219 protein-coding genes, 1 riboswitch and 2 other annotated features (2 of these 222 only partly in view) are annotated in these 230,686 nt (G+C 44.2%); of the genes, 177 read left to right on the forward strand and 42 right to left on the reverse strand.

Features of this window, described 5'->3' with window-relative positions; genetic code table 11:
• From IGI88_RS07985 to IGI88_RS08005, 5 genes are all read left to right on the forward strand, one after another.
• On the forward strand, positions 1-791 hold the 3' portion of the coding sequence (locus IGI88_RS07985; protein ID WP_005232556.1) for an ABC transporter permease. It extends 163 nt beyond the left edge of the window; the window shows 791 of its 954 coding nt (coding positions 164-954); the start codon falls outside the window, past its left edge; its stop codon occupies positions 789-791.
• Between the two features lie 194 nt (positions 792-985).
• The gene (gene deoB, locus IGI88_RS07990; protein WP_005232555.1) at positions 986-2,152 is read left to right on the forward strand and encodes a phosphopentomutase; all 1,167 of its coding nucleotides are present in this window, start codon (positions 986-988) and stop codon (positions 2,150-2,152) included.
• Positions 2,153-2,162: 10 nt separating this feature from the next.
• Positions 2,163-2,981, forward strand: coding sequence for a purine-nucleoside phosphorylase (locus IGI88_RS07995; protein WP_008376402.1), 819 nt, complete (start codon positions 2,163-2,165; stop codon positions 2,979-2,981).
• 25 nt (positions 2,982-3,006) lie between these two features.
• A complete protein-coding gene (deoD, locus tag IGI88_RS08000) occupies positions 3,007-3,711 on the forward strand; it encodes a purine-nucleoside phosphorylase (RefSeq protein WP_005226852.1) in 705 nt (234 codons plus the stop codon).
• A 198-nt stretch (positions 3,712-3,909) separates the two neighbouring features.
• On the forward strand, positions 3,910-5,097 hold the full coding sequence (locus IGI88_RS08005) for an iron-containing alcohol dehydrogenase (protein ID WP_429960337.1): 1,188 nt from the start codon (positions 3,910-3,912) through the stop codon (positions 5,095-5,097).
• Between the two features lie 52 nt (positions 5,098-5,149).
• Here IGI88_RS08005 and IGI88_RS08010 read toward each other — a convergent pair whose 3' ends face one another.
• From IGI88_RS08010 to rpiA, 4 genes are all read right to left on the reverse strand, one after another.
• Entirely contained in the window at positions 5,150-5,797 is a 648-nt protein-coding gene (locus tag IGI88_RS08010; protein WP_429960338.1) for an SGNH/GDSL hydrolase family protein, read from the reverse strand.
• Positions 5,798-5,898: 101 nt separating this feature from the next.
• Complete coding sequence (gpmA, locus tag IGI88_RS08015; RefSeq protein WP_005226871.1) at positions 5,899-6,585, reverse strand: 2,3-diphosphoglycerate-dependent phosphoglycerate mutase; 687 nt, start codon at positions 6,583-6,585, stop codon at positions 5,899-5,901.
• A gap of 194 nt (positions 6,586-6,779) precedes the next feature.
• Positions 6,780-7,361, reverse strand: coding sequence for a recombinase family protein (locus IGI88_RS08020; RefSeq protein WP_005226873.1), 582 nt, complete (start codon positions 7,359-7,361; stop codon positions 6,780-6,782).
• 151 nt (positions 7,362-7,512) lie between these two features.
• Entirely contained in the window at positions 7,513-8,187 is a 675-nt protein-coding gene (gene rpiA, locus IGI88_RS08025) for a ribose-5-phosphate isomerase RpiA (protein ID WP_005226875.1), read from the reverse strand.
• Positions 8,188-8,491: 304 nt separating this feature from the next.
• Between rpiA and rpsL the strand changes: the two genes are divergently transcribed.
• From rpsL to tuf, 4 genes are all read left to right on the forward strand, one after another.
• A complete protein-coding gene (gene rpsL, locus IGI88_RS08030) occupies positions 8,492-8,905 on the forward strand; it encodes a 30S ribosomal protein S12 (protein ID WP_003127956.1) in 414 nt (137 codons plus the stop codon).
• A 70-nt stretch (positions 8,906-8,975) separates the two neighbouring features.
• Positions 8,976-9,446: a 30S ribosomal protein S7 gene (rpsG, locus tag IGI88_RS08035; protein ID WP_003127957.1), complete on the forward strand. Its 471-nt coding sequence runs from the start codon at positions 8,976-8,978 to the stop codon at positions 9,444-9,446.
• 80 nt (positions 9,447-9,526) lie between these two features.
• Entirely contained in the window at positions 9,527-11,611 is a 2,085-nt protein-coding gene (gene fusA / locus IGI88_RS08040; RefSeq protein ID WP_005226900.1) for an elongation factor G, read from the forward strand.
• A 148-nt stretch (positions 11,612-11,759) separates the two neighbouring features.
• Positions 11,760-12,947, forward strand: coding sequence for an elongation factor Tu (tuf, locus tag IGI88_RS08045; RefSeq protein WP_005226902.1), 1,188 nt, complete (start codon positions 11,760-11,762; stop codon positions 12,945-12,947).
• Positions 12,948-13,074: 127 nt separating this feature from the next.
• Here the strand turns inward: tuf and IGI88_RS08050 are convergent, their stop codons facing one another.
• Both IGI88_RS08050 and IGI88_RS08055 read right to left on the reverse strand, forming a co-directional pair.
• Complete coding sequence (locus tag IGI88_RS08050) at positions 13,075-13,800, reverse strand: nitroreductase family protein (protein WP_005232539.1); 726 nt, start codon at positions 13,798-13,800, stop codon at positions 13,075-13,077.
• Positions 13,784-15,229 carry a PLP-dependent aminotransferase family protein gene (locus IGI88_RS08055; protein ID WP_016611501.1) on the reverse strand — a complete coding sequence of 482 codons (1,446 nt, stop codon included), beginning with the start codon at positions 15,227-15,229 and terminating at the stop codon, positions 13,784-13,786. The genes IGI88_RS08050 and IGI88_RS08055 overlap by 17 nt, the downstream gene beginning before the upstream one ends.
• 107 nt (positions 15,230-15,336) lie before the next feature.
• Here IGI88_RS08055 and thiD point away from each other — a divergent pair, with 107 nt between their 5' ends.
• From thiD to truA, 34 genes are all read left to right on the forward strand, one after another.
• Positions 15,337-16,167: a bifunctional hydroxymethylpyrimidine kinase/phosphomethylpyrimidine kinase gene (gene thiD, locus IGI88_RS08060; protein WP_194187848.1), complete on the forward strand. Its 831-nt coding sequence runs from the start codon at positions 15,337-15,339 to the stop codon at positions 16,165-16,167.
• Positions 16,168-16,507: 340 nt separating this feature from the next.
• A complete protein-coding gene (rpsJ, locus tag IGI88_RS08065) occupies positions 16,508-16,816 on the forward strand; it encodes a 30S ribosomal protein S10 (protein WP_003127966.1) in 309 nt (102 codons plus the stop codon).
• A 22-nt stretch (positions 16,817-16,838) separates the two neighbouring features.
• Positions 16,839-17,468 (forward strand): 50S ribosomal protein L3, encoded by a 630-nt coding sequence (gene rplC / locus IGI88_RS08070; RefSeq protein ID WP_003127967.1) that lies wholly within the window; start codon positions 16,839-16,841, stop codon positions 17,466-17,468.
• A 29-nt stretch (positions 17,469-17,497) separates the two neighbouring features.
• A complete protein-coding gene (rplD, locus tag IGI88_RS08075) occupies positions 17,498-18,121 on the forward strand; it encodes a 50S ribosomal protein L4 (protein WP_005226910.1) in 624 nt (207 codons plus the stop codon).
• The gene (locus IGI88_RS08080) at positions 18,121-18,414 is read left to right on the forward strand and encodes a 50S ribosomal protein L23 (protein WP_005226911.1); all 294 of its coding nucleotides are present in this window, start codon (positions 18,121-18,123) and stop codon (positions 18,412-18,414) included. The genes rplD and IGI88_RS08080 overlap by 1 nt, the downstream gene beginning before the upstream one ends.
• A 39-nt stretch (positions 18,415-18,453) precedes the next feature.
• On the forward strand, positions 18,454-19,287 hold the full coding sequence (gene rplB / locus IGI88_RS08085) for a 50S ribosomal protein L2 (protein WP_005226912.1): 834 nt from the start codon (positions 18,454-18,456) through the stop codon (positions 19,285-19,287).
• A gap of 42 nt (positions 19,288-19,329) precedes the next feature.
• A complete protein-coding gene (gene rpsS / locus IGI88_RS08090; RefSeq protein ID WP_005226914.1) occupies positions 19,330-19,608 on the forward strand; it encodes a 30S ribosomal protein S19 in 279 nt (92 codons plus the stop codon).
• A gap of 23 nt (positions 19,609-19,631) precedes the next feature.
• A complete protein-coding gene (gene rplV / locus IGI88_RS08095; RefSeq protein WP_003127973.1) occupies positions 19,632-19,979 on the forward strand; it encodes a 50S ribosomal protein L22 in 348 nt (115 codons plus the stop codon).
• Positions 19,980-19,992: 13 nt separating this feature from the next.
• A complete protein-coding gene (rpsC, locus tag IGI88_RS08100; RefSeq protein WP_005226916.1) occupies positions 19,993-20,649 on the forward strand; it encodes a 30S ribosomal protein S3 in 657 nt (218 codons plus the stop codon).
• 2 nt (positions 20,650-20,651) lie between these two features.
• A complete protein-coding gene (gene rplP / locus IGI88_RS08105) occupies positions 20,652-21,086 on the forward strand; it encodes a 50S ribosomal protein L16 (protein ID WP_005226918.1) in 435 nt (144 codons plus the stop codon).
• Positions 21,076-21,264: a 50S ribosomal protein L29 gene (gene rpmC, locus IGI88_RS08110; RefSeq protein ID WP_005232529.1), complete on the forward strand. Its 189-nt coding sequence runs from the start codon at positions 21,076-21,078 to the stop codon at positions 21,262-21,264. The genes rplP and rpmC overlap by 11 nt, the downstream gene beginning before the upstream one ends.
• 24 nt (positions 21,265-21,288) lie before the next feature.
• Positions 21,289-21,555 carry a 30S ribosomal protein S17 gene (gene rpsQ, locus IGI88_RS08115; RefSeq protein WP_005232528.1) on the forward strand — a complete coding sequence of 89 codons (267 nt, stop codon included), beginning with the start codon at positions 21,289-21,291 and terminating at the stop codon, positions 21,553-21,555.
• 60 nt (positions 21,556-21,615) lie between these two features.
• Positions 21,616-21,984 (forward strand): 50S ribosomal protein L14, encoded by a 369-nt coding sequence (gene rplN, locus IGI88_RS08120; RefSeq protein ID WP_003128006.1) that lies wholly within the window; start codon positions 21,616-21,618, stop codon positions 21,982-21,984.
• Between the two features lie 35 nt (positions 21,985-22,019).
• Positions 22,020-22,331: a 50S ribosomal protein L24 gene (rplX, locus tag IGI88_RS08125; protein WP_005232526.1), complete on the forward strand. Its 312-nt coding sequence runs from the start codon at positions 22,020-22,022 to the stop codon at positions 22,329-22,331.
• Positions 22,332-22,358: 27 nt separating this feature from the next.
• Entirely contained in the window at positions 22,359-22,898 is a 540-nt protein-coding gene (rplE, locus tag IGI88_RS08130) for a 50S ribosomal protein L5 (RefSeq protein WP_429960339.1), read from the forward strand.
• A gap of 18 nt (positions 22,899-22,916) precedes the next feature.
• Positions 22,917-23,102 (forward strand): type Z 30S ribosomal protein S14, encoded by a 186-nt coding sequence (locus tag IGI88_RS08135; protein ID WP_003128010.1) that lies wholly within the window; start codon positions 22,917-22,919, stop codon positions 23,100-23,102.
• 32 nt (positions 23,103-23,134) lie between these two features.
• Positions 23,135-23,533 carry a 30S ribosomal protein S8 gene (gene rpsH / locus IGI88_RS08140; protein WP_005227093.1) on the forward strand — a complete coding sequence of 133 codons (399 nt, stop codon included), beginning with the start codon at positions 23,135-23,137 and terminating at the stop codon, positions 23,531-23,533.
• A gap of 31 nt (positions 23,534-23,564) precedes the next feature.
• On the forward strand, positions 23,565-24,101 hold the full coding sequence (rplF, locus tag IGI88_RS08145; RefSeq protein WP_005227095.1) for a 50S ribosomal protein L6: 537 nt from the start codon (positions 23,565-23,567) through the stop codon (positions 24,099-24,101).
• Between the two features lie 57 nt (positions 24,102-24,158).
• Positions 24,159-24,515: a 50S ribosomal protein L18 gene (rplR, locus tag IGI88_RS08150; protein WP_005227097.1), complete on the forward strand. Its 357-nt coding sequence runs from the start codon at positions 24,159-24,161 to the stop codon at positions 24,513-24,515.
• Positions 24,516-24,535: 20 nt separating this feature from the next.
• On the forward strand, positions 24,536-25,036 hold the full coding sequence (rpsE, locus tag IGI88_RS08155) for a 30S ribosomal protein S5 (protein ID WP_003128014.1): 501 nt from the start codon (positions 24,536-24,538) through the stop codon (positions 25,034-25,036).
• 13 nt (positions 25,037-25,049) lie between these two features.
• A complete protein-coding gene (gene rpmD, locus IGI88_RS08160; RefSeq protein WP_003128015.1) occupies positions 25,050-25,229 on the forward strand; it encodes a 50S ribosomal protein L30 in 180 nt (59 codons plus the stop codon).
• A gap of 40 nt (positions 25,230-25,269) precedes the next feature.
• Complete coding sequence (rplO, locus tag IGI88_RS08165) at positions 25,270-25,710, forward strand: 50S ribosomal protein L15 (RefSeq protein WP_003128016.1); 441 nt, start codon at positions 25,270-25,272, stop codon at positions 25,708-25,710.
• The gene (gene secY, locus IGI88_RS08170; protein ID WP_005227099.1) at positions 25,710-27,005 is read left to right on the forward strand and encodes a preprotein translocase subunit SecY; all 1,296 of its coding nucleotides are present in this window, start codon (positions 25,710-25,712) and stop codon (positions 27,003-27,005) included. The genes rplO and secY overlap by 1 nt, the downstream gene beginning before the upstream one ends.
• Positions 27,006-27,065: 60 nt before the next feature.
• The gene (locus IGI88_RS08175) at positions 27,066-27,710 is read left to right on the forward strand and encodes an adenylate kinase (RefSeq protein ID WP_005227100.1); all 645 of its coding nucleotides are present in this window, start codon (positions 27,066-27,068) and stop codon (positions 27,708-27,710) included.
• Positions 27,711-27,898: 188 nt separating this feature from the next.
• Positions 27,899-28,117 carry a translation initiation factor IF-1 gene (gene infA / locus IGI88_RS08180; RefSeq protein WP_002288695.1) on the forward strand — a complete coding sequence of 73 codons (219 nt, stop codon included), beginning with the start codon at positions 27,899-27,901 and terminating at the stop codon, positions 28,115-28,117.
• Positions 28,118-28,149: 32 nt separating this feature from the next.
• Positions 28,150-28,266, forward strand: coding sequence for a 50S ribosomal protein L36 (gene rpmJ, locus IGI88_RS08185; RefSeq protein ID WP_002288710.1), 117 nt, complete (start codon positions 28,150-28,152; stop codon positions 28,264-28,266).
• 17 nt (positions 28,267-28,283) lie between these two features.
• Positions 28,284-28,649: a 30S ribosomal protein S13 gene (gene rpsM / locus IGI88_RS08190; RefSeq protein WP_005227102.1), complete on the forward strand. Its 366-nt coding sequence runs from the start codon at positions 28,284-28,286 to the stop codon at positions 28,647-28,649.
• Positions 28,650-28,676: 27 nt separating this feature from the next.
• Positions 28,677-29,066, forward strand: coding sequence for a 30S ribosomal protein S11 (gene rpsK, locus IGI88_RS08195; RefSeq protein ID WP_005227104.1), 390 nt, complete (start codon positions 28,677-28,679; stop codon positions 29,064-29,066).
• 79 nt (positions 29,067-29,145) lie between these two features.
• Entirely contained in the window at positions 29,146-30,084 is a 939-nt protein-coding gene (locus tag IGI88_RS08200) for a DNA-directed RNA polymerase subunit alpha (protein ID WP_008376367.1), read from the forward strand.
• Positions 30,085-30,154: 70 nt separating this feature from the next.
• On the forward strand, positions 30,155-30,535 hold the full coding sequence (gene rplQ, locus IGI88_RS08205) for a 50S ribosomal protein L17 (protein ID WP_003128038.1): 381 nt from the start codon (positions 30,155-30,157) through the stop codon (positions 30,533-30,535).
• Between the two features lie 271 nt (positions 30,536-30,806).
• Complete coding sequence (locus tag IGI88_RS08210) at positions 30,807-31,643, forward strand: energy-coupling factor ABC transporter ATP-binding protein (protein WP_005227109.1); 837 nt, start codon at positions 30,807-30,809, stop codon at positions 31,641-31,643.
• Positions 31,619-32,485 carry an energy-coupling factor ABC transporter ATP-binding protein gene (locus tag IGI88_RS08215; RefSeq protein WP_008376364.1) on the forward strand — a complete coding sequence of 289 codons (867 nt, stop codon included), beginning with the start codon at positions 31,619-31,621 and terminating at the stop codon, positions 32,483-32,485. Before IGI88_RS08210 ends, IGI88_RS08215 begins: the two co-directional genes overlap by 25 nt.
• Entirely contained in the window at positions 32,475-33,272 is a 798-nt protein-coding gene (locus tag IGI88_RS08220; protein ID WP_005227113.1) for an energy-coupling factor transporter transmembrane component T family protein, read from the forward strand. The genes IGI88_RS08215 and IGI88_RS08220 overlap by 11 nt, the downstream gene beginning before the upstream one ends.
• A gap of 155 nt (positions 33,273-33,427) precedes the next feature.
• Positions 33,428-34,174 (forward strand): tRNA pseudouridine(38-40) synthase TruA, encoded by a 747-nt coding sequence (gene truA, locus IGI88_RS08225; RefSeq protein WP_008376361.1) that lies wholly within the window; start codon positions 33,428-33,430, stop codon positions 34,172-34,174.
• A 57-nt stretch (positions 34,175-34,231) separates the two neighbouring features.
• Here the strand turns inward: truA and IGI88_RS08230 are convergent, their stop codons facing one another.
• Positions 34,232-35,545 carry an MFS transporter gene (locus IGI88_RS08230; protein ID WP_429969526.1) on the reverse strand — a complete coding sequence of 438 codons (1,314 nt, stop codon included), beginning with the start codon at positions 35,543-35,545 and terminating at the stop codon, positions 34,232-34,234.
• Positions 35,546-35,847: 302 nt separating this feature from the next.
• On the opposite strand from IGI88_RS08230, the gene IGI88_RS08235 reads away from it, so the two are divergent.
• Positions 35,848-36,834, forward strand: a complete 987-nt coding sequence (locus IGI88_RS08235; RefSeq protein WP_429960341.1) for a helix-turn-helix domain-containing protein — start codon at positions 35,848-35,850, stop codon at positions 36,832-36,834.
• A gap of 208 nt (positions 36,835-37,042) precedes the next feature.
• Here the strand turns inward: IGI88_RS08235 and IGI88_RS08240 are convergent, their stop codons facing one another.
• Positions 37,043-39,691 carry a YfhO family protein gene (locus tag IGI88_RS08240; protein ID WP_087664793.1) on the reverse strand — a complete coding sequence of 883 codons (2,649 nt, stop codon included), beginning with the start codon at positions 39,689-39,691 and terminating at the stop codon, positions 37,043-37,045.
• A 162-nt stretch (positions 39,692-39,853) separates the two neighbouring features.
• Positions 39,854-40,042: a 50S ribosomal protein L28 gene (gene rpmB, locus IGI88_RS08245; protein ID WP_005232504.1), complete on the reverse strand. Its 189-nt coding sequence runs from the start codon at positions 40,040-40,042 to the stop codon at positions 39,854-39,856.
• A gap of 266 nt (positions 40,043-40,308) precedes the next feature.
• Here rpmB and IGI88_RS08250 point away from each other — a divergent pair, with 266 nt between their 5' ends.
• The 14 genes from IGI88_RS08250 to ftsY all read left to right on the forward strand — a co-directional run bounded on the left by IGI88_RS08250 (position 40,309) and on the right by ftsY (position 58,550).
• A complete protein-coding gene (locus tag IGI88_RS08250) occupies positions 40,309-40,671 on the forward strand; it encodes an Asp23/Gls24 family envelope stress response protein (protein WP_005227125.1) in 363 nt (120 codons plus the stop codon).
• 46 nt (positions 40,672-40,717) lie between these two features.
• On the forward strand, positions 40,718-42,400 hold the full coding sequence (locus tag IGI88_RS08255; protein ID WP_005232500.1) for a DAK2 domain-containing protein: 1,683 nt from the start codon (positions 40,718-40,720) through the stop codon (positions 42,398-42,400).
• A 111-nt stretch (positions 42,401-42,511) separates the two neighbouring features.
• Positions 42,512-44,542 (forward strand): ATP-dependent DNA helicase RecG, encoded by a 2,031-nt coding sequence (gene recG, locus IGI88_RS08260; protein ID WP_429960342.1) that lies wholly within the window; start codon positions 42,512-42,514, stop codon positions 44,540-44,542.
• 45 nt (positions 44,543-44,587) lie between these two features.
• The gene (plsX, locus tag IGI88_RS08265) at positions 44,588-45,607 is read left to right on the forward strand and encodes a phosphate acyltransferase PlsX (RefSeq protein WP_005232496.1); all 1,020 of its coding nucleotides are present in this window, start codon (positions 44,588-44,590) and stop codon (positions 45,605-45,607) included.
• 110 nt (positions 45,608-45,717) lie between these two features.
• On the forward strand, positions 45,718-45,960 hold the full coding sequence (acpP, locus tag IGI88_RS08270; protein ID WP_005227129.1) for an acyl carrier protein: 243 nt from the start codon (positions 45,718-45,720) through the stop codon (positions 45,958-45,960).
• A 322-nt stretch (positions 45,961-46,282) separates the two neighbouring features.
• On the forward strand, positions 46,283-47,290 hold the full coding sequence (locus tag IGI88_RS08275) for an ABC transporter ATP-binding protein (protein WP_005232494.1): 1,008 nt from the start codon (positions 46,283-46,285) through the stop codon (positions 47,288-47,290).
• On the forward strand, positions 47,291-48,235 hold the full coding sequence (locus tag IGI88_RS08280; RefSeq protein WP_005232492.1) for an ABC transporter ATP-binding protein: 945 nt from the start codon (positions 47,291-47,293) through the stop codon (positions 48,233-48,235).
• A complete protein-coding gene (gene opp4B, locus IGI88_RS08285; RefSeq protein ID WP_005227132.1) occupies positions 48,235-49,191 on the forward strand; it encodes an oligopeptide ABC transporter permease in 957 nt (318 codons plus the stop codon). The genes IGI88_RS08280 and opp4B overlap by 1 nt, the downstream gene beginning before the upstream one ends.
• A 63-nt stretch (positions 49,192-49,254) precedes the next feature.
• Positions 49,255-50,124: an ABC transporter permease gene (locus IGI88_RS08290; protein ID WP_153883525.1), complete on the forward strand. Its 870-nt coding sequence runs from the start codon at positions 49,255-49,257 to the stop codon at positions 50,122-50,124.
• A 16-nt stretch (positions 50,125-50,140) separates the two neighbouring features.
• Positions 50,141-51,925, forward strand: a complete 1,785-nt coding sequence (locus IGI88_RS08295) for an oligopeptide ABC transporter substrate-binding protein (protein ID WP_008376345.1) — start codon at positions 50,141-50,143, stop codon at positions 51,923-51,925.
• Positions 51,926-52,138: 213 nt separating this feature from the next.
• Positions 52,139-52,831: a ribonuclease III gene (gene rnc / locus IGI88_RS08300; RefSeq protein WP_005227136.1), complete on the forward strand. Its 693-nt coding sequence runs from the start codon at positions 52,139-52,141 to the stop codon at positions 52,829-52,831.
• A 15-nt stretch (positions 52,832-52,846) separates the two neighbouring features.
• Positions 52,847-56,425, forward strand: coding sequence for a chromosome segregation protein SMC (gene smc / locus IGI88_RS08305; protein ID WP_061053637.1), 3,579 nt, complete (start codon positions 52,847-52,849; stop codon positions 56,423-56,425).
• Positions 56,426-56,437: 12 nt separating this feature from the next.
• The gene (locus IGI88_RS08310) at positions 56,438-57,256 is read left to right on the forward strand and encodes a Cof-type HAD-IIB family hydrolase (RefSeq protein ID WP_016619609.1); all 819 of its coding nucleotides are present in this window, start codon (positions 56,438-56,440) and stop codon (positions 57,254-57,256) included.
• A gap of 1 nt (position 57,257) precedes the next feature.
• A complete protein-coding gene (ftsY, locus tag IGI88_RS08315; RefSeq protein ID WP_086316792.1) occupies positions 57,258-58,550 on the forward strand; it encodes a signal recognition particle-docking protein FtsY in 1,293 nt (430 codons plus the stop codon).
• Positions 58,551-58,832: 282 nt separating this feature from the next.
• On the opposite strand, the gene IGI88_RS08320 is transcribed toward ftsY, so the two are convergent.
• Positions 58,833-59,201, reverse strand: coding sequence for a BlaI/MecI/CopY family transcriptional regulator (locus IGI88_RS08320; RefSeq protein WP_005227140.1), 369 nt, complete (start codon positions 59,199-59,201; stop codon positions 58,833-58,835).
• Positions 59,202-59,445: 244 nt separating this feature from the next.
• Between IGI88_RS08320 and gshAB the strand changes: the two genes are divergently transcribed.
• On the forward strand, positions 59,446-61,710 hold the full coding sequence (gene gshAB, locus IGI88_RS08325; protein ID WP_301389752.1) for a bifunctional glutamate--cysteine ligase GshA/glutathione synthetase GshB: 2,265 nt from the start codon (positions 59,446-59,448) through the stop codon (positions 61,708-61,710).
• A 70-nt stretch (positions 61,711-61,780) separates the two neighbouring features.
• Here gshAB and IGI88_RS08330 read toward each other — a convergent pair whose 3' ends face one another.
• Together IGI88_RS08330 and IGI88_RS08335 are read right to left on the reverse strand one after the other, a co-directional pair.
• Positions 61,781-62,200: a hypothetical protein gene (locus IGI88_RS08330; protein ID WP_194199328.1), complete on the reverse strand. Its 420-nt coding sequence runs from the start codon at positions 62,198-62,200 to the stop codon at positions 61,781-61,783.
• A gap of 14 nt (positions 62,201-62,214) precedes the next feature.
• A complete protein-coding gene (locus IGI88_RS08335; RefSeq protein ID WP_005232467.1) occupies positions 62,215-62,667 on the reverse strand; it encodes a YueI family protein in 453 nt (150 codons plus the stop codon).
• A 107-nt stretch (positions 62,668-62,774) separates the two neighbouring features.
• Between IGI88_RS08335 and IGI88_RS08340 the strand changes: the two genes are divergently transcribed.
• The 6 genes from IGI88_RS08340 (at position 62,775) to IGI88_RS08365 (ending at position 66,282) form a co-directional block, all read left to right on the forward strand.
• The gene (locus tag IGI88_RS08340) at positions 62,775-63,344 is read left to right on the forward strand and encodes a GNAT family N-acetyltransferase (protein ID WP_005232465.1); all 570 of its coding nucleotides are present in this window, start codon (positions 62,775-62,777) and stop codon (positions 63,342-63,344) included.
• 15 nt (positions 63,345-63,359) lie between these two features.
• The gene (locus tag IGI88_RS08345) at positions 63,360-63,737 is read left to right on the forward strand and encodes an iron-sulfur cluster biosynthesis family protein (RefSeq protein WP_005232463.1); all 378 of its coding nucleotides are present in this window, start codon (positions 63,360-63,362) and stop codon (positions 63,735-63,737) included.
• Position 63,738: 1 nt separating this feature from the next.
• Entirely contained in the window at positions 63,739-64,632 is an 894-nt protein-coding gene (locus IGI88_RS08350) for a metallophosphoesterase (protein WP_301389754.1), read from the forward strand.
• Between the two features lie 85 nt (positions 64,633-64,717).
• Positions 64,718-64,939: a DUF2829 domain-containing protein gene (locus tag IGI88_RS08355; protein ID WP_005227147.1), complete on the forward strand. Its 222-nt coding sequence runs from the start codon at positions 64,718-64,720 to the stop codon at positions 64,937-64,939.
• Positions 64,936-65,685, forward strand: a complete 750-nt coding sequence (locus tag IGI88_RS08360) for a 3-oxoacyl-ACP reductase (protein ID WP_005232459.1) — start codon at positions 64,936-64,938, stop codon at positions 65,683-65,685. Before IGI88_RS08355 ends, IGI88_RS08360 begins: the two co-directional genes overlap by 4 nt.
• Before the next feature lie 30 nt (positions 65,686-65,715).
• Positions 65,716-66,282, forward strand: a complete 567-nt coding sequence (locus IGI88_RS08365) for a nucleotidyltransferase family protein (RefSeq protein WP_086316800.1) — start codon at positions 65,716-65,718, stop codon at positions 66,280-66,282.
• A gap of 91 nt (positions 66,283-66,373) precedes the next feature.
• Here the strand turns inward: IGI88_RS08365 and IGI88_RS08370 are convergent, their stop codons facing one another.
• From IGI88_RS08370 to acnA, 4 genes are all read right to left on the reverse strand, one after another.
• On the reverse strand, positions 66,374-66,913 hold the full coding sequence (locus IGI88_RS08370) for a biotin transporter BioY (protein WP_008376323.1): 540 nt from the start codon (positions 66,911-66,913) through the stop codon (positions 66,374-66,376).
• 105 nt (positions 66,914-67,018) lie between these two features.
• Positions 67,019-67,873 carry a helix-turn-helix domain-containing protein gene (locus IGI88_RS08375; RefSeq protein WP_301389750.1) on the reverse strand — a complete coding sequence of 285 codons (855 nt, stop codon included), beginning with the start codon at positions 67,871-67,873 and terminating at the stop codon, positions 67,019-67,021.
• A 104-nt stretch (positions 67,874-67,977) separates the two neighbouring features.
• Positions 67,978-69,228 carry an NADP-dependent isocitrate dehydrogenase gene (gene icd, locus IGI88_RS08380; protein ID WP_086332916.1) on the reverse strand — a complete coding sequence of 417 codons (1,251 nt, stop codon included), beginning with the start codon at positions 69,226-69,228 and terminating at the stop codon, positions 67,978-67,980.
• Positions 69,221-71,917 carry an aconitate hydratase AcnA gene (acnA, locus tag IGI88_RS08385; RefSeq protein WP_301389749.1) on the reverse strand — a complete coding sequence of 899 codons (2,697 nt, stop codon included), beginning with the start codon at positions 71,915-71,917 and terminating at the stop codon, positions 69,221-69,223. Before acnA ends, icd begins: the two co-directional genes overlap by 8 nt.
• Positions 71,918-72,152: 235 nt before the next feature.
• On the opposite strand from acnA, the gene IGI88_RS08390 reads away from it, so the two are divergent.
• From IGI88_RS08390 to spx, 4 genes are all read left to right on the forward strand, one after another.
• Positions 72,153-73,514, forward strand: a complete 1,362-nt coding sequence (locus tag IGI88_RS08390; RefSeq protein ID WP_429960343.1) for a citrate/2-methylcitrate synthase — start codon at positions 72,153-72,155, stop codon at positions 73,512-73,514.
• Positions 73,515-73,746: 232 nt separating this feature from the next.
• Entirely contained in the window at positions 73,747-75,168 is a 1,422-nt protein-coding gene (locus IGI88_RS08395) for a peptidoglycan DD-metalloendopeptidase family protein (protein WP_301389421.1), read from the forward strand.
• A 287-nt stretch (positions 75,169-75,455) separates the two neighbouring features.
• The gene (locus tag IGI88_RS08400) at positions 75,456-75,857 is read left to right on the forward strand and encodes an Asp23/Gls24 family envelope stress response protein (RefSeq protein ID WP_429960344.1); all 402 of its coding nucleotides are present in this window, start codon (positions 75,456-75,458) and stop codon (positions 75,855-75,857) included.
• Between the two features lie 50 nt (positions 75,858-75,907).
• A complete protein-coding gene (spx, locus tag IGI88_RS08405) occupies positions 75,908-76,357 on the forward strand; it encodes a transcriptional regulator Spx (RefSeq protein ID WP_008376310.1) in 450 nt (149 codons plus the stop codon).
• A gap of 149 nt (positions 76,358-76,506) precedes the next feature.
• Here spx and rpsD read toward each other — a convergent pair whose 3' ends face one another.
• The gene (gene rpsD / locus IGI88_RS08410) at positions 76,507-77,118 is read right to left on the reverse strand and encodes a 30S ribosomal protein S4 (RefSeq protein ID WP_005227158.1); all 612 of its coding nucleotides are present in this window, start codon (positions 77,116-77,118) and stop codon (positions 76,507-76,509) included.
• A 368-nt stretch (positions 77,119-77,486) separates the two neighbouring features.
• Between rpsD and IGI88_RS08415 the strand changes: the two genes are divergently transcribed.
• From IGI88_RS08415 to IGI88_RS08585, 35 genes are all read left to right on the forward strand, one after another.
• Complete coding sequence (locus tag IGI88_RS08415) at positions 77,487-78,284, forward strand: formate/nitrite transporter family protein (protein WP_005227159.1); 798 nt, start codon at positions 77,487-77,489, stop codon at positions 78,282-78,284.
• 218 nt (positions 78,285-78,502) lie between these two features.
• On the forward strand, positions 78,503-79,279 hold the full coding sequence (locus IGI88_RS08420; RefSeq protein ID WP_005227160.1) for a Cof-type HAD-IIB family hydrolase: 777 nt from the start codon (positions 78,503-78,505) through the stop codon (positions 79,277-79,279).
• A 118-nt stretch (positions 79,280-79,397) separates the two neighbouring features.
• On the forward strand, positions 79,398-79,820 hold the full coding sequence (locus tag IGI88_RS08425; RefSeq protein WP_008376307.1) for a methylglyoxal synthase: 423 nt from the start codon (positions 79,398-79,400) through the stop codon (positions 79,818-79,820).
• 37 nt (positions 79,821-79,857) lie between these two features.
• Positions 79,858-81,093, forward strand: coding sequence for a peptidase T (gene pepT, locus IGI88_RS08430; RefSeq protein ID WP_008376304.1), 1,236 nt, complete (start codon positions 79,858-79,860; stop codon positions 81,091-81,093).
• 149 nt (positions 81,094-81,242) lie between these two features.
• Positions 81,243-82,040, forward strand: coding sequence for a TIGR00282 family metallophosphoesterase (locus IGI88_RS08435; protein WP_010748642.1), 798 nt, complete (start codon positions 81,243-81,245; stop codon positions 82,038-82,040).
• A gap of 7 nt (positions 82,041-82,047) precedes the next feature.
• Positions 82,048-82,437: a YlbF family regulator gene (locus tag IGI88_RS08440; protein WP_008376299.1), complete on the forward strand. Its 390-nt coding sequence runs from the start codon at positions 82,048-82,050 to the stop codon at positions 82,435-82,437.
• Positions 82,421-84,973, forward strand: a complete 2,553-nt coding sequence (gene mutS / locus IGI88_RS08445) for a DNA mismatch repair protein MutS (RefSeq protein ID WP_429946980.1) — start codon at positions 82,421-82,423, stop codon at positions 84,971-84,973. The genes IGI88_RS08440 and mutS overlap by 17 nt, the downstream gene beginning before the upstream one ends.
• A gap of 15 nt (positions 84,974-84,988) precedes the next feature.
• On the forward strand, positions 84,989-87,097 hold the full coding sequence (gene mutL / locus IGI88_RS08450; protein WP_429960345.1) for a DNA mismatch repair endonuclease MutL: 2,109 nt from the start codon (positions 84,989-84,991) through the stop codon (positions 87,095-87,097).
• Positions 87,094-87,654, forward strand: coding sequence for a Maf family protein (locus tag IGI88_RS08455; RefSeq protein ID WP_429946982.1), 561 nt, complete (start codon positions 87,094-87,096; stop codon positions 87,652-87,654). Before mutL ends, IGI88_RS08455 begins: the two co-directional genes overlap by 4 nt.
• Before the next feature lie 2 nt (positions 87,655-87,656).
• Positions 87,657-88,055 (forward strand): GFA family protein, encoded by a 399-nt coding sequence (locus tag IGI88_RS08460; RefSeq protein WP_005232409.1) that lies wholly within the window; start codon positions 87,657-87,659, stop codon positions 88,053-88,055.
• An 88-nt stretch (positions 88,056-88,143) separates the two neighbouring features.
• The gene (msrB, locus tag IGI88_RS08465) at positions 88,144-88,575 is read left to right on the forward strand and encodes a peptide-methionine (R)-S-oxide reductase MsrB (protein ID WP_061053658.1); all 432 of its coding nucleotides are present in this window, start codon (positions 88,144-88,146) and stop codon (positions 88,573-88,575) included.
• 181 nt (positions 88,576-88,756) lie between these two features.
• Entirely contained in the window at positions 88,757-89,347 is a 591-nt protein-coding gene (ruvA, locus tag IGI88_RS08470; RefSeq protein WP_005232405.1) for a Holliday junction branch migration protein RuvA, read from the forward strand.
• A gap of 14 nt (positions 89,348-89,361) precedes the next feature.
• The gene (ruvB, locus tag IGI88_RS08475; RefSeq protein WP_005227171.1) at positions 89,362-90,363 is read left to right on the forward strand and encodes a Holliday junction branch migration DNA helicase RuvB; all 1,002 of its coding nucleotides are present in this window, start codon (positions 89,362-89,364) and stop codon (positions 90,361-90,363) included.
• A gap of 352 nt (positions 90,364-90,715) precedes the next feature.
• Positions 90,716-91,627: an ABC transporter permease gene (locus IGI88_RS08480; RefSeq protein WP_005232388.1), complete on the forward strand. Its 912-nt coding sequence runs from the start codon at positions 90,716-90,718 to the stop codon at positions 91,625-91,627.
• Positions 91,628-91,638: 11 nt separating this feature from the next.
• A complete protein-coding gene (locus tag IGI88_RS08485; RefSeq protein WP_005227173.1) occupies positions 91,639-92,520 on the forward strand; it encodes a carbohydrate ABC transporter permease in 882 nt (293 codons plus the stop codon).
• A gap of 14 nt (positions 92,521-92,534) precedes the next feature.
• A complete protein-coding gene (locus tag IGI88_RS08490; protein WP_061053659.1) occupies positions 92,535-94,136 on the forward strand; it encodes a hypothetical protein in 1,602 nt (533 codons plus the stop codon).
• 273 nt (positions 94,137-94,409) lie between these two features.
• Complete coding sequence (locus IGI88_RS08495; RefSeq protein ID WP_194199319.1) at positions 94,410-94,553, forward strand: hypothetical protein; 144 nt, start codon at positions 94,410-94,412, stop codon at positions 94,551-94,553.
• 13 nt (positions 94,554-94,566) lie between these two features.
• The gene (locus tag IGI88_RS08500) at positions 94,567-95,169 is read left to right on the forward strand and encodes a DUF624 domain-containing protein (RefSeq protein WP_429960346.1); all 603 of its coding nucleotides are present in this window, start codon (positions 94,567-94,569) and stop codon (positions 95,167-95,169) included.
• Positions 95,162-96,076, forward strand: coding sequence for an acetylxylan esterase (locus IGI88_RS08505; protein WP_429960347.1), 915 nt, complete (start codon positions 95,162-95,164; stop codon positions 96,074-96,076). Before IGI88_RS08500 ends, IGI88_RS08505 begins: the two co-directional genes overlap by 8 nt.
• Entirely contained in the window at positions 96,073-96,852 is a 780-nt protein-coding gene (locus IGI88_RS08510; RefSeq protein ID WP_005232373.1) for an endonuclease/exonuclease/phosphatase family protein, read from the forward strand. Before IGI88_RS08505 ends, IGI88_RS08510 begins: the two co-directional genes overlap by 4 nt.
• A 6-nt stretch (positions 96,853-96,858) precedes the next feature.
• Positions 96,859-99,009, forward strand: a complete 2,151-nt coding sequence (locus IGI88_RS08515) for a glycoside hydrolase family 3 N-terminal domain-containing protein (RefSeq protein ID WP_275852958.1) — start codon at positions 96,859-96,861, stop codon at positions 99,007-99,009.
• A gap of 15 nt (positions 99,010-99,024) precedes the next feature.
• Positions 99,025-102,315, forward strand: a complete 3,291-nt coding sequence (locus tag IGI88_RS08520) for a GH36-type glycosyl hydrolase domain-containing protein (RefSeq protein WP_429960348.1) — start codon at positions 99,025-99,027, stop codon at positions 102,313-102,315.
• 13 nt (positions 102,316-102,328) lie between these two features.
• Complete coding sequence (locus IGI88_RS08525) at positions 102,329-103,288, forward strand: LacI family DNA-binding transcriptional regulator (protein ID WP_005227180.1); 960 nt, start codon at positions 102,329-102,331, stop codon at positions 103,286-103,288.
• Positions 103,289-103,921: 633 nt separating this feature from the next.
• Entirely contained in the window at positions 103,922-108,817 is a 4,896-nt protein-coding gene (locus IGI88_RS08530) for a hypothetical protein (protein WP_429960349.1), read from the forward strand.
• 14 nt (positions 108,818-108,831) lie between these two features.
• On the forward strand, positions 108,832-109,200 hold the full coding sequence (locus IGI88_RS08535) for an LPXTG cell wall anchor domain-containing protein (RefSeq protein WP_429960350.1): 369 nt from the start codon (positions 108,832-108,834) through the stop codon (positions 109,198-109,200).
• A complete protein-coding gene (locus IGI88_RS08540) occupies positions 109,133-109,846 on the forward strand; it encodes a WxL domain-containing protein (protein WP_016609549.1) in 714 nt (237 codons plus the stop codon). The genes IGI88_RS08535 and IGI88_RS08540 overlap by 68 nt, the downstream gene beginning before the upstream one ends.
• A gap of 45 nt (positions 109,847-109,891) precedes the next feature.
• Positions 109,892-110,692 carry a WxL domain-containing protein gene (locus tag IGI88_RS08545; RefSeq protein WP_429960351.1) on the forward strand — a complete coding sequence of 267 codons (801 nt, stop codon included), beginning with the start codon at positions 109,892-109,894 and terminating at the stop codon, positions 110,690-110,692.
• Positions 110,693-110,703: 11 nt separating this feature from the next.
• A complete protein-coding gene (locus IGI88_RS08550) occupies positions 110,704-111,444 on the forward strand; it encodes a WxL domain-containing protein (protein ID WP_016619635.1) in 741 nt (246 codons plus the stop codon).
• Positions 111,445-111,511: 67 nt separating this feature from the next.
• Positions 111,512-112,594 (forward strand): DUF916 and DUF3324 domain-containing protein, encoded by a 1,083-nt coding sequence (locus IGI88_RS08555; protein WP_429960352.1) that lies wholly within the window; start codon positions 111,512-111,514, stop codon positions 112,592-112,594.
• A complete protein-coding gene (locus tag IGI88_RS08560) occupies positions 112,584-113,384 on the forward strand; it encodes a class A sortase (protein ID WP_429960843.1) in 801 nt (266 codons plus the stop codon). The genes IGI88_RS08555 and IGI88_RS08560 overlap by 11 nt, the downstream gene beginning before the upstream one ends.
• Positions 113,385-113,428: 44 nt before the next feature.
• Positions 113,429-113,920 (forward strand): hypothetical protein, encoded by a 492-nt coding sequence (locus tag IGI88_RS08565; RefSeq protein WP_429960353.1) that lies wholly within the window; start codon positions 113,429-113,431, stop codon positions 113,918-113,920.
• On the forward strand, positions 113,898-115,358 hold the full coding sequence (locus IGI88_RS08570; RefSeq protein ID WP_429960354.1) for a helix-turn-helix domain-containing protein: 1,461 nt from the start codon (positions 113,898-113,900) through the stop codon (positions 115,356-115,358). Before IGI88_RS08565 ends, IGI88_RS08570 begins: the two co-directional genes overlap by 23 nt.
• Positions 115,359-115,566: 208 nt before the next feature.
• Positions 115,567-116,136, forward strand: coding sequence for a TetR/AcrR family transcriptional regulator (locus tag IGI88_RS08575; RefSeq protein ID WP_005227190.1), 570 nt, complete (start codon positions 115,567-115,569; stop codon positions 116,134-116,136).
• Between the two features lie 3 nt (positions 116,137-116,139).
• Positions 116,140-116,598 (forward strand): low molecular weight protein-tyrosine-phosphatase, encoded by a 459-nt coding sequence (locus tag IGI88_RS08580; protein ID WP_005232347.1) that lies wholly within the window; start codon positions 116,140-116,142, stop codon positions 116,596-116,598.
• Between the two features lie 107 nt (positions 116,599-116,705).
• Complete coding sequence (locus IGI88_RS08585; RefSeq protein ID WP_005232346.1) at positions 116,706-117,059, forward strand: hypothetical protein; 354 nt, start codon at positions 116,706-116,708, stop codon at positions 117,057-117,059.
• 63 nt (positions 117,060-117,122) lie between these two features.
• On the opposite strand, the gene IGI88_RS08590 is transcribed toward IGI88_RS08585, so the two are convergent.
• From IGI88_RS08590 to IGI88_RS08615, 6 genes are all read right to left on the reverse strand, one after another.
• On the reverse strand, positions 117,123-117,482 hold the full coding sequence (locus tag IGI88_RS08590; protein ID WP_005232344.1) for an iron chaperone: 360 nt from the start codon (positions 117,480-117,482) through the stop codon (positions 117,123-117,125).
• A gap of 360 nt (positions 117,483-117,842) precedes the next feature.
• Positions 117,843-119,348: a helix-turn-helix domain-containing protein gene (locus IGI88_RS08595; RefSeq protein ID WP_005232342.1), complete on the reverse strand. Its 1,506-nt coding sequence runs from the start codon at positions 119,346-119,348 to the stop codon at positions 117,843-117,845.
• A 118-nt stretch (positions 119,349-119,466) separates the two neighbouring features.
• Positions 119,467-120,819 carry a branched-chain amino acid transport system II carrier protein gene (gene brnQ, locus IGI88_RS08600; protein ID WP_008376239.1) on the reverse strand — a complete coding sequence of 451 codons (1,353 nt, stop codon included), beginning with the start codon at positions 120,817-120,819 and terminating at the stop codon, positions 119,467-119,469.
• A gap of 204 nt (positions 120,820-121,023) precedes the next feature.
• On the reverse strand, positions 121,024-121,758 hold the full coding sequence (locus IGI88_RS08605) for an amino acid ABC transporter ATP-binding protein (RefSeq protein ID WP_005227196.1): 735 nt from the start codon (positions 121,756-121,758) through the stop codon (positions 121,024-121,026).
• Between the two features lie 11 nt (positions 121,759-121,769).
• On the reverse strand, positions 121,770-123,359 hold the full coding sequence (locus IGI88_RS08610; protein WP_005232337.1) for an ABC transporter permease subunit: 1,590 nt from the start codon (positions 123,357-123,359) through the stop codon (positions 121,770-121,772).
• Positions 123,360-123,474: 115 nt separating this feature from the next.
• Positions 123,475-123,648, reverse strand: a riboswitch (Lysine riboswitch).
• 147 nt (positions 123,649-123,795) lie between these two features.
• Entirely contained in the window at positions 123,796-124,098 is a 303-nt protein-coding gene (locus IGI88_RS08615) for a hypothetical protein (RefSeq protein ID WP_005232333.1), read from the reverse strand.
• 306 nt (positions 124,099-124,404) lie between these two features.
• Between IGI88_RS08615 and IGI88_RS08620 the strand changes: the two genes are divergently transcribed.
• The gene (locus IGI88_RS08620; protein WP_429960355.1) at positions 124,405-125,322 is read left to right on the forward strand and encodes an ABC transporter ATP-binding protein; all 918 of its coding nucleotides are present in this window, start codon (positions 124,405-124,407) and stop codon (positions 125,320-125,322) included.
• 1 nt (position 125,323) lies between these two features.
• Complete coding sequence (locus tag IGI88_RS08625; protein WP_008376229.1) at positions 125,324-126,085, forward strand: ABC transporter permease; 762 nt, start codon at positions 125,324-125,326, stop codon at positions 126,083-126,085.
• A gap of 73 nt (positions 126,086-126,158) precedes the next feature.
• Here the strand turns inward: IGI88_RS08625 and IGI88_RS08630 are convergent, their stop codons facing one another.
• Together IGI88_RS08630 and IGI88_RS08635 are read right to left on the reverse strand one after the other, a co-directional pair.
• Entirely contained in the window at positions 126,159-127,064 is a 906-nt protein-coding gene (locus tag IGI88_RS08630; protein WP_139959840.1) for a sensor histidine kinase, read from the reverse strand.
• Between the two features lie 14 nt (positions 127,065-127,078).
• Complete coding sequence (locus tag IGI88_RS08635) at positions 127,079-127,747, reverse strand: response regulator transcription factor (RefSeq protein WP_005232327.1); 669 nt, start codon at positions 127,745-127,747, stop codon at positions 127,079-127,081.
• 157 nt (positions 127,748-127,904) lie between these two features.
• Here IGI88_RS08635 and IGI88_RS08640 point away from each other — a divergent pair, with 157 nt between their 5' ends.
• The 7 genes from IGI88_RS08640 (at position 127,905) to IGI88_RS08670 (ending at position 134,621) form a co-directional block, all read left to right on the forward strand.
• Positions 127,905-128,597, forward strand: a complete 693-nt coding sequence (locus IGI88_RS08640; RefSeq protein WP_008376224.1) for an NAD-dependent protein deacylase — start codon at positions 127,905-127,907, stop codon at positions 128,595-128,597.
• A gap of 13 nt (positions 128,598-128,610) precedes the next feature.
• The gene (locus IGI88_RS08645; RefSeq protein ID WP_008376222.1) at positions 128,611-129,459 is read left to right on the forward strand and encodes a chorismate mutase; all 849 of its coding nucleotides are present in this window, start codon (positions 128,611-128,613) and stop codon (positions 129,457-129,459) included.
• Entirely contained in the window at positions 129,456-129,980 is a 525-nt protein-coding gene (locus IGI88_RS08650) for a transcription repressor NadR (protein ID WP_016611442.1), read from the forward strand. The genes IGI88_RS08645 and IGI88_RS08650 overlap by 4 nt, the downstream gene beginning before the upstream one ends.
• Before the next feature lie 120 nt (positions 129,981-130,100).
• Positions 130,101-130,339, forward strand: a binding site (T-box leader).
• Between the two features lie 361 nt (positions 130,340-130,700).
• The gene (locus IGI88_RS08655) at positions 130,701-131,777 is read left to right on the forward strand and encodes a methionine ABC transporter ATP-binding protein (RefSeq protein WP_008376218.1); all 1,077 of its coding nucleotides are present in this window, start codon (positions 130,701-130,703) and stop codon (positions 131,775-131,777) included.
• A complete protein-coding gene (locus tag IGI88_RS08660) occupies positions 131,778-132,458 on the forward strand; it encodes a methionine ABC transporter permease (RefSeq protein ID WP_005232318.1) in 681 nt (226 codons plus the stop codon).
• A 52-nt stretch (positions 132,459-132,510) separates the two neighbouring features.
• Entirely contained in the window at positions 132,511-133,350 is an 840-nt protein-coding gene (locus IGI88_RS08665) for a MetQ/NlpA family ABC transporter substrate-binding protein (RefSeq protein WP_008376213.1), read from the forward strand.
• Between the two features lie 62 nt (positions 133,351-133,412).
• Entirely contained in the window at positions 133,413-134,621 is a 1,209-nt protein-coding gene (locus IGI88_RS08670; RefSeq protein ID WP_005232314.1) for a M20 family metallopeptidase, read from the forward strand.
• Between the two features lie 93 nt (positions 134,622-134,714).
• Here IGI88_RS08670 and def read toward each other — a convergent pair whose 3' ends face one another.
• Complete coding sequence (gene def, locus IGI88_RS08675) at positions 134,715-135,278, reverse strand: peptide deformylase (RefSeq protein WP_008376209.1); 564 nt, start codon at positions 135,276-135,278, stop codon at positions 134,715-134,717.
• Positions 135,279-135,524: 246 nt separating this feature from the next.
• On the opposite strand from def, the gene IGI88_RS08680 reads away from it, so the two are divergent.
• The 25 genes from IGI88_RS08680 (at position 135,525) to IGI88_RS08800 (ending at position 162,557) form a co-directional block, all read left to right on the forward strand.
• Positions 135,525-136,589, forward strand: a complete 1,065-nt coding sequence (locus tag IGI88_RS08680; protein WP_061053670.1) for a DUF871 domain-containing protein — start codon at positions 135,525-135,527, stop codon at positions 136,587-136,589.
• On the forward strand, positions 136,582-137,490 hold the full coding sequence (gene murQ, locus IGI88_RS08685) for an N-acetylmuramic acid 6-phosphate etherase (protein ID WP_008376205.1): 909 nt from the start codon (positions 136,582-136,584) through the stop codon (positions 137,488-137,490). The genes IGI88_RS08680 and murQ overlap by 8 nt, the downstream gene beginning before the upstream one ends.
• On the forward strand, positions 137,490-139,502 hold the full coding sequence (locus IGI88_RS08690) for a glucose PTS transporter subunit IIA (RefSeq protein WP_008376202.1): 2,013 nt from the start codon (positions 137,490-137,492) through the stop codon (positions 139,500-139,502). The genes murQ and IGI88_RS08690 overlap by 1 nt, the downstream gene beginning before the upstream one ends.
• Positions 139,503-139,630: 128 nt before the next feature.
• On the forward strand, positions 139,631-140,662 hold the full coding sequence (locus IGI88_RS08695) for an LPXTG cell wall anchor domain-containing protein (RefSeq protein ID WP_429960356.1): 1,032 nt from the start codon (positions 139,631-139,633) through the stop codon (positions 140,660-140,662).
• 266 nt (positions 140,663-140,928) lie between these two features.
• On the forward strand, positions 140,929-141,597 hold the full coding sequence (locus tag IGI88_RS08700) for a TetR/AcrR family transcriptional regulator (RefSeq protein ID WP_005232294.1): 669 nt from the start codon (positions 140,929-140,931) through the stop codon (positions 141,595-141,597).
• Positions 141,590-143,317 carry an ABC transporter ATP-binding protein gene (locus tag IGI88_RS08705; protein WP_008376197.1) on the forward strand — a complete coding sequence of 576 codons (1,728 nt, stop codon included), beginning with the start codon at positions 141,590-141,592 and terminating at the stop codon, positions 143,315-143,317. Before IGI88_RS08700 ends, IGI88_RS08705 begins: the two co-directional genes overlap by 8 nt.
• Positions 143,314-145,194 (forward strand): ABC transporter ATP-binding protein, encoded by a 1,881-nt coding sequence (locus IGI88_RS08710; protein WP_086372558.1) that lies wholly within the window; start codon positions 143,314-143,316, stop codon positions 145,192-145,194. The genes IGI88_RS08705 and IGI88_RS08710 overlap by 4 nt, the downstream gene beginning before the upstream one ends.
• Positions 145,195-145,397: 203 nt before the next feature.
• Positions 145,398-146,543, forward strand: coding sequence for an acetylornithine transaminase (locus IGI88_RS08715; RefSeq protein WP_139959836.1), 1,146 nt, complete (start codon positions 145,398-145,400; stop codon positions 146,541-146,543).
• Positions 146,544-146,689: 146 nt separating this feature from the next.
• Entirely contained in the window at positions 146,690-147,712 is a 1,023-nt protein-coding gene (gene argC, locus IGI88_RS08720; protein WP_194199309.1) for an N-acetyl-gamma-glutamyl-phosphate reductase, read from the forward strand.
• Between the two features lie 78 nt (positions 147,713-147,790).
• On the forward strand, positions 147,791-148,981 hold the full coding sequence (argJ, locus tag IGI88_RS08725) for a bifunctional glutamate N-acetyltransferase/amino-acid acetyltransferase ArgJ (RefSeq protein ID WP_195961016.1): 1,191 nt from the start codon (positions 147,791-147,793) through the stop codon (positions 148,979-148,981).
• A gap of 35 nt (positions 148,982-149,016) precedes the next feature.
• Positions 149,017-149,778: an acetylglutamate kinase gene (argB, locus tag IGI88_RS08730; RefSeq protein WP_429960357.1), complete on the forward strand. Its 762-nt coding sequence runs from the start codon at positions 149,017-149,019 to the stop codon at positions 149,776-149,778.
• Positions 149,779-149,953: 175 nt separating this feature from the next.
• Positions 149,954-150,775, forward strand: coding sequence for a VOC family protein (locus IGI88_RS08735; protein WP_429960358.1), 822 nt, complete (start codon positions 149,954-149,956; stop codon positions 150,773-150,775).
• A 410-nt stretch (positions 150,776-151,185) separates the two neighbouring features.
• Positions 151,186-152,100 carry an ABC transporter permease gene (locus IGI88_RS08740; RefSeq protein WP_005232278.1) on the forward strand — a complete coding sequence of 305 codons (915 nt, stop codon included), beginning with the start codon at positions 151,186-151,188 and terminating at the stop codon, positions 152,098-152,100.
• A gap of 22 nt (positions 152,101-152,122) precedes the next feature.
• The gene (locus IGI88_RS08745; RefSeq protein WP_005232275.1) at positions 152,123-153,016 is read left to right on the forward strand and encodes a carbohydrate ABC transporter permease; all 894 of its coding nucleotides are present in this window, start codon (positions 152,123-152,125) and stop codon (positions 153,014-153,016) included.
• Between the two features lie 65 nt (positions 153,017-153,081).
• Entirely contained in the window at positions 153,082-154,713 is a 1,632-nt protein-coding gene (locus tag IGI88_RS08750; RefSeq protein ID WP_244732930.1) for an extracellular solute-binding protein, read from the forward strand.
• 37 nt (positions 154,714-154,750) lie between these two features.
• Positions 154,751-155,452 (forward strand): DUF624 domain-containing protein, encoded by a 702-nt coding sequence (locus IGI88_RS08755; protein WP_005227228.1) that lies wholly within the window; start codon positions 154,751-154,753, stop codon positions 155,450-155,452.
• Positions 155,453-155,571: 119 nt separating this feature from the next.
• The gene (locus tag IGI88_RS08760) at positions 155,572-156,588 is read left to right on the forward strand and encodes a serine hydrolase domain-containing protein (RefSeq protein ID WP_429960359.1); all 1,017 of its coding nucleotides are present in this window, start codon (positions 155,572-155,574) and stop codon (positions 156,586-156,588) included.
• Between the two features lie 45 nt (positions 156,589-156,633).
• Positions 156,634-157,587, forward strand: coding sequence for a mannose-6-phosphate isomerase, class I (manA, locus tag IGI88_RS08765; RefSeq protein WP_176257035.1), 954 nt, complete (start codon positions 156,634-156,636; stop codon positions 157,585-157,587).
• A gap of 199 nt (positions 157,588-157,786) precedes the next feature.
• Positions 157,787-158,926 (forward strand): cysteine desulfurase family protein, encoded by a 1,140-nt coding sequence (locus IGI88_RS08770; protein WP_128432280.1) that lies wholly within the window; start codon positions 157,787-157,789, stop codon positions 158,924-158,926.
• A gap of 68 nt (positions 158,927-158,994) precedes the next feature.
• Positions 158,995-159,336 (forward strand): DUF1831 domain-containing protein, encoded by a 342-nt coding sequence (locus tag IGI88_RS08775; protein WP_005232263.1) that lies wholly within the window; start codon positions 158,995-158,997, stop codon positions 159,334-159,336.
• A 177-nt stretch (positions 159,337-159,513) separates the two neighbouring features.
• Entirely contained in the window at positions 159,514-160,359 is an 846-nt protein-coding gene (locus IGI88_RS08780; RefSeq protein WP_194199308.1) for an aldo/keto reductase, read from the forward strand.
• A gap of 42 nt (positions 160,360-160,401) precedes the next feature.
• Complete coding sequence (locus IGI88_RS08785; RefSeq protein WP_005232261.1) at positions 160,402-161,007, forward strand: metallophosphoesterase; 606 nt, start codon at positions 160,402-160,404, stop codon at positions 161,005-161,007.
• Positions 161,008-161,212: 205 nt separating this feature from the next.
• Positions 161,213-161,776, forward strand: coding sequence for an alkaline shock response membrane anchor protein AmaP (gene amaP, locus IGI88_RS08790; protein WP_005232260.1), 564 nt, complete (start codon positions 161,213-161,215; stop codon positions 161,774-161,776).
• A gap of 11 nt (positions 161,777-161,787) precedes the next feature.
• Entirely contained in the window at positions 161,788-161,982 is a 195-nt protein-coding gene (locus tag IGI88_RS08795; protein ID WP_005232259.1) for a DUF2273 domain-containing protein, read from the forward strand.
• A gap of 56 nt (positions 161,983-162,038) precedes the next feature.
• Positions 162,039-162,557 (forward strand): Asp23/Gls24 family envelope stress response protein, encoded by a 519-nt coding sequence (locus IGI88_RS08800; protein WP_005232258.1) that lies wholly within the window; start codon positions 162,039-162,041, stop codon positions 162,555-162,557.
• 86 nt (positions 162,558-162,643) lie between these two features.
• Here the strand turns inward: IGI88_RS08800 and IGI88_RS08805 are convergent, their stop codons facing one another.
• Entirely contained in the window at positions 162,644-163,357 is a 714-nt protein-coding gene (locus IGI88_RS08805; protein ID WP_194199307.1) for a C39 family peptidase, read from the reverse strand.
• Positions 163,358-163,725: 368 nt separating this feature from the next.
• On the opposite strand from IGI88_RS08805, the gene mnmA reads away from it, so the two are divergent.
• Entirely contained in the window at positions 163,726-164,844 is a 1,119-nt protein-coding gene (gene mnmA / locus IGI88_RS08810; protein ID WP_026008140.1) for a tRNA 2-thiouridine(34) synthase MnmA, read from the forward strand.
• A gap of 539 nt (positions 164,845-165,383) precedes the next feature.
• Here the strand turns inward: mnmA and IGI88_RS08815 are convergent.
• Positions 165,384-166,244: an AAA family ATPase gene (locus IGI88_RS08815; RefSeq protein ID WP_005232252.1), complete on the reverse strand. Its 861-nt coding sequence runs from the start codon at positions 166,242-166,244 to the stop codon at positions 165,384-165,386.
• 312 nt (positions 166,245-166,556) lie between these two features.
• Here IGI88_RS08815 and IGI88_RS08820 point away from each other — a divergent pair, with 312 nt between their 5' ends.
• Both IGI88_RS08820 and IGI88_RS08825 read left to right on the forward strand, forming a co-directional pair.
• Positions 166,557-166,934 (forward strand): DUF1033 family protein, encoded by a 378-nt coding sequence (locus IGI88_RS08820; RefSeq protein WP_005227251.1) that lies wholly within the window; start codon positions 166,557-166,559, stop codon positions 166,932-166,934.
• Positions 166,867-168,939, forward strand: coding sequence for a DNA topoisomerase III (locus IGI88_RS08825; protein WP_194199306.1), 2,073 nt, complete (start codon positions 166,867-166,869; stop codon positions 168,937-168,939). Before IGI88_RS08820 ends, IGI88_RS08825 begins: the two co-directional genes overlap by 68 nt.
• Before the next feature lie 77 nt (positions 168,940-169,016).
• Here the strand turns inward: IGI88_RS08825 and IGI88_RS08830 are convergent, their stop codons facing one another.
• From IGI88_RS08830 to IGI88_RS08840, 3 genes are read right to left on the reverse strand one after another with little or no spacing between them, the layout of a single operon-like run.
• Positions 169,017-170,570 (reverse strand): response regulator, encoded by a 1,554-nt coding sequence (locus IGI88_RS08830; protein ID WP_194199305.1) that lies wholly within the window; start codon positions 170,568-170,570, stop codon positions 169,017-169,019.
• Positions 170,548-171,996, reverse strand: a complete 1,449-nt coding sequence (locus tag IGI88_RS08835) for a histidine kinase (protein WP_194199304.1) — start codon at positions 171,994-171,996, stop codon at positions 170,548-170,550. Before IGI88_RS08835 ends, IGI88_RS08830 begins: the two co-directional genes overlap by 23 nt.
• A 10-nt stretch (positions 171,997-172,006) precedes the next feature.
• On the reverse strand, positions 172,007-173,011 hold the full coding sequence (locus tag IGI88_RS08840; RefSeq protein ID WP_194199303.1) for an ABC transporter substrate-binding protein: 1,005 nt from the start codon (positions 173,009-173,011) through the stop codon (positions 172,007-172,009).
• Positions 173,012-173,243: 232 nt separating this feature from the next.
• On the opposite strand from IGI88_RS08840, the gene chvE reads away from it, so the two are divergent.
• The 5 genes from chvE to IGI88_RS08865 all read left to right on the forward strand — a co-directional run bounded on the left by chvE (position 173,244) and on the right by IGI88_RS08865 (position 179,307).
• Entirely contained in the window at positions 173,244-174,344 is a 1,101-nt protein-coding gene (gene chvE / locus IGI88_RS08845) for a multiple monosaccharide ABC transporter substrate-binding protein (RefSeq protein ID WP_429960360.1), read from the forward strand.
• Positions 174,345-174,490: 146 nt separating this feature from the next.
• Positions 174,491-176,020: a multiple monosaccharide ABC transporter ATP-binding protein gene (gene mmsA, locus IGI88_RS08850; protein ID WP_005232243.1), complete on the forward strand. Its 1,530-nt coding sequence runs from the start codon at positions 174,491-174,493 to the stop codon at positions 176,018-176,020.
• Between the two features lies 1 nt (position 176,021).
• Positions 176,022-177,218, forward strand: coding sequence for a multiple monosaccharide ABC transporter permease (gene mmsB, locus IGI88_RS08855; RefSeq protein ID WP_005227258.1), 1,197 nt, complete (start codon positions 176,022-176,024; stop codon positions 177,216-177,218).
• Positions 177,219-177,230: 12 nt separating this feature from the next.
• A complete protein-coding gene (locus IGI88_RS08860) occupies positions 177,231-177,566 on the forward strand; it encodes a PTS sugar transporter subunit IIB (RefSeq protein ID WP_008376144.1) in 336 nt (111 codons plus the stop codon).
• Between the two features lie 220 nt (positions 177,567-177,786).
• Positions 177,787-179,307, forward strand: a complete 1,521-nt coding sequence (locus tag IGI88_RS08865) for an alpha-L-fucosidase (RefSeq protein WP_016619659.1) — start codon at positions 177,787-177,789, stop codon at positions 179,305-179,307.
• Positions 179,308-179,436: 129 nt separating this feature from the next.
• Here the strand turns inward: IGI88_RS08865 and IGI88_RS08870 are convergent, their stop codons facing one another.
• The 3 genes from IGI88_RS08870 to IGI88_RS08880 form a co-directional block, all read right to left on the reverse strand.
• Positions 179,437-180,546 carry an ABC transporter ATP-binding protein gene (locus tag IGI88_RS08870; RefSeq protein ID WP_008376142.1) on the reverse strand — a complete coding sequence of 370 codons (1,110 nt, stop codon included), beginning with the start codon at positions 180,544-180,546 and terminating at the stop codon, positions 179,437-179,439.
• A gap of 107 nt (positions 180,547-180,653) precedes the next feature.
• Positions 180,654-181,358: a helix-turn-helix domain-containing protein gene (locus IGI88_RS08875; RefSeq protein ID WP_008376141.1), complete on the reverse strand. Its 705-nt coding sequence runs from the start codon at positions 181,356-181,358 to the stop codon at positions 180,654-180,656.
• A 329-nt stretch (positions 181,359-181,687) separates the two neighbouring features.
• Positions 181,688-182,509 (reverse strand): SHOCT domain-containing protein, encoded by an 822-nt coding sequence (locus IGI88_RS08880; protein WP_429960361.1) that lies wholly within the window; start codon positions 182,507-182,509, stop codon positions 181,688-181,690.
• A 182-nt stretch (positions 182,510-182,691) separates the two neighbouring features.
• Between IGI88_RS08880 and IGI88_RS08885 the strand changes: the two genes are divergently transcribed.
• From IGI88_RS08885 to IGI88_RS08905, 5 genes are all read left to right on the forward strand, one after another.
• The gene (locus IGI88_RS08885) at positions 182,692-183,798 is read left to right on the forward strand and encodes a GntR family transcriptional regulator (protein ID WP_086316829.1); all 1,107 of its coding nucleotides are present in this window, start codon (positions 182,692-182,694) and stop codon (positions 183,796-183,798) included.
• Between the two features lie 4 nt (positions 183,799-183,802).
• Positions 183,803-185,398 (forward strand): xylulokinase, encoded by a 1,596-nt coding sequence (locus IGI88_RS08890; RefSeq protein ID WP_429960362.1) that lies wholly within the window; start codon positions 183,803-183,805, stop codon positions 185,396-185,398.
• 19 nt (positions 185,399-185,417) lie between these two features.
• On the forward strand, positions 185,418-186,113 hold the full coding sequence (locus IGI88_RS08895; protein WP_194199299.1) for an L-ribulose-5-phosphate 4-epimerase: 696 nt from the start codon (positions 185,418-185,420) through the stop codon (positions 186,111-186,113).
• 19 nt (positions 186,114-186,132) lie between these two features.
• Positions 186,133-187,557, forward strand: a complete 1,425-nt coding sequence (gene araA / locus IGI88_RS08900) for an L-arabinose isomerase (protein ID WP_034878099.1) — start codon at positions 186,133-186,135, stop codon at positions 187,555-187,557.
• A 196-nt stretch (positions 187,558-187,753) separates the two neighbouring features.
• Entirely contained in the window at positions 187,754-190,120 is a 2,367-nt protein-coding gene (locus tag IGI88_RS08905; RefSeq protein WP_016619665.1) for a phosphoketolase family protein, read from the forward strand.
• A gap of 128 nt (positions 190,121-190,248) precedes the next feature.
• On the opposite strand, the gene IGI88_RS08910 is transcribed toward IGI88_RS08905, so the two are convergent.
• Entirely contained in the window at positions 190,249-191,169 is a 921-nt protein-coding gene (locus tag IGI88_RS08910) for a LysR family transcriptional regulator (RefSeq protein ID WP_005227268.1), read from the reverse strand.
• A gap of 126 nt (positions 191,170-191,295) precedes the next feature.
• Here IGI88_RS08910 and IGI88_RS08915 point away from each other — a divergent pair, with 126 nt between their 5' ends.
• From IGI88_RS08915 to IGI88_RS08965, 11 genes are all read left to right on the forward strand, one after another.
• Positions 191,296-192,450 carry a cobalamin-independent methionine synthase II family protein gene (locus IGI88_RS08915; protein ID WP_005227269.1) on the forward strand — a complete coding sequence of 385 codons (1,155 nt, stop codon included), beginning with the start codon at positions 191,296-191,298 and terminating at the stop codon, positions 192,448-192,450.
• Positions 192,451-192,576: 126 nt separating this feature from the next.
• Positions 192,577-192,811 (forward strand) — a binding site (T-box leader).
• A 308-nt stretch (positions 192,812-193,119) separates the two neighbouring features.
• Positions 193,120-193,764 (forward strand): amino acid ABC transporter permease, encoded by a 645-nt coding sequence (locus IGI88_RS08920; protein ID WP_005232226.1) that lies wholly within the window; start codon positions 193,120-193,122, stop codon positions 193,762-193,764.
• Between the two features lie 12 nt (positions 193,765-193,776).
• Positions 193,777-194,409 carry an amino acid ABC transporter ATP-binding protein gene (locus tag IGI88_RS08925; protein ID WP_005227272.1) on the forward strand — a complete coding sequence of 211 codons (633 nt, stop codon included), beginning with the start codon at positions 193,777-193,779 and terminating at the stop codon, positions 194,407-194,409.
• 13 nt (positions 194,410-194,422) lie between these two features.
• The gene (locus IGI88_RS08930) at positions 194,423-195,226 is read left to right on the forward strand and encodes an amino acid ABC transporter substrate-binding protein (RefSeq protein ID WP_005232224.1); all 804 of its coding nucleotides are present in this window, start codon (positions 194,423-194,425) and stop codon (positions 195,224-195,226) included.
• Between the two features lie 164 nt (positions 195,227-195,390).
• Entirely contained in the window at positions 195,391-197,829 is a 2,439-nt protein-coding gene (locus tag IGI88_RS08935) for an FtsK/SpoIIIE family DNA translocase (RefSeq protein ID WP_034872062.1), read from the forward strand.
• A 43-nt stretch (positions 197,830-197,872) separates the two neighbouring features.
• Positions 197,873-198,574 carry a GntR family transcriptional regulator gene (locus IGI88_RS08940; RefSeq protein WP_005232219.1) on the forward strand — a complete coding sequence of 234 codons (702 nt, stop codon included), beginning with the start codon at positions 197,873-197,875 and terminating at the stop codon, positions 198,572-198,574.
• Positions 198,575-198,635: 61 nt separating this feature from the next.
• Positions 198,636-199,436 carry a pyrroline-5-carboxylate reductase gene (proC, locus tag IGI88_RS08945; RefSeq protein ID WP_008376116.1) on the forward strand — a complete coding sequence of 267 codons (801 nt, stop codon included), beginning with the start codon at positions 198,636-198,638 and terminating at the stop codon, positions 199,434-199,436.
• A 46-nt stretch (positions 199,437-199,482) separates the two neighbouring features.
• A complete protein-coding gene (locus IGI88_RS08950; RefSeq protein WP_016611398.1) occupies positions 199,483-200,157 on the forward strand; it encodes an HAD family hydrolase in 675 nt (224 codons plus the stop codon).
• A gap of 47 nt (positions 200,158-200,204) precedes the next feature.
• On the forward strand, positions 200,205-200,429 hold the full coding sequence (locus IGI88_RS08955) for a hypothetical protein (RefSeq protein WP_223347157.1): 225 nt from the start codon (positions 200,205-200,207) through the stop codon (positions 200,427-200,429).
• 15 nt (positions 200,430-200,444) lie between these two features.
• Complete coding sequence (locus IGI88_RS08960) at positions 200,445-203,156, forward strand: YhgE/Pip family protein (RefSeq protein WP_429969527.1); 2,712 nt, start codon at positions 200,445-200,447, stop codon at positions 203,154-203,156.
• Positions 203,157-203,373: 217 nt separating this feature from the next.
• Positions 203,374-205,197, forward strand: a complete 1,824-nt coding sequence (locus IGI88_RS08965) for an APC family permease (protein ID WP_034872061.1) — start codon at positions 203,374-203,376, stop codon at positions 205,195-205,197.
• 71 nt (positions 205,198-205,268) lie between these two features.
• On the opposite strand, the gene IGI88_RS08970 is transcribed toward IGI88_RS08965, so the two are convergent.
• Entirely contained in the window at positions 205,269-206,159 is an 891-nt protein-coding gene (locus tag IGI88_RS08970) for an ArsR/SmtB family transcription factor (RefSeq protein WP_008376111.1), read from the reverse strand.
• Positions 206,160-206,534: 375 nt separating this feature from the next.
• Here IGI88_RS08970 and IGI88_RS08975 point away from each other — a divergent pair, with 375 nt between their 5' ends.
• The 9 genes from IGI88_RS08975 to IGI88_RS09015 are packed head-to-tail and all read left to right on the forward strand — an operon-like array spanning position 206,535 to position 215,674.
• Positions 206,535-207,875 carry an ABC transporter substrate-binding protein gene (locus IGI88_RS08975; protein WP_015508887.1) on the forward strand — a complete coding sequence of 447 codons (1,341 nt, stop codon included), beginning with the start codon at positions 206,535-206,537 and terminating at the stop codon, positions 207,873-207,875.
• Between the two features lie 56 nt (positions 207,876-207,931).
• Entirely contained in the window at positions 207,932-208,846 is a 915-nt protein-coding gene (locus tag IGI88_RS08980; RefSeq protein ID WP_034872060.1) for a carbohydrate ABC transporter permease, read from the forward strand.
• Positions 208,847-208,857: 11 nt separating this feature from the next.
• Positions 208,858-209,691, forward strand: coding sequence for a carbohydrate ABC transporter permease (locus IGI88_RS08985; protein ID WP_005232200.1), 834 nt, complete (start codon positions 208,858-208,860; stop codon positions 209,689-209,691).
• A 4-nt stretch (positions 209,692-209,695) separates the two neighbouring features.
• Positions 209,696-210,304, forward strand: a complete 609-nt coding sequence (locus tag IGI88_RS08990) for a DUF624 domain-containing protein (RefSeq protein ID WP_005232198.1) — start codon at positions 209,696-209,698, stop codon at positions 210,302-210,304.
• Entirely contained in the window at positions 210,301-211,728 is a 1,428-nt protein-coding gene (locus IGI88_RS08995) for a glycoside hydrolase family 43 protein (protein ID WP_016619668.1), read from the forward strand. Before IGI88_RS08990 ends, IGI88_RS08995 begins: the two co-directional genes overlap by 4 nt.
• Before the next feature lie 3 nt (positions 211,729-211,731).
• The gene (locus IGI88_RS09000; protein ID WP_016619669.1) at positions 211,732-212,715 is read left to right on the forward strand and encodes a glycoside hydrolase family 43 protein; all 984 of its coding nucleotides are present in this window, start codon (positions 211,732-211,734) and stop codon (positions 212,713-212,715) included.
• Entirely contained in the window at positions 212,716-214,161 is a 1,446-nt protein-coding gene (locus IGI88_RS09005) for an alpha-N-arabinofuranosidase (RefSeq protein WP_016619670.1), read from the forward strand.
• Between the two features lie 4 nt (positions 214,162-214,165).
• A complete protein-coding gene (locus IGI88_RS09010) occupies positions 214,166-214,432 on the forward strand; it encodes a DUF6171 family protein (protein WP_005232191.1) in 267 nt (88 codons plus the stop codon).
• A 51-nt stretch (positions 214,433-214,483) separates the two neighbouring features.
• Positions 214,484-215,674, forward strand: coding sequence for an arabinan endo-1,5-alpha-L-arabinosidase (locus IGI88_RS09015; RefSeq protein WP_042890177.1), 1,191 nt, complete (start codon positions 214,484-214,486; stop codon positions 215,672-215,674).
• Between the two features lie 66 nt (positions 215,675-215,740).
• Here the strand turns inward: IGI88_RS09015 and IGI88_RS09020 are convergent, their stop codons facing one another.
• A complete protein-coding gene (locus IGI88_RS09020; protein WP_194199298.1) occupies positions 215,741-217,003 on the reverse strand; it encodes a glycoside hydrolase family 27 protein in 1,263 nt (420 codons plus the stop codon).
• A gap of 120 nt (positions 217,004-217,123) precedes the next feature.
• Between IGI88_RS09020 and IGI88_RS09025 the strand changes: the two genes are divergently transcribed.
• From IGI88_RS09025 to IGI88_RS09035, 3 genes are all read left to right on the forward strand, one after another.
• Positions 217,124-218,023, forward strand: coding sequence for a helix-turn-helix domain-containing protein (locus IGI88_RS09025; RefSeq protein WP_016619673.1), 900 nt, complete (start codon positions 217,124-217,126; stop codon positions 218,021-218,023).
• Positions 218,024-218,073: 50 nt separating this feature from the next.
• Positions 218,074-220,014: a beta-L-arabinofuranosidase domain-containing protein gene (locus IGI88_RS09030; protein WP_042890187.1), complete on the forward strand. Its 1,941-nt coding sequence runs from the start codon at positions 218,074-218,076 to the stop codon at positions 220,012-220,014.
• Positions 220,015-220,190: 176 nt separating this feature from the next.
• The gene (locus tag IGI88_RS09035; RefSeq protein WP_429960363.1) at positions 220,191-223,022 is read left to right on the forward strand and encodes an endo-beta-N-acetylglucosaminidase; all 2,832 of its coding nucleotides are present in this window, start codon (positions 220,191-220,193) and stop codon (positions 223,020-223,022) included.
• A 131-nt stretch (positions 223,023-223,153) separates the two neighbouring features.
• Here IGI88_RS09035 and IGI88_RS09040 read toward each other — a convergent pair whose 3' ends face one another.
• Genes IGI88_RS09040 through IGI88_RS09055 form a run of 4 tightly spaced genes read right to left on the reverse strand, consistent with a single transcriptional unit; the run spans position 223,154 to position 226,555 of the window.
• Positions 223,154-223,816, reverse strand: coding sequence for an ABC transporter permease (locus IGI88_RS09040; protein ID WP_005227316.1), 663 nt, complete (start codon positions 223,814-223,816; stop codon positions 223,154-223,156).
• A 4-nt stretch (positions 223,817-223,820) separates the two neighbouring features.
• A complete protein-coding gene (locus IGI88_RS09045; protein ID WP_010748740.1) occupies positions 223,821-224,741 on the reverse strand; it encodes an osmoprotectant ABC transporter substrate-binding protein in 921 nt (306 codons plus the stop codon).
• Positions 224,741-225,376, reverse strand: coding sequence for an ABC transporter permease (locus IGI88_RS09050; RefSeq protein ID WP_016609633.1), 636 nt, complete (start codon positions 225,374-225,376; stop codon positions 224,741-224,743). Before IGI88_RS09050 ends, IGI88_RS09045 begins: the two co-directional genes overlap by 1 nt.
• Positions 225,377-225,379: 3 nt before the next feature.
• Positions 225,380-226,555 carry a betaine/proline/choline family ABC transporter ATP-binding protein gene (locus IGI88_RS09055; protein ID WP_005227327.1) on the reverse strand — a complete coding sequence of 392 codons (1,176 nt, stop codon included), beginning with the start codon at positions 226,553-226,555 and terminating at the stop codon, positions 225,380-225,382.
• A gap of 352 nt (positions 226,556-226,907) precedes the next feature.
• Between IGI88_RS09055 and queA the strand changes: the two genes are divergently transcribed.
• Positions 226,908-227,939 (forward strand): tRNA preQ1(34) S-adenosylmethionine ribosyltransferase-isomerase QueA, encoded by a 1,032-nt coding sequence (gene queA / locus IGI88_RS09060; RefSeq protein ID WP_005227329.1) that lies wholly within the window; start codon positions 226,908-226,910, stop codon positions 227,937-227,939.
• 451 nt (positions 227,940-228,390) lie between these two features.
• On the opposite strand, the gene IGI88_RS09065 is transcribed toward queA, so the two are convergent.
• Entirely contained in the window at positions 228,391-229,101 is a 711-nt protein-coding gene (locus IGI88_RS09065; RefSeq protein WP_429960364.1) for a DUF975 family protein, read from the reverse strand.
• A 198-nt stretch (positions 229,102-229,299) separates the two neighbouring features.
• Here IGI88_RS09065 and tgt point away from each other — a divergent pair, with 198 nt between their 5' ends.
• Positions 229,300-230,445, forward strand: a complete 1,146-nt coding sequence (gene tgt / locus IGI88_RS09070; protein ID WP_005227333.1) for a tRNA guanosine(34) transglycosylase Tgt — start codon at positions 229,300-229,302, stop codon at positions 230,443-230,445.
• Positions 230,446-230,528: 83 nt separating this feature from the next.
• Positions 230,529-230,686, forward strand: the start of a protein-coding gene (yajC, locus tag IGI88_RS09075) for a preprotein translocase subunit YajC (protein WP_005232170.1). The gene runs 184 nt beyond the window's last position; 158 of the gene's 342 nt are visible here — the first part of the coding sequence; the start codon lies at positions 230,529-230,531; its stop codon lies off the right edge, out of view.

A 230,686-nucleotide genomic window follows, 5' to 3' on the forward strand; every position in this document is an offset into this window, starting at 1 on the left:
ATATTGAATTTGCGTCACAATTTGGTGCGTGGACACCGTGGTTAGGGATGCTCGTCGGCGGACTTGTCGGTGTGGTTTTCTCCTTGCTGCATGCGGTGGCAACCATCAACTTCCGTGCAGACCACATCATCAGTGGTACGGTGATGAACTTGATGGCACCAGCTTTGGCCGTGTTCTTAGTTAAAGCGATCTACAACAAAGGGCAAACCGATAACATCCAACGGACATTGGGGTATTTCAATTTCCCGATTCTTAAAGATATTCCTATCATTGGCCCGATTTTCTTTAATCAAACGTTCTTACCGGCGTACTTCGCTATTTTGATCTCAGTGATCGCGTGGTTCGTGATTTTCAAAACACGCTTTGGGTTGCGTCTTCGTTCTGTCGGTGAGCATCCTCAAGCAGCTGATACCTTAGGGATCAATGTTTACGTGATGCGTTACTCAGGCGTCTTGATCTCTGGATTCCTTGGTGGGATGGGCGGTGCCTTGTTTGCTCAATCGATCGCGGGTCGCTTTGCTGTGACAACGATCGCCGGTCAAGGGTTTATCTCGATGGCTGCGATGATCTTTGGTAAATGGAATCCACTTGGTGCGATGGGAGCAGCGATTTTCTTCGGTTTCGCGCAAAACATCAGTATCGTAGGTGGCCAGCTGCCAATCATCTCTTCCATTCCAGCAGTTTACTTACAAGCTGCGCCTTATGCCTTGACGATCATCGTGCTCGTTCTTTTCCTTGGAAAAGCTGCTGGTCCGAAAGCTAACGGGAAGAACTACATTAAATCTAAATAATTTTTTCAGTATGAAAGGGTGGGGCTATGGGACATGAATGTGTTGCTGTGTCCTGCCCTTTTTCTATCCTCTGGGTGAAAGGAAAGCGTCAGGAAATTTCCAAAGCAACCCAGCGCAATTTTTGCTTAAGTTTAGTATGATAGAGGTAGTAGATCCGCTTGTAAAAGCATAAAATAAAGAAAGTAGGGAATAGAATGTTTAAACGTGTACACTTGATCGTGATGGATTCAGTCGGAATTGGTGAAGCACCTGATGCGGCAGCTTTTGGTGATGTCGGTTCAGATACATTAGGCCATATTGCAAAAGAAGCAGGCTTAACGATCCCTCACTTGGAACAATTAGGCCTAGGTACGATTCGTCCTTTAGAAGGCGTAAAGGCGGTAGCTGACCATGATGGGTATGCAACCAAATTGGAAGAAGTTTCTGTTGGGAAAGATACGATGACGGGTCACTGGGAGATCATGGGCTTGAATATCCAAAAGCCTTTCCGCGTATTTCCAGATGGGTTTCCCGATGAATTATTGCAACAGATCGAAGCGTTCTCTGGACGCAAAATCGTCTGCAATGCGCCGTATTCTGGGACAGCAGTCATTGATGACTTTGGCGAACATCAAATGAAGACCGGGGATCTGATCGTTTACACTTCGGCTGACCCAGTGTTGCAGATCGCCGCTCATGAGGAAATCATTCCATTAGAAGAATTGTATCGTATTTGTCAGTACGTTCGGGATATCACGAAAGATGAGCCGTATATGATCGGCCGCATCATCGCGCGTCCTTATGTCGGTGAGCCTGGAAACTTTACTCGTACGAGCAATCGTCATGACTACGCACTCGATCCATTTGGCCATACAGTGTTAGATTCATTGAAAGAAGCTGGAAAAGACGTGATCGCCGTTGGGAAAATCAATGATATCTTCAACGGGCAAGGAATCACCGATTCTGTACGGACGAAGAGCAATATGGACGGTGTGGATCAATTACTGAAAGTGATGAAACAAGACTTTACGGGTCTAAGCTTTACGAACTTGGTTGACTTCGATGCGCTTTATGGTCACCGTCGCGATGTCGTAGGGTATGCCCACGCCATTGAAGATTTTGATTTGCGTATTCCAGAACTCTTAGAAGCAATGGGAGACGAGGATCTGCTGTTGATCACAGCTGACCACGGCAATGACCCAACCTTTACAGGAACGGATCACACGAGAGAATATGTGCCATTACTAGCGTACAGCAAGAAATTCCAAGGCCAAGGAAAATTGCCACAAGGCTACTATGCGGATATTTCCGCAACGATCGCTGAAAACTTTGGTGTTTCAGCTACAGAAAACGGAACTAGCTTTTTAAAACATTTAAACTAGAGGTGATGAAATGACAACGTTACATGAGAAATTACAAGAAACAACGGCATTTATCAAAGGAAGCGGCGTCGGTGAAGTGGAATTTGGCTTGATTTTAGGTTCTGGCTTAGGGGAATTAGCCGATGAGATCGAAAACCCAATCGTGTTGCCTTATAACGATATCCCGCATTTTCCTGTTTCGACAGTGGTCGGTCATGCTGGACAATTGGTCTATGGAACATTAGCTGGGAAAAAAGTCTTAGCGATGCAAGGACGATTCCATTATTATGAAGGCCATTCGATGCAGACGGTCACTTACCCCGTCCGTGTGATGGCGGCATTGAAAGCTCATTCCTTAGTCGTGACCAATGCCTGTGGCGGTGTGAACGAAAGCTTCCAGCCTGGAGACTTGATGTTGATCACCGATCAAATCAACTTTATGGGGGACAACCCACTGATTGGTGAAAACGAAGAAGAAATGGGTCCACGTTTCCCAGATATGAGCCAAGCTTACCATTTGCCTTATCGGGAAGCGGCACAAAAAGTTGGCGCATCAAAAGGATTGCACTTAAAAGAAGGCGTCTATATGGGCTTCTCAGGTCCTACGTATGAAACGCCAGCAGAGATCCGCTTTGCTCGGACGATCGGTGCCGATGCTGTCGGTATGTCGACTGTCCCAGAAGTGATCGTTGCTGTTCACAGTGGCTTGAAAGTCTTAGGTGTTTCTTGCATCACAAACTTGGCTGCTGGTATGCAAGCGAGCTTGAATCACGAAGAAGTCGTGGAAACGACGGAACGGGTCAAGGCAGAATTTAAAGCGTTGATCAAAGAAACGTTAGCAGTACTATAAAAAGCAGACCAAAGGAGAAAAACGAATGAGCGTTCATATCGAAGCAAAAGCAGGCGAGATCGCAGACAAAATCTTGTTACCAGGTGATCCACTGCGGGCAAAATATATTGCTGAAACATTTTTAGAAGACCCGATCTGTTACAACAATGTTCGGGGAATGTTGGGCTATACAGGCGTTTATAAGGGCGAGCGGGTCTCTGTCCAAGGAACCGGCATGGGCATGCCTTCAGCGAGCATCTATGCCCATGAATTGATCAACTCTTACGGCGTGAAGAAATTGATTCGGGTCGGTACGTGTGGTGCCATCTCAAAAGATGTCCATGTGCGTGATCTTGTGATTGCCCAAGCGGCAGCAACAAGTTCCTCGATGGTGGCAAAAAACTTCCAAAGTTTCCATTTCCCACCAATCGCTGACTTTGCACTGCTGCGTAAAGCCTATGATACAGCGATTGAATCAGGATTTACGACCCACGTCGGCAACATCTTATCTGAAGATACCTTCTACAAAGATGACATGACGGAAACGTTACAGTTGGCAGACCTTGGAGTGATGGGTGTTGAGATGGAAGCCGCAGCCTTATACTATTTAGGGGCGAAATTCCACGTTCAAACCTTAGCGATCTGTACCGTCAGCGACCACATCATCACTGGAGAAGAAACAACGCCAGAAGAAAGACAAACGACGTTTAACGACATGATCAAAGTTGGCTTAGAAACAGCGATCGCGTAAAAAAGATACCACAGGATCGGTGCATGAACGATGCGAGGGCTGCTTGCTTTTGATAGAGCAAGCAGCCAAATCGTATTGGTTTGCATGCAACCGAGAATGTGTTATCTTTTTTTGTTGGCAAAAAGCCACGAAGAAGCGTTGCACTTTTGCCAGAAAATGGTTTAATGAAAAGAAAAGGTGTAAAAAGGAGACGAGACAATGAATAATTTTACGTTTCATGTAACGACGGACATTCGTTTTGGGAAAGACCGTCTGAACGAATTGCCAGAAGTACTGAATACATTTGGAAAAAACGTCTTGCTAGTCTATGGTGGCGGCAGTATCAAGAAAAACGGCTTGTACGATGCAGTCATGGCGCAATTGACTGCCAACGGCAATCAAGTCACTGAATTGACTGGTGTCGATCCAAATCCACGAATCGAAACCGTTCGTCAAGGAGCCGCTCTTTGTCGTTCAGAAAAGATCGACGTCATTTTAGCTGTTGGCGGCGGTTCTGTAATTGATTGCAGCAAAGTGATTGCTGGGGCGGCTTGCAGTGAGCAAGAGCCTTGGGACTTAGTACTTTCCAGAAGCTATCAAGGACCAGCAATTCCATTAGTAACGATCTTGACCCTTGCGGCTACCGGCAGTGAAATGAATCGCGGCGCAGTGATCTCTAATCTAGAAACGAAACAAAAACTTGGCGTTCACGGACCCGAATTTTTACCGAAAGTATCCTTTTTAGATCCAACAACGACCTTTAGTGTCAGTCGTTATCAAACGGCTGCCGGTTCAGCGGATATCATGAGCCATCTGATTGAAAATTATTTCAGTAAAACAGAAGGAACAGATGTCCAAGACGGTGTAGCAGAAGGATTGCTAAAAGCAGTCATTAAAAATCTGCCCATCGCATTAAAGGATCCCTCGGACTATGACGCACGGGCGAATTTGATGTGGGCGAGCACCTTAGCCTTAAATGGTTTGACTGGAAGCGGCAAGGGTGGTGCATGGTCTTGTCATGCGATGGAGCATGAGTTGAGTGCGTTTTATGACATTACCCATGGCATCGGCTTAGCGATCCTGACCCCACGCTGGATGCTTCATGTATTGAATGAAGAAACGGCGCCGAAATTTGCGCGTTTTGCCAGAGAAGTCTTTGGTGTCCAAGAAGCAGTGCCAGAATTAGCTGCCCGAATGGGGATTCAAAAACTGTATGACTTTTTTGTTTCTTGCGATATTCCGATGACTTTGCCAGAAGTGGGAATCGCCGATGACACTCATTTTGTTGAAATGGCGGCTCAAGCAGTTCAATTCAGCTCTATTGCAACAAATGCGTATGTACCGCTACAAGAAGAAGACGTGATCGCAATCTACCAAGATTCCTTGACTCCTTCAACCTATCTTTAATCATTAAAAAGACCGTTCCTGCGACTTGGTTGTCGCGGAGCGGTCTGTTTATTTACCCTTCAGAAGAAAAAGCCAAACGGGCCATTAGCTGATTCGCAATCAAGGCGTGTCCTGCAGGAGTGGGGTGCACACCGTCATCGCCTGTCAGTGCCTGTGGGGAGCTAGCGACGGATGCTTCGGCAAACAAGCCATCCAGCGGCAGCAGTTGACAATGAAAGGCGGCAGCTAAGCGACGAACGATTTGGATTTTCGGATCAAGATCGATCCGCCAGGTTTGGCGATCTTCAGGATATGGCAATACAAAAGGTTCCAGCAAGAAAATACGCGTGATCCCCTGTTGGGTCACTTGTTCCAGAATTTGACGGTAGGTTGCCTCAAAGGACGTTGCCGCAGCTTCTGAACCAAAATCGGGACCACCGGCATTGTGCCACGTGTCGTTGATCCCAATCATAAAGACCAAGACGTCAGGCGTTAATTGGAGGCAATCTTCTTGGAGACGGGCTAAGACATCGGCAGCTTTATTGCCGCCGATCCCGCGGTTATAAAAGGTAAAGCCCGCAGTGGGGAATTTCTCTGCCAGCTGATCGGCAACGAGACGGGCAAACCCATGTCCTAAATCGTGGGGGTCTTGGCGATCACGATCGCAATCTGTGATGCTGTCACCTAAAAATAAAACGGTATCATTTTTGACTAGTTTCATAATAAGCTCCTTTCGAGTATGCCCTCAATTATAAAAGAGGGGGGAGAAAATGCCAATAAAAAAACTGCCCTTTGGTTAAAAAGGGCAGCGATAAGCGAGGCTTATAAGTAGTATTTTTTCGCAACAGTCAAATCATCGTTCAATTCATAAACAAGTGGTTGACCAGTTGGGATCTCAAGATCCATGATATCTTCGTCAGAAATACCTTCGATATGTTTTGCTAATGCACGTAGAGAGTTTCCGTGAGCCGCAACTAAGACAGTTTTGTCGTCTTTTAATGCTGGGGCGATTTCATCTTGCCAGAAAGGCAATGCACGTTCTAAAGTAACTTTTAAGTTTTCGCCACCAGGTACGTCGCGAGGGTCAAGCATTGCATAACGACGGTCGTTTGCAGCAGAACCTTCATCTGAAGCTTCCATCAATGGAGGTAAAACATCGTAAGAACGACGCCAGATGTGTACTTGTTCGTCACCGTATTTTTCAGCAGTTTCTTTTTTATTTAAACCTTGTAATTTACCGTAATGACGTTCGTTTAAGCGCCATGATTTGATCGTTGGTACCCAAAGTTGATCAGAATATTCTAAAATGTAATTACAAGTTTTGATGGCACGAGTTAAAACAGATGTGTAAGCAACGTCAAATTCGATGCCTGCTTCTTTGATTTTACGTCCGCCTTCGATTGCTTCTTCGACACCTTCTGGCGCTAGATCAACATCAGCCCAACCGGTAAACTGGTTTAATTTGTTCCATTCGCTTAGTCCATGACGAGAAAATACTAATTTTGGCATGTAAAACTCTCCTTTAGATATTCGATATTTTTCTGAAATTTTCAATTCCGTATTTATTGTACACTCTTTCTCAAAGAATTTCCATGGTTTTGGAGGAAAAGCTGGGGGAAAACGCCATTCTTAAGGAAAAACAAAAGGGGATCATTAAAAAGAGGACCGCTTTTGTTTCATGCTGTTCTAGGGGGAGTCGACAACTATGAACGTAACTTGTTCCATTCTTCTTCGGATAATTTTATGTATTTATAGCATGTACCTACAGAAACACCGCATTTTTCAGAAATATATTGAATCGTTTCTTTTTTTTCGTAGTACAATTGACGGATTTTTTTGATCGTTTTTGGATCGATCTTTGGACGACCGCCAATTTTGCCTTTTTTGCGGGCTTTATTTAAGCCGACCAGCGTGCGCTCTTTGATGAGTGAGCGTTCCATGATCGCAAGTCCTTCCATCAAATTGAAGTAAACCTGTCCCATCGGACCGCGGGTATCGATTTGTTCTGCCAGTGAAACCAGATGAAGCTCTCGCTGTTTTAATAGATCCGTGAGATCGGTCAGCTGTCTGGTCGTCTTCCCTAAACGATGCAGTTCCGTAACGACTAAGGTGTCACCGGGCTGCATTTGTGCCACCACTGACTCCAATGAATGATTTTCTTCACTTTCTTCCACGCTAAATGTCTCATGGAAAAATTCATGACACCCAAATTCTTCGAGCTTGTTTAATTGTTCACTTGTTGAGTTATCGGTGATCGTTGAACGAGCATAGCCTATGATTTTCATAAACCCTCCTACCTTTCCCTTTTTATTGAATGTATCATAATTATTTCTTAAATGATAGGGTAATTTGCACAAAAAATAATAAAAATTAAGTCGATTGAAGAAAAATAACGAAAAAAAGAGAAGCATTTTTGCTTCTCCTTTTTTGTTTCCTTTATCTAACGTGCTTGGTACTCGGTCCTTCAGGCAATCCGACAATGATCGTATGAACCATATCCAAAAACAGACCGTGTTCAACCACGCCCACTGTAGCATCTAATTCCTGTGCCAACTCAGTAGGAGCGGTGATCGTTTCTAGATGAAGATCGATGATGTAATTGCTGCAATCGGTTTTTAAAGGTTCGCCTTCTTCATTCAGACGCAGTTTTGGATGGTAGTTTTTCTTCTCGAACAGACGCAACAGCTGTTGGCTGCCATAAGGGATCACTTCCACTGGCAACGGGAAGGCACCAAGTGTTTCGACCATTTTCGATTCATCAACGATCCACAAAACTTTTTTGGAGTTAGACGCCACGATTTTTTCGAATAAAAGGGCTGCACCGCCGCCTTTGATGCCATGATAATCCTTGCTGATCTCATCTGCACCGTCGATCGTTAGATCCACAGCGTCCACTTCATCGATGGTGCGAATCGGGATACCTAATCCTTCTGCTTGTTTTTTCGATGCCCAAGAAGTTGGGACACCAGTGATCGATAGACCTTCTTCTTTTACACGTCGACCCAGTTCTTCAATCATGTAGTAGGCTGTTGAGCCAGTGCCCAAGCCAACGACCATGCCATCTTTTACATAACTAGCCGCTTCAATGCCGACCATTTCTTTTAGGTTCATTTTCTTCCCGCCTTTTTTAAATAAATGCTTTGTCTCTATTATATAGGAAGAAGCGCAAAATTTGCGGATTTTTTCGTAACAGATTTCTTTTGAAAAAAGCTTGGGAGGATACTTGACAGGTAAGAATAAGCATGATATTCTATCAAAGGTGCTTTATCTACAGGTCTCTCGTTGGAGACGTGCTGACTGTCTATCAAAGCATAGTTGATATGAATGCAGAGAATGCATTATTTTTTATCGCAAAAAAAGAACCACCTGGATGTGTGGGACTATAAAGCGAATCAAGGAAGGAGGACAACTAGGGATGCCTACAATTAATCAATTAGTACGTAAACCTCGTAAATCCAAGGTTGAAAAATCAAATTCACCAGCATTGAACAAAGGATATAACAGTTTCAAGAAAGCTCAAACGAATGTTAACTCACCTCAAAAGCGTGGGGTAGCTACTCGTGTGGGAACTATGACACCGAAAAAACCGAACTCAGCTCTACGTAAATATGCGCGTGTTCGTTTGTCAAACTTGATTGAAGTGACAGCTTATATTCCAGGTATCGGACACAACTTACAAGAACACAGCGTGGTCTTGTTACGTGGTGGACGTGTAAAAGACTTACCAGGGGTACGTTACCATATCGTTCGTGGTGCATTGGATACTGCCGGTGTTAACGATCGTAAACAATCTCGTTCTAAATATGGTACAAAACGTCCTAAAGCTTAATCTTTAAGACAAACAGATCAAATGAATCTTATTTAAATCAGAACTGATATCTCGGAAGGAGGAGTTACGGATGCCTCGTAAAGGTCCTGTTGCAAAACGTGATGTTTTACCAGATCCTATTTATAACTCAAAATTAGTAACTCGTTTGATCAACCGTGTAATGGTTGATGGTAAACGCGGTGTTGCTGCAAATATTATCTACAATGCTTTTGGCATTATCAAAGAATCTACAGGAAATGATCCATTGGAAGTTTTCGAACAAGCAATGAAAAACATTATGCCTGTATTGGAAGTTAAAGCTCGCCGTGTCGGTGGTTCTAACTACCAAGTACCAGTAGAAGTACGTCCTGAACGTCGTACAACTCTAGGTCTTCGTTGGGTGGTAAACTACGCTCGTTTGCGTGGCGAACACACAATGGAAGAACGTCTTGCAAAAGAAATCATGGATGCAGCAAACAACACTGGTGCTTCTGTGAAAAAACGCGAAGACACACACAAAATGGCGGAAGCCAACCGCGCATTTGCTCACTATCGTTGGTAAGATCCTCACTGCTTTTTATTGGAAGGTACTGAGACAACCTTAGCTTAAGTTAAGTAAGAATGAGAGGGGAACAACCTAGAATGGCAAGAGAATTTTCGCTAGAAAAAACTCGTAATATCGGGATCATGGCCCACGTTGACGCTGGTAAAACAACGACAACTGAACGTATCCTTTATTACACAGGTAAAATCCATAAAATTGGTGAAACACATGAAGGTGCTTCTCAAATGGACTGGATGGAACAAGAACAAGAACGTGGGATCACAATCACTTCTGCTGCGACAACTGCGCAATGGAAAGAAAACCGCGTAAATATCATCGACACACCAGGACACGTGGACTTCACAATCGAAGTGCAACGTTCATTGCGTGTACTTGATGGTGCTGTAACTGTGTTGGACTCACAATCAGGTGTAGAACCTCAAACAGAAACAGTTTGGCGTCAAGCGACAGATTACCGCGTACCACGTGTTGTATTCTGTAACAAAATGGACAAAATTGGTGCAGACTTCTTATACTCTGTATCAACTTTACATGATCGTTTACAAGCAAATGCTCACCCAATCCAATTACCAATTGGTGCGGAAGATGACTTTACTGGTATTATCGACTTAGTAAAAATGAAAGCTGAAATCTACACAAATGACTTAGGAACTGAAATCCAAGAGACTGAAATTCCTGAAGAATATGTAGAATTAGCTGAAGAATGGCGCGAAAAATTAATCGAAGCTGTTGCTGATACTGATGAAGAACTAATGATGAAATTCTTGGAAGGTGAAGAAATCACTGAAGAAGAATTGAAAGCTGGTATTCGTCAAGCAACATTGACTGTTGACTTTTTCCCTGTTCTTTGTGGATCTGCCTTTAAAAACAAAGGGGTTCAATTGATGTTGGATGCAGTCATCGACTACTTGCCTTCACCACTTGATGTTCCTGCGATTAAAGGGATCAATCCTAAAACAGACGAAGAAACTGATCGTCCGGCTGACGATGAAGCACCATTTGCTTCATTAGCATTTAAAGTAATGACTGACCCATTCGTAGGTCGTTTGACATTCTTCCGTGTGTATTCAGGTATCTTGAACTCTGGATCATACGTATTGAATGCTTCAAAAGGCAAACGCGAACGTATCGGTCGTATCCTACAAATGCACGCCAACACACGTGCTGAAATCCAAACAGTATACTCAGGCGATATCGCCGCTGCTGTTGGTTTGAAAGACACAACAACTGGGGATACACTATGTGATGAAAAATCACCAGTAATCCTTGAATCAATCGAATTCCCAGAACCAGTTATCGAAGTCGCTGTTGAGCCTAAATCAAAAGCTGACCAAGATAAAATGGGGGTTGCTTTACAAAAACTTGCTGAAGAAGATCCATCATTCCGTGTGGAAACAAACGCTGAAACAGGCGAAACTGTTATCGCTGGTATGGGAGAACTTCACTTGGACGTCTTAGTTGACCGTATGCGTCGCGAATTTAAAGTTGAAGCAAACGTAGGTGCGCCTCAAGTTTCTTATCGTGAAACATTCCGTGCAGCAACACAAGCGGAAGGTAAATTTGTACGTCAGTCTGGTGGTAAAGGTCAATACGGTCACGTATGGGTCGAATTTACACCAAACGAAGAAGGTAAAGGCTTCGAATTCGAAAACGCGATTGTCGGTGGTGTGGTTCCTCGTGAATACATCCCAGCAGTTGAAAAAGGACTTGAAGACTCAATGGCGAACGGTGTCTTAGCCGGTTACCCATTAGTAGACATCAAAGCAAAACTTTATGATGGTTCATACCATGATGTCGATTCAAGTGAAACTGCCTTCCGTGTTGCAGCTTCTATGGCTTTACGTGCTGCAGCGAAGAAAGCAAATCCAGTAATTCTTGAACCAATGATGAAAGTAGTTATCACTGTACCAGAAGATTACTTAGGTGATGTTATGGGTCACGTAACTGCTCGTCGTGGACGCGTAGAAGGAATGGAAGCACACGGTAACTCACAAATCGTGAACGCAATCGTGCCATTAGCTGAAATGTTTGGTTACGCAACGACACTTCGTTCATCAACACAAGGTCGCGGTACGTTCATGATGACATTTGATCACTATGAAGATGTACCAAAATCTGTTCAAGAAGAAATCATCAAGAAAAACGGCGGCAAAGCTGAATAATTGATGGAAGTATAGGAAATTAAGTAAAAAGCTATATTTTTTTCTGAGTTTCGTGTACAATATTATCGATGATAAGGGATGGGGAGCTGCGGCTCCCTACCTATCAAATATAAAAAATAAACTGCATTTTTAGGAGGAACATTTTAAAATGGCAAAAGAAAAATTTGACCGTTCTAAACCCCACGTAAACATTGGTACGATCGGACACGTTGACCATGGTAAAACTACACTTACAGCTGCTATCACAACTGTATTATCTAAAAAAGGTTTGGCTCAAGCTTCAGCTTACGACCAAATCGATGGCGCTCCAGAAGAACGCGAACGCGGAATCACTATCTCAACTGCTCACGTTGAGTACGAAACTGAAGCACGTCACTATGCTCACGTTGACTGCCCAGGACACGCGGACTACGTTAAAAACATGATCACTGGTGCTGCTCAAATGGACGGCGCGATCTTAGTAGTATCTGCTGCTGATGGTCCTATGCCTCAAACACGTGAACACATCTTGTTATCACGTAACGTTGGTGTACCATACATCGTTGTTTTCTTAAACAAAATGGATATGGTTGATGACGAAGAATTACTAGAATTAGTTGAAATGGAAGTTCGTGACTTATTGTCAGAATATGACTTCCCAGGCGACGATGTTCCTGTAATCGCTGGTTCTGCTTTGAAAGCTCTTGAAGGCGATGCTTCATACGAAGAAAAAATCATGGAATTAATGGCTGCAGTTGACGAATACGTTCCAACTCCAGAACGTGACACTGACAAACCATTCATGATGCCAGTCGAAGACGTATTCTCAATCACTGGACGTGGTACTGTTGCTACAGGCCGTGTTGAACGTGGACAAGTTCGCGTTGGTGACGAAGTTGAAATCGTTGGTATTGCTGAAGAAACTGCTAAAACAACTGTAACTGGTGTTGAAATGTTCCGTAAATTGTTAGACTATGCTGAAGCAGGGGATAACATTGGTGCATTGCTACGTGGTGTTGCTCGTGAAGACATCCAACGTGGACAAGTATTGGCTAAAGCTGGTACAATCACACCTCATACAAAATTTAAAGCTGAAGTTTACGTTTTAACAAAAGAAGAAGGTGGACGTCACACTCCATTCTTCACTAACTACCGTCCTCAGTTCTACTTCCGTACAACTGACGTAACTGGTGTTGTTGAATTACCAGAAGGAACTGAAATGGTTATGCCTGGTGATAACGTAACAATCGACGTTGAATTGATCCACCCAATCGCTATCGAAGACGGAACTCGTTTCTCAATTCGTGAAGGCGGACGTACTGTTGGTTCAGGCGTTGTAACTTCAATCCAAGCTTAATTTGATTGATCGAAGAGCAAAAGCGTACGCGCTTTTGCTCTTTTTTTGACTTTTGTAGAAAAAAGCCGCTCTCTCTAGCGTTGATGAATCCGTTACGGTTCATCGAAGCTAAAGAGAGCGGTGCTTTTTATTTTATTAGATTTTGCTTCTTCAAGAAGGCGTCAAATCCTTGGTCAGGACGATTGCTGTAAAAGCCAGCGAATTTTTCTGACCATGGTTTGGTCTCGCGGGCTTCTCCAAAAGCAGTCATCGTTTGATCGTACGCTTCGATCGCCTCATAAGAATAGTCCTGATAATGGTTGTAATGAATGACCGCTTCTTCTGGCAAGCGAGGTTTGACCTTCATTTCTACGATTGGTTTACCGATGCTCAAGCCAGCCACAGGATAGACATATTCTGGTAAGTGCAACAATTCAGCGATTTTGGCGCTGTCTTTGCGGACACTGCCAGAAATGACGGTGCCTAAGCCCAGTGATTCAGCAGCGATCGCACCAGATTGCAAAGCGATGCTGGCATCAGTGGTGGCGATCAATAGTGGCTGATAGCCCTCATCGATTGGATAGGGAGTCTGTTTTTCGTCAGCAACTTTTTTGGTTCGATTTAAATCAGCTAAAAATAGCAGAAAGAGTGAACTTGCTGCGATATGAGGATTGCCAGTATTCCATTCGACCATTTGTTGGCGGATCTGCGGGTCGTCGATCACCAGGATCGAATAGGCTTGCCCATTCATCCAGCTTGGTGCTTGACGAGCGGCAGTCAAAATCGCGGTTACTTGTTCTTGGCTCAAGCGGTAGTCAGGGTCAAATTGTCGGTAAGTGCGATGATTGTGCAAAAGCTCAATGGTTTCGTTCATAGGTTTGCTCCTTTAACTGTTGGGTGATTTTTGTGAATCGTTCTTGAAATCGTGGTAAATCATCTTTGGCTAAGCGGGTATAGTTCAAACGCAAGCCATTCGTATCGTTACTGAAAAGAAACGCAGGTGCTACTAAGCAATCGTTCGCCAAAAAGAGCGACCAATCTTTGCGAGTCAATGTGCGGTGACGCCAAGTCAACCACAGGTAAAGACCGCCTTTCGTCGGCTGCCATTGCCAGTCCTCCTGAAATGCCTGCAAGAGTTGGAGTAGGTCTTGCTGGCGCTGGGCCATTTCTGTAAGCAGTGTCCGCTGCTGCTGGTGGTAATCAGAGGAGCGTAAGGCGATGTTGGCAAGGACTTGCGGGAAGATCGTGGTATCGATCGCCATCCGTTTTTTCGCTTGGGCAAATTGGTCGGCTAACGCTTCTGGCACCAAAAGCCAGCCGATTTTGATTGATGACCCAAGTAATTTTGAAAGCGAGCCTAAATAAATGACGGTTTCGGGAGCCATGGATTTTAGCTTGGGCGGTACTTCATCAAAAGCCAACTCGCTAAAAACATCATCCTCAATGATCGGTACTTGGTAGGTCTGGCAAAGACGGATGATCGCTTGGCGCCGATGCTCGCTCATGGTGTGGCCAGTTGGGTTTTGGAAGGTGGGGTTCAGATAGACGAATTTGATCTTCTTTTCCTTCAACACTTTTTCCAATGCCGCAGGCCGCATCCCTTCACTATCTTGTTTGATCCCAATCAGCTGGACATTCATCGTGGAAAACAAGGGGAGAGAGAACAAGAAAGAAGGGTCCTCTGTCGCAATACAATCCCCCGCATGCAATAAGACTTGCATCAGCAAGGTGATTCCTTGCGTCGAACCGGCAGTAATTACTAGTTTTTGACCGCTGATGGGCAAATTGAAGGAATCAGCAAGGTGCTGCAATAAGATTTCTTGCAAAGGCTCATAACCCGTCGGTAATACTTTGGTGCTTTCTTTGCGGATCTCTTCCCATGTAAAGGCGGGAAACGTGAAGTCGGGAATCAGATCGGTAGGTAGATCACCTGTGTACAGATCCAGCACATCCTTCTCGGTGCGCAAGTGCTGAATCTGTTGAACGTAAGGGTCTTGCTGCAAGTAAGGGCTGCTTAAAGACGAGCGCAAATAAGAAAGCGGTGTTTGTCGGTTCCCCCAACGACCTTCCAATACGCGAGAGCCGCTGCCTTGTTTTCGTTCGATCCATCCTAAGCTCTTCAATTCATCTAACGCTTTGACGACGGTGGAACGGTTGACGTCAAAAGTCTGAGCAAGGCTGCGCTCTGGTGGTAAACGATCCCCAGGCCCATAGGTTCCCGCTTGGATCTCTTCGATAAAATGGGTCACGATCTGCTGGTAAATCGGTTGTTTCTTTTGTTTGTCGATACTTGATGAAGCCATCCTGCACCACCTTTTTCAATTGGATGGTTTAAAAATAAGCCAAATGGCTCTTTTCGTCAAGGGGAAGATTGACTATACTTAGCAAAAAGCACAAGGAGATGAGGAAGATGGAAAAAGTAATATCAATTGCCGGGTCTGATTCAACCGGAGGTGCCGGTATCGAAGCAGATTTAAAAACGTTTCAGGAGTATGGTGTCTTTGGTTTTGCCACGATTGCTTCGATCGTCACGATGGATCCACAAGCGGGTTGGAGCCATGAAGTAACGGCAATGGAACCAGCGCTTGTTGAAAAGCAATTGATCTCCGCCTTTGCAGGTGATCCGATGGATGCCCTTAAAACGGGGATGTTAGGCAATGAAGACAATATTGTGCAAGCAGCGAAGATGATTCAACAACAGCAAGTTAAAAATGTGGTGATCGATCCCGTCATTGCTTGCAAAGGGACTGCAGAAATCTTACAGCCAAAAAGTGTCGATGCCATCATCACGCATTTGTTGCCTTTAGCAGATGTTGTCACCCCTAATTTAGTAGAAGCGGGGATTCTTTCAGGTTTGGGTGATTTGACGAGTGTGGAAGCCATGAAGCAAGCTGCTGAAAAAATCCATCAATTAGGTGCTAAATACGTCGTGATCAAAGGCGGTCATCGCTTGCCAGGAGCAAAAGCCATCGACCTTGTTTATGATGGAGAATCCTTCCTCCTGTTGGAAAGTGACAAAATCGCTACCGATTTTAATCACGGAGCAGGCTGCACCTTTTCAGCAGCGATCGCTGCGGGTCTTGCAAAAGGCAAACCCGTCATGGAAAGTATTCGCTTAGCAAAAGCCTTTGTCACAGCAGCAATCAAAGAAGGCGTGGTCATCAATCCTTATGTGGGTCATGTGTGGCACGGTGCCTATACCCACGCCCAAGACCGTATGAAGGAAGAAGCGCCGCAATAGCAGGTTTTCTTCTATATAAATAGGAATTGAAGAAGCACTTAAAAGAAGCGGGCAACGCTTCTTTTTTTGTGTTTCGAAAACAAAAGAAAATTTTCTGAAAGAAATGCAAAAGAATCCCGGTTTTTCCATAAAAAAAGCTTGCAATCAATGTTTATCCGTAATATAATCATAAAGGTGCTGTTTACGTAAATACGTAAGTCACACTGGCAGCAAAGAAATTTTCTGCCGGCTACGAAACGAGAGGTTGCGACACGCCCGGACGCTTTGCCATGGACGAGCGTGACGGAAAATTTTCGTGGAGCTATGTCTACTTTTCAAAATAGGCGAAGGAGGGAAAACAATGGCAAAACAAAAAATTCGTATCCGTTTAAAAGCGTATGAACATCGTATTTTAGATCAATCAGCGGATAAAATCGTAGAAACTGCAAAGAGAACTGGAGCTGGCGTATCTGGTCCAATTCCATTACCAACTGAACGCAGCTTGTACACGATCATCCGTGCGACGCACAAATACAAAGATTCACGCGAACAATTCGAAATGCGTACACACAAACGTCTAATCGACATTGTGAATCCAACACCAAAAACTGTTGATGCTTTAATGAAGCTAGACTTGCCAAGCGGTGTTAATATCGAAATCAAACTATAATAATTAAGATGGAGGTGTAATCATGACCAAAGGAATCTTAGGGAAAAAAGTGGGAATGACTCAAATCTTCACTGAATCTGGCGAATTGATTCCAGTAACTGTAGTAGAAGCTACACCAAACGTAGTGCTACAAGTGAAAACAATCGAAAATGACGGCTACGAAGCAATTCAAGTCGGCTACCAAGATATGCGTGAAGTTTTGTCTAACAAACCTGCGAAAGGTCATGTTGCAAAAGCAAACACGGCTCCTAAGCGCTTCATTCGCGAATTCAAGAATGTAGAGCTAGAGGGCTTAGAAGTAGGATCAGAAATCAAAGTTGATATTTTTGAAGCAGGAGACATCATCGATGTAACCGGCACTTCGAAAGGTAAAGGATTCCAAGGCGTTATCAAACGTCACGGACAAAGCCGCGGACCAATGGCTCACGGTTCTCGTTACCACCGTCGTCCTGGATCAATGGGTCCAGTTGCACCTAACCGTGTATTTAAAAACAAACGTCTTGCTGGACGTATGGGCGGAAATCGCATCACGATCCAAAACTTGGAAATCGTACGCGTAGACGCAGAACGCAACGTTATCTTGATCAAAGGTAATGTACCTGGCGCGAAAAAATCATTGATTACAATCAAATCAGCTGTGAAAGCTAAATAAGTAGATAGGAAGAAAGGAGGAACTAAGGAATGCCGAATGTAGCATTATTCAAACAAGATGGAAGCCAAAATGGCGAAATTACATTGAACGAAGAAATCTTCGGAATCGAACCAAATGAATCAGTTGTCTATGATGCAATCATCATGCAACGCGCTTCATTAAGACAAGGAACACACGCTGTGAAAAACCGCAGTGCCGTTCGTGGCGGTGGCCGTAAACCATGGCGCCAAAAAGGAACTGGACGTGCCCGTCAAGGTTCAATCCGTTCACCACAATGGCGTGGAGGTGGCGTAGTCTTCGGACCAACACCACGTTCATACAGCTACAAACTTCCTAAAAAAGTTCGTCGCTTAGCAATGAAATCTGTATTGTCAGAAAAAGTTGCTTCAAATAACTTGGTAGCAGTAGAAGGATTAAGCTTTGATGCTCCAAAAACAAAAGAATTCAAACAAGTTTTAGCTAACTTGACAATTGACTCTAAAGTATTGGTAGTTTTAGAATCTGAAAACGACTTTGCCGCTTTATCTGCGCGCAACTTGCCAAAAGTTTCTGTAGTTACTGCTGATAACATTAGTGTGCTAGACATCGTTTCTAACGACAAAATGTTAGTGACACAAACTGCTCTTACTCAGATCGAGGAGGTGCTTGCATAATGAACTTACTAGACGTTATTAAACGCCCAGTGATCACTGAAAAATCAATGCTTGCCATGGATGACAAGAAATACACTTTTGAAGTGGACACAAAAGCTAACAAAACTTTAGTAAAACAAGCTGTAGAAGCTGCCTTTGACGGAGTGAAAGTGGCAAACGTGAACATCATCAACGTTCGTCCTAAATTCAAACGCATGGGTAAATATGCAGGATATACAAAAAAACGTCGCAAAGCTGTTGTGACTTTAACTGAAGATTCTAAAGAAATCCAAATTTTCGAAGCTGCTGAATAAGCAACTCACGCATAAATTTTACATGGGAGGGAAAAAGACGTGGCGATTAAAAAGTACAAACCTACCACGAACGGCCGTCGTAATATGACAAGTTCTGATTTCGCTGAAATCACAACTTCAACACCAGAAAAAACATTGTTAGCTCCTTTGAAAAACAATGCTGGTCGTAACAACAACGGACGTATCACGGTTCGTCATCAAGGTGGCGGTCACAAACGTCAATACCGTTTGATCGATTTCAAACGTAACAAAGACAACGTCGTTGCTACGGTTAAAACGATTGAATATGATCCAAACCGTTCTGCTAACATTGCGTTAGTACATTACGAGGATGGAGTAAAAGCATACATCTTAGCACCTAAAGGATTAGAAGTTGGCATGACTGTCGTTTCTGGTCCAGATGCAGATATTAAAGTAGGGAATGCATTACCACTAGAAAACATTCCAGTCGGTACTGTTATCCACAACATCGAAATGAAACCTGGTAAAGGTGGACAATTGATTCGTTCAGCTGGAACAAGTGCTCAAGTACTTGGTAAAGAAGGCAAATACGTATTGATCCGCTTGAACTCTGGTGAAGTACGGATGATCTTAGCATCATGTCGTGCAACAATCGGTTCTGTTGGTAATGAACAACACGAATTGATCAACATCGGTAAAGCCGGTCGTTCTCGTTGGATGCGCAAACGCCCAACTGTACGTGGTAGCGTAATGAACCCTAATGATCACCCACACGGTGGTGGTGAAGGTAAAGCACCAATCGGACGTAAAGCACCAGTTTCTCCTTGGGGACAACCAGCACTTGGCTACAAAACACGTAACAAAAAAGCAAAATCAGACAAACTTATCGTTCGTCGTCGTAAAACTAAGTAATATACTTGACCGTGTGTCGCACATTTTGAGAGGAGGTACACCATGGGTCGTAGTTTGAAAAAAGGACCTTTTGTCGATGACCATTTGATGAAAAAGGTCGAAGCACAAGAAGGCGCTGAAAAGAAAAAAGTGATCAAAACTTGGTCACGTCGTTCTACAATTTTCCCTAATTTTATCGGATTTACAATTGCTGTGTATGATGGACGGAAACATGTACCAGTTTACATCCAAGAAGACATGGTAGGACACAAATTAGGTGAATTTGCACCAACAAGAACTTATCGCGGACATGCTGCCGATGATAAGAAAACAAGACGCTAATTTTGAGGGGAGGATATCCAAAAATGGCAGAACAAATCACATCAGCGAAAGCAACTGCTAAAACAGTCCGCGTTTCTCCTCGTAAATCTCGTCTAGTTATTGACTTAATCAGAGGGAAAAGCGTTGCTGAAGCAATCGCGATCTTAAAGTTCACACCAAATAAAGCAGCTGGAATCATCGAGAAAGTCTTGATGTCAGCTATTGCCAATGCAGAAAATAATTTTGACTTAGATGTTGAAAACTTGATTGTTTCTGAAGCATTCGTAAACGAAGGACCAACGATGAAACGTTTCCGTCCACGTGCGAAAGGTTCAGCTTCACCGATCAACAAACGTACAAGTCATATTACTGTAGTCGTATCAGAAAAATAAGGAGGGACAATCAGTGGGTCAAAAAGTACATCCAATTGGAATGCGTGTAGGCATCATCCGTGACTGGGATGCTAAATGGTATGCTGAAAAAGAGTATGCTGAATTTCTACATGAAGATTTGAAAATCCGTAAATTTATCGCATCTAAACTTGCTGATGCCGCTGTGTCTACAGTTGAGATCGAGCGTGCAGCAAACCGCGTGAATATTTCAATCCACACAGCTAAACCAGGTATGGTTATCGGTAAAGGCGGATCTGAAGTCGAAAACCTAAGAAAAGAATTAAATAGCCTAACTGGCAAACGAGTTCACATCAACATCGTTGAAATCAAAAAACCAGATTTAGATGCTAAATTAGTAGGCGAAGGAATCGCACGTCAATTAGAAAACCGTGTTGCTTTCCGTCGTGCTCAAAAACAAGCGATCCAACGCACAATGCGTTCTGGCGCTAAAGGAATCAAAACACAAGTTTCTGGCCGTCTAAATGGTGCGGATATCGCTCGTTCAGAAGGTTACTCAGAAGGAACAGTTCCACTTCATACATTACGTGCGGACATTGATTACGCATGGGAAGAAGCAGATACAACATACGGAAAACTAGGAGTTAAAGTGTGGATTTATCGTGGAGAAGTTCTTCCAACTAAAAAGAACACTGAGAAAGGAGGGAAATAAACATGTTAGTACCTAAACGTGTAAAACACCGTCGTGAGTTCCGCGGAAAAATGCGTGGCGAAGCGAAAGGCGGAAAAGAAGTAGCATTCGGTGAATACGGCTTACAAGCTGTTGAATCACACTGGATCACAAACCGTCAAATCGAAGCTGCCCGTATCGCAATGACTCGTTATATGAAACGTGGCGGGAAAGTATGGATCAAAATTTTCCCTCACAAATCTTATACTGCCAAAGCTATCGGGGTACGTATGGGTTCTGGTAAAGGGGCTCCTGAAGGATGGGTATCACCAGTTAAACGTGGTAAAATCATGTTTGAAATTGCCGGTGTACCTGAAGAAGTTGCGCGCGAAGCGCTACGTCTTGCTTCTCACAAATTACCAGTGAAAACGAAGATCGTAAAACGTGAGGAAATGGGTGGTGAATCGAATGAAGGTTAAAGAAATCAGAGAATTAACCACTGCCGAAATGCTAGATCAAGAAAAACAATTGAAAGAAGAATTGTTCAATCTTAGATTCCAATTAGCAACAGGTCAATTAGAAAACACTGCACGTATCAAAGAAGTACGTAAATCGATTGCACGCATTAAAACAGTATTGCGTGAACAAGTTAAGTAATAGTGGAAGGAGGCCATTTAGCGTATGACTGAAGAAAGAAATCAACGCAAAGTTTACCAAGGTCGCGTGGTATCAGACAAAATGGATAAAACTATCTCTGTTGTCGTTGAAACAAAGAAAAACCACCCTATCTACGGCAAACGTCTGAACTATTCTAAGAAATACAAAGCACACGATGAAAACAACGAAGCAAAAGTTGGCGATATCGTGAAAATTATGGAAACTCGTCCATTATCAGCTACGAAACGTTTCCGTCTAGTAGAGATTGTTGAAAAGGCAGTGATTATCTAATCACACGAGATTTTCCTATATAGATTGTGAATTGCAAAATCTGAAAGGAGGATACACATCGTGATCCAAGCAGAAAGCCGATTAAGAGTGGCGGACAACTCAGGTGCCCGTGAAATTCTAACGATCAAAGTCCTTGGCGGATCTGGTCGTAAAACTGCCAATATTGGTGACGTGATTGTTGCTACGGTTAAACAAGCAACGCCAGGTGGGGTTGTCAAAAAAGGTGACGTCGTTAAAGCCGTTATCGTTCGTACTAAATCAGGAGCTCGTCGTACAGACGGTTCATACATCAAATTCGATGAAAATGCTGCGGTTATTATCCGTGACGATAAGAGCCCTCGTGGAACTCGTATCTTTGGCCCAGTTGCCCGCGAATTGCGTGAAGGCAACTTTATGAAGATCGTTTCCCTAGCACCAGAAGTATTGTAATAGTGATTCTTATCTAAAGGAGGTGCGAAACAAACATGTTTGTTAAAAAAGGCGATAAAGTTAAAGTTATCACTGGTAAAGACAAAAACAAAGAAGGCGTTGTGCTAGCAGCGTTTCCTAAAAATGACAAAGTCGTTGTTGAAGGTGTCAATGTTGTCAAAAAACACCAAAAACCTTCTCAAACTGCTCCTCAAGGCGGAATCGTTGAAATGGAAGCACCAATTCATGTTTCTAACGTGATGGTGGTTGATCCATCGAACGGTGAAGCTACGCGTGTCGGTTACAAAGAAGTTGACGGCAAAAAAGTCCGCGTTTCTAAGAAAACCGGAGAAGTTCTTGATAAATAATCTGATGAAGGAAGGAGGGGCTAACAGATGAACCGCCTTAAAGAAAAATATTCAAAAGAAGTTATCCCATCATTAATGGACAAATTTAACTACAGCTCAATCATGGAAGCACCAAAAGTTGATAAAATCGTTATCAACATGGGTGTCGGTGACGCTGTTTCTAATGCTAAAAACTTAGACAAAGCTGTTGAAGAATTACAATTGATCTCAGGTCAAAAACCATTGATCACAAAAGCGAAAAAATCTATCGCAGGATTCCGTTTACGTGAAGGAATGCCAATCGGTGCGAAAGTAACTCTACGCGGCGAAAGAATGTATGAATTCTTAGATAAACTAGTAAGTGTGTCATTGCCACGTGTCCGTGACTTCCACGGTGTGAGCAAAAAAGCGTTCGACGGACGCGGAAACTACACTTTAGGTATCAAAGAACAATTGATTTTCCCTGAAGTAGATTATGATTTGATCGACAAAGTACGTGGTATGGATATCGTGATTGTAACAACAGCAAACACAGATGAAGAATCTCGTGAATTGTTGACACAATTAGGCATGCCATTCCAAAAATAAAAAAAGGAGGCGAACTACGTGGCTAAAAAATCAATGATTGCTAAAAACAAACGCCCTGCTAAATTCTCAACGCAAGAATATACTCGTTGTGAACGTTGCGGACGTCCACATTCAGTTTATCGTAAATTTCATCTTTGCCGTATTTGCTTCCGCGAACTTGCCTATAAAGGACAAATTCCCGGCGTGAAGAAAGCTAGCTGGTAAACTATACTCGCATAAAGGAGGTAAATTATCCCATGGTCATGACAGATCCAATTGCAGATTTTCTAACGCGCGTGCGTAACGCAAACATGGTTAAACACGAAAGCCTAGAAGTACCTGCTTCAAAAATCAAACGTGATATCGCTGAAATCTTGAAACGTGAAGGTTTCGTCCGCGATGTTGAATACATTGAAGATGACAAACAAGGCGTGATCCGCGTATTTCTTAAATACGGTAAAAACGGTGAACGTGTTATCACAAACTTAAAACGTATCTCTAAACCAGGCTTGCGTGCTTATGTCAAAGCTGACGAAGTACCAAAAGTATTGAATGGTCTAGGAATCGCGATTATCTCAACTTCTGACGGTGTAATCACTGACAAAGAAGCTAGAGCAAAAAATGTTGGCGGCGAAGTAGTCGCTTATGTATGGTAATTTAAAATATTCCACAAGGAGGTGCCTCTAAGTGAGTCGTATCGGTAATAAGATCGTCGTTCTTCCTGCTGGTGTTGAAATCAAGCAAAACGGAAACGACATTACAGTTAAAGGACCTAAAGGTGAATTAACACGTACTTTCTCTTCTGATATCACAATGAATATCGAAGGAAACGAAGTAACATTCACTCGTCCAAATGATAGTAAAGAAATGAAAACTATCCACGGAACTACCCGTGCAAACTTCAACAACATGGTTGTTGGTGTTTCTGAAGGTTTCCAAAAAGCGTTAGAATTAATCGGGGTTGGGTACCGTGCTCAATTACAAGGGAAAAAACTTGTATTGAACGTTGGTTACTCTCATCCAGTTGAAATCGAAGCGCCAGCTGGAATCGAAATCGAAGTTCCTTCAAACACTTCTGTGATCGTTAAAGGATCAGATAAAGAAGTCGTTGGCGAATTGGCTGCCAATATCCGTGGCGTTCGTCCTCCAGAACCTTACAAAGGCAAAGGAATTCGTTATGTTGGCGAATTTGTACGCCGTAAAGAAGGTAAAACTGGTAAATAGTCGTAATTCTTTACGACTAGCAGCTTAGGCTAGCAAAATTAAAAGAGGTGACAAATTGTGATTACAAAACCAGATAAAAACAAGACACGTCAGAAAAGACATCGTCGTGTACGTAACAAAATCTCTGGTACTGCTGAGTGCCCACGCTTAAACGTGTTCCGTTCGAACAAAAACATCTACGCACAAGTAATTGATGACGTAGCGGGTGTGACGCTAGCAAGTGCCTCTGCCTTAGACAAAGAAGTTTCAGGTGCAACAAAAACTGAACAAGCACAAGCTGTCGGTAAATTAGTCGCAGAACGTGCAGCAGCAAAAGGTATTAAAGTAGTAGTCTTTGACCGTGGTGGATACCTTTACCATGGCCGTGTAGCAGCTTTAGCTGAAGCAGCTCGCGAAAATGGACTGGAATTTTAAGAGAAGGAGGAACACCATTCATGGTTTATATTGATCCAAAACATTTGGAATTAGAAGACCGCGTTGTTGCGATCAACCGTGTAACTAAAGTTGTTAAAGGTGGACGTCGTCTACGTTTTGCTGCATTAGTTGTTGTCGGTGACAAAAACGGACACGTAGGTTTCGGTACTGGTAAAGCGCAAGAAGTACCAGAAGCAATCCGTAAAGCAATCGAAGACGCGAAGAAAAACTTGGTGGAAGTACCAATGGTTGGTTCTACAATCCCTCACGAAGTTATCGGTGTATTCGGCGGCGGACGCATCCTTATGAAACCTGCTGTAGAAGGTTCTGGGGTAGCTGCTGGTGGACCAGTTCGTGCCGTATTGGAATTAGCTGGGGTAGCTGATATCACATCTAAATCTTTAGGTTCTAACACACCAATCAACGTTGTTCGCGCAACAGTTGAAGGTTTAAAACAATTAAAACGCGCTGAAGAAGTGGCAGCACTTCGCGGCAAATCAGTAGAAGAATTAATCGGTTAAGGAGGACACTATAATGGCTGAATTGAAAATTACTTTAAAACGCAGTATTATCGGACGTCCCCAAAACCAACGTGATACTGTAAAAGCGTTAGGTCTTACAAAGTTGAATTCAACAGTTGTAAAACCTGCTAATGATGCAATCAAAGGCATGGTTAACACTGTTTCTCACTTAGTGGACGTTGAAGAGGTCTAAGGATCAGCAGATCTAGTTTGATTAAGGAGGTGCCAAACCTATGAAACTTCATGAATTAAAACCATCAGAAGGCTCACGCCAAGTACGTAACCGTGTCGGACGAGGAACTTCATCTGGTAACGGTAAAACAGCTGGACGTGGACAAAAAGGTCAAAAAGCTCGTTCAGGCGGCGGAGTACGTCTAGGATTCGAAGGTGGACAAACACCATTGTTCCGTCGTTTACCAAAACGTGGCTTTACAAATGTGAACCGCAAAGAATATGCAGTCATCAATCTTGATGTCTTGAACCGCTTTGAAGACGGTGCTGAAGTAACACCTGTTGCTTTACACGAAGCTGGAATCGTCAAAGACGAAAAAGCTGGAATCAAAGTATTAGCTAACGGAGAATTAACGAAGAAATTGACTGTGAAAGCAGCTAAATTCTCAAAAGCAGCTGAAGAAGCAATCGTTGCTGCTGGTGGATCAATCGAGGTGATCTAATGATCAGACTATTGAAGGATGCCTTTAAGGTTAAGGATATTAGATCCAGAATATTGTTCACCGTCTTAATCTTGTTTGTCTTTCGTCTGGGAACACATATTACTGTGCCAGGCGTAGACGCAAGTCGCCTAAATACCATCGCGGATCTACCATTTTTAAACATGTTGAATTTGGTAAGTGGTGGCGCCATGCAACAATTTTCGATTTTCTCGATGGGGGTTTCGCCTTACATCACTGCCTCAATTGTCATTCAGTTGTTGCAGATGGATATCGTCCCTAAATTTGTTGAATGGTCGAAACAAGGTGAAGTGGGTCGTAAGAAATTAAATCAGGCAACACGTTACTTGACGTTGGTATTAGGCTTTGTCCAATCCATGACATTAACGGCTGGATTTAACTATTACACTCAACTCGGGTTTGTAAACAATCCTAATATGGCAACCTATATCGTGATCGGACTGATTTTAACAGCCGGAACGATGTTAGTCACTTGGTTAGGAGAGCAGATCACCGAGCGTGGTATCGGAAACGGTGTGTCAATGATCATCTTTGCGGGGATCATTTCACGCTTACCAGCAAGCATCAAAGAATTGATTGAAGATTACTTCATTAACGTGGATCAATCGGATATCTGGCTAAATGCTATCTTTATGGCGCTGCTTGTGATCGCTGTGTTGATCGTCATTACTTTAGTAACGTATGTTCAACAGGCAGAACGCAAGATTCCGATCCAATATACAAAACGGGTAGCAGGAGCGCCTACCAGCAGTTACCTTCCTTTGAAAGTAAATGCTGCCGGGGTTATCCCAGTTATCTTTGCCAGTTCTTTTATTACAACACCAAATGCGATCATTCAAGCATTAGGTAGTTCATATAGAGGAGAAACTTGGTACGAAGTGGTGCAAACGATCTTTAGTTACAACACTGTACCGGGTGCGATCATCTACACTGTCTTGATCGTTGCGTTTACTTTCTTCTACGCGTTTGTTCAAGTAAACCCTGAGAAATTAGCGGAAAACTTGCAAAAACAAGGAAGTTACATTCCGAGTGTGCGTCCTGGTAAAGGAACCGAAGAATATGTATCACGTTTGTTGATGCGATTAAGCACGGTTGGATCGATCTTTTTAGGATTGGTTGCTTTACTTCCAATCATCGCTCAGATGGCTTGGAATTTACCGCAATCGATCGGTCTAGGTGGAACGAGTCTATTGATCATTATCGGTGTGGCACTTGATACTGCCAAGCAGTTAGAAGGGCTTATGCTGAAACGGAAATATACTGGTTTCATCAATTAAAGTTATTGAAGTGTTGAGGGTTTCCTCAACACTATTCAAAAACTTACAGGAGGAATTAGAATGAACTTCATTTTAATGGGATTACCTGGTGCTGGAAAAGGTACTCAGGCAGAACGTATCGTTGCTGAATACGGTCTTCCTCATATTTCAACAGGCGATATGTTTCGGGCTGCGATGGCGAACGAAACAGAACTAGGCCTTAAAGCAAAATCATACATGGATCAAGGCGCATTAGTTCCTGATGAGGTTACAAATGGGATCGTTAAAGAACGTTTAGCTGAACCTGATACCGAGAAAGGTTTCTTATTAGATGGTTTTCCTCGTACTTTGGATCAAGCAAAAGCGTTAGATGAGATGCTAGCTGACCTTAACAAAAAACTTGATGCCGTTATTGATATTCATGTTCCTGAAGAAGTTCTTGTAGAACGTTTAGCCGGCCGCTTCATGTGCCGCAATTGTGGGGCAACTTATCATAAATTGTTCAATCCTCCCAAAGAGGAAGGAACATGTGATCGTTGTGGAAGTCATGACTTCTACCAGCGTGAAGATGATAAGCCTGAGACGGTCAAAAATCGTCTAGCTGTCAATATCAAAAGCAGTGAACCAATTTTGACTTATTACAAAGACAAAGGGTTATTGCAATCGATTGATGGGGATCGCGACATCGACGCTGTATTCGAAGATGTTCAAAAGATCATTGACTAATCATAGATTGCCCGAGTCCAACTTGCAGCTTAAAACTTTCTCTTGAAATCTTTGACAGGATATGATAGAATATGTCAGTCCGACTTCTACTTTTTATTAAGTAGGAGCATAGTTTGAGAATATCAGGTGGGAACCGAGTTTCCGCCATTTTATCGTGTGAAAATCACAAGTACAAGGAGGTACTGTGCGTGGCAAAAGAAGATATGATTGAAGTCGAAGGTACAGTCGTCGAAACTTTGCCGAATGCAATGTTTAAAGTAGAATTGGAAAACGGACACCAAGTTCTAGCGACCGTTTCTGGTAAGATCCGGATGCACTACATTCGTATTTTACCTGGAGACAAAGTAACGGTGGAATTATCCCCGTATGATCTGAACCGTGGCCGCATTACTTATCGCTTTAAATAATTGTACTCCGTAAAACCACAGGAGGTATTATCATGAAAGTAAGACCATCAGTAAAACCAATGTGCGAACATTGTAAAGTAATTCGTCGTAAAGGACGCGTTATGGTGATTTGCCCAGCAAATCCAAAACATAAACAACGTCAAGGATAATCGGAGGTGTAACAAATATGGCTCGTATTGCAGGAGTAGATATTCCTCGTGATAAACGTGTGGTCGTTTCACTTACTTATATCTATGGTATTGGTAACACGACTGCAAAACAAATTTTAGCTGACGCTGGCGTGTCTGAAGAAGTTCGTGTTCGTGATTTAACGAATGAACAAACAGATGCTATCCGTGCAGAAGTTGATAAATTAAAAGTTGAAGGTGACCTTCGTCGTGAAGTGAACTTAAACATCAAACGATTGATGGAAATCGGTTCTTACCGTGGGATCCGTCATCGCCGTGGATTGCCAGTTCGTGGACAAAACACGAAAAACAATGCACGTACTCGTAAAGGCCCGTCTAAAACAGTCGCAGGCAAGAAAAAATAATTCCTAAGTGAAGGAGGTTAAAACTTCATGGCAGCAAAAAAAGTGAGTCGTAAACGCCGTGTGAAAAAGAATATTGAAGCGGGTATTGCACATATTCACTCAACATTCAATAATACAATCGTAATGATCACTGATACTCATGGTAATGCATTAGCATGGTCATCAGCTGGTTCATTAGGTTTCAAAGGAAGCAAAAAATCTACTCCTTTTGCCGCTCAAATGGCAGCAGAAACAGCTACCAAAGCAGCAATGGAACACGGATTAAGAACTGTTGAAGTAACAGTTAAAGGACCTGGTTCTGGACGTGAAGCAGCAATTCGTTCATTACAAGCAGCAGGTTTGGAAGTGAGTGCGATCCGTGACGTGACTCCAGTCCCTCATAATGGATGCCGCCCTCCAAAACGCCGTCGTGTTTAATGAGTGCTGCTCATTTTGAGTGTAACAAATACGTCATTGAACAAGACACTTTTCGTTTTGAAAGGGGTAATAGATAAGAATGATTGAATTCGAAAAACCAAGAATCGCAAAGATTGATGAAGACAAAGATTATGGCAAGTTCATCGTGGAACCTCTTGAAAGAGGCTACGGAACTACACTAGGAAATTCCCTACGTCGTATTTTATTATCTTCTTTACCTGGTGCGGCAATCACCAATATTCAAATCGATGGAGTTTTACACGAATTCTCAACTGTTAAGGGTGTTCGGGAAGACGTTGCTCAAATCATCTTGAATATTAAAGGTCTTGCATTGAAAATGTACGGGGATGAAGAAAAGACCCTTGAAATTGATATTTCAGGACCTGCTACAGTAACTGCTGGCGATATCATCGTTGATAGTGATGTAGAAATCCTTAACAAAGATATGTATATCTGTACCGTTTCTGAAGGTGCTACGTTCCATGCTCGCTTAACAGTGAAACCTGGCCGCGGCTACGTTCAAGCGGACGAAAACAAAAAAGAAGACATGCCAATCGGCGTTCTTCCAGTCGATTCAATCTATACACCAGTACGTCGTGTCAACTACCAAGTAGAAAACACACGTGTCGGTCGTCGAGATGATTTCGACAAATTAACGATGGAAATATGGACTGATGGCTCAATCGAACCATTGGAAGCAATGAGTTTGTCTGCGAAAATCATGACTGAACATTTAGACATCTTTGTTAACCTAACTGATGAAGCGAAAAACGCTGAAATCATGGTTGAAAAAGAAGAAACACAAAAAGAAAAAATGTTGGAAATGACGATCGAAGAATTAGACTTATCTGTTCGTTCATACAACTGTCTAAAACGTGCAGGAATCAATACTGTACAAGAATTGACAAACAAATCTGAACCAGAAATGATCAAAGTAAGAAACTTAGGCCGTAAATCTCTTGAAGAGGTCAAAGTGAAATTACATGATTTAGGTTTAGGACTACGTAAAGACGATTAAACCGTTTTCGATTACGTTAGTTCGGTTCGTCTGACCGATACAACATTCGAAAGTGAAGGAGGGAAACCACGTGAGTTATCGTAAACTAGGACGCACATCTAGCCAACGTAAAGCGATGTTGCGTGATTTGACAACTGATTTATTCATTAACGAACGTATCGTTACGACTGAAGCTCGTGCGAAAGAAGTTCGTTCAACTGCAGAAAAAATGATCACTTTAGGTAAACGTGGTGATTTGCATGCACGTCGTCAAGCAGCAGCATTCGTTCGTAATGAAGTTGCAAGTGTACGTGAAGAAAACGAAGAAGTAGTTATTGAATCAGCATTACAAAAATTATTCAATGATATCGCTCCTCGTTACACAGATCGCCAAGGTGGATATACTCGTATCTTGAAAACAGAACCAAGACGCGGAGATGCTGCACCAATGGTTATCCTAGAACTTGTTTAAAATCACACTTATCATCACTTTATAGATGTTTACTAAGAGTGTTATGATGTTGGAAGAAACTTTCCGAGTCTAGCTCAGCGCCTACACCTCGATGTATTTCGAGGTGTACGCACTCATCATAAAGTGCTTTTTTTTTACTTTCGATTACCTGTCAAGACAGGTGATGGCAAGTGAAAAAAAGATCTGGAGACAAATCGTGCGCGAATCATTGAAAAACGTGCGCTTTTTTGGTAGTGTTAGAAAGAATTAATCGCAAATGAAGGAGTCTATCATGAAGCCAATCATTGAATTGAATGCTATTACTGTGCGTTATAGCGAAGAAGAGCGTGCCGCGTTAAATAACGTATCCTTTTCCATCAACAAAGGGGAATGGGTGGCGTTGATCGGCCATAACGGCTCTGGAAAATCAACTTTAGCAAAAACCATCAATGGCTTGATCTTGCCACAAGAAGGCAGTGTTTCTGTCGGCGAATTGCCTTTGAATGAAGAAAATATCTGGAATATTCGAAAAATGGTCGGTATGGTCTTTCAAAACCCTGACAATCAATTCGTTGGTTCGACGGTAGAAGATGATGTGGCTTTCGGTTTAGAAAATCAAGGAATCCCGCGAGAAGAAATGCTGGTTCGTGTCAAAGACGCTCTGGAACAAGTACGGATGAGCGAGTTTGCGACCCGGGAACCCGCGCGCCTTTCTGGTGGTCAAAAACAGCGGGTAGCCATTGCCGGCGTCGTTGCACTGCGCCCGGATATCATCATTCTTGATGAAGCCACTAGTATGCTAGATCCAGAAGGCCGTGAAGAAGTGATCGCAACGATCAAAAAAATCAAAGAGAAAAACAATTTGACCGTGCTATCGATCACCCATGATATTGATGAAGCAGCCAACGCCAATCGGGTGCTGGTGATGCGTCAAGGAGAGCTCGTCCGCGAAGGGACACCAGCAGAGATTTTTTCTGCAGGTCCGGAACTGATTGAGCTAGGCTTAGATCTGCCGTTTCCTGAAAAATTAAAGGCGGCACTAAAACAGCGGGGTGTCACGGTACCACAAGCGTACTTAACTGAAGAAGGGATGGTGGATTGGCTATGGACATCCGTTTTGAACAAGTAGGATTCACCTACCAACCGCATTCTCCGTTTGAACAACGGGTTTTGTTCGATATCGATTTAGAGATCAAAGAAGGCTCTTATACCGCCTTAGTCGGTCATACGGGTAGCGGAAAATCTACGTTGCTGCAGCACTTGAATGCATTATTAAAACCAACGACTGGAACGGTCACGATCGGTGAGCGAGTCATCAAACCCGAGTCAGACAACAAAAATCTAAAACCGTTACGTAAAAAAGTCGGGATCGTTTTTCAATTTCCTGAATCCCAATTATTTGAAGAAACCGTTGCGAGAGATATCGCTTTTGGACCGAAAAACTTTGGCATCTCCGAAGAAGAAGCCAAAGGTTTAGCCCAAGAATACATTCAATTGGTAGGTTTAGATGAAAGTTTTCTGGAACGTTCACCATTTGACCTTTCAGGGGGCCAAATGCGCCGTGTAGCGATTGCTGGAGTCTTAGCTATGGAACCAGAAGTTTTGGTCTTAGATGAGCCGACAGCTGGCTTAGATCCACAAGGACGCAAAGAGATGATGGAAATGTTTGATCGCCTGCATCGGGAAAAGAACATGACGATCATTTTAGTGACCCACTTGATGGATGATGTGGCGAACTATGCTGATTATGTCTATGTGTTAGAAAAGGGACGTCTCGTCAAAGCCGGCACGCCGTCCGTTGTGTTTCAAGACACTGCTTGGCTGCAAGAAAAGCAGTTGGGGGTACCGACAGCAACCGCATTTGCGGAGCAACTACAAGCCAGAGGACTGGCATTTGAGCAGTTACCACTAACAGCTGATGAGCTGGCAGATGTTTTAGTAGCAAAGGGGGCGACTGCCCATGATGAATAAACTGATTTTCGGTCGTTTTATTCCCGGAGACTCCTTGATCCACCGTTTAGATCCACGAGTCAAATTGATTGCTAGTTTTTATTTTATTGCGATTATCTTTTTGGCGAATAATTGGCAAAGTTATTTATTAGCGGGTGCTTTTACGCTCTTTTGTATCTCCTTTTCAAAAATCGATTTTGGCTTCTTTATTCGAGGCGTTCGACCGTTGATTTGGCTGATTTTGTTTACCGTGGCGTTACAGATTTTGTTTACTACCGGCGGTGACGTCTATTGGTCTTGGTGGATCTTTAACATCACAGAATTTGGTGTCCAAAATGGGATCTTTATTTTTTGTCGTTTTGTTTTGATCATTTTCATGTCGACTCTGTTGACGTTAACGACGCCCCCATTAGAGCTTTCAGATGCGATCGAATACATTTTGCGTCCTTTAAAAGCGATCCGGTTCCCTGTCCATGAAATCTCACTGATGCTGTCGATTGCGTTGCGCTTTGTACCAACCTTGATGGATGAAACAGAAAAAATTATGAATGCTCAGCGTGCCCGCGGGGTCGATTTCGGCGAAGGGGGACTGTTGCAGAAGATGAAGGCGATCGTTCCTTTATTGATTCCTTTATTTGTCAGCAGCTTTAACCGTGCGGAAGATCTAGCTACCGCTATGGAAGCCAGAGGCTATCAAGGCGGCGAAGGGCGTACCAAGTATCGTATTTTGCACTGGCATCAACGGGACACATTGGTTGTCATCGTTTTTGCGCTCTTTACAGTAGCATTAGTGTTCTTAAGAGGATAAACGAAGACCTATGATTGAAGTCAACCCACGAAAGGTTCTTAACGAAGCAACGAGACTGCTGGCAATCCCAGCGGCTGGTTCGAAAAGGCCTGTCGATCGATCAGACTTTTCTCATAGGCCTTTTTTTGAAAAAATAGAAAGAAACAGGTGATTCAATGGTCCGCTATAAAGCGACGATCGCTTATGATGGTACGAATTTTCAAGGATTTCAGCGTCAACCCAATGGACGAACGGTTCAAGAAGAGATTGAAAAGACATTAACGAAGATGAACAATGGGCAACCGATCCAGATTCATGGCTCTGGTCGCACCGATGCGGGGGTCCATGCGCAAGGGCAAGTGATCCACTTCGATTTCCCTCAAAAGCGTCCACTGGAAAAAATGCGCTTTGGATTAGATACCCAAACGCCAGAAGATGTTGCGGTAAAATCGGTGGAGATCGTTGACGATACCTTCCATGCCCGCTACTTAGTCATTGAAAAAACCTACCAGTTTCGGGTAGACATTGGGAAACCCCGCAGTCCTTTCCGCCGCCATTATGCCAGCTATTATCCGTATCCTCTAGATTTGGAAAAAATCCAACGAGCGTTGCCAGATTTTTTAGGCACCCATGACTTTACCAGTTTTTGTGCGACGGGCAGTTCCGTCGATGACAAGACGCGGACGATCCATGAGGCGTCCATGGCGGTCAATGACGCTGGAGATGAGTTGATTTTTACCTTTCGCGGCGATGGATTTTTGTACAAGATGATCCGGATCATGGTGGGCACATTGCTGAAAATCGGCAATGGACGGATCGCACCTGACAGCATTCCTGCAATCATTGCGCAAAAAGACCGAAATGCGGCAGGTCCCACGGCTCATCCAGAAGGATTGTATTTGGTTCATGTTGCTTATGAATAAGGAAAAACACAAGCTTCGCTGCTCTTACACAACAAGAGATAGCAAAAGCTTGTGTTTTTATTTTTTCTCAGGCAAAACAGAGGTGGTTTCTTGCCAATCTTCAGTCCTTGCCGTCGCGTTTTTAGGCGCAGCAGTGGTGGGTGTTTTTTCCAAGGTACCGGCAGCGACTAAGGCGGCGATGGCTACCAAAAATGCGAAAAGCAAGTAAAGCAGCCAGCTCCAAGCAACGTGATAGCGATTGCCGATGCCTAAAAAGACCATTTGTCCGACAGGTCCCCCTAGTATCACAATGGTGGAAAAGATCCCGCTGCTGATGGCGAGATGTTCTTCATCAATCTCACGAATCAGATGTGCCGAAAAACGAGGATTGATTTTTCCAATCAGATAGCCTTCAGCAAAGAGCAGCGCAATCATGAGCCAACGGTTATGCAGGAAGAGAAAATTCAAGGTCAACAGACATAAAACGAAAGAGGTATACGCAATCAAGCGAACCAGACCGGTATTCTTGAACCAGTCGGCAGCAAACAAGGCGCCAGCGACCATACCGATCGAAGTAGCGATGCCTGCCATCGCAACGGTGTTGCCATAAGTGGCAAACCAAAGCGCAAGGTCATCCAACAGCTGGAGATTTAGTAGACCGCTCGTACTAGCAGCTAAGGTATTGATCAGTAAGGCAAAGAGGATCATCTTTTTAAGAAAAGCCGTACTAGTCAATAATTTAAAAGTATCCGAGAAATTCTGAAAGAGTGGTGTTGCTGCTTGATTGATTTTCCCTGGCACCGCATAGAAGAGCGAGCGGTTCAGGAAGATCACGATCGCGGCTAAGAAAAACGTCACGGCATTGATCAAACCAAAAGCCGCAAAATTATTATTCAGTAAAATGATCCCCCAAGCACCGATGCCTTGAAAGACGATTTGAACGGTGGTTTGACACGCCATTTGAAAGCCCATGGCACTGTCTAAGGAATCAGCAGGCACAAGACGGCGAACATAGGGCAGCTGTAACCCAGAACAATAAGCGCCCAAACAATCAGATACAATGTTGATACCTAGCAAAAGGAAGAAAGACCATAAACTAGGCGGCAGTTGGATCAAAAAAGCGAGTGCCACAAAAAGGACTCCTTGTAAGAGTCGACTGCTGATCATCCATTGCACTTTGTTTTTGGTACGATCGGCTAGATAGCCGGTCAGGATCCTTAAGAGATCAGGGACTAACAGTGCCATGGAGGCTAAGGAAACAGCAAGGGCATTAAAGGGTAATGTACTGGCATAAACTACAAAGACGATATTAAATAAACTCATGCCGATGCCGCTGAGTAAGGCGGCGTTGACTAAGGCACGATAGCCGTTGTTTTGTTGATATTCTTTCATCGAAATCATCCTTTCACGTTCTACGTTGTAAAATCAGTATAGGATGCTTTATACTAAGAAGAGAAAATAATCCACTATAGTGGAATTTAAATGTACCAGGAGCGTACCAGAGGTTACTGTCACGAGTGGTTAACAGCTAAAAGAGTGGCATGTAAATAAGGTGCCGCAGATTTTGTTCCTCAACATTTTATAGGTTTGAATCTAAATTTGAATCTAGAACAGGAAAATTTAATTGCGGAGCTTCATTCGTGAAGTGGGATTGGTTTGGTGTTTGTAGACCGATCGTTGTGAGGAGGATGGTTATGGAAGAAGGAAAACTGTACCGACAATTGCGCAAAGAGCGCGGCTATACGATCGCTCAAGTGGCGGATGAACAAAACAGTCGCTCGTTTATCAGTAAATTTGAGCAAGGTGCTTCAAGTATCAGTATTCATCGATTGGAACGCTTATTAGAAAATATCCATGTCACAGTGGAGGAGTTTTATTATTTGCGTGCGCAACAAAAGGGCGTAAAAGGTCACGACAACCTGATGAGCTTTCCCAGCTATATGACGAGCGAATTTATGGATTTACTGGATCGAATTTTAGGGATCAACAAAGAAGCTTATTTGAGTAACGCCCACGCCCAGAGAAGCAAAGAAGGGCTGGAGGAAATGCGTAGCGAACTGATCGCCGCTTCCAAACAGCATTCTTTTGTTTTTCTGTACCTTGAGATCACAAAGGAGATACATGAAATCAATCTCTCAGGTCCTAAACCCGATCACTCTTCTGGCGACTATATGGAAAAGCTACGCACCAAAACCCGCCCCGTCATTTCCTACCTTACGAAAGTAGACAACTGGGGCGTTTATGAGATTTTGCTGTTTCGTTATTTTCAATTCTTGTTTCCTGTCGAAACCTCCTATCACTTACTGCAGATCGCTATCTCTCGCACAAAAAAAGAACAAGGTTTGTCCTTGATGCGAGAAATTCAAATGGATTTGATTTTTAGTTGTTTTACGACGTTTGTCAATTTTCGCCGCCTGGAGTGGGCAAAAGAGGTGTTGACCATTTCAGAGGAATTATTGGCAGATCGCGGAGACATGCTAAACAGTACGCATCTTCTTTGCTATCAAGGATGGTACTGGTATATTTATGGCGATCAAGAAAAAGGACTGTTGAAAATCGATCAAGGGATTTCGATCTTTCGCGTCTTAAAACAAACCAAAATGGTTAAATTATGGGAGCGATCGTTGCACTCCATCAAGAAAAATGCGGAAGAACCCAACAGTTATCTTATGTTTCGCTAAACGCTCTAAGGGCTAACGGGCTAGGCATTGCTCCCCGAATCGAAGGGGATCTAGCGGGTAATGGATGCTAAGACCACTAGAGCGAACAACTGCGGAACCTGAGCACAAAAAAGAACCAAACTCACCGATCATTGAGCGACACCCATAAGTCAGCTTTTGCTCTAACTTAAGGAGATCGCCTCAAAAAGACGAGTTGGTTCTTTTTCGATTAGGTTTCTGGTGGTTGATCCATGAGTTGGCGTTGGTTGTCCAAGACTTGCTTTTTGGCTACTTGTTTCTGGTAAAACCAAGCAAACAAGATAAACAATGCGATGCAGCCAAAGAACAAGCAAACACCGATAACAAAGCCTTGCGGTAAGAAGGACAGTTCCAAGTGATGGGTGCCACTTGGGATCGTCACACTGATAAAGCCATCTTGAAAGGCCGTGATTGGGACTTCTTTGCCGTCAAGCGTAGCAGTCCAGCCCTTGTCATAAGGGATGGTTGTTACAAGCTGCTGCTCTTTTTCAGTCGTGATGTCGGCTTTGGCACTGCGTTTGCCGACAGTCATAGCGACCCCTCGTTCTTGGATCGCATCAATTGCTTGTTGGTAGGCGTTGGTATTCAAGGTCACGACTTGCGGGTTTTGGAAGGAGATTTCAGGCGTTCCGTAGAAGCTGACGGTGAATTGAACCGTCGTATCGGTCTCATAATGTCCTAAGTCGTAGTATTGACCGTTGATACTGATTTGCGTTTCTCGCTGCTGACCGTTGACTGTCACGGTGGCAGATGAGCTTTCCAATTCTCCGAAGTTGGCAGGGAAGAGACTCAAGTACGCTTGCGAGTTCGCCGGAACCTCCACTTGCCAAGTCACTTCTTTTGCGACATTGCTTTCTTGCTCAGTAAATTTCATATACATGCCGTCATTGGTGATATCTGTATTTTTACTATGGATCACCGTGATCGGCTGAAAGGCAAAATACTCTAAATTTAAATCGGCCAAGCCATTGAAAAGATTTTTCTGGCTCGTCAAGTTGTCGTTTTGCGGCTGTTCAATCGATTCGATGGTCGGTTCAGCCAAGAAACCTAGAGGTAACGCATTTTGATTTTCATAGAGCTTGTATTCACCAGATTCTCCGACTCGTTGAAAGCCGTATTTGGTGAGATTTGGCTTGGAGATATTGTATTTGATTCCTGTAAAAGCATCCATCAGCAAGGTATTATTCGGATAGCGGATATTTAAATTGGTGCCGCGAGACCGAAAGCCCAGCTTATCCAGGTAGCTTGAGGAATTGCGGTTACGAATTGAAGAAAACATGCTGACCCCGCTGTAGCCATAATTGATACTGTCGTTGGAAGAAACAGGATCAAGGTTTTCTAATCGGAAAAAGGTATCATTGTCTTCGTTGGCTTGAGTGACTAGTTTTTTGATGTCCGGATAAGGTTCTGTATACAAACTACGAGAAGCATAGTTCCAATCATTCAAAATTCCGCGAACCATGCCGCTCGTATTGACGGCCATTTCTCCGCAGACGAAGATCAGCATCAAGATCGTCACTCGTTTTTGTGTTAAAAGACCTAATTGCCCGAACCCAATACATAACAAGTAAAGAACAAAGAATACGATCGTTAGCGCAAAGGAAGTAGCGGAAACATATTCATAGGTTCCGGCTCCTTTCAATGCGTAGGAGAGGGCAAATACCACGATCGTAGAAAGACCAATAATGAGAAACAATCCGCGATCTTTTTGCTGAAGTTGCTCCCATCCGTATCCCGCCAGCATGATCACTAAGAAGGAGAACAAATAGGCATAGCGGAAAAGGAACATATTTGGGGCATGCATCCCATGCCAAAAAAGATTCATCGGCACGATATAAAAACTGGCGATCAAAACAGCAAACATGCCAGCGTATAAGAATTTATCTTTCAAGCGGATTTTCTTCGAAACAAAATATAAAATACACAACAGCAACGGCAATAAGCCGATATAGATGAAGGGAATGGAGCCGTATTTTGTCGTATCGTAAACACCGATCATGTTTTTCATCACGAGATCAAAGACATCGGTGGCTTCGGTTTTAAAGGAAGAAATCGTCGTCAATTCTTCCCCGTTCGACCGCAAATCTAATAAGGCAGGTAAGATGATCACCATTGAGGCGCCGCCAGCTAACAAAGAGGTGATGCCGTAAGGAATGATCGCCCCGCGAGCTTGCTTCCAGTTGCGACCCAATTGAACCAAGAAATACATCACGGAAAAGAGACCGATCATAAAGCCCATGTAAAAACTGGATAAAAATAACAGCAGATAACTGATAAATAACACGACTGTTTTTTTCTTTTTCACTAACCGGTCAATACCTAAAATCACTAGCGGTAGATAGATCATGGCATCAAGCCACATGATCAGTTCCGAATGGGCGGTGATGAAGGACATCAAGGCATAACAGACTGCTAAGGTCACATGCTGCCAACGTTGGATCTTAAAGGTTTGGCTGGCATAGAACCAAAACGCCAAGCCCGCACTGCCGATTTTGATCAAGGTTAAAAAGTACAGCGCATCTGGCATTAGCTGATTTGGGAAAAATAAGACGAGGGGAGTGAAGATTCCCCCTAAATAATAGGAGATCAATGCCAGATAATTTAAGCCTAAAGAGGCGTTCCATGTATAAAAGATACTTTGCTTGCCTAAGAGCATATTGCGAAAGCTGGCATGAAAGTTTGAGAATTGCGAAAAGGCATCACTGGCTAAGACACTGCGGCTGCTGCCGGGGTAGATACCGATGGTCAAATAGATCACTGCCATGATAAGAAACGGCAAGAAGAAACTAGCAAGCATATAAGGCCAATGTTGTTTGGCAAATGTTTTTATTTTCGTCACAAGAAGTCACCTGTTCTTTATCAATTTTTTCTTAGTTTACCACAGGTGAATCGATTAAAAAAACAAAGACCTATTTTCTTTAATGAAAACCTAAGTGAAAGCGCACCAAAGAAAAAAGGGTACAAAAAAAGCCGTTCAAAACGAACGGCCGAAAAGGTCTAATTATACGCGCTCAACTTTTCCAGATTTCAAAGCACGAGTTGACACCCAAACTTTTTTAGGTTTTCCGTCAATCATAACGCGAACTTTTTGCAAGTTAGGTTTCACAGTACGTTTTGTCGCATTCATTGCGTGAGAACGATTGTTTCCACTTGCAGTTTTACGTCCAGTAAAGTAACAAACTTTAGCCATGTGGTTATTTCCTCCTTTGCCTTGATGTTGGAGCGCTATTTCAGCTCATACCATCTGAATTTATCACAGAAAGGTGAAAAAAGCAAGAGTAATCTTCAAGAAACATTGACTTTTCCCAGTAAACATTGTAAATTAAACAAGGTCGAAATGCAAGACGTTTGGTCAGAAAGCCCCTTTTCATATGTCTCATCCTTTTATTTGCGGTACAGCTATGATAAAATATGTAAGAAGAAAGATGGGTCATGCCCATTGAAGGAGGCTATAAAATGGCTGTAAAAATTCAAACCTCATCAGGTATTATTGAAATCAGCAATGAAGTCATTGCAACAGTGGTCGGAGGCGCAGCAACAGATGTGTTCGGCATTGTTGGTATGGCTAGCAAGAAACAAATCAAAGATAACATCAATGAAATTTTACGAAAAGAAAATTATTCTCGCGGTGTCGTTGTCCGCCAAGAAGAAAACGGCATTGCAGTGGATGTATACACGATTGTTAGCTATGGAACAAAAATTTCCGAAGTTTCCCGCAACGTGCAGGAAAAAGTGAAATACAACTTAGAAACGATGCTAGGTGTATCTGCGAACTCGGTAAATGTATTTGTTCAAGGCGTACGTGTACTGCCAGATTAGGCAAGGGATCCGTTCATGGCGGATGATTTTAAGGAGGACTATCTAAGTGAAGGTAACGAATATCAGCGCAAGTCAGTTTCAAGAAATGGTGCAGGCAGGCGCGGCTCGTCTACAAGTTAATGCAGAGTTTGTCAACTCATTGAATGTGTTTCCTGTTCCAGATGGAGACACCGGGACAAACATGAATCTATCCATGACCAGTGGAGCAAAAGCTGTCGCAGATGCGACTTCAGAAAACGTCGGCGATCTTGCCGCTACACTTTCAAAAGGACTATTGATGGGCGCACGTGGGAATTCCGGCGTCATTTTGTCTCAATTATTCCGCGGTTTTTCTAAAGCTATCCCGACCGCAGAAACACTCACTGCACCAGAATTGGCTCAAGCCTTTACTCATGGAGTAGAAACCGCCTATAAAGCAGTCATGAAACCTGTGGAAGGAACCATCTTGACTGTGGCACGCATCTCAGCTGAATATGGCGAGAAAAAAGCACAAACTACCGATGATTGTATCGAAGTGATGAAAGCCGTGGTTCACGGCGCAAAACGTTCATTGGCGAAAACCCCTGATCTATTGCCCGTCTTAAAAGAAGTCGGCGTGGTAGATAGCGGCGGTCAAGGATTGTTGTTTATCTATGAAGGCTTCTTAAATGCATTGACTGGGGAATACCCAGCCGATGAAATCTTCGAACCTTCCCCAGCGGCTATGGACGAAATGGTCAATGCCGAACATCATCGCAGCGTTCAAGGGCACTTAGCGACAGAAGACATCACCTTTGGTTACTGTACAGAAATCATGGTGAAGATCGGTGAAGGTCCGACTGTAGATAGTGAATTTGATTATGAAACATTCCGTAATTACTTAAACGAGTTAGGGGATTCCTTATTAGTGGTCAATGACGATGAGATCATCAAAGTCCATGTCCATACGGAACATCCCGGCGAAGTTATGAATTATGGTCAAAAATTTGGCTCGTTGGTGAAAATCAAAGTCGATAACATGCGTCTTCAGCATGAAACGATCTTGGAACACGATCAGCAAGAAGCAAAAACTGCACCAGTAAAACGTCCGCGGACACCATTTGCGATCATCGCGATCGCGGCTGGCGAAGGCTTGAAAGAATTGTTTACTAGCCTAGGCGCTTCTTATGTCATCAGTGGTGGCCAAACGATGAACCCAAGTACAGAAGACATTTTGGTGGCAATCAATGAAGTCAATGCTGATCAAGTGATCGTATTACCGAACAACAAAAATATCTTTATGGCTGCGCAGCAAGCAGCGGAAGTTTCCGAGATTCCAGTAGCGGTTGTTGAAACACGGACGATCTCTCAAGGGATGACGGCGATGCTAGCCTTCCACGAGCAATCCACACTAGCTGAAAACCAGCAAGCGATGACTGATGTCTTAGCAAGTGTTGTCAGTGGCTCAGTGACCCATGCGATCCGTAATACATCAATTGATGGCATCGAAATCACAGAAGGCGACTTCTTAGGAATGGTGGACGGCAAAATCGTTGTTTCTGTTCCCGATCGTTTCTCTGCTTCTATGACTACCTTAGAAAAAATGATCACAGAAGATACTGAGATCGTCACCATCATTATCGGTGAAGAAGGCAAAGCCAAAGAAGCAGCGAAAATCGAAGAAGCGATCGTTGAACTGCATCCTGAGATCGAAGTAGAGATCCATCAAGGAGATCAGCCGGTTTATCCATATCTTTTCTCAGCAGAATAAACAAATTAGGCGGCGGGGGCAAAAATCATAGATGATTTTTGGCTCCGTCTTTTTCTATGAATGCAGGAACCTCTGCAATAAACAAAATCACTTTGGAAAAGGAGGGTACCTATGCTAAATCAGCCACTTACGGTATTAAAGGGTGTCGGGGAAAAACGCGCCCAAGACTTGGCAAGTTTAGGGATCGAAACCATCGAAGACCTGCTGAAGTATTATCCGTTTCGTTATGAAGACATTCAAGAACGGCAATTAGCGGAGATTCAAGACCAAGAAAAAGTAACGATCAAGGGGATCGTCGTTTCCCCGCCGGTCGTCAATCGCTTTGGTTATAAGAAAAGTCGGTTGCAATTTCGCATGATGCAAGACCACGATGTCTTTAATGTCTCCTTTTTCAATCAGCCTTATTTGAAGGATAAAGTAGAGGTTTCAGAAGAGATCGCCGTCTATGGCAAATGGGACGCCAAACGCAAAGGACTGACGGGGATGAAAATTCTCGGCAGCAAGAGCGCAGAAGACTTTGCCCCAATTTATCATGTCAATAAAGTCGTGCGTCAAAGTGTGTTGATCGAACTGATCAAACAGGCATTTCTTGATTTTGGTGATCAGATCACAGAGATCTTGCCTTTGTCATTGATCGAAAAATATCGCTTGTTGGATCGGAAATCCGCGATGTTTGCAATGCATTTTCCCAAAGATCCCCAAGAGAGCCATCAAGCGAAGCGTCGGGTGATTTTTGAAGAGTTCTTTTTGTTCCAAATGCAGATCCAAGGACTGAAGAAAAGCGAAAAAGCCGAGAAAAACGGCTTGGCGATCGATTATGATGTGCAACGCTTGAAAGAATTTACTCGTAAACTGCCCTTTGAATTGACGAATGCGCAAAAGCGCGTGACCAATGAAATCTGCCATGACCTGAAAAGTCCGCAGCACATGCAGCGGCTCTTGCAAGGAGATGTAGGGAGCGGGAAAACAGTCGTTGCGGCGATCACCCTCTATGCTACGATGACGGCTGGCTTTCAGGGCGCACTGATGGTGCCGACTGAAATTTTGGCCCAACAGCACCTAGAAAGCTTGAATCAACTCTTTGACCCCTTAGAAGTGACCACCGCTCTTTTGACAGGCTCGACCAAACCAAAAGAACGGCGGGTCATCTTAGAACAATTAGCAGCCGGGGAGATCGATATCATCGTTGGGACCCATGCGCTGATCCAAGAAAGGGTAGACTTTGCACATCTTGGCTTAGTCATCACCGATGAACAACACCGTTTTGGGGTCAATCAGCGAAAAGTATTAAGGGAAAAAGGCTATCTGCCTGATGTGCTCTTTATGACCGCCACACCAATCCCACGTACACTAGCGATCACCGCCTATGGCGAAATGGATGTTTCGGTGATCGATGAAATGCCGGCAGGACGGATTCCTGTAGAGACTCGCTGGGTCCGGCCACCGCAGTTTGAATCGATCTTAGAGTGGGCGCAAAAAGAATTGGCACAGGGGCATCAGATGTATGTCATCTGTCCTTTGATCGAAGAATCCGAAATGCTGGATGTCAAGAATGCCACGGAGATTTATGAGCAGCTGCAAAGTTATTTTTCCCCAACCTATCAAGTAGGGATGTTGCACGGGAAAATGAAGAATCAAGAAAAAGACACTATTATGGAAGCATTCAAAGAAAATCAACTGCAGATCTTGGTTTCCACGACGGTCATCGAAGTAGGGGTCAATGTTCCCAATGCGACAGTGATGCTGATCATCGATGCTGATCGTTTCGGATTAGCCCAGCTCCACCAATTACGTGGACGGGTAGGACGCGGCGCCGATGCTTCTTACTGTATTTTGATCGCGAACCCGAAAAATGAGACGGGGGTCGAACGAATGAAAATCATGACAGAAACCACCAACGGCTTTGTAGTCAGCGAAAAAGACCTACAGTTGCGGGGGCCAGGAGAAGTCTTCGGCAATCGACAATCGGGCTTGCCAGAGTTTGCGGCTGCCGATTTGGTCGCGGATGCCCATATTCTAGAAGTGGCACAAGTCGAAGCTACCCAGCTTTGGCAAAAAAACAGCTGGCAGCTGTTGCCAGAATTTTCGGCATTGGCGAACTATTTGGCAGCAAAAAAAGCAGACAAACAATTTTTTGATTAAAGAATATGCTATACTGATTGGGAAAATGAAGGGAGTGGCAGCGAGATGCGGATTGCTGTTGATGCAATGGGCGGAGACAACGCCCCAAAAGCGATCGTAGAAGGAGTCATGCTGGCGAAAAAAGACTTTCCAGAGATTGAATTCCTCCTTTACGGAAAAGAAAATGAAATCAAAAAATACATGACGGATGATAAAAATGTCACTATCATCCACACAGATGAAAAAATCAATAGTGATGACGAACCCGTCAAAGCAATCAGACGGAAAAAAACTGCTTCAATGGTCTTAGCGGCACAAGCAGTGAAAAATGGCGAAGCAGATGCGATTTTTTCAGCTGGAAATACCGGTGCCTTGTTAGCGGCTGGTTTGTTTATTGTCGGTCGGATCAAAGGAATCGATCGTCCAGGATTGATGTCCACAATGCCAGTGATCGGCAAAGATGCTGGCTTTGATATGCTGGATCTAGGTGCCAATGCCGACAATAAACCAGAACATTTGGCAAACTATGCCGTCTTAGGATCCTTTTACGCCCAAAAAGTTCGTGGGATCAATCGACCACGGGTCGGCTTGTTAAATAACGGAACGGAAGAAACCAAAGGTAGTGAATTAACGAAAAAAGCCTTTGAACTGCTGTCAGCGGATCCTACGATCCACTTTATCGGCAATGTCGAAGCCCGGGAATTACTGGATGGTGCAGCTGACGTCGTCGTGACAGATGGCTTTACTGGGAACGCTGTTTTGAAATCGATCGAAGGAACCGCCTTGAACTTGATGGCGTTGTTGAAACAATCGATTCTTGATTCAGGTACCAAAGGAAAATTAGGCGCATTGTTACTGAAAGATGCATTGCGGAAAGTGAAAAATGAAATGGATTATGCGAAACATGGCGGGGCCGTATTGTTTGGTTTGAAAGCACCAGTCATCAAAACCCATGGTGCGACAGGACCAGAAGCGGTAGCGTACACCATCAAGCAGATCCATACGATGCTAGCAACAGATGTCGTGGCACAATTGGTCGCCCACTTTGAAGAAATGCCGGCTGCAAAAGACGAAACGCAATCATAATGCAATCATTGTAATGAAATTGCAAAAAAATCTAGACAAAAAGCATAGAAAGCAGTACAATGTTTGTTAGCCATTCTATGTTTTGTGCAAACGCGTGGAGGTGAAGCCAGTTGACACGAGATGAAGTATTCAAGAAAGTTGCGGTCGTAATCGCCAATCATTTTGAAATTGACGCAGAGAACGTAACGGATACGATGAGCATTAAAGACGACTTGAACGCTGATTCGATCAGTGTGATGGAATTCGTCCTTGAACTAGAAGATGAATTTGGTACCGAGATTTCTGATGAAGATGCCGAGCAGATCGAAACAGTCGGTGGAGCGGTTGATTATATTTCAAGCCATCTTGCTTAAGACAGACATAAGAGCTAAGTCCTAGATGACTTAGCTCTTTCTTTCTCATAATTGATCCGCTGTGATTTGGGCGGTTTTTCTTTAGAATCGAAATCAAAAAAACGATCGTTAAACCTGACATGACGGCGTTGGAAGCGTAATGTAAATTTTCTGAAAATTCAGTGTATTAAGTTTTCTGGGACTTGCATTATTGTTAGCATTTCTATATAATTATTAAGAATATATTATACAATGTTAAGAAAGCTTTTGGAAATGAAATGCATGTTCCTTCTTTTTTACATTAAAACGCAAGACATCTTAGAAAGTAGAGAGGGGTATTCGATTGTCCAGAGATAATCAATTACTAGATGTTCAAAACCTTCACACAGGTTTTCGTATCAAAGACGATTACTATGACGCAGTAGATGGTATTTCTTTTACACTGGATCGTAATGAGATCTTAGCAATCGTAGGAGAATCTGGTTGCGGAAAAAGTACGTTGGCTACAACGATCATGGGGCTACATGACCCAAACAACACGAAAATCACTGGGGAAATCTTATATAAAGATTTAAACTTGTCAAACTTAAATGAAACGTTATACAACAAAATTCGCGGAAATGATATTGGGATGATTTTCCAAGATCCGTTGTCTGCACTGAATCCGTTGATGCGGATCGAAGACCAAATCAAAGAAGGTTTGTCTTATCATACAGATATGAATGCCGAACAGCGCCAAGCACGAGCATTAGAATTATTAGAACAAGTTGGGATTCCAAATCCGCCACGTGTAGGACGTCAATACCCTCATGAATTGTCTGGTGGGATGCGTCAGCGGGTCATCATCGCGATCGCGATTGCTTGTAAACCGCCAATCATCATTGCGGATGAGCCAACGACAGCGTTGGACGTGACGATCCAAGCACAGATCCTTGATCTACTAAAAGATTTGCAAGAAGAAACGCAAACGGGGATCATTTTGATCACCCACGATTTAGGTGTCGTAGCGGAGATGGCCGACCGAGTAGCCGTAATGTATGGGGGACAGTTTGTGGAAGTCGCATCAGCCGAAGAGTTGTTTGCCAATCCGAAACATCCATACACCCGCTCATTGCTTAACTCGATCCCTCAAGAAAATTCTCAAGACAGTGAACTGCATGTGATCGAAGGGGTGGTTCCTTCCTTGAAAAATATGCCTCGGACTGGTTGTCGATTTGCTGCACGGATTCCTTGGATCCCTGAAAGCGACCACGAAGCAAACCCAGTCTTGCATGAAGTAGCACCTGATCATTTGGTCCGTTGCACATGCTACAAGCATTTTCATTTTAGAGACGAAGAAGGAGAAGTGTAGATGACAGAATTAATTACAATCAAAGATCTGAAAGTCCACTATCCTATTCGCAGCGGATTCTTCAACCGCGTCACGGATCACGTGTACGCCGTTGATGGTGTGGACTTCGTCATTGAAAAAGGAAAAACCTACGGATTGGTTGGTGAGTCTGGTTCTGGTAAATCCACAACTGGGAAAGCTATCGTTGGGTTAGAAAAAATCACTAGCGGCGAAATCATTTATGATGGGCAAGACGTGACTAAACGTTCTGTCCGCAAGAAAATGAACTACAACAAAGATGTCCAAATGATTTTCCAAGATTCAATGTCTAGCTTGAATCCTAAAAAACGTGTGGTGGACATTATCGCAGAACCATTGCGCAACTTTGAACGCTTAAGCGATCAAGAAGAGAAAACACGTGTGAAAAGTTTGTTGGATATCGTTGGGATGCCAGAAGATGCCCTATACAAATATCCGCATGAATTCTCTGGCGGACAACGTCAACGGTTAGGGGTTGCCCGTGCGGTAGCTTCCAATCCAAAACTGATCGTCGCCGATGAGCCGGTTTCAGCTCTTGACTTATCCGTGCAAGCACAGGTACTGAACTTTATGAAACGGATCCAGCAAGAATTCGGCTTAAGTTTCTTATTTATCTCTCATGACTTAGGGGTCGTAAAACATATGTGCGACAATATCGCCATCATGTACAAAGGCCGCTTCGTTGAGATCGGGACTCGGGAAGATATCTACCAAGACCCGCGTCACATCTATACAAAACGTTTATTATCAGCGATTCCTCAAATCGACGTAAAAAATCGCGATGCTCACAAAGAAAACCGCCGCAAGGTCGAGTTGGAATATGTGACCCATCAAAAAGATTACTACGACGAATCTGGCAGAGTGTATGACTTGCGTAAAATCACCGAGTCGCACCAAGTCGCATTGAAAAACGGGGGTGCTGAATAATGTGGAAAACAATTCTACGTCGTTTGTTGTTGATGATCCCACAAGTCATTATTTTGAGTATCTTGATTTTCTTGATCGCACAAGCAATGCCTGGGGATCCATTTACTGGTTTGATCAATCCAAACCAAGATCCAGCTGTTATTGAGCGGATGCGTGAAGCCGCTGGTTTGAATGACCCATGGTATACCCAGTATTTCCGTTGGATCGGAAATGCCTTAAAAGGGGACTTTGGACAAAGCTTCATCTTTAAATTGCCTGTTTCAACATTATTAGCAGGACGTATCAGCAATACATTGTGGTTATCTTTATTGACGGTCATTTTGACTTACGTGATTGCCATTCCTTTAGGGATGTGGGCAGGACGTTACCAAAATTCATTGCTTGATAAAGTCGTCGTTGTTTACAACTTCTTCAGTTTCGCCGTACCGTTGTTTATCTTTGCGTTGATCGCATTGTTCATCTTCGGTTACCGATTGGCTTGGTTCCCAACGGGTGGTTCCGTTGCACCGGGGGTCAGCGGCATGGCTGAGTTTTGGAGTCGCTTGTATCACCTACTATTACCGGCAATCACTTCTGCATTATTAGGAACAGCAGTGACGATCCAATACTTGCGAAGTGAAGTCATTGATTCGAAATCATTGGATTTCGTTCGTACCGCTCGTTCAAAAGGGGTACCAACGAACAAAGTCTTCTCACGTCACGTTTTCCGGAATGCATCGTTGCCGATCGCATCACAAATGGGCTATGAGATCACGTCATTGATCGCAGGTTCTGTGGTCATTGAGAAAATCTTCGCCTACCCAGGTGTCGGAAAACTGTTTATCGATAGTATCGTCCAACGGGACTATGCCGTGATCACTTCACTGACATTGATCTTAGGACTAGCGACCTTGATCGGTACGCTGCTGTCAGATATCATCATGAGTATTGTCGATCCAAGAATCAGAATCCAGTAATAGGAGGGGATAAATGTGTCTGAAAAGAAAGAAAAAGTACTAAAACAAGAGAGCATCCCGCCTATGGGATTGAAAATGATTTTTCGCGAATTCTTAAAAGATAAAATGGCGATCTTTTCATTAGTTTTGTTAGTCGCAGTTTTATTATTCGTGTTTATCGGCTCGGCAGTTATCGATCAATCACAAGTGATGCGTGTCAGCATCCTTGATAAATACGCTGTACCTGGCGCGATTTCGCCAAACGGCGGCACCTACCTTTTAGGGGCGGATGAAGGTGGCCGTGATGTTTGGGGACAATTGATCATCGGTGCGCGTAACTCAATCTTGATTGGTTTTTCAATCACGATCATTACGTCGATCGTTGGGGTCGGACTAGGGATCATCTCAGGTTACTACGGCGGCATCATTGATAACATTTTGATGCGTATTGTTGACTTCGTTATGATTTTGCCGATCATGTTGATCATTATCGTTATCGTATCGATCGTACCTCGTTATAACGTTTGGACCTTTATATGGGTCATGAGTGCCTTTTACTGGGTCGGAAAAGCAAGGCTCTTCCGAAGTAAGACCCTTTCAGAAGGCCGTCGCGACTATGTTAGTGCATCGAAAACCCTCGGAACCAATGACTTTGTCATCATGTTCCGCGAAATCATGCCGAACCTTAGCTCATTGATCATCACCAACTTAACAATGAACTTTGCAGCGAATATCGGTATTGAAACGACACTAACATTCTTAGGTTTTGGTCTGCCGACCAATGTTCCAAGTTTGGGAACACTGATCGGATATGCCAGCAGCGGTGATGTGCTGGTCAACAGACAGTGGATCTGGTTACCCGCATCAATTCTAATTTTAGTCTTGATGTTGAGTATCAATTACGTTGGTCAAGCATTTAAGCGTTCAGCGGATGCGCGTCAACGACTAGGATAAACAAGGAGGATACAGGATGAAGAAAAATATTTTTGGTATGGTCACTCTTTTGTCAGTGTTAGCATTGGCAGCTTGTGGCAGCAACGGCGGCGGAACCGATTCTTCTGGTGGCGGCAATGCAGCAAACGATACGGAAGATGTAAGCAACTTCCCAATCGAAGTTAGCAATGATGCAGAGGCAATCGAAGGTGGTACTTTGGATGTTGCAGTAGTGATGGATACGCAATTCCAAGGGTTGTTCCAAACAGAATTTTATCAAGATAACTATGATGCACAATTTATGTTGCCAAGTAATGAAAGTTTATTCGTCAATGACGCTGATTTCAAAATTGTTGACGGCGGGGCTGCAAATCTTGAGCTAGATGAAGACAACAACACAGCAACAATTACTTTACGCGACAATCTGAAATGGTCTGATGGCGAAGATGTTACGGCAGATGATATCATCTTCACATACGAAGTAATTGGTAACAAAGATTATACTGGTATTCGTTATGATAGTAACTTTACTAACATTGTTGGTATGGAAGATTACCATGATGGCAAAGCTGATACTATTTCTGGTATCACCAAAGAAAGTGACAAAGTCGTTAAAATCGAATACAAAGAAGTTCACCCTGGTATGATGCAAGCAGGTGGTGGTATTTGGGCTTCTGCATTACCAAAACACGCCTTTGAAGGAATCGAAGTCAAAGATATGGAATCAAGCGATCAAGTTCGTAAAAATCCAATCGTCTTCGGACCATATGTAATGTCAAATATCGTAGCTGGTGAATCCGTAGAGTACGTTCCAAACGAATACTATTATGGAGATAAGCCAAAACTAGATAAATTATCATTTAAAGCAGTTCCAACTTCATCTATTGTTGAAGCGATGAACGCAAAACAATATGATATGGCTTTATCAATGCCGACAGATACGTATCCTACTTATAAAGATACTGATGGTTATCAAATCTTAGGCCGAACAGATACTGCTTACACCTATTTAGGTTTCAAATTAGGTAAATGGAATGCTGATGAAGGAAAAGTAGAATATAATCCTGATTCAAAAATGGCTGACAAATCATTGCGTCAAGCAATGGGGTATGCATTAGATAATGATGCTGTCGGAAGCCGTTTCTACAATGGCTTGCGCACAAATGCAACGACATTGATCCCACCAGTATTTGGCTCATTACACAATACAGATGTTGAAGGTTATACTTTAAACATCGACAAAGCAAATCAATTACTTGATGATGCTGGCTACAAAGATGTCGATGGCGACGGTATGCGTGAAGACAAAAATGGTGAGAAATTGACCATCAACTTTGCTTCAATGTCCGGTGGCGAAACAGCACAACCGTTAGCAGATTACTACATCCAACAATGGAATGAAATCGGACTTGATGTACAATACACAACAGGTCGCTTGATCGACTTCCAAGCATTCTATGACAAATTGGAAAATGATGATCCTGAGATTGATGTTTACCAAGGTGCATGGAATACTGGCTATGACCCATCACCAATGGGCTTGTATGGACCTAACTCTGCGTTCAACTACACTCGTTTTGAATCAGAAGAAAATACGAAATTGCTAGAAGCAATCGATTCAAAAGATTCGTTTGACGAAGCAAAACGTAAAGAAGCGTTTGATGCATGGCAAGAATATGCTGCTGATGAAGCATTTGTTATCCCAACACTTTACCGTAGTGCGGTGTTACCTGTATCAAATCGTGTCAAAGACTTCACATGGGCCTATGATGTGAATTACAATCCTTGGGCAACAATTTCAGTTACAGCTGAATCTCGTTAATCAATGATCGATGAAAAGACGTCCTTTCTGGGACGTCTTTTTTTCCTGTTTTTTTGCGGGTATCTGAGGAAAACAGGCTTTTTTATACAGGAGAAGATTAAGTAGATAAATTTTTATTACAGTCTTTCCAAGAATTTGGAGGAAACATTTCATAATTCGGCAAAAACCAGTATAATAGGGAAGTGTCGATAAACTAATGAAGGAATGTGACAAATGAATACACAATTAACGAAAGAACTAAAAGAAAAGTTTGATATTGTGTTCCATGATGTAGATCTGCTTGAACAAGCGTTTACGCATTCATCTTATGTGAATGAGCACCGCAACTTGCACTTGTCAGATAACGAACGTTTAGAGTTTTTGGGCGATGCTGTCTTAGAGTTGATCGTTTCACGGTATTTGTATCGTGAATTGCCAGATCTGCCCGAAGGTAAGCTGACGAAGCTACGGGCGGCAATCGTTCGCGAAGACAGTTTATCCATGTTTGCCAAAGATTGCCGATTCGATGAATACATTCGTCTAGGCAAAGGGGAAGAAAACTCTGGCGGTCGTAAACGACCTTCTTTGCTTTGTGATCTATTTGAAGCCTTTTTAGGTGCGTTATACTTGGATCAAGGACTGGAAAGTGTCAGCGGCTTTTTGACGAAAGTTGTTTTTCCAAAAGTAAAAGCAGGTGCTTTTTCCCATGAGATGGATCATAAGACCCGCTTGCAAGAAGTCTTGCAGCGTGGTGGCGATGTTTCCATCAATTATCGTTTGATCAAAGAAGCAGGCCCCGCCCATGAACGGATTTTTTGGACGGAAGTCTATTGCGATGATACCTTGATCGGAAAAGGACAAGGAAAATCGAAGAAATTATCAGAACAGGACGCCGCGGCGAATGCCTTGGCGGATCTTGAACAGTAAGAGAGGACTGGCGGAGTGTATTTAAAACGAATAGAGATTGCCGGCTTTAAATCCTTTGCCGACCGAACAGTCATTGATTTCGAACATCGTGTGACTGCAGTCGTCGGACCAAATGGCAGCGGCAAGAGCAATATTACCGAAGCGATTCGTTGGGTTTTAGGAGAACAATCTGCCAAAAATCTACGTGGTGGCAAAATGCCTGATGTTATTTTTGCAGGTTCTGACACCCGCAGAGCGCTAAATATAGCGGAAGTGACGATCGTTTTAGACAATAGCGATCATTACTTGCCGATGGATTACAGTGAGATCAGCGTGACTCGCCGCTTGAGAAGAACCGGCGAAAGCGACTTTTTCTTAAATAAACAAGCTTGCCGCTTAAAGGACATCCAAGAGTTATTTATGGACTCTGGGCTGGGGAAAGAATCATTTTCGATCATTTCCCAAGGCAAGGTAGAAGCAATTTTCAGCAGCAAACCAGAAGACCGTCGTGGGATTTTTGAAGAAGCGGCGGGGGTATTGAAGTACAAACAGCGGAAAAAGAAAGCCGAGCAAAAGTTGTTTGAAACGGAAGACAATTTAAGCCGTCTACAAGATATCATTTATGAACTAGAAGATCAGTTGGTGCCTTTGGCAGCCCAAAGTGACGCAGCCAATCGCTTTTTAGCGTTAAAAGAAAAATTGACGACGGTTGATGTGGCCTATGCGGTCTTAGAGATCACGAAAGCAAAAGAAGCGTGGGAGACAGCCAAAGCTCAACTGAGTACCTTTAACCAAGAACTGGCGCAGATTTCCGAAAAGATCAACCAAGGGGAACTGTCGCTACATTCTTTGCGGCAACAACGTACCGCCTTTGATGAAACGTTGGAGCGTTTGAATCAGCAGCTTTTAGAGGTCACCGAAGGACTGAAGCAAGCCGAAGGGCAAAAAGAAGTCTTAGATGAGCGATCAAAACATACGCAAAAAAGCTCCGCGGAATACCAAGAAACCCTAGAGGAAGTTACGGAACGGGTCACGCTTTTAAATGAAGAAAAAGCGGAACTGATCGGCTTGCTTTCACAAAAGAATCGGAGTGTGCAGGAAGTTGAAGCAGCGATGCTGGCGTGTCAGCAAGAGCAGGAAAAGTACCAACGTTCAGCAAAAGAAATCATTGAAGAATTGCGTAGCCAATATGTCGAAGCCATGCAAGAGCAGGCAACGATCGGAAACGAATTGAAATACTTGGAGCGTCAATACCAGCAAGAAGCCGCGAAAAATCAAACGGCGTTGAGCAAGCAGACGCAAATGAATACGTCGTTGAAAGAAAAGACGACGGAAGCACAAATCGTGGAAGAACAGCTAACGCAGGCTAAGGCGATTTTAGAAGAACAACGCAAGCAATATATCCATCTTCAAGAAAAAGCTCAAACCAACAAAAAACGCTTTGATGAAGAACAAAAGAAAATGTATCAGTTAATGAGTCAAGTGCAGCAAGTACGTGCGAAACAGCGCAGTCTGCAAGATATTCAAGAAAATTATAGCGGTTTTTATCAAGGCGTTCGCTTGATTTTGAAAAACAAACAACAGATCAGCGGCATCGTTGGCGCAGTAGCGGAGTTGATCGATGTGCCACAAGACTATACCGTGGCGATCGAGACCGCACTAGGCGCCGCTGCACAGCATGTCGTCGTTGAAAATGAACGAGATGCACGGGCAGCCATCACGTATTTGAAAGAAAATCGCGGCGGTCGTGCCACTTTCTTACCGTTGACGACCATCAAAGCCCGTCATTTGCCAGATTATGCCCGCAATCAAGCTAAGCAAGTGTCTGGCTTTATCGGTGTTGCCAGCGAATTGGTCCAGTCGCCTGAACACATCCAAACCATTACGGATAACTTGTTAGGCAGTATCTTGATTGCCGAAGACTTGCAAAGTGCCAATGCGTTAGCACGGGCATTGAACTATAGCTATCGGGTCGTTTCTTTAGAAGGGGATGTCATGAATGCTGGCGGTTCCATGACGGGTGGCGCAACGAAGAAAAATGCCGGTAGTTTGTTTAGCCAAAGCAATGAGCTGCAACAATTGACGGCACAAGCGGCACAACTGGATGAGCGGCTTTTAAAAACGGAAAAGCAAGTCCAGCATTTTGAAGCAGCGACCAAAGAAGCACAAGCAGCACTAGAAGAATTGCGGACGCAAGGGGAACAGGCTCGTATGACGGAGCATGAGCTGCAAAGCCGCTTACAAAATCTTGAGAATGACCTGAGCCGCTTGAAGCAAGAGCAGCAAGTGTTTGATTTTGAACATCGCGAAGTGCAAGCCTTCTTTGAAGAATATGATGAGAAGAAGACGAGTTTGGAAGAACAGCAAAAGAATATTGCGGCGCAATTGGCGAAAATCGATCAAGATATTCATCAAATGAATGCCGAAGAAGACTTGATCGAGGAAAAACGCCAAACCTTAGCACAAGAAAGTGCGCGCTTGCAGGCAGCTTTCGCCGTTCAAAAAGAACAAGTGGCGCATTTGCAGCAAAAAATTGCCGCTACGAATCAAGCATTGGAAGAAAACGAAGCGCGTCAGCACTCCTTAGAACGGCAGTTAGCTGCCTTGACAAGTAACGTCAGCGATCATGAGTTTTCAGAAGAAAACATTCTTCAGCGAATTGAAGCATTCACAAAAACCAAGCAGCAGGTAACAGCGGAATTGACGGTGATTCGTGAACAACGGCAAGTGGTTCAACAAGAAATCGGCGCATTAGACGAAGCCCTGAGTGCTGAAAACTTAACGCAAAAAGAAAAGCTGTCAGAAAAAACCGAAGTTGAGATCGAAAAAAATCGCGCAGAATTGGTGATGGACAATCGCTTGTTGTATTTACAAGAAGAATACAATCTTACCTTTGAAAAGGCCGCGCAAGATTTTTCTGAAATCGAGGATGCAGATCAAGCCAAAGTCGACATTCAGGAACTAAAACAAGCGATCGAACAAATTGGTCCAGTCAATTTAAATGCGATCGAACAATATGAGCAAGTCAATCAACGGCATTTGTTCTTGACGAGTCAGCGAGACGATCTGCTGTCGGCTAAAGCACAGCTGTTTGATACGATGTCTGAAATGGATGAAGAAGTCAAAACCCGTTTCGGCGAAGTCTTCGATGCGATTCGTCTGCAATTCAAACAAGTATTTCCTAATATGTTTGGCGGCGGTCATGCGGAATTAGTCTTAACAGATCCGAAAGATTTATTGAACACTGGGATTGAGATCGAAGCCCAACCACCGGGCAAGAAATTGCAAAACCTCAGCTTGCTATCAGGGGGCGAACGGGCACTGACTGCGATTGCGTTATTGTTTTCCATTATTCAAGTTCGTCCAGTACCGTTTTGTGTGCTTGACGAAGTGGAAGCAGCATTGGATGAAGCCAATGTCTCTCGTTTCGGTCATTACTTGAGTGCTTTCCAAAATGATACACAGTTTATCGTCGTAACTCACCGTAAAGGAACGATGGAGGCAGCAGATGTGTTGTATGGTGTGACCATGCAAGAATCTGGAGTGTCGAAGACCGTGTCCGTGCGCTTAGAAGAAGTGCGTGAAGGCGGTAGTTTTGCAGCAGATCAAGCATAGAGGAGGAATGGTATGATTAAACTGATTGCGATCGATTTAGACGGAACGTTATTGAATGACAAAAAAGAAGTGACTCCTCGCAACAAAGAGGTACTTGCTCGTGCCAAAGCACAAGGCGTAAAGATCGTCATTTGTACGGGACGTCCATTACGGGCGATCCGTCCCTATTTAGAAGAATTATCGCTGAAAGAACCCGGCGACTATAGCATCACCTTTAACGGCGGTTTGGTTCAAAAAAATGAGACTGGCGAGATCATTGAAAAAGCAGCGATGCAGCTGGCAGATATCCATGAATTGGTTTCAGTGGCGGAAGACTTAAATTTGCCTCTAGACGTGGTATCAGAAGAGATCGTCTTGAGTTTGCCCACTTCAGCAGCGCATCCATCGATTTATGGCTCCTTGAATCCTTTATTGGATTGTCGTCCTTTTGCCGTAGCTGATCTGGATGAATCGATGCTCTATAATAAAGCGGTGATCGCCTACCATCAGGAAGTTTTGGATCCTAAGATCCCTGAGATTTCCTCAGAGATCCGCGAGAAATATGAAATCATCAAAAGCCGGAATAACCTGTTGGAATTTATGCCTAAAGGAATCACCAAAGCCTATGGTATCAGCCTATTGGCGCAAGATTTAGGGATCAAGCAAGAAGAAGTGATGGCGATCGGTGATGAAGAAAATGACTTGCCGATGATTCGCTATGCAGGGATTGGCGTAGCGATGGCCAATGCCGTGCCAATCATTAAAGAAGCGGCTGACGTTGTCACCCTTTCAAACCAAGAAGACGGTGTGGCAGCAGTGATTGAAGAATATGTCTTAAAAGGAGGTGCGTAAGATGGGATTTTTTGACAAAATCAAAAAAGCGCTGATTGGAGAAACCAAAGAAGCAGAGCAAGAAATCGACAAACCGATAGTCGATGCTGACTCACCAGAGGCACAGCGTTCAGAAGAAAGACAGCCAGCACAAACTCCTGCTGAACATGAAGCTTCAGAACCAGTGGCACCTGCAGACGCCGCCGACTCCAGTGATTTGGAGGCAGAGCAAGAAACTGCGGAAACTTTTCCACAGCAAGAAGCAACGGTAGCGAATAAAGTAGAAGAAGCACCAAGTGTTCCAGTTGAAGTGGCTAAGGATACACCATCAGAGGAAGTACCAGCTTCTGAACCAATCCTTCAAGCAGCGCCAGAGACGGAAAGTGTGCAGGACAAATACACCAAAGGATTGACGAAATCACGGAAAACCTTTGGGCAACGGATGAACGAATTGTTTGCCAACTTCCGTACGGTGGACGAAGACTTCTTCGAAGAAGTGGAAGAAACGCTGATCGGCGCAGACGTTGGCTTTGATGCGGCGATGAAGATCGCGGATGCATTGAGACAAGAAGTCAAATTGCGTAATGTGAAGAAAACGGCAGATGTCCAAAATGTCATCATCGAAAAACTGGTTGACCTATATGGGGAAGCGGGTGTCGGTGAAGTCAACGAGTTGAACATGCAACCGGGGTTGACCGTCATTTTATTTGTTGGCGTGAACGGTGTTGGAAAAACCACCAGCATCGGGAAATTAGCCCATCAATTCAAAGCCGAAGGCAAGAAAGTCTTATTGGCTGCAGCGGATACTTTCCGTGCCGGTGCCATCGATCAATTAGTGGTCTGGGGTGAACGGGCTGGGGTTGAAGTCGTTCGTGGCAATGCAGGAGGCGATCCAGCAGCGGTTGTGTTTGATGCGATGGAGCGCGCAAAACGAGAAAATGCTGACGTTTTATTAGTAGATACAGCTGGCCGTTTGCAAAACAAAGTCAATTTGATGAACGAATTAGAAAAAATCAAACGGATCATTCAGCGAGTGGACCCAACGGCCCCTCATGAAGTCTTGCTCGTGTTGGATGCAACAACGGGGCAAAATGCCATGAATCAAGCAAAACAGTTTAAAGAGACGACGGATGTTTCTGGCCTCGTCTTAACCAAACTTGATGGCACAGCTAAAGGAGGGATCGTCTTGGCGATCCGTAACGAGCTGCGGCTGCCAGTCAAATTAGTGGGACTTGGAGAAGGCATCAACGATTTAGAACCATTTGATCCAAATGAATTTGTCGTCGGCTTATTCAAAGGCTTGATCAAAGAATAAAAAAAGAAGAGCCCTGTGTCAGGTCAAATACCTGCACATGGCTCTCCTTTATTGTTGCTTTTGTGAGATCAAAGGGAAGAGAAAACGGGTCGTCGTCTCTTTCCATGAGCTTGACTTGTGACGGAAAGCTGAGAACACTTGGCGTGGCAAATGTGGGTACAGCGATGCACGACTTTGCCAAAAATCAGGAAAAGCAGTTTGAACGATTCGTTTTCTTCTGCGCTGTCTAAAAACTTTGGGAAGTATCAGGCAGAATACAACGAGTTGAACGAGGGGGAAAGATTATTTCTTAAGTTCCCCTTGGCGCTCAGTGATCATTTTTTCCAAGTTGTTCAACGTATCGATATCTTTATTGGTTTCGATAAAGTTCGTAATCAAATTCAATAAAGATTGATCAGACAATTCTGCTGCTAAGAAGTCTTCTTGGGTCACATTCGGAGAATACAACCGAGTCAAAACAGTACCGCTGTAGCCGATATCTGCTACTTTCAATAAGTCGTGGTTTTTTAGTTTACGTACGACTGCTTGAATGGTATTCTTGCTTAGATCTTGCTGTTGGACAGCAATGTCATTTGCAGAAAGAGGTTTGTCTGAATTCCAAAAGATATTCATGATTTGACGTTCGCGTTTGGTAAGATTAAGTGGCTTCATTCACTATTCTTCCTTTCAAAAAGAGTAATATGGACATAATAATTTACTGTTCTATAAGCAGTATACTTTATTTTGAAGGTAAATATCAAATTTATTCAAGTATTTTATAAATTCTTGGTAATTTTAGTAAGAGATATTACAAGTGAAGAGCAAATTTCTGCATTTTTCACCATTTTTCACTATAATAGATGGAAAGAAGCAGAATTTAAGAAAAAAATAGTAGAAGAACATAGAGGGCAGTCGAATGAAAATAAAAACATTGTTATCACATAAAGAGCTTTTTCCCTATTTATTGAAAGGACGCTATGGGATTGAGCGTGAAGCGCAACGGGTGCGGCTCGATGGGACGTTCGCGGGAACCGATCATCCGAAAGCGCTGGGCAATCGGCGCTTCCATCCGTATATCCAAACAGATTTTGCGGAAAATCAACTGGAACTGATCACGCCGGTCGCGGATTCAGTGGATGAATTGTTCCGTTTCTTAGGGGCCATCCACGATGTGGCATATCGTTCAATGGCAGCAGAAGAAATGCTCTGGCCTTTGAGTATGCCACCGGCTTTACCAGAAAAAGAAGAAGACATCGTCATTGCTAAATTAGACCAATTTGAAGATGTGCTCTACCGCCGCTATTTGGCCAAAACTTATGGTCGCCGCAAGCAAATGGTCAGTGGGATACATTTCAATTTTGAATTTGCGGAAGACTTTTTGCAGCAACTGTATGCTTTATCTGAAACGAAGGAAAGCTATCAAGCCTTTAAAACGGCGCTTTATTTGAAAGTAACTCGCAATTATTTGCATTATCGCTGGTTTTTGACGTATTTCTTTGGGGCGACCCCTGCATCAGAAGCCAATTATTTTACGACAGAAAACGGACCGCAAGAACCAGTCCGCAGTATTCGCAATAGCCGTTATGGCTACACGAATCACGAAGACGTCAAGGTATCTTATGCTTCGTTAGAGACCTATCTTGCGGATATTGCCAACTTAGTGGAGACGGGAAAGCTTTCAGAAGAAAAAGAATTTTATGCGCCAGTGCGTTTGCGTGGGGGAAAACGGGTCGCAGATCTAGCCTCAGCTGGTATCCGTTATATTGAGTTAAGAAATATTGACATCGATCCCTTTGCCCGCTATGGGATTTCCAAAGAGCAAGTCGCGTTCTTGCATTTCTTCTTATTGTTTTTAAGTACAAAAGAAGAAGGCAACGATGCCGATGCGTGGATCGAAGAAGGCAATCAGAAAAATGATCAGGTCGCATTAGAACACCCACTTGCACCATTGACTTATCAGCAAGAAGCGCAAGCGCTGATTGCTGAAATGATGGACTTTGCCCAAGCCCTTGAGCTGCCGCATCCGCCATTTTTGGATCAGCTTTCTGAGATGCTGGCTGAACCAGAAAGAACCTTCGCTGGACGTCTTTTCTCAGCGAGTCAAGCAACCAGCCAAGCGCAGACAGCAACATTGCTGGGACAATCGTATCATCAAGCTGCTTGGGAAAAACCGTATCAATTGGCTGGTTTTCGAGCAATGGAATTGTCGACCCAGATTCTCTTGTTCGATGCGATCCAAAAAGGTATCGAAGTGACGGTACTGGATGAAACGGATCAGTTCTTGAAATTAGCCGTGAAAGACCACATCGAATATATTAAAAATGCCAATATGACCAGTAAGGATCAGTACATCGTCCCATTGATCATGGCGAATAAAACGGTCACCAAAAAAATCTTAGCCGAAAATGGCTTTCATGTACCAGGTGGTGCTGAATTCGCTTCGGCAGAAGAAGCGATCGCGTTTTATCCGCAAATCGCCCACAGCGGGTTTGTGGTAAAACCGAAAACCACCAACTATGGGATCGGTATCTCGATTTTCAAAGAAGGCGCCTCTTTAGAGGATTATCAAGCGGCGGTCGCCATTGCCTTTGCGGAAGATGATTCGATCCTCGTTGAGACCTTTTTATCAGGGACGGAATATCGGTTCTTCGTGATCGATGGGCGAGTCGATGCGATTTTATTACGTATCCCAGCCAATGTCGTGGGTGACGGCAAGCGCACGATCACGGAACTCGTCGCAGAGAAAAATCTCGATCCATTGCGCGGCACCCATCATCGGACTCCATTAGAGTTGATCCAATTAGGGGAACTGGAACAACTGATGTTAAAAGAGCAAGGGTATCAAGTGGATTCAGTGCCAGAAGAGGGGCAGATCGTTTATCTGCGAGAAAACTCGAATATCAGTACTGGCGGTGATTCTATCGATGTAACGGATGACTTCAACGATGACTACAAACAAGTAGCAGTCGATGCGGTCGCCGCATTACAAGCGTCTATCAGTGGAATCGATCTGATTATTCCAGATAAAACCAAGCCAGCCAATGAACCGGGGGCTTATGGAATCATTGAATCCAATTTCAACCCAGCGATGCATATGCACGTTTATCCATACAGCGGGAAAGGCCGACGCTTAACTATGTCTGTTTTACGCCTGTTGTTCCCTGAAGTCTTCGAAAGCTGATGGAAGCTTAGAGAGCAAAGAACTGCACACTCTGGAAGGTGATTCCCTTCGAAAGTGTGCAGTCTTTTTATTAGGCTTCAAAAGTAGCGATCTCAATCGTTTGTTTTGTTTCTTCCACCTTGAGACCCGTTCGGGCTTCCCACCATTGTTTCATTTCTTTTTCATACGTGGTAGGAAAACGTTGGATCAAGGTCAATAACGGTACGCCTTGAATCGAGGCATAGGGAAAGTTTAAAACGAGATTGTACTTCAGTTCCGACAGGAGGCTATAATATTGAAACATCATAAAGTTCATTTCATTCTGATCCTCCAGTAGGAGTACTTTCGGAGCGCGATCCAGCATAAAACCCAAGCTGCGCATCATGAACAATACGCCATCCAGATGGCTCGATTCGATCGTAGGGGCCGTTTTCAACAAATCGATATGCAAATCCAAAGCATCAAGCAGTTCTTTCTTTAATGAAAGGTAGGGCGGTGTTGATTGTTCCATGATAGTTCCTCCTTTTAATGGAAAAGACGTTTCCAAAATGACGTTTTCTCTGGTTGTTCGTGCTCTTTATCTGATGGAGCGGCAGCTGCAGGGTATTTTTTTTCGATATCGATGACGTCTTGATTGACGGCTTCTTTCCCGGCAATCAGCAAGCCGATACTGTCTGGACCGGCATCTTGGGCATCGGAGACGATCCGAAATTCCATCTGTTGTTTGGTCAGTAAAGTGATGTAATCGGTCTGGATCGATTCTGGCAATTTTCCGTTGAGCAGCACGAGCGCACCTTGATAATCTGGTAAGGCGTTCAAGAGCGTTTTCTGGTTGTCCTTCTTCTTCATTTCTGTTACTGTCATACTAAGATAACACCGTTCACGAAACGTGCCTAAATACTTGCGCTGTTCATCTGGGTTGACGCGAGGCGTCCCATACATTCCTGTATCAAGGCGTTTTTCTAATTCGTCTGACATTGAAGTATCCTCCTCAAAGCGTTTACTTATGCTTATTATAGCATATCCAACAAATAGCAAAAGAGGGGTGCGATCGTGAGAGAGTTCTGATAGAAAGTAGGGATCCTATGACAACAAAAGAACGACATTTGCTATTATTAGCAGAAAATCAGCGGTTGGAGACACCGAGGCTGCTCTTGCGCCCCGTTTCCTTGGCGGATGCAGCAGACATGTTTGCCTATGCAAATGATGAAGAAACGACGACCTTCGTCTTTGCTAGACATGGGTCGGTTGACGAAACAAAACTGCGCATTGCCGAGTATTTTGTTGCTGCACCCTTAGGGAAATATGCGATCGAAGAAAAAGACTCAGGCAAAATGATCGGGACCATCGATTTACGGGTGGAATCTGAAAAAGAGATCGCTGAGCTTGGTTATACATTAAGTCGCGATTACTGGGGGCAAGGGATCATGCCAGAAGCGGCAATGACACTGCTGCATTTTGGTTTTGAAACACTCGAATTGATTCGGATTTTTGCTCGACATGATGCTCGAAATCCCAAGTCTGGACGGGTCATGGAGAAAATTGGGATGAAATTGGAAGCAACGATCCCAGCTGCCCGCAAATCGGGTGAAGAAATCATCGATGAAGTCACGCGCGGCATCACGCTGGAGGAATGGAAAAAACGTATTATGTAAAGGAGGGCTCTCGTCATGGAACTGAACATTGAGCCAGCAGCAATTGAAAAAATAACCTCTTATGTACAGCCAGATGATCGTCTCTATTTGGATTTTGAAGACGGCGTCGGTCCGTTTCCTGCAACGGAGATCACCTGCCGTTTGGACATCCATTTTCGCCTGATCATCGTGCCACAGAGCTATCCAGAAGAAGGATTGGCGATCTACGACACCCCTTTAACGACACCCTTAGGCACGATTTGGTTGAAGCAAGGGGCTCAGGTGTATTTAGAAGAACAGACTCGGATGCAGGTGGAACCGACCTATCAACGGTTGCAATTGGTGGGAAATAGCGGGATCTTAGCTAATGATGTCCAATTGTTACGGATCGAAAAGCAGACGGCAGGCCGCTGATATGGGCACGCTGGCGGTTATTAGCGACTTGCACGTCGATATCAACCAATTATTCGACCCCCATCTGCAGCTGATCGCTGATTATTTGCAGCAAAATCAGGTGACCCATCTGCATCTGGCAGGAGATGTGGCGAATAAAAAGCAAAGGCTATTAGACGTGGTCGCATTTTTTCAAAGTCAACAGGTGCCAACGACCTTTCACTGGGGCAATCATGAAATGGTGGACTTGACGGAACAAGAGATCGAGGCTTTCGATGATCCCGCCTTTCTTAATTTTCAGACGTATCGCTTATCAGAAAAAACACTGCTGTTGGGAATCAATGGCTGGTATGACTACCAATATTCTGATCTGACCAGTGAATCTGAGATCTTGCGGCTGAAAAATTTGTTTTGGTATGACCGCATGATTCAGCGAAAGGGATCGGATAAGGAAATCAGCCAAGCCATCAATGAGCGTTTAGCGGAAACATTGGCCCGTTTGCCGCAAGACCAAGAAATTCTTCTTTCTACCCATTTTGTGCCCCAAGAAGCGTTTATTGTTCGTCAGACCGGCAAGTATGCCCGCTGGAACCACCTAAATGCGTTTTTAGGGTCGCCCGATTTTGGCGCAGTGATCGACCGCTACGCCAATGTTCGGGCAGTTGTCTTTGGGCATACCCATCGACGCTTTGAGAAAAAAGAACTTGCGGGAACCAGCTACTATTGCCGCCCCTTCGGCTACTATTATGAATGGCAGATGACCCGCCGGTTCGTTATGGAAAATCACTTAGCAGAAGCATATTCGCCAACGAAAGTTCGGACGCTGCTGCGAAACCATCATGAGGCATTTGAGGACTATAAAACGACGCATCTTTTAGAAGAATTGGCGCAAGCGATCACACTACTGCCGTATTAGCGCAGCAACCGAGTCCTGCTTGTTTTCGTAATTGAATTTCCAAGCAATTTAAACCATTAGAAGAAAAACACAAAGGAGAAAAATTATGACATTTGAAGAAATCTTACCAGAATTAAAAGCCGGAAAAAAAATCATCCGTGAAGGTTGGGGCGGTTTTGAACTTTATGTGACATTCGTTGAAGGCGAAGTGTACGACAATGCCCCAGTCACCCCTTACTTTTTGATCAAAACAGCAGATGAGGGATTCTCGAGTTTCGCACCGACTGTTTGCGACATTCTTGCGGAAGATTGGAAAATCGTGGAATGACAGCATCGTGGATCGATGACAAAACGATTGTGTTTGTCACAGGAGCTGCTTCAGGCATCGGCAGAGCGCAAGCAGAGGCGTTTCTTGCAGAAGGCGCTCAAGTATTTGGGGTTGACTGCCAATCGTTTCCTGATACGCTTTTAGCCCAGCCCCGCTTTTTCGGCACGTGTTGCGATTTAGCGGTGGAAGAAAATTGTCTTGCAGCGGTCCAAGCTTGTGTTACACACTTTGGTGGCATGACGATCTTGTTGAATACAGCCGGGAAACTAGATGGCTATCATACGATCGCTGAGACGACGTCAATGGAGTGGGAGGAGATATTTCAAACCAATGTCTCCAGCATGTTTTATTTAACGAAAGAAATTTTGCCGCTGATGCAAGCCAATGGTGGCGGAACGATCATTAATATGGCGTCGATCGCTGGAATGGTCGCAGGTGGAGGTGGGATCGCTTATACAACCGCAAAACACGCGATCGTCGGGTTTACCAAACAGTTGGCATTGGATGTTGCAGATCAAGGGATCTCGGTGAAGGGCATCGCGCCAGGTGCGATTCAAACGCCGATGAATGCGGCTGATTTTGCCGGTGACGGAAAAATGGCGCAATGGGTGGCAGAGGAGACGCCGGTCAAGCGTTGGGCGCAACCAGAAGAAGTTGCAGCGCTGACCCTTTTTCTTGCCAGCCCGCAAGCTAGTTACTTGCAGGGGGCGATCGTGCCCATCGACGGTGGTTGGACCTTGAAATAACTAGCCTGAGCCCATTAGAGGAGGACGCCAATGAAGGAACAAGCGATCCAGAACTTGTTTGCAAAAAATCGTGAATGTCGACAACTGCTTACGATCATTGAAGCGTTACAGCTGCCGGATTGCTGGCTGTGTGCCGGGTACCTGCGGAATTATTTATGGGGTTTTCTCAGCGGAAAAATAGCGGAGGTGCCGATAACCGATATTGATGTCGTGTTTTATGATCCGACTGTAAGCGTAGAAGAAACAGCGGCGATCGAAGCGCAACTGCGCCGTTCGTTTCCCGAATTTCCTTGGGAGGTTCGAAATCAAGCATTGATGCACCAGCACAACTTTGCCGAGGAACCCACTTATACAAGTACCTTCGATGCTTTAACGAAGTTTCCAGAGCGTTGTACAGCGGTGGCGGCACGAATGAAACAAGGCGAGATTGAATTGATGGCGCCTTTCGGTTGGCAGGATGTTTGCAGTTTTCGGGTGCGTCCAACACCGCATTTCGCCCAAAATGACCAGTACCTTGCGGTTTACCGACAACGCCAAGCGATGAAGCAGTGGCAGAAAGTTTGGCCGCAGTTGTTGATTGAAGAGATCGACAACTAAAAAAGAACACTCGCGTGATGTGGCGATTTCCAAAAGTTAGACGAAAAAGCTAACTGATGGGAATCGCTGCATATGACGCGAGTGTTTTTTATTAACGCAAAGCCAGTCGTTGCGCCAAGCGGTTTCTTAAAAAGATGCCTAGATAAGCTGCGGCAACGGCTTTGATGATCCCGGGGATAATAAACAAAACAAAACCACCGTTAAAAGCCGCCGGCCATGCCATGCCAGTGCTCCATTTCAGCCATAATGTACCAAACAACAAAGTTGCCAGCGCACCGACAATATTGCCGATCACTGCTCCTGTGTAGCGAAACGCCGTTTTTTCTACGACCAATCCAGTAAGCAATCCGTTAAAGAGGAAGCCGACTAAATAGCCTCCGGTTGGTCCTAACAAAACACCGATACCGCTGGAAAAACCAGCGAAAACGGGCAGACCGATCAATCCTAACAGCAAGTAGATGATGATCGCCATCGTTCCTGTTCGCGTGCCGAGGAAAGTCACCGCCAGTCCAATCGCAAAGGTTTGTCCTGTCAATGGGATCAAACCTAACGGAATCGTCAATTGGGAAAGACCAGCAATAATGATCGCAAATAATGCGGCATGGATTTGTTCACGTAATGATAATTTCATCGAATCCTTCTCTCTAGTAATAATTTCGTTAACCTAAAAAAGATTTATTTGGTTAACGAAATTATAAACGGTGGTTTACCAAAAGTAAAGAAGAATCTTGTTTTTTTAGTGTCCTTTTTTTAATAGGACAAGTAAGTTCTTTGAGGAGAGGAAAGGGGCGATTTCTTCCAATTCATCTGTTGAGAAGGGCAGTGCTTGAACGAGATGGCAGATCGTTGCTTCTGTCAGAAACGGCAGCAGTTCTTCGATTTCATCATAAGACAAGCGTTCTGATGCGGTAACGTTTGGCTGTTCCAGGGCCGTCAGCAGGAGTTCATCCAGATACGGTGCAGGTAAAAAGGGAAGCAGTTCTTCAATCTCAGAAAAGCGAAAGTCAGGGGTTTCAAGCCAACCTTTGATTTCTCCCGCCAAAAAGTTGGGGGTTAAAAAGGGCGCCGCCTCTTCCCAAAAAGCCATGGAATAGTGGTTGCCTTTAAGGAGCTCTTCTATTTGGGGCTTTTTCAAAAACGGCAAGAGTTCTTCCATGACATCTTCTGGGATATTTTCGGCGCCATTAAGCAAGTGCTGCAAGTCAGCACTATTCAAATGAGGTGCTAGTCTAGGCAATAAGTCTAGGTCTAAAGAAGATTCTTGAAACAGTTCTTCTTGAATCAGTGCCGATAGTTCTTGCGGTTTGATCAGCGGAGCGAGTTCGGCGATTTCTTTTGGCTGCGCGGTTCCTGCTTGATAATGTTGCACCGCAGCTGCTGGCTTCCCTAACAGCTCATCGATCGATAGGCCTAAAATCGCCGCTAGCTGCGGCAATTTTTCTATGTCCGGCAGTGAGTTGCCCCGCTCCCAATTACTGACCGCCTGATAGCTGACAAGTAATTGGTCTGCCAAGTTGCTTTGGGTCAGATTTTTTTCTTTGCGTTTGGTAGCGATCTGCTGACCAATTTTTCTCATGTTGAATTCACTCATAAATGAATTCCCCCTTTCATGCTCTAAGTATAGTTTCTCAGAAGGTGGAAACGCAATCAAGCTGCGGTTGAGCAGGCAAATGCCGACTCAATCACAGCTTGAGTTTACGAATGGATCAGCTGAAGGAGGTGTTCACCAAACGCTTGTGTCGTTAAACAGACCGCTTCGGGCATCAACTGTGCGAAGTCGGCAGTGACGTGTTGATTTTGCAAGGCTTGTTCAATGGCTTGCGTCAGTATTGCAGCAGCTTCCGGCCAGTTCAAATGTTCTAATAGCATGCACGCCGATAGCAGCAGTGAACAGGGATTGGCTTTGCCAAGTCCTGCGATATCCGGTGCCGTTCCGTGGGTAGCTTCAAAGATGGCTGCCCCAGTATCGTAGTTGATATTGGCGCCGGGGGCGATCCCGATGCCGCCAACTTGTGCAGCGAGTGCATCAGAAATGTAGTCGCCGTTCAAATTACAAGTGGCAATGACATCGAATTTTTCTGGATACAAAAGGATCTGCTGTAAAAAGTTGTCGGCGATCACATCGTTAACAACGATCTTTCCAGCCGCTTTGGCCGAGGCAAGGGCGGCTTCGGCTGCCTTTGAACCATTTTCTGCTTTGATTTTGTTGTATTGATTCATTGTAAAACACTGGTCGGCGTACGTGGTTTCTGCAAGCTGATAGCCCCAGTTTTTAAAGCCGCCTTCTGTAAATTTCATGATATTGCCTTTATGCACCAGTGTCACCGTGGGCCGCTTTTGAGTAATCGCATACTCAATGGCAGCAGCGATCAAGCGCTGACTGCCTTCTAAAGAGATCGGCTTGATGCCAATAGCGGAAGTTTTAGGAAAACGAATCGCCTTGACGGCAAAGTCTGCTTGCAGTGTCTGGATCAAACGCTGTGTTGCGTCGTCGTCTTTGGCAAATTCGATGCCAGCATAAACATCTTCAGTATTTTCGCGAAAGATCACCATATCGGTTTTTTCTGGCTGTTTTAAAGGCGAAGGGACCCCTGTAAAATAGCGAACAGGTCTGACACAGGCATAAAGATCCAGCGTCTGCCGTAAGGTGACATTCAAGGAGCGAAAGCCCTCGCCAATCGGGGTAGTCAACGGTCCTTTCAAGGCGTATTGCTGGGCCTTGATCGTATCGATGGTTGCTTGCGGCAGCCATTCCCCTGTCTGTTCAAAGGCGGCTTCTCCAGCGAAAACTTCCAGCCACTCGATGTGGCGCTGATTGTCATAAGCTTTATTCACAGCTGCATCAATCACAGGTTGCGCAGCCTGCCAAATCTCGGCACCGATGCCGTCTCCTGCAATGTAAGGAATGGTGATCGTCGTTGCTTCATGGGTTGTTTGGTTAGACATGGGCAGCTCCTCCTAATTCCGCTTTTTTTCGAATGACCATTGGCAAAATTCCTTGATGCTTCCAATAGCGAATATCTGCCGGGGCATCAAAGCGTAGACGGGTCATAAAGGAGACAGTCCCTCCGTCGGTCCGTTGAGCGGTGACTTCGACCAGCTGCTTGACCGCTGGCTCTTCTGGCAAAGCGATCGAGAATGTTTCGCTGCCATCTAAGGCAAAAGAGGTGGCACTTTCACCAGCCAGATATTCAAGAGGAATGATCCCCATCATGACCAAGTTGCTGCGATGGATCCGTTCGAAGCTTTCTGCTAAAACGACTTTAACGCCTAACAATTGTGTTCCTTTGGCGGCCCAGTCGCGAGAAGAACCCATGCCATAATCTTTACCGGCTAAAATGATACAGCTTTGGCCGGCTTTTTGGTAATTCATAGCGGCGTCAAATATCGACAAGGTTTCCCCAGTTGGAAAATAATGCGTGACACTGCCAGTGCTGCCAGGAACCAGCTGGTTTTGCAGACGGATGTTGCCGAAAGTCCCCCGCATCATAATCTGATGATTGCCGCGCCGCGAACCAAAGGAATTGAATTCACGATACGGAACTTCTTTTTCTTGTAAAAATTTTCCAGCTGCAGAATCCATACTGATGCTGCCGGCAGGAGAAATATGGTCAGTGGTGACGGAATCACCCAATTTTGCCAAGACTTTCAGATCGGCTAAGACATCTGGTTTAGGCAATTCTTTGGTCAATGTTTCAAAGTAGGGTGGATGAGCAATGTAAGTAGATTGTTCCTCCCATTCATAACATGCGCTCGTGGTGGTTTCGATCGCATTCCAGCGTTCATTGGCATCAAAAAGATGCTCATAGGCAGCGCGAAATGCTTCTGGTCCGACGTATTCTTGAACGTAAGTATTGACTTCTTCATTGCTAGGCCAAATATCAGACAAATACACCGGCTCGTCATTGACGATAGCTAATGGTTCTTTTGTAAGATCTTTGCGAGTGCTGCCAGCGATCGCATAGGCAACAACTAACGGCGGCGAAGCCAAATAATTGGCTTTGATCTGTGGATGGATTCTTCCTTCAAAATTCCGATTGCCTGACAGAACCGACGCCACCAGTAGATTTTCCGCCTCAATTGCTTCAGCGACCGGCGCTTCTAAAGGACCGGAATTTCCGATACAGGTGGTACAACCGTAGCCCACTAAATAAAAGCCGAGTTGCTCTAAATACGGCAGCAAACCACTGTTTTGCAAATAGGTGGTCACGATCTGGGAGCCAGGTGCAAGGGAGGTTTTGACTGTACGAGGGACGGTCAAACCTTTTTCAATGGCTTTTTTGGCCAATAAGCCTGCAGAGAGCATGACGAAAGGATTGCTAGTATTCGTACAGCTAGTGATCGCCGCCAAAACGATATCGCCGGTCTCTAATTTGTCTGCTGCAGCATCTGGCCAAGTAACGCTGGCTTCTTTTTGCCATTCATCCTCCGAAAGTCCAAAGCCCTTGGGACCAACGGCTGCCGTGACTGATTGTTCAAAATCCTGACGGACTGCTGGAAGCAAAATCCGATCTTGCGGGCGTTTGGGGCCCGCTAATGCCGGCTGAACTTCTGCTAGATCAATGGTGATCGCCTTAGTATAGGTCGGCACGGTCGTTTCATCATAAAAGAAATGGTTGGCTTTGGCGTAAGCGGTAACGAGTTCGATCAGCTCGCTGGAGCGCCCGGTCGTTGCCAAGTAGTTCAAGGTCTCTTGGTCGATCGGACAAAAACCGCAAGTGGCACCATATTCAGGGGCCATGTTCGCTAATGTCGCCCGATCGGCTAAGCTCAAATGACCATAGCCCGGGCCAAAGTATTCGACAAATTTTCCAACCACTTTTTCGATCCGCAGCACTTCGGTTACTTTTAGTGCTAAATCGGTTGCTGTGGTACCTGCAGGCATCTCGTTGATAAATTTCACCCCTATGACTTCAGGTGTAGGAAAGAAAGAAGGTTCGCCAAGAATCGCAGCTTCCGCTTCAATACCGCCAACCCCCCAACCGAGGACCCCCAAACCGTTGATCATCGTGGTGTGAGAATCGGTTCCTTGCAATGTATCAGGAAACAGCAGACGTTGGTCTTCGTGTGTTTTTTGCAAGATCACATCAGACAATGATTCGATGTTGACTTGATGAATGATCCCTGTTTCAGGCGGAACGACTTCGAAATTGTCGAAAGAACCTTGTGCCCATTTCAAGAATTGATAGCGTTCTGCGTTGCGTTCAAATTCCCGCTCCGTATTAAAAGCGATCGCCCCAGGCGTACCGGCTTGATCGACTTGCACAGAGTGGTCGACGACGAGTGTGACGGGGATCTCAGGATTGATGTCTTCTGCGGCACCGCCTAAAGCGACCATCGCATCCCGCATGGCAGCCAGATCAACAACTGCAGGCACCCCAGTAAAGTCTTGCAAGACGACCCGCTCTGGTTTGAATGGCACGACACCGGTAGGGCTTTCTGCCTGCCAATTCGCTAAAAATGGTAAATAATCCTCTGTAATTTCCTCGTCTTGATGACGAGCAACACTTTCCAATAAAACTCGAATGGAGTAGGGCAAGCGAGATAAATCAGCCCCTAAGTCTTGGGTGATTTTCGCTAAGTCAATATACGTGTATTGGGTGTCATTGACGGTAAGTTGAGTTTGCCACTTCATAAGAATCCTCCTTTTTACGAAGATAATCGTACTTATTAGGAATAATTATACGTTGATAATTTAAAAAATCAATTAAATTTATGAAAAATATTTCATTTTCTGAACATCGTGCTATAATGTGTGAAAGTTTGTTAAAAAGCAACGATTTTATAGGATGACTATTTTAACGATGTTTGTATACGGTTAAATAACATTGTAGTCGATAGTTTGTAGAAAGATTGGAGGTAACATCACCGTGGAAAGATTAGAAAAGAAAGAGAAATTGTCCTATCTTGCATCGCAATGTCAGAAATACAATTTGATAGATATGAATCTTTATTCAGAATATGATGTAAAGCGTGGACTGAGGGATTTAAATGGCACGGGGGTCTTAGCAGGTCTTACGACGATCTCCACCATTTATCCAGAAAAAATCATTGCTGGCAAGCCAGTTGAAGCTTGTGGCGAGCTGCGTTATCGCGGAATTGACATCAATGAGTTAGTAGCAGGGTTCGTCAATGAGAAACGTTTTGGCTTTGAAGAAATTGCATATTTATTACTTTTCGGCGAACTGCCAAACAAAACAGAACTTGCGGCATTTCATTGCCTATTAGCAGAAAAACGTACTTTGCCGACCAATTTTGTTCGTGACGTCATTATGAAAGCACCTTCTTCTGATATCATGAATAGTTTATCTCGCAGTATCTTGACACTGGCAAGTTATGATCCTCAAGCAGATGACATCAGCATTGAAAATGTATTGGAACAAAGTCTGATGCTGATCAGTGTCTTTCCGCTCTTGGCAATCTACGGCTATCATGCCTACAATCATTACAATCAAGGGGAGAGCATGTACATCCACCGCCCGACCGAAGAGTTGAGTACAGCTGAAACGATTTTGACTATGCTGCGTCCAACGAAAGAATATAGCTTCCAAGAAGCCCAAACATTGGATATGGCACTTGTTTTGCATATGGAACATGGCGGCGGGAATAATTCGACCTTTACGACACGAGTCGTTACCTCCAGTGGGACGGATACCTATTCAACGATTGCTGCAGCGCTAGGTGCTTTGAAAGGACCTAAACACGGTGGCGCCAATATCAAAGTGACGGAAATGATGGGAGATTTGAAGCGCAACGTTGCTGATATTACCGATGAACAGGCCATCCGCACTTATTTGGAAGCAGTCCTAGATAAAGAAGCATTTGACCGTAAAGGATTGATTTATGGCATGGGCCACGCGGTTTACAGCGACAACGACCCCCGTGCGGCGATCTTTAAAAATTATGTAGCCAAACTGGCACAAGAAAAAGGATCAGAAGCTTGGCAAGAATATCAATTGTATACGATGGTCGAACGCATTGCTCCTCAAGTCATCAATGAAAAGCGCAAAATCTACAAAGGAGTCAGTGCCAATATCGACTTTTTCAGCGGGTTTGTTTATAACATGTTGGATCTACCAGAAGAACTGTATACACCAATGTTTGCTATTGCACGGATCGTTGGTTGGTCCGCCCATCGGATCGAAGAGCTGGTCAACGCACAAAAAATCATGCGCCCCGCCTATAAAGAAGTGTCAAATGATCGCGAATATATCGATATAGAGTCAAGATAGATCAAAACAGCAGGGAGGACGCTCGCTGCTGTTTTTGTTTTGGACATTTGAAAAGATGGTATTGAGCTGTTTTTGCGTATTTTTACTAGAGAGCAAATGAATGGCTTGGATCATTCATTCGTTAGAAAAATCAAGTATTTCTCCTTTTTCATATAGGAATGCAAAAATTGATTACAAAGTTTCTTGCATTTTTTGTATGATAGAGGGAGGAATAAAGGAGGAAAGTTCACGAATGAAAATAAAGAAATGGATGGCAATTGCCATTATTACCAGTCAATTTTCAACATTGCTGCCAGTATCAGCGGCTGCGGCTGTTTTAACGAGCGAGTCTACTGCTGGTCAAAATACAGCTGAGTCAACGGTTCCGGGAGTGAACGGGCCAACAATGGGCTTGGTCCCTGAAGATGCCGCAACGGTACCAGGAGAAAACGGCGAAGTAGTTCCAGGAGAGTCAACACCTGTTCCTGAACAGCCAACACCAGAACCATTGCCAGAACCGGAACCAACCCCGACACCAGAACCAACACCAGAAGAACCGGCACCAAATCCTGATCTAGAGCCGAATCCAGAGCCAGAACCAACACCTGAGCCGGCGCCAGAACCAGAAGAGCCAGCACCAAACCCAGAACCAGAGACAACACCAAATCCAGAGCAAGAATCAACACCAAGCCAGCCTTCGCCTGACATCAAAGAAGTACCGAACGTACCAGAGTTGACGGTAACGCCGCCGCAAGAAGATGAGCCAGCAAAATTTGAAGTCACGCCAGTCAAAGAAACGTGGGACTTTATTATGGAGATTGGAGAAGATGCTCGTAAAGTTGGACAAGAAGAAGATCTTTACGCATCGGTCATGATTGCACAAGCGATTTTAGAGTCTGGTAGCGGAAGAAGTCGTCTGAGCCAGGAGCCTTTTTATAACCTATTTGGTATTAAGGGACTTTATGAAGGGAATGGGATTTCCTTCCAAACGCAAGAAGACGATGGTTCCGGTAATTTATACACAGTTCATGCCACGTTTCGCCAATATGACAGTATCGAATCTTCTTTGAAAGATTATGCGAAATTGTTGAAAGAAGGATTGGACCACAATCCGAATTTTTATAAAGGTGTTTGGAAATCAGAAACGGAGTCTTATGAAGATGCCACGGAATATCTGACCGGGCGTTATGCATCAGATACACAATACAATGAGAAGCTAAATGCGCTGATCGAAGCATATGCTCTGACGAGTTATGACAAAGAGAAACCAGAATTACCGACAGGCAGCGAACAGATGATCTATCCTGTCAGCAATCCAGTTGTCTCTTCTGTCTTTGGTCCGCGAGGCAATGGGTTTCATCGTGGAGTGGACTTCGCCGCCCCGCAAGGAACGCCGATCATGGCTAGTCTTTCAGGAACGGTGATCCGCTCAGAATATCATTCTTCATGGGGGAATTATGTTGCCATCGAGCACAAAGATGGGCTGACGACATTGTATGCGCACAATCATCGCAATTTAGTGGAAGTCGGTCAAACGGTCGAACAAGGCGAAGTGATTGCTTCCATGGGAAGTACGGGGAACAGTACAGGTCCTCACTTGCATTTTGAAGTTAGTCTTTCACCTAGTTTAGCCCGGCATCAACTGATTGATCCATTAGATGCCTTGTCAAAATAACAAAGAATAAAAGAGAGCAGTGTAGCTGCTTTCTTTTTTTTTGTCAAGAAAAACGAATCATTTCAGGAAAATTATGCTTTGAGATTTTTTTAGCGCATTCATTTTATCTTGCACGATAAATTTATTCCGAAAACAAGTGTTTTTCTTTGTAAAAAAAACAAAAAGAATTTATGCTAGAAAGGTAGGGAAAAAAATTCCCAAGAGGAATGTCCACTTTAGACAAGGTCGTGTATGCGACTTTGCGATGTCTCTAGTATCCTTTCTTATTTAACCAAGGAGTGTGAAAAATGACTGACGATCAGCAAACAACGAATGTGTCTAATGAAGCAGCGCAAGCAAGTCCACTGTCCTTTGAAGAGAAAGTCATTGAAACAATTGTTGGTGTCGCTTTGCAGTCAATTGATGGCTTGATTAGTGTAAATGGCAGATTTCTTTCAGATATGACCGAAAACCTTGAAGAACAGCCGCAAGTCGCTTCTGGCATCGATGTGGAAGTTGGCAAAGAAGAGGTTGCAGTTGATTTGGAAGTACTCGTGGCTTACGGCAAAGATATCCCCAAACTCTTTGCGCAAGTCCAAGAAGTGGTCTTAGAAGAAATTAGCCGCTTGACTTCTTTGAAAGTCAAAGAGATCAATATTCGAATCGCCGATATCGTCAAACAGGAAACGATCGATCAAATCGAAGGTTGAGCACCACGCAAAAAATCGAAGTACATCAAAGAGAAAGGAAGAATAAACAAATGATATCACTATATACAACACCCAGCTGTACGTCATGTCGTAAAGCCCGTGCATGGTTGACCGAAAATGAACTGCCATTTAAAGAGAGAAACATTTTTAGCGATCCATTAAATAGTGATGAACTAATGGAGATTCTTTCTTTAACAAAAAATGGAACGGAAGACATTATATCTACTCGTTCGAAAGTGTACCAAAAGTTAGACATCGATTTAGAAGAGTTGAAGCTAGAAGAGCTACTTTCATTGATCGAACAATACCCGAACTTATTGAAACGGCCAATTATCTTAGATGAGAACAAGCTCCAAGTGGGGTACAATGAAGAAGACATTCGTAAATTCGTGCCACGAAACTTACGAAAGATCATTTTCAAACGACGCCAAACAGAGCTGCTCATGTTTAATTATCGCCAAAAGCAAGAAGAAGGCGAATCTGTTGCGAACTTTATCTAATAATAGGAACAAAACCGGCAAATGAATACAGCGATGTATCATTGTCGGTTTTTTTGGTATTTTTTCAAGGGTCTTCTTAAGAGGATCAGTAAATCCGTTGATTCCACAAAAAAACACGATTCCAAAAAGGAATCGTGTCGGTTGAAATCTTAAAGTTTTTGGTTGTAGAATTCAACGACTAGTGCTTCGTCAACTTCTGCAGACAATTCATCACGCTCAGGTAAACGAGTTAATGAACCTTCTAATTTTTCGCTATCAAAGCTTACAAATGACGCGCGGCCAGCTGTTGCTTCAACTGCTTCTTTGATTGTTGAGATGTTTTGTGATTTTTCACGAACGCTGATGACTTGTCCAACTTCAACGTGGTATGAAGGGATATCAACGCGTTTGCCATCAACTAAAACGTGACCGTGGTTTACTAATTGACGTGCTTGACGACGAGTAGTTGCTAAACCTAGACGGTAAACAACGTTATCTAAACGTTGTTCTAGCAAGATCATGAAGTTAACACCGTGTTTACCTTCTTTGATTTTGCTTGCTTTGATAAACAATGTACGGAATTGACGTTCGTTCATGCCATACATATGACGCAATTTTTGTTTTTCAGTTAATTGCATGCCGTATTCTGATTTTTTGCCACGGCTGTTTGGTCCGTGTTGTCCTGGAGCGTAAGGGCGACGTGCCAATTCTTTTCCAGTTTCTGATAAAGAAATTCCTAAACGACGAGAAATTTTCCATGATGGTCCTGTATAACGAGACATAATTTAGTTCCTCCAATAAAATAGTTTGGAGTAAAATAATCCGTTGAAAAACTCACATTCGTGCAGTTCGTTCTTCAATCTTCACCTTTGCAGCCGCGGTTACGCAATTGCACCCGAGGGGCAACGAACTGGTGACGAGCTGTTATTTTCCTGCTGCATTATTTTACACAAGGAATAGTATACGACAAACTAGGGGCAAAAGTCAAGATGGAGCTGGCTTTGGATTTGATGAAAACAAATCTTGAAATTTTTCATTAATTACTTATATTTTCAAATATCTCTTTACAAAACAGCTTTTCGTCATTAGAATATGAAAGTATTGTGCAAATGATAACGAAGTGAAATTATTCATAAAAGGAGTAGAAAAAATGAATCCAGTATCCCCATTATTTGAGAAGATCGATTCTTCCATAGAAAAGAAAATCGATCTGATCAAGAGTAGTTATTTGCGTTACGCTGTACGTGCGATGATGGCTTGTTTATTCTTGACCCTCGGAACAGCTATTGCTTTTGCGATCGCTATGAAAGGTGAATCGATGGTTCACGGGTTAGGGAAAATTCTATATGCATTTATGTTTAGCTGGTCTTTAGTCATGATTCTTTATATGAACGCAGAATTAGGAACATCAAATATGTTGTATATGACTGTTGGGGTTTACCGTAAACGTCTAAGTATTCCTTTGGCATTGAAAATTTTGCTTACGTGTGTCTTGTTCAACTTGATCGGCGGGGTGATTTTCGGCTCAATCGTTGCACTGACAGGTCCTTTTCAAGGGCTGACCGCAGACAACTTTATGCTGACCTCGATCACTGCGAAATTAGAAAAATCGACCATCCAAATTTTAGTAGAAGCGATGTTCGCCAATATCGTTGTAAACACAGCTGTTCTAGTAAGCATGCGAATGAAAGACGATGCCGGAAAAGTTGCAGCAATCATTTTCATCATCTTCATCTTTGCTTTCTTAGGATTCGAACACGTTATTGCTAACTTCCCAGCGTTTACCTTAGCTTTCTGGGCTTCAGGCGGACACTTGGCAGGTATGACTGTCGGCAGTGTGATCCATAATTTAGTTTTTGCCTTTATCGGTAACTATATCGGCGGTGGCTTGGTCATGGGGCTGGGCTATGCATGGTTGAACAACTCAAAATCGACCTATGTCGACTAATTAGAACCTACCAAAAGAAGCAGCGATGCTTCTTTTTTTTCTTTTCTTTAACATTTCTCCAGGAAGAAGCCATCATCCCTTAACGGAGCGTTGAAATCAGCGCCTATTTATGTTAAGAATAAGTATGTACGGTTTTTCTTGCTGTTTTTTGTAAAAATGACCGCAACCAAGACCAAAATCTTAGTTACTTCTTAATAGAAAGCGAGCCTTAACCTTTTATGAATCGGAAATTCTTTGCCTTTGATATTGATGGAACCTTGCTTGACTCGAACAAACAGCCACTAGACAGTACGCTAAAAGCCCTTGATCTTTTACGAGATGCTGGCCATTTCGTGACCGTTGCCACTGGACGCAGTCGTTTCCACGCTCAAGATATTATTCGTTCGTTGTCCTTTGATAATTACATTTTATGTAATGGCGCAGCTGCTTTTCTTTCGCATCAGCAGGTGTATAAAAACTTACTCGATGAAACGCAATTGGCTGCTTTCGTGGCAGAAGCCCAAGAGCTTGGGATCGACACGGCATTTGTCGGGATGGATACAGCGAAACGAGCGTCTTCTTTGGATATTGCTAAAATGGAAGCAGCGATGCATTCTTTTGGTGCCCAACTTCCTGAGTTGGACATGGATTTTCCCGAAGAAAAAGAAGTCTATCAAGCATTGGCTTTTTACGGAAAAGAGTATGAGCATTTCTTTGACGAGAAATACAGCAAACTGCGTTTTGTGCGTTGGCATGAAAACAGTGTGGATGTCGTTCCAAAAGAAGGCTCCAAAGCAGCAACGATCCTGTGCGTCGCGGAACAATTAGGGATAGCGCAAGAAGATGTGATCTGTTTTGGTGATGGCCAAAATGATCGTGAAATGCTGACTGCCGCAGGTGTCGGTGTGGCAATGGGCAATGCGGTCCCTGAGATCCAACAAGTCGCAGATATGGTGACCGCTAGCAATGATGAAGATGGCATCTGGTTAGCCTTGAAAGAATTACAACTGATTTAAAAAGGAATCCTTTAGACATAGCACAGTCGGTTTACGGCATCTGTGCTATGTTTTTTTGTTTTTTCTCGGTCGCAAAGAAAATAAATTGGTACAATAGAAAAAAGGGGGAATGCAGCAAATGAAAATCGCATTGATTGCTCATGATCGAAAAAAAGATGTAATGGTAAAATTAGTGACTGCCTATCGAGAAATTTTAGCGCAGCATGAACTTTTCGCAACAGGAACTACGGGGAAGAGGATCGAAGAAGCAACCCAGTTGCCTGTCCACCGCTACAAATCAGGGCCGCTGGGAGGAGATCAGCAAATTGGCGCCATGATTTCGCAAGATGACTTGGACATGGTGATCTTTTTGCGCGATCCTTTAGCCGCGCAACCCCATGAACCAGATGTAACGGCATTGATTCGCTTGTCAGACGTGTACGAGATTCCTTTAGCTACCAATATGGGAACGGCAGAAATCTTGTTGCGGGGGTTAGCAGCTGGCTTTGCTGATTTTCGACAAGTGATCCACGAAACGGACAATCGTCCCTTGTCGTTATAAAGATAGTAGAAGAATTGAAGAAAAAGGACGTGCAGAATTGAAAGCAATCTTAAAGGATTTTTTGACCTATGCAAAAATGAATACTCGCTCAGATGCGACGAGTCAGACCATCCCAACGACGCCGGGACAAGTTGAGTTGGCTCTTTTATTGAAAGATCAGTTGATCGAGATGGGGGTAGCGGATGTTGCTTACTATGAAAAGAATAGTTTTGTGATCGGACGTCTACCTGGTAATCCTGAAAAAACGGCGATTGGCTTTATTGCCCATGTAGACACGGCAGATTTCGAAGCTGAAAATATTCAGCCGCAGATCCATGAAAATTACGATGGCAAGGATGTTTGTTTAAATAAAGAAAAAGCCATTTATATGACAACTGCTGAATTTCCTAATCTCAAAGACTATGTCGGCGAAACGCTGATCACAACGGATGGAACGACCCTGCTGGGTGCAGATGATAAAGCTGGTATCGCAGAGATCATTGACGCGCTGCGAATCTTACAAACGATGGATGCGCATAAACGTGGCGATGTCTGGGTCGCTTTTGGGCCTGACGAAGAGATCGGGACTGGCGCTGATCGCTTTGATGCGGCGGATTTTCCAGTGGCATTTGCTTACACGATGGACAGTGGTCGTGTGGGGCATATGGAATATGAAACCTTTAATGCTGCTCGTATTGATATAACGATTGATGGTACGAGTGTGCATCCTGGAACTGCTTACGGTCGTTTGGTCAACGCCTTGAAAATCGCGCATCAAATCGACGATGCCTTACCAGCAGAGGAAGTTCCTGAACGCACCCGCGGGTATGAAGGTTTTTACCTACTGCACAATTTGACGGGACATATTGGTCGAGCAGAAGTTTCTTATATCATTCGTGATCACGATCATATGCTTTTTGAACAGCGAAAAGCTAACATCGTGGGGATCATTGACGAATTGAACACAGCCTATGGGCAAGAACGCATCACCTATACGCTGTATGACCAATATTACAATATGGGGGATTTGATCAAGAAAGATCCCCGCAGTATCGAAGCTGCCCGAGCAGGGATGCAAGCGATTGGTGTGACACCGATCGAAGCGCCGTTTCGTGGCGGGACCGATGGCTCGAAAATCACCTATAAAGGCATTCCAACACCGAACTTATTTGTTGGCGGTGAAAACTTCCATGGCCAGTATGAATTTATTACCGTGGAAGCGATGGAAAAAGCCCGTGATTTGATCGTGGCGATCGTGGAACATGTCGGGAAAGAAGACACTACCGTTTCCTAGAGAACGCGGCAACACGCTAGACTAAAGCGAAAAAGTCTAGCGTGTTTTTTTGTTTTGCTGCAAGGAAGAACAGCAAGTGAAAGAACCTTTTTTTTCTGGACCAAAACCCTTATAATAGAAAAGAAGCTAAAAGAGAAGAGGAAAAATGTGTGCGGGTATTATTCATTGGAGATGTAGTTGGTTCATTAGGAAGAGAAACAATCACGGAGTACCTTCCCAAATTAAAGAAGGCGTATCGACCACAGGTGACGATCGCGAACGGCGAGAATGCGGCGGCGGGTCGTGGGATCACTGGTAAAATTTATAAGAAATTTTTGCAAGATGGTGTCGATGTCGTGACATTAGGCAATCATACATGGGACAACCGTGACATTTTTGAATTTATTGGCGATGCGAAGAAAATGATTCGTCCAGCCAATTTTCCAGAGGGAACACCGGGGGTCGGCATGGTGTTTGTGAAAGTCAACACCATTGAGTTGGCGGTGATCAACATGCAAGCTCGCTCGTTCATGGTAGACCTTGATGATCCGTTTCGCAAAATGGATGAATTGGTTGCGATTGCCCGCAAACGTACACCGTTTATCTTTGTGGATTTTCATGGGGAGACTACTAGCGAAAAACAAGCGATGGGCTGGTATTTGGATGGCCGAGTTTCGGCAGTCGTCGGCACGCATACCCACGTACAGACCAACGATGCGCGGATTTTGCCCCAAGGAACGGCTTATTTGTCAGATGTCGGCATGACTGGTCCTTATGATGGGATTTTGGGAATGAAACGCGAACCAGTCATTGAAAAATTTTTGACGGCGTTGCCGCAACGGTTTGAAGTGATTGAAAAAGGCCGCAGTATTTTGTCGGCTTGCTTGCTTGAGATTGATGAAGCCACTGGTAAAGCAAAATCGATCCGTCCGATCCAAATCAGTGAAGATCGCCCGTTTACAGAATAGGAGAAGCATGGAAGAGCAATTAACCAAAGAATCAAACGTTGCCCAAGAGTTGGCTGCTTTGCAAAAGCTTTTGTCTAATCATCCGATCGTTCAAGAATTTCAAGAAATTCAAGTACGAGCCTTGCAAAACCAAGGGCTACTGGAGTTGGAAGAAGCGCTGAAGCAAGCGCAAAAAGAAATCGTTCAATTTGAGCATTATGAGAAACCCGAAGCAAAAAAAGCTGCGGAGCAGCGTTATGCGTCATTGACAAACGAATACGAGCAGCACCCCTTAGTGGTTGCTTATCGCCAAGCGTTACTGCAAGCAGATGAATTGCTGCAATATGTCACGACGGAGATCCAAAAGAAAATGAATAAAGCCATCGAGGAGGATGAAACCAATGCCTCAAAAAACTAAAAATACCCCGATGATGGAACAGTATTTAAGCATCAAGGCTCAGTACCAAGATGCTTTTTTATTCTATCGTTTAGGAGATTTCTATGAATTATTTAATGAGGATGCTGTCAAGGCAGCACAAATTTTAGAACTGACGTTAACCAGCCGCAACAAAAATGCGGAGGAACCGATCCCTATGTGTGGGGTGCCTTACCACGCCGCCAGCAATTACATCGACACCTTGATCGAGCAAGGCTACAAAGTAGCGATTTGTGAGCAAGTGGAAGACCCAAAAACCACCAAAGGAATGGTCAAACGCGAAGTCGTTCAACTGATCACGCCGGGAACGGTGATGGACAGTAAAGGCCTATCCGCCAAAGAAAACAACTTTTTGACAGCTGTTTTGCAGCAAGGGGAGCGTTTTGGCTTTGCCTATGTCGATCTAAGTACCGGTGAATTAAAAGCAGCGCAATTGGAAGATGAAGAAGCCGTCGTCAATGAGGCCGCCGCTCTGCAAACGAAAGAAGTCGTTTTGTGCAGCGAGATTCCTGAATCATTGCAAACGATGCTGACCAATCGCTTGAATGTCGTGTTTTCTAAGCAAGAAACGTTGGAAGAAAATGCCGAATTTCAATTTTTAACGGAACCTCTCTCCCAAGGGTTAGAAAAAGTAGTCACAGGGAAATTGCTAAGTTATTTGGCGATTACCCAAAAACGCAGTTTAGCCCACATTCAGCAAGCCGTGGAATATCAGCCGGATCATGCCTTGAAAATGGATCATTATTCCAAATTCAACTTAGAATTGACGCAGTCGATTCGAACCGGAAAAAAACAAGGGACTCTTTTGTGGTTGCTGGACGAGACAAAGACCGCAATGGGGGGACGTTTGTTAAAGCAATGGTTGGATCGTCCCTTGATCCAGCCAAAGAAAATCACTGCCCGCCAAGAAATGGTCCAATCGTTACTGGACAGTTTCTTTGAGCGAGCGGATCTGCAAGAAGCGTTGACGAAAGTCTATGACATGGAACGCCTAGTCGGACGGGTCGCCTTCGGAAATGTCAATGGCCGCGATTTGCTGCAGTTGAAATCTTCTTTGGAGCAAGTGCCTTTGATCGCGCAATTGCTGCAGGGGATCAACCGTGGCGAGTGGAATGACTTGCTGCTGGAATTAACGCCTTTAGATGATTTGGTTGCACTGATCGAAGCGGCGATCGATGAAGATGCCCCGTTGCAGATCACAGAAGGCAACATCATCAAAGACGGGTTCCATCAACAATTAGATGAATACCGTACGGCGATGCGTAATGGCAAGCAATGGTTGGCGGAATTAGAAGCCAACGAACGTCAAGCGACGGGGGTCAAAAACCTGAAAGTTGGGTTCAACCGCGTCTTTGGCTATTACATTGAGATCACGAAAGCCAATCTAGTGAATTTAGATACCTCTCGCTACGAGCGCAAGCAAACCTTAGCCAATGCGGAACGCTTTATTTCCCCCGAGTTGAAAAAACTGGAGACTTTGATTTTAGAAGCCGAAGAAAAATCGGTGGATTTGGAATATCGCCTCTTTCTTGACGTTCGTGAAGAAGTGAAAAAGAGTATCACACGTCTACAAAAGTTAGCCAAAGCCGTCAGTGCGGTCGATGTCTTACAAAGTTTCGCCACGGTTTCGGAACGCTACCAATACGTGCGGCCGACAGTAGCGAAAAAACGAGCAGTATCGATCATCGATGGCCGTCATCCTGTAGTGGAAAAAGTCCTTGGTCACCAAGAGTACATTCCAAATAGTATCGTGATGGATGAAGAAACAGAGATCCTGTTGATCACAGGACCAAATATGTCTGGGAAAAGTACGTACATGCGGCAGTTTGCCTTGCTAGTCATTATGGCGCAGATCGGCTGTTTCGTACCGGCAAAATCTGCAGAGATGCCGATTTTTGATCGGATCTTTACTCGCATCGGTGCCAGCGATGACCTGATCGCCGGTCAAAGTACGTTTATGGTGGAGATGATGGAAGCCAACCAAGCGCTGCGTCATGCAACGCCTAACAGCTTGATTTTGTTTGATGAGTTAGGGCGTGGGACTGCGACCTATGATGGGATGGCATTGGCACAAGCCATCATTGAATATATCCACAAAGAAGTTCATGCCAAAACACTTTTCTCCACCCATTATCATGAGCTGACGGTTTTAGATGAGGAATTGGCACACTTACGCAATGTCCATGTCGGTGCCGTTGAAAAAGAAGGCGAAGTTGTCTTCTTGCATAAGATGATGGAAGGACCCGCAGATAAAAGCTATGGGATCCATGTAGCCAAAATCGCTGGACTGCCAAGTGCACTCTTACAGCGCGCAGCGACGATCCTAAAAGCGCTGGAAGAACATGAACCGACGGTACAGCCAAAACCAGTCGTCGAAGAAAGTCAGCAGTTGTCGTTGTTTAGTGAAGTATCTACGGAAGAAATCGGCGTCATCGATCAATTGAAGAAATTGAATCTGTTGGAAATGACCCCGATGGATGCTCTGAATACATTGTACGAGCTGCAAAAACGAATTTAGAAAGAAGGTCAGCAGATGGGAAAGATCCAAGAGCTATCCGAACGTCTGGCGAACCAAATCGCGGCAGGAGAAGTTGTTGAGAGACCGGCTTCTGTCGTCAAAGAATTAGTTGAAAATGCCGTGGATGCCGGCAGTACCCAAATCGATATTTTTATTGAAGAAGCAGGCTTGCGTAAAATCCAAGTCATCGATAATGGCGAAGGAATTGCAGAAGAGGATGTCTTGACTGCCTTTAAACGCCACGCCACCAGTAAAATCCACAATCGAGATGACTTGTTTCGAATACGTACCCTCGGGTTTCGCGGGGAAGCTTTGCCTAGTATCGCTTCGGTTTCGATCCTCTCGATTGAAACGGCAGTCAAAGGTGCCCAACAAGGCTCCTTTGTGCGCTTAAAAGGCGGCGCTGTTGAAGAGCATCTGCCTGCCAACTTGCGACAAGGAACCAAGATCACTGTCGAAAACCTCTTTTACAATACACCGGCACGCTTGAAATATGTCAAGACGCTGCAAACGGAACTAGCAAACATCGGCGATATCGTCAATCGGATCGCCCTAAGCCATCCAGAAGTGGCTTTTCGTCTCGTTCATGAAGGCAACAAGATGTTGAGCACCACTGGAAGTGGGCAGTTAAAACAAACCATCGCCGGGATCTACGGGGTGGAAACGGCCAAAAAAATGATTGCGATCGATACTGAGGACCTCGACTTTAAAGTCACTGGCTTTGTGTCACTGCCAGAAGTCACCCGAGCCAGCCGCAACTATTTATCCACGATCATCAATGGTCGTTATATTCGCAACTTTGCTTTGAATAAAGCGATCGTAGCCGGTTACGGGTCAAAATTGATGGTCGGTCGTTTTCCATTAGCTGTCCTTGAAATCAAAATGGACCCCTTGCTAGTCGATGTCAATGTCCATCCGACTAAGCAAGAAGTTCGTTTGTCAAAAGAAGAAGAGCTAACGAAACTAATCAGTAAAGCCATCAATGAGGCGCTGCGGGAAATCAATTTGATTCCTAACGCGGCTGACAATCTGCGGTTTAAGAAAAAAGTTGCCGATCAGCCAAAAGCCCAGCAGCTTGGCTTGGAACTGGAGTCAGCAGGAAATTCGACTTCTGGGTTGTCTTATAATCGGGAAACCGGGAAATTTGAGGTTCAGGGCAGTACTTATCAACAGACTGTGGATAACTCTGTGGAAAAACCTGTGGAGGAATGTGGAAAACTTCCAGAAATGCCACAGGGATCTAGCGAAAACCTGTTGGAAGAAACCGAGGAAACCTTTCGCAGTTTGGAAGAGACGCTGCCAAATAAGCCTGTCCGAAAACCATTTGTGGAAGATCAGATGGAAACAAAAGCGCCGCTGCTAGAAGCGCCAGCCTTTCTCTCGGAAGAGACGCCAGAGCTTACGGCGCAAGATCTGCAAAATCAAGCGACTCTTCACCCGGAAATACATGGGGATGACCGCAACTACCTGAAAACGGTCGAACGGTTGCTGGAAGAAGAACCAGCGAAGGAGCGTTTTCCCCAACTGGATTATTTTGGGCAGATGCATGGGACCTATTTGTTTGCCCAAAGCGAGGCGGGGCTATATATCGTCGACCAGCATGCGGCACAAGAACGAATCAAATATGAGTATTACCGCGAAAAAATCGGCGAAGTGACCAATGACCTGCAAGAGTTGTTAGTGCCGATCGTTTTGGATTATCCCAACAGCGATGCACTGCAATTACAAGAACAAAGTGACAAGCTGGTAGAAGTCGGGATCCATCTGGAATCTTTTGGGACCAATAGTTTCATCGTCCGAGCGCACCCGACGTGGTACCCTAGCGGTGAAGAAGAAGCCATCATCCGCGAAATGATCGATATGTTATTGACGACAGGAAGTGTCAGTGTCAAAAAGTTTCGTGAAGCAACCGCGATCATGATGAGCTGCAAACGATCCATCAAAGCCAATCATTATTTGAATGAAGCACAAGCCCGGATCTTGTTGCAAGATTTAGCGAAATGCGAGAATCCCTTCAACTGTCCCCATGGTCGCCCGGTGCTGATCCATTTCACCAACAGCGACATGGAGCGGATGTTCAAACGGATTCAAGATCCTCATCGAGCAAGGAGTGGCATGGAATGATTATTTTGGCTTCACAGTCGCCGCGACGCAAAGAATTATTAGCGGAGTTAGTCCCGGAATTTGCGGTCATACCAGCGGATATCGACGAGTCGGTCCGACCAAACGAAGCGGCGATCCCTTATGTCCAACGGATGGCAGCAGAAAAAGCGGCGGCTATTACGCAAGCATATCCTGAAGATCTGGTGATCGCGAGCGATACCACGGTCGTGGTGGATGAAGAAATCTTAGGAAAGCCAGCCGACCGTGAAGATGCTCGTTCGATGTTGCGAAAAATGAGCGGACGTGCCCATTGGGTGCATACCGCCGTCGTTTTGCAAAAAGGCGAACAGCTGCGCCAAGCAGTGGTTTCGGCGGAAGTTGTGTTTCGTTCCTTGACCGATCAAGAGATCGACAAGTATCTTGCCTTAGATGAGTACCAAGACAAAGCGGGCGCCTATGGGATCCAAGGGGCGGCCAAAGTATTTGTCTCATCGATAAACGGCGATTTTTATACAATTGTAGGGTTTCCTGTCACTACGGTCTATCAGTTGTTGCAAGAGTTTATGGAGGAGGAATAAGGATGGATGTTTCTGGTAGTTGTCTTTGCGGCAAAGTCACGATTGACTTGACTGGAGTTTCGAAAGAAATCACGGTTTGTCATTGTAGTCTCTGCCAGAAATTTCACGGCGGACCGATGTTTGCTCTTGCACCATGTTCTGAGAACCAGATGGCTCTTCAAGGAGCGAAGTGGCTGCGACGTTATGATTCTTCTAAGTGGGCACAACGAGGATTTTGCAGTCAATGTGGCTCGAGTCTGTTCTTTTACCTCAAAGAAGCACACACCTATTTTTTTGCGGCTGGATTATTTGGTAACATGCCAGAAGCTGTCTTAACCGAAGAAATCTATACAAAAGACCAACCGCAGTTTTACCATTTTGCGGAACCAACGACTCGTTGGCAAAAGCTGCAAAACCCTTAAACAATTTGAGCAAGTCATTTTACATTCGCTAAGAAAAAAGGCATGATAGAGCATACAGGATGAGTCTAGAGGAAAAGCAGGTGAAAAAATGACAGATAAAAAAGAATTAAAAGAAAAATTGTCATCGATCGAATATGCGGTGACCCAAGAAAATGCAACCGAACGCCCCTTTACTGGCGAGTATGATGATTTTTATGAAAAAGGGATCTATGTTGATATCGTCAACGGAGAACCATTGTTTGCTTCTACTGATAAATATGACGCCGGTTGTGGCTGGCCTTCCTTTTCGAAGCCGATCAGTCGCCAAGATATTCAAGAAAAAGCCGATTTTTCTCACGGTATGCATCGGGTAGAAGTCCGCAGCAAAGAAGCTGACTCTCATTTAGGACATGTTTTTTCAGACGGTCCTCAAGACAAAGGCGGTTTGCGCTATTGTATCAACTCGGCAGCATTGAAGTTCATCCCTTTAGCAGAAATGGATGAAAAAGGCTATGGCGAATTCAAATCACTCGTTGAGTAAGTATTAGGAACTGTGTGCGAAAAAAAGATTCAGCAGCATGTCTCGTTTGAAAAAATGCGACTGAAACAACGGTTTTTCCTCCGTTTGTTTCCTGCTAAACCTTTTCCTTCGTTCACAGTCCTTTTTTTGCCCTCTCGTCTGTGCTACAATAAAGGGAACATATGTACAGAAAGGAAAGCACATGTACGAATATATCATAGGGAAAGTAACGGATATCTTTCCGGCGTATATCGTCGTTGAGACCCATGGCATCGGCTATCAGATCGCTTTTGGCAATCCGTATTCATTTAGCGGCAAGTTAAACCAAGAAGTAAAAATCTATCTGCACCAAGTGATTCGTGAAGATGCTCATAGTCTCTACGGCTTTGCCACGATCGAAGGCAAGCAGTTGTTTTTAAAATTGATCAGTGTCTCAGGTATTGGACCAAAGAGTGCGTTAGCAATCATGGCCAATGAAGACCATACAGGGTTGATCACGGCAGTCGAAAATGGGGACGTCAACTATTTGACTAAGTTCCCAGGTGTCGGTAAAAAGACGGCGCAGCAAATGATCCTAGACTTGAAAGGCAAAGTGGCTGAACTGGTTGGAGAAGAAGCGATCGTTCCTCTAAGCGTGGCAACGACTGCTTTAGATGAAGCGATGGAAGCCTTGAAAGCATTGGGTTATAGCGAAAAAGAAGTCAAGAAAGCCGAAAAACAATTAGCGGCGAATACGACAAAATCGACGGATGAGTACTTGCGGGAAGCTCTCCGATTGATGATGAAAAAGTAAGGAGCAAGTAGACGATGGATGAACGAATTGTTTCGCCAGAAAGTACTGAACAAGAAGAGATCATCGAAAAATCCTTGCGTCCGCAAACCCTTGCCCAATATATCGGACAAGACAAAGTCAAGCAGGAGCTTTCGATTTATATCCAAGCGGCGAAAAATCGAGAAGAAGCGTTGGATCATGTCCTCTTATATGGTCCGCCAGGCTTAGGGAAAACGACGATGGCAATGGTGATCGCCAACGAGATGCAGGTGCAAATCAAGACGACCAGCGGTCCTGCGATCGAAAAACCAGGGGATTTGATTGCGATCTTGAATGAGCTGCAGCCGGGGGATGTTCTGTTTATCGATGAGATCCATCGCTTGCCTCGTGTCGCCGAAGAAATGCTTTATTCGGCAATGGAAGATTTTTATGTGGATATCATGGTGGGGCAAGGGACAACGGCTCACCCAGTTCATTTTCCGCTCCCGCCGTTTACCTTAGTCGGCGCAACGACGCGGGCGGGGATGCTCTCGGCGCCACTACGGGATCGCTTCGGGATCATTTCTCATATGCAATATTATGAAGACCATGATTTAAAAGAGATCGTGCAGCGGACTGCGTCGATCTTTGAAACGGATATCGTGGAAGAAGGGGCGATCGAAATCGCCCGCCGATCCCGAGGCACTCCACGGATCGCCAACCGGTTGCTTAAACGAGTTCGCGATTATGCGCAAGTGCAAGCGGATGGGTTGATCGATCGCACCGTTGCTGACCAGGCATTGGCGCTTTTGGCAGTCGATCATGCTGGCTTGGATTATATCGATCAGAAATTGATCCGCACGATGATCGAATTGTATCAAGGCGGCCCGGTGGGATTAAGTACGATCGCTGTCAATATCGGGGAAGAAACCGAAACAGTGGAAGATATGTACGAACCGTTTTTGATCCAAAAAGGTTTTTTGAAACGCACCTCGCGTGGGCGGATCGCAACGCCGTTAGCCTATGACCATTTTGGCTATCCGCAAAGAAGTGAATAGAACGAAGCAGCAATCAACGATGATTGCTGCTTTTTTGTGCTTTTGGTGAAACGTTTCTTTTTATTTTATAATGATTTCTGAGAATCAATCGATGTTGAATAAATGCAATATTTGTGAAATTTGATTAAAAGGAAATGTTTGGAAAAAGGATTTCTTTTGAAAAAGCTGATATAAAAGCTTTTTAATTTGTGAGAAACCCAACGAAATTTGTGAAAAAAGAAATGCTGAAAAAAATAATTGGAAAGGCTTGCATTTTCGATTGGCAGCGGATATAATCTTTTTGTAGAAACGTTTCACCAAAATGTGGAGATATACGTAGTGTTGCGAGGATAGAAAGAAGGAGATTTTGTGTATGAGTAAACTGCAAAAGTTTTATAGTCAACGGCAGCTTCACTGGATGGTTTTTCCCGGCGTGGCATTTATGATCGTATTTAATTATATTCCGATCTACGGAATTATAATCGCTTTCAAAAACTATACGGTGATTGACACGATTTCATCAGCACCATGGGTCGGGTTAGAGAATTTCCGTATCATTATGAATGACAGTTTTTTCTGGGAAGCGGTTAGAAATACGTTAGCCATCAGCTTATTGAAATTAGGTTTAGGTTTTGCGATCCCGATTGTGTTAGCCATTATGATTTTTGAAATGCAAGATGGCCGCTTGAAGAAATTTATTCAAACGGTTTCATACATTCCCCATTTTTTCTCATGGATCGTGCTAGGTGGGATGATGATTTCTTGGCTGTCAACGAACGGCTTTATCAACCAAGTGCTGATGTCCGTAGGATTGATGGACAAAGGGGTCAATCATCTATTGGATCCAAGCAAATATTGGTGGATCGCGGTCCTTTCGGATCTATGGAAAGAAGTCGGCTGGGGAACGATTCTTTACTTGGCAGGTATGTCGCGGATCGATCCAACGTTTTATGAAGCCGCACGAATCGATGGTGCCAGCAAGCTAAGACAGATTCGTTCGATCACATTGCCATTACTGACACCGATCATCTCCTTAAACTTGATTCTGAATGTGAGCGGTATCTTAGGGTCAAACCTAGATCAAACATTAGTTTTGATGAATTCACAGAACCAAAACCGTTCAGAAGTTATCAACTCCTTTGTTTATAAAATGGGGTTGACGCAAGGTGATTTCTCTTATGCAACTGCTGTCGGCTTGGGGATCGCGGTCATTTCCGTCATCTTATTGGTGATCACGGATCGAGTGACCCGCAAGTTGAACAACGGCAATTCAGTTATCTTATAGGAGGAAAAAACATGATCAAAAGAAAAGCAAAAGAAAACACGTGGTTTTACTTCTTCAATACCGTGATCTTGATTTTATTCTCGTTAATGATCATTGTACCGATTTGGAATATCTTGGTTTCCTCCGTGTCTTCTAGTTCTGGATTAGCGGGCAACGGCCTCGTGTTATGGCCCAAAGGCTTTACCTGGGAAAACTATCGGAAAGTTTTTTCCGACGCAAGTATCCCCCGTGCCTTCTTGATCTCAGTGTTAAAAACGGTTCTTGGGGCTGCAACCCATACCTTGTTTTGTGCGATCGTGGCTTACGGATTGAGTAAATCACGCTTGGTTGGCCGCAACATTTATACAACGATGGGGGTCATCACCATGTACTTCAGTGGTGGGATGATTCCAACGTACTTGCTGATTCGCTCGCTAGGATTACTGGATTCTTTCTGGGTCTACATTATTCCAGCTTTGTTCAGCTATTATGATGTCGTGATTTTAATGAACTTTTTCCGTGAGATTCCGCCTTCACTCGAAGAATCGGCGAAGATCGACGGTGCAAGTGAATTCCAAATCTTTTATAAAATCTTCTTACCATTAACGAAACCGGCATTGGCAACCATCATCTTGTTCAACGGGGTTGGCCAATGGAACGATTTTATGACAACAAAACTGTATATCACAAAAGAGTATCTTTATCCGCTGCAAATGAAGATTTATGAAATCATCGTCCAATCCAACTTGAGTACGATGACTGAAAGCGGTAGTACCGACTTTATCGTCCAAGCAACGACCCGTGGGGTTCAGTTGGCTACGATCGTCATCACGACAGTGCCAATTTTAATTATATATCCATTGCTTCAAAAACACTTTATCGGCGGTATGATGGCCGGTGCAGTAAAAGAATAGAAAGAGGGATAGACATGAAAAAAGTAGTAGGCGGTTTATTGGCAGCATCAGCATTACTTAGCTTAGCAGCATGTGGCGGCAGCTCAGACAATGCCAGCAGTTCGGATTTTTCTATCAAAGATCGGTATGAGTTAGATGAAAAGACACCAGCATGGAAACTCGATACCAAAGAAGAACCAACCAAGATCACATGGTACATCAATTCAGACTGGACAGCTTTGCCATTTGGTGAAGATGTGACGACAGCCCAAATCAAAAAAGATTTGAACATTGATATTGAATTTATTTCAGGTGATGATTCGAAATTAAATGCTTTGATTTCAAGTGGTGATATGCCTGATATCGTGACGTTGATGGATAAAACCAGTCAAGCAGCCACAAAAGCTGATAGCTGGGCATACTCATTAAACGATTTAGCGGAACAATACGATCCGTATTTGATGAATGTCGTGACCGAAGATACCTTCAAATGGTTTGCTTTAGATGATGGCAAAACTTATGGCTATCCAAACTATTCCAACACAGCAGCGGACTACGAAAGCGGCAATATTCCCGTCAACGATAACTTTGTGATCCGTGAAGATGTCTATGAAGCATTGGGCAAACCAGATGTTTCGACTCCAGAAAACTATGTGAAAGTCATGAAAGAAATCAGCGAGAAATTCCCTGATTTGACACCAATGGGCTTCACAACGATCGGCGAAACAGCAGGACCATTCTTAGATAAATTGCAAGACTTCTTAGGTGTTCCGTTAGAAGATGAAGATGGTGCTTTCTACGATCGTAACTTAGATGAAGAATATATCTCATGGTTGAAAACCTTTAATCAAGTGTATCGTGACGGCAACATCAGTGATGACAGCTTTACCGATGACGGTCCAACCTATGATGAAAAAGTAAAACAAGGGGACTATGCAACGATCTTAGTAGCAGGAACGAGCGGACAAGGTGGGAACTTCACCGAATTCATGAAAAACTCTGACACACGCTACATCGCAATCGACGGACCTGCCAGCACTTCTGGTCGTGAAGCAACCTTGAACCAAACAGGAATCTCTGGCTGGTTGATCAACTACATCACAAAAGATGCGGCGGATCCAGCAAAAGTAACCCAACTCTTCACGTACTTGATCGATGAACCAGGACAAATTTTGACAAAATTCGGTGTTGAAGGCGTGACGTATGAATACAACGATGAAGGCAAAATCGATTACTTGCCAGAAATCAAAGAAATGGAACAAACCGACAACGAAGGCTACAACAAAAAATATGGTATCAGCCGTTTCAACTACTTTAACAACGACCGTGTCAATGCACTGAAAGTCAAAACCGAAAATGCGTTGACCCAAATGCAAGAATGGGGCGAAGGCAAATTGTATCCACACTTTGTGATCGAAAATACGGATCCAGATGCCGGAACTGCTGAAGCACGTTCAAACACAGCAATCAAAACCAAAATCAACAGTACGATCATCTCATTGATTCGTTCAAAAGATGAAGGAACATTTGACAGCACACTAACCGACTTTGAAGGCTTCTTAGATTCAAACAACTGGGATGCAATCAAAGACATTAAAACTGAAAAAATGGCCGAAAACCGCGAACGACTAAAATAACCCCCATAGGAGAGGAAAGGAAGCCAAAAAAAAGACCTTTCCTCTCCTTTGCTTTGAAACACAGGTTTTGCGCGCACTTTGCGCAAAATCTGATGTTTCAAAGTACTAGGCGACCGCAGGGAGCGTAGTGTCCATACAAAGAAGCACTGCGATTGGCTCACGTAGTGAGACATGCAAGCTGCACTTAGTGTGTTTTACTTAGTGCAACTGTAGGCGAAGCGAAAGCGGAGACGAGCAGATGATGAAAAGTACTAGGCGACTGTAAGGAGCGTAGTGTCCGTACAAAGAATCACTGCGACTGGCTCACGCAGTGAGACCTGCAACCCAGAAAACCGTACGTTGAGAAACGACCCAAAATCACAAGAAGGCAAGAAACAGGTTTACGCAGCACCCGCAGCACAAATCAGCAAGTTTTGATTGGAGGATCATAATGAATCGACTATTTTCTTATGAAGGATGGTACTATCGGGTCTTTGCTTTTCTAGCAGATATGATCATTGTTAGTTTTCTCTTTATGATTCCAGCAATGACGCTGATTCTCGCAGGGCCAGCATTGATCGCGCTGTATCGGACGATCGATCAATTGTACAAGGAACGAGATGTCCCGATTTGGCAACGATACAAGCAAGCATTCTTAAGCAACCTCAAACGTGGTCTCTTCTTAGAAGGTCTTGTTATGGCGTATGTCGCAGTCTTTGCCGGTTTGATCTATTCCTTGATGATGCTTACACCTTACTTTGGCGTTTTAGCCGTGATCCTCGTCAGCTTGGCTGCGCTGTATCTCGTCGTGTTCGTTCTCTTGTACAGTTTGTTTGCGCAATCATTGCAAGAAACAGCGAAAGAAACAGCATATGCGGTTCTTAGCAGTACGGCGAATGCGATCATTTTACTGGTGATCCCAATCATTGTTTTTGTATTGTGCAGCAAAGTAAACCTATTCTTATTTGTTTGTTTAGGCATTTCAGGATCAGCCTTTGTACAAGTGTTGTTTTTCAATAAAGTATTAGCGAAGGGAGAAGAGACAAATGACTGAATCGACCGCAACTGATCGATCCTGTTTTTGGGTTTCGGTCCAACAAGAACTTGACGCCCTTCCGCTAGCCTTTGAAAGAACCAAACAAGCGCCTTTGCTGAAAGGGATCGATTGTTTTACGATTTCTTTTCAAAGTCTTGGTAATGAAACGATCTATGGGCATCTGCTGCTGCCAGAACAAGCGGCAGATTGTCCAATCGTGATTGATTTTTTAGGCTATATGAATCATGTGCAAGAACCCTTCCAATTCGCTCATTGGTTACTGATCGGCTGCGGCTGTCTTGTCATCGACAATCGTGGACAAGGGGGACGCACGCAAGATCAAGTTCCTTATGAAACCACGCAGCATGAAGCACCTTTTGGACGCGGCATCTTGAAAAAAGAAGATTTTTATATGAAGCGATTGGTCGCAGATAGTTTGCGCACACTAGAAGTCCTTCAACAGATACCGGAAATCGATCCGCAGCGGATTATTTTAAGAGGCGGCTCACAAGGCGGCGGCATCGCCTTATTGGTCAACGCATTAACGAACGTCCCAATTTTTGCGACGTTTGCCGATGTGCCAAGCCACTCCAATCTTGTCCATCGGATCGAACAAAAAACAGGAAGTTACCATGTGATTCAAGAGTATATCGAACAATTTCCAGAAATGCGGGAAACGATCTATCAAGTCATGAGTTATTTTGATTTGAAGTATTTTGCTCATCAGATAACTGGTCCTGTTTATACATCGGTCGGCAGTGCTGATCCAATCTGTCCCATGGAAGATTTCTTCGTTTCCTATAAAAAGATTCCTGGACCGAAAGAATTGCGTATTTACTTAAATAAAGGGCATGGCGGCGGCGAAGCGAAACAAATCCGTCGTGAAATGCAGCAAATCAAAAAATTACTCAAAGGAAATGAATGAAGATGAAAGTAGCAACCTACAATCTACGAGTCGATACCGACTATGACCAAGAATGGCAATGGCACTATCGATCGGAGGCGGTTTGCTCCTTGATCGATTACTACGACTGGGATGTTCTGGCGATCCAAGAAGCTCGTCCCAGCCAATTTGCAGATTTAGCAAAGTTAGCGCAGTATGCTTCCGTCACTGCTGAACGAGATGGTGATGGCTTAGGCGAAGGCATTGGACTGTATTATCAAAAAGAGGCTTTCGAGTTATTAGCTTCAGGTTCGTTTTGGTTGTCATTGACACCGACTGAACCAAGTATTCATCCAGAAGCTGCGTATTCACGCTTATGTGTTTGGGCAGTCTTACAGGAAAAAAAGAATCCGCCGTTTCTTGTCATCACGACCCATTTAGATAATATTTCAGAAATGGCTCGTTTTGAAGGGATGAAAGTGATCTTTGAGCAGCTGGCAGATCAAATCGAACGCTATCCTGTATTGCTGATGGGCGACTTGAATGCGGAGCCAACCGAGCGGGTGCATCGGTACTTAGAGCAACATTTTCAAAATGCCAAAGAACATGGACAGAAGCCCCATCACGGGCCAAAAGGCTCCTATCAAAATTTTATTTATACGTTACCATGGCAAGAACTAGAAGAAATTGATTATATCTATACGAAAGGCTTCACGGTGGTCAAAACCGCCTGTCTAACGGATTCTTGTGATCGTCGTTTTCCCTCCGATCATTTTCCTTTAGAAGCAGAAGTCCAATTTGAAGAAAGCAAAGGATGAATAAAAATGGAACAGCAGAAATTAACCGAACTACTTTCAGAAATGACCTTAGATGAAAAAATCGATCAGTTGCTGCAACTGGCAGCGGCTTTTTATTCAGATAAAGCAGAAGAGAAAACCGGCCCAATGGGCGACTTAGGACTGACACAAGAGAACATCAACAATGCGGGAACAACGCTAGGTGTTTCTGGTGCAAAAGAAGCGATCCGCGTCCAAAAAGAGTATATCGAAAATAACCGCTTGAATATCCCAACGATATTGATGGCGGACATCATTCACGGCTTTCGGACGATTTTTCCGATTCCATTAGGATTAGGTAGTTCATGGGATTTGGCAGCAGCGGAGAAGATGGCGGAAGTATCTGCCAAAGAAGCAGCTGTTTCTGGCTTGCATGTGACCTTTTCACCGATGGTGGACTTAGTAAGAGACCCACGTTGGGGCCGTGTCATGGAATCGACGGGGGAAGATCCTTACTTGAACAGTCGCTTCGCTGAAGCCTTTGTCAAAGGCTATCAAGGGGATGATCTGCGAACAGATTTCAACCGCGTGGCTGCGTGTGTCAAACATTTTGCGGCTTACGGTGCGGCTATCGGCGGTCGCGATTACAACACGGTCAATATGTCAGAACGCCAACTGCGAGAAAGTTATTTACCGGGCTATAAAGCGGCCCTTGATGCCGGTGCCAAACTGGTGATGACCTCCTTCAATACGGTGGACGGTATTCCAGCAACAGCCAATCGCTGGCTTTTCCGCGATGTTTTGCGAGAAGAATTCGGGTTTGAAGGCGTTGTGATCTCTGACTGGGCAGCAATCAAAGAAGTGATCGCCCATGGCGCAGCGGAAGATGAAAAACACGCCGCTGAATTAGCCATCAAAGCTGGGGTCGATATCGAGATGATGACGACTTGCTACACTGATAACTTGAAAGAGTTGATCGCAGAAGGCACCGTTGAGGAAGCCTTAGTCGATGAAGCGGTGCTAAGAATCTTGACCTTGAAAAATGAACTAGGGCTATTTGAAAATCCATACCGCGGCGCTGATGAAGCCGCTGAAGCAGCCACTGTTTTGTCTCAAGAACACCGAGAAATCGCCAGCGATATCGCAAAGAAATCAATGGTATTGTTGAAAAATGAAGGTGTCTTGCCGTTGCAGAAAACCGAAAAAGTGGCGATCGTGGGTCCAGGTGCTCACTCCCGTGATCTATTAGGGGCTTGGTCTTGGCAAGGGAAACAAGAAGAAGTAGTGACCTTAGTGGCGGGTGCTCAAGCCTTGGGTGCGGATCTGTTGATTGGTCAAGAGCCCTTTGATTATTTTGCACCGTCTGAAGCGGCGATCCAAGAAGCGATCGAATTAGTGAAGGCAGCCGATAAAGTGGTCCTAGCACTAGGAGAGCAGGAATGGATGAGCGGCGAAGCTGCCAGCCGCAGCGACATTCGCTTGCCGCAAGCCCAATTGTCCTTGGTTGAAACCTTGAAAGAATACAACGAGCAATTGATCGTAACCCTTTATAACGGTCGTCCTCTTGATTTGCAAGGGGTTGATGCAGCCAAAGCGATCGTTGAGGCTTGGTTCCCTGGAACCGAAGGCGGAAACGCACTTGCTCAGATCCTGTGGGGAGAATACAATCCAAGCGGCCGCTTGAGTATGTCATTCCCAGAAACCGTTGGACAAGTTCCTGTGTATTACAACGTTGACAATACCGGTCGTCCTTATGAAAGTGCACCGGATGAAAAATATGTCTCAAAATATTTGGATGTCTCCAATTATGCCAAATATCCATTTGGCTTCGGCTTGAGCTATAGCCCAGTTGCGTATTCTGCGGTGACGTTGGATCAACCGACCATGACCAAAGATCAAACAGTCACGGCATCCATCACGGTTACGAACCAAGGAACAGCAGCGGTCTGGGAAACGGTCCAATGCTACATTCGCGATTTAGTCGGTGAAGTGGTTCGCCCAGTGAAAGAACTGAAAGGCTTTAAGAAAATTTGGCTAGAGGCTGGCGAATCAGCAACCGTTCAATTTGAGATCACGGAAGAACTGCTGCGCTATGTCCACAGCAACCAACAAGCAAGCAGTGATCCAGGGAAATTCCACATCATGATTGGTGGGAACAGCCGAGACACCCAACAAACAACCCTGCAATTAGTTAGGTAAGATAGGAAGGTTTCTATGACGAAAAAAATAGTGATGAATAACGCAAATACGACCGTGACATTTTTACCAAACGGTGATTTATATGAGATCCAAAGTCACGGTGTGATGATCAATCAGTTGAACGGAAATGCGCTAGATGGCAGTTTGAATCAAATCTATCTACGTCTGCGTGAGGCGGGGGAGTTGTCCTTTATTCCCTTGATCGGTTCAAATGCTAACAGTGCCTTTGCTTACTCAGACAAACAGCTGACTTGGACTGGAACGTACCAGTCTATCAGTTACCAAGTTGATTTCCAATTGGCACAAGATTGCTGGTTCTGGCGAGTTCAATTGAGTGGTTCTGGGGAAGCGGAATTGGTTTACGGACAAGATCTTGGTAACGCAGCCAAAGGTGCTGTTCAATCCAATGAAGCCTACGTTTCGCAATATATCGACCATCATGTTAGCCATGATAAGGATCAAATCGTGCTATCTTCTCGCCAAAATCAACCACAAAATGGTCAATTTCCATTGGTGGAACAGGGCAGCTTCCAAGCCTTAAAAGGCTTCTCGACGGATGGCTATCAATTTTTCGGTCGCAGCTACAAAGAAACGAATCAACCAACTGCACTCAGCCAAGAGACATTAGCCAATGAAGTGTATCAATACGAATTTGCCTATACGGCACTGCAAACGCAATGGTTGACAATAAGTGAGACACCTACGGAAATCGTTTTTTACGCAGCGGTCAAAGCCAATCAAGTGACGGCAGTCAATGAACCGCAGTTTGCACTTGAAACGTTGAAAGAAACGTATCAAGCCTTGTCCTTCGACTCGTTGCAGGCAACGGCGCAGGCTCGAAAAAACTTCGGTCGACCGCTCACAGGGCTGACATTTTCCACAGAAGAAATCAACGTGCGGTTCCCTCAGCAAGAAGCAGTGGAAATCGTTGACGAACAGCTGTATTCCTTTTTTACCCCTGACTATCACCATGTCGTGTTGAAGGAAAAGGAAGGACAGATGGAACGCTCCCATGGGCATATTTTGTTGAGCGGACAAGATCTGATCGTCGATCAACCCATTTTGAGCACGACTGTTTACATGACGGGGATGTTTAACTCCCAAATCGTATTAGGCAATACAAACATGAACAAATTATTGAGTAATAGCCGCAACTCATTGAATCTTTTCAAACGTTCCGGTCAGCGGATCTATCTGAAAGACGGCGATCAATGGCGGATTTTAACGATGCCATCTGTCTTTGAAATGGGCTTGAATTCGGCGACGTGGTACTACAAAACAGCAGATGATGTCATTCAAGTAACGACTTTCACGAAAGCAAATGGACGCACGATTGCAACGACCATCACTAGTGAACAAGGTCGTGCCTACACCTGGGCCATCACTAATCAATTTGTGATGGGGATCGATGAAGCGGTACCGACTGCTACCATTTCGCAAGATCAACAATTGCTCACCATCAAAGGAACAGCGGATTCACCGATTGCGGAAACTTATCCAGAATTGACGTATTATCTCCATGCGGCTCAACCTTTTGAACTGACCGATGAAACGATTTTCAATGTGGCAGCCGACGATAGCACGACCGTATTGACCTTTGCAGAACAGGCGACGGTTTCCTTCGTGATCCAAGGCACACTGACTGGTGAACCCTTTGTTTCCGAAACATTAGATCGCCAGCAAGAAGACACTGCCTATACGGCCTTTGTCGATGATTTGTTGAATCAGTTTGAATTGAAACATTCGCAGGAGGACGTCACATCCTTCAATCACTTGGCACGTTGGTACACCCATAATATGCTTGTTCATTACTTGTCTCCTCATGGCCTTGAACAGTACGGTGGTGCTGCTTGGGGGACTCGAGACGTTTCCCAAGGACCGACTGAGTATTTCTTAGCACTTAATCGTCCTGAGATGGTGGCATCCATCATCGAGCATTTGTTTGAAAATCAATTTGCAGATGACGGCAACTGGCCACAATGGTTTATGTTTGATCGCTATGAGAAACAAAAAGCTGATGAGAGCCACGGAGATGTGATTGTCTGGCCAATGAAAGTCGTTAGTGACTATCTCGAAAAAACCAAAGATTTTGCGATTTTGGAAAAAGAACTGCCTTATACGGATCGCACAACCTTCTTGAAAACCAGAACCAATGCTTCTTTGTTTGATCATTTGAAAAAAGAAGTGGCGTATATCGAAGCGAACTTTTTGGAAGGAACGTACCTGTCTTGTTATGGTGATGGCGATTGGGATGACACCTTGCAGCCAAATAACAGTAAGTTGAAGAAACAAATGGCCAGCAGCTGGACCATTGCCTTGACCTATGAAGTATTGAAAAAATTAGCCAACCAGTTGCAGTCAGTTGACCCAGAGTATGCCAAACATTTAACGGAACTGTCTGCGGGAATCAAACATGACTTTGAAAAATACATGTTAGCTGATGGGACTTTGCCAGGATTTGTCTATATGGAAGATAGCGAGCACGTGGAACTGATGGTCCATCCGACTGACAAGAAAACCGGTATCCAATACCGCTTGCTGCCGATGCAGCAAAGCATGATCGGCGAGCTGTTATCTCCCGAACAAGCCGATCATCATGTGGCGATCATCAAGGAGCATTTGCAATTTCCAGATGGGGTGCGCTTGATGAATCGTCTAGCGACTTATGCGGGTGGTGTCAGCACCAACTTCAAGCGGGCAGAACAAGCAGCCAATTTTGGACGAGAAATCGGTTTACAGTACGTTCACGCCCACATCCGCTTTACAGAGGCCATGGCGAAATTAGGTCGAGAAGAAGAGACTTGGCAAGCACTTGGGGTCATCAATCCGATCCAAATCGCTCAACGGGTCGAAAATGCGGAAATCCGTCAAGCAAATGCGTATTTCAGTAGTTCTGATGGCGATTTCAAAACAAGGGTTGAAGCCCAAGAAAATTTTGGTAAACTTAAGGAGGCAACAGTCGGCGTCAAAGGCGGCTGGCGCATCTATTCTAGTGGACCGGGGATCTATATGAATCAGTTGATCAGCAATGTGTTAGGCATTCGGACCTTTGTTGATCACGTTGAACTTGATCCCGTCTTGCCAGCGGAATTAGCAGGATTGACACTGACGTATCGACTCTATGATCGGCCGGTCGAAATCGTCTATCATTCGTCAAGTACGCCGAAAATATTGATCAACGGCGAAGAAATGTCCACTGAGTTTGCGGAAAATCGCTACCGCCAAGGTGCGTTTGTCCTGAAGAAAGCAGCGCTTTGCGCCAAATTAAGCGAAAACCAAACCAATACGATCGATATTTATCGTTAAGAAAGGAGAAGCCATGGTAGGAATCAAAGATATTGCCCAAAAAGCGGGTGTCTCCATATCCACCGTTTCGTATGCATTGAATGGCAGTCCAAAAGTGACCGAGGAAACCCGTGCGCGGATTCAAGCGATCGCAAACGAATTGAACTATGTTCCGAACATGGCTGCTCGCACACTGAAACGCAGACAAACCAACATCATCGGTGTTTATCTCGCCGATTATGCCGGAAGTTTTTATGGGGAATTGCTAGATGGCATCAAGAAAGGGTTGGAACTTTTCGGCTATGAAATGATCGTCTGCAGCGGCAAGAAATCACACTTGTTTATTCCTGAGCGGATGGTGGACGGTGCCATCATTTTGGATTGGACGTTTCCAGCAAAGGAAATCGAGCAATACGCCCAACGAGGACATCAAATCGTCGTGTTAGACCGTGTCTTGTCTCATGAAAATATCCATCAAGTCTTGTTAGACAATAAAGGAGGGGCGGCGCTGGCGATCGATCGCTTGATCGCTGGACAAAGCCAAAAAGTCTTCCTCTTAGCAGGGCCAGAAAAAGGCTACGACAGTCGGGAGCGCTTGGAAGCCAGTACGAAAGAATTGACGCGCTTTGGTATTCCTTATGAAGTCATTCCTGGTGACTTCACGGAACCTTCTGGTTATCGAGCGGCAAAACAGCTCTTAGCAAATGATCCCCAGTTTCCCATTGATATCTTTGCCTTCAATGATGAAATGGCGATCGGTGTCTACAAATATGTCCGCGAGACCGACTATCGCATCGGAAAAGAGATCCGCATCATCGGGTTTGATAACACGGAATTAGGCGCTTTTGTGCAGCCGCGCTTAGCGACGATCTCCTATTCGAAACATCGATGGGGGATGGTTGCAGCTGAGAAAATCGTACAATCGATCCAAGGGGAACCAGTGGCGGACGAGCATATTTATACCACTTTTGTGGATGGTGGATCATTTATTTAATTGATCCATTAAAGGAAAAATAGTTGAAAAAGCCTCAAACAAGGTACGCTGTTTGAGGCTTTTTTTGCGTTATTTCAAACGATAACACTCCTTTTTTTATCGAAATCAGTGATTTATAAAAAAAATAATATTTTTTATTTTGTTATTTTATGTGTGCTGAAATTTTTAAATAACGTTTTTTATTCATTTTTTGATTATAACATTATCATTAGCTACGGAGAGAAGACGGGAAGCGTTCTTTTAACTTACTATTTTTGGCTTATATAAAAGACCTTTGGAACATTAGTTTTTGTCAAATATTTTAACTTTCTATTTATTTTTCTCATTTAACTTTAATTTTTAGTGTTGATTTATCCTTCGTTTTTTGTATGATTTATGAAGGAGAAATCATATTTTAGAAAATAATTGATTTTTATATTTATTATTTGGATTTTTTTCGATGGATTAGAAAAAAGTAACTGTAGGTTAAGTAAATCTCATAAATAGAAATTATGAAAAAAAAATTATAATCATAATTTTGAATGAAAGAAAAAAAGAATTATAATTCTCTTTCGTCAACTCGCTAGACTAAGAGTTGTAACACAGGGCGTGCACTGCGCGATACGTTTATTTTTTTTAGATAGGAGGGATAAAGTGAAACGGTTTTTAACAACTTTACTTGTTTTTCTACTAACATCAGGTCCGTGTTTTTCATATGCAATGGTAGTGGCACAAGCCGAAAGTGTTACAAAAACAAGTGAAGAACAAAGTATGTCTTCTTCTGACCCCGTCGTTTCATCGATCGACAGTCTGGAAGAGACGAAGGAAACTGACGTGCAAGCATCTAGCGAACCTGCTTCGACAGATTCGTCTACAGGAGCAACTGACACAGCTTCAGCTGAAACAGAAGCTTCATCGGAAGCTGCAGAAGAAGTACAGGTGACCTTTCTGACAGACACGGAGCATGTATTTGCTACCGGGGAAACCCGCACTCAGATCAGCAAAAACAAAGGGGAAGCACTAAAAGAAAGTGATTTGCCAGTTTTTGAAGATGATACTGCTTTTGAAGGTTGGTCGTTAGATGGCACGGTCTATACAAGTCAAGCACTGACCGAATTGATTCTAACGGAGAATCAAACCTTGACTGCTGTTTTTAAACCGTCGGTTAAGGCAAGAGCGGCGAACATCTCGTTGGCAGAACAATCGATCAAAGAGATCATTGCAGAAGCCGATAAAACGAAAGTGATCGCTGTACCAAGTCCAGCTGGAGATGATTCAGCATATGCGGAATATACCAATAGTGCTGAAGGGATTCGTCAAGCGTTGTTTGATATGTATCAAAACGGCAATGGTCAAGAATTTGCTTTGTATGTTGGTTCGGGTGGATCGTTGTCACTGCCAACGAATCTGACTTCAAAGACGATTCCTGACACAATCGATAATACGAACATGACTTTTTATGCGCTACAAGGAAAAGTCAGCCGCTTGATCATCACAGGACATGGCGATGATCCCATCACAGATGCAACAACCGTTACTTCTGGAAGCCGAACGGTTGCACTTGGATCGGCAATCTACTTCGGTTCTGATGTAGTGATTCGAAACCTCATTTATACGGGTACGACGATGTACATGAATGGGCATAGTCTTTCATTGAACGGTGGTTCCACCGGCAATGGCCTTGCAATTTATGGGGGAAGCAACAATGGCGACCTTACTGGAAATCCGACGATCACTATAAATGCGACAGGTTCAGGAACTTGGAACATCTATGGTGGGAATCAAAGCGGTGGTACATTGACTGGGAATCCAACAATTGTAATAAATAATACTGTTTCTGGAATAAACACTATTACAGGTGGAGCAAATATCGGTACCGTTGTAGGAAATGTCACCAATATAATCAAGAGAATCAATGGGACATTGACAAACTTCTATGGTGGCGGTGTTGGTACCAATAGTTCGAATACTGCGAATGTAACAGGAGAAATCAAAAATACCTTTGAAATTGATAGTTTAGGTAGTTCATTTCGCTTTAGTAACTATTATGGCGGTGTTTTGTATGGCGATGTATCTGGATCAATAACCAATGACTTATCAGGTAGCGGTGGTTGGGCTAACAGAGGACCGTTTGTCGGCGGATCAGGTTATGGAAATGTTGGTTCTTCCACAGGTGAACCTGCTATAACGAATCGATTAGATGCAAGTCAATATGCGACATATGGTCCTAATTTTGTTGGTGCTAATAGGTACACAGGAGTTGTTACTGGGAACATATCAAATACTGTTAAGGCAGGTCTCAATCCGACACAGGGCGGTATGGGGAATTTTGATGGTGGTGGTGGTACCGATGCATCAAGACTGACTAAAGCTTTGTTAGGCGGGTCTAATGAAACAATTTATGATGCATATTCACCACAAGAGCGTGCAATTTTAGCATTCAATAATGCACAGTACAAGATTATAGGCGATATTCACTCACATCTGGTAAGTGGGTCTTTTGGTAATCAAGATTTATGGCGAACGACAGCTGCTGGAGTAGGTGGTTATGTTGAAGGAAACGCCACCATTGAAGTAGGTTCCAGCAATGAAGATGGTTCTTTGGGCGGAGAAGGGCTTGTTTATACTGGAGCACAAAGAAGTGCATCGGAGTTATATTATTCATCAACCCGCAATAGTTTTGCCAATCAGAGAGACTTTGATATTGCTGGCGGCGGCTTAGTTATAGGTCGAGATACATGGACGATCTATATCAAAGGAGATACGCATACAGTAATCAACAATGCTATCGCCAGAAGAACCTATGGTGGTTTGTTTTCAGGTGTAGTTGAAGGGAATACGAATATTACGCTAAAAGCCGGGATCGTAGACACCTTGGAAGGTACAGGGTATGAAGGCGGCCGTGTATTTGGAAATGGAACTGCAACTGTATATGATGGACAAGTTGACTGGTTTTTATCCGGTGGTGGCTGGAATGACAAAAAAATTGTTGGAGATGTTTCTGTAACAGTCCATGATGGAGTTATCAATGCTTCAATGGGAGCGTCATATGGTTCTAGCTCAGATCATACGGTCACTGGAGACTCAAATATGTTTGTCTATGGTGGGGATTTTTCTGGCACGCCTAGAACTGGTTCCAATGGATTTTCAGGAGGAATCACCAGTGTGGGATCTTTACTTGGAAATGCCAATTTAACGATTGATTTGAGAAACTATCAAGGGCAGTTCCGCTTGCCTTCAGGAACAAATATTTCAGGTGGAAGACCACCAGGTAATAATACGACGTTAGGAACTGATGAGAATAATACGATTACTGTAAATATTCTTACCGCTGCTGGCTCTGATGTTTTAAATGGTGCGATAATCTTTGGTGATGGAGGACCAACAGGTTCAGCAGGGAACGGACGAAGTGGGAAGATTAATATGAATATTCAAGCAGAAGGGTCAAGTATTGGAACCCTTTATGCTACAAATTATCCCAATGTAGCTAATAGTCGTATATTAAAAGATGTCCTTGTGAATGTTCAAGGTGCGAAAAGTATCAATGGTATCTCTGGTGGTAATTCTGCTACAGCAAGTGACTTAACGAATACCATCGTAAATAACAGTACGAATCAAATACGAATGAGCTTTGGTGAAAATGTCGATGGGACAGCTTCTTATCAAACTGATCCAATCGCTGTGACGGGTCTGGGAATCGTCAACTTTACCGAATTGAATGTGACAAACGGCATCAAGCTAATGGCCAATGGGGGAGACATCAAAAATGGCCGTTCAGCCACTGCTGCGAATCACGCAACGACCTATCATCAGTTCGGTGACATCCATCTTTCCAAGGATGCCGGTATCGGTATTTCTTCCGCAACGAATTTGATTTCAGGCGCGAAGTTAACGGTGGAAGACAAAGGGACGATTGAGTCACCGCCGGGAACGGGGCGAATCAATCTTTCAGATTTCGCAACACCAGATACGGACAAAGATCATTTAACGTGGCTGAAAACGACGACCAATGATGCAGGTTCTCGAGTCAACAGTCAAGGGACGTGGTTTGGTGCGGTTAGTGCCTATCAAGTACTGACTATAAATCCAACTGCTGCTAATGCTGCAGCGATCACGCCAATCAACTTCAGCGGGATCGAAAAAGCGACTGGGAAAACCTTCATCGGGGACAACGATGTGACCAATGCAGCCAACGGGTACGGTATTGCGATACCAGGTTCGATCATTAACTACGAAGTCGAAACACCGGGTGTCGCTAACGGGATTGGCGCCATTAGTCACAATGTAACGGCAGTCAAAGAGAACAATACGCCGCTGACCTTGCAAGCATGGGGAACTGAGCAGGCGGGGACACAGGTGCAAAAAGGGCGTTTGTTGATTCCCTACACGGTAACGGAATTGCCAACATTGACGTTTACACCAGAAACCCAAACGTCCGGTTCATGGGTCTATGCCGGTCAAATCAAATCCAGCAAGCTGGATAGCACGGATCAGCAGTTGACGGAACAACCAGATTCAGAACCAGTTGATTGGACGAGTCCTGATGGAGAGTATAGTTACGATATCAGTGTCCGCTACTCAAATAAGGCGGAAGTCCAAGCCCGCAATGTGATCATTACAGAACAAGAGGCACAATCGCTGACCAAAGAACAAGCCGTAACTTATCTCGAAGCCAGCGGGCGTCCTTTCTTTAAGGATACGCTGACAGAAGAGGTCTTAGCTGCGATTCAAGAACCGTTAGAAACAGCGGTCTACCGCAAACAAGCGATCACTTTCTCAGTCGGTGAAAACGATCAAAATCAGGCGGAAACCACCGTTAATCTGGTGGTGGTCAAAAATGAAAGTGTCATTTCTGCTGATCGGCAATTTGCCGTCTATGCAAAAGATGTCCGTTTGACCTTACTAGAAGCAACGGCGCTGACAGATGAAGCCGCTTTGGCAGACTATACCCAAGCAACCACGATTTTTGCAGATAATCGGGCAAATATACCACCGACTGTCGATCCGCAAGCTTTTGCCGCGATCCAGCAAGCAACGGAAGATGAGCTGTTGAAAAATGTATCAACGGCTTACCATTATGAAGCAGGCAGTCAACGGGCAGAAAAAGTCGTCAATGTCGCAGTTGCCGGCGAGCTTATTTTAAGCAGTGTGCCAACAGACTTTGATTTTGGGCAGCAGAAAGTTGCCACAGAAACACAAGATTATTGGCCAACGATCACAGGCGAGCTAGCGGTGAAAGATACGAGAGGGTCCGAACGGAGTCCATGGCGCTTGACGGTCAAAGAGCAACAGCCATTAACGGATGGGACAGATCAATTAACCGATGTCTTCCGCTTTGTGACAAACGGTCAAGAACAGATGATAACCAGTGGGGAAATGATCATCGAGGAAACGGAATTGACAGAAAATGGCACATACGTCGTGAATCAGCACTGGGGCGAAAGTCAGAATGAAGGAATCAAGCTTACCGTTCCAGTCGAACAGCAAAAAGTCGGGGACTATCAAGGAACCTTGAGCTGGCAGCTGGTTTCGGCACCTGGCAACCCATAAAGGCAGGAAAATAAATGAAAAAAATCATGATCGGTATTATTGCTGGCTGTCTATTAATGTTTCCTCAGCTCATTTCAGCAGCCGAAGCAGGTGCCTATGACAGCAATGGCATTACTTCCTTTTTCGGCGTCTATGAAGAACCAGTTGAGGAGCCAGAAGAGCCCGTAAAAGAACAGCCAGGGAATAAACAAGTAAATCAAACAGGCAACAACATTCTGCCTGCAACAGGGTCGGATCACTTTAATAGCTATCAAAGCAGTGGTCTCGTCGTTTTGTTGGCAGCAGGAATCATTTTAATCAAAAGGAGAACAAAAAATGAAAAAACTTTTCTTGACGGCAGGCATTCTATTGATGAGCACTGCTCTGTTACCAACAACCGTTAATGCCGCTGAATACACCTCAAATGGAGCAATCACTTTTGAAGCGGACCCGAATCCAACCAATCCAGTTGATCCGACCGATCCAGAAAAACCAGTGGATCCCGTCGATCCAACCGATCCAGATGGACCAAACCCTGGAACAGCTGGACCATTATCGATCGATTTTGCTTCAAGTTTTCAATTTGGCAACCAACTGATCACTTCTGAAACAAAAGATTATTACGCACAGCTGCAAGAGTTCACAGCTGGCGCTGCTGGACCAAACTATGTGCAAGTAACAGATAAACGAGGAACGCAAGAAGGTTGGTCATTGAGTGTTGTGCAAAACGGACAATTCAAAACGGCTGATGACGAAGAGCTAGTCGGCGCTTCATTGTCGATCGCCTCAGGTGCAGCAACTTCAGTCACCGATATGCAGTATGCACCAACAGTTACTGCAAGTCATACCTTTGTACCCGATAGTGAAATCACCTTGGTCAACGCACCTGTCGGAAAAGGAATGGGCACTTGGATCTACAAGTTTGGGAACGATGCAACGGAAGGGTCAACAGCAGTAAAATTAAACGTGCCAGGCAGTTCCGTAAAATTAGCCAAAGAGTATCGGACGACATTGACTTGGAATTTAAAGAATGTCCCTGAAAGCAATTAGAATCACTGATTTTCAGTAAAAAAGATAAAGGAGTGTCAAATAGAAATGAAAAAAACAGCATGGGTCTTTTTAAGTCTTGCCGTATTGGCAGCAGCGAGTGCAGCAACCGAGGTTTCAGCAGCCGAAGCGGCTTCTTACACATCAAATGGGGCGGTTGATTTTATTCCAAATACCGATCCGACGAACCCAGTCAATCCAGAAAACCCAGATCCAGAAAACCCGGTCAATCCTGTTGATCCAACCGATCCCGATGGACCAAACCCTGGAACAAATGGCCCGTTATCGATCGATTATGCCTCTAGCTTAGATTTTGGTGTCAATAAAATCTCCAATAAAAACGAAGTTTATTATGCACGAGCACAAGGGTACTTGAATGACGATGGCACAGCTTCTGCATTAAAAACTGCCAATTATGTCCAAGTAACTGATAATCGCGGTAGTAATGCCGGTTGGCGGTTGTCTGTGAAGCAAAATGGTCAATTCAAAAATGAATCGACGTTGAATCAAGAATTGACTGGTTCTGTCATCACTCTAACAAGCCCTGCCGTTAAATCAAATGCGATTGGCGTCACTGCTCCAGTGGCAGAAGCGACAATCACGTTGGATGCAGCAGGTGCTGAATCATTGGTGATGACCGCAGCAAATCAAACAGGTGCTGGGACATGGGTCAATGCTTGGGGAAGCGTTGAGTCGATCACTGAACTAGACAAAGATGATCAAGAAGTACAAGCCGATATTACCAAAGCAGTCGCACTTTCTGTACCAGGCAGCACCCCAAAAGATGCCGTTAGCTACACAACCACATTGACTTGGGTATTATCAGATACACCAGGAACGGAAGGATAAGGAGTATAGACATGAAAAAAACATTAGCATTTCTCTCAGTGTTAGGCTTAAGCCTAGCAGCACCAGTGCTGGCACAAGCAGCGGACAGTGCAGATTACAACTCAAATGGACAAATCACCTTTGAACCAAATACGGATCCAACCAATCCAATCAGCCCAACAGATCCAGATCCAGAAAATCCGATCAAACCAGTGGATCCAACGGACCCAGATGGACCAAATCCAGGAACGAACGGACCGCTATCGATTGATTTTGCTTCAAGCCTTTACTTTGGCACACAAAAAATCACTTCAAAAACAGAGATCTACCATGCGGAAACTCAAAAATATGTGGATTCAGTTGGTGATAATCAAGAAGGACCGAATTTTGTCCAAGTGACAGACAATCGGGGAACAGAGAGCGGTTGGACATTGAATGTTCGCCAAAATGGTCAGTTCAAAACAGCAGAAGATCAAGAATTGACTGCTGCGCAAATTCGTTTGACGAAGGGAACTGTAGTAACTCCTTCATTGTCACCAAAACCATCAAATGTGAGCGCAACGATCACATTGAATCCAAACGGTGCCCAATCCTTAGTGATGAGTGCCCAAGATGGCGAAGGGGCAGGGACCTATTTAATGAGCTGGGGCGATAGTTTAGCTGCAGCCATGGATAGCATTGAGTTGGAAGTTCCAGGCTCAACGACGAAATATGCCAGCCAATACAACACCACGTTTACTTGGTTACTAACAGACACACCAACCAACCCATAAGTACCAGCTTTCTCCTTGAACCCTTTCGAGGTTCAAGGAGAATACATAGAAAGAAGGGACATCCATCATGAAAAAAATCAAACAGCTTTTGGCGCTCCTATTCGCAAGTATTTTCTTTTTTGTACCAACCATAGGAACCGCTTCTGAATTTAACTTTGCCGTCAATCCAGTGATTCCAGAGAATCAAATCGATAAAGAAAAGACTTATTTTGACTTGAAAATGGAGCCGGGAGCGGTTCAAACTGTAGAAGTCCAATTGCGCAATGACACCGATCAAGAGGTCGTCATCGCGCCAGTGATCGCTTCAGCTACCACGAATCTAAACGGGGTCGTGGAATATGGCGAAAACGACATCGAAGCGGACGAAACCTTGCCTTATGATATGGCTGATTTGATTGAAGTGGAGGAAGAGATCACGATCCCGAAACAATCCCAAATCACCTTGCCATTAAAGATCAGTATGCCCTCAGAACCGCTTGAAGGGGTTATTGCCGGTGGTTTGACCTTGAAAGAAACGACAGAGGAAACCGATACTGCTGACAGTGAAGAAGACCAAGGGTTAGCCATCAAGAATGAGTATGCCTATGTCGTTGCGATTTTACTCCGTCAAAATACAACAGAAGTCACACCGGATCTAAAACTGCTGGATGTTGGACCGGGACAAGTCAACGCCCGCAATACCATCAATGTTACGTTGCAAAATCCTGAAGCAGCTTACTTAAATTCCTTGCGGTTGATCAATGAAGTGAGGAAGAAAGGTGATAGTGACGTCTTGTATGCTTCAGATACCTCACGAATGCAAATGGCACCTAATTCAAACTTCTCGTACCCAATTTCCTTGGAAGGACAACGTTTAGAAGCAGGGACCTATGTGTTGACTTCCGTGGCCTACGGTGGGAAAAGCGATGAAGGACAATACAAAGTGGAGAATGAAGAAGGCGAGGAAGAAAGCTATCTCTATAAATGGAGCTTCGAAAAAGAATTCACAGTGACGGGAGATGTCGCTCGTGATCTTAATAAGAAAGATGTGACGATCGAAACAGATTACACGTGGCTTTACTTCTTGATCGGCGGTCTGTTGCTGCTGCTCGCCTTACTGCTGCTTTTATGGTACCGACGAAAGAAAAAAAATGAAACGGATGAAGCGTGAGCACCTTGAGAAATACTTGATCGATGGCTTGATCATCGCAGGTATCCTCTTGTTGGCACTTCCTTTTTTAAAAGAAAGCATCGTCAGTTGGCAATTACGCACAAGCGAATTGACGATAGCGACCCAGCTGCCGACAACGATTCCAGAAGAAGAAACGATTCAAATGCCGGCTCTAGGGGATGTATTGGCTCCGCAGTCGGCAACGATCACCGGGTACGGCTTTGTTGCAATTGAAGCGATCGAGTTCCAGCAGCCGCTATTGGTGGGGATAACCAATCAGCAGCTGCTGAAAGGCGGTGTCGTGATGTTTCCGGAACGTTTGTTAAAAAATAACAATTTTGTCGTTTTAGGGCATCATCTCGGTAGACAAAGTTTGTTATTTGGTCAATTGCTAGAAGCACAGGTGGGGATGGAAGTATCAGTGACCTATCTCGAGGAGAGCCAACAGTATATCATCACGGATAAAAAAATCGTAGACGAGTCGGACTTGTCGGTGCTAGAGGAAGAACAGACACCAAAATTGACCTTGATCACTTGTCCTACGCCTACTCGAACAGAAGAACGGTACGTGCTGACAGCAATTCCTGTTGAGCAGGCAACTGCCGATCACCCACAAAAACCAGCGGCGACAATCAGCACGCCGAAAGCAGCAAAAGTGATGGTTGAAAAACAAGAAACGGTATGGAAACAACAATCAATGAAAAATTGGTTTCTTTTATTTGTTATTTTATTTATAATTAGTGGATGTCTGCTGGGCGCCCATAAGTTGTTGGACCGTTCAGCGTCGTAGAAACATCATCAGAAGATGCGCTGATGATAAGGAGGGTGAATAAAATGAAACGCAGATTTGGCTTTGTCATTGGTGCGTGCATGATTATCGGAATGATCGATCTTGTTACAGAACAAGTCGTTTTTGCGACCATTTATAATCCGCTGGACCCCTCAGAAGAAATCGTCCCGACGGACCCACCAGAAGAAATACCAGAAAAAGTGGAGGAACCGCCAACTGAAATGGAAGAATCCAAAGAACAACCCGCGCCTGAACCAGAAACCGTTCCGAAAAAAGAGCCGGAGCGATCCTCACTGTCAGAAAGCAGTTTTTTGGAAAAGCAAAAACATTTTGCCAAACGAGTCATGCTGGAGGATGTCTTTGCGCCGGATCGTTTGAACGTCGATCTAGCACTGCCAGGAAATAATACAGATGGTGATGGCGATGATAAGCCTTCTTATCTTGCCAGCTTGTGCTACTTATTTTCAGGAAACGTCCTTTATGGCCAAAAAAACAATGGAGGCTTGAAAACGCATGTTTGTGACATTTTTGAATAAGGCGGACAAACGAAAATTGGTGATGCTGCAATATTTGGAAAACGCAGTCGCTCTTTCGGAAACGAAGGAAACATTGATGGATCAATTGACCATGTCGGAATTTTTGATCAACAAAACCGTTCAAGAATTGAATCTTGATTTTTATGAACTCGGATTGAACGAGGAATTTGAGATCGTGACCGATGGGACGGTCATTAAACTGAATGCCTCTGGGCTGGCAACTTCCGATACACTGCTGACCTATTATTTGGATCAAGCGTTGAAATTTTCCATGTTGAAAGAATGTTTTTTTGAGCAATTGTCTTCTTTATACGAATTTGCCACCAATCACTATTTAAGCCATAATCCCGTCTATAAAGAATTTAAACAGTTTAAACTGATCTTGAAAGAATATGATATTGAAGTGACGAAAGAATTTCAGCTGGTTGGGGAGGAAAGTGAGATCAGGGAATTTATTTTCCTCTTTTTTATGAAGGAATACTATCTGAATCATTCCCCTTTTCCAAAAGAAATCCTAGAAAAAGAAAAGACCTTTGATCATTTTAATGAAAGCACCTGGCTTAAACCAGAACAGTCTGCTCGCATGCGGATTCGCAAGAAACATTATCTAGGAATCGTTTTGGCACGGATGACGAATGGTCATTACCTGCAAAACAGCGTGGAAAATGATTTAGTCTTGCCCAAACATCTCGTGATCATTGAGGAATTGAAACGCTGGCTGCAGGAGATTTTGACGATCACCGATCAAGAAGTCCTAGAACGTGAGGCACGAGATATTTTGCGCTTCTTGATCGTTGAGGGCTGGTTGATCGACAACAATAGCTACATCGACCAAGAACAAATCTATATCCAACAATTAAACGAGCAGTTTATTCAGGCGGTTCAACAGCAGTTTTCGCTAGCCACGGACACGTTGGCACTGCTTCATGCCGAAACGACTACGATTCATTACCAGCTCCTGTCGTTTTCCTTTAGTTCTCGCTATGAGTACCAATACATGGATGTCACATATTTTCTTGAGACGTATCCTGAATATGCTGCCTTTTGCCGCAACTATCTGGAAGAAAGTCGTAATCGACCGATTTTATGGAACAATAAAGAGTTTTTGTTTTTTAGATACCTTATTTTATTAGTTTCTACGATTCCCTTAAAAGAGATTTTGGTTCCATTATATGTCTGTGTTGATTTTTCATTTGGTGATTCCTACAACCAGATGATCAAAAAGAATATTGAAAAAATTCTCGATTTGAATGTGCAATTCCAGAGTTACCCAGATGATCATACGCACCTGATTCTTTCAAACCTGCCATTTTATGGTGCGTTGGGGATCGACCATATTTTATGGCTAGCACCACCTAGACCCATCGATTGGGCCAATTTTACTGAAAAAATCAGCGTGATTCGCAGAGAACAATTTCAAACCAAAACGGCACAGTGAGCATCTTGCCGTTTAACTATCGAAAGCAGCGTCTGCCTCAAATGAAGGCAGGCGTTTTTTGCAGAAATCTACCATATGCAAAAAGCACACAGGGATCTATTGCCCTGATGAAGTGTTCGGATAAGGTCTGTGAAAAAGGACCATTTGATAGGATTTTTTTTTAGTAGAAAATTTGGTATGATAGAAAGAGAAGAAAAAGAGGTGCCCTATGATGGATGGGAAACAAACGAAGGCTGTGATTGGCCAGACATTGATCACCCTTTGTGAGACCAAAGAAGTGAATAAAATCAGCGTACAGGAGATCGCTGAAAAGGCGCAAGTCAATCGGCAGACGTTTTACTACCATTTTCCTGATAAAAAAGCTTTGATCCAATGGATCTATCGGCAAGATGCCCTGATTTTTTTGACGACAGAAGATGTCTCCCTTGATAACTGGGAAGAAGCCGCCTTGCGCATGCTGAAAGCAATGAAACAAGCGCCGGCCTTTTACCGCAAATCACTGGCTTATGACCGCGAGATCTTAATGAACGGTTTTTTACAGATCACAGAACCGCTTTTTCAGCGCTTGTTCTTGGAGGTCGATCAAGAGCAGCAATTGACGAAACAAGACATTCTATTTTATAGCCGATTCTTTTCCTACGGCTGCGGAGGCATTTTGGAAAATTGGATTCACAACGACTTTCCAGAGACCCCATTAGAGATTGCGACGCAATTGTTTCGTTTGGCGAAGGATGTGGAATTTTTTGGCCACCAAATCTATGAAAAAGAGGAGCAGTAAGCGATGACGAAAGTTTTATTTGTTTGTTTAGGTAATATTTGCCGTTCCCCCATGGCAGAAGCTATTTATAAAGCAGAAATAGCAAAACACAAGTTGGATTGGCAGATCGATTCGGCAGCGACCAGCTCATGGGAAGTCGGACATTCTGCTCATCCCGGAACCAAAAAAAGACTGCGTCAAGCAGGGATCTCTAGTGACGGTCTTATTTCACGGCAGATCACTGAAGCGGATTTTGCCACATTTGATTGGATCATCGGCATGGATGCGAACAATGTTGAAACACTTCAAGCGCTAGCACCTGCCGATACGACCGCAAAGATCCGTTCGTATTTGAGTGTTGTTCCTGGCAAAGAGGCTGAGGAAGTACCAGATCCTTATTATACAGGAGATTTCGAAGAGACCTATCAACTGCTGCAAGAGGGGATTCCTTATTGGCTAGAGGTTATTTCTTCTGAAAAATAAGGCGTGTTCGCTTGTATTTTATCAAAAATTTGCTAAAATAGAACCATGGAAATGCGAACGTATGTGTGGTTTTAGAAACTGCTGCAACGCGCAGAAAGGAATGTCCAATGGAAAAGAAACCATCGCCCATCAAACAATTGGGCAAACTCATTGTGATGACATCCACAACGTTGCTGGATACCTTTTTCAGTGATGATGCTGACAAGAAGAATCAGTCTGAGAAAGTCAAAGAAATCCGGCGAACGCTGCAAGAGGCAGCCGCTGCCAAGCATCTGGTCGTGCTGCAAGTAAAAACAGAGAAATTGGGTGGTTTTGAAACCGTTACCGGCTGGATCGTCGGCAAAACGGTAGCAAAAGAACAAGTTGTCTTGAAATTACAAAGCGACCGTCAGCAGCTGCGGATTATTCCCCTGCATCATGTGCTGAAAGTTAGCACCTTGAATACAAAACCCGGCTTGTAAACAAGCCTGTGCATAGCAAAAAAACCGCTGCGTCATTAGACATAGCGGTTTTTTAATTGCTAGTTACGCGTGCTTGTTTTTGACTTCTGCGAGTCGCCAAGCGGTCATCACAGCGATCAGTTCGTAAGGGATCGGCTGTGCAAAAGAAAACTGGACCGCCCCTTTACTGGTCTTGTATGGTTGTAAGTCCTCTTGGAAGGCCGTGATCGCAGAAGGCGTGGGATAAAAGCCTAGATGCTGTTTGGCGCAGGCAAAATGTACGATATTTTCTCCCTGATGATAGGTAGGCATTTGATAACTGATCTTTTCAACCGCTTCAGGTAAAACGGCTTTGATGGTTTGACGGACCTTTCTTAAAATCGCTTGTCGTTCTGCTGGAGCTGCTGCAATGTATTGGTCAACTGTCGTAATGGCTGTTGTCATAGGCCACCTCCTGCCTTTAGTATACGGCAAACCCCGTAAGAAAAAAAGGAGCCTGTCAGTGGGTAGCTGACAGGCAAGGAGTAAAAATGAAAAGTGTTAGTTAGGGTTGTTTGTTGGGTTATGTATACTATACTGTCCAAATATGAATTTTTTGTGGAGAAAAGATTGGAAAGTGTTTAAGTTTGCTGGCTGCGAAAATAAGTAAAAAAAGACCCGTCGGTGGGTGGCCGACGGGAAGGAGTTAAAAATGAAAAAGTGTTAGTTAGGGTTGTTTGTTGGTATACATAGAGTATACGAGATAAATATGAATATTCTGTGACAAATCTTTTCGGAAGTTCTTAAGAAACCGTAACGGTTTGGTTACAGAGAAAGGTTCTTTTCATCAAAACGGTTTTTCAACGTACGATACAAATCAATGTATTGCCGATCGTCTGCCGCATAATCCCAAATATAACTCATTTTTTCTGGTTTGAGTTTTTTCATCAACTGATTGGAACTAACGATGACATCATAATTTTCTTGCTGGTTTAGATCATAAGGTTCTGCTGCTACGAAGGTCAAGTCATGTAGGAATTGATTCAATCCTTGAACGACTAAGAAATTATCTTCTAACGCAACCCCTACCCGTAAACGATTCGAATAACGGATTTGATCATAAAACGGCAGCAGGGCGTGGGTATACATCGTTGCCATCTGCTCTTGGTTTTCATCATTAATATAGTCCACCGCTGATTCTTCGCGATAGTTCGTTAAGAATTCATCAATTTTTTGCTGCAGCTGCTCTTCAGCAGACCCGCGATTGATCGAGGGTGTCAGCAAGCGATAGATATTTGGAAACGGCTGACGGAAAACGTAGTTGCCGAAAGTCACATTGATTAAATTACCCACGACCAATGGCTCGTCTAACAGGCCAGGTTGTGAAGCAAAGAAGGTTGCTTTCATCTCTGCTAACAAGTCTGCGACTAACGGATAAACTGGGTTTTGTTTGCTTGAAAAGAATTGCAAGGTTTGTTGCAAAGCTTCTTCTTCAGGACTCAAGTAGAATGGGAAGATTTGCGCCATCAAATAAATAAACCCTGATTCGCCTTTTAATTGTTTGTCTGTCATTGAAACTTCAGGATCAACGACTTGTGTCAAACGCTCAAAATCGAAATATGGATTATTTTTCATCAGGAAATTGTACCGCTTGTCGTATTTGGCAAAATTCCCTTTTTTGATTCGTAAAAGAATCAAGGCGGCGAAATACTTCAACTCTAATCGGCCAAGATAAGAATGAGTCATTGGGAAATACTCCGTGAATCGATCCACCATTTTTTCTGTCTCACTCTCAGCGATCGCAAATGGCCATTCTATTCCACGAGTACCTAACCAAATGATATTGAATAGGGAGAGCCGCACAAGACGCTCATCGCCCACTAAGTTTGATTCAGTGTACGTAAAGCGAAGCTGAAATTGCTTCAAATGTTTTTTTAGATGTTCAAATTTGCGAGACACCGTTGAACGACTGACATCGTATTTTGCACAAAAATCCGTGATCGTAGGATTGTCTTCATTCAGCATGTAAAGAACATATAAGAACGGAACGCTTTTATTCAATAAATAGAAGCGGTATTCATCGATCGTTACCGCGATATTCTGAGGCTGTAATTTACCGCCACGACCGAGTATCGACATATGATCCGGAGTTAACTCAGTTAGATCTTGGTCGATCTCAGTCAACTCTATAAAAGCTTGTTGGTAGCTTAACTCCATTTCCTTTGCCAATTGTGCGATTGGGTGGCTAGGGTTTTGCAGAGTCAGCATACGCCGGAATATTTTAAATTTAATTAATGTTTGCGGGTCCATCATAAGTTCTTCATAAAACATAGGTATCCTCCTTTGTGGCTCTATTGTATCTTTTTTTTACGAAACTGTCAGTCTTTTTAATCAAAAAAATAGCCTACCCTTTAAAAAAAGGTAGGTTATTTTCATCTTTTTAACTAATTTAGGCTGAAACAGGGTCTTTTTTGAACCACGACCATAGCAAACCGATCAAAAATCCGATCGCAGCTGGTACGACCCACCCCATCCCGATTTGGAAAAAGGGCAGATAATCTGACGCAAAAGACAAGATACCTTGCACGAAAGCGTTGTTGGTAATCACTGCAGGACTCGCATTTAAGCCGTCGATGATTGCAGCGATCAACGTGAAGTATGTCGTCATTCGATAGACACTGGCACGATGGTTAAATAATGGACTGATGATCGCCAACAAAATCAAAGTGATCGCCAGTGGATAGATAAACATCAAGACTGGAATAGAAAACTCGATGATATTGGTCAAGCCGACATTAGCGAAGATCGCTGGTAAGATACTTGTCAAAGCGATAAAGAATCCGTAGCTTTGCTTTGGAAACAATCCAGCAAAGGTTTCGGAAAAGGCCGTGATCAAACCAATGGCGGTTTTTAAACAGGCAGAGATGACGATCAATGCCAATAGCAGACTGCCGACAGTGCCAAGGTAATGGTTGGCGATTTGTGCCAAAGCGATCCCACCGTTTTCGCTGATGGGAAACTGGCCTAAACTTTTGGTTCCCATATAAGAAAGTAAGGTATAGATGATCCCCATCAACACGATGCTGACAGAGCCGGAAAGGATCGTGTCTTTTGCGACCGTCGCAGGTTTCTCAACCCCCATATTGCGAATCGTTGAGACGATGATGATCCCGAAGGCTAAAGATGCCAGCGCATCGAGAGTATTGTAGCCGTTTGTGAAACCAGTAAAGAAAGCATCGCTTTGATAGCTAGGATAGATCGGCGCATCGCTGATGGTTCCTAGTGGTTGCCAAAAGGCAAAAAAGAGCAAAACTCCTAGTAAGACCAGAAACAAGGGATTTAGAAACTTCCCTACATAATCTAAGATTTTGCTAGGTTTGCGTGAAAACCACCAGGCAGCTCCAAAAAATAGGGCAGAGAACAACGCCAATAACCAAGTTTGCATGTCTGATGAAACATGGGGAGCGATCCCGATCTCATAAGAAGTAGTAGCCAAACGAGGCAGAGCAAAGAATGGCCCAATCACTAAATAAAGCAAAATCGTAAATATCATTGCATAGCGGCGATTGATCCGAGAAGCTAATTCAAAAACACCGCTGCTTTGGGAAACGCCAATAGCAATGACCCCTAAAAATGGCAAGCCGATCCCTGTAACTAAAAAGCCAAGGTTGGCTAAGCCGACATTCGCGCCCGCTTCTTGTCCCATGTGAACGGGGAAAATCAGATTTCCGGCACCAAAGAAAAGACCGAAAAGCATTGATCCAACATACATATAATCCTTAAACTGTAACTTTTTTTCCATAAATGAAAGCTCCTATAATTCCTTAGTTTTAAAAAAAATAACAAAGTTTCTAACAAATAGCAATGGTTTTTTGTGATTTTTTGATAAATTCTGACAATTCCTCCTCCTGCAATAAAAAAACACTTAGCATTGAATTCTTCCAAGCTTACTGAAAAAGGACGAAAAAGCTCGGAAGAAGACCGCTAAGTGTTTCAAGACAGAAAATTAATTCAACACACGGGAAAGGAATTCTTTGGTGCGTTGCTCTTTTGGATGAATAAAGATATCTTCAGGCGTCCCTTGTTCGGCAATGACACCTTGATCCATAAAGATGACCCGATCAGACACTTCTTTGGCAAAGCCCATTTCGTGGGTAACGATCACCATCGTCAAGCCAGTATGAGCTAACGTATTCATGGTCTTCAACACTTCACCGACCATTTCTGGATCTAGCGCAGAAGTCGGCTCATCAAACAACATGACATCTGGATTCATCGATAAGGCACGGGCAATGGCTACCCGTTGTTTTTGTCCACCTGAAAGCTGGGAAGGCTTGGCATTGGCATATTGAGCCATACCGACTTGCTCCAGATTTTCTTTGGCAGTCGCTTCTGCTTCTTTGCGATCACGTTTCAAAACAGTGACTTGGCCCGTCACGCAGTTTTCTAATACATTCATATTGTTGAATAGGTTAAAGGATTGGAAAACCATTCCTAGATGCGTACGGTATTTCGGCAAGTCATAGCCTTTTTCCAGCACATTTTCACCTAAGTAGATGATTTGCCCACTGGTTGGTTTTTCTAATAAGTTGATGCAGCGAAGAAGTGTAGATTTTCCTGAACCAGAAGAACCGATGATCGTGACAACTTCTCCTTTATTAACAGACAAACTGATGTCTTTTAAGACTTCGTTGTCGCCAAAACTCTTTTTTAAATGGTCAATTTCAATGATTGCTGACATGTTCTTCCTCCTTATTCGTTCGGGTTGATGTCTTCTAATTTGACATACGCACTGGGACCATCCATTTTGCGTTCAACAAAGCGCAAGATCTGGGTGGCACTGATGGTCAAGACTAAGTAGATCACACCGATGATCGCAAATGTTTGGAAGTATTGGAAGTTCGTTCCAGCGGCTGATGTACCTTGGAAGAAGAGGTCTGCAACACTGATGACACTTAAGACGGCAGTATCTTTGATATTGATAATGATCTCATTTCCGGTAGCTGGTAAAATATTGCGCATTACTTGCGGCAACACGACTTTGATCATGGTTTGCCAATGAGTCATTCCGATCGCTTGAGCTGCTTCAAATTGGCCGTCATCTACAGCAAAAATCCCCCCACGAACGATTTCAGACATGTAGGCACCCGTATTGATAGAAACGATCAGCACGGCTGCCAGCGTGCGATTCATGGAGACACCAAAGGCTAGAGCAGTTCCGTAGAAAATAACCATTGCTTGAACCATCATTGGGGTGCCGCGGAAAACTTCGATATAAATAGTCAGCAGGCCGTTGACGATGCGTTGGAAGAAACGTCCTACTGGATTTTCTGAAAGCGGCAATGTCCGGAAGATACCGACTAAAAGACCGATAATCAATCCGATGATCGTTGAAAGGATCGCGATGAATAAGGTCAAGCCAGCGCCTCGTAAAAAGAGCATGCCGTAATCATCAATGATTTTTTTAAAATCAGCGATCAGACCTTGATCTGCCGTTTCTCCGCTGGCATCTGCAGGCTGATCTAAAACTGCTTGATCCATCAGGGAAACCCGTTCTTCTTCAGAAATTCCTGCAAGGATCTCATTGACTTTTTCAACATCGGGATCGCCTTTGCGCATCCCGACTGCTACTTGGACGTCTTCTGGGTTGGTTTCAAAACCGGCGCCTTCATCGAACTCGACCATCTTCAAATCAGGATTTGCCCCGACGGCAGTGACGCCTTCTGGACGTTCGCTGACGTAACCGTCAATGATACCCGAAGCTAAAGCAACGCGCATGGAGGAGAAGTCCCGCATGGCTTGTTCTTTTTGGACCTCAGGGATTTGATCTATGACCGTATAATGGAAAGTATTCAGCTGGGCAGTGATTTTTGCCCCCGAAAGATCAGCGAGGCTTTTGGCATCGGCGAACTCGCCATCTTTACGAACCACTACCACCAAATCTGATTCATAGTAAGGATCGGTAAAATCAATTTGCTCGCGACGTTCGGCAGTTGGTGACATACCAGCGATCACAGCATCGATAGTCCCCGCTTGTAAAGCTGGCGGCAGACCGTCCCATTGGGTTTTGACGATCACTAATTCTTTGCCTAAGCCTTCAGCGATTCGTTTGGCGATCTGGACATCGTAACCGCCGGCAAACGCCGAGCCTTCTTCCCCAGAAATCGGCACGGCACCATTGGCGTCCGTCGTTTGCGTCCAGTTAAATGGGGCATAGCCTGCCTCCATACCGACACGGAATTGTTCCGCAGGCGTTTGGTCATCCGCTTGCACGGTTAGGGGCAGCTGAATGAGGGTTAGACAGAGGGCGAAGACTGCCCAGATCCAATTATTTTTTTTCATTTTTTCTCTTTCCTTTCACGAGTTGGACAAGCAGGTAAGGATGAAAAAGCAAAAAAACAGCCGTACTCCATGATTGGAAAACGGCTGTTGACAGGTCATCGTCGACAAACCTTTCACAAAACATAGCGCAACTTAGACAAGCTAAGACAGTCCGCAAATTGTTCATTTGCGGCCCAACAAAATCGATGCAAGCAAAACCGACCTTGTTTCGGCGATGTTCCCTAGCTCTGCTGTAAACGTGTTGCTTCACTCAGCAGGATTAATGAACCTCGCGACCTCTACCTAAATGTTAAAGGGTACTCGTATTTAATTTGATTCTTCTCAGAGTTTAGAAGAAAAGCACCCAAATGTCAATTCTTTTTAACAAAAAAACGACCATTTCCCTATTTTTATCAAAGAGAAAGCGGATCGTTTTTACGAGTGTCTATTGGAACCCTTAAGCGACTTTCGCTTTTGGTTCACGGCCTAAAACAGCTTGGATGACTGTCAAAGCAAGCAATAAGCCAAGTGCTAGATAGATGAGGCTTGAGTATTGTGTAACGCCCCAATCTTGTCCGAAGGTACGGTAAACCACAAGGACGATGGCTTGAATGATTGCTGTGATGACATTTAAAAAGCCGAATGCCCATAAATTGCCATTTTCTTTACGTGCTAAATAGAAGATAGAGAAATATAAGCTGACTGCCAACCAACCGAAACTGATAATGATCATTGCCCAATAAATAATAGCTGCTACCAATGTATTTCACCTCACTTTGATTCGTGACTAGTTTACCACGTTTTTTGTTCCTTGTCATGAAGGAATCTCTTTCTTTGTGAGGCAAAAAACAAAGAGCAAAAGCAGTAATGAAAAGATCATCTGCTATTGGTTGGTTTGCTGAAAAGGGACGGTTTTTCTAGATCGGTTCATTTTCAGCTGTGTATAATAGAAATAAACTGTTTTTTGCAGAAAACTACGAGTTAAGAATCAATTAATAATTAGTTAATAGCTGATTTAGATCTGCTTGCTAGAATGAGCACAGAAGCAAGCAAGGAGGAAGTAAAAATGGAAAATGTTCTTAAAATCAAAGGATTAAACAAGCGTTACGGCAAACAGCAGGCGCTACATGATGTCGATCTAACGATCGCTAAGGGAGATATTTATGGATTGGTGGGGAGAAATGGTGCTGGGAAGACGACCCTATTAAAAGCGATCGTTCAGTTGATCCAACCAACTAGTGGCAGTCTGCAGTTGTTTGATGTTGAAGGCGGCAAAGTGTACACTCAGATGCTGAAACGGGTCGGTAATGTGATTGAGACCCCAGTCGCTTACGACCAATTGACCGCTGAACAAAATTTGAACTATTATTGCAAAATCTGCGGGGTGGTGGAACCTGAGGCGGTCAGTAAAGCATTGGCGTTTGTCGGATTGACCAATGTTGGCCACAAGAAATACCGTGATTTTTCTTTGGGTATGAAACAAAAGCTAGGCTTAGCCATCGCTTTATTGAACCAACCGGATTTTCTAATACTAGATGAGCCGATCAATGGCCTGGATCCTGTAGCGATCGTTGAGTTTCGGGAGCTGCTTTTACGATTGAATCAAGAACGCGGCATGACGATTTTGATTTCCAGTCATATTTTAGAAGAGTTGTACTTAGTGGCTACACGTTTTGGGGTCATTAGTGAGGGGCGTCTGATCAAAGAGATGACCAAACACGAATTCGATCTGATGGCGAAACGGTTTATTCAATTAGAAGTGGATGATGTAGCCACAGCTAGCCGCTTGCTAGAGAGTCAGCTGATTTCCGAATATAAAGTCGTCAGTGACCACAAAATTCATATTTATCAAGAGAATGTGTTGATTCGTGACCTGGTCCGTCAGCTGGTTTATGAAGGGATCGCTATCGACCGGATTTCTTTTGAAGGGGAAAATCTAGAGTCGTATTTCAAAGAGTTAGTAACAAGTGAAGGGGGAAATTAAGATGTTGAATTTTATTCGAGCCGATTTGTATCGTTTATCAAGAAGTAAAAGTTTTTGGATCACAGAAGGAATTATTTTATTGTTGGTGATTTTATCCGTTGTTTCCAATGGTAGTGTAGGGGTCACTCTTGGGGATAGTACGCAAACAGCAGGCAGCCTTACGGAAATGACTGGCTTTCTGGCGATCCAGACCAGTTTGTCTTCCATGTTGCTGTATTACTCCTTGCCATTGGTGATGCAGGTCTTAGGCAGTGAGTACACGAAAGGGACCATGAAGAATATCATTACCGTTGGTGTCTCCAAACCCGCTTATCTTTTTGGGAAATTCTTGGTTTATACATTGGTGCTGGTCTTACAGATCGTCGCGATTTGTTTGGTGAGCTTTGTAGCGGGAACGGTTATTGGGGGGATTGGTTATAATGACCTTTCACAGATAGAAAACTTGTTGTATTATTTCGTTAGTTTTGTACTGATTTTATTAGCGACTTCCTCTTTTGCAGTGCTAGTTTTGTATTTGACCAAAAATACAGCGGTCAGCGTGTTGGCGACGATTTTTATTCCGATGGCCTTTGCGATTGCCCGAATCTCTTTACCCAACTGGAAGTTTTTACAATACTTGGACTTTCAAGGCGGGTTAGAGATGGTGACCATGACTACTTTCCAAACATGGGAAACAGTCCAACCCATTTTTCTTGGGAGCCTGATCAGTTTATTGCTTTGCCTCTTGGCTGCGCATCTGGTGTTTAAGAGACAAGAATTGTAAGAGCAGAAAAACGCCCAACCGTATCGACTAGTGAAGGTCGAGCGATTGGGTGTTTTTTGTGTATAGCCATGAGTTAGTGGGGTTCAACGGACTGCTGCCAAAAAAGGGTCAAACGAAACGTCTCTTCGGTTGTATCCAATTGGATCTTGCCGTCTAATGCATTAGTCAATGCCGCGATGATATACAGACCAAGTCCGGCTTGCTGTTTATGCCGTGAAAGGTCTTCGGTATAAAAGCGGTGGGTCAATTTTTCTGGGTGCTGGATCGGTGATCTCAGCTGATTTTCCTGTTGGAAAACGATGCGACCTCCTTGCTGATTCAAGCGGATCGTCCCCGTTTCACTGCCATGTTCCAGCAGGTTACCAAGGACATTTTGGAAAATTCGTTGCCAGCTTTTTTTATCTGAAATGATCATGATGTTGGGTTGGATCGCAACCGTCAGTGATAAATGGTTTTCCTCAAAAGAAGGATAAAGCTGGAGCAGTTCTTCTTCCAATAAACGAGACAGATTGAATTCTTCCAAAGTCAAAGCGAGCTGATTGTCTTTGAGACGCTGATAGGTCAACAACTGTTCCAGATGATTTTCGACTTTTTCTAGGTTGCTGCTGACTTTATCCAACAGCTGTAGCTGTTGCGGGGTGAGGGTCGCATCGGCTTGCAGCAGTTGTGTGTAGCCGCTGGCGACCGTCAAAGGTGTGCGTAAGTCGTGAGAGATATTTTGAATGGCTTGTTCCAACTGCTGGTTTTCTTGCAGCATTTGATAGTGTTGCTGCTTATTTTTTCTGAGTATCTGATTGTTTAACAAGGCGATCGCTTTTAAAGCGGGGACGCGGGTCTGTAAATGGATCTCTTGATTTGTTTCGATTTCGCTGATTCTTGTTAATTGCTGGTGGTACTTTTTTAGATCATATAGTAAGAAAAACCAATAGCCCAACAATAACACAACGATCAGAGCGGCGAAAAACTGAAGTATATGCATGAGGTTCCTCCTTTTTAAGCTAGCTTGACGCCGATGCCCCAGACAGTATCGATATACGCTTCATCTGGATCGAGTGTTTTGATTTTGCTGCGTAAATGGCTGATATGGACATTGATCGTGTTTTCTTCACCGTAGTAAGGTTCTTGCCAAACAGCTTCATAGAGCATTTCTTTGGTATAAACTTTTTTGGGGTTCGCTAAGAGCAGGGAAAAAATCTCAAACTCCTTTTTCTTTAACTGAACCGTTGCCTCTCCTCGTTGCAGCTGAAACGAGTCAGGCAACAGTTGAATGTTTTTATACGAGTGGCTGCTGGCAACTGGAGGGGGTTGTTTATTTGTTCGCAATTGAACAATGATACGTGCCTTTAATTCTTCGACATTGAAGGGTTTGGTCAAGTAATCATTGGCCCCCGCCAGCAAAAGGGTGGAAACATCAGCTGGTTCATCTAAGGCAGTCAAGATAATGACGGGGACCGTGGAGGTTTGGCGAATCTCTTGCAAGACTTGTGTCCCATCTTTACCGGGGAGCATTCGATCTAGCAAAATCAAGTCGAAAGCATCTTGCTGAAAAAGCAGCAGACCTTCCGTGCCTGAATAGGCTTGCTGGACGGTATAGTCAGCTGCTAAAATAGTAGCCAACATTTCGCTGATCTCATTGTTGTCTTCGATAATCAAAATTTTCATTTGGTTTTCCCATTCTTCTTGTATTTATTGCATTTATTATAAGCAATTCCGCAAGAAAAAGCATTAGTTGCTTTTAAAAAAGAAAATGGCTGATTTTTCGCAAAAACGGTTCTTTTTCGGTTAGAATAAGAGAAAAGCCATAAAGGAAGTTAGAACGATGAAGGTATCTATTGAGCAAGCAATCGCAACGGTCACCGCCGCATCATCCGTGACCTTTTTGACGGGTGCCGGTGTTTCAACCCCATCGGGCATTCCTGATTACCGTTCCTTAAAAGGGGTCTATCAAGGACTGGCCCAGCCAGAGTATTTGTTAAGCCATGACTGTTTAGAAAACGAACCGGAAACATTTTATCAGTTCGTCAAGCACCTCTACCATCCTCAGGCCCAGCCGAACATCATTCATCAAAAAATGGCTGCGCTGCAAACGAAAAAAACAGTTTCGGTCGTTTCACAAAACATCGATGGACTGCATGAAAAAGCGGGGAGTCACCAAAGAATCGATTTTCACGGCTCCTTGTACAACTGTTATTGCCGAAAATGCGGTAATCCGGTACCTTGGCAAGCGTATTTGCAGGATTGGCACCATGCAGGATGTGACGGTCAGATTCGGCCGGCGATCGTGCTTTATGGGGAAGGATTTACGGATGAAACCATTGAAGGAGCCATTCAGGCCGTTGCTCAAGCCGACCTGACGGTGGTCGTGGGGACTTCGCTGCAAGTCTATCCTTTTGCAGGGCTAGTCGATTACAGCCAGCAGGTGTTGGTCATCAATAAGGAACCATTGGCGATCCCGAATGAATATGGCATGTTGACCGCAGCAGCCGAAACGTTTTTCCAGAAAATTGAATGAAGGAGTTTATGATATGACACAACGTACCGAAAAAGAGAAAATGATTGCTGGCGAATTGTACTTTTCCCCAGATCCAGAATTGGTGGCAGACCGGAAATATGCCCGTGAACAAATGAACCTGATCAACCAAGAAACTGATACAAAAATCAAAGAGCAGTTACTAAAAGAAACTTTCGGCTCTGTGACTGGTCGAATCTATATCGAACCGAATGTCCGCTTTGATTATGGCTACAATATTTCTGTCGGCAAAAACTTCTATGCTAACTACGACTGTGTGCTATTAGATGTTTGTCCAATTACCTTTGGTGACAACTGTATGCTGGCACCCAATGTTCGGTTGTTTACGGCGACTCATCCATTGCATCCGGTCAAACGAAATAGCGGCTTAGAATTAGGGGCACCGATCGTGATTGGCGATAACGCGTGGATCGGTGGCGCGGCCACGATTTTGCCGGGGGTGCGCTTAGGTAACAATGTCGTGGTGGGGGCTGGCAGTGTCGTTACCAAATCATTCCCAGACAATGTTGTGCTGGCGGGAAATCCGGCACGGGTCATCAAGACGATCGACTTGGAAGAAGAAAACAACCAGCAAGATCCTTTGGCTGTTCAGCGAGCGGCGATCGATGACATTGATTGGCAGCTCACGCATCTTTTAGAAAAACGCATGAGTACAGTTAATGAAATCGTGCAATTGAAGAAAAGTAGTCAGTTGCCGGTTTTAGATGAAAATCGTGAAGAGAAAGTGCTGGAAAATATTCGGCAGGCGATTTCAAATCAAGCCTATGAGGAAACGATTTTAGCCATGTTTCAATCAATTATGAAACACTCAAAAACCTATCAAGAGAATCAATTGGAGGAATGAGTATGGATGGAGCAACACGTCGAGAAACGATTTTAGCGGCATTGAAGCAAGCGGACAAAGCGATCAGTGCCAGCAAACTGGCAGAATCACTAGGAGTCAGTCGCCAAATCATCGTTGGGGACATTGCCTTGCTGCGAGCAGCCGGTGAAGCGATCGCGGCCACTGCTCGCGGCTATCGACTGCAAGCACTGTTGAATGAGGCGGGGCATGTCAGCAAGCTAGCGGTGCAGCATCGGCCTGAACAAACCGAAGAAGAATTGCGGATTTTTGTCGCTTGTGGCGTGGAAGTGGTCGATGTCATCGTTGAACATGAAATCTATGGAGAGATCACTGGCAATTTGCAGATTCAAACAGACCAAGACGTGACTGATTTCATCAACAAAACCAAACATGCAGAAGCCCGCTTGCTCTCAGATTTAACCAATGGGGTACACTTGCATACGTTGCGTTACACCGATCCTGCGGCTCTGGAAAAAGCCAAACAACAGTTAGCAGAAAAAGGCATGCTCTATCAAAATTGAGGCGTAAACCATTCTGGCAAGGACGCTATCGGCAGTCTTGGGGAACACTTAGATGAAAAAATTGTGATTTTTTGTTGACAAGGCGTTCATTTTCCAGTAAAGTACAACTCAACAAGAATAATGAATCTGTTGAGAAGGAAAGTAACCGCGGATACTTTAAAGAGAGACTCTGGTTGGTGGAAAGAGTCAAGTCAGAAGCGATGAAAAATGGCCTTGGAGGATTGATTGTCGATAAGTAGGCAATCACGGATGCGCACTACCGTTACAAAGTGCACCAATCTCTAGCACGGCTAGACGTTGGGTTGAGGGAAGGGAAACCTTCTAAACAAAAGGTGGTAACACGAGTATTCGTCCTTTTACTAGCAAACGCTGGTAAAAGGACTTTTTTTATACACAAAAATCAAATAGCACCACACACGAAGAATTGGTAAGTACAAAAGCACGTTTTTTCAACAGAGAGCTTCGGTAGCTGAAAAGAAGCATCAAACGACTTTTAGAAAATGGCCAAGGAGTGATTCGTTCCGAGCAGTAGTTTGCAAGGCGACGACGGTAGCGACCGTTATCTGGCTAGAGTATGATCGTACTCGAAAAGGAGCTGTATGCGAGTACAGCTTAAACTGAGGTGGTAACACGCAAAAAGGCGTCCTCAAACAAGTCACAGGTGACTTGTTTGAGGATGCCTTTTTTTTATTGAAAAAGACAAGAACTAGGGGGAAGACGATGATTTCATTAAAAGATATATCAGTAACATTCAATCAATCAAAGAAACCCGCGATCCAAGCGGTCAAAAACGTATCGATCGAGATCGACAAAGGGGACGTGTACGGCATCGTGGGTTACTCAGGCGCCGGGAAAAGTACACTCGTCCGTGTGATCAACTTATTGCAGCGCCCAAGCAGCGGCAGCGTCGTCGTCAACGGCACGGAGCTGACCACACTTTCTGCGAAAGACCTGCGAGAAAAACGGAAAACGATCGGAATGATCTTTCAGCACTTCAACTTGATGGACAGCCGCAATGTTTTTGATAACGTGGATTTTTCCTTGAAATATGGGGGACGGTCCAAACAGGAACGTCATCAAAAAGTAACCGAGCTGCTGGCGCTTGTTGGATTGGAAGAAAAAGCCCAAGCGTTTCCTAGCCAACTATCTGGAGGACAAAAACAGCGGGTCGCCATTGCCAGAGCTTTGGCAAATGATCCAGAGATCTTGCTGTGTGATGAGGCAACTAGCGCCCTTGATCCGAAAACGACCTTACAGATATTGGCTTTGTTGAAAAAATTAAATCGGACTCTCGGTTTGACCATCGTGATCATTACCCATGAAATGCAAGTTGTCAAAGAAATCTGCAACAAAGTGGCAGTGATGGAAGACGGTGAAGTTATTGAGCAAGGTTCGAGCGTTCAGATTTTTAGCCAACCAGAAAAACCATTGACCAAAGATTTCATCCGAACGGCGACGCACATCGACCAAGCCTTAGAAACGATCCTCGGCAGTTCGAAGTTTTCTTCCTTGGCACCGAATGAATGGCTGGTGGAGCTGTCCTACGTGGGGGATCAAACCAATGAACCACTGATCGCCCAATTGTACAGTCGCTACAAAGTGACCACCAATATTCTTTACGGCAACGTGGAGATCTTGCAAGAAGTGCCGATCGGCAGCTTGGTCGTTAGCTTATCCGGAGAGTACCAACAGCGCAAACATGCCTTAGAATATTTGAAGTCTCAAGGAGTGTACACCAATATTTTAAAAGAAAATCATGCAGAACCATTAAACAATGTGATTAAAGGAGGATTTTAGATGGCTGCCTTATTAGAAAGATATTTTCCCAATGTTGTTGCGATCCAAGATGAATTTGTCGCAGCAACGATCCAAACCTTGTATATGGTTTTTTGGACCTCCTTGATCGCGGGCATCTTAGGCATCTTGTTAGGGATCGTCCTGGTAGTGACTCGACCGAGTGGAATTTTAGAAAATCGACCACTCTTTGAATTTCTCGATAAGGTCATCAATGTGGTCCGCTCGATCCCTTTTATTATCTTATTGACGTTGCTAGGAACCTTTACCCGATTTCTTGTGGGAACGACGATCGGCGAAACAGCAGCATTGGTTCCTCTGATTGCTGGGATCATTCCTTTCTTTGCTCGGCAGATCGAGATTGCCTTGCTAGAAGTTGACCCCGGTGTCGTGGAAGCAGCCGAAGCGATGGGCACCAGTCCTTTCGGCATCATTTTTCGGGTCTATTTGCCAGAAGGCGTGGCGGGAATCATTCGGGTCTCTGCATTGACCGTGATCAATGTGATCGGATTGACCGCCATGGCAGGAGCAGTTGGCGCTGGCGGTTTAGGTAACTTAGCCATCACCCGCGGGTACAACCGATTCCAGACCGATGTCACGATCATGGCGACCTTGATCATCTTAGTATTCGTTTTTATCAGTCAATTTGTCAGCAACCTACTCATTAAACGAGTATCACACTGACCACCACTTACGTACAAATAAAAAAACAAGCAAGTCTATGGAGGAAGAAAAAATGAAAAAAATCGTACAATCAATCGTCTTAGGGGCAGCATTATTATTTATTACCGGATGCGGAAACAATGGCAGTGCCGCAGCCACTGACCAAGAAGAAGTCACTGTGAAATTAGGAGTGATTGGCGCGGACACCGATGTCTGGGATGATGTCAAAGATCGTTTGAAAGACGAAGGCATCAATTTAGAATATGTCCAATTCTCTGATTACAATCAACCCAACGCAGCCTTAGCTGATGGTTCCATTGACCTCAATTCATTCCAACACCAATTTTTCTTGGACAATTATAATAAAGAATTTGGTACCGATCTCGTATCGATCGGCAATACAGTCAACGCGCCATTAGGCATTTATTCCGACAAAGTGACGGATGTCAACGACTTGGCTGAAGGAGCTAAAGTTGCGATCCCGAATGATGTGACCAATGGTGGTCGGGCATTGCTCTTGTTACAATCAGCTGGATTGATCAAAGTGGATGAAGCAGCCGGACAAACACCAACGGTCGCGGATATTACTGAAAACCGTTTGAATTTAGAAATTTCGGAACTTGATGCAGCGCAAACAGCCCGGGCACTTTCCGATGTCGATGTTTCTGTTATCAATAGCGGCATGGCGGTAGATGCAGGATTTGTGCCTACCGAAGATGCAATCTTTTTAGAGCCTGTTGATGAAACGGCCCGTCCTTACGTCAACATCATTGCCGCCCGTAAAGAAGATGAAGACAATGAAGTTTACCAAAAAGTGGTTGCTGCTTACCAAACAGAGGATACGAAAAAAGTCATCGAGGAAACGTCAAAAGGATCAAGTGTTCCTGCTTGGGAAACCTTTGGAGCAAAATAAGTGCTATGTAATTTGATAAAAACACTGAAAAAAACCATGTAAGAAAAAGGAGAGATTTGATTATGACAACAGCAACTATTACAAAAGCAACGATTAAACCATTTATCCAAGAGCGTTTAGCCGCTTATCAAGCCTTGGCATTAGATATCCATAATCACCCAGAAGTCAGCAACTATGAGTTTTACTCAGCCGATGCCCTGATCGCCCAATTAGAAAAAGAAGGCTTTGCTGTTAAAAAGGATGTCGCAGGACATCGCACCGGCTTTGATGCCCGCTATGTCAGTGGAAAACCGGGCCCAACGATTGCCTTTTTAGCTGAGTACGATGCGTTACCAGGGATCGGTCATGCTTGTGGGCACAATCTCTTCGGGACTTATTCCGTCTTAGCAGCCAGTGCCCTGCAACCTTTCATCGATGAGCTAGGCGGGGAGATTCGAGTCTATGGGACGCCAGGAGAAGAAGGTGGGGAAAATGGTTCCGCTAAAGGCAGTTTTGTCCGTGAAGGGTTCTTCAATGATGTCGATGCCGCTCTTTGTGTCCATCCAGCCCATCGCTATGGCAAAACGACAGCGTCATTAGCCAATGATCCAGTGGATATCAAGTTCTATGGTCGAGCTTCCCATGCGGCAGCTGCACCAGAAAAAGGCATCAACGCGTTAGAAGCATTGCTGCAAGTCTTTAACGGGATCAATGGATTGCGTCTACACTTACCAAAAGACGTCAATATTCATGGTGTGATCACCGATGGTGGCGTGGCAGCCAATGTCGTGCCAGAATATGCAGCCGGTCGTTTTTATTTACGAGCAGCCAATCGAGCGACCTTGAACGATGTCTACGAGAAAGTCGAAAACATCGTCAAAGGAGCCGCTTTAGCCACGGGAGCGACCTATGAATTCGGCTTGTTCCAAAACTCCGTCGATGATGTGATCGTGACACCAAGTTTTGATGAGATTTTCTTTGCCCATGCCCAAGAAGCGGGCGTACCTGCCGATGAGATCGATACGGAAGCCAAAACAAGTCTTGGTTCTTCTGATGTCGGCAATGTCAGTCAAGTGATCCCGACGATCCAACCCACCGTTTCGATTTCAGATGACTACATTGCGGGTCATTCGGAAGAATTCAAAGCCGCTGCCAAGAGTGAAAAAGGCTTGCAGTCGATCGCTATCGCGGCTGAACTTTTAGCGCTGACCGCGTTAGATCTTTTTGAACAACCGGCGTTATTAGAAAAAATCAAAGCCGATCATCAAGAAAGCCTAGCAAAAGGCAATTAACGCCAAAACCTTGAAGGAAGATATCCAGAGGATACTCAATAATATAGAAGAAAAAAAAGTCTCTGCCGCAAAATGTCGGTAGAGACTTTTTAGTTAGTCGATGACTAAAATGCCTTCTTTCAATGAAAAAGGATTTTGTTGATTGATATGATCGTAGAACATGACCCCGTTCAAATGATCGATCTCATGCTGAACGACGATCGCAGGATAGTTCTTTAAACGAACTTTTTTCTTTTTGCCGTTGATGTCGTAATAGCTGATCGTGATCCGGGCATGGCGTACCACGTAGCCAGGGACTTCACGGTCCACGGACAGGCAGCCCTCGCCTTCACCCAAACAAGCTTCTTGCACGGAATGACTTAGAATTTTAGGATTGTAAAGAACATCTTTAAAATCAGGTTCTGCTTTTTCTGGGTCGCTGCTAGGGACGAGGACCGCTGTGATTCGTTTTGAAATATCTAATTGAGGAGCTGCTAGACCAACACCACCTCTTAATTCGAGTTCTTCTGCCTTGACTGGGTCTTGGCTGTTTTCTAAAAAGGTCATCATTTCTTTTCCTAGTGCGATATCTTCTTCGCTCAAAGGAAATGGTACTTCTTTTGCTACTTCACGCAAGGTTGGATTGCCTTCGCGAATAATATCATCCATTGTAATCATTGATGATGTGATTCCTCCTACTATGTAAAAATGACGAAAGCAAGTTTCGTTCCTAATAAAGTTTACCACAAGTGCAGAAAGAAGGGCATAAGAAAGTTTAAACGGTAAAGCTTTCTTATTAAATGAAACGATATTTCTATATTGATGATTTAATTATGAAATATAGTTGCGAACAGGAAGGGAATCAGTTATAATGCTTTTATAGAAAACGGTATCACGATAGTGACTCACCAAGGAGGCAAAGAGATGTTCGGCTTTTCTGTATTTATGAACGAAGACTTGACGGCAGCAGAACTTGAGCAGATGACTGCGATGGCATCAGGCTTTAAAGGGATTTTCACCTCCATGCACATACCAGAAGACGATCGCAGTACCTATCGGCAGCGTCTGACGGACTTGGGAGGTTTCGCAAAAGACCATCAGCTGTCTTTAATGGTAGATATTTCTGGAAACGCCTTAGCAGAAGCGGGCTTTTCCATCGACAATCTGGCGGAACTAAGGGAGATCGGTGTCACTGGTTTACGAATGGACTATGCCATCGACAATCAACAAATCGCTGCTTTTTCAAAAGAAATGACCATTAGTTTGAATGCCAGTACATTAACGGAAAAAGACATTCGAGAGCTGCAGACGTATGGAGCTGATTTTACTCGTTTGGAAGCTTGGCACAATTATTACCCCCGACCAGAAACAGGACTGGATGCTGACTGGTTTCAGGAGAAGAACCGCTGGTTGAAAGCACAAGGCTTTTTCGTCCAAGCCTTTGTTCCAGGAGATGCCAAGAAACGCGGACCGTTATTTCAAGGATTACCCACACTGGAAAGACACCGCAACTGGTCGCCTTTTGCCGCAGCAATCGACTTGTTGGCTACTGGCTCAGTTGATGCTGTTTACATTGGCGATGGGATGGTTTCTGCAAAAAGTGCGCAGCAGTTTGCGACGTATCTGCAAGAAGCGCGGATCGTTTTGCGGGTCAAAGATCTTGGTTCTACTTACTTTGAACACGTACTAGGGGATCACCAGAATCGTTACGATGAAGCTCGAGATGTCTTGCGTAGCGCCGATGCCCGTTTCAATGCCATTCCAGAAGTCAAACCTGAACTTAGTCAAGAGCGGCCAATGGGTGCTGTGACGATCGATAACCAAGAGTACTTGCGTTATATGGGAGAGATTCAAGTGTGCAAACGACCATTGCCTGCAGACCCCAAAGTCAACCTCGCCGCTCAGGTGATACCAGCCGATCTGCCTTTGATCCAACAAATCAAAGCAGGGATGCGATTTAAATTAGAAAGAGATGATTCCAATGAATAAAATCAATTTAGACAAATTAACGACTGAGCGACGCAATAGCGAAACGAGCAATTTAGATGAAATGACGATTTTAGAAGCGTGCCAAAAAATGAACCAAGAAGATCAAAAAGTTGCCTATGCAGTGGAAAAAGAAATTCCTAGTATTGAAAAAGTGATTGAACAAACTATCGCTGCTTTTAAAAAAGGCGGACGCTTGATTTATCTTGGCGCTGGGACAAGTGGTCGATTAGGCGTCTTGGATGCGGCCGAATGTGTCCCAACCTTTGGGGTATCACCAGAGATGGTGGTTGGTCTGATCGCCGGTGGTGAAGAAGCGATGACGGTCGCTGTCGAAGGAGCAGAAGACTCCTTAACGCTAGGGAAACAAGACCTTGTCGATCTGAAGTTGAACCCAAATGACATGGTGATCGGGATCGCTGCCAGTGGTAGAACGCCTTACGTGATTGGGGCTCTTGATTACGCCAATGAGCTTGGTGCCACAACGGCTACGATCGCTTGTAACAAAGATGCGGAGATCTCTCAACATGCCAGCTTTCCAATTGAAGTCGATTGTGGCCCAGAGTTTCTGACGGGTTCGACTCGTTTGAAATCAGGAACTGCCCAAAAATTGATTTTGAATATGATCTCGACGTTATCGATGGTAGGGATCGGTAAAGTCTACAATAATTTGATGGTCGACGTGAAAGCGACCAACGAAAAATTGGTGGAACGCTCAAAACGGATCATCATGCAGGCAACTGAAGCTGATTATGAAACAGCCGCTGCAGCATTTGAAGAAGCAGATCAGAATGTCAAATTGGCGATCGTGATGCTGTTGACGGATAGCACGAAAGACGAAGCACAAGCAAAACTTGCCACGGCACAAGGGTTTGTCAAAACGGCGTTAGGAGGAGAAAAGTAATGGCAAAAGAAACACTGACGGTAGAAGAGTTAGCGGAGAAGATTTTTCAAGAAGCCGGCGGAATGGACAACGTAGAAACAGTCAATCACTGTATGACTCGCGTACGAATGACCGTCCGCGACCACGACAAGGTCGATCAACAAGGGTTAAAAGAGATTCCCGGCGTGATGGGTGTCGTCAATGACGAGCAGCTGCAAGTCATTATCGGACCAGGGAAAGTCAACAAAGTAGCCAACGCAATGGTGGCAAAAGCCGGTGTTGATTTAGGGCAAGAGATCCCGCAGCAAAAATCAGGCAAAGAGGCGTTATCAGAAAAAACGGCAGAGATGAAAGCAGCCCAAAAAGCCAAACAAAAATCATCACCATTGAAGTCGCTGCTGAAAGACATTTCAAATATCTTTGTTCCAATGATTCCAGCCTTCGTTGGTGCAGGACTCGTTGCAGGGATCGCCTCCGTTCTGACCAACATGATCACTGCTGGAAATTTAGATGGAGACACTTGGAATTATTATGTCATGATTTTAAACGTCCTAAGAAATGGGATGTTCACCTATTTAGCAATCTTTACTGGGGTCAATGCTGCGCAGGTCTTTAAAGCCAATCCAACCCTTGGTGGAGTGATCGGTTCGATCATCTTGCTGACCGGTATGAACCCAGAAGCCCCGATCCAAAACTTGTTCACCGGCGAAGCTTTAGCTGCCAACCAAGGAGGGATCATCGGTGTGATCTTCGCTGTATGGCTTTTGGCGAAATTAGAGGCAGTGCTGCATCGAGTGATTCCTGAAGCGATCGATATTATCGTGACTCCGACGTTGTGTTTGTTGATCATCGGTTTGACGGAGATTTTCTTGATCATGCCATTGGCAGGTCTGATCTCTGACAGCTTAGTCGGTTCAATCACTTGGGTCTTGAATGTGGGCGGTGCGTTTTCTGGGTTTGTCTTAGGGGCGGCCTTCCTACCAATGGTCATGTTTGGTTTGCATCAAATTTTGACCCCGATCCACATCCAAATGATCGAAGCAACAGGCAGCACGCAATTATTACCGATTTTAGCCATGGCTGGTGCCGGTCAAGTCGGAGCAGCTTTCGCCTTATGGGTACGACTACGTAAAGACAAAGAGCTTTCTGAAATGATCAAAGGTGCATTGCCAGTTGGGATCTTAGGTATCGGCGAACCATTGATCTACGGAGTGACATTGCCATTAGGTCGACCATTTATCACTGCTTGTATTGGTGGTGGGATCGGTGGTGCGGTCATTGGCGCTTTGACAAATATCGGCGCAACGGCGATTGGACCATCAGGGCTAGCTTTGATTCCATTGATTGCCAACGGCCGTTGGATGGGCTATATTTTCGGCTTGTTAGCAGGCTATGCTGGCGGCTTCGTTGCCACCTACTTCTTTGGGATTCCTAAAGATCGCTTAGAAGCAGTCAAAGGGATTGAGGCAGAGGAGGCAAAACCAGCTGCAACCGTCACTGTGCAACCGCAACCAAAAGAAACGAGTGAAACGGCTGCAAAGGAAACGGCAGCAAATTCATCAGCAACAACGATCGATACACCCTTATACGCAGTAGCAACAGGTACGACAAAATCGATCAGCGCGTCAAGTGATCCGGTATTTTCGCAAAAAATGATGGGCGACGGGTATTTCGTCTTGCCAGACAATGGGGCGATCTTTGCACCAGCAGCAGGAACCGTCACGACGATTTTCCCAACGAAACATGCATTGGGGATCAAGACTGCTAGCGGGCTAGAGATTCTGCTGCACATGGGTGTCGACACCGTCGAATTGCAAGGAGCACCTTTTGAGATCCTGGTGGAGGAAGGCCAAGCGGTGACACCAGCCACCCAAGTTGCCCAAGTCGATTTGGCGCAGCTGACAGCCAAAGGCAAAGCCTCTGAGATGCTCGTTATTATCACCAATATGGACCAAGCAGCCAACGTTGAACTGTTACCGATCGCGGAAACAAAAGCGGGTCAAGCAGTGATGCACGTGGCAACGATAAAATAATGATAAAACCTCTATCTGATAAAGATGGAGGTTTTTTTTAAGAAGTTACTAAATTGATTGCGGAAACGAGGCCTTTATGTTACAGTTTCGTTACAAAGGGAGAAATCCCATACGAGGAGGCAATGACGATGAAAAAAATAATTTGGCTCGGACTAATGACGTTGGCATTTTCACCATTGATGGTTCATGCAGATGAAACGGCTACGAGTTTAAGTGACAATCCGGCTGCCGTTAGCGAGACACTTTCATCAGAAGGGCAAACAGACAGTGAGCAGATCCAAAATTCTGCCCAAGAAAGTACAGGGGAAAACCAAGAAACGGATCAATCCGCTACTTCAGAAACTACAGCTGACGAGAATCAAGAGCCGGTCGATTCCGAAGCCGTTATTGCCTCGATCCAAGCAGAGACAGGAACGCAAAACGTCAATGAAATCAATACATTAGCCGATGAACCTAGTTCGTTGCGTAGTGCGTTAACCCAAGGGATCACTGAAGGCAGTGTGACCGCATTTACCCAAGAACAGTTGGACCAGTTGACAGATGAAGAATTGACCAATGGCAATCGCCTAGCGTTACGTTATTCTAGTGATGCGATGGGCTTTGATATTGCTTACTTGGCAAAAATCATCGGTGCCTTGTTTGTCGATCAGACGTTATCCTGGGAAGCCATTGAGCCGCAACTGGCTTTTGATGCGAATAGCTACGCCAGTTTTGCTGACTTGATTCCTGTCGTGGATCAGTTGCAGGAATATTTAAGGGTCGTCTATCCAGCAGACGGAGTCTTTTTACATTTGAATCAAGCCGTTTCCAACGAATGGATGATTTCAATTTTGACCAATTTGAATCAGATGGAACAAGAGATGCAAGTTGATCCAGGTGCCTTTGTCCCCGGACGGATCTCTTATATCATTCAAGCGGCAAATGATTCCATGTATCTGCCTACAGGCACGCAAACGAGTACGACTGAAGAAGCGACGGCAACTTCGACGACAGCCCAAGAAACAGCGACAACGACTTCTTCGAAAGAGGCCAACGCTACTGCCGATGTCGAAAAAACATTACCTAAAACCAATGAAGCGCCAAGTTATACCTTATTGATCGCCGGTGTTATCCTGCTGCTGATCGTTTTCTTGATTTTATGGCGCCGAAAGAAAAAATGATCGTTATTTATAATCGGCAGAATGAAAAAATAGCAACCTTCGTTTTCCATCAGGGAAACGAAGGTTTTTTGTTTTCAGAAATTTCACTCGTGATTTCTTTTCAAATAACGCCTTTTATAAAAAGACCAGAATTGATTCCTTCATAAAAAAGTCAAATTTAAATTCTTGCATTCTCTGGTGAGGGGTGTATAATGACACAGTGTCATATGACATCGTGTCATATCGAGAGCTGTGATTTATTTTAAATTAGAAAGGAGTTGCTTGTGATGCCGACCGATACATTTTTTCACTTGCCGCCAGAAAAACAAAAGCGTATCTTAAATGCGGCGAAAAAAGAATTCTCAAGACTGCCGCTGAAAGACGCCTCGATCGCCAACATCATCAAAGATGCCGAGATTCCTCGCGGGAGTTTTTACCAATACTTCGAAAACAAAGAAGATCTTTATTACTATTATTTCCATACGTTGAAAAAAAATAGTCAGCGAGATCTGCTGAAATCGATCCAACATGAAAACGGGGATCTGTTTGCGGGGTTCGAATGGTACTTTTCACGGATGATCGCCGAGGTTTTCAAAGGCAAAAACGCAAACTTTTACCGCAATTTATTTATGAGTATGGATTATCGTTCCTTCCATAAAGTCGTTCCAGAGATGCAGCACAAGATGCATCAAGAACACAAAGCCGATCGGCAGAAGCAACAAGCCATCTTTTTGTCAGAGGTCGACAAAGATTTATTGAAAGTCAAAGACGACCATGAGTTGAAAATGCTGATCCAGCTGCTGATGCATACCGTCTTTTCGACGATTGCCGAAGCCTATCGCCAATCAGCATTTGATCCAGACTATGATCCTGCCGAAGCGATCGCTGATTTCAACAGTAAAGTCCGCTGGTTAAGAGAGGGCGCAAAAAAAGAAAGAGGGGAAACCTATGATTAAGCTGATAAAACGCGTATCCGTCATTTCCATAATCATGGCAGTGGTGTTTATGGTGATCCAAGTCGTTTCTGATTTGTATCTACCGACATTGACTTCCAATATTATCAACAATGGGGTGGCGACAGGGGACATTGATTACATTTGGAAAACCGGCTTTTACATGATCGGCTTTTCATTGATCAGTATCATCGCCGCTTTAGGAAATACGTATTTCGCAACAAGAGAATCACAAAAATTAGGACAAAAACTACGTTCGGACATTTACCAAAAAGTTGAGAATTTTTCTTCTCGTTCTTTCGATAAATTTGGGACCGCATCATTGATCACACGAACCACTAACGACGTCAACCAAATTCAAATGGTGACGCAAATGTTTTTACGTATGATGATCAATGCACCGATCACACTGATTGGGGCGAGCTTCTTGGCCTATCAAAAAGATGCCCAATTAACACGAATCTTTTTAGTCGTTATTCCTATCATGCTAGTATTAGTTGGCGGTATTATGTATTTTGCCGTTCCTTTATTCAAAAGTATGCAAAAGAAAACTGACCGTTTGAACTTAGTCTTTCGTGAAGGCTTGACGGGGGTCCGCGTTATTCGGGCATTTGACAAGACGGATTATGAAGCGAATCGCTTTGATCAAGCCAACAAAGATTACACCCACACCGCGATCAAAGTAAATACCATCGTGGCCTTGATGATGCCTTTGATGACGTTGATCATGAGTGGAACGAACATTGCCATCACATGGTTTGGTGGTCATTATATTGCCGAAATGACCTTAGAAGTCGGGAACCTGATTGCGTTTATGACTTATGCGATGCAAATTTTGATCAGCTTTATGATGCTGTCCATGATCTTCGTGATGGTGCCAAGAGCCCAAGCATCAGCTGACCGGATCAACGAAGTCTTAAATGAAGAAGATGAAATTCTCGATCCAAAAACACCAGCGACATTGAGCTTACAAGGGGATCAAGCAACCTTGACTTTTGACCATGTGGCGTATCGCTACCAAGGCGCTGAGAAATTGGCGTTGGAAGATATCGACTTCCAAGCAAAATCTGGTGATTTTGTTGCCATCATCGGTGGGACGGGCTCAGGGAAAACGACACTAGTCAATCTCTTGCCTCGTTTGTACGATGTGGAGTCTGGTGCAATCAAAATCAATGGGGTCAATATTGCAGAAATCACCCAGCACAATCTACGAGAAGTCGTGGGCTTTGTTCCGCAAAAAGCGGTACTGTTTTCCGGTACCATTCGTGAAAATATGAAATACGGAAAACCTGATGCGACAGACGAAGAAATCTGGCAAGCATTAGAGATCGCCCAAGCCAAAGATTTTGTCTCCGAACTGGCAGATGGCTTAGATAGCCGTGTAGAACAAGGCGGCGGCAACTTCTCTGGTGGACAACGTCAACGTTTAGCGATTGCTCGTGCGTTAGTGAAACAAGCAGATGTCTATGTCTTTGATGATTCCTTCTCCGCATTGGACTTCAAAACCGATGCAAACTTACGAGCAGCGCTGAAACGTGACATGCAAGACAGCATCATGGTCGTGGTTGCCCAACGGGTCAGCACCGTCATGGATGCCGATACGATCTTAGTATTAGATGAAGGACAACTCGTAGGGAAAGGGACCCATGAATCATTAATGGCAGACAATGAAACCTATCAAGAAATCGTTTCTTCACAATTGAGAGAGGAGGATCTTGCATGAGTGAAAAGAAAACAACAACACAACACCGTGGCGGACCAATGGGTGGCGGCCCGGGCCGTAACATCGGTGCCAAAGGACCAAAACCAAAAAACTTTTTGGGGACGGTCAAACGGCTTTTCGGGTACATGTCGAAACGCTCCATCGCTATCATTGCCGTCTTCGTTTTAGCGATCGCAGCCGTGATCTTCCAAATCCAAACACCGAAAATTTTAGGGGAAGCGACCACTGAAATTTTTAAAGGGGTCATGATCGGTACACAGCAGATGCAAGCCGGCCAACAGGTGACAGAATTTCCTATCGATTTTGAGAAAGTTGGTCAAATCATTTTGATCGCGATCGGCATGTATGTGATTTCAGCCGTCTTCAACTTTCTACAACAGTTTATTATGACCCGTGTCTCTCAACGAACGGTTTATGAGCTGCGTCGAGACTTAGATGAAAAAATGAACCGCTTGCCGATCTCTTACTATGATACTCACTCAAATGGAGATATCATGTCACGGGCAATCAATGATATGGATAATATCGCAAGTACCCTGCAACAAAACTTGACCCAATTTATTACGAGTGTCGTGACCTTTATCGGGGTTTTGTGGATGATGCTGACGATCAGTTGGCAACTGACTTTGATTGCTTTAGCAACGGTTCCTTTAAGCTTGATCGTCGTGATGATCGTCGCACCAAAATCGCAAAAATTCTTTGCGGCCCAACAAAAAAGTTTAGGATTGCTCAATGACCAAGTCGAAGAAACTTACGGCGGTCATACAGTAGTCAAAACCTTCAACCATGAAGCTGCCGATCAAGTCGTTTTTGAAGAAGAAAATGACCGTCTGTATTCTGCTGGTTGGAAAGCCCAATTTATTTCAGCGATCATTATGCCCTTGATGAACTTCATTAAAAACTTAGGCTATGTCTTCGTGGCTGTCCTTGGTGGAATCAAGGTAGCGAATGGGAACATGACGTTAGGGGATGTGCAAGCATTCTTGCAATACACCAATCAATTCTCTCAACCGATCACTCAAATCGCTAGTTTGCTAAACACCATCCAATCAACCGTTGCATCTGCCGAACGGGTCTTTGAAGTCTTGGATGAAGAAGAAATGAATGATGAGCCTTCTGGTTTACCAGTGGAAGACAGTGAATACAAAGTTCGTTTCGATCATGTTCAATTTGGTTATGCCCCAGACAAATTATTGATGACCGATTTTAATCTGGATGTCAAAGCTGGTGAGATGGTGGCTATCGTAGGACCAACCGGCGCTGGGAAAACCACGCTGATCAATCTCTTGGAACGTTTTTATGATGTTTCTGGCGGTAGCATTCGTTATGATGGCAGAGATACCCGAGACTTGACTCGTGATGAATTGCGTAGTAATATCTCGATGGTGCTGCAAGATACGTGGTTGTTTACCGGCTCCATCTATGACAACATTCATTATGGAAATGAAAAAGCGACCAAAGAACAAGTGATTGCTGCGGCGAAGGCTGCCCATGTGGATGATTTTGTTCGCAAATTGCCAGAAGGCTATGATACGGTCTTGAATGAAGAAGCCAGCAACATCTCCCAAGGTCAACGTCAGCTGATCACGATCGCCCGCGCCTTCTTAGCGGATCCGGACGTCTTGATTTTGGATGAAGCAACTTCTAGTGTCGATACGCGGACTGAGATCTTGATCCAGAAAGCAATGGGGCGTTTGTTAGAAAATCGGACCAGCTTTGTGGTTGCTCACCGTCTCTCTACGATTCGTGATGCTGACAATATCATCGTGATGAATCACGGATCTATTGTTGAAACTGGAAACCATGAGGAATTGATGGCGCAAAACGGTTTCTATGCAGACCTTTATAACAGTCAATTTTCAGAAGAAGTGGCGTGATCCACTGTTTGTAATGAAAGAAATTCTTCCCCAAATGATAATAAACAGACCGCCAAAGGTTGACTGAAAGAAAGCAGTGATTGTCACTGCTTTCTTTTTTTATGAATTTTTATCGCTTTAATTTAAATATTTATTGCAATTATCTAGATAAAAATGTATATTAATACATAATTTCGAATGATCCAAGACAAGGAGTGAAACCAATGAGTCATCTTTTTCCTAATTACAGCCGTTTGCCCATCGATATCCAGCAAGGCAGCGGGAGCTATGTCGTAGATTCGCAAGGGAACCAATATTTAGATTTAACAAGCGGCATCGGGGTCGTTAATCTCGGTTATGGGCATCCCAAAGTGCAAGCCGCGTTGATGACCCAAGCAGAGCAAATTTGGCATGTGCCGAATTTGTATGACAGCCAGCTGCAAGAAGAAGTTGCCCAAAAGCTGACCCAAAATCAAACGAGCGCCTCAGACGAGCCGTATCTGGCTTATTTTTGCAATAGTGGCGCTGAGGCGAACGAAGCTGCTTTAAAGCTGGCTCGCAAAGCGACTGGCCGTAGCAAAGTCATCAGTTTTGAACAATCTTTCCACGGTCGGACCTTTGGCGCGATGTCTTTGACTGGGCAAAGCAGTATTCACGATGGGTTTGGTCCGCTGGTACCAGAGATGGTTTATGTACCGTTTAATGACCTTGAGGCATTGCAAGCCGTTTTAGATGAGCAGACGGCAGCCGTGTTTTTAGAATTGATCCAAGGCGAAGGCGGCGTGATCCCTGCCGAGGTGGCGTGGGTCCAAGGGGTGGCAGCCCTTTGTCAGGAGCAGGGAGCACTGCTGGTGGTGGATGAGATCCAAACCGGGATGGGACGGACAGGAACACTGTTTGCTTTTGAAGGATATGGCATTGAACCTGATCTTTTTACCGTAGCAAAAGGGCTTGGTAACGGGATCCCTGTCGGAGCAATGCTAGGCAAAAGTCATTTGCAAACGGCTTTTGGGCCCGGTAGTCACGGTTCGACCTTTGGTGGCAATAAATTAGCGATGGCCGCTGCTAGTGCCGTCTGCAGTGTGTTGCAAGAAGAGGACATTCAAGTCAATGTTCAATTGCGTCAGCAGCAGTTTTTCGACGGATTGCAAGGACTATCTAAGGTGCAGGCGATTCGTGGGAAAGGATTGATGATTGGTATCGAATTAGCAGATTCGGAAAGCTTGCAATCCGTGTTGACTCAACTGCGGAACCAAGGCCTCCTCGCATTAAAGGCGGGTACCAAGGTTTTGCGCTTGCTGCCACCCTTAACGATCTCGCAAGAGGAAACGAAAGCAGCCTTGGCGATTTTACAAGCGATCTTAGCATAATTGTATAAAAATAGATTTTTTGGGCATTTTTTCTTATAAAAACCGAATAACAGCGAATTTATTTTGAATAGTTTTATAAATAATCATTGACAGAGCAATGGGAGTTTCTTATAATCTTAAGTAAATTCTTTTGAGGAGTGACGTGTTTGAAGGCAGCAATCGTTGGTGTAACAGGGTATACCGGAATTGAATTGATTCGTTTGATCCAGCAACATCCCCAATTGGAGGTGGGCACCTTGCATAGTCATTCTATGCATGAAAATTCATCAGTTTTGTATCCTCATCTAGTTGGGCTGACAGAGCAGCTGATCGAACCTTTTGATGCAGAAAAAATCCAAAAGGAAAATCAACTCGTGTTTTTTGCGACTCCTGCTGGAATCAGCAAAGAACTCGCAGCGACTTTTGTCGCAAATGACTTTCCAGTGATTGACCTTTCTGGTGATCTGCGATTGAAGGATCGGGATAGCTATCAAAAATGGTATCACCAAGAAGCTGCCCCTGCCGAGTTGTTGGCACACGCGACCTATTCGCTGCCTGAGTTTGCAACGACTCCTGGCAATTTGATCGCCAATCCAGGCTGTTATGCGACTGCTGCCATTTTAGCTGCTGCGCCGTTGGTTCAGCAAAAACTATTCAGCGGTACGTTGATTTTTGATGGCAAGTCGGGTTTGTCGGGTGCTGGTAAGAAATTGACGGACAGCAGTCACTTTGCAACCGCTGCGGATAACATGACGATGTATAAGCCAAATCAGCATCAGCATATTCCTGAGATCATGCAGCAGTTTCAGCAATGGGATCAGGCAATGCCGCCGATCCAATTTTCTACCAGCTTACTGCCTGTCAAAAGAGGGATCTTTATGACGCTTTATGCGCCTATCAAAGACGCGATTTCGCAAGAGGACATCTATGAGCTGTACGTAAAAACGTATCAAGACCATCCGTTTGTCCGAGTGCAACCGTTAGGAAAGCTGCCCGAGCTGCGGCAAGTGACGGGAACGAATTTTTGTGACATTGGCCTATGTTTCAATCCGCTGACCCAAGTGTTGACCGTTGTCGCAGTGATCGATAATTTAGGCAAAGGGGCTGCTGGCCAAGCGATCCAAAACTTCAATCGATGGGCAAAGATACCAGAAACGACTGGTCTTATGCAAGCACCGTTATATCCATAAAATAGCCAACAGACGCGTGAGGATACTCGTGTCAGCCAGTGGACAATCCGCAAAAAGGTGGCAGTAGGAGGAAAGAAAATGAAAGAAATCGAAGGAACGATCGCAACCCCCAAAGGTTTTTTTGCCGACGGTCTGCATTGCGGTCTGAAGAAAGAGAAAGTCGATCTTGGTTGGATCGTCTCTGAAGTGCCAGCCAGTGCTGCGGCAGTCTTTACCACCAATCAAGTACAAGCGGCACCCATTCTCGTTACAAAGGAAAAAATGCAAGCAGGCACCTTGCAAGGCGTGATCGTCAATGCGGGCAATGCCAATGCTTGTACCGGGGAGCAAGGTTTAAAAGATGCACAAGAGATGGCAGAATTGGCAGCAGCCCAGCTGCATACGAGTCCCGAAGCCTTTGCGGTAGCCTCCACCGGGATCATTGGTAAGAGCTTACCGATGGAAAAAATCACGGCAGGGATTCAGCAACTAAACAGGCAAGGGGATGCCCACCGATTTCAAAGAGCAATTTTGACGACGGATCTGACTGAAAAAAGCAGTGTCATCCAATCAACGATCGCTGACAAAACTGTGACTGTTGCGGGCTGTGCCAAAGGGTCTGGTATGATCCATCCTAATATGGCCACGATGCTGGCATTTGTTACGACGGATGCAGCGATCGCTCCAGCACTCTTGCAAGCACTGCTGAAAGAATTAACCGACGTTACCTTCAATCAAATCACGGTCGATGGCGATACATCCACCAATGATATGGTGTTAGTTTTAGCCAACGGGTTAGCCAAAAATCCAACGATTGAAGCTGACACGCCAGCTTATCATGAGTTTAAAGGGATGCTCAAAGCAGTTCTGACCGCACTAGCCAAAGCAGTTGCAAAGGACGGAGAAGGCGCCAGCAAATTGATCGAAGCTCACACGAGTGGAGCTGTGACCGATGAAGCAGCCCGCATGATCAGCAAAACCATCGTTGGTTCGCCACTGGTCAAAACAGCCCTCTTTGGCAAAGACCCGAACTGGGGGCGTATCTTATGTGCAGTGGGCTATAGTGGGCAGCCGATCGACCCAGCAACGGTATCGATTGCATTAGCCGACATTCCCGTCTTTGTCCAAGGGACACCGGTAGCTTTTGACGAAACCATCATGCAAGAACAGTTGGCGGAAAATGAAGTCAAAGTCGCTGTTGAGCTGAAAGAAGGGGCAGGTGTTGGCACCGCTTGGGGCTGTGATCTGACCTATGACTATGTGAAAATCAACGCACTATATCATACCTGAAACAAATCAGGTACTAGACAAAAAGGAGCGAGTAGATGGAAACGATCGTAGTAAAAATCGGCGGTGTCGCTTCAGACAATTTAACCCCGTCATTCTTTGAGACGATAGCAGATTGGCAAGCTGCGGGCAAAAAAGTGGTCATCGTCCATGGCGGCGGTCACTACATCTCAGAAATGATGGAGAAAATGGCGTTGACAGTCACGATCAAAGACGGCCTGCGGGTGACCGATCCCCAGACGCTTGAAGTAACTAGAATGGTCCTTCTGGGACAAGTTCAACCGCTGATTACGACTGCTTTCCAGCAAGCTGGCTTCCATGCCGTGGGACTGAATGCTGGTTGTGATCAGCTGATCCAAGGAGAAGTTATCGATGAGGAGAAATTAGGTCAAGTAGGGAAGGTTCAACAAATCAACGCTGCTTTCCTGCAGCTCTTGACAGAGAAAAAACATGTTCCGATTTTGGCCCCACTAGGAATTACTCCAGATGGGCAATGGTTGAACATCAACGCGGATGAAGTGGCTTGTCAGGTCGCAGCCAGCTTACAAGCCGAAAAACTGTATTTGTTGACGGATGTTCCTGGCATCAAACAAGAAAGCAAGTGGTTGTCGGCTGTTTCTTTTGAGGAGATCCCCCAACTGATCGCCGAAGAAGTAGTCACGGGCGGCATGCTGCCAAAACTAAAAAGTGCTCAGAAAGCCTTAAAAGCAGGGGTAGCTGCCGTTTGTATCACCGATCGGATCGATCGTTTAGGAACCCAGATCCTCGCGGCAAGTCCAGCAGCAGCTGGCTGTAGTTGAAGCCATTAGCGACACCTAAACGCCACCTCTCTACTTATAAAAATGCAAAATTCTGACTTTTCTGTGCTTTTCTTCTTATTTTCTCTAAAAAAAGAATAAAATAGGTAGGGATTTCATTTGCTAGAATTTCGTTTTATCAGTACAATGAGTACATATGTAAGTAGGGGGAGAAACAATGACAGATTTCTTATTGGGGAGCAGTACGAAGTTGCTGACTGTTGCAATTCGGGTAAAAGACCGCGATCAAGCGATTGCCTTTTATCGCGATGTACTTGGCTTTGAGCTGAAAAGAGAAGAAAATGAGTTGGCCATCTTTGGTCTAAAAGGATTAGATAGAGAAGTTTTATGGTTGGAAGAAAGCCCGCGTGCCAACGACCATTTCGGTGAGATCAAAAAGATGCAGCGCATCGTTTTAGCCATATCCTCGCTAGAAGAAGCGGCAACTATCGCGAGCAATGCCCAACAAAAAGCGATTGCTTTCGAAGAAGCTCGTTATGAAGCGAATCAATTAGGCTTTATTATAGCGGATCCAGAAGGAAACAAAATCGAAGTCTTATTTACAGCACCCGCAGGAACTGTGGTACCAAAAGACGAAGCAGAATTGATCAAAGCGGCACCTGCAAAAGCGGCTGGCTTATCAAAAGCGGCTCATTTTGGCAAGCTGTATTTAAACGTCAGTGATCTAGCCAAAGAGCAGCTTTTCTTAGAAGAAAGCTTAGGCTTGAAAACAAAAGAAGCCGAAACAAAGGAATTTATCCTCAATGATGGTGACTTCCAAGTTGGCTTGACTGAAGCACAAGGTGGTACGATCGACTTACCGAGCCACGAGGTGCTTGGCTTAGACTTCTTGAAAATCTCCATCAGTCAAGAAGATATCGATACATTGGAAAAACACTTGTCTGAGAAGAATCAAGAGTTTTTCATCGACAAAAAACGGCAATTGTTGACGACCTACGATGCGATCGGTATCGAATGGTGGTTTATCGTTAAAAAATAATAGATTATGAAAGAAAAAGCAGAGAGGGCGATTCTCTGCTTTTTCTTTTTTTTGTCAAAAAAAGAAACTTTTGCTTTTATTTCACACGAAAGAGTGTAAAAACCTGTTACATCGATTCGAAGACCAATCATTGAAAAAACGGTAGTTTATCTGCATTAGTAGAACAGGTCCAATCTATTTTTAATTTCTTATTTAGTTATTTAATATTTGAAACGCTTGTCTTAAAACTTAATATAATAGCCATTATGATTCAAAAATCGCAAACATTATATTGAATTGTGGTTATTCTTAATTTATAATAAAAAAGAATCGAGATTCGATGGCTCTGGACGCAGAGGTTATTTGTTGTTATTAATGTATGCGGTTTCTTATGGTGTTGAGCAGTAACGGGAAGACAAGGAGTAGATGTGATGGAAAAAAAGTGGATACACCGATATTTTGCTCAGTGGGATCTGCAGATGATGGTACTGCCGGCGATCTTACTGGTAGGCATTTTTAGCTATATCCCAATGTACGGGATTTTGATGGCATTTCAACAGTACAATATTTTTGAAGGTATGACAGGCAGTCCATGGATCGGCTTTGATAATTTTCGGCGCTTTTTTAGTGAACCACGTTTTTGGGAAATTTTACGGAATACCATTATGATCAGTGTGCTAAAGATTGCTATTTGTTTTCCAGCACCGATTTTGCTGGCGTTGATGCTTAACGAGGTCAAGAACGTTGCATTCAAACGTGTGGTGCAGACGATTACTTATCTCCCGCACTTTTTATCATGGGTGATCGTGGCGGGGTTTACGATGTCGATTTTATCGATGGATAACGGTAGCTTAAATATTGCTTTGGAAAGTTTAAACCTGATCGATGAACCAATCAACTTTTTATCGATCCCTCGCTATTTCTGGACGATCATCGTTACGACAAATCTTTGGAAATCGATTGGCTTTGGCTCGATCGTCTATATGGCAGCCATTGCTGGGATCGATCCGCAACTGTACGAAGCAGCATCACTAGATGGCGCAACGAAATTTCAGCAAGTCTTTTTGATCACTCTGCCTTCGATCGTTCCAATCATTACGATCTTCTTGATCTTAGAAATTGGCAACTTGTTGAATGCGGGCTTTGAAGATTTGCTTTTACTGGGGAGCAATCCAGCTCTTAGAAATGTGGCGGATGTCATTGATACCTATGTGTATCGGGTAGGGATCAGCAACTCTCAATATTCATACGCAACAGCTGTTGGTTTGTTCAAAGCAGTCATTAGTGTCACTCTTTTGAGCGGAGCAAACTTTTTCGCACGCAAAGTGGGTCACAGCTTATGGTAATCAGCAGAGGAGGAAATGAACAATGAAGAAAAATTGGGGCGACCAAGCGATGATGATTTTTATCTACCTTTTCTTGATAACGCTTGCATTCTTGACATTTTATCCCTTCTGGAATTCACTGGTGATTTCCTTTAATTCTGGACGTGACACGGTGACCGGTGGGATCACGTTTTGGCCAAGAGAATTTACGTTGGAAAACTATCAGATCGTCTTTCAAGATCAGCGCTTGATGAATGCCTTTTTCATCAGTGTCTTACGGACAGTGATCGGGACGTTTTCATCGATCATGCTGACAGCGATGGCAGCATATGGAATGTCAAAAAGAGAACTGATAGGGCGAAAATTTATTACGATTTTTTTCATCCTCACGATGTTCTTCAGCGGCGGCTTGATTCCAACTTTTTTAGTGGTACGTTCACTTGGACTGATGGATTCTTTTTGGGTAATGATTATTCCTGGTCTGATCAGTGTTTGGAATATGATCATCTTCCGTACGTTCTTTCAGCAACTGCCGAAAGGATTGGAAGATTCAGCGAAAATTGATGGTTGTGGTTATTGGGGCACGTTTTTCCGAATCATTTTGCCGTTATCAGGTCCAGTCATTGCCACTTTGTCGCTATTTACCGCCGTTGGGCATTGGAATGATTGGTTTATGCCAAGCATCTACATTACTTCAGATCATCTGATTCCCTTGCAGACCTTTTTGCAACGAGTCTTGAATTCGAACACGGTGAGTTCGCAAATGAGTCAAATCGATTCTGGCTCAGCAGCACGTTTGGCGGAAATGACTGGTGTCACAGGAAAATCCTTGTCGATGGCGATCATGATGGTGGCGACTTTGCCGATCGTAATGGTTTATCCGTTTGTCCAAAAGTATTTTGTAAAAGGTGTATTGATTGGTTCGTTGAAAGATTAGCAGAGCAGGAGGAACTCTCTTGATTAGAGGAGAGAAGGAACGAAACGTTGAAAGGGGATAAAAGAATGAAAGCAAAGGTATTAAAAGGCGTGCTGTCAGTGACTGCGATGAGTCTCTTACTGGCTGCTTGCGGCAGTGAGTCAGGGACAAAAGAAAGTGATGGGGCGGCAGCGAATGACCGTGACAGTTCGGAGGTCTTTGAATTAGGCAGTGAACCGTTGGAGATCACGATGTTTGGTAATTATGATTGGTACACGATGGATCGTTGGGGAGATGATCCAGCAACTGCTGCTATCAAAGAACTGACCAAGGTAGATATTCGCGCAATCGATGGTGGCGGGAATGCAGCACAGCGGCTAAGCACAATGATCGCTGGCGATGATCTACCTGATTTTATTTGGCTTGATCGAGGGTCGGATGTGGAACGGCTGCGAGAAGCGGGTGCCTTAGTGCCATTTGATGATTACTTGGATAAGTATCCAAACTTGAAAGAATGGGCGGGAGAAGACATCCTGAACATGCTTCGTTCAGAAGACGGCAAACTTTATCAGTTTCCCAACTGGTATAGCTCGGAGCCTTTCGGGAATGCCGGTTATGTCGTCAATAAAGAGATCCATGATGCTTTAGGTGCGCCAGAATTGAAAACAACAGAGGATCTTTATGAGTATTTGAAAGAAGTTCAAACAGAGTTTCCTGATGTCATTCCATTTGAAACAGATGTCAGCGGACAAGGGATCAATGTCTTGTACTCAGCATTTGCAGAAGGGCGTTCACCAGCAGATATCCGCATTCGCGCTGTTCCTGAAGGCGACGTATTGACCTCGATCTTTGCCAATGAAAACTACGTAGAATCGATTGAATATGCGTCAAGACTGTACCGTGAGCGCTTGATGACCCAAGATACCTTGACCCAAGATGCAGATATGGTGGCAGAAAAAGTAACCAGTGGTCGTGTAGCTGTCTATGCGGCTGCCAGCCCGTCCAACCATGCTCGCGATGCCCATTACATCTTGCAAGAGCAAAACCCAGATGCGGGGTATTTCTATATCGAACCAATTGCTAAACCAGGACTAGATCCTGACAATATTTTCCCAGGTTCCTATGAAATGCTAGGGTGGAATGTCAGTGTCATTACTAGAAATGCAGAAGACCCAGAAAAAGTCTTTGCCTTCTTAGATTGGTTGACAGGACCGTTGGGCCAATCGATCTTGATGTTTGGTCCAGAAGGCCAGTATTGGGATGGCTTTGATGAAGAAGGCTATACGAAATTTACGGATGCCTATGCAGAAGACAGTGCAGGCGTTTCGGAGATCGAGCAAGCAACTTCAAGTTTCCAATGGAACGGCAACTCCGCCTTTTTAGACAATACCAAAACAAAATTTGAACTGAATCTTCCAGAAGATCAAATGAACTGGGCAACGAAATGGCAGCATGCTATTACTTGGGACACGCAAAAAGACGACACGGAATTTGCGGCGATCAACCCGATGCCAGACTCACCAGAAGGAATCATTCAGCAACGGATCAACGATATTTTTGAAGAAGCCAATGCTTCAGCGATCTTTGCTGACAGCGATGAAGAAGTGCGTGCCATCTTTGCTGAGGCGGAAGCCCAAGCACAAGCAGCGGGCTATCAAGAGTTGCTGGATTATCAAACAGAGAAATGGCAGCAAAATCTACAAAACTTAGCCCGCTAGAGGGTAAATCAGCTGATTAGAGAAAGGAGGCGGACTGATGGGAAATGAACGATGGTATCGTTGGTATGGTGCCAGTCAAGCGATAGCTAGTATGTTGCTTTTGAATGGCTACTGGTTACTGTTCAATCTGCCCGTTCTATTGCTAGCTTTGGGGCTGATTTTCCCCAGCTCTCCTCGTCAGTTTCTTTTCTCTTTGGTTGGTTTGATCATTAGTTTTCCTAGCATTCTTTTGCCAGCGACCTTTGCTTTATTTGGGGTCATGCGGCGCTGGTTGTACTATCAAGAACCACGACAGGCCATCGGAGGGACCTTTTGGCGGCTCTATCGGGAAAATTATCGGCGCAGTTTTGCCGCAGGCCTCTTTTTCGGTAGTCTCGCTTTGCTGCTGTTAGGCTCTTATCGCCAAATCGATTCCTTTCAGTTGCCCTTATTGGCTGTCGGCTATTTGTTTTTAAGTATCATTTTACTCGTGTGGTTGCTGTATTTTATCTGCGACAGTGTGCATTTGGCGGCACCCATGCGGCTCGCCTTGATCAAAAGCTTTTTCATCATCTTTTGGGCACCGTTGCAGACACTGATGTTGCTAGGGCTGTTGAGTGGCCTCGCTTTACTGCTCGTCTTGATCAATCCCTTACTCGCGGGATTGATCGTAGGGGGACTAGGTAGCCAATGTGCGTGTTACAGTTATTTGAGAATCATCCAAAAGGCGCAAGCAAAAGCTGCACCAGCCGATGAGTAATCTATGTAACACTGATTAGAAAAAAATCTTAAAACTATCCTTAATGGGTAGTTTTTTTCATTGGCAAAAAGTGCTAAAGTTAGAAGCAAGACAAGCCTGAAAGGAGCGAGTATGGAACGATGACAATGTACCCAAAAACAGTACAGCTCATTCAAGAAAAAATGCCGACCGTTTTCCCAGGAGCGGTGCTGCGTTTTATCGCTGGTGAAACCCAAGAGACCCAGGTATTCGGACAGGCAGCGCTTCTTCCGAAAACCGAACCTATGACGAAAGATCATTTGTTTGATTTAGCCTCATTGACGAAAGTCGTTTGTACAACGAGTGTTCTGTTAAAATTGTGGGATCAAGGAAAAATCGAGATGGAGGCGCCGCTTACTCGTTGGTTGCCAGCGTTTAAAGACGATCGGGTAACGATCAAGCACTTGCTGACGCATACGGCAGCCATCAACACGTGGATTTCTCATCGAGACCAGTTGGATGCTGCTGCCTTGCGCAAGGCGTATTTGCAGCTTGAAAGCAGTGATACGATCGGTCAAACGGTCAGCTATACGGATACTGGGACGATTTTGCTGGGCTTTTTATTGGAGGAGCTGTATCAAAAACCAGTGACCGAGATTTTTCAAGAAGAAGTCTTGACGCCTTTAGGCATGAAGAACAGCGGCTTTCCGCCTTTTCCTCCTTCACAGCTGCCATTGATCGTGCCTACCCAGCAGCAGCCAGACGGCAGTATCCTTAGAGGAATCACCCATGACCCAAAAGCACGAGTGCTGGGAAACCATGCCGGCAATGCCGGGTTGTTTTCTACCGTGGATGATTTGACGCTGTTCGTTCAACTGTTACTGGCAAACGGTCAGCAGCAAGGGGCGCCGTTTTTCTCAGAAAAAGTGATGCAGGCGCTGGCTCAGAGGCAGACGCCTGAAAGCACAAAGCCCCGCACCTATGGCTGGGACTTATTGGGTGCACCATACCAATTATTTCATACAGGCTATACAGGCACGTTTCTCGCAGTAGATATCCCTAACCAAAAAGCGTTTATTTTCTTATCGAATCGGGTCCATCCAGTGGATCATCGAGAAAGCTACTTGGGTCATCGTGACGAAATCCTGCAATGTTACTTAAAAGAATCTGCCGAATAAGTGGATTCATGCTATAATATGCACGAACAACTAGAGAGGGGAACAATTATGGAACCATTGTTTATGAAACCTGTTTTTCAAGAAAAAATTTGGGGAGGCAGTCGCCTGCATTCTGTTTTTGGTTTTGATTTACCGAGTGACAAAATCGGTGAAGATTGGGCGATCAGTGCGCATCCTCATGGGGTGAGTGTCATTGAAAATGGGCCGTTTAAAGGCAAAACATTGGCGGATCTTTGGCAAGACCATCAAGAACTATTTGGTCATTCAGACGAACCAGTCTTTCCATTATTAATTAAAATTTTAGACGCAGAAGATGATCTATCCGTTCAAGTCCATCCTGATGACACGTATGGGTTAGCCCATGAAGGGGAATTAGGGAAAACGGAATGCTGGTACATCATTGATGCCGAACCAGGTGCGGAAATCATTTATGGCCACCATGCACAAACCAAAGAAGAACTTGCGGAAATGATCGAAGCGGGTCGTTGGGATGATTTGTTAACAAAAGTCCCTGTGAAAAAAGGCGATTTCTTCTACGTGCCAAGTGGAACGATCCATGCCATTGGGAAAGGGATCATGATCTTAGAAACCCAACAAAGCTCGGATACGACTTATCGGGTGTACGACTATGATCGTACTGATGATCAAGGACAAACACGGGAGCTGCATATCCAACAATCAATCGATGTGACGACGATTCCTGCACGGACGCCAGAATTATCGATCCGTGAAGTCAAACAAGGACAATCAGCAGTCGTTACCTATCTTGAAACGCCATTTTTCAATGTGTATGAATGGGAAGTACGTGGGAAATTATCTTTGGCACAAAAGGCCGATTATACCTTGATGACCGTGATTGATGGGTATGGGCAGTTGATGATCGACGGTCATTCCTATGAACTAAAAATGGGCACGAGCTGCATTTTGCCAAACCCGATCAAGAAATGGGAATTGGTTGGTGAATTGACTGTCATTGCCTCTGAACCTGGAAAAAAATAAAACGATCAGTAAGTGACGTGATTCGCACAAGCAAAACAGCACACGTTCCTGATTTTTCGTAAGGCTGAACGCGTTCAGCTGCCTGTCATCATTGGCGATTTTTCCGCTTTTGACTGACAGGTTTTTTCGTATGGACACTCACGATAGACGTCTGAGGAAGATTTGTTATAATGGCAGTAATGAAGGATAGGTGAAAAGAATGGTTTACTTAGATCATGCAGCAACGACACCGCTGCACCCAGAAGTGATCAAAGTGATGAGTGAGACGATGCAGACATTTTTTGGCAATCCATCAAGCATTCATCATTATGGTCGAGATGCCCACACCCAATTAGAATTGGCTCGTCAAGCGATCGCTCAGCAGCTAGGGGTCAAGGAACATGAGATCATTTTTAACAGTGGAGGTACCGAAAGCGATAATACAGCGATCATCGGTACAGCCCTTAGCAAACAAGCACAAGGCAAACATATCATTACGACCCAGATCGAACATCCGGCGGTCATTGAGAGTATGCGCTATTTAGAAGGCTTAGGCTTTGAGGTGACCTATTTGCCAGTAGATCAAAAGGGGCAATTGGCCGTCAGTGAAGTTGAGGCTGCCTTACGTCCCGATACGATTTTAGTATCCATAATGACGGCAAACAATGAAACGGGCAATTTGTTGCCGATTGCAGAAATTGGCGCACTTTTACGGGAGCATCCCGCCGTTTTTCATACCGATGCTGTGCAAGCTTATGGCAAGATCCCGCTTGAAATCAATGAAAATAGCATTGATCTCCTAAGCATTTCGGCTCACAAAATCAACGGACCAAAAGGGATCGGCTTTTTGTATAAACGAGATGGCTTGTCGCTACCTGCGCTACTCCATGGTGGCGAACAAGAAGAAAAACGGCGAGCAGGGACGGAAAACTTAGCAGCCATCATGGGAATGGCCAAAGCAGCTTCTTTGCATACCCCCGAAGCGCAGCAAGCAGCGGCGGAACAATATCAAACGTTTGCCGATGTACTGATGGAGACCTTAGCAGCACAAGGCATCGATGTTCAGTTGAATGGTGACCCAGCACACAAATTGCCGCATATTTTGAATCTGCGTTTCCCAGGGGTCAGCAGTGACTTGTTACTGATGAAATTGGACTTAAAAGGGGCCGCCATCTCGACAGGCAGCGCTTGTACGGCGGGCAATGTGGAACCCTCCCATGTGCTAGAAGCGATGGTGGGCAAAGAGCATCCAGCTATCCGGGAATCGGTCAGAGTCAGCTTTGGCTATGGCAACACATTGGCGGAAATCGAAGCATTTGCTCAGCTATTAGCAGAAACTGTCTTAGCAACGAAAAAGTAGGAGAACAGCTAGCAATCTCGCTGAAAACTATTTATAATGAAAGAAATGATGTTAAAGAGGTGAAGAACATGGCATTTGAAACAACAGCAACCGTTTTAGGCGCAGCAACCCAATACCGCATTGCTCCTGAAGCAAAAAAATATACGTTGCGGGATAATGGCTTTACAGAAACGAACGGCGGCAACTTCCAATTGATTCGTGGCCTTGAAGCAACACCCCAAAGCAAAGAAGGCTTTAAATTAAAAATCACTGTTGCAAAAGATCTGCAAACCTTCAAGATGTCGATCACGACAGCCAATGGATTAAAAGCAGTCAATATTTTCAAAGATGAACAGCACAAAATGCTGCAAGAAAAATTTTACTTTTTAATGGATGGTTTTATCAGCCGCGGGTTGTTTGTCAAAGCGTAAGCTTTTGTCAAAAGCAGCTATACCGTTCAAAGGGCAAGAAGTGTGTCACTCCGCCAAACAGGCAAGGGATTGATACACTTCTTTTGTATCTTTGCCGGTTTCTTTTTATACTAAAGAAAACAAACCTAAGCCGTTCTCAGAAAGTGGATACGTTGAGACGAGAAAGAAGGAATCCAGATGAAACGAACCTTAAACAAGCAATCCGTGTTAGCCGTTGGAATGGGGACTTGGCATATGGGGGATGACCCTGCTAAGGAAAAAGCCGAGATCGATGCGCTGCAAGCGGGCATCAAAGCCGGAGCGGCTGTCATCGATACCGCAGAAATGTACGGCGAGGGAAACGCAGAAACGCTAGTTGGCAAGGCGATCCAGCCCTTTACACGAGGGGATCTTTATTTGATTTCAAAAGTTTATCCCTGGAATGCCTCCGCAGATGAATTGCCGAAAGCTTTAGACCGTAGCTTAGCGCGTTTAGGCACCGACTATCTTGATCTGTATCTGCTCCACTGGCGAGGAGATGTGCCGTTAGCAGAAACAGTTGACGCACTAGAAGCTGCCAAAGCCTCTGGAAAGATTCGTGCATGGGGCGTCTCTAATTTTGACGTGGCAGATATGGAGGAGCTGTTGCGGTTAGAAAACGGCGATCAATGTGCCGCCAACCAAGTACTCTATAATTTAGGTGCCCGGGGGATCGAATACGATCTTTTGCCTTGGCAGGCAGAGACGGAGATTCCGGTGATTGCCTACTCACCAATTGCTCAAGGCGATCGGTTAGGGCACCACTTTAAAAATGATGAAGTCTTGAAAGAGCTGGCAGAAGCCAAAGGCTGCACGATTTTTCAGCTGCTTTTGGCATGGACCCTTCGACAACCCCACGTCTTAGCGATCCCCCAAACCAGTGACTCGCTGCATATGCTGCAGAACATTGAAGCTGCCAAAATCGTTTTTTCCAAAAGCGAATTGGCGACAATCGATGCACGTTTTCCGGAGCCAACGAAAAAGCAGCCGCTAGCGATGATTTGAAGACCCTAATCACAGAAAAAAGCAGTAAAGTAAGGAGCGACTATGAAATTTTTTACGTCTGATACCCATTATTTTCATGCAGCCTTGCTCGGGGACAATGACTTTGCCCCACGCCCCTTTGAGACAGTGACGCAAATGCATGAAACGATGATCGCTAGCTGGAATGAGGTCGTTGCGGATAAAGATGTCGTTTATCATTTAGGGGATGTCGCGATGCACCCTGCTTATGAAGCAGGTTTTCCAGAAATTGCGGCGCTGTTAGCACAGCTGCAGGGCAAAATCGTTTTTATCAAAGGCAATCATGATACCCGGGCTTTCTTTGCGTACTTGCGCAAGCATGATCCTGGTTGTTTGGGAGCCCAAAAGTATGCGTTTGAAGATGTTGGTGTTTTGCTGAAGTTTGCTCATCAGCAATTTTTACTAACCCATTATCCTATGCTGCTGGGGATCACCAAAAACAGCCGCAATCTGCATGGGCATATCCATCATCATAGTGTACCAATCGCTGAGAATCTCAACGTAGGAGTCGATGCACCGGAATTGGCGTTTCTGCCGCAGCCGCGTCCCTTCGGTCGACCAGTTTCCGAAAATGAACTGGCGGTGCTACATCATGCAAAGCAACAAGAACTTGCCAAGCTAGCTCGTTAACAGATAACAAGAAAAGCAAGCATCCAAACAGATTCGGGTGGCTTGCTTTTTTTGTGATGACTTTGACAGCAAGCTTTGATTAAGGAAATTTTTTTGATAAAAATAAACTTTATATGTAAAAAATAATCGATTCCAAGAGTTATTATTTGATGGATATTTAAGAAATGTGTATGCTTTAAGTAGAAAGCAGTAAAGGAGGTTGCCAATGCGTAAGATTTCTAAAGTGATTTTTATCATCGGATTACTTTTACTCTTACTTGTCTTTTATTTTGGGATCATCGCCAATCAGCAAGCGGCTTCATTGCCTGTTTACTTGATTCCTTTGGATGAATATCCTTGGGTCGGATCTTCCATGAGTATGCTGCTCTTTTGGTTATCTGTTGGCTTTGCTATTTTTACAGTGATCGCACTCTTTGTCGTTTTGTTTTATCCAAAACGCTCAGACCGCTTGATCATTCCCCATAAGACAGGCGATTTAGTGATTCAGAAGAAGGCGTTAGAGCATTTTGTGCTCGAGCGGGTGAAACAAGCAGATTTCATCCATCAGCCATCGGTAAAAATCAAAATCGTCAAGAATAAAGTAGCGGTAAAAATCGATGGAGAAATGAAACAAACAGCAGCCATCCCGCAAAAACAAGAAGCTTTGGTTGGTGAGATCAGCAGCAGTCTGCAGCAGCTTTTCGGTATCGAAAGCAATATCCAAACGGAAGTTGTTTTAAAAGATACGCAAGAAACGCCAGCAGCCCATGACCAACCGCGTGTAGTTTAGGAGGAACAGGTATGAGTGAATGGTTCTACCACTATAAGATCCCGCTTATCTTTGCAGGTTTCGGTTTGATCCTAGCGATCCTGTTTCTAACGATCGGCTTTTTGAAAACCATACTGCTGGTGCTATTTACGGCACTAGGTACGTATCTGGGATTTTATCTCAAAGAAGTCGGATTCTTTGAACAATTTCAAAGACCGCGCCGTTAACTTTGGTAACATTATTAGTTTAATTTATATCAAGATTATAGTAGGAGGAATGTACGATGGAAAACCAAACAAAACCAACAACAGGTGTTAAAGGAGAATTAACTTACGAAGATAAAGTGATTCAAAAAATCGTAGGCATTGCATTAGAATCTGTAGACGGACTCTTAACAGTCGATGGCGGTTTCTTCTCAAATATTGCAGGTAAATTAGTCAACACCGATGATGTGACTTCAGGGATCAATGTTGAAGTTGGGAAAAAACAAGTGGCAGTCGATCTTGATATCGTTGCAGAATATGGCAGCGACATGACCACGATCTACGACCAAATCAAAGAGGTTGTTTCAACACAAGTCAACAAAATGACGAATTTAGAAGTCATCGAAGTAAACGTGAATGTAGCAGATGTCAAAACACGTGAACAATTCGAAAAAGACTCTGAAACAGTTCAAGACAAAGTAAGCAGTGCGGCAGAAACAACTGGCGACTTTGCGTCAAAACAAACACGTAAAGCCAAAGGTGCCTTCAACCGGACAACGACGCGTATTCAAGAAAACAACGAACCACGCGTTCAATAATAGCAAGATAAGCAAAAGACTAGCTGCGGCTAGTCTTTTTTTGTCCCACAAAAGGTGTATTTTTGCAGCTTCAGCCGATCAGAACATCAAAGCCAAAAGCTCCAATAATGGATTCCTTCTGCTTGAAAGACATCGTTAGGATAGCTTTTCTCATAATGGGCTTTTTCGGGGGAATCATTAGGATCGAATACTTGAATCGTTCCTTCTTTGTTCAAAGCCAATACCATGATATGTCCGGATGTCGTAAAGGTTCCTGCTTGAACCGAGACCACAACGGGGATGCCTTGTGTCATTTTCTCATAGGCAGCCTCAAATGAATCCCCTAAATCGGCAAATTGGTAACCAAAAGCTTCGGCAAACTGAGGAAAGATTTGCCAACTTGTTCCTTGTTTGGGAAGATAAAATTGATCGCCAGCCCACTCCAATAGTTTGTCAGGATTCGGCGGAAGATCCGTCCAAAAAGCATCGATCATGGCTAAAGAAGCAATAGCGCACCCGTTTGCCGCAAAGGTGTTTTGCTCTTCTCCATATCCATACGTGTTATTGCCCCAGCGTTGATCGGTTTGTACAATTAACGGCAGTTGCTGCGTGTCTGCCATCGCTTGTTGAAGAGCTTGATTGGCTTGGCGAGTGAACTGTTTTGAGACAAGCGCTGTCTGATCAAACGCAGCACCCCTGACCTGATCAATCACGTAATGAATGACAAAAACACCACCGATGAGAAAAAGCAGCAGTGCAAGGCTCTTTTCTTTCTTCCCATCGTTTCTCCTCGTTTTCGATATCCTTGTGTGCAATCGCATGAAATGCCCCTCCTCGTAAAGTAATATCTAAGAGAAGTATAGTCTTTTTCTAATAAGAGCATTTCTGCATTTCCTGAAGAATTTCATACGATTTTATGACAACCACCATTTGAAAAGTAAGTTGTTACTGTTTGGACAGCTGTCGATGACAGACACAAAAGCAGCGCTTCCTCTATTTGGCTGAGTGGGTGGAATAACGAACAGCAACTTCTCTCCAGATGTCTTTTCTAAAAAAGGAATTTTTAAGAAAAGACAGCAAACAGTGAAGTTTTTTGTGTTTTGTTGTATAATGCAAATTACTGAAAAGTTGCGACCTTCAAATCGTAGATGATTTCAGAATCTATAATTGAAATGATGGTGAAACGATCATGTCTAACGAAAACACCCGTGTGGTGGTTGGAATGAGTGGCGGGGTAGACTCGTCAGTAACAGCACTTTTGCTGAAAGAACAAGGGTATGATGTTGTCGGGATCTTTATGAAAAATTGGGATGATACCGATGAAAACGGTGTTTGTACCGCAACAGAAGACTACAAAGACGTAGCCAAAGTGGCTGCGCAAATCGGGATTCCTTATTATTCAGTGAATTTCGAAAAAGAATATTGGGACCGTGTATTTGAATATTTTCTTGCAGAATACCGTGCCGGACGGACGCCAAATCCAGATGTCATGTGTAACAAGGAAATCAAGTTCAAAGCCTTTTTGGATTATGCGATGGATCTTGGTGCCGACTATGTAGCAACTGGCCATTATGCGCAAGTGACCGTTGATGAAAACGGCGTAACTCATATGTTGCGAGGCGTGGATAACAACAAAGATCAAACGTATTTCTTAAGCCAATTGTCACAAGAACAATTGAGCAAAACCATGTTCCCACTAGGCGGCATGGAAAAATCAGAAGTACGAGCGATCGCTGAACGGGCAGGTCTAGCAACAGCCAAGAAAAAAGATTCCACGGGTGTCTGCTTTATCGGAGAAAAGAATTTCAAACAATTTTTGAGTAATTACTTGCCAGCGAAAAAAGGCAATATGGTTACATTAGATGGCGAAGTCAAAGGACAACACGATGGCTTGATGTACTACACCATCGGACAACGTCAAGGCTTAGGCATTGGCGGCGGCGGTGCCACTCAAGAACCATGGTTTGTCGTAGGAAAAGACTTAGCGACCAACACTTTGTATGTGGGACAAGGATTCCATCACCCCGCTTTGTATGCAGATCGCTTGGAAGCAAGCCAAATCCACTTTACTACAGAACAAGACCGCGGAACGGAATTTTCATGCACAGCAAAATTCCGCTACCGTCAACAAGATGTACCGGTAACCGTGCGTCTATTAGATGGAGATCGAGCAGAAGTGATTTTTGACGAACCAGTACGCGCCATCACTCCGGGACAAGCAGTCGTTTTTTATGACGGCATGGAATGCTTGGGCGGCGGTTTGATCGATGCAGCCTACAAAGAAGCCAAAGAATTACAATATGTTTAACCACTAACACAATCAGCCCTAGCTAAGAACACTGAACCAATCAGTTGCACTTAGCTAGGGCTTTCTTTTAATCAATTCGAAAATACGACTAGAGCGAGCGCGTTCTATTTTTAAAAAATAGTCAAATTATGCTATAATTTAGTCAGAAAATGAATGTTTTTGATGCATTGGCATTTTTAAAAGAAAGGGGGAGGGGCATGAATCGTACAAGAGCCAACCTCATGAAATGAGGGGACGTTAGTGCCGTAGGGGTGGTAATGCTTCATCAGAATCAGGTCATTTCAAGCCAAATCAACGAACTTGCCTTAGCCGTACTATTTGGTTTAGTAGGGTATTTGATTGTTTTAAAAAGTTCTACTTTTTGTCCGCTCAGATTGCGGAGCATTCCGATCAGTATAACCAAGCAGAAGTCAAGTGAGGCAAAATTGCGGGAGTTGTCGCCTTCTATATTGCTCTGATCAATTTGATTTTGGTCTTTGTGTGAGTGTAGCGGAAAAAAATGCCAAAAGAAATCTTTGACGGAAAATGGTTTGCTTTGGTCATGATCGATCATCAAATTCGGCTTGATGTGCTTGAAAAAAGCGGTAATACTGCTGGACATTAGCTAACTGCGTCCACTTCCGAACATCGACAGGTGTTTGATCCAAATCATAGATTTTGGCTTCCTTTAAAGATAAAACGAAAGGACTATGAGTAGCAATAATGAATTGGCACTGTTCATAGCGGACAAAATCTTCCAGTAACTGCACTAGTTCCAGCTGACGATCAGCAGAAAGGGAATTTTCTGGTTCATCTAATAAGTAAAGACTGTTGGGACGAATTTTTTCTTGAAAGAAGCGAAAGGCACTTTCACCATTGGAATATTCTCGGACGTTGTCGATCAAGTGCTTGCGAGTGAATTTGGACTGTGTGTTGGATCGTGCGAGATTGACTTTCTTCAATTCATGGTAATCGTCAAAACCTGTGAAACGAAAGTCCGCATACTTTGCTTGGTAGTATTCTTGAAACACTTCTTCTCGGCGATGATCGATCCCTTGATTTAAGTTTCGAATATCAAGCATGAAGTCAAAGACGTCATCGCTGGTCAATAGCACTTTTTCTTGCGGTTCGTCGTTGCTACGAGCAGAACAGTAGGATAGATAGTCCTCGAAAAAATTCGACCGATTATACGCAGCAAAGCGCTGCGCGTGGATCTTTTCGGCAATCACGTTCAATGCAGTGGTTTTGCCAGAACCATTGCCGCCATATAAAATCGTGATTGGTTCAAAATCGATCTGCTGAAAACGGCGGGCACTGAGAATCTGAAAAGGGTAGTAAGAATCATAGACAGTCCGTTGGATAGAAAGGAAAAAATCAAACTCGGTTTCTTGATCGGGAAAAGTGATTTGTTCGAGATACATGGGGCACCTCCTGGCAGTTTCATGGTTGCCATTATTGTAGCATATCCATCACAGATAAATTTTTTTTTGCGAGGTTAAAATAAATCTTGTTTGATATTTTTTTAATCTTTTCCTGTTATATTCACAACAGGAAACTTCTGTGCTAGACTATAAGGGCATAGAAATGATGTAATCTTAAGCAACCAATAAAACGTACAAAAAAACGAAGGTTTAATGAATTCTTTAAGCGATGTTTAAATGCTGAAACTTATTCCTTGCAAGTTTAAGTAAAAGTGACTAATATGGGGAAGGAATCGTGAAAGGAGCAATGGAATGTATCAAGTAGTAGTCATGTATGGGGACAATGAACCGTGGTGGTTTTTTGAGGGATGGCAGTCAGATATTCAAGAGGCGTTCACATTTGCAACTTTCAGCGAGGCGCAGTCATTTTATGAACAAAAATGGCAAGAAATCAGAGAAGAGTATTCGTACATAAATGCAAAATCAAACTTTATGACGGCTTTTTGGAATGAAGAAGACGAACGCTGGTGCGAAGAATGCGACGATTACCTCCAACAATATATTGGACTGGCATTGCTCAAAGAATATCAGCAAGTCGTCGACGAAAGCAGGAAAGATTTTTATGAAACAACTAATTCTAGCGGAAAAGCCAAGCGTTGCCAAAGACCTCAGCAAAGTTTTGGGCTGTGAGCAAAAACATAAAAATTATTACGAAGGACCCAAGGCGATCGTTACTTGGGCCCTTGGTCATTTATTGGGCTTGAAAATGCCTGAAGATTTAAACAAAGAGTGGGCATCATGGCAGATGGAAACGTTACCGATGATCCCTAAGTCCATCGGGATCAAGCCGTTGCCAAAAACCGGTCATCAACTAAAAGCCATCAAACAATTGGCTCAAAGAAAAGATGTCGGGGAAGTCGTGATCGCCACCGATGCGGGAAGAGAAGGGGAGCTAGTCGCTCGCTGGATTTTGGAGTGGGTTCGTTTTGACAAACCAGTCAAACGTTTGTGGATTTCTTCGCAAACCCCTAAAGCCATCAAAGAAGGCTTTGCAAAATTGCAGTCAGCCAAGCACTACGATAATCTTTACTACTCCGCCCTTGCGCGGGCAAAAGCCGACTGGCTGGTAGGATTGAATGTCACCCGGGCATTGACGGTCAAATATCAAGACAATCTTAGTGCGGGTCGGGTCCAAACCCCTACCTTAGCTTTGGTGCGCAGTCAGGAAATGCAGATCGAGAGTTTCCGTCCGCAAACCTATCATGTGATTACCCTAAACGTAGGCGATGCCAAGGCTCGCCTGCAACAAAAAAATCCTTATCAATTAAAAGAACGCAGCGATGCCGAAGCATTGGTCAAACAGATGAGTCAACAGAATGGTCGCGTGACAGCGATCGAAGAAAAGGTCAAAACAGAAAGTGCACCACTGCCCTACGATTTGACCGAGATCCAACGAGAAGCCAATCAGCGTTATGGGTTTTCAGCCAAGAAGACCTTGTCGCTTGTTCAAAGCTTGTATGAAACCCACAAGATCGTCACTTATCCAAGGACGGATTCCAAGTATTTGACCAATGATATGAAGGCAACCATGAAGGAACGCCTGCAGGCAGTTGCGGATTTTGCCCCAGAAGTCAAAGGATACTTGAAAAACGGCGGACAAGTGGTGCAGCAAGCTGTCTTCAATGATAAAAAAGTCACGGATCACCATGCCCTGCTGCCAACGGAACAGCGGGCACGTTATGAAAAATTAACTACCGATGAACAACGGATCTATCAAATGATCGTTAGTCGTTTCTTAATGCTCTTTGCGAAACCTCATAAAAAACAGCAACAGAAAGTGACAGTGACCTTTGGTTCTGAGACCTTTGTGTTCAACCGCAATACCGTGTTAGAAGCGGGATGGAAAACGACTTCCGAAGAGGAAACCAGTGATGTGGCTTGGCAAAAAGGCAGTACCGTCAAGCCTGATTTTACCATCCAGAAAGAGTTGACCACACCACCGAAACCGTTGAATGAAGGAACTCTTTTAGGCAAAATGGAAAAACACAGTCTTGGTACGCCGGCAACCCGTGCGGAGATCATTGAAAAGCTGATCAAATCTGAGCTGATGGAGCGGACCCCAAGCGGCTTGCAAGTATCGCCAAAAGGCAAGCAGTTGTTAGTCTTAGTCAATCCTTCCTTGGTGACACCAGAGTTGACGGAAAAATGGGAGAAGGAACTGGAAGCCATCGCGAAAGGCACCTACTCTGCCCAAACCTTCCTCGCGCAAATCGAAGCAGACACTAAACAATTGGTTAAAGAAATCAAGCAAAGTGAGAGCAAGTACCAAGATTTCTCATTGACCCAAAAACGGTGTCCAGAATGCGGCGAACCATTGCGGGAGAAAAATACCCGTGATGGCAAGATCTATGTTTGTTCCAGTGGCACCTGCAAGTACCGTCGTCGGAAAGACCCGAAAGTTTCAAACCGACGTTGCCCGCAATGTCACCGAAAGATGGAGATCATTGAGGGCAAAAATGGCGCCTATTTCCGTTGTAAATTCGATGGGACCACCAAAAAAATGGCGGATAAAAAAGAGCGCAGCAAAAAGCTGTCGAAACACGAAGAACGCCGCTTGATGAATAAAATCAATCAAGAAGAACCGCAAGAAAGCCCATTAGCAGCTGCTTTAAAAGCTGCTATGGAGAAGAAATAACTGAATGAGGTAGAAAATAAAAAAGAGTGAGGACGATTTTGCTGTCTCTCACTCTTTTTTTGTATCCATTCATTCAACTAGGCATTTTTTTGACGGTATTCTTTCGGTGAGATACTTTCTTTCTTCTTGAACAAAAAGGAAAAATAATTTGGGTCATTATAGCCAACATCAAAGGCGATCTCAGATAGCCGTAGATTTGTCGTTAACAGCAGTTCCTTAGCTAAGGTCAATCGTTGCTCGGTCAAGTATTCGATAAACGTAGAATCAGTGGCTTGCGAGAAGATGGTGCTGAAGTGCGCCGGACTCAAATGAACTTTTTCAGCAACTACATTTAAGGAAATATTTGGATCAGAAAAGTGCTCACTGATAAAGGCTTTGGCTTGATTGATGACGCTTTGATATTTCGCCATTGCAGGATTGATGGGTTGTTTGGTCAATAGCGGCAACAGTTCTGCCAGAGTCGTTTGATAGTTCTCTGGCTCATGGGTCAATGCCGCTAGATAGTCTAAGTCATGGGCGTGCTGAACGATCTGGGGCAGCGAATGACTGTCTTTTTTCTTCAATAATGCCAGCAATTCGACCAAGACGAACAAACGGTACATTTGCGTTCGCTCAACGGTCCCTTGAGGCGCCATCAATTCATCGGTCAGCTCAGGGATCGTCTGTTTACCAGCATTTGCCAGTCTTGAAGCAAGATCGGTTTTGAAAGGATTGGTGGGGGACAGTTCCCCTTCCCGAATGTCATCTTCATAGCTGATGATTTTTTCCTTGCGGATGCTGCCATAGGTTTTTAGCATGTCACGAGCTTTCTGATAAGAAAGAGGGATGCCCGAGAAACGATCTGCTATAGGTCCGATCGCCACTGCCACTTCTTCCCCAGAACCATGAACGAGGCTTTGAGCGATCTGATAGGCTTTTTCTAAAACTTGTTCTCGGTCATGGTCAAAAAGTAAAAACTTGATGAAGCGGCTAGACACACTGGAGAACAAGACGGCATCATCTTGCTCATAGGCTTTGGTCAGCTGCTGGCTAAAGCGAGTGTAGTCAGAAAAGCTTTGATTGAAGGGGGTTTTTGCTAACAGCACACAAAACTGTTTGCCTGAAAAGCGCCGTCCCAGTTCTTCTGCTTGCAAAAAAGCTTCTGAGATCGTGATCTTTTGTTTAAAGAGATGATTCAGAAAGTGATTTTTTTTGATTTCCATTTCGAATAAATCGTCTTCTTTGGATAATTGCTGATGGGTGGTTTGTTGTTCATCTAAGTGTTGAACGACGGTTTTGATGGCTTGTTCTAATTCTTCGTTTTTGATGGGCTTGAGTAAGTAATCGTCTGCTTGCAGCAGCAGTGCCGTTTTTGCATAGTCAAAATCATCAAAGCCGCTAACAAAAATAATGCGAACTTGCGGCAATAATTTTTTGGCTTCTTTCGCAAAGACCAAGCCATCCATAAACGGCATTTTGATATCGCTGATAATAATATCCGGACGCAGATCAAGGATCGAAGCTAGCGCCAATTCGCCATCGGCGGCTTCATCGCTATAAACGATCGGGTATTGTTTGGCGAGAGTCATGATTTGGTGGCGTAAACTATCGCGAATCAGATGTTCATCTTCAACTATGAACACTTTGTACATGGTTGGGTTCCTCCCTTTTTGGTACTGTGACGTTAATCGTGGTGCCTTCTTGGTATTGACTGTGGATCGTCAGTTGCGCTTCGCTGCCGTAGTTCAGCTGGAGACGGCGATAGACGTTATATAGGCCATAGCCGCTCTCAGAGGCGGGATCAGTGGTTTCTTTAAGGTTACGACGAATCTCCTCCAAACGGTCAGGGTCGATCCCAATGCCGTTGTCACTGATGGTCATTTGAATCTGGTGAGGCAATTCTGACACTGTAATTCGAATCATGCCGACGCGACGGACAAACTTGGTGCCATGATAAACGGCGTTTTCAACTAGGGGCTGCAGGACCATTTTCAAAACCTGCAGTTCTGGACTGACGGTTTGATCTTCGATGGTGTAAGACAGCATCCTACCATAGCGAATCTGCAAAATCTTCAAGTAATCGCCCACATGCCGCAATTCTTTTTCCAAAGGAATCCAGTCTTGCCCTTTGCTTAAGGAGATACGGAAAAAATCCGATAACGCATAGGTCATTTCCGTTGCTTGCTCGTAACGGGCAGCTTCAATCAAAGAAACGATCGCATCTAAACTATTATAGATGAAATGTGGGGTAATCTGGGCTTGTAAGACCCGCACCTCACTTTGGGCTAAGTGATACTGCTTCAAGGCATTTTCTTCCAAGAGCCGGGTCAAGTCATCTGCCATTCGATTCAAGCTACTCGTCAAGGTCCGCAGTTCTGGGGTTTCTGGCAGTTCTGCTCGGTAGCTCAAATGTCCTTGGGATAGTTCGTTGGAAAGATCTAATAACCGATCCAATGGGTCTTGCAGATTGTCCCGAACAAAGCGCCGGTTTTTATTGATGATCGCAAAGATGATCAAAAGCAACACGACTTGAAAAAGGATCAGTAACAATACCGATTGGACTAGTTCGTGATTGGTTTGGCTGGCTAAGCTGATCTCTACCCCGACGAATTGCTGCAAAATATCGGATAGCAAATCGATCACCGAATCCACTTGGATCATGACGTATTGGTTTTTTTCCACCGGCTCATCCTTGAGAATATTGTCGATCAACTGTTGCTGATAGGTTTCTAAAGAATCGAGCGTCCGAAAGGCGACCGCTAAAATATTGAGCTCTTTCGCAGTGCTGGTATTTTCTTGGATGTGTTGCAGGTCGCTCCTCAATTCCTCAATTACATTGGTTTCTTGGACTTGTTCGACGGTTTTTTGGCCAAAGACTAAGTCCCACATTTCTTCCAAGACAATGGCATCGACTTTTTCCGATAGTTGATTGGCTTCTTCAATATTGTTGATGGTATTTTGGTAAATGAAAATCTGCCGTGAGTAAAACACACTACTTAGTACGAGGGGAATAAAGGCGACGAGGATCATCAGTTTATTCGTCTGTTGAAAGATGCCCTTGATACTTTTTGTTTTCATCTTCATCTCCTCAATAATTTCTCGGTGGAATCTGATCGAAATCCATGTCACTGGAAAAAACCGTTTCATGGACATAGATTTCACGAGGGATGGCATCGGCGCCGCGAGCCAAGTAGCGAGAGATGGCATTTTTGACGAACACCCCGGCATCTGGGTTGCACTCAACGACACAATTGACCACTCCTTGCTTCAATTTATCGATCATTTCTTTTTGAGCATCGATCGATACGATCACTAAATCCTTCCCCGGCTCAATATCGGTTTTTTCTAAGGCTTCTAGGGCACCCAACGTCATCTCATCATTGTGGCTGAACAAGACATCAATCTGTTCCATTTTGCCTGCTTCGATGTATTGTTCGATGACTTCTTTGCCTTTACGGCGGATGAAATCGCCGTTTAATTCGTCTACGACTTGGATCGTCACATTGTTATGGGCATAATCACGCTTGATGGTTTCTCGGAACCCTTCTGAGCGCAAATACGTCGGGGACGTAGCATCCAGTCCCGTCAATTCTAAAACATTGACTGTTTTGTTCTCATGCTCTTTATAATAATTACTAACGTAGAGACCTGCACGATTGCCCTCGGCTTTGAAGCTTGGCCCGATATGGGTCAAAAATAAAGAGGGATCGCTGACATTGACATGTCGATCTACCACGAAAACGGGAATCCCAGCTTGGGCCGCTTCTTCCAAAATCGGTTCCCAATTGTTTTCCTGAATGGGGGTAAAGACGATGGCATCGACTTGATACACGATAAAATTACGGATATCTTGGATCTGTCGCTCTTGATTCATATAACCGTTACGATAAAGGACTTCATAGCCTTCCTTCTCTAATTCAGTGCGGATCGATTCCGTATGGCGTTTACGCCAGCTGCTTTCCGTTCCCGACTGGGAAAAACCGATCACAATACTTTCTTCCGCTGTTTCAGTGGTTGTTTCTTTGTTTGCTTGGCAACCAGCCAAGCAAGCTAGAAACAAACAGACGAACAACCCAATTTTTATATTCCTCATTTTTTTCACCTCTATGGTCTATTCTACTAAAAAATACGGAAGCGCTTTACACAAAATATCAAATCAAATAAAAACCAAGGGAATCTTAAAAAATCCAAGATTCCGAAGAGAAAAGGGGGTAACTGGGCCGTTTTTTCTCAAGAAATCCAAGAAACCTCGAAAAAATCTAAATGTAAGCGATTCCTTAACTAGCTATACTGAATATGTAAGAAAAAGACATGGAGGGATCACAATGAAAGGTACTTTTGGTAAATTGGTCGTCCTAGCATCCACCTTATTGGTTGGTGGATTGTTAGCAGCTTGTGGGAATGGATCAGATAGCGGGGCAAACGGTGACGGAGACAAAGGATTTGTTGCGATCGCGATGCCGACCAAATCGGCAGAACGATGGATCGCAGATGGCAACAATATGGTAGAGGAATTAGAGAAGCTTGGCTATAAAACTGACCTGCAATATGGAGAAGACAAAGTAGAAAACCAAGTGGCACAAATTGAGAACATGATCACCAAAGGCGTTGATACTTTAGTGATCGCCTCGATCGATGGTTCGGCACTGACGGACGTGTTGGAAAAAGCCCATAACGAAGACATCACAGTCATCGCCTATGACCGTTTACTGATGAACTCGGAATACGTCGATTATTATGCCACCTTTGATAATTTTGGAGTCGGCGTGCTGCAAGCGTCTTATATTGAAGACAAATTAGGCCTCAAAGATGGTGAAGGACCATTTAACATTGAATTATTCGGCGGTTCTCCAGATGATAACAATGCACTGATCAATTATAATGGGGTCCTTTCGGTTTTCCAACAATACTTTGACAGCGGACAGCTAGTCGTTCCTTCCGGTCAAACCAACTTCAACCAAATCGCTACCTTGCGTTGGGATGGTTCAACCGCGCAAGCTCGGATGGACAATTTGTTGAGTGCCAACTATACGGATCAAACATTGGATGCTGTTCTTTCACCTTATGATCCAATCAGCCTAGGAATCATCTCATCGCTTAAAGGTGTGGGCTATGGTTCCTCTGATAAACCACTGCCTGTGATCACCGGTCAAGATGCGACGGTGGCAGGAGTGAAATCAATCATCGCGGGCGAACAAACCCAAACGATTTTTAAAGATACACGGGTGTTAGCGAAAAACACGATCGAAATGATCGAAGCCATCACCAATGGCGAGGAAGTGCCGGTCAACGATACTGAAACCTATGATAATGGCGTCAAAGTCGTACCAACCTACTTGTCAAATCCTGTTTCTGTGGATAGCGACAACTACAAAGAAGAATTGATCGATACCGATTACTATACAGAAGAAGAGCTGGGCATTTAAGCAAGGAGTGCAGATCCAGCGAGAAAAGATGCTAGTTTCCCCTAAAGCAGCAGGGAAGAACGAATCATCCCCAGTATTCGTTCTTTCCGCTTTTCTTACAAAGGGAGCGCATCACTTTTACATAAAAAGGAAAAGGGTGAAAGAACATGGCAGATAATATTTTGATGATGAAAGGCATCGTCAAAGAGTTTTCAGGGGTTCGCGCCCTTGATAACGTCAACCTCTCGATCGAGCGAGGAGAGATCCACGCACTGTGTGGAGAAAATGGCGCTGGCAAGTCCACGCTGATGAATGTCTTAAGCGGACTCTATCCTTACGGCAGCTATGATGGAGAGATCTATTATGAAGGGGAGTTATGCAAGTTCAAAGATTTGCGGGACAGTGAGGACAAAGGAATTGTTATTATTCATCAAGAGTTAGCCTTAAGTCCTTACCTGTCGATCAAAGAAAATATCTTTCTAGGAAATGAACAAGCCAAACACGGCATTATTGATTGGGATCTGACCGAAAAGAAAACAGATAACCTCTTAAAGATCGTTGGCTTGAAATTAGACCCGAATACGCTGGTTTCACAAATCGGTGTCGGGCATCAACAGCTGGTGGAAATTGCCAAAGCATTTTCAAAATCCGTCCGATTGTTGATTTTAGATGAACCAACCGCGGCGTTGAATGAAGAAGAAAGTGCCAATCTGTTAGAGCTGATCAAAGAGTTTCGCAACCAAGGGATCACCTCGATCATTATCTCCCACAAGCTGAATGAAATCGTCAATGTGGCGGATCGCATCACGATTTTACGAGACGGGCAAACGATCGAGACGCTGAGCGGGGCCGAAATCTCTGAAGAGCGTATCATTCGCGGTATGGTTGGGCGAGATTTGACCAATCGTTACCCAGAGCGGAAACCCGCTATTGGTGAACCGTTTTTTGAAGTCAAAAATTGGACGGTCCATCATCCAATCGACCATACCCGTGTGGTGAATGAAAATTTGAACTTGATGATCCGCAAAGGAGAGATCATCGGCATCGCCGGTTTGATGGGTGCGGGACGGACAGAGTTTGCCATGAGTGTCTTCGGTCATTCCTATGGCAGTTCGATTTCGGGGGAAGTCTATAAAGACGGCCAACCGATTTCTGTCAAAGACGTGCCAACCGCCATCAAAAATGGGTTAGCCTATGTGTCGGAAGACAGAAAAGCGTTGGGCTTGAATCTGCTGATGGATATTCGCGAGAACACCACCATCGCTAGTCTTGCCAAAATCAGCCGCCAAGGGGTCATCGATAAAGAAAAAGAAGTCACGATGGCAGAAGAATTTCGCAAAAAAATGCGGACGAAAACCAATTCAATCTATCAAAACGTTGGCAGTTTGAGTGGTGGGAATCAGCAAAAAGTCGTTTTGGCAAAGTGGCTGATGACCACACCAGATATCTTATTTTTAGATGAACCGACCCGCGGGATCGATGTCGGGGCGAAGTACGAAATCTATACGATCATCGAAGAGATGGCAGCAGCTGGCAAAGCCATCTGTATCATCTCCTCGGAGTTACCAGAACTATTAGGCATGTGCGACCGGATCTACACGATGAACGAAGGCCGCTTCACGGGCGAAGTGTTACGGGAAGAGGCAGACCAAGAACGATTGATGAATCTAATGACACTAGAAGAGAGTGGGGTTTGAGATGGAAACAACCAATAAATTAAAAAAAGAACGCAGCCATTCGCTGAAAGAAAAGGCACTGGAAATCTTTAGCAAATACAGTATGATCATTATCTTAGCAGTATTATTGGTGGCCTTTCAGCTCATGACCGACGGAATTTTCTGGCGGCCGCTGAATATCACCAACCTCGTGTTGCAAAACAGTCATATTCTCGTTTTAGCAGCCGGTATGCTTTTGGTCGTCTTGTTAGGACATGTCGATCTATCCGTAGGCTCCGTGATGGCGTTTGTCGGTGCGATTGCAGGCGTCTTGATGGTCAATAACGGCATCAGTCCTTGGTTGGCAGTGCCTCTTTGCTTACTGATGGGCGCAGTGATCGGTGCCTGGCAAGGCTTCTGGGTCGCGTATGTCGGTATCCCAGCATTTATCGTGACCTTGTCTGGTTTACTAATGTTTCGAGGATTGACCCAAGTCGTCTTAGGCGGTCAATCATTGGCACCGTTTCCCAAGGCATTCCAACAAATTTCCACCGGCTATTTGCCAGATATTGCAGGCGGTCAGATCCATTTACTTTCCATGATTTTAGGTGTAGTGATCACGGGCATCCTGATTTTAGGCCAATGGCGGACCCGTGAGCGCCGCAAAAAAAATCTTTTTGAAGTGGAATCAATGGCAGCCTTTGCCTTTAAAGCCGTCTTTACTGCGGTTGTTTTTCTCGGTGCTACCTACATCTTTGCCTCTTATCAAGGGTATCCGATCATTTTGATCGTCTTAGGGGTGATCGTGGCTGCCTATGGATTTTTGACTAACAAAACCGTCGCTGGTCGGCAAATCTATGCAACCGGCGGCAACAAAAAAGCAGCCGAACTTTCGGGAATCAAGACGAAGAAAATCACCTTCTGGGTCTTCGTGAACATGGGGATGATGGCAGCTTTGGCGGGCTTGGTTTTAGCGGCTCGGTTGAATGCAGCCACACCGCAAGCGGGAACGTCAATGGAATTAGATGCAATGGCCGCAGTGTATTTCGGCGGTGCTTCTACCTCAGGCGGTATTGGTACTGTGATGGGGGCGATCGTTGGTGGTCTCGTGATGGGTGTCTTAAACAATGGGATGTCGATCTTAGGGGTCGGTGTCGATTGGCAGCAAGCCATCAAAGGGTTGATTTTGCTGCTGGCTGTCGTGCTGGATATCTACAATAAGAAAAAGAAAATTTCGTAGGAGGGCCTGTTTATGGAGGACCAAGCACAAAAGACGATTTTATTGATTTGTACCGCCGGCATCACTACGGGTCTCTTAGTGAAAAACATGCAGCGGGCCGCAGATGAAAAAGGGCTAGCTGTGCATATCTATTCGGCACCAGCCATCATTGCTGAACAGATCCTGCAGCAGCAAACAGTCGATGCTTTGTTGATCGGTCCGCAGTCGAAGTACGAAGTCAATCGATTAAAAGACTTTCTCATGGTCAAAGCGGTGCCATATAAATTAATCAAAGAAACAGATTACGAGCTGTTAGATGGCGAAGCTGTCCTTACAGACAGCCTGACCCTTTTACAAAACGATCGCTAGGCTCGCGTAAAAAGATGTGTCTTTTAGCGTTTGAATATGTTGTTTAGAGTAGTGCCTTGCGAATCCCCCAAGCAAGCACTACTCTTTTTATCGTAAAGTAGTTTGATCACCTGATAGGGAAGAACCGTCGATTGAATGCTGCTTCGGTCAGTTCTTGAGCTTTGTTTGCCAGTGAGTGGACAGATGACGGAAGTACAGTAAAGGCGGCGGATCTTTTCCAATGAGGAAACAGTCAAGAATCGATCTTGTATCTGTTTCTTTAAAGCAGCAAACAACTCATAGAATGGAGGAACAGATTATCGAACCAGCTGAACTTACCCAGATTCGCCCCAGTAAACGACAACTGCAGTGGCAGCAGCTGGAATTTTATGGCTTTATCCACTTTGGTCTCAATACGATGACCAATCGTGAATGGGGGCTCGGCAATGAGTCGCCAACGGTATTTGACCCGCAAAAGCTAGACTGTCATCAATGGGTTTCTGCAATGAAGCAAAGCGGTATGCAGGGAATCATTTTGACCTGTAAACACCATGACGGCTTTTGCTTATGGCCAAGCCAGCACACTGCTTACACAGTCGCTTCAACGCCCTGGCGCAATGGTCAAGGTGATTTAGTGAAAGAACTTTCTGATGCTTGCCGTCAAGCAGACCTGAAATTCGGCATTTATTTATCGCCTTGGGATCAGCATGAAGCTTGTTATGGAATGGGGCAAGCCTATGATGATTTTTATACGGCGCAGTTGACAGAACTTTTAACCAATTATGGTGATATATTCGAAATATGGTTAGATGGGGCCAATGGTGAAGGACCCAATGGAAAACGCCAAAACTATGATTGGGAACGGTATTATCAAGTGATTCGAGAGCTGCAACCCAATGCAGTGATTGCGGTTTGCGGACCGGATGTCCGTTGGGTAGGAAACGAAGCGGGGCAAACCAGACTTCAAGAATGGAGTGTGGTGCCAGCAGCATTAAAGGATGCTGAAAAAACAGCGAGTCATTCGCAAAAAGCCGATAGCACAGCGTTTCGGCAATCGATTTCCAGTATGGAAATGGATTTAGGAAGCCAACAAGCGCTGAAAAAGTACGGCATTAAAGAAGCTGCCGAATTGGCTTGGTACCCTGCTGAGGTCAACTTATCGATTCGCCCCGGCTGGTTTTATCATCCATCAGAAGACCAACAAGTAAAAAGCGGCGCTGAGCTCTGGTCTTTTTACAAGCAGATCGTTGGGGGCAATAGTTCTTTTCTACTTAATGTGCCGCCGATGCCGGATGGTATGATCCATCCAACGGATCAAAAGGCATTGCAGCAATTAGGTCACTCGATTAAACAATTGAAAGAGGTGACGACTGAAAGGAACGGCACGTTTGCGAGTTCTTCAACCAGTGTGTCCAGCAGAATGGATAAGCTCCAACTATCTCAAGCGTTTGGCCAGTATTGGAAACCGGACTTGGAAGACAAACGGCCATGGCTGACCCTACATTTTGCAGAACCGGTCGTCATCAATTCACTTGTATTGAAGGAAGCGATTCAATATGGGCAACGGGTAGAAAAAGCAAAAATTTTTCTGCAAACTGTAGCAGGACCACAGTTACTGACCGAAATAGTGACGATCGGCTATCAAAAAATCATCAGCTTTGAAGCGGTCGGCGTGTCTGCTGTCAAAATCGTTTTTACTCAAGTTCGGCAAACACCGATCATTCAAACCATGGCCGCGCGCTATGTGCCTCAGGAAGAATAAAGTAACCCAAAAACAGACAGTCGGCTGACTGTCTGTTTTTGAGGGATACAAATAAGGAATAAAAGTGGATATTAGTTAAATGCGACTGCCTAGGGGGCAAATCCGAGAACAGTGCATGGTAACTACAAATTAAGGAAGTGTGATGACATTTTCTGAATCTTTGTCGAAGAAATGCGCTTTGTTGATGTTGAAAGCTAAATCAACTGTTTCACCTGGACGGTGGAAGTCGCGGGCATCAACTTTCGAGATAAATTCAGTCGCACCTACACGTGTATAAAGCATTGTTTCTGCACCTAATAGTTCAGATACGACCACTTCAGCACGTACAGTTGCTTCAGGAGAAGCTTCCAATGCGATTTGTTCACTGTGGATATCTTCTGGACGAATACCAAAGACTAATTGTTTGCCTTCGTAGCCTTTTTCAACAAGAATCTTATTCTTGCCTTCAGGAATACGTAAATTCAAACTTTGACCATCAGAGATCATACCGTTATTCAACGTAACATTGAAGAAGTTCATTGCTGGTGAACCGATAAAGCCGGCAACGAAAATGTTTTTCGGTGTGTTGTAGACTTCTTTTGGTGAACCGATTTGTTGAATGAAACCATCTTTCATGATAACGATCCGGTCAGCCATGGTCATCGCTTCTGTTTGGTCATGGGTTACATAGATCGTCGTTGTTTCTAAACGTTGGTGTAATTTTGCGATTTCCGCACGCATGGCAACCCGCAATTTCGCATCTAAGTTTGACAACGGCTCATCCATCAAGAAGACTTTGGCATCACGAACGATGGCACGGCCTAAGGCAACCCGTTGACGCTGACCACCTGAAAGGGCAGCAGGTTTACGATCTAAGTATTCTGTCAAACCTAAGATCTCAGCGGCATTTTCTACGCGTTTTTTGATTTCTTCTTTGTCGTATTTACGCAATTTCAAACCAAATGCCATGTTGTTGAAAACAGTCATATGGGGATACAATGCGTAGTTCTGGAAAACCATCGCGATGTCGCGGTCTTTTGGTGCCACATCGTTCATTACTTTTCCACCGATGCTCAATTCGCCTTCAGAAATATCTTCTAAACCAGCGATCATTCGAAGGGTTGTTGATTTTCCACAACCAGAAGGTCCAACGAAAACGATGAATTCGCGATCCGCGATATCTAAATTAAAATCAGTTACCGAATACGCATCATTATTGTCATATTTTTTGTGGATATTTTTTAAGGCCATTTCTACCATTGGGATTACCTCTTTCCATTTAGTTTACATGAATAGCATAAATGAAAACGCTTCGAATGTGCAACGGAAACCTGCACAAGAAAAAAACGTTTTCTTGTGCAGGTTGTTTAATTGCTCTGATGGGTGAACTGATCGATCAATAAATAGCAAAGCAGCAGATCATCCATATTTTTTAAATTTAAGCGCGTCAGTGTTTGAAACTTATCGATCTTATATAGGAGAGAATTCCGATGCATGAACAGTTCTTTGGCTGTGGAGCTTGCATTGCCTTGATTGCGCCACAGGGATTGAATGATCGTTTCGGTCTCTTCTTCAAACCAATCTAGATATAAGGTACGAAACAAGGAAATATACTCGGAAAAGCCATTGCGAAAAAGAGAAAAGACCACTTTGGGCAGATCCATACTTTTACTGGTGGTTTTCGTTTTTAACTCATTTTTGAACAGGGTAGACTCACTTGCCCATAAGGTAGTGAAATCGTGGCGCGGATGATGGAAGGGACCGACGAACAGCTGAGAATAGCAGTCGAAATCCATATCCAAAGCCACGAATAAGCCGTCGAGATCTTCGATGGGTAAATTAGTGTCGTCTTGTTTTTCTACGATCACCGCATGGTCTTCGGTGAGGAAAAAAAGATCCACCACGCTAGGGAGCATTTGCTGGATCTCTGCGAGCCATTCGGATTGCAAGGAGTCAATGGTTCGGGTGAAATGAACTTGCAGCATTCGGACCCACGTTTGGTCTTGAACGGGCTGATGTTCAAATAAAATCGGATACCATGGATGGTTTCGGTTATCGATTTCTGGTTGCAAAGAGCCGTTTCCCAGTTGGATCAGCAGTTTTTCACTGTCACTTAATTGGTCAGTTGGCAGCCAAATATATTTTTTGCCGAAAGCGATGGATTCGATGTCCTTCGTTGTGGATACTTTGTCATGCAGCGTTGCCTGGGGGAAACGCGCTTTGATGTCATTAAAAGAAAAAATGAGAAAGACCTCCTTTGAGATACTCTACGTATTCTTCATTTAGTATAGCATGTTCTAAAAAAACCGTTCAAAATTTTCCCAGAAAAAAGCACAGCCCTTCACCGAAATCTCTGCCTTTGCATGGCAGGAGGACTGCTTTTTTCCCGAAGCGATGGCTTCTATAATCCTAACAGTTGTTTTTTCTTTAAGGCAAATTCTTCTTCAGTCAAAATTCCTTCATCGACCAACATTTTCAGTTCGCGAAGATCAGCAATGACCTGTTCCGTCGGGGTTACAGTTGCTCGCGGGGGCAGTATCGCATGCTTACGGGGGAAGTTAGTGAGATAGCGCTGTATGATCCGAGCAATCAGCAGGTCTTTTTCGGCAAAGCAAAGGGAGTGGTTTGGTTCCGTCCTTCTGCGAGAATGGGTTTCTCTGATTGCCCCGCCGCCAATATACAGTTCCAAGAAGCCATTGCCTTTCCAAAGACCAGATTCGGCAACTTCTTTCAGACTGACACTGGTGATCTGGGGAATCTGCAAAACCTGCTTTTCTTTCTTTTTGTAGTCGATGATCGTGAGGGTATCTTCTGCGATGATCCAAGCATCACGATAATGATAAGACAGTAATTTGATTTTACCAGCCTCTTCATCCACGTAACTTTTGGCTGATTGTCCGCCAAGTGCTGCCAAATGATCCGTTAAAAATTCATAGGCTTTTTGGGCATCGATTCGATTGGTGAAATAAAGCAGATGAGAATTACCTGGTACCTGCAGTCGGAGGTAGTCCACTAAGAGACCTTTGCCTATATGTAATTCCACATCGGCAATTTTTGCCATGGGAATCTTTTCATCCGGGATTTTTGGATGGGTGTTGTTTATCCAGACGCCTTTTTTCGTAATGAACCAACGACAGCTGGCATCATGTCTGCGATTCTCTCGATATTTTTTTGAATACAGAATAATGGGTTCCTCGTAGGTTTCATTAGGTGTTCTCGTCAAAATACTTACCTCCTTAAACGTAATAAGTAATATTTTATTCAATTATACAACAAATAGCGTTTTTATTCGTTTTATTCTGATGAAAATAAGGGTATTTTGTCGTTTTCCTTCTTTTCGTTATGGTTTTTTAGAAAAAAATCCCTAGCAGCAATTGACAAGGAAGCGGTTTCTTGGTATCTTAGATGTACGGACAACTTTTGAAAGATGGGGTAAAAATGGCAAATAAGTACGAACAACTAGCGGATATCTTAAGAGAAAAGATCCGCTTAGGCACCTATCAAGAAGGCGATGCGATCCCTTCAGAAGCAACCTTACAGGAAGAATTTCATTATAGCCGCCACACGGTGCGCCAAGCGATCGCTGTTTTGGTCAATGAAGGCTATTTAAGAAAAGAACGGGGCTCAGGCACCTACGTTTCAAAACCTGAGACTGTCAATCATAAAAACCGCAAAACGATTGGGATCATCATGACCTATTTGTCTGATTATATTTTCCCATCGATCATGCGTGGCGTGGAGCAGACATTGCGGGAGCAAGGCTACTCACTGCTTTTAGGCTCAACCAACAATGACCATGAGCAAGAAAGAGCGTGCTTGCAGCAAATGATGGATCAAGGGGTAGACGGGTTGATCGTTGAACCAACTAAGAGCAGCCAATACAACCCGAATCTTGCCTATTATGTCGCACTCCAAGAAGCTGGGATTCCTCTCGTCATGATCAATGCCTATTACGAAGAACTAGACTTGCCGCATATTTGTGTCAACGATACACGTTCTGGGTTTTTAGCAACCAATTATCTATTAGAACAACAGCATCAGCAGTTGATGATGATCACGAAAATCGATGACTTACAAGGGAAATATCGGATGAAAGGGTTTGTCAAAGCGTTGACCCAAGCCAAGCGGACGTTTGCAGCAGAAGACGTCTTGACGTATACGACGGAGACGAAAGAAGCCGTTATTGAACAAGCGATCCAGCGCTTGACGGCTGCCGATAATCAAGTCACAGGCATCGTTTGTTACAACGATGAGATCGCGCATCGTTTGATTCAAGCATTGACGGCTGCTGGGAGGAACGTTCCTACTGATTTTTCGATCGTAGGAAACGATGACTCGCCCCTTAGCACCTTGTCCACACCGACGATCACCACACTGACTCACCCGAAAGAAGCGATGGGGGAATTGGCTGCACAATGGATCACTACAGGGAAGGCAACAGAAGCACAACGCTTTTATTTTGAACCAGAGCTGATCGTTCGCGGTTCAGTCAATAACCAAAAAGGAGAGTAAGAAGATGACGCAACAAGTAAGGCAAGCAATTATTGACGGGCGCACGTCTCTTGGGATCGAGCTAGGCTCGACACGGATCAAAGCCGTCTTGATCGATGAACAGTTTCAGACGATCGCTTCCGGCAGTTTTGAATGGGAAAATCAATTGGAGCAAGGGATTTGGACCTACTCGCTAGAAGCGATTTGGCAAGGACTGCAAGCCAGCTACCAAGAGTTGGCGCACAATATCCAGCAGCAATTCGAGGTACCTTTGACGACGATCGGCAGTATCGGTTTTTCTGCAATGATGCACGGCTATATGGCCTTTGATCAGCAAGGCACGCTGTTGGTCCCTTTTCGGACATGGCGCAATGCAATCACGGAAGAAGCAGAAAAAGCTTTGACGGCATTGTTCCAATACAACATCCCGCAGCGTTGGAGTATCGCGCACTTGTATCAAGCGATTTTGAATCAAGAAGCTCACGTACCAGAGGTCGCTTTTTTCACTACCTTAGCCGGCTATGTCCATTGGCAGCTGACAGGGGAAAAAGTTATCGGAATCGGTGATGCATCTGGGATGTTCCCAATCGATAGTACGACAAAAAACTATGATGCGAATATGCTGCAGCAATTTGATGCGCAAATCAGCAGTCAGGGGTATCCTTGGCAGATCAAAGACCTTTTGCCACAAGTGTTGACAGCAGGCGAACCAGCCGGCACATTGACGGCAGAAGGCGCAAAAAAACTCGACCCAACCGGTACCTTGCAAGCCGGCATCCCGTTATGTCCGCCAGAAGGCGATGCGGGCACTGGCATGGTTGCCACGAATAGTGTGGCACAGCGAAGCGGGAATGTTTCAGCCGGGACGTCGGCTTTTGCCATGATCGTCTTAGAAGAACCCTTAACGCAAGTGTATCCAGAGATCGATTTGGTCACGACGCCTTCTGGTGATTTGGTGGGGATGGTCCATACGAATAACTGTACCTCGGAGATCAATGCCTGGGTCAAACTTTTCCGCGAATTTGCCGACGCAGCTGGAATGAAACTTTCCACGGAAGAATTGTTTGCGACCTTGTTCAACGAAGCATTGAAAGGGGATTCAGAATGTGGCGGGATGCTTTCTTATGGCTATTATTCTGGTGAAAATATCACTAAGATCCCTGAAGGACGGCCGCTTTTCGTCCGATCGCCAGAGAGTTCTTTTACTTTAGCAAATTTCATGCGCTTACATCTGTTTAGTGCCTTTGGTGCGATGAAGATCGGGATGAAGATTCTGGAAGCCGAAGACGTCGCCATTGATCGAATCGTTGGTCACGGGGGGATCTTCAAGACGCCAGAAGTTGCCCAACGTGTCTTGGCAGCTGTCATGGAAGCCCCAGTCACGGTCATGGAAACGGCTGGTGAAGGCGGCGCCTGGGGGATCGCCCTTTTAGCAGCATACCTTCGCCGTCACACGCCAGAACAATCCTTGGCCGCATTCTTAGCAGATCAAGTGTTTAAAAATGACCACGGCGTGACGTTAGCCCCAACGGACGCCGACATTCAGGGATTCACCGTCTTTACTCAACGTTACCAAGCAGGGTTGCCGATCGAGCAAGCGGCAATCGATGCGTTGATTTAAAAAGAAAGAAGGGAATTTTGTGTTAGAAGGATTAAAAGAAGAAGTCTTTCAGGCCAATTTGGCATTGCCGAAGCAAGGATTGATCAAATACACCTGGGGCAATGTGTCAGCAGTGGATCGCCAACAGCAGTTGTTTGTCATCAAACCTAGCGGTGTTGACTATGAAACCATGCAAGCCAGTGATATGGTGGTTTGTGATTTTGAGGGCAACGTAGTGGAAGGAGCAAAAAATCCTTCCTCCGATACGCCGACGCATGCCGTTTTATACAAAGCATTTCCAGAAATTGGTGGGATCGTCCATACCCATTCTACTTGGGCGACGAGCTGGGCTCAGGCAGGACTCGATCTGCCAGCGATGGGCACGACCCATGCCGATACGTTTTATGGAGCAGTCCCCTGTGCCCGCTTTTTGGCGCAAGCCGAGATCGATGAAGGCTATGAAGCACAAACAGGACAGGTGATCGTCGAAACCTTTAAGGAACGCGGCATCACGCCAGAAGAAATTCCTGGTGTCTTGCTTCACGGTCATGGACCGTTTACCTGGGGCAAAACGGCGGATGCGGCGGTGATGAACGCAGTGGTCTTAGAAGAAGTCGCCAAGATGAATTTTATCACGCGCCAGCTCAACAGTTACGCACCCGAATTGCCGCAGCGGGTCTTAGACAAACATTATTTACGCAAACATGGAGAAAATGCCTATTACGGGCAAAAATAACGAAAAAGGAGCAAGTAGAATGTTAGAAATCGGGAAAAAAGAATTTTGGTTCGTCGTAGGATCACAGCACTTATATGGAGAAGAAGCATTACAAGAAGTACGGGACCATGCAGAAGAAATGGTCAAAAGCTTAAATGACAGCTCAAAGCTGCCTTATCCAGTCGTTTTACAAGAACTCGCTGTTACTGCCGATACGATTACGAAAATCATGAAAGAAGTCAACTATCGGGATGAAGTCGCTGGGGTAATCACCTGGATGCACACCTTCTCACCAGCAAAAATGTGGATTCGCGGCACGAAATTATTACAAAAACCATTGCTGCACCTTGCCACTCAATACAATGAACAAATTCCATGGGAAACCATCGATATGGACTTTATGAACTTGAACCAAGCGGCTCATGGTGACCGAGAATACGGATTTATCAATGCCCGTTTGAAAAAGCAAAACAAAATCGTTGTCGGTTATTGGAAAAATGAAGCCATCCAAAAAGAAATTGCTGCTTGGATGGACGTGGCAGTCGGCTACAATGAAAGCTTCCAAATTAAAGTCGCTCGTTTTGGCGACAACATGCGTAACGTTGGGGTGACGGAAGGCGACAAAGTCGAAGCACAGATCCAATTTGGTTGGACCGTTGATTATTTTGGGATCGGCGATTTGGTACAAGTTGTCGATGCGGTGACTGACGAAGAAATCGATGCACTCTTTGAAGAATACAGCCAGCTGTATGATTTCGATTATGGCGATTACGACAAAGAAGAGTGGGCACGTCATGTCAAAGCACAAGCCAAACAAGAAATCGGTCTGCGCCGCTTCCTTGAGGCAGGCGGCTATACGGCATTCACCACGAACTTTGAAGACTTGTATGGTATGCAGCAGTTGCCTGGTTTAGCTGTACAACGCTTGATGGCAGAAGGCTATGGGTTTGCCGGTGAAGGGGACTGGAAAACAGCCGCTATTGACCGCTTGATGAAAATCATGGCTCACAATAAAGCGACTGGCTTTATGGAAGACTACACCTATGAGCTGACACCAGGAAAAGAAGCCATCTTGCAATCCCACATGATGGAAGTCGATCCGGTATTAGCAGCCAGCAAACCAAAAATCGTGGTTTCGCCATTGTCGATGGGGGATCGTGAAGACCCAGCCCGGCTCGTCTTTGACGGCCAAGGCGGCGAAGGTGTCGTGGTTTCGATGGCCGACTTTGGCACTCACTACAAATTATTGATCAATGAAGTCGATGCCTTTGAGCCAACTGAAGAAGCACCAAAACTACCGGTTGCACGAGTAATGTGGACGCCAAAACCAAACTTCCACGATGGCGTCAAACAGTGGATCGAAACAGGCGGTGGCCATCACACCGTTGTCTCACTTGTCTTAAATTCTGATCAGATCGAAACATGGGCGAAACTTGTAGGATTAGAATACGTAACGATCAAATAAGTACACAATCACAAAAGGAACCGTTGGCTATGCCGGCGGTTTCTTTGCGTTTTTCTTAAGCTTTCTTGCCTTCTGGCTGTAAAGTGCGGGCAAGCAAACCCTTGAAAGCACCAGCAATCAGCAAAATTGACTTTTAAATATAGGGGGCATAGACTTTTATGTAAGAGTGGAACAATGGACTAAAAGGAGGAGCACAATGAAGACAACCTACGATACACCAGAGTATTATCAGAAAATGAACGCTTGGTGGCGAGCAGCCAACTACCTTTCCGTTGGTCAGATCTATTTGAAAGACAATCCCTTATTGCGCCGCCCCATCGAAGAAAAAGACTTGAAAGTGAATCCAATTGGTCACTGGGGAACGATCGCCGGACAAAATTTTATTTACACCCATCTCAATCGCGTCATCAATAAGTACGACTTAAACATGTTTTATATCGAAGGACCGGGCCATGGCGGACAAGTCATGGTTGCGAATGCTTATTTAGACGGCAGCTACAGCGAGATCTATCCAAAAGCCACCCAAGACGAAGCAGGGATGAAACATTTATTCAAAACTTTCTCTTTCCCAGGTGGGATCGCTTCTCATGCGGCACCTGAAACGCCAGGTTCGATCCATGAAGGCGGCGAGCTAGGCTATTCCATCGCCCACGCTACCGGAGCTATTTTAGACAATCCCGATGTCATTGCAGCAGTAGTGGTCGGTGATGGTGAAGCCGAAACCGGACCGTTAGCGGGCAGCTGGTTTTCAAATACCTTTATCAACCCAGTCAATGATGGCGCAATTTTGCCTATCTTGCATTTGAATGGCGCCAAAATTGCCAATCCAACGATTTTGGCTCGTAAAAGCGACCAAGATCTCACGAAATATTTTGAAGGCATGGGTTGGACCCCTTATTTCGTAGAAGGGGACGATCCAGAAGCGGTTCATCCGCAATTGGCACAGAAGATGGATCAAGCCATCGAACAGATCCACGCGATCCAAGCAGAAGCCCGCAAAGGTTCTGCGGAAGAAGCCGCTATGCCTCATTGGCCTGTTTTAATCGTTCGCACACCAAAAGGGTGGACTGGACCGAAAGTCTGGGATGGCGAGCCGATTGAAGGGGGCTTCCGTGCCCACCAAGTGCCGATCCCTGTCAATGCGAAACATATGGAACACGTGGATGCTTTGACGGATTGGCTGCAGTCTTATCGTCCAGAAGAGCTTTTTGACGAAAACGGCCGCATCAACGCTGAGATTCAAGAATTGGCGCCAAAAGGGGAGCAACGGATGGCTGTCAACCCAATCACCAACGGGGGGATCGATCCGCAACCGCTACGCTTGCCAGATTGGCAAGCACATGCCATTGCGATTGAGACACCAGGGGAAACGACTGCCCAAGATATGATGGTCTTTGGGAAATTTGCCCGTGACATCATCAAAGAAAATCCTGACAACTTCCGCATTTTTGGCCCAGATGAAGCCAAATCCAATCGGTTGAACCATGTGTTCGAAGTCACGGACCGCCAATGGTTGGAGCCAAAACATCCTGATTATGATGAATGGCTGTCTTCAGTGGGCCGTGTGATTGATTCACAATTATCAGAACATCAAGCAGAAGGCTTCTTGGAAGGCTATGTGCTGACGGGGCGTCATGGCTTCTTTGCCAGCTACGAGTCGTTCCTAAGAGTCGTTGATTCTATGATCACGCAGCACTTCAAATGGTTACGAAAAGCCCATGATCTGGACTGGCGCAACCCGTACCCCTCATTGAATTTGATCGCTTCATCAACGGTCTTCCAACAAGACCATAATGGGTACACCCACCAAGATCCAGGGATCATGACCCATATTGCAGAGAAAAAAGCCGACTTTGTGCGGGTCTACTTGCCAGCCGATGCCAATAGCTTGATGGCTGTCATGGCTGAAACACTCGCTTCTGAAGAAAAGATCAATCTAGTGGTCTCTTCGAAACACCCACGTCCGCAGTTTTATTCGGCGGATGAAGCGAAAGTGCTTGTCAAAGATGGCTTGAAAATCATCGACTGGGCATCGACGGATGAAGGACAAGAACCGGACATTGTGATCGCAGCTGCCGGGACGGAACCGAATTTGGAAGCATTAGCTGCTGTTTCCTTGCTGATTGAAGCCTTCCCAGAGTTGAAAGTCCGCTTCATCAATGTGGTCGATCTATTGAAATTGCGTCGTCCAGAAGTCGATCCTCGGGGGTTGAGCAATGAAGCATTCGAAGCCTACTTTACGAAAGACAAACCGATCGTGTTTGCTTTCCACGGGTATGAAGGACTGATTCGCGACATCTTTTTTGGCCGTCGCAACCAACAGCTTCATATTCATGGGTACCGAGAAAATGGCGACATCACGACACCGTTTGATATGCGGATCCTTTCTGAATTGGATCGCTTCCACTTAGCCAAAGACGCCGCCGAATGGGTCTATGGAGAAAAAGCAACGGACTTTGCCAAAAAAATGGCAGACACCGTTGCGTATCACCATGACTTTATTCGAGAAAACGGCTATGATATCGCCGAAGTCGAAGAGTGGGAATGGAAACCATTGCGTTGATTTTTTCTCCACTACATCAGCGAAAGATAATTTAAGAACAGAAGAAGAACAAACAGTACAAAACGATCCGCAACAGGGTCGGCACGCCTTACCAAGGAAGCCCGACCGACTGTCTGCGGATCGTTTTTTTAAAAGACGTCGAAACCGTAATTTTTGATATGCTGTTTCAACAAGGCGAGATAGTCCAAAGCCATCTCACTCAGTTCCATTTTCTTGTGTTTGAGGTAACCTAGTGTCATCGCATCATCGACTTCCAAAGGAATCGCAACGATTTTTTCATCATTCAGCTCACTGCTGATGATCCCAGAGCTGATGGTATAGCCGTTGAGACCCACCATCAAATTGAAAATCGTGGCACGATCGCTGATGCGAATGTGTTTTTTGCGTTGTAAAGTGCTTAAGATCTCTTCAGAAAAGTAGAAGGAATTGGTTTCCCCTTGTTCGTACGACAAATAGGTATAAGGTTCCAAATCAGCTAATGTGATGCTTTTTTTCTGAGTCAGTGGATTTTCTCGGCCGATGAAGACGTGGGGTTTGGCTTCAAATAAAGGAATGAATTGCAGGTCTTTTTCGTGGATCAAACGGGTGAGGACCGTCGTGTTGAAATCATTCAGATAAATGACCCCCAATTCGCTCTTAAACGTCTGGATATCATCCAATACATTTTGTGTCTGGGTCTCCCGCAAGGTGAATTGAAATTCATCTTCCCCTAACTGTTTGACCAGTTCCACGAAGGCGTGGACGACGAAGGCATAGTGTTGTGCGGAAACACTGAAAACATGCTTGCGATGGCTGTCTTTGCGAAAGCGTTCGTCCAAGAGATTGACTTGGTCTAAAACATTTCGAGCATAGTTGAGAAAGGAACGGCCATCATCGGTCAAGGTCACCCCTAATTTACTGCGGTAAAACAGCTGCAGATCATACTCTTTTTCCAACTCTTTCATGGCTTGGGAGAGGGATGGCTGACTGATGAAAAGCTGTTTGGCGGCTTCATTGAAAGAGCCGGTCTCTACGATTTTTTCCAAATATTCAAGCTGCTGGATACGCATGGGAAGCAACCTCCTTTTTGTGTTATAGGTATTGCCTATGGAATATATAAGTTTATAAGTATTATCTATAGTATAAGATGTTTGCTAGAATAAATCTAACAATTTTGAAAACTTTGTATAGGAGGAATGGATATGGCAACAGACAAATTTCAGCTTGTGGGGTCATTGTTACGACCACAAGATTTATTGGACTACAAAAATCAAATCGAGCATCGGGAGGACATCCGCTACCCGTTTTATGATGCGTTTCCTGGCTACCAAGAAACGGAAGCAAAAGCGATCGCTGACATCATTGCAGCGCAAAAAGAACACGGCATTACAGTCATCACAGATGGCGAACACGGCCGCTCGATGTGGCACCTGGATTTTCTCTGGGGATTAAAAGGCGTTGAGCGCTATATCTCCGATCATGGGTATGCCTTTGAAGATTTGGACGGTGGACATTTTGAGACGCGTAAAGACATCGGCATCCGAATCACAGAACCATTATCTGGCAAAAACCATCATTACTTGACATTGTTTAAAGAAACCAAACGCCAAGCTGGCGACCTGCCAGTCAAGATCACCGTCTGGGGGGCTGCCCACGCCTTTACCGAGCTGACTGTCTTTAACGACCTCGTTGGTGAAGGTCAGGTGTATCCAACGAAAGAAGCCTTGCGGGAAGGGCTGCTTAACGCCTACAAGGAATTCTTGCAGGAATACCGAGAAGCCGGTGGTGAGATCGTTCAGTTCGATGATTGTTTATGGGAACTATTTGCCGAAGACAATGACAAGAGCTTCTTCACCCAAGGCAATGACGGCTTAGAAGCGTTAGCTGATGAATTCGTGGCGATCAACAACGAAGTCGCTGATTACGCCCACGAATTAGGATTAAAAGTCTGGACCCACAATTGTCGCGGCAATTACCAAAGCCGCGCGGCAGCCAGTGGTACCTATAAAGCGATCGCCGAAAAATTCTTGCGTGATCAGCATTATGACCGCTTTTTCCTAGAGTGGGACGATGACCGTGCCGGTGATATCTCGGCATTAGAAGCGCTGAAAGATCGTCCAGAAGTGGAAGTTGTCTTAGGCTTATTATCCAGCAAAACCGCCACATTAGACGATGAAGAGCGAGTGATCGCCTTATTAGACAAAGCCAGCCAAATCATTCCTAAGGAGCGGCTTTATCTTTCTCATCAATGCGGCTTTGCCTCTTGTGACTGCGGCAATGAGCTTTCGACTGAGCAGCAATGGGCAAAAATCAAGCAAGGGCAAGCCTTAGCTGAAGCATACTTCGGTTAAGCAGTTGCGTCTTCTTTTCCCTGAATCTTCCTCTCGAAATCGATGCATTAGACAAAGTTTCGAAAATTTCAGAAAAAATGTTTGACATTTTCTTTAAGAGCGAGTAAAGTAAGACACAACTTAATGAAACAGACATCGAAAAGAAGAGTAGCAAGGCTTGCTGTTTGAAGAGAGTCTCTGGTTGGTGCAAAGAGATAACGCATGGTTGTGAAACACATCTTGGAGTCGTTTTTCCGAAAGAAAAGTAGGAGAGACCGGGTTTGCCCGTTACAGCAGCAGTCATTGATTGATGACTTTCTGAGTTCAGTTGCTGTGAAGCACTGATAAACAAAGGTGGAACCGCGTTGATAACGTCCTTTAGCTGTAATGGCTAGGGGACGTTTTTTTTTCTCTTTTTTTGCGGCTCACCGAAAACCGAAAGTGGAAGGATCACAAAGACTGCACGAGGCCTTTTCCTGTGAAGGAAAGGCAAATTGAGGTGGAACCACGTATCTAGCGTCCTCTGGCAAATGCCAGTGTGCGCTTTTTTTGTTTTTCTTTTTTAGAAAAATGAAACTTGCCAGTTGCCCTCACCAGCCAACGCACAGCGCCACATAAGCGTCGGAGTAAGCCGTCGCTAAGCTGTTTTTCTGCCAAGCGAAATTGAAACCTATCAAGGAGGAAGTCACCATGTTTGAGTATTTAGTCAATGTTATGCCCCAACTAATTTCAGGAACCGGAATCACCGTTAAATTGTTCGCACTGACCTTAATCGGGTCCATTCCCTTAGGCATCTTGTTTGCCTTTGTTTTAGCCAGTCGCCTGCGTATTTTGAAATTGATCGTGCAAGTCTACGTTTGGTTGATGCGAGGAACGCCTTTATTGCTGCAGTTGATCTTCGTATTCTACGGTCTACCGATCTTAGGGATCGTCTTTGACCGCTTTGAAGCAGCCTTGATCGCCTTTATTATCAATTACGCTGCTTATTTTGCTGAGATTTTCCGTGGGGGGATCCAATCGATTCCAGCCGGACAATACGAAGCTGCGAAAGTCTTGCGTTTATCCCCAATCCAAACGATCCAAAAAATCATCATCCCACAAGTCGTCAAGATCACCCTGCCATCTGTCGGCAATGAAGTCATCAATCTTGTCAAAGACACATCCCTCGTCTACATCTTGGGCTTGTCAGACGTGATGCGAATCGGAAAAATCGCCATGGAGCGAGACAGTACCTTGCTTCCGTTAGTTGGGGTCGGCTTGATCTACTTGGTGATGACGGGCGTCTTCACGTTATTGTTAAAACAAATCGAGACCAAACTGGACTATTACCGTTAGGAGGAACCACATATGTTAGAACTAAAACAAGTATCAAAATCATTTGGCGCCAAAAAAGTCATCGATCAGCTAGACCTGACGATCGAAGACGGCAGTATCTTAGCGGTGGTCGGTCCTTCCGGTGGCGGGAAAACCACCTTGCTTCGGACACTGGCTGGGTTAGAAACGATCGATTCTGGAAGCTTTTTACTGGATGGCAAAGCCTTTGATCCCACCGATACAAAAGAACAAGAACAAGTCGTCGGTGTCGTCTTCCAAGACTTCCAATTGTTTCCTCACTTGTCGGTTTTTGAAAACATCACTTTGGCACCAAAAATGGTGCTAAAACAAGACAAAGCCGCGTATACAGCAAAAGCCGAACAGTTGGCAGAAAAACTAGGGTTAAGTGACCTATTAGCTCAATACCCCTTCCAGTTGTCCGGGGGGCAGCGGCAACGGGTGGCTATCGCACGAGCGATGGCGATGAATCCCAAAGTGTTGGCCTATGACGAGCCTACCAGCGCCTTAGATCCAGGCTTGAGACAGCAAGTCGAGCAGCTGATCTTGGATCTGAAAAAAGAAGGAGTGACCCAGATCGTGGTGACCCATGATTTGGTTTTTGCCGAAAATATCGGCGATCAATTATTAAAAGTAGCAGGAGAATAAGGGGGAGAACAAAATGAAAAAATTACTATTAACGGGAATCGCAGCAGCAAGTGTATTTTTGTTAGGGGCGTGCGGCAGCAGCAATGACACCACAACCAGTGCCGCTGACAAAGAAGAAGTGATCGTCGGCCTAGACGATACCTTCGTACCGATGGGCTTTAAAGACGACCAAGGCAACATCGTTGGGTTTGATGTGGATTTAGCCACAGCGATTTTGGATCTAACAGGAACCAAAGTCAAATTTCAACCAATCGACTGGTCCATGAAAGAAACCGAACTAAGCAATGGCACCATCGATATGATCTGGAACGGGTATACCAAAACCGCAGCTCGTGAAGAAAAAGTATTGTTTACAGATACTTATATGGAAAATAAACAAGTCTTGGTCACAGCGAAATCAAGCGGCATTACTAGCTTCGATGATATGGAGGGCAAAGTCTTAGGTGCCCAAGAAGGTTCTTCTGGTTATGAGACCTTCAATAACCAACCGGAAGTTTTGAAGGATCTTGTAGACGGCAATGACGCAACCTTGTATGCCAGTTTTAATGAAGCCTTTATCGATCTAGAAAACGGTCGGATCGACGGTCTTTTGATCGACCGCGTCTACGCAGAATATTATTTGACTCAAACAGGCAAAACCGATGACTTCAACGAAATCGAAAGCCCTTTTGAAGCAGAAGATTTTGCTGTAGGTGTGCGTAAAGACGATCAAGCCATGGCAGATAAAATCAACGATGGTTTGAAAGAATTGCAAGACAATGGTACCTTTGCTGAAATCTCTGAAAAGTGGTTTGGCGAAGACGTCACACCAAACTAAAAACAAGTCAACAAGAGGCACTGGCTGCTTAGCAGCTGGTGTTTTTTTCATCATTTAAGAAATTTTCGCGTAAATTCTAGCACCTAACCAAAATTTCTCACAGGAAAACTTTTGTTCGCCTTCTTTTTTCGTTATAATAGGGAAAGATGAAAAGAGGGATAGAAATGGCGCAAAAAAAACGCGCAAAGAAACGCAAAACAAAAAAACAACAAAAACAGCAAGAGAAATTAATGCTGGTCGGCGTCGGCCTGCTCTTTGTCTTGTTTTCGATATTTGGCTTTTTCCATTTAGGTTTTTTAGGAACCTTGATTGCCAACGGGTTTCGGATCGTTGGCGGAAACACGTACCAATTTTTGAGTGTTGCCCTAGCTGCTTATGGTGTCTGGTTAGCGATCAAAACGACCGATGCTCGGTTTAAGAGCATTCGGCGAGTGATCGGCTGTATATTGGTGTATTTTGGTTTACTGATCATCCTCCATGCGCAAATCTTTAGTAATGTGGTGGGAGAACAAGCCAATATCTTCCAAACGACGTGGATGACGCTGTTAGGCGATATCCGGCGCAGCCAAGTGACCCAAAATGTCGGGGGCGGAATGATTGGCGCCATGCTTTATGGGGCGACCTATTTTCTTGTTTCCCAGATCGGCAGCTACATCATCGCTGTTTTACTCATGCTGATCGGGGCGTTCTTGTTCAGCCAAATGAGCAGCCACGAGTTAGTGGAGCACCTGCAAGTAGCTGGTGACAAGCTGCAGCGGTTGTTAGAAGGCTCTCCAGAAAAGCAAGCCGAACGAGAAGCCCGCAAAGCGGAACGAGCAGCAGAGAAACAAGCGGCGAAAGAAGCCAAAAAAGAAGCCGAGCGAGCAGCAGTCATGGCGGAGATCAAAGAAAAGAATCAAGTCCGACCAATGACAGAAGACGAAAAATCAGCAAAAGAACAGCAGATGCAAGCGCCAGCTGATTTTGAACCAGAGCAGCTGAGCTTTGTACCCATCGACCACTTCCAGGAGTTGCCGCAAGCGGCGGCACCAGAGGCCGCTCAAGCACCGCATCCAGCAGGAAACAAACCGGGACCAAGCAAAAAGGTCAACGAAGACGGGGAGATCCTCGATGACGATGGTGAAGTATTGGAATTTGAGATTTCGGAAGAAGCTGAAAATCGTGATTATGAATTGCCTTCAGCGCAATTACTCGATTCGATCCCTTCAACGGATCAAAGCAGCGAGTACAAAAAGATCGAACAAAATATTGGTGTGTTAGAAACCACCTTCCAAAGCTTCGGTGTTGACGCAAAAGTCGTCAAAGCCAGCTTAGGACCAGCAGTAACCAAATTCGAAGTTCAACCAGCAGTAGGGGTCAAAGTCAGCAAAATCGTCGGGTTGACCGATGATATCGCCTTAGCCTTGGCCGCCAAAGACGTCCGGATGGAAGCGCCGATCCCAGGGAAATCATTGATTGGGATCGAAGTTCCAAACAGCGCAGTCAGCATGGTTTCATTCCGAGAAGTGATCGAAGCCCAACCAGATCATCCAGATAAACTATTAGAAGTACCTTTAGGACGCGATATTTCTGGCCGTGTCCAAACGGCAGACTTAACGAAAATGCCCCATCTCTTGATTGCCGGATCGACCGGGAGTGGGAAGTCCGTAGCCATCAACGGCATCATCACCAGTATTTTGATGCGGGCAAAACCCCATGAAGTCAAACTGATGATGATCGACCCGAAAATGGTTGAATTAAATGTTTACAATGGGATTCCCCATCTCTTGACACCCGTTGTGACCAATCCTCGCAAAGCGGCGCAAGCGTTGCAAAAAGTGGTCAAGGAAATGGAAGAACGCTACGAAAAATTTGCGGCAACTGGGGTCCGAAATATTACTGGCTACAACGATTTAGTAATCAATAAGAATTTAGAAGATGGCGAAAATCGTCCGATCTTGCCATTCATTGTGGTGATCGTTGATGAGTTAGCTGACTTGATGATGGTTGCTAGCAACGAAGTCGAAGATGCCATCATTCGTTTGGCACAAATGGCGCGGGCAGCTGGTATCCATATGATCTTAGCAACGCAACGACCAAGTGTGGATGTCATTACAGGGATCATCAAAGCCAATGTTCCATCACGGATGGCGTTTGCTGTTTCCAGCGGTGTCGATTCTCGGACCATCATTGATGGGAACGGGGCCGAAAAACTGCTGGGCCGCGGCGACATGCTGTATCTGCCGATGGGTGAGAACAAACCGATTCGGGTCCAAGGGGCCTTTATTTCCGACCAAGAAGTCGAACGAGTGGTTGAATTCGTGACAGATCAGCAAGAAGCCAATTATGAAGAAAAAATGATGGTCACTGAGGAAGAAACGAGTGCCGGCAGCAGCGGACAACCGCAAGATGAGCTGTTCGAAGATGCCAAAGCCCTTGTGGTGGAAATGCAGACCGCCAGCGTTTCTCTCTTGCAGCGACGTTTTCGCATCGGCTATAACCGAGCGGCTCGGTTAGTGGATGAATTAGAAGATCAAGGTGTCGTGGGACCTTCTGAAGGCAGCAAGCCGCGGAAAGTCTTGATTGAGCCGCAACCAGAAGACATTCCTACCTTTGATGAATAAGGAGAACACCAGACCAATCCAATGAGAGAAAGGCGAGATAGCAATGAAACGCAAACACATTCTTTACCGTGATGTTGCCGATAAGCTCAAAGAAGACATCATGTCGGGTCGCTACCCGATTGGTTCATTTTTACCGACGGAAACAGAATTGGAAGCTACCTTCAATGTCAGCAAGATCACTGTCCGCAAAGCCATCGAATTGTTAGCGGCAGATGAGTATGTGGAAAAACGCAGCGGACGTGGGACGACGGTTTTAAGCAATCGCCCCTACAACAAGCTGTCAAAAGGCACGACGTTTAGCCAATTGCTTGAAAAGACCGGCAAGGAATACACAAAGAAAAACCTCAGCTATGAATTAGTCGAACTTGCGCCTGAACACCCTGCGTATTCTTTGATGGGCAAAGAAGTCATGCGTTTACGTCGCATGTACTATTTTGACCACCAACCTTTTATTTACTATGAGTACCATTTGCCAAAGCAACTAAAGGGAACCTCCATCGAGGTCTTTGAAGAAAAATCATTGTATCGCCTATTGGATGAACATCGAATGATCATCGATCGCTTTCAAGATGCGTTTGTGGCAACGACGTTGACTGAAGAGCAACAGAAGTTTATGATCACGCCGGAGGTCGCTGCCTTGAAACGAACCCGTTATTCGTATGATCTACAAGGAGAAGTGGTAGAATATACAGAAGGGATCTATAACACTGCCTTGCATCCGTATATGATCGAATTTGAAGCCTAGTCATTGATTAGGCTTTTTTAGCAAAAAGTGGTACCAAAATCAGAAGTGGAGCGTGAAATACATGAGAAAAATCGCCTTTTTAGGAGCCGGTAACATGGCAAAAGCTATCATTAATGGCTTGATTGCAGCAAAGCTGTATGAACCAGCAGAGATCTTGGTTTATAACCATCGCTACGAGCCGACTTTGGCACAATTAGAAAAAGAAACCGGAATCACTGGGACAACTAAGCTGGCGGATGTCACAGAAAAAGCAGAGATCTTCGTCTTAGCAGTCAAACCTTTTGTCTTTCCCCGCTTGCTTGCTGATTTAAAAGCAGGATTGACTGAGGAACACTTGCTAGTATCCATTGCCGCGGGTGTGACGATCGCGCAAATGGAAGAAATCATCGGTGCGCACAAAATCGTGCGGGTCATGCCAAATACCCCCGCACTTGTCGGCGAAGGGATGTCTTCTATCAGCCCCAACGGTCAAGTAACGGAAGCCGAAGCCAACGAAGTCAAACAACTTTTTGAAAGCCTTGGGAAAGCCGAGCAAGTACCAGAAAGCATGATCGATGCAGTCATTGGTGTCAGTGGTTCTTCGCCAGCCTACACGTATTTATTCATTGAAGCTTTGGCAGATGGAGCAGTGGCAGAAGGTATGCCGCGGCCGATGGCGTATGAATTTGCTGCTCAAGCGGTATTAGGCGCAGCGAAGATGGTACTAGAGACGAAGGAACACCCAGGTGTCTTAAAGGATCGTGTCAGCTCGCCTGGGGGCACAACGATCCAAGCAGTCAAAACCTTAGAGGAAAATGGCTTTCGTGCGGCTGTCATCAAAGCAGTGCAAGCAGCTGCTGACAAAAGTCGGGAAATGTCTTGATACCCAGTGAGTGAGGGGAAAATCTTAGCAAAACGAAGGAGCGTTTATGAAAGAACTTTTGATTTTTGATTTTGATGGATTGTTAGTCGATACTGAAAAAGTCTATTTTGATGGGTGGTTGGCTCTATTTAAAAAGTATCAGCTTCCGATTACAGCCGCTGATATTTTTGGTTGGCGTGGTCAAAGTTGGCAACAGACGGCTAGTAAATTAGCCGACCTCGTAGGCGGTCAGCAGCGGGTGCAGGAATTACGAGCAGAACGGGAAGTCTATATTGCCCAGCAAATAACTGATGGCACCTTCAAAACTAAACCCTATGCGAAAGAAACCATCGCATTGGCTAGGGAGAAAGGCTTCCAAACGGCACTAGCCACCTCGACGATGAAAAAAAGAGCCTCTGAATTGTTGGCGCATTTCGATTTGTTGCAGGCCTTTGACTATCAGACCTTTGGCGATGATGTCTCCGCCCATAAACCTGATCCCGCACCTTACTTGCTGACTTTAGAAAAAGCGCAAGCCGCAGCAGAAAAAGCATTAGTCATGGAAGATTCTCTTGTGGGAGCAACAGCTGCGACACGTGCGGAGATCGATGTCGTGTTGATTCCCGATCAAAGTTTTGATCAAGTCTACTCCCCAGAAGAGAAGGCCGGACTTCAGTTATATGGCGAAGCCACCTCACTGAAATATGTGTATGATTTATTGGCAAAGGATCAACTGAAATAACACCTAAAAAAGCTTCCTTTTCGTTGCAGAAAAAGGAAGCTTTTTTTGTGAAGAAAAGACCGGTAAAAAAACAGTTCAAAGGATATGAGTGGTTTGTTTTTCGCCATCATGGTAAAGTTAAAGAAAGTTTAACAATAAGCGAAAAAAAACAAAAAGTAAAGGGGTTTCATTTTGACAAAAACGTCCATTTGTCAAAAGGACTTTTCTTGGTCGATCGTAGCCGTTGGCGGCGGGGGAAAAACATGGTAAATTATCCTTCGACGAAGAACTAGTGGGGGAAGAAAAAAATGAATAAACTAAAGAATGTTTTCTATTTATATAAACTGGACTGGAAACGAATTTTCAGCAATCCAATCTCTGCATTTTTGATCATTGCCTTAATGATCTTACCCTCGCTTTATGCGTGGTTCAATATCAAAGCACTTTGGGATCCATATGGCAACACCAGTGAATTGCCAATCGCCGTGTATAGTGCGGATAAAGGGGCAGAATTTCAAGGCAAGCATATCGATATCGGTGATGAAGTCATCGACACCCTCCATGATAACAAACAGTTAGGCTGGCGTTTCGTGGATTCAAAAGAGGACTTGGTAGAAGGAGTCAAATCAGGAAAGTATTACGCCGGTATTTATCTGCCAGCTGATTTTTCAGATGATCTGATCAGCTTTACCAGCGGGACAATTGAAAAACCGACCATTGAGTATTACAGCAACCAAAAAATCAACGCCATCGCACCAAAAATCACCGAAAAAGGAGCCAGCAGTCTTCAAGAAGAGATCTCACAAAACTTTATTGAGACTGCCAGCTCTACGTTAATAAAAGTCTTCAATGAAATCGGCTATGACATTGATTCCAACTTAGTCAGCATCAACAAAGTCAAATCCATGATCTTAGATACCGATGACAATTTGGCTACGATCGACGGTTATACGAAAGAGATCGTCACCTTGCACGATAAGTTTCCAGAAATCAAAGAAAAGATCGCAAAAGCCGAAGAATTTACCGATTATATCCCGCAAGTGGATGCTATGGGGGAAAAACTGATTGGCCTAAACGATAAGCTGCCGACATTGAAGAAAGAAGCCAGCATCATTTTGACCTTGCAAGAGAAGATCCCAGAGATCCAAAATGCCGGCAAACAATTGAAGATGATCGATGATGATTTTGATGACATTGCCAGCACCATGACGGACGGCATCGATACCGCCAAACAAGGACTGCAAGTCATCGAACAAGTTCAAGCAGCGTTACCACAGATCGAACAACTAGGCGACCAAGCCGCCAGCTTCGCCACAGCGACCAAAGATGGGGCGCAACAGTTGCAAGATGCCCTGCCAAGTATTTCTAGCAGTGTGAAGGTGACGATTGAGTCGATCAGTCAAGTGGCAACAACTACTGCTGGACTAGCTAATACGATTAAGCAAGCTGTTTCTGATAATCAATTGTCTGAACAAGAACGTAAAGAAATCAGTGAGATAATAACTAAATTCCAACAAAATGTTACGGAACAACAAGCAGCATTAGATTCCTTGATTAGCTTTTTAACCAATATTCAGAGTTCCGGTAGTAATACCGACCTGCAAGCTATTATAACGCAATTGGGTGATGCCAAAGAAGCGTTAGGTGTTTTATCTGACCGCCTTCAAGGATTAAAAGAATTGGTTTTAAATAGTAAGTCTACCGCAGAAGATATTGAAAGTTACCTCGATCAAGTTACCGCAGCTGCTCAAAACATCGCTGATCTCATGAACAGCATCAATGTTGATTCAATCACTGTACCCATCAACGACATCCTAACCAAACTAATCGAAACCATCACCACAGCCGAAGATGTCTTGAAAAAAGCCCAAGAAATCGATTTTGACTCGTTGCTGTCTTCCACCAAATCAGTGGTCAGCAATGCCGTGACGATTTTGGAAAAATACCAAAAAGAATTGCCTGCCATCAAGCAAGAATTGCACGATGCCAATACGATGCTGAATGGTCATATGGATGAAATCGTCAATGCCATCAACAAAGGAGCCGACCTGTACAACAACGAATTACCAGTTGTCGAAGAAAAATTAGGGCTGGCCGTAGACTTCTTGCAAAACGATTGGCCAACCATCAAATCAGAAATCAGTTCTACGATGGCGATGGTGGATGAAAAACTGCCAGAAGTTGAAAAAGCCTTGGATGCGGCTGTCGATTTAATCAATAACGATTGGCCAAGTATCAAAGCAGGCATCCACAAAGCCGCTGATGCGATCCGAGCAGGAGAAAATGAAGTCGATCTCGGGGAAGTCATCAAATTATTGAAACTTGATGCCACGGATGAAGCCGACTTCTTCAAACAACCAGTGGAATTAAAAAGCAATGAAATCTACCCAATCGCCAACAATGGTTCAGCTAGCACACCATTTTATACCGCATTGTGTTTGTGGGTAGGGGCATTATTGTTGTCAAGTGTCGCTACAACGGAGTATCATTTAGAGAAGAAAGACAAAAAACGCTTTACACAACGTGAAACCTTTGTGGCACGGATGCTGACGTTCTTGACGATGGCAGTCGCCCAAAGTTTGATCGTGACCCTAGGAAATATGTTTTTATTAGGCGTCGATGTCCACAACCCTGTGTACAGTGTCTTCTTCGCATTACTCGTCGGACTCGCCTTTATGATGATCGTCTACGTACTGGCGGGACTGTTCGGCAACCTCGGGAAAGGGATCGCCATCATTATTTTGGTTCTCTCCATTTCAGGTGGGGGAGGAAACTACCCAATCCAAGTCTCTGGGAAGTTCTTCCAATTCATTAATCCGCTACTGCCGTTTACTCATGCGGTCAATCTGTTAAGAGAATCAGCCGGTGGGATCTATTGGCCAAATGCTATCCCGCAGTTGATCATTTTAACGATTTTGTTCCTAGTCTTTGGGATCGTCGGTACGTACGCGTATCCTTATCTAGTCAACTCTACGAAGAAACTAAGTGACATTTCCAAAGAAAGTCATTTCTTCCACTAAAATCTTAAAGCAGAAAGAGCATTTGTTCTTTCTGCTTTTGTGCCATCACGTGAAATTTCTAATAATCAAAAGAGGGAAAAAGGGTCGTTTTTTCATCTGATTTTCATTGACTTTTCGCGGTTACAAGAGTAGCATACAGTCTTGATAATTCAATATTTGTGAGGATATCGTTACAAGTTTAACGAAGGATTTTTTCATGAAAAGGAGTGTAGAAAAAGTGGAGTATTTGAAACGTTTGTTGGTCGGACGTCCATTGAAATCCGCAGAGAATGATGAACAAAAACTGAGCCGGACGGCGGCCCTTGCGTTGCTATCTTCTGATGCTTTGTCTTCGATTGCTTATGGGACAGAGCAGATCGTTGTCGTATTAGTGGCACTTTCCGCTGCTGCTATCTGGTATTCATTGCCGATCGCTGCTTTTGTTATTATTCTTTTGATTTCATTGACCTTGTCTTACCGCCAGATCATTCATGCTTACCCTCACGGCGGTGGGGCATATGTAGTAAGTAGTGAAAATTTAGGGAAAAATGCGGGCCTGATTGCCGGCGGCTCTCTATTGATCGATTATATGCTGACAGTGGCAGTATCCGTCTCAGCAGGGGCAGAAGCCATCACTTCAGCTGTGCCGGCGTTGTTCGGTCATCAAGTGGCCATTTCTGTCGTGATCGTAATCTTGATCATGATGATGAATCTGCGAGGGTTGCGAGAATCAGCTAGCTTCTTGATGATTCCTGTCTACACCTTTATCGCAGTGATCACAGTCTTGATCGTGGTCGGTTTGTACAATATCGTAACGGGTGCGCAACCGTTAAATGCAACCGCACTACCGGGAGCGGTCGTACCTGGGGTATCCGTGGCCTTGATTTTACGGGCTTTCTCATCAGGTTCCTCTTCTTTGACAGGGGTCGAAGCGATCAGTAACGCGGTGCCGTTTTTCAAAAAACCACGGGCGAAAAATGCAGCTGCGACCTTGACAATCATGGCGTCGATTTTAGGATTCTTCTTTGTCGGCATCACTTTTATCAACTATTGGTATGGTATCGTACCAGAAACAGAAGTGACCGTCCTATCTCAAATCGGTTCTGCCGTTTTTGGTCATGGGTTTATGTACTACGTTTTGCAATTTGCTACAGCACTGATTTTAGCAGTTGCCGCAAATACCGGATTTTCAGCTTTCCCCGTGTTGGCGTATAACCTAGCGAAAGACAAATATATGCCGCATATGTATCAAGACCGTGGGGACCGTCTTGGCTATTCGAACGGAATCATCACCTTGGCTGCTGGTTCCATCGTATTATTGTTTATCTTCCAAGGATCGACCGAGCGTTTGATTCCTTTGTATTCCATTGGGGTATTTATTCCTTTTGCCTTGTCCCAAAGCGGAATGGTGATCAAATGGAGAAAAGAAGGCAAAGGCTGGTTCTTTAAATCGATCGCCAATATCGTTGGGGCTTTGATTTCCTTTGCGATCATTGCCATCTTGTTCGTGTATCGCTTAGGCGATATTTGGCCATTCTTTATTATCATGCCGATCCTCTTGTATATCTTTTACAAGATCCATGATCATTATAAGAAAGTCGCAGAACAGCTGCGGTTGGAAAAACAAGAAGCACTACATGTTTATGAAGGAAATACTGTGATCGTTTTAGTCGGAAATGTTACCCGAGTAAATATCGGCGCATTGAACTATGCCCAATCGATTGGTGATTATGTCGTAGCGATGCACGTATCGTTGGATGAAGATGTGAAGAAAGAAAAAGAAATCGAACAAGAATTTAAGCAAAAATTCCCAGACGTGCGTTTCTCCGTCGTTCATTCTTCTTATCGTTCGATTGAAAATCCCATCTTACGTTATGTGGATCTAGTCAGCCGCAATGCAGCCAAACACAATTACACAACGACCGTCATCATTCCACAGTTTGTCCCAAGACGTCGCTGGCAAAATATTTTGCACAACCAAACAAGCCTGCGCTTGCGTTTCAGACTCTCTTGGCGTGAAAACATCATTGTAAGTACGTACAGTTACCATTTGAAAAAATAACAAAAACGCTAGTTTAGCGACCTGATTCCCAAAAGAAATGTTTAGGTCAGCCGCTAAGACTAGCGTTTTTTTTAGCTATAAAACATTTTTAGTTTGATATCTTGATCGTAATTCCCAAACCCCTTGCCAAAGAGGGTACAACCGCCGACATGCTCGGCATCTTCTTTGACTTCCACTTTTAAATGCCACGTATCTTCGTAGGCAGGTATATCCTTGATCGTAATGTCGGAAAGAGGAACACCTTCCATGTAGGTTCCATGATCCATGATGCGGATCGTCTTCAATAACCCGTACTGATTAAGATTGTCTGGATACCAATCCGGTGTATACTTTCCACGAATGTCTGCAAAATCCCCTGGGCTAGTCCATGTACCAAGCTCCACACCATTTAAGCTGAAGGTGATGTCTGAAGGCCAGTTGTTATTGGAAAAAGGAAATTCAGACGAAACCTCCATTGAAATCTCCATCATTTCGAGTTTTTCTTCTTTTGCTAAGAAGTTTGGCGATTGGTATTCGACAAATCCTTTCGTAAACCACAAGATGCGGGCATCCATTCGTCGGGGATCCATGAAAAACTTCGGTTCATCTACCATTCCCACAAAATCAGCTGAAGTAGCAAGCCCGCACGTTGGTTCTACCGAATAATTTGTATAATGACCGATCGGTATCGCCGTTTCTTTCGTATCAAAGGCATTAAAGATTTTCTCAGGAAAGTTGATATCGATATGATCCACTCTCAAACTGGAAATCTTTTTTTGCCCTACACGCTCTGTTTTGATGATTTTGGCTTCTTCTAATTTTTTGATATGCATCGTAATGATAGCGCTGCTTAAGCCTAACTCTTGTGCCAACTCTTTGACATTCATCTTGTTTTTAGCCAGCAATTGAATGATTTTGATTCGCACGTTACTGGCAAGTGCCTCATAGACAGGCAATGCTTCTTGATTGATTTCTAATTGCATCGTGTCACCTCCGCTTAAACTGTTTGATTTACTTGAATGTTAACATATTTGCTAATTTGTGTAAATAGCGTTGTTTATTTCGCTAGTTATTAATATATTTATTAATTAACATAGATATTATCCTTGATAAATTAATCAAAATATTGTTGACAGCGATTACAAATCAAGTTATGATTTATTTGTAAATTGAAAGTGTTTGCAAACATCAATTTCTATGTTTTGTTTTTGTGAATTGTTTATAGGCTTCTTTATAGGAAATATCTTAGGTGTTAGGAATTATTATGAGCAGTTAGTAAGGTCTTTTTTTAGAGAGGTCAATGAACAAATGTGATAACGTACCTGCAAATATCTATAAAACTTGAGAGGATGGAAAAGATGAACATCAAAAAGGTTATTTTTTCGGGAGCAGTTCTAGGTTTAAGTAGTTTGGTATTAGGGGCCTGCGGAAACAGTAATAATAGTTCTGGTGATGATAGCGGAAGTAAAGAAATTACGTTTATGTTTCGAGGCGGCGAGGACGAGAAGAAAGCCTATGAAACAGCAATTAAACAATTTGAGGAAGAAAATGATGTAAGCGTTAAGATTATTGCTACAGATGCTGATCAATATGCAACAAAGCTACAAGCGGCAATCTCAGGCGGTAATATGCCCGATGTTTTCTATGTAGAACAAAGCAATCTAATGGCTTACGTTGATAATGGTGTTTTGCTAGATATTACGGATGAAATTGAGAATTCAGATTTTGATCTTTCAAACATCTGGGAATATGGGGTAAATAGTTATCGGTATGATGGTGAAAAAGTTGGTAGCGGTGCTTTGTATGGATTACCAAAAGATGTTGGACCATTTGCTTTAGGATATAACAAAGACATGTTTAAGGAAGCTGGTATTGATTTGCCTGATACAGATACGCCTTATACATGGGATGAATTCGTTGAAGTATCTAAACAGTTAACGAAGGATTCTGATGGAGATGGAAATCTTGACCAATGGGCAACAGGATTTAACGTAAACTGGAGTTTACAAGCTTTTGTTTGGAGTAACGGAGCAGATTGGATCAACGAAGCCAAAGATACCGTTACTGTAGATACACCAGAATTTGCGGAAGCATTGCAATGGTTTGCGGATCTGCAAAATGTGCATGAACTCACCCCTTCAATTTCTGATGCACAAACATTGGATACGTATCAAAGATGGATGAATGGTGAGATTGCTTTCTTCCCTGTAGGACCTTGGGATATGAGTACGTATGCAGGATTGGATTTTGAGTATGACTTGATGCCTTGGCCAGCAGGCTCTACAGGTGAATCTGCAACGTATATCGGTTCTTTAGGTATTGGTGTTGCTAGCAAAACCAAACATCCAGAAGAAGCAGTGAAATTAGTTGAATATTTAAGTGCATCTGAAGAAGGTCAACAACAATTAGTAGACGCACAGATTCAAATTCCTAACCTGATTGATATGGCTGAAGAATGGGCTTCTGATACGGACAGTGTACCTAATAATAAACAGGAATTTATTGATATCGTCCAAGATTATGGTCGCGCATTGCCAGTGGCAACCACCTACAATGCAGAATGGTACGATGAATTCTTTATCAATATCCAACCTGTGTTAGATGGAGATCAAACGGCAGCGGATTATTTGAAAGAAGTTCAACCTAAGATGCAAGAAAAACTAGACTCAGCAATTCGCCAACAAGAAACAGCAAGATAGACTCACTGGGGTCACATATCTATGTGACCCCAAAGATTTTTATGGAGGGACGCGTAATGGAACAAGTGGAAATAAAAAAAACAAAAAATAAAAATAGTCTTTATGCAAAAGAGCACAAAGTTGCTTTCTTGTTCGTTCTACTTCCAGTTTTAGGATTTATTTTGTTTTCATTGATACCTTTGGGCTATTCGGTTTATGCTGCCTTTACAGATTGGAACGGTCTAGGGCAAATGAATTTTATCGGTCTTGAGAACTTTCAGAAGCTTTTTAGAGATGAGTACTTCTATAAGACGATGTTTAATACCGTCTTTTTGATGTTAGGGATTCCAATCGGTTTGATTTTGTCATTTATGCTAGCATCAGCACTGAGCAGAGGAATTAAAGGAACGACGATTTTTCGAACAATCTATTATATTCCAGTCATCTCATCATTAGCAGCCATTTCGATTTTGTGGCAATGGGCTTACAATGGTGATTTTGGTTTAGTCAATCAGGTCTTGGATATCTTCGGTATCAGCGGCCCTAACTGGTTGCAAAACCCATCAACAGTCAAACCGGCAATTATTATTATGTCTGTTTGGAAGGGCTTGGGCTATTCTATGCTCTTGTACTTGGCAGCGATTCAAAGTGTACCAAAAACCTTTTATGAAGCAGCAGAATTAGATGGTGCTTCTTCTTTTCAAAAGTTTCGCAATATCACTTGGCCGATGGTTAGACCAGTCACTTTCTTTTTAGTCGTTACGAATATTATCGGCGGCTCACAAATCTTTACGGAAATAAACATTATGACACCAACTGGCGGACCACAATATAGCAGTGCTACGGTCGTTTGGTATATCTGGCAAAAAGCTTTCAGAAATTGGCAAATGGGTTATGCAAGCAGTATGGCGTTGATTCTAGCAGTATTGGTTTTTGTGATAACAGCATTCCAATTCTATATGAACAATCGTTCAAGCTATAAATTAGATTAGGAGGGAAAAGAATGAAAAAACTGAAAATAAGCAACGTACTCATTATTTTAATTCTCTCCCTTGGAGCAGTTATTATGGTGGGGCCGTTACTTTGGATGATCTCAACATCGCTAAAAGACCGAGCTGGCGTCTTCCAGCTGCCACCTCAATGGATTCCAGACCCAGTACAATTTGATGCGTACAAACGTTTATCTGAGCTGGACACTTTGTTCTCAGGGATTAAAAATACAGTGATCGTTTCACTTTCTGTAACTGTTGTAGGTACTCTGACATCCAGTTTAGCTGCCTTCTCATTTGCCAAATTACGGATGCCGCATAAAGATGCGCTATTTCTAATCCTTTTAGCCGCTTTGATGATTCCCTATCCAGCGGTGATGATCCCGCAATTTATGATGTTCTCCCAAATTGGCTGGGTTGATACGTTATTACCATTGATCATTCCGGGAATGTTTGGGAATATCACGATGATTTTCTTTTTGCGACAATATTTATCTAATATTCCTGATTCGATCGTTGAGGCGGCAAAAATTGATGGTGCGGGCTATTTACAAACCTTTATCCAATTGATTTTCCCGTTGATTCGTCCAGCAGTTGCTGCTCAATTTATTTTATGGTTTATGGGCGCTTGGAATGACTACTTAGCACCATTGATCTACTTGAATAGTCCAGAAAAACAAACATTGCAAGTAGTGATCGCAAACCTAAATGCCGCCTATGCTATTCAAACGGATTATCCGTTGATTATGGCAGCTTCCGTTGTTTCATTACTTCCGGTTTTGATCGTATTTATTATTTTCCAAAAGCAAATTATCGAATCAGTTGCACTTTCTGGAATGAAAGGGTGAGTAGATGTTTCTAAAAGCAATGAACTGGCTAAATGCATTCGTACTTCTGATAGAACTAAATATTTTGTGGCTTCTAGGTATTTTAGCTGGTTTTTTTGTGGTCGGCTTTGTTCCAAGTACTGTTGCTGTCTTAACGATTCTAAATAAAGAGGATCTATTTACAGGCTATTACTCTTATATAGAAGTATTGACTTTATTTTGGAAAAACTATGTGTCAGCTATTCGCTTATACAAATGGCGGGTCTTTATATTTCCACTTATTCTAGGCATTCTCTATTTGGAATTACTGATTGTGCAGCAAAGTGATCTAATGAGAGCATTTTTCCAATGGCCACTTTTGTTTTTGTTCAGTTATGTGATTTTAGTATTGATCAATTTATCCTTAGTTACTCGATTGAGTAAAGATAAGTGGCGGAAAAAAGCCGTTTTTTCATTGACGAGTCCATTCTTGTTACCAAAAGAATCTTTTCTTTGTCTTTTGATGGTTCTTACATTTTCAATTGTTAGCATGGCGTATCATTGGTTCTTTTTTGTCGCAATTTCAATCTTTTTGTACAGTGCCAGCAAGTGCTTGTTGTCAGGCTATAGCAAGAAAGGATTGTTAAAATCATGATCAAAAAATTTCTTTTCTCGTGTGTTCCTCTAATGATTCTTTTATCTGGCTGTACTGCTTCTGCAGTTGAAGAAGTCTTATCCCCTCCTGAGTTTGCCGATGTTAGTGTCCATGACCCATCGGTGATCAAAGCGGATGATACGTTTTATATTATTGGTTCACATATGCAATTTGCCAAGTCTCAGGATTTGTTGAAGTGGGAGCAGATATCTAATTCAGTATCTGAAGATAGTCTATTTGAGAATATTCGAGAAGAATTGGCGGAAGAATTTGAGTACGCACAGACAGATACGTTATGGGCTAGTGATATCCAACAGTTTAAGAATGGAAAATACTATTTGTACTATTGTTTGTGTCAAGGGACTTCACCGCTATCGGTAATGGGAGTGGCGGTATCTGACTCAATTGAAGGTCCTTATGAAAAAGTCGAATCTTTTCTTTATTCAGGAACCTCTCCGCAGTTTGGTGAAGCGTACAATGCAGCGATTCATCCAAATGCGATCGATCCTCATGTTTTTTATGACAATGAAGGGAAATTATGGATGGTCTATGGATCATACTCAGGCGGGATTTTTATCCTAGAAATGGATGATGAAACGGGTTTGCCTAAAGATCGCAATTCTTACGGAACACATTTGATGGGCGGAAATCACAGTCGCATCGAAGCACCATACATTCAATATAATCAAGAAAATGGCTACTATTACTTGTTCACTTCATTTGGTGGGCTAGATGCAGACGGTGGATACAACCTTCGAGTCGCGCGGTCAAAGAAGCCCGATGGTCCTTATGAAGACAGCCAAGGAAATCCAATGGCTGAGGTCAAAGGGAAATTTGGAACGGTTTTTGATGACGCAAGTATTCAAGACTTCGGAACTAAAATTATGGGGAACTTCCTATATACCGAAAATACGAGCAATGAAGGGGTGGGCTATGTTTCGCCAGGTCACAACTCGACCTATTATGATGAAGAAACCAATCAATATTACTTGATTTTCCATACACGTTTTCCAAATAGCGGAGAATATCATTCTGTGAGAGTCCATCAAATGTTTTTCACAGAAGCAGGGTGGCCGGTTGTTTCTCCATTGAGATACAGCGAAGAAACGATTGCTGATTATACAAAGAATCAAGTTACGGGTGCCTATACGCTGATTTCCTTTGACAAGTTTTTAACGGATGATTTGAAAGAACCACAGGAAATTACAGTTGAAAAAAATGGCACGATCAATGGTGATCGCACTGGAACATGGGAACTAGCGGAAAAGAATAGTCAAGAAGATTCAAGTGTGGTTATAGATGGCACTGTTTATAAAGGGAAGTTTCTTTCCGGCTGGGATGAAAATCAGCAAAAGCAAGTAATGACATTTACAGGTACCTCAGAAGCAGGAGTACCATTATTTATTGTTAGGAATGAGGAGTAAGGTATGGCAAAAGCAAATGCAGAGACAATACAAAATCCAATCGTGTATGAACGAGCAGACCCTTGGGTATATTTACATTCCGATGGTTACTATTATTTTACAGGTTCAGTTCCTGGATATCAGTCGATTGAACTTAGACGAGCGAAAAGCCTCAATGAACTGGAAGATGCAGAGAGAAAGACGGTTTGGCAGGCACATGAATCGGGACCAATGAGTGAATTGATTTGGGCACCAGAAATTCATTTCATCGCTGATAAGTGGTATATCTATTTTGCCGCTAGTGATAATGAAGAGATCAGAAATGAAAATCATCATCATCGAATGTTCGTGATCGAAAATAATTCAAGTGACCCTTTTGAAGGGGAATGGGAAGAAAAAGGACAAGTCATCACGCAATTTGAAAGTTTTAGTTTAGATGCAACCGTGTTTGAACATCAGGAGAAACTTTATTATGTTTGGGCGCAACAAGATCCAAGAATTCCAGGAAACTCTAATCTTTATCTATCAGAAATGGAAAATCCATGGACACTAAAAGGGAAGCAGCTTTTACTATCGATCCCTGAATATCCTTGGGAACAGATTGGTTTCATGGTGAATGAGGGACCGGCCGTGCTTAAACGAAATGGTAAGATTTTTATCACTTATTCGGGCAGTGCTACAGATGAAAATTACACTATGGGATTATTGTGGACAGACGAAAATAGTGATTTATTAAATGGGTTTTCTTGGCAAAAATCCCAAGATCCAGTCTTTCAAACGTCAGAACGGAATTCTCAATATGGACCGGGGCATAACTCTTTTACAAAAGGGGCAGATGGTGAGGACATTTTAGTTTATCATGCAAGACCAGAAAAAAATCAGGCAGGCGATCCTCTGGCAAACCCGAATCGACATGCAGTTGCACAACCATTCACTTGGGATGAAAAAGGATTCCCAGTCTTTGGTGAGCCGGTCGCAAACAATAAATTAGAGATGAAGGTGAACTGATTGACGATTAACATTCAAAACACAAAATCAGGAACAACGATCAGTAAATATATCTACGGTCATTTTGCAGAGCATCTAGGCCGTTGTATCTATGAAGGATTATACGTTGGAGAAGATTCGCCGATCCCAAATAAAAATGGGATGCGGATTGATGTGGTTGAAGCACTGAAAAACATTCAAATCCCTGTGCTACGTTGGCCAGGCGGCTGCTTCGCCGATGAATACCATTGGATAGACGGGATTGGTCCTAAAGAAAACCGCAAAACGATGGTCAACACCCACTGGGGCGGCGTGACTGAAAACAATCATTTCGGGACCCATGAATTTTTTGAATTGATCAAGCAGTTGGAATGTGATGCGTATGTCAACGGCAATGTCGGCAGCGGAACGGTGCAAGAAATGTCGGAATGGGTGGAATACATCACGATGGATGGCATTTCTCCGATGGCTGATCTTCGCAGAGAAAATGGCCATGAAGAAGCGTGGGAAATGAAATTTTTTGGCGTAGGAAACGAAAACTGGGGCTGCGGCGGCAATATGCGGCCAGAGTATTATGCGGATCTGTATCGCCGCTATCAAACCTATGTCCGCCAATACGGCGAAAAAAAAATCTACAAAGTCGCCGGCGGAGCGAATGTCGCAGACTATCATTGGACAGAAACGCTGATGAAAAACGCCCATTGGTTGATGGACGGCCTAAGCTTGCACTACTACGTTCATCCGCAAGGCTGGGAAGAGAAAGGTAGCGCCTTGGAATTTGATGAGGCAGAGTGGCAAGTGACCTGTGAAAAAGCAGCCTACATGGATGAATTATTGACCCGCCACAGCGCGATTATGGACCAGTATGACCCAGAACAGCGTGTGGGAATCATTGTTGATGAATGGGGCACTTGGTTCTCAGCAGAACCTGGTACGAATCCAGGCTTCTTATACCAACAAAATACGATCCGTGATGCCATGGTCGCAGCGATCACCTTGAATATTTTCCATAAACATGCCAAGCGAGTGCATATGGCAAATATCGCACAAACCGTCAACGTCCTGCAGGCGATGATTTTGACAGATGGCGAACAAATGGTGAAAACCCCAAGCTATCATGTCTTTGATTTGTACAAAGTCCATCAAGATGCTGAAACCATTGATAGCCATGGAACCAGCAGCGATACCATTACGTATACGATTTCGAAAAAAGAAGATACGATCCATCTATCGGTTTGTAATTTTGCTACCCAAGGCACGGAAGAATTATCCTTCTCCCTTGAAACAGCGATCAATGAAGTGAAAGAAGCTCGTTATATCGTGGGGAACAAAATGAACGCACACAATGATTTTGATCATCCTGAAGATGTGGTGATCCAAGACTTCACCGCTTACAATGTTGAAGAGAACAAAGTCAGCTTGCGGGTGCCAGCAATGAGTGTTCTAACGATCTCATTGACAGTCTGATCCCATGACTTGTAAAGGATGCGAAGTGAAAGATGCTGCGGCAGCAGCACAGGAAGACATTGAATCCTTGATTGCAGAACAACTTTCTTTAGAAAGCGACTTGGCTTCGCCGGAGATCGTCAGTAGGAGAATCGTTGTTTGTGAGACTTGTCCATTGCGATTGAATCATACCTGTACCAAATGCGGCTGCTTTTATCGGTTTCGCGCAAATTTAGCTAAGAAAAACTGTCCTGCAGGAATGTGGGAACAAACAGGACAGCTCGTCAAGTAGCTGTCCTGTTTTTATAAAATAGAATAAATCAATTAGGGGATGAGGGAAGACATGACAGCGATCAATGGGGTTCATGATCCTACGATTATTGAACATGAAGGCACCTTTTATTTATATTCAACGGACACACAACAGCCCAAAACGGCTGGTGTACCAATTCGTCGTTCAAAAGATTTGATCCATTGGCAATTTGAGAAACAGGCATTGTCAGAAATGCCTGAACCAGCAGTAAAATGGAGCAAGGCTCAAGGACTATGGGCACCGGAAGTTATTCGCTATAAGGACGAATTCCGTATGTATTATTCTGCTTCGACATTCGGCAGTACCACTTCTTTTATTGGCTTAGCTACAGCAACAGATCCTTTGGGCCCTTGGGAAGATCAAGGAGAGGTTATTAAAACCAATGCTACTCTTGCACAGCATAACGCGATCGATGCCAATATTGCTTTTGACCGCTCGGGTGAACAGTGGTTTGTCTATGGTTCTTTCTTTGGCGGAATCTATATTGCTCCATTGAACAAAGAAACTGGAAAACTTCAAGAAAAGAGCTATGGCCAACGGATTGCTTTTCGTCCGAAAACAGTTGATACTGCTATTGAAGGCCCATTTGTCTATTATCATCCTGAAACCGATTATTATTATTTGTTTGTTTCTTTCGATTCCCTTAACGATTCGTATAATATCCGTGTCGCCCGAGCAAAAGAAATTACGGGGCCATATCTGGACTGGCATGGTACGGCCATGACGGATCAAGAGAAGACGCCAACCGAAGTAGGAACCAAACTGTTGGGCAGTTATCAGTTCTCAGAAGAACCAGTTGTATACGCTCCTGGTCATAATTCGATCTTTACGCAATCCAATAAAGAAAGCTTCGTTGTGCATCATGCACGGAGAAAACCCTTCAGTGACCAATTCTATTTACAAATACGTAAACTCTATTGGCTAGAATCAGGTTGGCCAGTAATCTCTGCTTCAATCTATCAGGGAAGTGTTTCACGAATGCCAGAGCAGGAAACTCTGTTAGGAACGTGGGAAATCATCCAATTTGATCACGAGTCTCAAGTTATATCTTCTCAACAGCAAGAAATAACAGCATTAAAAAAAGAAGGACGAAGTTACTTGTGGGGAGAAAATGAATTTGTCCCATATTATGAGTACATCGACCAAAAAGAAAGGTTGTTTTTATCTGGAATCAATGATCAAGGCGTTGCGTTTCTTGGTCGAAAAGTGTACGAAGAATAAAAAATAAGCAGCACAATGGGCAGGTTGCATTGTGCTGCTTATAAACGTATACTGCTGCCGGTTTTACTAAATACTGCCTTTGAATAATCGGACACCATGAGTAGGAACCTCAGCATTGGCAATTGTTTGTTCTTTTTGTTGCCATAACTCAGTGCCGCTTTTAATTGGTAGTAAAGCAGCGATCGATTTTGGGATGGTTTGCGTTTGATCAGAAACATTGAAAATGGCATAGTAGACGGCTGTGTCGCTCAACGCCTCCCAAATGATCCACTCTTGATCACGATAGAACTCTTTTTTCGTATGGATTCTTCGATACATTTCTAAGACTTCAGTATTCGTCAATAAACGTAACGTAAAGGGATCGATGTCTGGTAAAGTACCACCGAACATCAATGGAGATTGGAAGATCGTCCATAAACTCATCAATAAGTATTGCTCGTCTTCCGTAAAACGTGTCCAGCTATCACCACCGCCACCATCAACTGCCCGAATGCCGATATGACCCAACGGCAGCATATCACAGTCAGGCCAGTTACCTGGACGGACGAAAGGTGCCCACTCTGCTGCTCGGTCAAACATGGCGTAAAGGGCGTCCCAATGATCCCAAAAGTCATCCGTCAAGCGCCACATATTGGCATGATTTTGAAAGAAACTACCATTTTTGAGGGCAGCTGGTCCGGGAGACAAAGAAAGGACGATCTCTCGACCCGATCGATCGATCGCACGGCGAATCGCTTTGATTTCTGCTTTATGGGCATCACCGTAAATTTTCGAATCGCCGATATCATCCACCTTTATAAAGTCAACACCCCAAGAAGCATATAATTCGAGCAAAGAATCATAATAAAGCTGTCCTTCAGGCAATGAAACATCGACCCCATACATATCGGAATTCCAAGGGCAGATTGAATTCATAGCAATGTCCCGTGCCCGTTTATCTGTTCCTTTGATCGGCGTATTTTGATGAACTGCTTGTCGTGGAATGCCGCGCATGATATGGATACCAAACTTCAGCCCTTTTTGATGCAGATAGTCACCAAGTTTTTTGAAACCAGCGCCATCTTTTGCTGAAGGGAAACGGTTCTCAGCAGGAATCAAGCGAGAATAGTCGTCCATACACAACGGATAAAAATCATTGTACCTTGTAGACTTTGCTTCTGGTTCGCTCCATTGAATATCCACGACGACGTACTCCCAACCATAAGCTTTCAAATGCTCTGCCATAAAATCTGCATGGGCGATCACTTCTGCTTCGGTTACAGAAGCGCCATAGCAGTCCCAAGAATTCCATCCCATTGGGGGTGTTTGTGCAAAATGTAAAAAAGACATTGATTTCCTCCTAGTACGTTTTTCTTATAGTATAGTAAGCAATAAAAAAGAGAGGGAAAGTTTTGTCTACTAGAAATAAAAAAGAAAGAAATCGTCAACGAATGAAAAAGGAGTTGATCAATGGTGTTTCCACAAGAAACAAACTATGCGAAGATTACAGCATACTATAGTGTTGCCCTTGAGCGTTTTTCCATGGATCCACATCAACACCCAGCGTGTGAGATCATGTTTGTGACCAAAGGGAAGTGTAAGATAAAGGTGCAAGATCAAGTAATTGTTCTGGAAAGAAATGATTTCGTTTTCATAAATACGTTTGTGGAACACGCCTTATTCGTTGAAGGAGATTCCTGCACATTACTGAATATTGAATTTCTTCTGAGTGAGACGCCGTCCGCCCTTTGTGTTCGTGATGTTTTTGCATACATCAAAGGAAATTTACAATGGAATGAGCCTTACGCGAAAAGTCGCGATGTCCGCCAATTTGGACAAGCGATCAAGTCATTGCTACAACTGCTAATGATCGATGATACTCAGGAGCAACCGTCTGCTGAACGGCAATTTACGATCGAGCTCTTGTTTAAGCGGATGTTGATGGAATTAGCCTTTTCATTACGTACGAAAGAAACCAAACGGGGCAATTGCTATGTGAACGCTGCGATCAACTATATTCAACAGCATTTTGATGAAGACATTCAAGTCTCCCAAATCGCAGCGGCGGTGGGGATTACGAAAGCCTACTTGCATAAACTCTTTCATGAGCAACTGGGAGTGACGGTCAACCATTTCCTCACTAGTGAGCGTCTGAAGCAGGCAGCATTTTTACTAAGCAATAGTCAGCTGCCGATCGTCGAAATTGCCGCTCAAGCAGGATTCAACAGCAGGCAGCACTTTACCAATACCTTTAAACAGAAAAAAGGCATGAGTCCTAAAGCCTACCAGCTCTTATATAAGCAAACGATCAAAGAGGAGGCAGGGCAACATATCACAGGAGAGGATCCGAACTTTTTATTAATGAAGTAAATATGAAACGAATGATCAAGCATAAAAAAGTAAAAGAACAGGAGAACGAAATGAAAGAATTCGCATTAAACAAGATCCAGCTCACGGACGAGTTTTGGCAAGGATACCAAGAGCTTGTTCGCAAAGAAACGATTCCTTACCAATACCAAGTCCTAAATGATGAAATCGATGTAGATGTTCAAGCAGAACGGGAAGATCCTAATTTGCCAGCTGGGAAAAGCCATGCCTTGGCGAATTTTCGCATCGCTGCAGGGCAAATGGAAGGAGAACATTTTGGCTGGTTTTTCCAAGATAGCGATGTCTACAAATGGATCGAGTCGGCTGGGTATAGCTTGTTGAATACCAGCGATCCGCAATTGGAAAAGACAGTAGATGAAGTGATTGACTTAGTTGCTGCGGCGCAAGAAGCGGATGGCTACTTAAATACCTTCTTTCAATTGACCCGACCGAAGTTAAAATACCGTCAGTTGTATTTCAGTCATGAACTTTATTGTGCGGGGCATCTAGTCGAAGCGGCTATCGCTTATGATCAAGCAACAGGCAAGGATAAATTACTGACCGTGGCAGAGAAAAATATCGCCAATATTTGCACGCATTTTGGGCGGGAGCCTGGAAAAATTCAAGGTGCAGATGGCCATCAAGAGATCGAATTGGCGTTGGTGCGTTTGTATGAATACACTGGTAAACAAACCTATTTGACATTAGCTGATTTTTTTCTTGAAGTACGTGGGGAAGATCCTGCCTTTTACGAAAAAGAAATTTTGAAAAACCAAGCGGATGGCTTATCAGATGAAACGCCAAGGGTAGACCTCACCTACTTACAAGCCTACGATCAACCTAAAAAGCAGCATGAAGCCAAAGGTCATGCGGTACGAATGCTGTATATGGCAAGCGGGATGGCAAAAGTCGCCCAGCATACTCAAGACCAAGCATTAAGAGGCGCTTGCGAAGCGATTTGGGAAGACATCGCCTGTAAGAAAATGTATGTGACCGGGGGCGTCGGCTCAACCGTTCACGGGGAAGCCTTTGTCGGTCCCTATGATTTGCCCAATGATACGATGTATTGTGAAACTTGTGCAGCTATTGCATTGGTGCAATTTTCTTTTGAGCTGTTCAAACTAACCAATGAACCGAAATATTTAGCGACGATGGAACGAGCGTTGTATAATAGCGTTCTTTCTGGTGCGGCAATTGACGGCAAACACTTTTTCTACGTGAATCCTTTGGAGGTCAATCCACAACGAGATCAGGAAAATCCTGACAAAGGCCACGTCAAAGCCCAACGACCTGATTGGCTCGGTTGTGCGTGTTGTCCGCCCAATTTTGCGCGGATGGTCGCTTCGCTGCAGCGCTTAGTTTACACTTGCGATCAAGAAAAGCTTTACGTGAATTTATTTGTGGCAAGCCGTTTAGAAGAACCTGACCAATTTACGTTTGAACAAACAGGCGGGTTTCCTTTTACAGAGGACCTCACGATTCGCTATCAAGGTATTCCAAAGACGCTCATCATCCACAAACCTAACGGACTAAGTAAGTTTCAAATCGATAGTGAACACGAATGGCAGGAGACGAACGAGGCAATCATCTTTGAGGCAGTCGAAAACGTGACGGCCAATATCCGTTTTGAACAACCATTGCAAATCTTGCGTGCGAATCCTCAGGTTATTCAAGCTATCAATCAAGTCGCATTGCAACGAGGACCCTTCGTGTATTGCATAGAAGAAGCCGACAATGGTCAAGCACTCTGGCGTTGCCGCATCGACCCACAAGCGCTGGAGGCGACCTTTGCGAAAGAGGATACGTTGTTGCCAACTACTTTACGTTTGGCGATCAAAGGCTACCAAAGCGAAGAATGGTCGGGAACAACCCTTTACGAAGAACGAGCGGAAACGGTCATACCTCGTACGTGGCAACTGATCCCATACCATTTATGGGGCAATCGGGGCATAGGCGAAATGCGCGTTTGGCTGCCACTCGTTGTAAAGGAGTAAGAAGTAAGCAGGGCCAAAGAGCTTTCCTAAAAGGAGGCTCTTTTTTCTTCGAAACCTAACCTTCTTGGATTTGTTGCATGATTTCTTTAATTTGTTCCTATATTACTACCTTTGAAAGCGTTATCGTTTTAGTGTAGGAATGTTGGCGGGTTTATGTAAAACAAGGAGGAAGAAGTGTGACAAGGAAAATCAGTAAAGTTGGCGTATCTTTGTTGGTATTGGCAGCGGCAACGGCAATCGGCGGCTGCACCCAAAGTGAGGCGAAGACAACTGGAAAAGTCGTTTACCAAGAAACAGCCAAAAGTACGTTGGAAAAAGCGATGGACAATCAGCCGGAGTCGTCTTATTGGTTCCCAGAGGATTTGTTGGCATGGTCTTTTGAAAAAGATCCAGATGCGAAATACAATACCAGCGTTGTTCCATTAGCGCAGCGGGCAGCTAAAGAGACGTTGCCGAAGATGAATGACACGCAAACGGCAGAAACCAAAGTCGTGGCGCTTTCGATCATGAATAGCAGTACGAGCGGCAATGCACCACGTGGGATCAATACCTTTGATGCCAATGTCTTTTCTTATTGGCAATACATCGATCAATTGGTTTATTGGGGCGGCTCTTCTGGCGAAGGGATCATCGTACCGCCAAGTCCTGATGTAACAGATGCTGCTCATAGGAATGGCGTGCCTGTTTTAGGAACGATCTTCTTTCCGCAAACTGCCCATGGTGGGAAGCTGGAATGGCTAGATACGTTTTTAGCTAAGGATGAGGACGGCAATTTTCCGATCGTAGAAAAAATGATCGAAGTTGCCAATACGTATGGCTTTGATGGCTGGTTCATCAACCAAGAAACCGATACGGCGGTCACTAGTTTTGATGATGCAGCGGAAGGTGTCGAACAATCGGGGACTGATGGTAAGGGACTAAATGAAAGCCACGCCAAAGCGATGCAAGAATTGATCGCCCAATTCAAAGAACAAGCCGACGAGCATTTAGAGATCATGTGGTATGATTCCATGACGAGTGATGGGAAAATGGATTGGCAAAACGCGTTGACGGATAAGAACAAAGCCTATTTGGTGGATGCAGAGATGAACCCATTGGCAGATAGTATGTTCTTGAATTTCTGGTGGACTACTGACAAACTGGCGGACAAAGAGTTGCTGAAGGCCTCCAATGAAAAAGCCCGTGAAATCGGTGTCGATCCTTACGATCTTTTTGCTGGGATCGATGTACAAGAAAATGGCTATGCAACGCCTGTGCGCTGGGATCTGTTTACGGATGAAAAAGGCGTTCCTTATACCTCATTGGGCCTGTATGTGCCTAGCTGGACCTATTCTTCTGCTAGTACGCCGGATGATTTCCAAAGCAAAGAGAATGCTTTTTGGGTCAATAACACGGGCGATCCTCGGGAAAGCCAGCTGCCAGAAGCGACAGAGTGGCCTGGAATCTCCACGTATGCCCTGGAACAGACCGCTATCACAGAGCTGCCTTTTGTGACGAATTTTAGTCTGGGGAATGGCTACAACTATTTTATCGACGGAGAAAAAGTGTCCAGCCGCAATTGGAACAACCGAAGCTTGCAAGCTGTTTTGCCGACCTATCGTTGGGTCTTTGACCACGGAAAAGACAATGATTTGGCTGTATCAATCAATTATGCGGATGCCTATAATGGCGGAAATGCACTGAAACTACGTGGACAGATGACAAAAGGCAGTACCAGTCACATGGCATTGTATCAGACAGCATTTCCTGTGACGAAAAAGACGAAGCTGACGACGACTGTCAAAGCAACGGTACCGACAGCTCTTGATTTGGTCGTGACCTTAGCCGATGGTTCGACACAAACGATCAAAGGAGACAAAGAGGTCGCAGCAGACTGGACGACGATTACTTACTCATTGAAAGACATCAAAGGGGAAGTGACAGCGATCGGTTATGACATAACCACTGAAGAGACCAGTGATGTCTATGAGTTGAATCTAGGGCAATTAACGATCGGAGATCAGAAAGCGGAGAAATTCGCTGCCGAAGCATTGACGGTTGAGGATGTGCTCTTTGATGAGGAAGAGGGCAACTATGCGGGTGTCCGTTTAACGTGGGAAGCTGCCAAGGACAAGACAGCTGCGGTTTATGAGGTCTACCAATTGAACGATGACGGCTCACGCTCCTTCTTAGCAGCTACGCCAGCAACCAACCACTATTTGAATGCCGTTGAACGACCAAAAGGGACGAAAACCAAGTTCGCGGTGGTGGCAGTGGATCGCTATGGCAATCGCGGCAAGCTATCCGATACGGTGGAGATCACTTGGCCGAACAATCAGCTACCAAAAGCAGCCTTTACAGCCTCTAAAACTTTAGCGGCACCGGGGGAAACGATCACCTTCACGAATACCTCATCTGCGAATGCCGAAGCATTTGAATGGACGTTTGAAGGCGGCGATATCACCAGCAGTACAGAAGAAAATTCCCAAGTGACCTATTCGGAACCAGGTACCTACAAAGTCACGCTTGTTGCCAAAAACGAAGCAGGAGAGACCCCTCTGGAAATGGCGGGATTGATCACGATTTCTGCTGATGCGCCGAAAGAGTTGCTGCTGCTTTCAAAAGATGCCGAAGCAACTGCTTCATCGTTTGTCAATGATGCCGAAGCACCAGCTTTTGCCCTGGATGGTGATTTGAGTACGAAGTGGTGTGCGACAGGCAATGCGCCTCATGAGTTGATGATCGATCTCGGTCGACCACAAACGGTCAGTGAAGTACGCCTCGCCCATGCGGAAGCTGGTGGAGAAGGCCCAGACATGAATACGCGGGCGTATACGGTGCTCGTCAGTGAAGATGGCAAAGACTATGAGCCAGTTTCACGAACGTTGAAAAATGAAGCGGGCAATAGCACCAATACGTTTGCCGTCAAGAAGGTGCAATATGTAAAAATCAGTATCGATAAACCAACACAAGGAGCAGACTCAGCAGCCCGAATCTATGAAGTCGAAGTATACGGAATGGATAAATAGCAAAAAAGAGCAGGGCGTTAACCCTAAGAAGGGAAGCGGCTGAAGCGATACTTTTCTGAAAAATGACCGAACCAAAAAAGCCGTTGCGACCAATAAATGGTCACAACGGCTTTTGCTTTTTTCCAATAAGTTTAGCGTGAAGTACGGCTGGCTGGATCTAAGCGGCGTTCAATAAAGCTTAATCCAAGATCCGTAATGATCGCCATCAAGGCAGTTGGTAAAGCACCGGCTAAGATGATCGATGCACCATCTGTCGCATTGGTTCCGCGGATGATGATGTCCCCCAGTCCACCAGCGCCAACGAAAGCGCCAATAGCGGTGATACCGATCGCCACGACTAAGGCGTTTCGAATCCCTGCCATGATCACCGAAACAGACAATGGCAATTCGATCATATACAATCGCTGCCAGCTAGTCATCCCCATCCCTTTGCCGACATCTAACGTATTGCGGTCGACTTGGCGCATGCCGGTATAGGTATTTTTGATGATCGGTAACAAAGAATAAAGGAAAATCGTTAAAATCACGACATTCACACCTAAGCCCATGCCGATCATTAAAATCGAGATCATCGCTAAAGATGGAATCGTCTGGATGATATTGGCGAAACGAATCACCCAATCTGCCAAACGCATTTTTTTAGAAATCAAGATCCCGATTGGAATCCCGACGATCGAGGCAAAAAGTACCCCGTAGATTGAAATCAAGAAGTGACGAATGAACTGAGCAAAAACATAGCCGCCATTTTCTTGAAAATAGAAAAGAAATTGTTGGAATAAATTCATGTCTGCCATTTCGTCACTCTCCTTCGAAGTAATTATTTTCTTCTAAGAAACGTTCGGCAACTACCGTTGGTTCTAGAAGGTCATTATCCACTTGGTAATTCAATTCTTGCATTTTTTCGGTATCGATTTTGCCTGCTAATTTGTTCAGGGCATCGCCGATTTCAGGTGTTTCTTTCAACAATTTGTCATCGACGATCGGTGCGGCATCATAAGGCGGGAAGAAGTTTAGATCGTCTTCTAGCATCACGAGATCGTAACTGCCGATCCGGCCGTCGGTTGAGTACCCTAAAACGATATCCATTTTTCCGTTATCAACAGCATCATAGACGAGACCGATCTGCATCGGTAGGATATTTTGGAAAGAGAACCCATAGGCTTTCTGGAAGCCATCGTACCCATCGCCGACCCGTGTGATCCACGCGGTATCGACCCCTGCAACCAATTGATCTGCGACATCTTTCAAGTCACTGACTTTTTCCAATCCGTATTCTTCGGCAGTGTCTTTCCTGACAAGAAAGACATACGTGTTATCAAAGCCGTAAGAAGGGAACCAAGTCTGTTGGTACCGTTGCTCAAATTCTGATTTGACTTTGTCAAAGGCGGCTTGCGGATCAGATTCTGGTTCCAAACCTAACGTCGTGGTCAAGTCAGTTCCTGTGTAGCGAGCAGCTGAGATCGACGCATCGCCATTCATCATCGCTTGGTGATTGATGGTCGTTGTTGCTAAGTTGTTAATGACGGTTGTGTTTTTATCCGTATAGTGTTCGACCATACCGGCAACCACTGCGCCAAGAATTTGGGCTTCGGAAGTGATCCCACCTGTGATCGCCACGGTATTCTCATCAGAAGTCGAGGCTAAACCGGGAAAGGAACAGCCGGACAGTAAAGCGACACCTAAGGAAAACAACAGCGCTAATTTTGAAGTTTTTTTCATTACGCATCCCCCCTTAAGGCAGCTGGTGTCAGTTTGTTTTCTAACAAACCCAGTAACCAGTCAGCTAATAAAGCAAAGATCGTCACTGGAATCGTCCCAGCAAAAATCAAAGGCGGTTGGTAGTTGTTTAGTCCGCTAAAGATCAAATCACCAAGTCCACCGGCGCCAATGTAAGAAGCCAAGGTAGCCCAGGCTAAAACATACACGGCCGATAAGCGGATCCCTGCCATGATCGTTGGGATCGCTAGGGGTAATTCCACACTGATGATCGACTGCAAGTTGGTCATCCCCATCCCTTTGGCAACATCGCGGTAATTCCAATCGACTTTTTTCATTCCAATGTAGGTATTTCGCAAAATCGGCAACAAGGAATAAATGAAAAGAGCGACGATAGCAGGGACTTTTCCGACACCTAAAATCGGGATCATCAATGCCAATAGTGCCAAAGAAGGCACGGTTTGCAGCGCACTGGTGATGCCGATCACGACCGTTGCTGCTTTGGGGAAACGGGTCAAGATCACACCGATCGGTACAGCAACAAGAATCCCTAAGAGCAAAGCCGCAAAGGAGATATACAAATGTTCGAGACTTTTGGTGACCAATTGGCCGCCATATTCATTAAAGAAGCTTTGCATGCGCTAGACCTCCTCAGTTTCTTCAGGTTTCGCCGACTCAATGGCTTCCATGATCGATGGCTCATCGCCCCAAATCACGTCATAAACGATATCAACTAAGGAAGCACGGGTCAAAATCCCGACTAAATGTTTGTCGGCATCTACTACCGGCACATATTTTAAGCCCCGTTTTAAGATGCGTTGCAAGGTATCCCGCAACAAGGCGGTTTCGCGAACGAAAAAGACATCTTTGTTCAAGATATCGCCGACACTAGTAACTTTGCCACGGTTGCGGTCGATGGATTCGACATCGATGTAGCCTTTTAGCACGTTGCTATTGTCGGTAACAAGCAAGGTATCGACCCGTTTTTCCCGCATCAAGTGAATCGCTTCTTGTAAGGATTTTTCTGGTGTGATAGCGATCGGGGTATTTAACATTACGTCTTTGACTGGCGTCGTGTCAGGTTTTGCTTGTAACAAGCGGTCTTCACCGATCAACTCTTCCACAAACGGTGTTGCTGGGTGTTGCAGAATATTTTCTGGTGTATCAAATTGAATGACTTTTCCTTCACTCATGATCACGATACGGCTAGCAAGCTTCAATGCTTCGTCCATATCATGGGTAACGAAGACGACGGTTTTTCCAAGCCGTTCTTGCAAGTCTTTGACCAAATCTTGTAGGGAATCACGAGTGATTGGGTCTAGTGCGCCAAAAGGCTCATCCATTAAAATGACATCTTGGTCAGCTGCCAAGGCACGGACAACACCGATCCGTTGCTGTTGCCCCCCAGACAATTCGTTGGGGTAACGGTCGAGCATTTCTCGCGGCAATTCCACCAAGTCGATCATGCGCTCGGCAGTTTTGTTGCGTTCTTCTTGGCTGACTTTTAACAATTTTTGAACCAATGTGATGTTTTCCCGAATCGTCATGTGAGGCATCAAACCGATGCTTTGGATCACATAGCCGATTTGACGGCGCAATTCCACGGGGTTGATCTCTGTAACACTTTTTCCATTGATCAAGATTTTTCCTTTAGAAGGATCCGTCATACGGTTGATCATCCGCATACAAGTCGTCTTTCCGCTACCACTTGTCCCGATGAAGCAAATGAATTCGCCTTTTTCAAAGGAAAGATTCACATCTTCAACAGCGACTTTACCACCTTTGTAAATTTTGGATACCTGCTGAAACTCAATCATGATGTCACCTCTATTTTTATTTAAGCAATCTGAATAATGGCTTATAATCTGTACTAAGTATGCCGAAAAGTCACGTGTTATTCAAATAATCTGCCCATTTTTTTCATAATTGTATAGACAAAACTGAAAATAGCGCCATAAGCAAGTCCAAATTAAGGAGCGATGCATAGAGAAAAGAAGCAGCGGAAATATGTCGTTATTTTTCATTGGGAAAAGGGGTGCTTTTTTGTAGAACGCCTTGGCAGCAGTCTCTTTATTTTTTTCTAAGAAAGGGCAGAATTAAAAGCTGTTTTTTCAATTTTTATAAAAACATGCTAGAATAGAGAAGAATTTAGGGAAAGAGAGGAACAACATGCTTACAACTGAAGATTTTGATTTTGACTTACCGGAAGAACTGATCGCTCAAACGCCATTAAGTGATCGCTCAAGTTCCCGTTTATTAGTGGTTGACCGCGAGACTGGCAAATTTGAGGACAAGCACTTCTATAACATCATTGATGAATTGGCACCCGGTGATGCCTTGGTGATGAATGATACGCGGGTGCTACCAGCTCGTATTTATGGCGAAAAACAAGAAACAGGTGCCCATCTGGAAATCCTTTTACTGAACAATATTGAAGGGGATACGTGGGAAACCTTGATCAAGCCAGCCAAAAGAGCCAAAGTCGGCACGAAGATCACCTTCGGCGACGGACGATTAGAGGCAGTGGTGGAAGAAGAGCTCGATCACGGCGGCCGGATCATTCGTTTTCAATACAAAGGAATCTTTTTAGAGATTCTGGAATCACTTGGCGAAATGCCGTTACCGCCTTACATCAAAGAACGGCTAGAAGACCCAGACCGCTATCAAACGGTTTATGCCAAAGAAAACGGCTCAGCGGCCGCACCAACTGCCGGCTTGCATTTTACCCCAGAATTGCTAGAGCAGATTGCAGCGAAAGGCGTCAAGCTGGTTTATCTGACTTTGCACGTTGGTTTAGGAACGTTTCGTCCAGTCAGTGTCGATAATATCGCTGATCATGAGATGCACAGCGAATTTTACCGTTTGACAGAAGAAGCTGCCGCACAATTGAACGAGGTTCGGGCAAATGGTGGCAAGATCGTTGCAGTCGGAACGACTTCGATCCGTACATTAGAAACCATTGGGACTAAGTTTGATGGGCAAATCAAAGCCGATAGTGGGTGGACGAGTATTTTTATCACGCCAGGCTATCAGTTTAAAATCGTGGAAGCTTTTTCTACCAATTTCCACCTACCAAAATCAACCTTAGTGATGTTAGTCAGTGCCTTTGCAGGACGCGACCTAACACTTTCTGCCTACCAGCATGCCATCGATGAGCGATATCGCTTCTTTAGCTTTGGCGATGCGATGTTCTTAAAATAAACAAAAAAACTGAGCGACGTAAGCGGCTCTTTAAGTTGAATCAATTTCTCAACTTTTAGAACTGCTTTTTTTTGTCGCCCAGCTTACTACTAGAGGAAGGTATAAGTGGTGGTCGCTTTTTGTGGTCCATGCAAAGCAATGTTTCTCGAAAATTTGTTTTCATTTACAAACTTACACATGTTTCGTGTATTCCGATACAAAATGAGACGTATCATTTTTCGATATGGAAATGTTCGATCCTTGTTACGTTTTTCTTCTTGTTACTTTACACGTTTGGTACTAGGTGAAACTTGTACGTTCAACAACTTTTAGTAGATTGAGTTTGCGATATTTACGAAAACCACCAACAGAGTTGCTACCTTCCTTACACTTATACTATAACACGAAACGGAAGCGTTTGCAAAAGAAAACGATTCTTTTCTTCAAAAAAAAAGACCGGCGAACCGATCTTTTAAGCAAGTGCTCGTTTAGGCAGATTGTCATAGAATGCTGCTTTGGTTGCACTGATGTATGGCGTCAACCATAAGTAGCCAATTCCTGCTGTCATGATGGCCAAAATGTGCCAGCCGATGAAGCTCAGATCAAGGATGAACAGTTGACCTTTGTAGCCTTTCATTAAATGACGGCTCCCCGTGATACAGATGAGAAAATCTGGCCGCATGCCCGTTTCTTCATAGGTATCATAAAAGACAAAATACGCTTGAGAATAAGAATAAGCTTTAATGATCCCTGGAATGATAAACAGGAATGTCCACAGTGTCGTGAAAATAGTCGACAGAATATAGATGACGATGATCCCTAACACGAAAGCGCCACTGAAGCCACGAAAGACATCAGAAAAAGGCTGGATCGATTGCTTCTTACCGCGTAAAATGTCAAGGAAAGTCCAAGAGATCCCAGCACCGAATAAGGCAGAAAATAGACCGCTGATCAAACCGCCACCACTGCCGCCGCCACTTCCTCCTGCGGAATTGACTGCATCAGTGGAACCAAGATCATTAAACATACCGCTTTGATACAATGGAATAACAGCAAGAACGATAATGACGAGTGCGATAGCGATCGAGATCAAAGTCGGTACAATACACATCAAAACACTGTCTTTCCAGCGGCCTCTCAGGATTGCTTTTGCTTCTGCTTTTAGTTCTCTATTTGATTTCATTTCAAAAAACCTCCCTTCAATATAAATAACATGATAGCAAACTTTCGCTAAATCTTCAAAAAAAAGTAATAGATGTTTCGCATAACTAGGAGAAAATACTCTTAGTTTCTTTAAACTTCCTTGCAAAATGTAAGGGCAACCCTTATCATAGATAGCGTTGCACAGTTAATTGAGTTTAGAGAGAAAGTAGGGAAATGAATGACGGAACCAGCCATTCGTTATCGTCTGATAAAGAAAGAAAAGCATACCGGTGCCCGTTTAGGCGAACTGATCACGCCTCACGGAACCTTTCCAACGCCAATGTTCATGCCAGTCGGCACATTAGCAACGGTTAAAACCCTTGCCCCTGAAGAGTTGAAAGAAATGGGTGCAGGCGTCATTTTAAGCAATACCTATCACTTGTGGTTGCGTCCAGGAGAAGACATTGTTGCAGAAGCAGGCGGCTTACATAAATTTATGAATTGGGATCAACCGATCTTAACAGATTCAGGTGGTTTCCAAGTCTTTTCATTAGCCGAAATGCGCAACATCGTCGAAGAAGGTGTCCATTTCAAAAACCATTTGAATGGGTCGAAAATGTTTTTATCTCCTGAAAAAGCGATTGATATCCAAAACAAATTAGGATCAGATATCATGATGAGTTTTGATGAGTGTCCGCCATTTGATGAAAGCTATGACTACGTCAAAAAATCGGTGGAACGGACGTCTCGCTGGGCAGAACGTGGCTTGAAAGCTCATGCCAATCCAGATCGTCAAGGCTTGTTTGGGATCATTCAAGGTGCAGGCTTTGAAGACTTGCGCAAGCAGAGTGCCCAAGACTTGATTAGTATGGACTTCCCAGGTTATTCTATCGGCGGCCTGTCAGTTGGCGAACCAAAAGCGGAAATGAATCGCGTGTTGGAATTTACGACTCCTTGGATTCCAGAAAATAAACCACGTTACCTGATGGGCGTTGGGGCAGCTGACTCCTTGATCGATGGCGTGATTCGCGGTGTCGATATGTTCGACTGCGTTTTACCAACACGGATCGCAAGAAACGGTACCTGTATGACTTCAAAAGGTCGTTTAGTCGTGAAAAATGCGCAATATGCCCGTGACTTTCGACCAATTGACGAGAAGTGTGATTGCTATACATGTAAAAACTATTCTCGTGCGTACATCCGCCACTTGATCAAATGTGATGAAACCTTTGGTATGCGTTTGACGTCTTACCACAATGTCTACTTCTTATTGAATCTGATGAAAAATGTCCGTCAAGCCATCATGGATGACAACTTGTTGGAGTTCCGTGAGCATTTTATTGAAGAGTATGGGTTCAACAAGGAAAATGCGAGGAATTTCTAACATTCTCTACTAAAATGGTGGGAATAATAGAGGAATTCTGATAAAGTATCTTATAGGAAAGAAAATAAATCGAGGTGAAAAAAATGGCACAATCTTTACCAATGCTCTTTATGCTGGTTGCTTTAGTGGCAATGTGGTTCTTTATGAGTCGTTCACAAAAGAAACAACAGCAAGAGCGTAAAAATCTTTTAGAAAATATGAAAGCTGGCGATGAAGTCGTAACCATCGGCGGACTCCACGG

The sequence above is a fragment of the Enterococcus sp. AZ179 genome (assembly GCF_050498885.1).
Taxonomy (GTDB): domain Bacteria; phylum Bacillota; class Bacilli; order Lactobacillales; family Enterococcaceae; genus Enterococcus_D; species Enterococcus_D entomosocium.

Coding starts and splice junctions, on each gene's coding strand:
- deoB (WP_005232555.1), top strand. CDS start 986: ATGTTTAAACGTGTACACTTGATCGTGATGGATTCAGTCGGAATTGGT.
- IGI88_RS07995 (WP_008376402.1), top strand. CDS start 2,163: ATGACAACGTTACATGAGAAATTACAAGAAACAACGGCATTTATCAAA.
- deoD (WP_005226852.1), top strand. CDS start 3,007: ATGAGCGTTCATATCGAAGCAAAAGCAGGCGAGATCGCAGACAAAATC.
- IGI88_RS08005 (WP_429960337.1), top strand. CDS start 3,910: ATGAATAATTTTACGTTTCATGTAACGACGGACATTCGTTTTGGGAAA.
- IGI88_RS08010 (WP_429960338.1), bottom strand. CDS start 5,797: ATGAAACTAGTCAAAAATGATACCGTTTTATTTTTAGGTGACAGCATC.
- gpmA (WP_005226871.1), bottom strand. CDS start 6,585: ATGCCAAAATTAGTATTTTCTCGTCATGGACTAAGCGAATGGAACAAA.
- IGI88_RS08020 (WP_005226873.1), bottom strand. CDS start 7,361: ATGAAAATCATAGGCTATGCTCGTTCAACGATCACCGATAACTCAACA.
- rpiA (WP_005226875.1), bottom strand. CDS start 8,187: ATGAACCTAAAAGAAATGGTCGGCATTGAAGCGGCTAGTTATGTAAAA.
- rpsL (WP_003127956.1), top strand. CDS start 8,492: ATGCCTACAATTAATCAATTAGTACGTAAACCTCGTAAATCCAAGGTT.
- rpsG (WP_003127957.1), top strand. CDS start 8,976: ATGCCTCGTAAAGGTCCTGTTGCAAAACGTGATGTTTTACCAGATCCT.
- fusA (WP_005226900.1), top strand. CDS start 9,527: ATGGCAAGAGAATTTTCGCTAGAAAAAACTCGTAATATCGGGATCATG.
- tuf (WP_005226902.1), top strand. CDS start 11,760: ATGGCAAAAGAAAAATTTGACCGTTCTAAACCCCACGTAAACATTGGT.
- IGI88_RS08050 (WP_005232539.1), bottom strand. CDS start 13,800: ATGAACGAAACCATTGAGCTTTTGCACAATCATCGCACTTACCGACAA.
- IGI88_RS08055 (WP_016611501.1), bottom strand. CDS start 15,229: ATGGCTTCATCAAGTATCGACAAACAAAAGAAACAACCGATTTACCAG.
- thiD (WP_194187848.1), top strand. CDS start 15,337: ATGGAAAAAGTAATATCAATTGCCGGGTCTGATTCAACCGGAGGTGCC.
- rpsJ (WP_003127966.1), top strand. CDS start 16,508: ATGGCAAAACAAAAAATTCGTATCCGTTTAAAAGCGTATGAACATCGT.
- rplC (WP_003127967.1), top strand. CDS start 16,839: ATGACCAAAGGAATCTTAGGGAAAAAAGTGGGAATGACTCAAATCTTC.
- rplD (WP_005226910.1), top strand. CDS start 17,498: ATGCCGAATGTAGCATTATTCAAACAAGATGGAAGCCAAAATGGCGAA.
- IGI88_RS08080 (WP_005226911.1), top strand. CDS start 18,121: ATGAACTTACTAGACGTTATTAAACGCCCAGTGATCACTGAAAAATCA.
- rpsS (WP_005226914.1), top strand. CDS start 19,330: ATGGGTCGTAGTTTGAAAAAAGGACCTTTTGTCGATGACCATTTGATG.
- rplV (WP_003127973.1), top strand. CDS start 19,632: ATGGCAGAACAAATCACATCAGCGAAAGCAACTGCTAAAACAGTCCGC.
- rplP (WP_005226918.1), top strand. CDS start 20,652: ATGTTAGTACCTAAACGTGTAAAACACCGTCGTGAGTTCCGCGGAAAA.
- rpmC (WP_005232529.1), top strand. CDS start 21,076: ATGAAGGTTAAAGAAATCAGAGAATTAACCACTGCCGAAATGCTAGAT.
- rpsQ (WP_005232528.1), top strand. CDS start 21,289: ATGACTGAAGAAAGAAATCAACGCAAAGTTTACCAAGGTCGCGTGGTA.
- rplX (WP_005232526.1), top strand. CDS start 22,020: ATGTTTGTTAAAAAAGGCGATAAAGTTAAAGTTATCACTGGTAAAGAC.
- rplE (WP_429960339.1), top strand. CDS start 22,359: ATGAACCGCCTTAAAGAAAAATATTCAAAAGAAGTTATCCCATCATTA.
- rpsH (WP_005227093.1), top strand. CDS start 23,135: ATGGTCATGACAGATCCAATTGCAGATTTTCTAACGCGCGTGCGTAAC.
- rpsE (WP_003128014.1), top strand. CDS start 24,536: ATGGTTTATATTGATCCAAAACATTTGGAATTAGAAGACCGCGTTGTT.
- rpmD (WP_003128015.1), top strand. CDS start 25,050: ATGGCTGAATTGAAAATTACTTTAAAACGCAGTATTATCGGACGTCCC.
- rplO (WP_003128016.1), top strand. CDS start 25,270: ATGAAACTTCATGAATTAAAACCATCAGAAGGCTCACGCCAAGTACGT.
- secY (WP_005227099.1), top strand. CDS start 25,710: ATGATCAGACTATTGAAGGATGCCTTTAAGGTTAAGGATATTAGATCC.
- IGI88_RS08175 (WP_005227100.1), top strand. CDS start 27,066: ATGAACTTCATTTTAATGGGATTACCTGGTGCTGGAAAAGGTACTCAG.
- rpmJ (WP_002288710.1), top strand. CDS start 28,150: ATGAAAGTAAGACCATCAGTAAAACCAATGTGCGAACATTGTAAAGTA.
- rpsM (WP_005227102.1), top strand. CDS start 28,284: ATGGCTCGTATTGCAGGAGTAGATATTCCTCGTGATAAACGTGTGGTC.
- rpsK (WP_005227104.1), top strand. CDS start 28,677: ATGGCAGCAAAAAAAGTGAGTCGTAAACGCCGTGTGAAAAAGAATATT.
- IGI88_RS08200 (WP_008376367.1), top strand. CDS start 29,146: ATGATTGAATTCGAAAAACCAAGAATCGCAAAGATTGATGAAGACAAA.
- IGI88_RS08210 (WP_005227109.1), top strand. CDS start 30,807: ATGAAGCCAATCATTGAATTGAATGCTATTACTGTGCGTTATAGCGAA.
- IGI88_RS08215 (WP_008376364.1), top strand. CDS start 31,619: ATGGACATCCGTTTTGAACAAGTAGGATTCACCTACCAACCGCATTCT.
- IGI88_RS08220 (WP_005227113.1), top strand. CDS start 32,475: ATGATGAATAAACTGATTTTCGGTCGTTTTATTCCCGGAGACTCCTTG.
- truA (WP_008376361.1), top strand. CDS start 33,428: ATGGTCCGCTATAAAGCGACGATCGCTTATGATGGTACGAATTTTCAA.
- IGI88_RS08230 (WP_429969526.1), bottom strand. CDS start 35,545: ATGAAAGAATATCAACAAAACAACGGCTATCGTGCCTTAGTCAACGCC.
- IGI88_RS08235 (WP_429960341.1), top strand. CDS start 35,848: ATGGAAGAAGGAAAACTGTACCGACAATTGCGCAAAGAGCGCGGCTAT.
- rpmB (WP_005232504.1), bottom strand. CDS start 40,042: ATGGCTAAAGTTTGTTACTTTACTGGACGTAAAACTGCAAGTGGAAAC.
- IGI88_RS08250 (WP_005227125.1), top strand. CDS start 40,309: ATGGCTGTAAAAATTCAAACCTCATCAGGTATTATTGAAATCAGCAAT.
- recG (WP_429960342.1), top strand. CDS start 42,512: ATGCTAAATCAGCCACTTACGGTATTAAAGGGTGTCGGGGAAAAACGC.
- plsX (WP_005232496.1), top strand. CDS start 44,588: ATGCGGATTGCTGTTGATGCAATGGGCGGAGACAACGCCCCAAAAGCG.
- IGI88_RS08280 (WP_005232492.1), top strand. CDS start 47,291: ATGACAGAATTAATTACAATCAAAGATCTGAAAGTCCACTATCCTATT.
- opp4B (WP_005227132.1), top strand. CDS start 48,235: ATGTGGAAAACAATTCTACGTCGTTTGTTGTTGATGATCCCACAAGTC.
- IGI88_RS08290 (WP_153883525.1), top strand. CDS start 49,255: ATGGGATTGAAAATGATTTTTCGCGAATTCTTAAAAGATAAAATGGCG.
- IGI88_RS08295 (WP_008376345.1), top strand. CDS start 50,141: ATGAAGAAAAATATTTTTGGTATGGTCACTCTTTTGTCAGTGTTAGCA.
- rnc (WP_005227136.1), top strand. CDS start 52,139: ATGAATACACAATTAACGAAAGAACTAAAAGAAAAGTTTGATATTGTG.
- IGI88_RS08310 (WP_016619609.1), top strand. CDS start 56,438: ATGATTAAACTGATTGCGATCGATTTAGACGGAACGTTATTGAATGAC.
- ftsY (WP_086316792.1), top strand. CDS start 57,258: ATGGGATTTTTTGACAAAATCAAAAAAGCGCTGATTGGAGAAACCAAA.
- IGI88_RS08320 (WP_005227140.1), bottom strand. CDS start 59,201: ATGAAGCCACTTAATCTTACCAAACGCGAACGTCAAATCATGAATATC.
- gshAB (WP_301389752.1), top strand. CDS start 59,446: ATGAAAATAAAAACATTGTTATCACATAAAGAGCTTTTTCCCTATTTA.
- IGI88_RS08330 (WP_194199328.1), bottom strand. CDS start 62,200: ATGGAACAATCAACACCGCCCTACCTTTCATTAAAGAAAGAACTGCTT.
- IGI88_RS08335 (WP_005232467.1), bottom strand. CDS start 62,667: ATGTCAGACGAATTAGAAAAACGCCTTGATACAGGAATGTATGGGACG.
- IGI88_RS08340 (WP_005232465.1), top strand. CDS start 62,775: ATGACAACAAAAGAACGACATTTGCTATTATTAGCAGAAAATCAGCGG.
- IGI88_RS08345 (WP_005232463.1), top strand. CDS start 63,360: ATGGAACTGAACATTGAGCCAGCAGCAATTGAAAAAATAACCTCTTAT.
- IGI88_RS08350 (WP_301389754.1), top strand. CDS start 63,739: ATGGGCACGCTGGCGGTTATTAGCGACTTGCACGTCGATATCAACCAA.
- IGI88_RS08355 (WP_005227147.1), top strand. CDS start 64,718: ATGACATTTGAAGAAATCTTACCAGAATTAAAAGCCGGAAAAAAAATC.
- IGI88_RS08360 (WP_005232459.1), top strand. CDS start 64,936: ATGACAGCATCGTGGATCGATGACAAAACGATTGTGTTTGTCACAGGA.
- IGI88_RS08365 (WP_086316800.1), top strand. CDS start 65,716: ATGAAGGAACAAGCGATCCAGAACTTGTTTGCAAAAAATCGTGAATGT.
- IGI88_RS08370 (WP_008376323.1), bottom strand. CDS start 66,913: ATGAAATTATCATTACGTGAACAAATCCATGCCGCATTATTTGCGATC.
- IGI88_RS08375 (WP_301389750.1), bottom strand. CDS start 67,873: ATGAGTGAATTCAACATGAGAAAAATTGGTCAGCAGATCGCTACCAAA.
- icd (WP_086332916.1), bottom strand. CDS start 69,228: ATGTCTAACCAAACAACCCATGAAGCAACGACGATCACCATTCCTTAC.
- acnA (WP_301389749.1), bottom strand. CDS start 71,917: ATGAAGTGGCAAACTCAACTTACCGTCAATGACACCCAATACACGTAT.
- IGI88_RS08395 (WP_301389421.1), top strand. CDS start 73,747: ATGAAAATAAAGAAATGGATGGCAATTGCCATTATTACCAGTCAATTT.
- IGI88_RS08400 (WP_429960344.1), top strand. CDS start 75,456: ATGACTGACGATCAGCAAACAACGAATGTGTCTAATGAAGCAGCGCAA.
- spx (WP_008376310.1), top strand. CDS start 75,908: ATGATATCACTATATACAACACCCAGCTGTACGTCATGTCGTAAAGCC.
- rpsD (WP_005227158.1), bottom strand. CDS start 77,118: ATGTCTCGTTATACAGGACCATCATGGAAAATTTCTCGTCGTTTAGGA.
- IGI88_RS08415 (WP_005227159.1), top strand. CDS start 77,487: ATGAATCCAGTATCCCCATTATTTGAGAAGATCGATTCTTCCATAGAA.
- IGI88_RS08420 (WP_005227160.1), top strand. CDS start 78,503: ATGAATCGGAAATTCTTTGCCTTTGATATTGATGGAACCTTGCTTGAC.
- IGI88_RS08425 (WP_008376307.1), top strand. CDS start 79,398: ATGAAAATCGCATTGATTGCTCATGATCGAAAAAAAGATGTAATGGTA.
- IGI88_RS08440 (WP_008376299.1), top strand. CDS start 82,048: ATGGAAGAGCAATTAACCAAAGAATCAAACGTTGCCCAAGAGTTGGCT.
- mutS (WP_429946980.1), top strand. CDS start 82,421: ATGCCTCAAAAAACTAAAAATACCCCGATGATGGAACAGTATTTAAGC.
- mutL (WP_429960345.1), top strand. CDS start 84,989: ATGGGAAAGATCCAAGAGCTATCCGAACGTCTGGCGAACCAAATCGCG.
- IGI88_RS08455 (WP_429946982.1), top strand. CDS start 87,094: ATGATTATTTTGGCTTCACAGTCGCCGCGACGCAAAGAATTATTAGCG.
- IGI88_RS08460 (WP_005232409.1), top strand. CDS start 87,657: ATGGATGTTTCTGGTAGTTGTCTTTGCGGCAAAGTCACGATTGACTTG.
- msrB (WP_061053658.1), top strand. CDS start 88,144: ATGACAGATAAAAAAGAATTAAAAGAAAAATTGTCATCGATCGAATAT.
- ruvA (WP_005232405.1), top strand. CDS start 88,757: ATGTACGAATATATCATAGGGAAAGTAACGGATATCTTTCCGGCGTAT.
- ruvB (WP_005227171.1), top strand. CDS start 89,362: ATGGATGAACGAATTGTTTCGCCAGAAAGTACTGAACAAGAAGAGATC.
- IGI88_RS08480 (WP_005232388.1), top strand. CDS start 90,716: ATGAGTAAACTGCAAAAGTTTTATAGTCAACGGCAGCTTCACTGGATG.
- IGI88_RS08485 (WP_005227173.1), top strand. CDS start 91,639: ATGATCAAAAGAAAAGCAAAAGAAAACACGTGGTTTTACTTCTTCAAT.
- IGI88_RS08490 (WP_061053659.1), top strand. CDS start 92,535: ATGAAAAAAGTAGTAGGCGGTTTATTGGCAGCATCAGCATTACTTAGC.
- IGI88_RS08500 (WP_429960346.1), top strand. CDS start 94,567: ATGAATCGACTATTTTCTTATGAAGGATGGTACTATCGGGTCTTTGCT.
- IGI88_RS08505 (WP_429960347.1), top strand. CDS start 95,162: ATGACTGAATCGACCGCAACTGATCGATCCTGTTTTTGGGTTTCGGTC.
- IGI88_RS08510 (WP_005232373.1), top strand. CDS start 96,073: ATGAAGATGAAAGTAGCAACCTACAATCTACGAGTCGATACCGACTAT.
- IGI88_RS08515 (WP_275852958.1), top strand. CDS start 96,859: ATGGAACAGCAGAAATTAACCGAACTACTTTCAGAAATGACCTTAGAT.
- IGI88_RS08520 (WP_429960348.1), top strand. CDS start 99,025: ATGACGAAAAAAATAGTGATGAATAACGCAAATACGACCGTGACATTT.
- IGI88_RS08525 (WP_005227180.1), top strand. CDS start 102,329: ATGGTAGGAATCAAAGATATTGCCCAAAAAGCGGGTGTCTCCATATCC.
- IGI88_RS08535 (WP_429960350.1), top strand. CDS start 108,832: ATGAAAAAAATCATGATCGGTATTATTGCTGGCTGTCTATTAATGTTT.
- IGI88_RS08540 (WP_016609549.1), top strand. CDS start 109,133: ATGAAAAAACTTTTCTTGACGGCAGGCATTCTATTGATGAGCACTGCT.
- IGI88_RS08545 (WP_429960351.1), top strand. CDS start 109,892: ATGAAAAAAACAGCATGGGTCTTTTTAAGTCTTGCCGTATTGGCAGCA.
- IGI88_RS08550 (WP_016619635.1), top strand. CDS start 110,704: ATGAAAAAAACATTAGCATTTCTCTCAGTGTTAGGCTTAAGCCTAGCA.
- IGI88_RS08555 (WP_429960352.1), top strand. CDS start 111,512: ATGAAAAAAATCAAACAGCTTTTGGCGCTCCTATTCGCAAGTATTTTC.
- IGI88_RS08560 (WP_429960843.1), top strand. CDS start 112,584: ATGAAGCGTGAGCACCTTGAGAAATACTTGATCGATGGCTTGATCATC.
- IGI88_RS08565 (WP_429960353.1), top strand. CDS start 113,429: ATGAAACGCAGATTTGGCTTTGTCATTGGTGCGTGCATGATTATCGGA.
- IGI88_RS08570 (WP_429960354.1), top strand. CDS start 113,898: ATGTTTGTGACATTTTTGAATAAGGCGGACAAACGAAAATTGGTGATG.
- IGI88_RS08575 (WP_005227190.1), top strand. CDS start 115,567: ATGATGGATGGGAAACAAACGAAGGCTGTGATTGGCCAGACATTGATC.
- IGI88_RS08580 (WP_005232347.1), top strand. CDS start 116,140: ATGACGAAAGTTTTATTTGTTTGTTTAGGTAATATTTGCCGTTCCCCC.
- IGI88_RS08585 (WP_005232346.1), top strand. CDS start 116,706: ATGGAAAAGAAACCATCGCCCATCAAACAATTGGGCAAACTCATTGTG.
- IGI88_RS08590 (WP_005232344.1), bottom strand. CDS start 117,482: ATGACAACAGCCATTACGACAGTTGACCAATACATTGCAGCAGCTCCA.
- IGI88_RS08595 (WP_005232342.1), bottom strand. CDS start 119,348: ATGTTTTATGAAGAACTTATGATGGACCCGCAAACATTAATTAAATTT.
- brnQ (WP_008376239.1), bottom strand. CDS start 120,819: ATGGAAAAAAAGTTACAGTTTAAGGATTATATGTATGTTGGATCAATG.
- IGI88_RS08605 (WP_005227196.1), bottom strand. CDS start 121,758: ATGTCAGCAATCATTGAAATTGACCATTTAAAAAAGAGTTTTGGCGAC.
- IGI88_RS08610 (WP_005232337.1), bottom strand. CDS start 123,359: ATGAAAAAAAATAATTGGATCTGGGCAGTCTTCGCCCTCTGTCTAACC.
- IGI88_RS08620 (WP_429960355.1), top strand. CDS start 124,405: ATGGAAAATGTTCTTAAAATCAAAGGATTAAACAAGCGTTACGGCAAA.
- IGI88_RS08625 (WP_008376229.1), top strand. CDS start 125,324: ATGTTGAATTTTATTCGAGCCGATTTGTATCGTTTATCAAGAAGTAAA.
- IGI88_RS08630 (WP_139959840.1), bottom strand. CDS start 127,064: ATGCATATACTTCAGTTTTTCGCCGCTCTGATCGTTGTGTTATTGTTG.
- IGI88_RS08635 (WP_005232327.1), bottom strand. CDS start 127,747: ATGAAAATTTTGATTATCGAAGACAACAATGAGATCAGCGAAATGTTG.
- IGI88_RS08640 (WP_008376224.1), top strand. CDS start 127,905: ATGAAGGTATCTATTGAGCAAGCAATCGCAACGGTCACCGCCGCATCA.
- IGI88_RS08645 (WP_008376222.1), top strand. CDS start 128,611: ATGACACAACGTACCGAAAAAGAGAAAATGATTGCTGGCGAATTGTAC.
- IGI88_RS08650 (WP_016611442.1), top strand. CDS start 129,456: ATGAGTATGGATGGAGCAACACGTCGAGAAACGATTTTAGCGGCATTG.
- IGI88_RS08655 (WP_008376218.1), top strand. CDS start 130,701: ATGATTTCATTAAAAGATATATCAGTAACATTCAATCAATCAAAGAAA.
- IGI88_RS08660 (WP_005232318.1), top strand. CDS start 131,778: ATGGCTGCCTTATTAGAAAGATATTTTCCCAATGTTGTTGCGATCCAA.
- IGI88_RS08665 (WP_008376213.1), top strand. CDS start 132,511: ATGAAAAAAATCGTACAATCAATCGTCTTAGGGGCAGCATTATTATTT.
- IGI88_RS08670 (WP_005232314.1), top strand. CDS start 133,413: ATGACAACAGCAACTATTACAAAAGCAACGATTAAACCATTTATCCAA.
- def (WP_008376209.1), bottom strand. CDS start 135,278: ATGATTACAATGGATGATATTATTCGCGAAGGCAATCCAACCTTGCGT.
- IGI88_RS08680 (WP_061053670.1), top strand. CDS start 135,525: ATGTTCGGCTTTTCTGTATTTATGAACGAAGACTTGACGGCAGCAGAA.
- murQ (WP_008376205.1), top strand. CDS start 136,582: ATGAATAAAATCAATTTAGACAAATTAACGACTGAGCGACGCAATAGC.
- IGI88_RS08690 (WP_008376202.1), top strand. CDS start 137,490: ATGGCAAAAGAAACACTGACGGTAGAAGAGTTAGCGGAGAAGATTTTT.
- IGI88_RS08695 (WP_429960356.1), top strand. CDS start 139,631: ATGAAAAAAATAATTTGGCTCGGACTAATGACGTTGGCATTTTCACCA.
- IGI88_RS08700 (WP_005232294.1), top strand. CDS start 140,929: ATGCCGACCGATACATTTTTTCACTTGCCGCCAGAAAAACAAAAGCGT.
- IGI88_RS08705 (WP_008376197.1), top strand. CDS start 141,590: ATGATTAAGCTGATAAAACGCGTATCCGTCATTTCCATAATCATGGCA.
- IGI88_RS08710 (WP_086372558.1), top strand. CDS start 143,314: ATGAGTGAAAAGAAAACAACAACACAACACCGTGGCGGACCAATGGGT.
- IGI88_RS08715 (WP_139959836.1), top strand. CDS start 145,398: ATGAGTCATCTTTTTCCTAATTACAGCCGTTTGCCCATCGATATCCAG.
- argJ (WP_195961016.1), top strand. CDS start 147,791: ATGAAAGAAATCGAAGGAACGATCGCAACCCCCAAAGGTTTTTTTGCC.
- argB (WP_429960357.1), top strand. CDS start 149,017: ATGGAAACGATCGTAGTAAAAATCGGCGGTGTCGCTTCAGACAATTTA.
- IGI88_RS08735 (WP_429960358.1), top strand. CDS start 149,954: ATGACAGATTTCTTATTGGGGAGCAGTACGAAGTTGCTGACTGTTGCA.
- IGI88_RS08740 (WP_005232278.1), top strand. CDS start 151,186: ATGGAAAAAAAGTGGATACACCGATATTTTGCTCAGTGGGATCTGCAG.
- IGI88_RS08745 (WP_005232275.1), top strand. CDS start 152,123: ATGAAGAAAAATTGGGGCGACCAAGCGATGATGATTTTTATCTACCTT.
- IGI88_RS08750 (WP_244732930.1), top strand. CDS start 153,082: ATGAAAGCAAAGGTATTAAAAGGCGTGCTGTCAGTGACTGCGATGAGT.
- IGI88_RS08755 (WP_005227228.1), top strand. CDS start 154,751: ATGGGAAATGAACGATGGTATCGTTGGTATGGTGCCAGTCAAGCGATA.
- IGI88_RS08760 (WP_429960359.1), top strand. CDS start 155,572: ATGACAATGTACCCAAAAACAGTACAGCTCATTCAAGAAAAAATGCCG.
- IGI88_RS08770 (WP_128432280.1), top strand. CDS start 157,787: ATGGTTTACTTAGATCATGCAGCAACGACACCGCTGCACCCAGAAGTG.
- IGI88_RS08775 (WP_005232263.1), top strand. CDS start 158,995: ATGGCATTTGAAACAACAGCAACCGTTTTAGGCGCAGCAACCCAATAC.
- IGI88_RS08780 (WP_194199308.1), top strand. CDS start 159,514: ATGAAACGAACCTTAAACAAGCAATCCGTGTTAGCCGTTGGAATGGGG.
- IGI88_RS08785 (WP_005232261.1), top strand. CDS start 160,402: ATGAAATTTTTTACGTCTGATACCCATTATTTTCATGCAGCCTTGCTC.
- amaP (WP_005232260.1), top strand. CDS start 161,213: ATGCGTAAGATTTCTAAAGTGATTTTTATCATCGGATTACTTTTACTC.
- IGI88_RS08795 (WP_005232259.1), top strand. CDS start 161,788: ATGAGTGAATGGTTCTACCACTATAAGATCCCGCTTATCTTTGCAGGT.
- IGI88_RS08800 (WP_005232258.1), top strand. CDS start 162,039: ATGGAAAACCAAACAAAACCAACAACAGGTGTTAAAGGAGAATTAACT.
- IGI88_RS08805 (WP_194199307.1), bottom strand. CDS start 163,357: ATGCGATTGCACACAAGGATATCGAAAACGAGGAGAAACGATGGGAAG.
- mnmA (WP_026008140.1), top strand. CDS start 163,726: ATGTCTAACGAAAACACCCGTGTGGTGGTTGGAATGAGTGGCGGGGTA.
- IGI88_RS08815 (WP_005232252.1), bottom strand. CDS start 166,244: ATGTATCTCGAACAAATCACTTTTCCCGATCAAGAAACCGAGTTTGAT.
- IGI88_RS08820 (WP_005227251.1), top strand. CDS start 166,557: ATGTATCAAGTAGTAGTCATGTATGGGGACAATGAACCGTGGTGGTTT.
- IGI88_RS08825 (WP_194199306.1), top strand. CDS start 166,867: ATGAAACAACTAATTCTAGCGGAAAAGCCAAGCGTTGCCAAAGACCTC.
- IGI88_RS08830 (WP_194199305.1), bottom strand. CDS start 170,570: ATGTACAAAGTGTTCATAGTTGAAGATGAACATCTGATTCGCGATAGT.
- IGI88_RS08835 (WP_194199304.1), bottom strand. CDS start 171,996: ATGAAAACAAAAAGTATCAAGGGCATCTTTCAACAGACGAATAAACTG.
- IGI88_RS08840 (WP_194199303.1), bottom strand. CDS start 173,011: ATGAGGAATATAAAAATTGGGTTGTTCGTCTGTTTGTTTCTAGCTTGC.
- chvE (WP_429960360.1), top strand. CDS start 173,244: ATGAAAGGTACTTTTGGTAAATTGGTCGTCCTAGCATCCACCTTATTG.
- mmsA (WP_005232243.1), top strand. CDS start 174,491: ATGGCAGATAATATTTTGATGATGAAAGGCATCGTCAAAGAGTTTTCA.
- mmsB (WP_005227258.1), top strand. CDS start 176,022: ATGGAAACAACCAATAAATTAAAAAAAGAACGCAGCCATTCGCTGAAA.
- IGI88_RS08860 (WP_008376144.1), top strand. CDS start 177,231: ATGGAGGACCAAGCACAAAAGACGATTTTATTGATTTGTACCGCCGGC.
- IGI88_RS08865 (WP_016619659.1), top strand. CDS start 177,787: ATGAGGAAACAGTCAAGAATCGATCTTGTATCTGTTTCTTTAAAGCAG.
- IGI88_RS08870 (WP_008376142.1), bottom strand. CDS start 180,546: ATGGTAGAAATGGCCTTAAAAAATATCCACAAAAAATATGACAATAAT.
- IGI88_RS08885 (WP_086316829.1), top strand. CDS start 182,692: ATGTACGGACAACTTTTGAAAGATGGGGTAAAAATGGCAAATAAGTAC.
- IGI88_RS08890 (WP_429960362.1), top strand. CDS start 183,803: ATGACGCAACAAGTAAGGCAAGCAATTATTGACGGGCGCACGTCTCTT.
- araA (WP_034878099.1), top strand. CDS start 186,133: ATGTTAGAAATCGGGAAAAAAGAATTTTGGTTCGTCGTAGGATCACAG.
- IGI88_RS08905 (WP_016619665.1), top strand. CDS start 187,754: ATGAAGACAACCTACGATACACCAGAGTATTATCAGAAAATGAACGCT.
- IGI88_RS08910 (WP_005227268.1), bottom strand. CDS start 191,169: ATGCGTATCCAGCAGCTTGAATATTTGGAAAAAATCGTAGAGACCGGC.
- IGI88_RS08915 (WP_005227269.1), top strand. CDS start 191,296: ATGGATATGGCAACAGACAAATTTCAGCTTGTGGGGTCATTGTTACGA.
- IGI88_RS08920 (WP_005232226.1), top strand. CDS start 193,120: ATGTTTGAGTATTTAGTCAATGTTATGCCCCAACTAATTTCAGGAACC.
- IGI88_RS08925 (WP_005227272.1), top strand. CDS start 193,777: ATGTTAGAACTAAAACAAGTATCAAAATCATTTGGCGCCAAAAAAGTC.
- IGI88_RS08930 (WP_005232224.1), top strand. CDS start 194,423: ATGAAAAAATTACTATTAACGGGAATCGCAGCAGCAAGTGTATTTTTG.
- IGI88_RS08935 (WP_034872062.1), top strand. CDS start 195,391: ATGGCGCAAAAAAAACGCGCAAAGAAACGCAAAACAAAAAAACAACAA.
- IGI88_RS08940 (WP_005232219.1), top strand. CDS start 197,873: ATGAAACGCAAACACATTCTTTACCGTGATGTTGCCGATAAGCTCAAA.
- proC (WP_008376116.1), top strand. CDS start 198,636: ATGAGAAAAATCGCCTTTTTAGGAGCCGGTAACATGGCAAAAGCTATC.
- IGI88_RS08950 (WP_016611398.1), top strand. CDS start 199,483: ATGAAAGAACTTTTGATTTTTGATTTTGATGGATTGTTAGTCGATACT.
- IGI88_RS08960 (WP_429969527.1), top strand. CDS start 200,445: ATGAATAAACTAAAGAATGTTTTCTATTTATATAAACTGGACTGGAAA.
- IGI88_RS08970 (WP_008376111.1), bottom strand. CDS start 206,159: ATGCAATTAGAAATCAATCAAGAAGCATTGCCTGTCTATGAGGCACTT.
- IGI88_RS08975 (WP_015508887.1), top strand. CDS start 206,535: ATGAACATCAAAAAGGTTATTTTTTCGGGAGCAGTTCTAGGTTTAAGT.
- IGI88_RS08980 (WP_034872060.1), top strand. CDS start 207,932: ATGGAACAAGTGGAAATAAAAAAAACAAAAAATAAAAATAGTCTTTAT.
- IGI88_RS08985 (WP_005232200.1), top strand. CDS start 208,858: ATGAAAAAACTGAAAATAAGCAACGTACTCATTATTTTAATTCTCTCC.
- IGI88_RS08990 (WP_005232198.1), top strand. CDS start 209,696: ATGTTTCTAAAAGCAATGAACTGGCTAAATGCATTCGTACTTCTGATA.
- IGI88_RS08995 (WP_016619668.1), top strand. CDS start 210,301: ATGATCAAAAAATTTCTTTTCTCGTGTGTTCCTCTAATGATTCTTTTA.
- IGI88_RS09000 (WP_016619669.1), top strand. CDS start 211,732: ATGGCAAAAGCAAATGCAGAGACAATACAAAATCCAATCGTGTATGAA.
- IGI88_RS09010 (WP_005232191.1), top strand. CDS start 214,166: ATGACTTGTAAAGGATGCGAAGTGAAAGATGCTGCGGCAGCAGCACAG.
- IGI88_RS09015 (WP_042890177.1), top strand. CDS start 214,484: ATGACAGCGATCAATGGGGTTCATGATCCTACGATTATTGAACATGAA.
- IGI88_RS09020 (WP_194199298.1), bottom strand. CDS start 217,003: ATGTCTTTTTTACATTTTGCACAAACACCCCCAATGGGATGGAATTCT.
- IGI88_RS09025 (WP_016619673.1), top strand. CDS start 217,124: ATGGTGTTTCCACAAGAAACAAACTATGCGAAGATTACAGCATACTAT.
- IGI88_RS09030 (WP_042890187.1), top strand. CDS start 218,074: ATGAAAGAATTCGCATTAAACAAGATCCAGCTCACGGACGAGTTTTGG.
- IGI88_RS09040 (WP_005227316.1), bottom strand. CDS start 223,816: ATGGCAGACATGAATTTATTCCAACAATTTCTTTTCTATTTTCAAGAA.
- IGI88_RS09045 (WP_010748740.1), bottom strand. CDS start 224,741: ATGAAAAAAACTTCAAAATTAGCGCTGTTGTTTTCCTTAGGTGTCGCT.
- IGI88_RS09050 (WP_016609633.1), bottom strand. CDS start 225,376: ATGCAAAGCTTCTTTAATGAATATGGCGGCCAATTGGTCACCAAAAGT.
- IGI88_RS09055 (WP_005227327.1), bottom strand. CDS start 226,555: ATGATTGAGTTTCAGCAGGTATCCAAAATTTACAAAGGTGGTAAAGTC.
- queA (WP_005227329.1), top strand. CDS start 226,908: ATGCTTACAACTGAAGATTTTGATTTTGACTTACCGGAAGAACTGATC.
- IGI88_RS09065 (WP_429960364.1), bottom strand. CDS start 229,101: ATGAAATCAAATAGAGAACTAAAAGCAGAAGCAAAAGCAATCCTGAGA.
- tgt (WP_005227333.1), top strand. CDS start 229,300: ATGACGGAACCAGCCATTCGTTATCGTCTGATAAAGAAAGAAAAGCAT.